Annotated in this window: 202 protein-coding genes, 1 tRNA gene, 5 pseudogenes, 2 riboswitches and 1 other annotated feature (2 of these 211 running past the window's edge); of the genes and pseudogenes, 108 read left to right on the top strand and 100 right to left on the bottom strand. The window is 42.5% G+C overall.

The window, feature by feature from the left end; genetic code table 11:
• The 4 genes from tolB to nadA form a co-directional block, all read left to right on the top strand.
• Positions 1–1034, top strand: partial view of a Tol-Pal system beta propeller repeat protein TolB gene (gene tolB, locus MCT08_RS10065; RefSeq protein WP_210731391.1) — the 3' portion only. The gene continues 304 nt to the left of window position 1, outside the view; only the last 1034 of its 1338 coding nucleotides appear in the window; the start codon falls outside the window, past its left edge; its stop codon occupies positions 1032–1034.
• Between the two features lie 31 nt (positions 1035–1065).
• Positions 1066–1605, top strand: a complete 540-nt coding sequence (pal, locus tag MCT08_RS10060) for a peptidoglycan-associated lipoprotein Pal (RefSeq protein WP_168522513.1) — start codon at positions 1066–1068, stop codon at positions 1603–1605.
• A gap of 14 nt (positions 1606–1619) precedes the next feature.
• Positions 1620–2396: a tol-pal system protein YbgF gene (ybgF, locus tag MCT08_RS10055; protein ID WP_168522511.1), complete on the top strand. Its 777-nt coding sequence runs from the start codon at positions 1620–1622 to the stop codon at positions 2394–2396.
• 119 nt (positions 2397–2515) lie between these two features.
• The gene (gene nadA, locus MCT08_RS10050; RefSeq protein WP_053310047.1) at positions 2516–3577 is read left to right on the top strand and encodes a quinolinate synthase NadA; all 1062 of its coding nucleotides are present in this window, start codon (positions 2516–2518) and stop codon (positions 3575–3577) included.
• A gap of 81 nt (positions 3578–3658) precedes the next feature.
• Here the strand turns inward: nadA and MCT08_RS10045 are convergent, their stop codons facing one another.
• On the bottom strand, positions 3659–4240 hold the full coding sequence (locus tag MCT08_RS10045) for a UPF0149 family protein (protein WP_420895669.1): 582 nt from the start codon (positions 4238–4240) through the stop codon (positions 3659–3661).
• 156 nt (positions 4241–4396) lie between these two features.
• On the opposite strand from MCT08_RS10045, the gene MCT08_RS10040 reads away from it, so the two are divergent.
• The 3 genes from MCT08_RS10040 to MCT08_RS10030 all read left to right on the top strand — a co-directional run bounded on the left by MCT08_RS10040 (position 4397) and on the right by MCT08_RS10030 (position 7759).
• Positions 4397–6820 (top strand): hybrid sensor histidine kinase/response regulator, encoded by a 2424-nt coding sequence (locus MCT08_RS10040; protein ID WP_274678348.1) that lies wholly within the window; start codon positions 4397–4399, stop codon positions 6818–6820.
• A 236-nt stretch (positions 6821–7056) separates the two neighbouring features.
• Positions 7057–7506 (top strand): L-alanine exporter AlaE, encoded by a 450-nt coding sequence (locus tag MCT08_RS10035; RefSeq protein ID WP_053310045.1) that lies wholly within the window; start codon positions 7057–7059, stop codon positions 7504–7506.
• A 165-nt stretch (positions 7507–7671) separates the two neighbouring features.
• Positions 7672–7759, top strand: a tRNA-Ser gene (locus MCT08_RS10030).
• Positions 7760–8222: 463 nt separating this feature from the next.
• On the opposite strand, the gene MCT08_RS10025 is transcribed toward MCT08_RS10030, so the two are convergent.
• Positions 8223–9071, bottom strand: a complete 849-nt coding sequence (locus MCT08_RS10025; protein ID WP_274678347.1) for a hypothetical protein — start codon at positions 9069–9071, stop codon at positions 8223–8225.
• 581 nt (positions 9072–9652) lie between these two features.
• Here MCT08_RS10025 and MCT08_RS10020 point away from each other — a divergent pair.
• The 3 genes from MCT08_RS10020 to MCT08_RS10010 all read left to right on the top strand — a co-directional run bounded on the left by MCT08_RS10020 (position 9653) and on the right by MCT08_RS10010 (position 13607).
• Complete coding sequence (locus tag MCT08_RS10020) at positions 9653–10834, top strand: chemotaxis protein (RefSeq protein ID WP_168522502.1); 1182 nt, start codon at positions 9653–9655, stop codon at positions 10832–10834.
• A gap of 422 nt (positions 10835–11256) precedes the next feature.
• Positions 11257–12267, top strand: coding sequence for an ABC transporter substrate-binding protein (locus MCT08_RS10015; RefSeq protein ID WP_420883308.1), 1011 nt, complete (start codon positions 11257–11259; stop codon positions 12265–12267).
• Positions 12264–13607, top strand: a complete 1344-nt coding sequence (locus MCT08_RS10010; RefSeq protein ID WP_274678346.1) for a diguanylate cyclase domain-containing protein — start codon at positions 12264–12266, stop codon at positions 13605–13607. The genes MCT08_RS10015 and MCT08_RS10010 overlap by 4 nt, the downstream gene beginning before the upstream one ends.
• 44 nt (positions 13608–13651) lie before the next feature.
• Here the strand turns inward: MCT08_RS10010 and MCT08_RS10005 are convergent, their stop codons facing one another.
• From MCT08_RS10005 to MCT08_RS09990, 4 genes are all read right to left on the bottom strand, one after another.
• Positions 13652–13960, bottom strand: a complete 309-nt coding sequence (locus MCT08_RS10005; protein WP_274678345.1) for a DUF1496 domain-containing protein — start codon at positions 13958–13960, stop codon at positions 13652–13654.
• 18 nt (positions 13961–13978) lie between these two features.
• A complete protein-coding gene (locus tag MCT08_RS10000; RefSeq protein WP_274678344.1) occupies positions 13979–14878 on the bottom strand; it encodes a 1-aminocyclopropane-1-carboxylate deaminase/D-cysteine desulfhydrase in 900 nt (299 codons plus the stop codon).
• A 75-nt stretch (positions 14879–14953) separates the two neighbouring features.
• Entirely contained in the window at positions 14954–16246 is a 1293-nt protein-coding gene (locus MCT08_RS09995) for a sensor histidine kinase (protein ID WP_274678343.1), read from the bottom strand.
• Positions 16246–16920, bottom strand: a complete 675-nt coding sequence (locus tag MCT08_RS09990; protein ID WP_171979995.1) for a response regulator transcription factor — start codon at positions 16918–16920, stop codon at positions 16246–16248. Before MCT08_RS09990 ends, MCT08_RS09995 begins: the two co-directional genes overlap by 1 nt.
• A 480-nt stretch (positions 16921–17400) precedes the next feature.
• Here MCT08_RS09990 and psrA point away from each other — a divergent pair, with 480 nt between their 5' ends.
• The 3 genes from psrA (at position 17401) to fabV (ending at position 21739) form a co-directional block, all read left to right on the top strand.
• Positions 17401–18027, top strand: coding sequence for a TetR family transcriptional repressor PsrA (psrA, locus tag MCT08_RS09985; protein WP_053310024.1), 627 nt, complete (start codon positions 17401–17403; stop codon positions 18025–18027).
• Between the two features lie 61 nt (positions 18028–18088).
• On the top strand, positions 18089–20371 hold the full coding sequence (locus MCT08_RS09980; protein ID WP_274678342.1) for an acyl-CoA dehydrogenase: 2283 nt from the start codon (positions 18089–18091) through the stop codon (positions 20369–20371).
• A gap of 165 nt (positions 20372–20536) precedes the next feature.
• On the top strand, positions 20537–21739 hold the full coding sequence (gene fabV / locus MCT08_RS09975) for an enoyl-ACP reductase FabV (RefSeq protein ID WP_053310022.1): 1203 nt from the start codon (positions 20537–20539) through the stop codon (positions 21737–21739).
• A 103-nt stretch (positions 21740–21842) separates the two neighbouring features.
• Here the strand turns inward: fabV and MCT08_RS09970 are convergent, their stop codons facing one another.
• On the bottom strand, positions 21843–23525 hold the full coding sequence (locus MCT08_RS09970; RefSeq protein WP_168780610.1) for an aspartate:alanine antiporter: 1683 nt from the start codon (positions 23523–23525) through the stop codon (positions 21843–21845).
• Positions 23526–23710: 185 nt separating this feature from the next.
• Positions 23711–23977 (bottom strand): GrxA family glutaredoxin, encoded by a 267-nt coding sequence (locus MCT08_RS09965; protein ID WP_053310020.1) that lies wholly within the window; start codon positions 23975–23977, stop codon positions 23711–23713.
• A 293-nt stretch (positions 23978–24270) separates the two neighbouring features.
• Between MCT08_RS09965 and MCT08_RS09960 the strand changes: the two genes are divergently transcribed.
• Positions 24271–25512, top strand: a complete 1242-nt coding sequence (locus MCT08_RS09960) for an iron-containing alcohol dehydrogenase (RefSeq protein WP_274678341.1) — start codon at positions 24271–24273, stop codon at positions 25510–25512.
• Positions 25513–25547: 35 nt separating this feature from the next.
• Here MCT08_RS09960 and MCT08_RS09955 read toward each other — a convergent pair whose 3' ends face one another.
• The 5 genes from MCT08_RS09955 to MCT08_RS09935 form a co-directional block, all read right to left on the bottom strand.
• Entirely contained in the window at positions 25548–26402 is an 855-nt protein-coding gene (locus tag MCT08_RS09955) for a MurR/RpiR family transcriptional regulator (protein ID WP_053310018.1), read from the bottom strand.
• A gap of 307 nt (positions 26403–26709) precedes the next feature.
• The gene (gene panP, locus MCT08_RS09950) at positions 26710–28359 is read right to left on the bottom strand and encodes a pyridoxal-dependent aspartate 1-decarboxylase PanP (protein WP_274678340.1); all 1650 of its coding nucleotides are present in this window, start codon (positions 28357–28359) and stop codon (positions 26710–26712) included.
• Positions 28360–28460: 101 nt separating this feature from the next.
• Positions 28461–28973, bottom strand: coding sequence for a hypothetical protein (locus MCT08_RS09945; RefSeq protein WP_168522485.1), 513 nt, complete (start codon positions 28971–28973; stop codon positions 28461–28463).
• 87 nt (positions 28974–29060) lie between these two features.
• On the bottom strand, positions 29061–29966 hold the full coding sequence (locus MCT08_RS09940; RefSeq protein ID WP_274678339.1) for a LysO family transporter: 906 nt from the start codon (positions 29964–29966) through the stop codon (positions 29061–29063).
• A 23-nt stretch (positions 29967–29989) separates the two neighbouring features.
• Complete coding sequence (locus tag MCT08_RS09935) at positions 29990–30910, bottom strand: HDOD domain-containing protein (RefSeq protein WP_171375493.1); 921 nt, start codon at positions 30908–30910, stop codon at positions 29990–29992.
• A gap of 370 nt (positions 30911–31280) precedes the next feature.
• Between MCT08_RS09935 and MCT08_RS09930 the strand changes: the two genes are divergently transcribed.
• Positions 31281–31868, top strand: coding sequence for a TfoX/Sxy family DNA transformation protein (locus tag MCT08_RS09930; protein WP_274678338.1), 588 nt, complete (start codon positions 31281–31283; stop codon positions 31866–31868).
• Between the two features lie 68 nt (positions 31869–31936).
• On the opposite strand, the gene MCT08_RS09925 is transcribed toward MCT08_RS09930, so the two are convergent.
• The 3 genes from MCT08_RS09925 to MCT08_RS09915 form a co-directional block, all read right to left on the bottom strand.
• Positions 31937–32482, bottom strand: coding sequence for a hypothetical protein (locus MCT08_RS09925; RefSeq protein ID WP_274678337.1), 546 nt, complete (start codon positions 32480–32482; stop codon positions 31937–31939).
• 183 nt (positions 32483–32665) lie between these two features.
• Complete coding sequence (locus MCT08_RS09920) at positions 32666–33163, bottom strand: response regulator (RefSeq protein ID WP_053310011.1); 498 nt, start codon at positions 33161–33163, stop codon at positions 32666–32668.
• Positions 33164–33196: 33 nt separating this feature from the next.
• Positions 33197–35119, bottom strand: coding sequence for an ATP-binding protein (locus MCT08_RS09915; RefSeq protein ID WP_261914633.1), 1923 nt, complete (start codon positions 35117–35119; stop codon positions 33197–33199).
• A 171-nt stretch (positions 35120–35290) separates the two neighbouring features.
• Here MCT08_RS09915 and MCT08_RS09910 point away from each other — a divergent pair, with 171 nt between their 5' ends.
• Complete coding sequence (locus tag MCT08_RS09910; RefSeq protein WP_274678336.1) at positions 35291–36550, top strand: DUF945 family protein; 1260 nt, start codon at positions 35291–35293, stop codon at positions 36548–36550.
• Positions 36551–36679: 129 nt separating this feature from the next.
• Positions 36680–37777 carry a 3-phosphoserine/phosphohydroxythreonine transaminase gene (gene serC / locus MCT08_RS09905; RefSeq protein WP_053310008.1) on the top strand — a complete coding sequence of 366 codons (1098 nt, stop codon included), beginning with the start codon at positions 36680–36682 and terminating at the stop codon, positions 37775–37777.
• 118 nt (positions 37778–37895) lie between these two features.
• Here the strand turns inward: serC and purB are convergent, their stop codons facing one another.
• From purB to mnmA, 3 genes are read right to left on the bottom strand one after another with little or no spacing between them, the layout of a single operon-like run.
• The gene (purB, locus tag MCT08_RS09900) at positions 37896–39266 is read right to left on the bottom strand and encodes an adenylosuccinate lyase (RefSeq protein WP_053310007.1); all 1371 of its coding nucleotides are present in this window, start codon (positions 39264–39266) and stop codon (positions 37896–37898) included.
• A gap of 53 nt (positions 39267–39319) precedes the next feature.
• The gene (hflD, locus tag MCT08_RS09895) at positions 39320–39937 is read right to left on the bottom strand and encodes a high frequency lysogenization protein HflD (RefSeq protein WP_053310006.1); all 618 of its coding nucleotides are present in this window, start codon (positions 39935–39937) and stop codon (positions 39320–39322) included.
• A gap of 19 nt (positions 39938–39956) precedes the next feature.
• On the bottom strand, positions 39957–41078 hold the full coding sequence (gene mnmA, locus MCT08_RS09890; protein WP_274678335.1) for a tRNA 2-thiouridine(34) synthase MnmA: 1122 nt from the start codon (positions 41076–41078) through the stop codon (positions 39957–39959).
• Between the two features lie 289 nt (positions 41079–41367).
• Between mnmA and MCT08_RS09885 the strand changes: the two genes are divergently transcribed.
• Positions 41368–41637 carry a hypothetical protein gene (locus MCT08_RS09885; protein WP_053310004.1) on the top strand — a complete coding sequence of 90 codons (270 nt, stop codon included), beginning with the start codon at positions 41368–41370 and terminating at the stop codon, positions 41635–41637.
• Positions 41638–41739: 102 nt separating this feature from the next.
• Complete coding sequence (locus tag MCT08_RS09880) at positions 41740–43044, top strand: inosine/guanosine kinase (RefSeq protein ID WP_053310003.1); 1305 nt, start codon at positions 41740–41742, stop codon at positions 43042–43044.
• A 56-nt stretch (positions 43045–43100) separates the two neighbouring features.
• Here MCT08_RS09880 and MCT08_RS09875 read toward each other — a convergent pair whose 3' ends face one another.
• Positions 43101–43514 (bottom strand): H-NS histone family protein, encoded by a 414-nt coding sequence (locus MCT08_RS09875; protein ID WP_053310002.1) that lies wholly within the window; start codon positions 43512–43514, stop codon positions 43101–43103.
• Positions 43515–43932: 418 nt separating this feature from the next.
• Positions 43933–44116, top strand: a riboswitch (Lysine riboswitch).
• A 116-nt stretch (positions 44117–44232) separates the two neighbouring features.
• Between MCT08_RS09875 and MCT08_RS09870 the strand changes: the two genes are divergently transcribed.
• The 9 genes from MCT08_RS09870 to hisIE all read left to right on the top strand — a co-directional run bounded on the left by MCT08_RS09870 (position 44233) and on the right by hisIE (position 53404).
• The gene (locus tag MCT08_RS09870) at positions 44233–45828 is read left to right on the top strand and encodes a Na+/H+ antiporter NhaC family protein (protein WP_168522468.1); all 1596 of its coding nucleotides are present in this window, start codon (positions 44233–44235) and stop codon (positions 45826–45828) included.
• A gap of 189 nt (positions 45829–46017) precedes the next feature.
• Positions 46018–46154, top strand: a sequence feature (His leader region).
• Positions 46155–46210: 56 nt separating this feature from the next.
• Positions 46211–47107: an ATP phosphoribosyltransferase gene (hisG, locus tag MCT08_RS09865; protein WP_274678334.1), complete on the top strand. Its 897-nt coding sequence runs from the start codon at positions 46211–46213 to the stop codon at positions 47105–47107.
• Positions 47108–47112: 5 nt separating this feature from the next.
• Entirely contained in the window at positions 47113–48408 is a 1296-nt protein-coding gene (hisD, locus tag MCT08_RS09860) for a histidinol dehydrogenase (RefSeq protein ID WP_053309999.1), read from the top strand.
• Positions 48409–48410: 2 nt separating this feature from the next.
• A complete protein-coding gene (gene hisC / locus MCT08_RS09855; RefSeq protein WP_053309998.1) occupies positions 48411–49451 on the top strand; it encodes a histidinol-phosphate transaminase in 1041 nt (346 codons plus the stop codon).
• 116 nt (positions 49452–49567) lie between these two features.
• The gene (gene hisB / locus MCT08_RS09850) at positions 49568–50641 is read left to right on the top strand and encodes a bifunctional histidinol-phosphatase/imidazoleglycerol-phosphate dehydratase HisB (RefSeq protein ID WP_053309997.1); all 1074 of its coding nucleotides are present in this window, start codon (positions 49568–49570) and stop codon (positions 50639–50641) included.
• Positions 50641–51267, top strand: a complete 627-nt coding sequence (hisH, locus tag MCT08_RS09845; protein WP_274678333.1) for an imidazole glycerol phosphate synthase subunit HisH — start codon at positions 50641–50643, stop codon at positions 51265–51267. Before hisB ends, hisH begins: the two co-directional genes overlap by 1 nt.
• 12 nt (positions 51268–51279) lie before the next feature.
• Positions 51280–52017 (top strand): 1-(5-phosphoribosyl)-5-[(5-phosphoribosylamino)methylideneamino]imidazole-4-carboxamide isomerase, encoded by a 738-nt coding sequence (gene hisA, locus MCT08_RS09840; protein WP_274675327.1) that lies wholly within the window; start codon positions 51280–51282, stop codon positions 52015–52017.
• The gene (hisF, locus tag MCT08_RS09835; protein WP_053309994.1) at positions 51999–52772 is read left to right on the top strand and encodes an imidazole glycerol phosphate synthase subunit HisF; all 774 of its coding nucleotides are present in this window, start codon (positions 51999–52001) and stop codon (positions 52770–52772) included. The genes hisA and hisF overlap by 19 nt, the downstream gene beginning before the upstream one ends.
• Complete coding sequence (gene hisIE, locus MCT08_RS09830) at positions 52769–53404, top strand: bifunctional phosphoribosyl-AMP cyclohydrolase/phosphoribosyl-ATP diphosphatase HisIE (RefSeq protein ID WP_172532136.1); 636 nt, start codon at positions 52769–52771, stop codon at positions 53402–53404. Before hisF ends, hisIE begins: the two co-directional genes overlap by 4 nt.
• A 50-nt stretch (positions 53405–53454) precedes the next feature.
• Here the strand turns inward: hisIE and MCT08_RS09825 are convergent, their stop codons facing one another.
• Positions 53455–54138 (bottom strand): pseudouridine synthase, encoded by a 684-nt coding sequence (locus MCT08_RS09825; RefSeq protein WP_274678332.1) that lies wholly within the window; start codon positions 54136–54138, stop codon positions 53455–53457.
• Positions 54139–54498: 360 nt separating this feature from the next.
• Here MCT08_RS09825 and MCT08_RS09820 point away from each other — a divergent pair, with 360 nt between their 5' ends.
• On the top strand, positions 54499–56724 hold the full coding sequence (locus MCT08_RS09820) for an NADP-dependent isocitrate dehydrogenase (protein ID WP_274678331.1): 2226 nt from the start codon (positions 54499–54501) through the stop codon (positions 56722–56724).
• Positions 56725–56793: 69 nt separating this feature from the next.
• Here MCT08_RS09820 and cspD read toward each other — a convergent pair whose 3' ends face one another.
• Positions 56794–57015: a cold shock domain-containing protein CspD gene (gene cspD / locus MCT08_RS09815; protein ID WP_053309990.1), complete on the bottom strand. Its 222-nt coding sequence runs from the start codon at positions 57013–57015 to the stop codon at positions 56794–56796.
• A gap of 482 nt (positions 57016–57497) precedes the next feature.
• Here cspD and clpS point away from each other — a divergent pair, with 482 nt between their 5' ends.
• Both clpS and clpA read left to right on the top strand, forming a co-directional pair.
• Complete coding sequence (gene clpS, locus MCT08_RS09810; RefSeq protein WP_053309989.1) at positions 57498–57818, top strand: ATP-dependent Clp protease adapter ClpS; 321 nt, start codon at positions 57498–57500, stop codon at positions 57816–57818.
• 42 nt (positions 57819–57860) lie between these two features.
• Positions 57861–60134 carry an ATP-dependent Clp protease ATP-binding subunit ClpA gene (clpA, locus tag MCT08_RS09805; RefSeq protein WP_053309988.1) on the top strand — a complete coding sequence of 758 codons (2274 nt, stop codon included), beginning with the start codon at positions 57861–57863 and terminating at the stop codon, positions 60132–60134.
• 100 nt (positions 60135–60234) lie between these two features.
• Here clpA and infA read toward each other — a convergent pair whose 3' ends face one another.
• The 3 genes from infA to aat all read right to left on the bottom strand — a co-directional run bounded on the left by infA (position 60235) and on the right by aat (position 61952).
• Positions 60235–60453: a translation initiation factor IF-1 gene (gene infA / locus MCT08_RS09800; RefSeq protein ID WP_001040192.1), complete on the bottom strand. Its 219-nt coding sequence runs from the start codon at positions 60451–60453 to the stop codon at positions 60235–60237.
• Positions 60454–60534: 81 nt separating this feature from the next.
• The gene (locus tag MCT08_RS09795; RefSeq protein WP_274678330.1) at positions 60535–61233 is read right to left on the bottom strand and encodes an arginyltransferase; all 699 of its coding nucleotides are present in this window, start codon (positions 61231–61233) and stop codon (positions 60535–60537) included.
• Between the two features lie 2 nt (positions 61234–61235).
• A complete protein-coding gene (gene aat / locus MCT08_RS09790; protein WP_171980019.1) occupies positions 61236–61952 on the bottom strand; it encodes a leucyl/phenylalanyl-tRNA--protein transferase in 717 nt (238 codons plus the stop codon).
• 345 nt (positions 61953–62297) lie between these two features.
• Here aat and aroA point away from each other — a divergent pair, with 345 nt between their 5' ends.
• On the top strand, positions 62298–63578 hold the full coding sequence (aroA, locus tag MCT08_RS09785) for a 3-phosphoshikimate 1-carboxyvinyltransferase (RefSeq protein WP_274678329.1): 1281 nt from the start codon (positions 62298–62300) through the stop codon (positions 63576–63578).
• A 56-nt stretch (positions 63579–63634) separates the two neighbouring features.
• Here the strand turns inward: aroA and MCT08_RS09780 are convergent, their stop codons facing one another.
• Positions 63635–63883 carry a YciN family protein gene (locus MCT08_RS09780; RefSeq protein ID WP_053309984.1) on the bottom strand — a complete coding sequence of 83 codons (249 nt, stop codon included), beginning with the start codon at positions 63881–63883 and terminating at the stop codon, positions 63635–63637.
• Positions 63884–64527: 644 nt separating this feature from the next.
• Here MCT08_RS09780 and topA point away from each other — a divergent pair.
• The 5 genes from topA (at position 64528) to MCT08_RS09755 (ending at position 73102) form a co-directional block, all read left to right on the top strand.
• Positions 64528–67155, top strand: coding sequence for a type I DNA topoisomerase (topA, locus tag MCT08_RS09775; protein WP_274678328.1), 2628 nt, complete (start codon positions 64528–64530; stop codon positions 67153–67155).
• A gap of 178 nt (positions 67156–67333) precedes the next feature.
• The gene (locus MCT08_RS09770; RefSeq protein ID WP_274678327.1) at positions 67334–69031 is read left to right on the top strand and encodes a GGDEF domain-containing protein; all 1698 of its coding nucleotides are present in this window, start codon (positions 67334–67336) and stop codon (positions 69029–69031) included.
• Positions 69032–69444: 413 nt separating this feature from the next.
• Positions 69445–70704 (top strand): glucose-1-phosphate adenylyltransferase, encoded by a 1260-nt coding sequence (glgC, locus tag MCT08_RS09765; RefSeq protein ID WP_168522446.1) that lies wholly within the window; start codon positions 69445–69447, stop codon positions 70702–70704.
• A complete protein-coding gene (gene glgA / locus MCT08_RS09760; protein ID WP_274678326.1) occupies positions 70694–72160 on the top strand; it encodes a glycogen synthase GlgA in 1467 nt (488 codons plus the stop codon). Before glgC (MCT08_RS09765) ends, glgA begins: the two co-directional genes overlap by 11 nt.
• 141 nt (positions 72161–72301) lie before the next feature.
• Positions 72302–73102: an alpha/beta fold hydrolase gene (locus MCT08_RS09755; RefSeq protein ID WP_053309979.1), complete on the top strand. Its 801-nt coding sequence runs from the start codon at positions 72302–72304 to the stop codon at positions 73100–73102.
• Positions 73103–73131: 29 nt separating this feature from the next.
• Here the strand turns inward: MCT08_RS09755 and MCT08_RS09750 are convergent, their stop codons facing one another.
• The 5 genes from MCT08_RS09750 to torD form a co-directional block, all read right to left on the bottom strand.
• Positions 73132–73440, bottom strand: a complete 309-nt coding sequence (locus MCT08_RS09750; RefSeq protein ID WP_053309978.1) for a putative signal transducing protein — start codon at positions 73438–73440, stop codon at positions 73132–73134.
• Positions 73441–73451: 11 nt separating this feature from the next.
• Positions 73452–74144, bottom strand: coding sequence for a TVP38/TMEM64 family protein (locus MCT08_RS09745; RefSeq protein ID WP_241772853.1), 693 nt, complete (start codon positions 74142–74144; stop codon positions 73452–73454).
• 119 nt (positions 74145–74263) lie between these two features.
• Positions 74264–74851, bottom strand: a complete 588-nt coding sequence (locus tag MCT08_RS09740) for a TfoX/Sxy family DNA transformation protein (RefSeq protein WP_053309976.1) — start codon at positions 74849–74851, stop codon at positions 74264–74266.
• A 114-nt stretch (positions 74852–74965) separates the two neighbouring features.
• Positions 74966–75051: riboswitch (cyclic di-GMP riboswitch) on the bottom strand.
• Between the two features lie 164 nt (positions 75052–75215).
• Complete coding sequence (gene purR, locus MCT08_RS09735) at positions 75216–76223, bottom strand: HTH-type transcriptional repressor PurR (RefSeq protein WP_053309975.1); 1008 nt, start codon at positions 76221–76223, stop codon at positions 75216–75218.
• 268 nt (positions 76224–76491) lie between these two features.
• Positions 76492–77139 (bottom strand): molecular chaperone TorD, encoded by a 648-nt coding sequence (gene torD, locus MCT08_RS09730; RefSeq protein ID WP_053309974.1) that lies wholly within the window; start codon positions 77137–77139, stop codon positions 76492–76494.
• Positions 77140–77395: 256 nt separating this feature from the next.
• Here torD and torR point away from each other — a divergent pair, with 256 nt between their 5' ends.
• Positions 77396–78106 carry a two-component system response regulator TorR gene (torR, locus tag MCT08_RS09725; RefSeq protein WP_168522432.1) on the top strand — a complete coding sequence of 237 codons (711 nt, stop codon included), beginning with the start codon at positions 77396–77398 and terminating at the stop codon, positions 78104–78106.
• A 93-nt stretch (positions 78107–78199) separates the two neighbouring features.
• Here torR and elyC read toward each other — a convergent pair whose 3' ends face one another.
• Positions 78200–79012, bottom strand: coding sequence for an envelope biogenesis factor ElyC (gene elyC / locus MCT08_RS09720; protein WP_053310444.1), 813 nt, complete (start codon positions 79010–79012; stop codon positions 78200–78202).
• Positions 79013–79127: 115 nt separating this feature from the next.
• Between elyC and cmoM the strand changes: the two genes are divergently transcribed.
• The 5 genes from cmoM (at position 79128) to MCT08_RS09695 (ending at position 88057) form a co-directional block, all read left to right on the top strand.
• A complete protein-coding gene (gene cmoM / locus MCT08_RS09715; protein ID WP_261917841.1) occupies positions 79128–79919 on the top strand; it encodes a tRNA uridine 5-oxyacetic acid(34) methyltransferase CmoM in 792 nt (263 codons plus the stop codon).
• A 2-nt stretch (positions 79920–79921) separates the two neighbouring features.
• Entirely contained in the window at positions 79922–81259 is a 1338-nt protein-coding gene (mukF, locus tag MCT08_RS09710; RefSeq protein WP_274678325.1) for a chromosome partition protein MukF, read from the top strand.
• Positions 81240–81971, top strand: a complete 732-nt coding sequence (gene mukE, locus MCT08_RS09705) for a chromosome partition protein MukE (RefSeq protein WP_261926741.1) — start codon at positions 81240–81242, stop codon at positions 81969–81971. Before mukF ends, mukE begins: the two co-directional genes overlap by 20 nt.
• Positions 81968–86425 carry a chromosome partition protein MukB gene (gene mukB, locus MCT08_RS09700; RefSeq protein ID WP_274678324.1) on the top strand — a complete coding sequence of 1486 codons (4458 nt, stop codon included), beginning with the start codon at positions 81968–81970 and terminating at the stop codon, positions 86423–86425. Before mukE ends, mukB begins: the two co-directional genes overlap by 4 nt.
• A gap of 225 nt (positions 86426–86650) precedes the next feature.
• Entirely contained in the window at positions 86651–88057 is a 1407-nt protein-coding gene (locus tag MCT08_RS09695; protein WP_274678323.1) for an amidohydrolase, read from the top strand.
• A gap of 136 nt (positions 88058–88193) precedes the next feature.
• Here the strand turns inward: MCT08_RS09695 and MCT08_RS09690 are convergent, their stop codons facing one another.
• From MCT08_RS09690 to MCT08_RS09665, 7 genes and pseudogenes are all read right to left on the bottom strand, one after another.
• Positions 88194–89171 (bottom strand): alpha-L-glutamate ligase-like protein, encoded by a 978-nt coding sequence (locus MCT08_RS09690; protein WP_274678322.1) that lies wholly within the window; start codon positions 89169–89171, stop codon positions 88194–88196.
• Positions 89172–89174: 3 nt separating this feature from the next.
• Entirely contained in the window at positions 89175–90683 is a 1509-nt protein-coding gene (locus MCT08_RS09685; RefSeq protein ID WP_274678321.1) for an inactive transglutaminase family protein, read from the bottom strand.
• 14 nt (positions 90684–90697) lie between these two features.
• Positions 90698–91135 (bottom strand): annotated as a pseudogene (locus MCT08_RS18690) (ATP-dependent zinc protease family protein); the annotation flags it as partial.
• A gap of 107 nt (positions 91136–91242) precedes the next feature.
• A pseudogene (locus MCT08_RS18685) lies at positions 91243–91447 on the bottom strand (ATP-dependent Zn protease); the annotation flags it as partial.
• Positions 91448–91575: 128 nt separating this feature from the next.
• The gene (gene cmoB, locus MCT08_RS09675; protein ID WP_274678319.1) at positions 91576–92547 is read right to left on the bottom strand and encodes a tRNA 5-methoxyuridine(34)/uridine 5-oxyacetic acid(34) synthase CmoB; all 972 of its coding nucleotides are present in this window, start codon (positions 92545–92547) and stop codon (positions 91576–91578) included.
• Positions 92548–92639: 92 nt separating this feature from the next.
• Positions 92640–93368, bottom strand: coding sequence for a carboxy-S-adenosyl-L-methionine synthase CmoA (gene cmoA, locus MCT08_RS09670; RefSeq protein ID WP_053309963.1), 729 nt, complete (start codon positions 93366–93368; stop codon positions 92640–92642).
• A 111-nt stretch (positions 93369–93479) separates the two neighbouring features.
• Positions 93480–94346, bottom strand: a complete 867-nt coding sequence (locus MCT08_RS09665) for a DUF72 domain-containing protein (protein WP_274678318.1) — start codon at positions 94344–94346, stop codon at positions 93480–93482.
• 275 nt (positions 94347–94621) lie between these two features.
• Here MCT08_RS09665 and aspS point away from each other — a divergent pair, with 275 nt between their 5' ends.
• Positions 94622–96397 carry an aspartate--tRNA ligase gene (gene aspS / locus MCT08_RS09660; protein WP_053309961.1) on the top strand — a complete coding sequence of 592 codons (1776 nt, stop codon included), beginning with the start codon at positions 94622–94624 and terminating at the stop codon, positions 96395–96397.
• Between the two features lie 119 nt (positions 96398–96516).
• Complete coding sequence (locus MCT08_RS09655) at positions 96517–97095, top strand: thymidine kinase (protein WP_274678671.1); 579 nt, start codon at positions 96517–96519, stop codon at positions 97093–97095.
• A gap of 86 nt (positions 97096–97181) precedes the next feature.
• Here the strand turns inward: MCT08_RS09655 and MCT08_RS09650 are convergent, their stop codons facing one another.
• The 3 genes from MCT08_RS09650 to MCT08_RS09640 all read right to left on the bottom strand — a co-directional run bounded on the left by MCT08_RS09650 (position 97182) and on the right by MCT08_RS09640 (position 99602).
• Positions 97182–97814 (bottom strand): YdcF family protein, encoded by a 633-nt coding sequence (locus MCT08_RS09650; RefSeq protein ID WP_274678317.1) that lies wholly within the window; start codon positions 97812–97814, stop codon positions 97182–97184.
• Positions 97807–98640, bottom strand: a complete 834-nt coding sequence (locus tag MCT08_RS09645) for an NAD(P)H-binding protein (protein WP_053309959.1) — start codon at positions 98638–98640, stop codon at positions 97807–97809. The genes MCT08_RS09650 and MCT08_RS09645 overlap by 8 nt, the downstream gene beginning before the upstream one ends.
• Positions 98641–98711: 71 nt before the next feature.
• Entirely contained in the window at positions 98712–99602 is an 891-nt protein-coding gene (locus tag MCT08_RS09640) for a LysR family transcriptional regulator (protein ID WP_053309958.1), read from the bottom strand.
• A 96-nt stretch (positions 99603–99698) separates the two neighbouring features.
• Here MCT08_RS09640 and MCT08_RS09635 point away from each other — a divergent pair, with 96 nt between their 5' ends.
• Both MCT08_RS09635 and MCT08_RS09630 read left to right on the top strand, forming a co-directional pair.
• On the top strand, positions 99699–100145 hold the full coding sequence (locus MCT08_RS09635) for a PACE efflux transporter (protein WP_274678316.1): 447 nt from the start codon (positions 99699–99701) through the stop codon (positions 100143–100145).
• A 33-nt stretch (positions 100146–100178) separates the two neighbouring features.
• The gene (locus MCT08_RS09630) at positions 100179–100907 is read left to right on the top strand and encodes a substrate-binding periplasmic protein (RefSeq protein WP_053309956.1); all 729 of its coding nucleotides are present in this window, start codon (positions 100179–100181) and stop codon (positions 100905–100907) included.
• Between the two features lie 10 nt (positions 100908–100917).
• Here MCT08_RS09630 and MCT08_RS09625 read toward each other — a convergent pair whose 3' ends face one another.
• A complete protein-coding gene (locus MCT08_RS09625) occupies positions 100918–101151 on the bottom strand; it encodes a TIGR02647 family protein (RefSeq protein ID WP_053309955.1) in 234 nt (77 codons plus the stop codon).
• 406 nt (positions 101152–101557) lie between these two features.
• Between MCT08_RS09625 and focA the strand changes: the two genes are divergently transcribed.
• From focA to MCT08_RS09600, 5 genes are all read left to right on the top strand, one after another.
• The gene (gene focA, locus MCT08_RS09620; RefSeq protein WP_053309954.1) at positions 101558–102409 is read left to right on the top strand and encodes a formate transporter FocA; all 852 of its coding nucleotides are present in this window, start codon (positions 101558–101560) and stop codon (positions 102407–102409) included.
• Positions 102410–103248: 839 nt separating this feature from the next.
• On the top strand, positions 103249–103425 hold the full coding sequence (gene torE, locus MCT08_RS09615) for a trimethylamine N-oxide reductase system protein TorE (RefSeq protein ID WP_053309953.1): 177 nt from the start codon (positions 103249–103251) through the stop codon (positions 103423–103425).
• Between the two features lie 51 nt (positions 103426–103476).
• Positions 103477–104661 (top strand): pentaheme c-type cytochrome TorC, encoded by a 1185-nt coding sequence (gene torC, locus MCT08_RS09610; RefSeq protein ID WP_053309952.1) that lies wholly within the window; start codon positions 103477–103479, stop codon positions 104659–104661.
• Between the two features lie 24 nt (positions 104662–104685).
• Entirely contained in the window at positions 104686–107148 is a 2463-nt protein-coding gene (torA, locus tag MCT08_RS09605; protein WP_053309951.1) for a trimethylamine-N-oxide reductase TorA, read from the top strand.
• 185 nt (positions 107149–107333) lie between these two features.
• A complete protein-coding gene (locus tag MCT08_RS09600; protein WP_261926751.1) occupies positions 107334–109070 on the top strand; it encodes a glycoside hydrolase family 36 protein in 1737 nt (578 codons plus the stop codon).
• A gap of 101 nt (positions 109071–109171) precedes the next feature.
• Here MCT08_RS09600 and MCT08_RS09595 read toward each other — a convergent pair whose 3' ends face one another.
• Complete coding sequence (locus tag MCT08_RS09595) at positions 109172–110365, bottom strand: putative manganese transporter (RefSeq protein ID WP_274678315.1); 1194 nt, start codon at positions 110363–110365, stop codon at positions 109172–109174.
• 227 nt (positions 110366–110592) lie between these two features.
• On the opposite strand from MCT08_RS09595, the gene MCT08_RS09590 reads away from it, so the two are divergent.
• Both MCT08_RS09590 and MCT08_RS09585 read left to right on the top strand, forming a co-directional pair.
• A complete protein-coding gene (locus tag MCT08_RS09590) occupies positions 110593–111498 on the top strand; it encodes a manganese-dependent inorganic pyrophosphatase (protein ID WP_274678314.1) in 906 nt (301 codons plus the stop codon).
• An 86-nt stretch (positions 111499–111584) separates the two neighbouring features.
• A complete protein-coding gene (locus MCT08_RS09585; RefSeq protein WP_053310442.1) occupies positions 111585–111977 on the top strand; it encodes a DUF2750 domain-containing protein in 393 nt (130 codons plus the stop codon).
• Between the two features lie 69 nt (positions 111978–112046).
• Here MCT08_RS09585 and MCT08_RS09580 read toward each other — a convergent pair whose 3' ends face one another.
• The 7 genes from MCT08_RS09580 to pspF form a co-directional block, all read right to left on the bottom strand.
• On the bottom strand, positions 112047–112829 hold the full coding sequence (locus MCT08_RS09580) for a DUF2927 domain-containing protein (protein WP_274678313.1): 783 nt from the start codon (positions 112827–112829) through the stop codon (positions 112047–112049).
• A gap of 8 nt (positions 112830–112837) precedes the next feature.
• The gene (locus MCT08_RS09575) at positions 112838–113626 is read right to left on the bottom strand and encodes a peptide ABC transporter ATP-binding protein (RefSeq protein WP_053310441.1); all 789 of its coding nucleotides are present in this window, start codon (positions 113624–113626) and stop codon (positions 112838–112840) included.
• Between the two features lie 2 nt (positions 113627–113628).
• Positions 113629–114624 carry a peptide ABC transporter ATP-binding protein gene (locus MCT08_RS09570; protein ID WP_053309946.1) on the bottom strand — a complete coding sequence of 332 codons (996 nt, stop codon included), beginning with the start codon at positions 114622–114624 and terminating at the stop codon, positions 113629–113631.
• Positions 114624–115511, bottom strand: coding sequence for an ABC transporter permease subunit (locus tag MCT08_RS09565; protein WP_053309945.1), 888 nt, complete (start codon positions 115509–115511; stop codon positions 114624–114626). Before MCT08_RS09565 ends, MCT08_RS09570 begins: the two co-directional genes overlap by 1 nt.
• On the bottom strand, positions 115498–116460 hold the full coding sequence (locus tag MCT08_RS09560) for an ABC transporter permease (protein ID WP_053309944.1): 963 nt from the start codon (positions 116458–116460) through the stop codon (positions 115498–115500). The genes MCT08_RS09565 and MCT08_RS09560 overlap by 14 nt, the downstream gene beginning before the upstream one ends.
• Positions 116460–118079 (bottom strand): ABC transporter substrate-binding protein SapA, encoded by a 1620-nt coding sequence (gene sapA / locus MCT08_RS09555; RefSeq protein WP_274675227.1) that lies wholly within the window; start codon positions 118077–118079, stop codon positions 116460–116462. Before sapA ends, MCT08_RS09560 begins: the two co-directional genes overlap by 1 nt.
• 96 nt (positions 118080–118175) lie before the next feature.
• A complete protein-coding gene (gene pspF / locus MCT08_RS09550; RefSeq protein WP_274678312.1) occupies positions 118176–119177 on the bottom strand; it encodes a phage shock protein operon transcriptional activator in 1002 nt (333 codons plus the stop codon).
• A 206-nt stretch (positions 119178–119383) separates the two neighbouring features.
• Between pspF and pspA the strand changes: the two genes are divergently transcribed.
• The 8 genes and pseudogenes from pspA to MCT08_RS09510 all read left to right on the top strand — a co-directional run.
• Entirely contained in the window at positions 119384–120052 is a 669-nt protein-coding gene (gene pspA, locus MCT08_RS09545; protein WP_053309942.1) for a phage shock protein PspA, read from the top strand.
• A 13-nt stretch (positions 120053–120065) separates the two neighbouring features.
• A complete protein-coding gene (gene pspB, locus MCT08_RS09540; RefSeq protein ID WP_053309941.1) occupies positions 120066–120299 on the top strand; it encodes an envelope stress response membrane protein PspB in 234 nt (77 codons plus the stop codon).
• Complete coding sequence (pspC, locus tag MCT08_RS09535; RefSeq protein WP_053309940.1) at positions 120292–120678, top strand: envelope stress response membrane protein PspC; 387 nt, start codon at positions 120292–120294, stop codon at positions 120676–120678. The genes pspB and pspC overlap by 8 nt, the downstream gene beginning before the upstream one ends.
• 144 nt (positions 120679–120822) lie before the next feature.
• Positions 120823–121857 (top strand): efflux RND transporter periplasmic adaptor subunit, encoded by a 1035-nt coding sequence (locus tag MCT08_RS09530; protein WP_274678311.1) that lies wholly within the window; start codon positions 120823–120825, stop codon positions 121855–121857.
• 1 nt (position 121858) lies between these two features.
• Complete coding sequence (locus MCT08_RS09525) at positions 121859–122944, top strand: efflux RND transporter periplasmic adaptor subunit (RefSeq protein WP_176312245.1); 1086 nt, start codon at positions 121859–121861, stop codon at positions 122942–122944.
• Complete coding sequence (locus MCT08_RS09520) at positions 122937–126035, top strand: efflux RND transporter permease subunit (protein ID WP_053309937.1); 3099 nt, start codon at positions 122937–122939, stop codon at positions 126033–126035. The genes MCT08_RS09525 and MCT08_RS09520 overlap by 8 nt, the downstream gene beginning before the upstream one ends.
• A gap of 80 nt (positions 126036–126115) precedes the next feature.
• Entirely contained in the window at positions 126116–126679 is a 564-nt protein-coding gene (locus tag MCT08_RS09515; RefSeq protein WP_274678310.1) for a DNA-3-methyladenine glycosylase I, read from the top strand.
• Positions 126679–126999, top strand: a pseudogene (locus tag MCT08_RS09510) (BCCT family transporter); the annotation flags it as partial. The gene MCT08_RS09515 and the pseudogene MCT08_RS09510, both read left to right, overlap by 1 nt.
• A gap of 88 nt (positions 127000–127087) precedes the next feature.
• On the opposite strand, the gene MCT08_RS09505 reads toward MCT08_RS09510, so the two are convergent.
• Positions 127088–128278 carry a cystathionine beta-lyase gene (locus MCT08_RS09505; protein ID WP_274678309.1) on the bottom strand — a complete coding sequence of 397 codons (1191 nt, stop codon included), beginning with the start codon at positions 128276–128278 and terminating at the stop codon, positions 127088–127090.
• An 80-nt stretch (positions 128279–128358) separates the two neighbouring features.
• Positions 128359–129813 carry a cardiolipin synthase gene (gene cls, locus MCT08_RS09500; protein ID WP_053309934.1) on the bottom strand — a complete coding sequence of 485 codons (1455 nt, stop codon included), beginning with the start codon at positions 129811–129813 and terminating at the stop codon, positions 128359–128361.
• Between the two features lie 338 nt (positions 129814–130151).
• Between cls and MCT08_RS09495 the strand changes: the two genes are divergently transcribed.
• The 3 genes from MCT08_RS09495 to MCT08_RS09485 all read left to right on the top strand — a co-directional run bounded on the left by MCT08_RS09495 (position 130152) and on the right by MCT08_RS09485 (position 133254).
• On the top strand, positions 130152–131495 hold the full coding sequence (locus MCT08_RS09495) for a sodium-dependent transporter (protein ID WP_171981337.1): 1344 nt from the start codon (positions 130152–130154) through the stop codon (positions 131493–131495).
• Positions 131496–131614: 119 nt separating this feature from the next.
• Positions 131615–132310 (top strand): TIGR01621 family pseudouridine synthase, encoded by a 696-nt coding sequence (locus tag MCT08_RS09490; protein WP_274676519.1) that lies wholly within the window; start codon positions 131615–131617, stop codon positions 132308–132310.
• A gap of 11 nt (positions 132311–132321) precedes the next feature.
• The gene (locus tag MCT08_RS09485) at positions 132322–133254 is read left to right on the top strand and encodes a class I SAM-dependent methyltransferase (protein ID WP_053310439.1); all 933 of its coding nucleotides are present in this window, start codon (positions 132322–132324) and stop codon (positions 133252–133254) included.
• A 97-nt stretch (positions 133255–133351) separates the two neighbouring features.
• Here MCT08_RS09485 and MCT08_RS09480 read toward each other — a convergent pair whose 3' ends face one another.
• Positions 133352–133798: an META domain-containing protein gene (locus MCT08_RS09480; RefSeq protein WP_053309931.1), complete on the bottom strand. Its 447-nt coding sequence runs from the start codon at positions 133796–133798 to the stop codon at positions 133352–133354.
• Between the two features lie 166 nt (positions 133799–133964).
• Here MCT08_RS09480 and MCT08_RS09475 point away from each other — a divergent pair, with 166 nt between their 5' ends.
• Positions 133965–134213 (top strand): DUF1289 domain-containing protein, encoded by a 249-nt coding sequence (locus tag MCT08_RS09475; RefSeq protein ID WP_053309930.1) that lies wholly within the window; start codon positions 133965–133967, stop codon positions 134211–134213.
• Between the two features lie 4 nt (positions 134214–134217).
• On the opposite strand, the gene MCT08_RS09470 is transcribed toward MCT08_RS09475, so the two are convergent.
• Positions 134218–134436: a hypothetical protein gene (locus MCT08_RS09470; RefSeq protein WP_053309929.1), complete on the bottom strand. Its 219-nt coding sequence runs from the start codon at positions 134434–134436 to the stop codon at positions 134218–134220.
• A gap of 318 nt (positions 134437–134754) precedes the next feature.
• On the opposite strand from MCT08_RS09470, the gene MCT08_RS09465 reads away from it, so the two are divergent.
• Positions 134755–136671: a bifunctional metallophosphatase/5'-nucleotidase gene (locus tag MCT08_RS09465; protein ID WP_274678308.1), complete on the top strand. Its 1917-nt coding sequence runs from the start codon at positions 134755–134757 to the stop codon at positions 136669–136671.
• Between the two features lie 51 nt (positions 136672–136722).
• On the opposite strand, the gene MCT08_RS09460 is transcribed toward MCT08_RS09465, so the two are convergent.
• Together MCT08_RS09460 and MCT08_RS09455 are read right to left on the bottom strand one after the other, a co-directional pair.
• On the bottom strand, positions 136723–137343 hold the full coding sequence (locus MCT08_RS09460) for a LysE family translocator (RefSeq protein ID WP_168522370.1): 621 nt from the start codon (positions 137341–137343) through the stop codon (positions 136723–136725).
• A 166-nt stretch (positions 137344–137509) separates the two neighbouring features.
• Positions 137510–138796, bottom strand: a complete 1287-nt coding sequence (locus tag MCT08_RS09455) for a DEAD/DEAH box helicase (protein WP_053309926.1) — start codon at positions 138794–138796, stop codon at positions 137510–137512.
• 380 nt (positions 138797–139176) lie between these two features.
• Here MCT08_RS09455 and MCT08_RS09450 point away from each other — a divergent pair, with 380 nt between their 5' ends.
• Complete coding sequence (locus MCT08_RS09450; protein WP_053309925.1) at positions 139177–139533, top strand: PilZ domain-containing protein; 357 nt, start codon at positions 139177–139179, stop codon at positions 139531–139533.
• Positions 139534–139556: 23 nt separating this feature from the next.
• On the opposite strand, the gene MCT08_RS09445 is transcribed toward MCT08_RS09450, so the two are convergent.
• The gene (locus MCT08_RS09445) at positions 139557–139949 is read right to left on the bottom strand and encodes a ribosome recycling factor family protein (RefSeq protein ID WP_274678307.1); all 393 of its coding nucleotides are present in this window, start codon (positions 139947–139949) and stop codon (positions 139557–139559) included.
• A 372-nt stretch (positions 139950–140321) separates the two neighbouring features.
• On the opposite strand from MCT08_RS09445, the gene MCT08_RS09440 reads away from it, so the two are divergent.
• Together MCT08_RS09440 and MCT08_RS09435 are read left to right on the top strand one after the other, a co-directional pair.
• Positions 140322–140582: a DUF5062 family protein gene (locus tag MCT08_RS09440; protein WP_176245630.1), complete on the top strand. Its 261-nt coding sequence runs from the start codon at positions 140322–140324 to the stop codon at positions 140580–140582.
• A 257-nt stretch (positions 140583–140839) separates the two neighbouring features.
• Complete coding sequence (locus MCT08_RS09435; RefSeq protein WP_274672815.1) at positions 140840–141334, top strand: YcxB family protein; 495 nt, start codon at positions 140840–140842, stop codon at positions 141332–141334.
• 192 nt (positions 141335–141526) lie between these two features.
• On the opposite strand, the gene MCT08_RS09430 is transcribed toward MCT08_RS09435, so the two are convergent.
• Positions 141527–141865 carry a cytosolic protein gene (locus MCT08_RS09430; protein ID WP_168522355.1) on the bottom strand — a complete coding sequence of 113 codons (339 nt, stop codon included), beginning with the start codon at positions 141863–141865 and terminating at the stop codon, positions 141527–141529.
• 360 nt (positions 141866–142225) lie between these two features.
• On the opposite strand from MCT08_RS09430, the gene glgC (MCT08_RS09425) reads away from it, so the two are divergent.
• Positions 142226–143482 (top strand): glucose-1-phosphate adenylyltransferase, encoded by a 1257-nt coding sequence (gene glgC, locus MCT08_RS09425; protein WP_168522353.1) that lies wholly within the window; start codon positions 142226–142228, stop codon positions 143480–143482.
• A gap of 341 nt (positions 143483–143823) precedes the next feature.
• Here glgC (MCT08_RS09425) and MCT08_RS09420 read toward each other — a convergent pair whose 3' ends face one another.
• Positions 143824–144183: a hypothetical protein gene (locus MCT08_RS09420; RefSeq protein WP_017072426.1), complete on the bottom strand. Its 360-nt coding sequence runs from the start codon at positions 144181–144183 to the stop codon at positions 143824–143826.
• A 113-nt stretch (positions 144184–144296) separates the two neighbouring features.
• Between MCT08_RS09420 and MCT08_RS09415 the strand changes: the two are divergent.
• Positions 144297–144419: pseudogene (locus MCT08_RS09415) on the top strand (DJ-1/PfpI family protein); the annotation flags it as partial.
• A 169-nt stretch (positions 144420–144588) separates the two neighbouring features.
• Here MCT08_RS09415 and MCT08_RS09410 read toward each other — a convergent pair.
• Positions 144589–146034 (bottom strand): amidohydrolase, encoded by a 1446-nt coding sequence (locus tag MCT08_RS09410; protein ID WP_274678306.1) that lies wholly within the window; start codon positions 146032–146034, stop codon positions 144589–144591.
• Positions 146035–146260: 226 nt separating this feature from the next.
• Positions 146261–146467: a 5'-nucleotidase C-terminal domain-containing protein gene (locus MCT08_RS09405; RefSeq protein ID WP_017071845.1), complete on the bottom strand. Its 207-nt coding sequence runs from the start codon at positions 146465–146467 to the stop codon at positions 146261–146263.
• Between the two features lie 115 nt (positions 146468–146582).
• On the opposite strand from MCT08_RS09405, the gene MCT08_RS09400 reads away from it, so the two are divergent.
• A complete protein-coding gene (locus tag MCT08_RS09400) occupies positions 146583–147593 on the top strand; it encodes an IS110 family RNA-guided transposase (protein WP_274678305.1) in 1011 nt (336 codons plus the stop codon).
• 570 nt (positions 147594–148163) lie between these two features.
• The gene (locus MCT08_RS09395) at positions 148164–149087 is read left to right on the top strand and encodes a restriction endonuclease (protein ID WP_274678304.1); all 924 of its coding nucleotides are present in this window, start codon (positions 148164–148166) and stop codon (positions 149085–149087) included.
• Between the two features lie 23 nt (positions 149088–149110).
• Here MCT08_RS09395 and tnpC read toward each other — a convergent pair.
• The 3 genes and pseudogenes from tnpC to tnpA form a co-directional block, all read right to left on the bottom strand.
• Positions 149111–150573, bottom strand: a pseudogene (gene tnpC / locus MCT08_RS09390) (IS66 family transposase).
• Between the two features lie 86 nt (positions 150574–150659).
• A complete protein-coding gene (gene tnpB / locus MCT08_RS09385) occupies positions 150660–151007 on the bottom strand; it encodes an IS66 family insertion sequence element accessory protein TnpB (RefSeq protein WP_168524632.1) in 348 nt (115 codons plus the stop codon).
• On the bottom strand, positions 151001–151309 hold the full coding sequence (gene tnpA, locus MCT08_RS09380; RefSeq protein ID WP_274678170.1) for an IS66 family insertion sequence element accessory protein TnpA: 309 nt from the start codon (positions 151307–151309) through the stop codon (positions 151001–151003). The genes tnpB and tnpA overlap by 7 nt, the downstream gene beginning before the upstream one ends.
• A gap of 255 nt (positions 151310–151564) precedes the next feature.
• On the opposite strand from tnpA, the gene MCT08_RS09375 reads away from it, so the two are divergent.
• On the top strand, positions 151565–153301 hold the full coding sequence (locus MCT08_RS09375; protein WP_274678303.1) for an ATP-dependent nuclease: 1737 nt from the start codon (positions 151565–151567) through the stop codon (positions 153299–153301).
• A gap of 313 nt (positions 153302–153614) precedes the next feature.
• Here MCT08_RS09375 and MCT08_RS09370 read toward each other — a convergent pair whose 3' ends face one another.
• The 3 genes from MCT08_RS09370 to MCT08_RS09360 form a co-directional block, all read right to left on the bottom strand.
• Positions 153615–154280 (bottom strand): GntR family transcriptional regulator, encoded by a 666-nt coding sequence (locus MCT08_RS09370; RefSeq protein ID WP_274678302.1) that lies wholly within the window; start codon positions 154278–154280, stop codon positions 153615–153617.
• 297 nt (positions 154281–154577) lie between these two features.
• Complete coding sequence (locus MCT08_RS09365) at positions 154578–156092, bottom strand: aldehyde dehydrogenase (NADP(+)) (protein ID WP_274678301.1); 1515 nt, start codon at positions 156090–156092, stop codon at positions 154578–154580.
• Between the two features lie 12 nt (positions 156093–156104).
• Entirely contained in the window at positions 156105–157106 is a 1002-nt protein-coding gene (locus MCT08_RS09360; protein WP_017066920.1) for a 4-hydroxyproline epimerase, read from the bottom strand.
• 110 nt (positions 157107–157216) lie between these two features.
• Here MCT08_RS09360 and MCT08_RS09355 point away from each other — a divergent pair, with 110 nt between their 5' ends.
• From MCT08_RS09355 to MCT08_RS09325, 7 genes are all read left to right on the top strand, one after another.
• Complete coding sequence (locus MCT08_RS09355; protein WP_017066921.1) at positions 157217–158482, top strand: NAD(P)/FAD-dependent oxidoreductase; 1266 nt, start codon at positions 157217–157219, stop codon at positions 158480–158482.
• Positions 158483–158625: 143 nt separating this feature from the next.
• The gene (locus MCT08_RS09350; RefSeq protein ID WP_274678300.1) at positions 158626–159702 is read left to right on the top strand and encodes a polyamine ABC transporter substrate-binding protein; all 1077 of its coding nucleotides are present in this window, start codon (positions 158626–158628) and stop codon (positions 159700–159702) included.
• A 72-nt stretch (positions 159703–159774) separates the two neighbouring features.
• Entirely contained in the window at positions 159775–160740 is a 966-nt protein-coding gene (gene lhpI / locus MCT08_RS09345) for a bifunctional Delta(1)-pyrroline-2-carboxylate/Delta(1)-piperideine-2-carboxylate reductase (RefSeq protein WP_274678299.1), read from the top strand.
• Positions 160741–160817: 77 nt separating this feature from the next.
• Entirely contained in the window at positions 160818–161732 is a 915-nt protein-coding gene (locus MCT08_RS09340) for a dihydrodipicolinate synthase family protein (RefSeq protein ID WP_016769026.1), read from the top strand.
• Between the two features lie 123 nt (positions 161733–161855).
• On the top strand, positions 161856–162977 hold the full coding sequence (locus MCT08_RS09335) for an ABC transporter ATP-binding protein (RefSeq protein ID WP_016769025.1): 1122 nt from the start codon (positions 161856–161858) through the stop codon (positions 162975–162977).
• Positions 162974–164254, top strand: a complete 1281-nt coding sequence (locus tag MCT08_RS09330; protein ID WP_017067192.1) for an ABC transporter permease — start codon at positions 162974–162976, stop codon at positions 164252–164254. The genes MCT08_RS09335 and MCT08_RS09330 overlap by 4 nt, the downstream gene beginning before the upstream one ends.
• 4 nt (positions 164255–164258) lie before the next feature.
• On the top strand, positions 164259–165107 hold the full coding sequence (locus MCT08_RS09325) for an ABC transporter permease (protein WP_016769023.1): 849 nt from the start codon (positions 164259–164261) through the stop codon (positions 165105–165107).
• 405 nt (positions 165108–165512) lie between these two features.
• Here the strand turns inward: MCT08_RS09325 and MCT08_RS09320 are convergent, their stop codons facing one another.
• From MCT08_RS09320 to radD, 7 genes are all read right to left on the bottom strand, one after another.
• Entirely contained in the window at positions 165513–166142 is a 630-nt protein-coding gene (locus MCT08_RS09320) for a transposase (RefSeq protein ID WP_274678298.1), read from the bottom strand.
• Between the two features lie 204 nt (positions 166143–166346).
• Positions 166347–166559 (bottom strand): hypothetical protein, encoded by a 213-nt coding sequence (locus tag MCT08_RS09315; RefSeq protein ID WP_274678297.1) that lies wholly within the window; start codon positions 166557–166559, stop codon positions 166347–166349.
• 340 nt (positions 166560–166899) lie between these two features.
• Positions 166900–167178: a 50S ribosomal protein L25 gene (gene rplY, locus MCT08_RS09310; protein WP_168522349.1), complete on the bottom strand. Its 279-nt coding sequence runs from the start codon at positions 167176–167178 to the stop codon at positions 166900–166902.
• Positions 167179–167339: 161 nt separating this feature from the next.
• Positions 167340–168680: an ATP-binding protein gene (locus MCT08_RS09305; protein WP_274678296.1), complete on the bottom strand. Its 1341-nt coding sequence runs from the start codon at positions 168678–168680 to the stop codon at positions 167340–167342.
• Entirely contained in the window at positions 168670–169329 is a 660-nt protein-coding gene (locus MCT08_RS09300; RefSeq protein ID WP_053309916.1) for a response regulator transcription factor, read from the bottom strand. Before MCT08_RS09300 ends, MCT08_RS09305 begins: the two co-directional genes overlap by 11 nt.
• 9 nt (positions 169330–169338) lie before the next feature.
• Positions 169339–169728: a PepSY domain-containing protein gene (locus MCT08_RS09295; protein ID WP_274674792.1), complete on the bottom strand. Its 390-nt coding sequence runs from the start codon at positions 169726–169728 to the stop codon at positions 169339–169341.
• A gap of 62 nt (positions 169729–169790) precedes the next feature.
• Positions 169791–171533 carry a DNA repair helicase RadD gene (gene radD / locus MCT08_RS09290; protein WP_274678295.1) on the bottom strand — a complete coding sequence of 581 codons (1743 nt, stop codon included), beginning with the start codon at positions 171531–171533 and terminating at the stop codon, positions 169791–169793.
• A 103-nt stretch (positions 171534–171636) separates the two neighbouring features.
• Here radD and rsuA point away from each other — a divergent pair, with 103 nt between their 5' ends.
• From rsuA to MCT08_RS09275, 3 genes are all read left to right on the top strand, one after another.
• A complete protein-coding gene (rsuA, locus tag MCT08_RS09285) occupies positions 171637–172332 on the top strand; it encodes a 16S rRNA pseudouridine(516) synthase RsuA (RefSeq protein ID WP_176246269.1) in 696 nt (231 codons plus the stop codon).
• Between the two features lie 242 nt (positions 172333–172574).
• Positions 172575–173783, top strand: coding sequence for a Bcr/CflA family multidrug efflux MFS transporter (locus MCT08_RS09280; RefSeq protein WP_168522336.1), 1209 nt, complete (start codon positions 172575–172577; stop codon positions 173781–173783).
• On the top strand, positions 173783–174439 hold the full coding sequence (locus tag MCT08_RS09275) for a DUF2913 family protein (RefSeq protein WP_274678294.1): 657 nt from the start codon (positions 173783–173785) through the stop codon (positions 174437–174439). The genes MCT08_RS09280 and MCT08_RS09275 overlap by 1 nt, the downstream gene beginning before the upstream one ends.
• Positions 174440–174495: 56 nt before the next feature.
• Here the strand turns inward: MCT08_RS09275 and MCT08_RS09270 are convergent, their stop codons facing one another.
• Positions 174496–175926 (bottom strand): DUF2867 domain-containing protein, encoded by a 1431-nt coding sequence (locus MCT08_RS09270; protein ID WP_172532188.1) that lies wholly within the window; start codon positions 175924–175926, stop codon positions 174496–174498.
• Between the two features lie 100 nt (positions 175927–176026).
• Here MCT08_RS09270 and MCT08_RS09265 point away from each other — a divergent pair, with 100 nt between their 5' ends.
• From MCT08_RS09265 to nspC, 8 genes are all read left to right on the top strand, one after another.
• Positions 176027–177403 (top strand): MATE family efflux transporter, encoded by a 1377-nt coding sequence (locus MCT08_RS09265; protein ID WP_274673452.1) that lies wholly within the window; start codon positions 176027–176029, stop codon positions 177401–177403.
• Between the two features lie 123 nt (positions 177404–177526).
• Positions 177527–178198: an ABC transporter ATP-binding protein gene (locus MCT08_RS09260; protein WP_168524032.1), complete on the top strand. Its 672-nt coding sequence runs from the start codon at positions 177527–177529 to the stop codon at positions 178196–178198.
• Positions 178179–180632 carry an ABC transporter permease gene (locus tag MCT08_RS09255; RefSeq protein WP_274678293.1) on the top strand — a complete coding sequence of 818 codons (2454 nt, stop codon included), beginning with the start codon at positions 178179–178181 and terminating at the stop codon, positions 180630–180632. Before MCT08_RS09260 ends, MCT08_RS09255 begins: the two co-directional genes overlap by 20 nt.
• Positions 180633–181751: a lipocalin-like domain-containing protein gene (locus tag MCT08_RS09250; RefSeq protein ID WP_274673451.1), complete on the top strand. Its 1119-nt coding sequence runs from the start codon at positions 180633–180635 to the stop codon at positions 181749–181751.
• Between the two features lie 359 nt (positions 181752–182110).
• A complete protein-coding gene (gene nhaA / locus MCT08_RS09245; protein ID WP_274678292.1) occupies positions 182111–183256 on the top strand; it encodes a Na+/H+ antiporter NhaA in 1146 nt (381 codons plus the stop codon).
• Positions 183257–183794: 538 nt separating this feature from the next.
• Positions 183795–186680: a pyridoxal phosphate-dependent class III aminotransferase gene (locus MCT08_RS09240; RefSeq protein ID WP_053309904.1), complete on the top strand. Its 2886-nt coding sequence runs from the start codon at positions 183795–183797 to the stop codon at positions 186678–186680.
• Between the two features lie 16 nt (positions 186681–186696).
• Positions 186697–187941 (top strand): carboxynorspermidine synthase, encoded by a 1245-nt coding sequence (locus tag MCT08_RS09235; RefSeq protein ID WP_274678291.1) that lies wholly within the window; start codon positions 186697–186699, stop codon positions 187939–187941.
• Positions 187942–188062: 121 nt separating this feature from the next.
• Positions 188063–189196, top strand: a complete 1134-nt coding sequence (nspC, locus tag MCT08_RS09230) for a carboxynorspermidine decarboxylase (RefSeq protein WP_053309902.1) — start codon at positions 188063–188065, stop codon at positions 189194–189196.
• Between the two features lie 60 nt (positions 189197–189256).
• On the opposite strand, the gene MCT08_RS09225 is transcribed toward nspC, so the two are convergent.
• From MCT08_RS09225 to MCT08_RS09215, 3 genes are all read right to left on the bottom strand, one after another.
• A complete protein-coding gene (locus MCT08_RS09225) occupies positions 189257–190867 on the bottom strand; it encodes a methyl-accepting chemotaxis protein (protein WP_176246261.1) in 1611 nt (536 codons plus the stop codon).
• 254 nt (positions 190868–191121) lie between these two features.
• The gene (locus tag MCT08_RS09220) at positions 191122–191634 is read right to left on the bottom strand and encodes a glycine cleavage system transcriptional repressor (protein ID WP_168522316.1); all 513 of its coding nucleotides are present in this window, start codon (positions 191632–191634) and stop codon (positions 191122–191124) included.
• Positions 191635–191849: 215 nt separating this feature from the next.
• On the bottom strand, positions 191850–192782 hold the full coding sequence (locus tag MCT08_RS09215; RefSeq protein ID WP_425609331.1) for a DUF3943 domain-containing protein: 933 nt from the start codon (positions 192780–192782) through the stop codon (positions 191850–191852).
• A 146-nt stretch (positions 192783–192928) separates the two neighbouring features.
• Here MCT08_RS09215 and MCT08_RS09210 point away from each other — a divergent pair, with 146 nt between their 5' ends.
• Positions 192929–194170 (top strand): CinA family nicotinamide mononucleotide deamidase-related protein, encoded by a 1242-nt coding sequence (locus MCT08_RS09210; protein ID WP_274678289.1) that lies wholly within the window; start codon positions 192929–192931, stop codon positions 194168–194170.
• 255 nt (positions 194171–194425) lie between these two features.
• Entirely contained in the window at positions 194426–194680 is a 255-nt protein-coding gene (locus MCT08_RS09205) for a hypothetical protein (RefSeq protein ID WP_053309897.1), read from the top strand.
• 44 nt (positions 194681–194724) lie between these two features.
• Here MCT08_RS09205 and yfaE read toward each other — a convergent pair whose 3' ends face one another.
• The 4 genes from yfaE to ubiG all read right to left on the bottom strand — a co-directional run bounded on the left by yfaE (position 194725) and on the right by ubiG (position 199656).
• Positions 194725–195003: a class I ribonucleotide reductase maintenance protein YfaE gene (gene yfaE / locus MCT08_RS09200; RefSeq protein WP_053309896.1), complete on the bottom strand. Its 279-nt coding sequence runs from the start codon at positions 195001–195003 to the stop codon at positions 194725–194727.
• Complete coding sequence (gene nrdB, locus MCT08_RS09195; protein ID WP_168522311.1) at positions 195003–196136, bottom strand: class Ia ribonucleoside-diphosphate reductase subunit beta; 1134 nt, start codon at positions 196134–196136, stop codon at positions 195003–195005. The genes yfaE and nrdB overlap by 1 nt, the downstream gene beginning before the upstream one ends.
• Positions 196137–196206: 70 nt before the next feature.
• Positions 196207–198489, bottom strand: a complete 2283-nt coding sequence (gene nrdA / locus MCT08_RS09190; RefSeq protein ID WP_171980888.1) for a class 1a ribonucleoside-diphosphate reductase subunit alpha — start codon at positions 198487–198489, stop codon at positions 196207–196209.
• Positions 198490–198948: 459 nt separating this feature from the next.
• Positions 198949–199656 (bottom strand): bifunctional 2-polyprenyl-6-hydroxyphenol methylase/3-demethylubiquinol 3-O-methyltransferase UbiG, encoded by a 708-nt coding sequence (ubiG, locus tag MCT08_RS09185; protein ID WP_274674801.1) that lies wholly within the window; start codon positions 199654–199656, stop codon positions 198949–198951.
• 293 nt (positions 199657–199949) lie between these two features.
• Between ubiG and gyrA the strand changes: the two genes are divergently transcribed.
• From gyrA to MCT08_RS09170, 3 genes are all read left to right on the top strand, one after another.
• The gene (gene gyrA / locus MCT08_RS09180; RefSeq protein WP_274678288.1) at positions 199950–202604 is read left to right on the top strand and encodes a DNA topoisomerase (ATP-hydrolyzing) subunit A; all 2655 of its coding nucleotides are present in this window, start codon (positions 199950–199952) and stop codon (positions 202602–202604) included.
• Positions 202605–202828: 224 nt separating this feature from the next.
• Positions 202829–203455, top strand: a complete 627-nt coding sequence (locus MCT08_RS09175; protein WP_053309891.1) for a LysE family translocator — start codon at positions 202829–202831, stop codon at positions 203453–203455.
• A 224-nt stretch (positions 203456–203679) separates the two neighbouring features.
• The gene (locus MCT08_RS09170) at positions 203680–203841 is read left to right on the top strand and encodes a hypothetical protein (RefSeq protein WP_420911045.1); all 162 of its coding nucleotides are present in this window, start codon (positions 203680–203682) and stop codon (positions 203839–203841) included.
• Between the two features lie 109 nt (positions 203842–203950).
• Here the strand turns inward: MCT08_RS09170 and manA are convergent, their stop codons facing one another.
• Together manA and MCT08_RS09160 are read right to left on the bottom strand one after the other, a co-directional pair.
• On the bottom strand, positions 203951–205147 hold the full coding sequence (gene manA / locus MCT08_RS09165; RefSeq protein ID WP_274678287.1) for a mannose-6-phosphate isomerase, class I: 1197 nt from the start codon (positions 205145–205147) through the stop codon (positions 203951–203953).
• 153 nt (positions 205148–205300) lie between these two features.
• Positions 205301–207199: a PTS fructose transporter subunit IIABC gene (locus tag MCT08_RS09160; protein WP_274678286.1), complete on the bottom strand. Its 1899-nt coding sequence runs from the start codon at positions 207197–207199 to the stop codon at positions 205301–205303.
• Between the two features lie 319 nt (positions 207200–207518).
• Between MCT08_RS09160 and MCT08_RS09155 the strand changes: the two genes are divergently transcribed.
• Positions 207519–208373, top strand: a complete 855-nt coding sequence (locus MCT08_RS09155) for a helix-turn-helix transcriptional regulator (protein ID WP_053309887.1) — start codon at positions 207519–207521, stop codon at positions 208371–208373.
• Here MCT08_RS09155 and MCT08_RS09150 read toward each other — a convergent pair.
• The 6 genes from MCT08_RS09150 to MCT08_RS09125 all read right to left on the bottom strand — a co-directional run bounded on the left by MCT08_RS09150 (position 208370) and on the right by MCT08_RS09125 (position 212292).
• Entirely contained in the window at positions 208370–209158 is a 789-nt protein-coding gene (locus MCT08_RS09150; protein WP_274678285.1) for a PTS sugar transporter subunit IIA, read from the bottom strand. The genes MCT08_RS09155 and MCT08_RS09150 overlap by 4 nt on opposite strands.
• 6 nt (positions 209159–209164) lie before the next feature.
• Positions 209165–209461 carry a PTS fructose transporter subunit IIB gene (locus tag MCT08_RS09145; protein ID WP_053310437.1) on the bottom strand — a complete coding sequence of 99 codons (297 nt, stop codon included), beginning with the start codon at positions 209459–209461 and terminating at the stop codon, positions 209165–209167.
• 284 nt (positions 209462–209745) lie between these two features.
• Positions 209746–210684 carry a LysR family transcriptional regulator gene (locus MCT08_RS09140; RefSeq protein ID WP_261926781.1) on the bottom strand — a complete coding sequence of 313 codons (939 nt, stop codon included), beginning with the start codon at positions 210682–210684 and terminating at the stop codon, positions 209746–209748.
• A 135-nt stretch (positions 210685–210819) separates the two neighbouring features.
• Positions 210820–211116: a putative quinol monooxygenase gene (locus MCT08_RS09135; RefSeq protein WP_274678284.1), complete on the bottom strand. Its 297-nt coding sequence runs from the start codon at positions 211114–211116 to the stop codon at positions 210820–210822.
• Positions 211116–211769, bottom strand: a complete 654-nt coding sequence (nfsB, locus tag MCT08_RS09130; RefSeq protein ID WP_053309882.1) for an oxygen-insensitive NAD(P)H nitroreductase — start codon at positions 211767–211769, stop codon at positions 211116–211118. Before nfsB ends, MCT08_RS09135 begins: the two co-directional genes overlap by 1 nt.
• A gap of 97 nt (positions 211770–211866) precedes the next feature.
• On the bottom strand, positions 211867–212292 hold the full coding sequence (locus MCT08_RS09125; RefSeq protein WP_053309881.1) for a PaaI family thioesterase: 426 nt from the start codon (positions 212290–212292) through the stop codon (positions 211867–211869).
• Positions 212293–212330: 38 nt separating this feature from the next.
• Between MCT08_RS09125 and MCT08_RS09120 the strand changes: the two genes are divergently transcribed.
• Positions 212331–212609 carry a DUF134 domain-containing protein gene (locus tag MCT08_RS09120; protein WP_053309880.1) on the top strand — a complete coding sequence of 93 codons (279 nt, stop codon included), beginning with the start codon at positions 212331–212333 and terminating at the stop codon, positions 212607–212609.
• Here the strand turns inward: MCT08_RS09120 and nqrM are convergent.
• Both nqrM and MCT08_RS09110 read right to left on the bottom strand, forming a co-directional pair.
• A complete protein-coding gene (gene nqrM / locus MCT08_RS09115) occupies positions 212606–212809 on the bottom strand; it encodes a (Na+)-NQR maturation NqrM (RefSeq protein ID WP_053309879.1) in 204 nt (67 codons plus the stop codon). The genes MCT08_RS09120 and nqrM overlap by 4 nt on opposite strands.
• Positions 212806–213279, bottom strand: coding sequence for a NifB/NifX family molybdenum-iron cluster-binding protein (locus MCT08_RS09110; protein ID WP_053309878.1), 474 nt, complete (start codon positions 213277–213279; stop codon positions 212806–212808). Before MCT08_RS09110 ends, nqrM begins: the two co-directional genes overlap by 4 nt.
• 568 nt (positions 213280–213847) lie before the next feature.
• Here MCT08_RS09110 and mglB point away from each other — a divergent pair.
• The 3 genes from mglB to mglC all read left to right on the top strand — a co-directional run bounded on the left by mglB (position 213848) and on the right by mglC (position 217595).
• Complete coding sequence (gene mglB / locus MCT08_RS09105) at positions 213848–214822, top strand: galactose/glucose ABC transporter substrate-binding protein MglB (RefSeq protein WP_053309877.1); 975 nt, start codon at positions 213848–213850, stop codon at positions 214820–214822.
• A 246-nt stretch (positions 214823–215068) separates the two neighbouring features.
• On the top strand, positions 215069–216577 hold the full coding sequence (gene mglA / locus MCT08_RS09100) for a galactose/methyl galactoside ABC transporter ATP-binding protein MglA (RefSeq protein WP_053309876.1): 1509 nt from the start codon (positions 215069–215071) through the stop codon (positions 216575–216577).
• Between the two features lie 10 nt (positions 216578–216587).
• The gene (gene mglC, locus MCT08_RS09095; RefSeq protein WP_176246325.1) at positions 216588–217595 is read left to right on the top strand and encodes a galactose/methyl galactoside ABC transporter permease MglC; all 1008 of its coding nucleotides are present in this window, start codon (positions 216588–216590) and stop codon (positions 217593–217595) included.
• A gap of 58 nt (positions 217596–217653) precedes the next feature.
• On the opposite strand, the gene MCT08_RS09090 is transcribed toward mglC, so the two are convergent.
• Complete coding sequence (locus MCT08_RS09090; RefSeq protein ID WP_274678283.1) at positions 217654–218583, bottom strand: LysR family transcriptional regulator; 930 nt, start codon at positions 218581–218583, stop codon at positions 217654–217656.
• Between the two features lie 128 nt (positions 218584–218711).
• Here MCT08_RS09090 and MCT08_RS09085 point away from each other — a divergent pair, with 128 nt between their 5' ends.
• Positions 218712–219803, top strand: coding sequence for an alkene reductase (locus MCT08_RS09085; protein WP_274678282.1), 1092 nt, complete (start codon positions 218712–218714; stop codon positions 219801–219803).
• Positions 219804–219916: 113 nt separating this feature from the next.
• Here the strand turns inward: MCT08_RS09085 and MCT08_RS09080 are convergent, their stop codons facing one another.
• The 6 genes from MCT08_RS09080 to MCT08_RS09055 all read right to left on the bottom strand — a co-directional run bounded on the left by MCT08_RS09080 (position 219917) and on the right by MCT08_RS09055 (position 226385).
• Positions 219917–221557: a phosphoethanolamine transferase gene (locus MCT08_RS09080; RefSeq protein WP_274678281.1), complete on the bottom strand. Its 1641-nt coding sequence runs from the start codon at positions 221555–221557 to the stop codon at positions 219917–219919.
• Positions 221558–221560: 3 nt separating this feature from the next.
• Positions 221561–221917: a diacylglycerol kinase gene (locus MCT08_RS09075; protein ID WP_171981066.1), complete on the bottom strand. Its 357-nt coding sequence runs from the start codon at positions 221915–221917 to the stop codon at positions 221561–221563.
• A gap of 210 nt (positions 221918–222127) precedes the next feature.
• A complete protein-coding gene (locus MCT08_RS09070; RefSeq protein WP_274678280.1) occupies positions 222128–223654 on the bottom strand; it encodes a tripartite tricarboxylate transporter permease in 1527 nt (508 codons plus the stop codon).
• Between the two features lie 9 nt (positions 223655–223663).
• Positions 223664–224161 (bottom strand): tripartite tricarboxylate transporter TctB family protein, encoded by a 498-nt coding sequence (locus MCT08_RS09065; protein WP_053309867.1) that lies wholly within the window; start codon positions 224159–224161, stop codon positions 223664–223666.
• A gap of 195 nt (positions 224162–224356) precedes the next feature.
• Positions 224357–225328, bottom strand: a complete 972-nt coding sequence (locus MCT08_RS09060; protein ID WP_172533354.1) for a tripartite tricarboxylate transporter substrate binding protein — start codon at positions 225326–225328, stop codon at positions 224357–224359.
• Positions 225329–225575: 247 nt separating this feature from the next.
• Positions 225576–226385, bottom strand: a complete 810-nt coding sequence (locus MCT08_RS09055; protein ID WP_053309865.1) for a hypothetical protein — start codon at positions 226383–226385, stop codon at positions 225576–225578.
• A gap of 339 nt (positions 226386–226724) precedes the next feature.
• On the opposite strand from MCT08_RS09055, the gene MCT08_RS09050 reads away from it, so the two are divergent.
• From MCT08_RS09050 to acnD, 4 genes are all read left to right on the top strand, one after another.
• A complete protein-coding gene (locus MCT08_RS09050; protein WP_141652839.1) occupies positions 226725–227393 on the top strand; it encodes a GntR family transcriptional regulator in 669 nt (222 codons plus the stop codon).
• A 117-nt stretch (positions 227394–227510) separates the two neighbouring features.
• Complete coding sequence (prpB, locus tag MCT08_RS09045) at positions 227511–228407, top strand: methylisocitrate lyase (protein WP_168522285.1); 897 nt, start codon at positions 227511–227513, stop codon at positions 228405–228407.
• Between the two features lie 266 nt (positions 228408–228673).
• A complete protein-coding gene (prpC, locus tag MCT08_RS09040) occupies positions 228674–229804 on the top strand; it encodes a bifunctional 2-methylcitrate synthase/citrate synthase (protein WP_053309862.1) in 1131 nt (376 codons plus the stop codon).
• A 78-nt stretch (positions 229805–229882) separates the two neighbouring features.
• Positions 229883–230686 carry the 5' end (the start) of a Fe/S-dependent 2-methylisocitrate dehydratase AcnD gene (gene acnD, locus MCT08_RS09035; RefSeq protein ID WP_274678279.1) on the top strand. The gene runs 1818 nt beyond the window's last position, so the window shows 804 of its 2622 coding nt (coding positions 1–804); the start codon lies at positions 229883–229885; its stop codon lies off the right edge, out of view.

The raw sequence follows: 230686 nt of genomic DNA, 5'->3' as shown, positions 1-230686 counted from the left end.
AAAATGCGGATGGTCAGTACGTCATTAACTATCAGTTAGTTGATGTAGTGCGAGGTCAATTGACCCAAGGTCAAAGCAAAGCTCTGAGCAATGACGGGCAGCTAGTACTTTCTAAAGATCATGTGCTATTTAATAAAGTCGCGACAGTTCCTGCGAACCGCATGCGCGAGTACGCGCATAGAATTTCAGATCTTGTCTATGAAGAGTTAACTGGCGATAAAGGTGCATTTTTAACGCGTATCGCTTACGTCGTGGTAAACGATAAAGAGCAGTACCCTTATCAGCTAAGGGTTGCCGATTATGATGGTTATAACGAGCGATTGGTTTTACGTTCTAAGCAACCTCTAATGTCTCCTGCATGGTCACCAGATGGCAAGCAATTAGCCTATGTCAGTTTTCAAAATGGCCAAGCAGAAATATTCTTAATGAATATCTACACTGGCGAACGAGAAAAAATTACGTCTTATCCTCGTCATAATGGCGCTCCAAGATTCTCACCTGATGGTAAGAGTTTAGCTCTTGTGCTTTCAAAAACCGGCAGCTTGCAGGTTTACACTTTGGATTTGGCTACTCGTAAACTGAAACCAATAACGAGTGGCAGATCAAATAATACGGAACCATTCTGGCATCCTGATGGTAAATCTCTAATATTTACTTCGGATCGGGGTGGTAAACCACAGATATATCAAGTAAATTTGACCAATGGCTCGACCAACCGTATTACGTGGCAAGGCAGCCAAAATTTAGGTGGTCAAATTACGCCTGATGGTCGGTTCTTAGTGATGGTGAATCGAAGTAATTCTGGTTTTAATCTGGCAAAACAAGACTTGGAAACAGGTTCAGTGCAAATTCTTACTAAGACTTTGCTCGATGAGTCTCCAAGTATTGCACCCAATGGCGGCATGGTCATATACAGCTCAATTTATAACCAAACGAATGTACTTTCGATGGTGTCTATAGATGGGCGTTTCAAAGCTAGATTACCGGCAACAAATGGGCGCGTTAGAGCTCCTGCGTGGTCTCCGTTTTTATAGCAAGTAAGTAATAAAAAGTAAGGAAAATAAGATGCAACTTAACAAAGTTCTTAAAGGGCTACTAATTGCGCTACCAGTACTTGCAGTAACTGCATGTAGTTCAAGCGATGAAGCAACTAACGCTTCTGGTTCTGAAACTAACCAGTCTACTTCAGGTTCAGCAAACAACGTTGATACAACGGTTGTTTCTCCGATCGATGAGAATGCACAACTTTCTGAACAAGAGTTAAAAGAGCAAGCTCTTCGTGAAACTCAAACCATCTATTTCGCATTTGATAACGCGGCAATTGCTGGCGACTACGAAGACATGTTAGCTGCACATGCGGCTTACCTAAGCAAAAACCCAGCGATGCAAGTGACTATCGAAGGTCATGCTGATGAGCGTGGTACTCCTGAGTACAACATCGCACTAGGCGAGCGTCGTGCACAAGCTGTTGCTAAATACTTGCAAGCGCTAGGTGTTCAAGCTGATCAAATCGCTATTGTCAGCTACGGCGAAGAAAAACCGCTTCTTCTAGGTCAATCTGAAGATGTATACGCGAAGAACCGCCGCGCTGTTCTAGTGTACTAATCGAGGATTGCCTCATGTTCAGTAACTTAAAGCGCATTGTTACGCTTACGTTACTGGCAAGTGCGGCGAGCACTACGCTCGCTGCACCAGCTCCAGTATCTGACCTCAGCAATAGCTCTTCTTCTAGCGCTACTCGCGCTCAAAACTCTTCGTCTGAAACGGATGTGCAGCGTCTTGAACGCTTGCTTGAAAACCGCAACCGTGTGCAGTTGAAAATGCAGCAACAGCTTGACGATATGACCTTAGAAATCAGTGAATTACGTGGGCAGCTTGAGCGCAATAGCTATGATATGCAGCAAATGCTAGAGCGCCAACGTGAATTGTTCATTGAACTAGACCGTGTTCGTAGTGAAATGAAAACTACGGGTAGTGCACCTCCTACTACATCACCTGATGCGGCAGTGGAAGGTACATTCAGCAGCAATGTGGACGAACAAACAGCGTATCAGAATGCAGTTGATTTGATTCTGAAGAAGCGTGACTACAGCGGTGCCATTGCGGCGTTCCAACAGTTCCAAAAAGATTATCCTGATTCAAACTTTGCCCCTAATGCACATTATTGGTTAGGACAGCTTTATTTTGCGAAAAAGCAAGACAAGGAAGCAGCGCAAAGCTTTATAGCCGTGCTTACCTATAGCGAATCCAATAAACGTGCAGATGCATTGGTGAAGTTAGGTGATATTGCTAAACGTAACAATAATTCAGCCCAAGCGAACAAGTATTATCAACAAGTTATTGATGAATACCCGACCAGTGCTTCGGCAAATGTTGCCAAAGAGAATTTGAATTAATAATAAGAGGTCGTGAAGGCCTCTTTTTTTTGCTTATTGTTACAAGAATCACTTTTGATTCACACTTAGGTTCGGGTGTACAATGCTCGAATTCTTGGAAGTTGCATAGAGCAAGAGCAATGAGCCACATTTTAGACACCATTGAAACTGTATATCCTTTTCCACCTAAACCTATTCCTTTGACGGTTGAAGAAAAGCAAACTTATACCGCTAGCATCAAACAGTTATTAAAAGAAAAAGATGCAGTGCTAATTGCACACTATTATACCGATCCTGAAATTCAAGCATTGGCAGAAGAAACGGGGGGATTTGTCGGTGATTCATTAGAAATGGCGAAGTTTGGCAACCGTCACCCAGCAAGTACGCTAATCATTGCTGGTGTTCGTTTTATGGGAGAATCTGCGAAAATTTTAACCCCAGAAAAACGCATTCTTATGCCAACACTAAAAGCTGAATGTTCTCTTGATTTGGGTTGTCCTGCTGATAAATTTACTGAGTTCTGCGATGCTCATCCTGATCATACTGTCGTGGTTTATGCCAATACATCTGCTGCTGTAAAAGCAAGAGCGGATTGGGTGGTGACATCGAGTATTGCTCTTGAAATTGTAGAACACCTAGATGCAGAAGATAAGCCGATTATCTGGGGACCAGACCGCCATTTGGGGTCATACATTGCTAATAAAACCGGTGCAGAGATGCTGCTTTGGCAAGGCGAATGCGTGGTCCACGATGAATTCTCCGCAGACGCTTTACGCAAAATGAAATCTCTATATCCTGATGCGGCCGTATTGGTGCACCCAGAGTCGCCAGCCAGCGTGGTTGAATTAGCGGATGCTGTCGGTTCGACAAGCCAATTGATCAAAGCAGCAAAATCGCTTCCTCAGCAAAAGATGATAGTAGCAACGGATAAAGGCATTTTCTTTAAAATGCAACAGTTAGTGCCTGAGAAAGAGCTTATTGAGGCACCAACCGCAGGAGCGGGGGCGACTTGTCGTAGTTGTGCGCATTGCCCTTGGATGGCAATGAATGGCCTTAAAGCCATTGAAGCTGCGCTCAAAGAAGGTGGTGATGATCACGAAATTTTTGTCGATGAAGCACTGCGATTAAAATCACTGATCCCACTTAATCGCATGTTGGATTTCGCTGAACAGTTAAACCTTCAAGTTAAAGGTAATGCTTAGTTTTAACTTGAAGCAATACAAAAAAGGCTCCTTGGAGCCTTTTTATGTGAGTACCATTAACGAAGTTAATTAAAGCTACCGTTATTGGTTTTCAGCTAACTGTACACCGCGTTGGGTTAAGCCGCACAGCATTACAGGTATTGCATTGTAGATCTCTTCAAATTGATCTAATCCTTGTAGGCCTTGTTCAGCAAGCGTTACTAATGATGTTTCTGGGTCATACAGCATGCTTAAAGATAGTAGTACGCCACCAAGTAGTGCATTGTCTTGGCTATCTTCAGGCATCAAGGTTTCCCAGTCGTCTCGTGCCAGTTGCCAACCTTGTAAAAAGCCTTCACAAAAATCACGGACGTCATCCGTAACAATTTCTTCTTCATCTAAGGAACAGCCTTCTGGCCATGTCCAATTGGCGTTCAATAAAGCAGGGCGATATAAGTTCCATATATCAATAACAAGCTGAAAATACGTTTCTAGCTGTTCACCATCTGTAAAAGGTGCAACTTCTTCACCTCCCCACAAGAAGGGTAACCATTCTTCAGGAGGTAGAATATTAGGAGCAGAAGCCATTGCTGTCACAAAACCACGTGTTTTCGCTTCGTTTAATAGCTTATCTTCTAATTCAGGTTGCGATAGGAGTGTTTGTAAGGTCAAAACAAAGTCCATGAGTTGTTAGATAATTAGCAGTATCTTAACTCTAAATAGTCGTTGTATGCCAATTTAACAAAAGTTATTGCGGTAAAGACTTGTTTCATACAATCAATATCTTGCTTGGCAGGATTCTTCACTATAATTTGTACAAAAGAAAAAGTTCAAAGGCTTATGAAAGTACGTAGCTCACTTAGAAAGAAAAGCATCACCGCATTGGCGTTTTATCTTTGCTTTTTTATTGCAACCATCGGAACGATTACCTACTGGGTTGTCGAATCTCCTCTGCGTGCTGAACTCAAACAAAATTTAGATCTACGTGCTGAAATATTGTCTGCACAAATTAGAGAACCACTAAATAATTCAATAGGCATACTGCAAAGCGTCGTCAGCATTGGACAGTCTGCAAACGGCCAAGCAGAGCAAGACCGTCTGCTACATTCACTGTTCTCGATACTCGATAATATCGTTGTGAGTGGCGGGCTATGGCCAAAACCTTATAGTGTCGATCCCGCTCAACAATATAGTAGCCTGTTTTATAACCGAGCATCTGATGGTCAAGTCGACAAGTTACTCTCTTGGAATAATCCAGCAGTGAGCGGGTACGATAAAGAGACATGGTATACCGAGGTAAAAGGGCAGCCATTAGGAAGTGTGGCGTGGTCACAAGTTTACGTTGATTCTTATACCCATATTCAAATGATCACCGCTTCTTCGCCATACTATGTCAACGGAGAGTTCGCTGGTGTCGCTACTGTTGATATCTCGTTACATGGCTTGACTAAGCTTCTTGCTGCTCAAGCTGAGCGGTATGACCTCGGTATGTCGCTCAGTGATTCTGATGGATCCATCATCTCTGAACATAACTTCAATATTCGCAATGGAGCATATATCAGTCGTTTTGATTTTGGTGATTTTCAGTGGCAAGTTGACGTGATAAACGCTAACCGTTTAGTGAATGATGAGGTTTATGAGCTGGTCACTAATGTAGAAGCGCGTATTATTCCCTTTCTTTTAGCCTGTGTAATGATTGGTTATTACTTGTTAAACAAATATTTGATTACACCAATCGTCGTTATTGCGAAAAAAGTTGCTGACTCAAAAGAAGGCGGCATTATCGAGATACCTTACCGCAGTAATGATGAAATACGGCAGTTAGTTGATACTTTTAATCAGAAAACGGTCTACCTTGAAGCGGAAAAGGTGAAAGCTCAAGCATCAACCCGAGCTAAAAGCGCATTTTTAGCGACGTTGTCTCATGAAATTCGAACCCCAATGAATGGTGTACTCGGAACAGCGCAAATATTATTGAAAACTCAACTTTCGACTCAACAACGACAGAACTTGAATAGTTTGTATGAGTCAGGTGAGCATATGATGACCTTATTGAATGAGATCCTTGATTTTTCAAAGATCGAGCAAGGTCATTTAGAACTCGATAATAGTCGTTTCCCACTTGATTCATTGATTGGCAGTATCAAAAGTGTCTATCACACCTTGTGTAATGAAAAAGGGCTTCAATTTAATATACACAACGAGGTAGCGAGCGATCGCTGGTACTTCTCGGATAAAGCTAGACTGAGACAAATCTTATTTAACTTACTGAACAACGCCGTTAAATTCACATCAAGTGGTTTCATTGATGTCTACTTAAAAGAAGAGTGGGTCGATGAGCAACTCTATTTATCTATCCGTGTTAGAGACTCTGGGATTGGTATTGCTAAAGAAGCGCAAGAAAAGATATTTCGACCCTTTGAACAAGCTGAATCGTCAACCACAAGGCGCTTTGGTGGTACAGGTTTAGGGCTGGCAATTGTCAAACAGATAACAGAGCTTATGAACGGTAATATAACGGTAGCAAGTGAGGTTGGTATCGGTAGTAGTTTTCATGTCATGCTCGCTATCGAAGAGGCTTCGGCTGCTCCAACCGAAGTTAAAACTCATCGTAAACTTGACTATCAAGGCCTTAAAGCATTAATCGTCGAAGATAATCGAACGAATTCGATCATCATTGAGACTTTTATGAAAAATAAGGGTTTTATTTGCCGCTGTGTTGAAAATGGTAAACTGGGCGTACAGGCACTCACTGAAGAGCGATTCGATCTTGTTTTAATGGATAACCATATGCCAGTAATGGATGGCATCGAAGCCATTTCTTGTATTAGGTCTCTATCAGAAATTAATCATAATGTATTAATTTTTGGTTGTACCGCTGATGTATTTAAAGAAACTCGAGAGCGAATGCTAGCAGCGGGTGCAGACTATATTATCGCTAAGCCAGTTCATGAAAATGAACTTGATGACGCACTTTATCAATACGCTGAAAAGCTGTACCAATTTCAGCCAAAATCCTCAATGCAGATGGCTGCTGGTTCGATAGAAGAGTCACTGGTTACTTTTCATATGGCGATTGAAAATCAAGAAATTGAGTTGGCATTAACCACCGTCAAAAAGTTAGCCGCGCACGTTTGCATTGCTGAGTCATCGCCATTACATGATGCTTTGCAGAGTATCCAAATTAGCTTAGAAAACGATAAGCTACCCAATACACAACAAGTGGATGTCTTAACCGTTTTACTTGCTGATTTTTGTAATTAACTTACTAATAAGTGACTTAAATATTGTTTAATTTAACATTTATTTAAAAATTAGCGTTAGATTCTAGTTTTAATTTCAAAACTGGTTATAAATTTACCTAACTCAATTAAAATTGGAGATTAAATCTACAATTTATATGTTCTAATTGCCTTATCGGCTGGTCTTTTGCTATGACCTAGTTTTATGTATTGCCTGTGGGTGATTTTTTGTAGATATATATGTTGTTGAGGAAGGTAATGAAAGCTCGTGGCCCATTTTGTATTCGTCATGCTGCTGCTGACACATTTGCAATGGTCGTTTTTTGCTTTGTTTCTGGGATGATCATTGAGATTTTTATCTCTGGGATGACTTTTGAACAATCGTTAGCATCTCGAACATTATCGATTCCTGTCAACATTGCTATCGCATGGCCTTATGGCGTGTTTCGAGATTTCGTTTTACGTTTAGGGCGGAAGTGGTCGAATTCAAACCTGATGAAGAACATTTCAGATTTAATTGCATTCGTTTTGTTCCAATCACCTGTTTATGCGGCCATTCTTTTGGTTGTTGGGGCATCAACAGAACAAATTATTACGGCTGTTTCAAGTAACGCTATCGTTTCATGTGGAATGGGTGTGTTATATGGTTATTTCTTGGATATGTGCCGCCGATGGTTTCGTGTGCCAGGCTATTACCAAAGTATGTAACTGCATATTTAGCACGCAGCTATTGTCGTTGATTTCAACTAATAAGCTAATAAGTAACCAAACGCGCTGATGGTGTGGACTTTTTTAAGATTTTGGCTTGACCTGCCTCTCCATAATCATTAAATTAGCGCCTCGTTGACTGATGCAGTTAACACAATCAAATACGGTGAGTTGTCCGAGTGGCTTAAGGAGCACGCCTGGAAAGTGTGTATACGGCAACGTATCGAGAGTTCGAATCTCTTGCTCACCGCCAAATTCAAGTTTAAAGACGTCTCAGGACGTCTTTTTTCTTATCTAAAGATTTTTAAAATCAATGTGTTACGGTTTCTTAGCGTTCCATAAAGTGTCGTGAAAGCGCTTGTCTAGAGTAATACCTAAAGTAATACCCAGTATTCCTACTTGATGCTAGTATTACTTTTGAGCACTAAATCAGGTATTACTTTGTTATCATTTCCCCTATCATTTCGATCTTTAACTTGATGTAAGTTAAGCAGTTATCGACCAAAAGTAATACCTAGATTTTTCGAAAATTGAGCTTTGTTCAGGTATTATTTGAGGGATCAAAATGGCGAATAATTTCCCACACTCAAGAAAAAAGACGTCTCAGGACGTCTTTTTTCTTATCTAAAGATTATAAAAATCAATGAGTTACAGTTTCTTAGCGTTCCATAAAGTGCCGTGAAAGCGCTTGTCTAGAGTAATACCCATGATGCTAGTTAAGAAGTTAGCACACGTAACTTGGCTTCATCCAAAAGTAACTTGGCTTCATCCAAAGCTAACCCAGCTTTATCCGTGTAGATATTCTTATCACGTCTGTCAAGTGGCTTTTCAGGTATTGTACTTGTTGAGTTACAACTTCTTTCGAACATCTTTTCATTTAACGAACCCCAATACTCGGTCAACTCATTAGATCGTTCACGGAATTGTTTACGTCTAATACTTAGGCCATTTTGTCGAGATAATAAGTCATCGTCCGAAAGTGCTGCATGCGAACTTAACATGGCTTCATGCGAAATTGACTTTGCTTCATGCGAAATTGACCTTGCTTCATTAAAAAGTAAATTGGCACCATTCAAAAGTAAATTGGCACCATTCAAAAGTAACCTAGGATCATTCACAAGTAACAAGGCCTTACGAATATTAGTTGTATTCCAATAAGAATTTGTAGGGGTATCCTTATAACGTGCGTAAAGTGGCTGCTCAGGTCTTACATTTGTTGATTTACCACTTCTCTTGATCGCTTCGTCAGCAAACGAACCATGAAGCTTGTTCAACTTATTCAATGGTTCACTTAATTTTTTACTTTTAGATTTTTTCATACTTGGGTCATTTTTTTGAAGCTCTTCTATACGTGTCTTGGCCTTCATTATGTTATTCAGCTGTTCAATCAGCTGCCTACCAGATATAGATCCTATGCGGTCATTATAAGACCGTATACATTTGATACGAACATTTAACCCTTTTATTAACCCTTTTATATGATGGTTTTTGACATGATGAGGATCATTCTTACGGTCGCATCCGATTGTAAGTGTAGGAAATTTCATTGTATTCATTGTATTCATTTAGACTGCCTAATTCTTATTGTCGAGTATTCTTATTGTTATTTTTCAAATAGGAATAATCACGAGAATATTTGTGAAACTTTATGTTGGGTCGATTACCGATGTTTAGCAAGCACGTCATAAACCCCTACATTCTGATCTTTCAGCACGAATAATAAGATCAACTCTCCAACCCAAAGGAGATTAGAAATGGCAAAACAACGCACCAACCAAGAACGGCAAATGCTTATCTAGTAATCTGAATCGAGTTCATTATCAAAGTTCGCGTGCTACTCGGCGTGTTTTTCCGTGCATAACAGCAAAGCCATGAGGAATAGCTAACACTCATAACGTGCTTGCAGCCATTGGCTACGCGCTTCTGTGGCAGAAAATATACTGACTTCCATAACCCAAACGCTATACTGTGCTGGAAATTCATTATACCCTCCGACTTGAAATTGCAGCGGTGTTGGCTACATTCGCTCACCCCAATCACATAGTGTATCTATGCTTATGGGGATGAACTCACTTTCTGCCTACCTGCAACTTCAAGTGGTTTGGGTATATATCAATAGCAACAATCAGTTAGGTTTGAGGTCATCATGTTCTTTTATCGCGTTTTTATTTCGTTCATTATCGTCATGGGGCTTAGTGCCTGTTCATTATTGGAAGTAAAACTTGATGGCCCAACACCGTTAACCAAGCAAGAACTGAATACGAGAATTTTGACTAGAGAGTATGCGCAACAGTTTTTCTCTCTGGTTGAACAGTCTGCAGATGACATTGCAGCAACATACGACAGTAATGATCAAGTGAATCAGTCTTACGTATTACTGTGGAAGATTAACGCTGAAGAAGGTATGCAGCGTTCTGCCTATCAGGTTTCGCCTATGGCAGCCCTGATAGATAGCTGGGTATTTACTTATCAAATGGAGCAATTTTTCCAATCACAAGCTGGGGATTCACTGTTTAAAACTGAGCATGCACAAAATGTATCCATTCAGTTGAAAAACAGTATCGATGAACTGGCAAAATCTTTACTCAAAGGCGATGCTTACCGACAAAGCCAAGCGTTTGTTACTCAATTCTCGCAAGCACATCCTTTTACTGACTTAACTTTTCCGCGCACTCCTGCCTATAGAGCGTGGTTAGTAGCAAACAATATCGACGCAGATGAAGTGGTCACTACGTTAGGGTCGATGCCAGAAGCGCTTGGTGATATCTCTGACCGTGTCAGCTTGGCTTCAGATCAAACATTTAAGCTGATGTCGTGGAAAGCAAAACTGCTTGCTCTCAATAGTAATGCGAGCGTTGAAGAGCTGACGATAACATTAGATAGCCTTAGAAAAAGTTCTGATGCTTTTCAAAATTTTATTGAAAATAATCCTGATTACATGCGTAACTTAGCGGAACAAATGGCGATTGAATTACAACCATTAGTGAATGATATTGACACTAAAACAGACGAAAAACTGGCACAACTGAGTGTGCAAAGGCAAGCATTGGATGACATGGTTGCAAGAGAGCGCATTGAGTTGATCAATATGGTCGAACGAGAGCGTAAAGCACTAGCTGTTATTGTATCGGATGAGAGAGAGAAATTCGCTCAAGATCTAGAGGTGATATCGCAAGATATACTGACTTTAGCCATGGATAAGTTGATCGAATTAATCAAAAGTACCATTGTCTATTTTGTGTTATTTATTATCGCTATTTTCTTTGCTCCTCTTGGGCTCGGTTATTATTTTGGTAAACGCTCGGCAAGAGGAAAGGCATCGCAATAATTCTATCAATGGTTTTAAAATTTAAAGGTTTTTCCATTGCTGTAGTGAATACATGAGAAGTGCCGGAGCTCCGCTCAGCAAGAGTTTGTGTACTTCTCTCCTTAAAGCTTGCGTTTATACGCATTGCTAACCTTCAGGCATATCTTTAGTGAGCATTAGCCTAGATACTTTTGCCTGTTGCCTCATCTTCATAATTTATACCCAAACCATTTGAAGTTGCAGGTAGGCGGCCAGTGAGTTCATCCCCATGAGCATAGATAAACTATGTGATTGGGGTGAGCGAATGTAGCCAATACCGCTGCAGCTTCAAATAGGAGGGGTATATTCAAACATTATTATATTGCGCTTTGCTTTAGAATTATTTCAATTCATGGCTAAACTATCTTATATAAAACTCATTTTATAAGTTGGCTGTGGGCACTATGAAGAGAAAGGCAAGCGTTGTTGGCAAGGTCGTCATATCGATTGTTGTATTGTTGGTCATCACACTGTTGTGGGCTGTTAAGGGACATGAAAAACAGACGCTGACGAATAATAGAATAATCAAAATTGGGGTGTCTCAAACACCGCTATCTTCACCATTTTTTATTGCTTTTCAGCAAGGTTTTTTTGCTAAACATGGAGTTAATGTTGAGTTGATTCCTTGTATGGGCGGGGTTGCATGTTCTCAAGCATTATTTGAAGGTCAGGTTGATTATGCTACGGCTTCAGAATCTGTAGTCGTGTTTGAACTGTTTAAGCGAGATGATTTTGCATTGTTGACGAGCTTTGTTGAGTCGGACAACGATTTAAAATTATTGACCTTAGAGTCGTTGGAAATAGGCAAGTTAAGTGATCTGAAAGGAAAGCGTGTTGGGATAGTTAAAGCCAGTGCGAGTGAATTTTATTTTGACTCTCTTTTGATCGCCAATGATCTGAAAGATATGCCCGTTGAAAAAGTGTATTTACCAGCACAAGAGCTTAACTCAGCTCTGTTTGCATTTGAGGTGGATGCCATTTCAGCTTGGGAACCTTACGGTTATAAAACGGAAGTGACTGCGTCATCTGATGTACTCAATTTAGGTTTACTTGGGATCTATCATTTGTCATTTAATTTGCTTTCGATGAAAGAAACCGCTTACAGCTCACATGATGAAATTGTTTCAATTTTACTCGCGTTAAAAGATGCCAATGAATGGATCAGCCTAAATACTGAGCAGTCGATGCTGATTGTTTCTAAGGCTCTTGGCATACGGTTACATCAGCTAAAGTGGTCGTGGGATGATTATGTCTTTCGTTTGTCTTTGGGCAATGCATTATTATCAAATATTCAACTGCAGGCTCGGTGGGCTATTGATGCACGTTTAGTTGCGGGTAATAAGCCCGATTTTAGATCAGTGTTATTTTCTAAACCGCTAGAAGAAGTATTGCATAGTGAGGTATCGATCAAATGATAAGTTCACTTTCTCGAAAGCTGACATTGTTGTTCGCCTCCACTTTCTTCCTTGTGCTACTAATTGTTTTTTCGTTATGGAGTGTATTGACAGAGCAAGAACACACTAAAAAAGAGTTAGAAGATATTATACAAATTCAACAGAGTGTGGATTTATTGCGTAGCCAGTTGTGGATATTTTTGCAGTATTCTGATGACGCGAGCTTGGAGCAAGTGGAGATTGCCCAACAAAATTTGTCAGAGAAATTATCAAACCACCATATGATGGAAAAACACATTACCAATTTACAACGGATGAATACCAGTTTAGCGGTATTGCTACAGCAAGAAAAAACTCTCGCCTCAAATCAAATCTCACAGACAGTATCAAATTCATATATCAATGCGAAAGGGCTTTTGCATTCTCGCTACAACATGTTGGTACAAAGCATGACTGAAGAATTGTTTTATCTACAAAAATCTGTTTTGATTCGAAGCACCGACAGCCAGCGTGCTACTGTGGTTGCGAGTGCCTTGAAATTATTGTTTTTTTCAATATTAGTTAGTGGGATCGCTTGGCTTATATTGAAACGTTTCAAAGCCGGATTTGCCTCACTCAAACAAGGTATTTTTGAATTAGCTCAAGGAGACTTGAACAGTAAAATTGTATCGGCAAGCTTAGATGCTGAGTTTGAGGCTTTAGCTGATTTCTTTAACCGTATGAAAGAGTCGTTAAAGATAACGACCATTACCAAAGATGAACTGCAGTTGGAAGTGGACCGTCAAACCTCTGAACTGCAAAAACAGAAAAAGCAATTACTATTTTTATCTGAACATGATCCGTTAACTGGTCTGCGTAACCGCCGAGCGTTTGAAAAATCGCTGGAGAGTGCGATTATCAAAGCGAACAGGACGGGGGTAAAACTTGCTCTTCTTTTCATGGATTTAGATAATTTTAAAGAGATTAACGATAGTAAAGGACATAGCGCTGGCGACGAAATCTTGAAACAGGTTGCGATTAGGATAGATGCAAGTATTCGCCGCTCGGATTTCTCTGGTAGGCTGGGGGGCGATGAATTTGTGATCTGTTTAGATCTTATCGATGACTATGAGTTTGTTTATCGAAAAGTTAGACAAGTGATCCAAGCGATAGGGCAACCGATCGAGTTTAACGATGAGGTGTTGTACGTTGGTGTCAGTATTGGCATTAGTTACTTTCCACTACAATCGGAAAATAGCCACAAGTTGATGAAGCTTGCCGACGAAGCGATGTATGAGGCTAAAAAGGTGCCGGGAAATACCTATTGTCAGAACCTTGAACATCATAGCGGCGTATTCACTATGGAAGATAAGGTTAGCTAATAAATAGGCCGAAAAATAGAATCGTGATGTTTGCAGGCTCACGTTTATTCTTCTTGCTTGGTTTTTTCTAATATTACCCAGCGTAATGCGCCATTTTTTTCGAAATCGTTTGCTTCTTTGCATAGCATGTATACTTCACCCACTTGCAATACCGCACCAATTGAATACGCTTTGTCATTGTAGTAGCAGACCCGCTGCTGCGATTTTCCTGTACCAGTCACTACCAACGGGTTAGATGGTGTTGAGATTACTTTTGCAGTGACGGTCAACGGCGCAATAAGCAATGTAGGAAGAAGATAGCAGCTCCACGAGCAGTTTCTAAGTCCAGATAAACAAGTTCTCAGCATCATCATGTTCCTCGTTTTGTTAGCTTAACCGAATTTACGTTGGTAGCGAGGTAGCATGCTTTCGTTTCCTAGCAGCCCACCTTGGTGAATATAAATAATAGATTGCTGTGGGTTATCTTGCATCCAAGGCAGCAAGCATTGCCACATTAATGGGTCGTAGAGTAGATCAAACTCAACATGTGTTTGTTCTAGGAGTTGCTGCCAAACGTGGTAGTCAGCGGCATACAATTGCCCAAAGTGATGTTTTTTGTTTGGAGATAATATGACTGGGTGGTCGCTTTCTCCTAAGTCATCAAACTGCTTGGTCAGATAGTCATTACCCCCGACACATGAGCAAGTGAGCACCTCAATACCATGTGGCTTTAAATATTTGTGGAGAAATAACGCGGTTGTTCCAGTACCAGAGGGAAGTGCAACCACAAACGATTGTTTGTTCTCAAATCGTGCCCAATTAAGAATTTCCATCGCGAGCTGTTTAATACCCACTTTAGCGATCGGTGAGCGCCCACCTTCAGGCATCACTAAGCAATGAGCATCAGGCTGCCGCTGCGTGCGAATATATTCTTCAGGGTGGATAGGTACTGGGGAAACGCTACTCACTTCAACGATTTTTGCGCCGAGATCAAGTGCTCCACGGTAATTGCCAATCGGTTTTTGCTTGAGCCATGACGGGATGCGGTCGACATAAAACTCAAAGGACCAGCCCTTTATATTGGCCAGCGCAGCCATTGAGTATAATGAATTGGCTTGTACGGACCCATAGCTGATTAACGTTGTTGTGATCTCATCTTTAGTATCTAGCAGCGCCATAAATTTTCTGGCCTTATTACCAGAGAAATGGCTGTGCAACTGGTCATCACGTTTTAAATAAAAATGCTTATTAGCAAAAATGTGTTGCGTGATAGGAGTGTCGGATAGTTTCATTATCAGAGCCTACATAAAACAGTGCGGCAGTATATACCTATCTTTCCTTCAGTGCAGCTTCACAGGGTAAGGTCATTATTCGTTTAATGGTTTCTCGTCAGCATGTTCTTCTTGAAAGCAGATACGAGCAATGCATCCGCCTTGCTCATGATTACTGAGGCTAAAAAACCAACCATAACGTTGGCAGAGGTCGCTAACGATCAGTAGCCCCAAACCATGTCCATCCTCGCTCGATTGATCGGACAGCCCCATACCTTGGTCTTGGATTATGAGTTCAGCTTGGCTAAGTGTGATAGTTATTTTACCTTGGCGTGTCGCGGCAATAGCATTTCGTAGTAGATTACCGACAATCATTTCAATGACCGGAGTGGTCGCTTTAATGGAAGGTGAACTGTGAAAAATAAACGCAATATCAATGTTTTTATCACTAGCTTGCATTCTGTTATTGTTAATTGTTGCAATGACTTCATGCTGTAGTAACAGACGATTAGGAGCGCTTGGTGGGTTGCGTTCATAGCGAACCAAGCCAAGTAGAGCGTCGACAATAGTGCTCATTTGTGATGTTGCATCTTCAATTCTAACCAATTGGCGCTTTTGAAACTCGGATACAGGGTTTAATGCAAGTAATGCATTGGCTCCCTTAATGATGGTGAGCGGCGTTCTTAGTTCATGACTAGCGTATCGGCCAAAGGATTGCTCTCGTTTTATTAATAACTGAATGTCACGGCGATATTGGTTCATTTTTTTCGTGAGTAATTCAAATTCGGTTGCAGCCCCGTCAGAAATCGTAAAGGCATGCTGTGCGTTACCTTTATGATTGTTCAATTGATCAATTAAATTATTAATCGGTTCGATTAGGTGGCGTGAGAGGCGGTATAACAACCCGCCAAATATGAGCATCAGCGCCGCAACGCACGACAAAACAATAATGCCAGAGAAAAATAGTTCACCCGTTCGGAATTCTAATTCGTCAATTTTACTTAATAGAATTAACGGTTTTTTTTCACCTTCATGGTAATACGAACCGAATAGAACCATGCGTGAGCTTTCTCCTTCTCCTATTTCTCCTAAAAAAGTGTCATGATCAATGTATTTCTGTTTGTAGTAGCTAGGAACCAATTCCAGATCATTATAGGCATCAGTTAAGATATCAATTTTTACATATCCAGACTCGCCGTGATTAAAACGATAGATTGCCTCTTCTTTGTCGATCAGGATACGGCGCTCGCCAACACGGTCTTCTGACCAATGTAATGTGGTATAAAAAATGGTATAAATCACAAAGCCTAAGACTAAGGATAAGCCTGTGAAAAACAGAGCTAAACGGCCTGTCAATGTCCGCGTATTATTGATTATAGAACGGCGCATTAGGCTTCCTCTAACCGAAACCCAACCTTAGGTACAGTAATCAACATAGGTTGGGTAAAGGGTTTATCTAGTTGATTTCTAAGTTGGTAAATATGGCTTCGTAATACATCATTTTCAGGTTCGCATTCCGGCCATAATTGTCGAGCTATCTCTTCTCGTGATACCACATTAGGTGCTCGTGAACAGAGCATTTCCAAAATGGTATAAGTGGTTGGGTTGAGCGCTAAGGCTTTTCCCTCCCGAAGTGCTCGGCGCGTGTGTTGGTCGATAGAGAGCGAGCCATAACAGAGCATGCTATTGGCGACATTTCCTCGGTAGCGGTTGGTCAATGCGCGCATTCTTGCTTCTAAAATTGCGAGGTCAAAAGGCTTGGTTAGATAATCATCAGCACCATACTTAAATCCTTCGAGCATATCCTCACGGCTGTCTAATGCAGTTAACATCAAAATAGGCGTGATATTGCCCATTTCACGTAACTTTTCACAAATAGTCAGGCCATTCATACGTGGCAGCATCAAGTCTAAAATAATGATGTCAAATGATTGGCTTGTCGCCAAGGTTAGTCCTAGCTCACCGTTATCGGCATAATCGAGTTCCATGCCGAGGCTTTCGAAATAATCAAACAAAATACCTGCGACTTCGCGGTTATCTTCAATAAGGAGTATTTTTTTCATGACGCTACCTTCTTTTTCTTACTTACCTATAGTGCATCGTGAACCACGAAATGAAAAGGAGTGATTGGTGAGGTGAGCTTTGTCTTTTAAGTTGATTTTCGTTGTCAAATCTCAGCAGAAAAACCGCGTTATGAGACATAAAAAAAAGCCCAGAGCAAAAGGCACTGGGCGGATACAAATAAACATAGGAGTTAAATAAGAAAAAGCAGTGGCGTAGTTATCAGTAAGAAGAAAAATTCGACGGCCTGTAAAACTCTTGATGCTCTGTTAACTACACCTATTCAGACTAAGCTTTTCTCAATGAGTTCACTTTTTTATTAAAAATTTTCCATCGATTTTTTAAATTAAATAAATTCAATCAGTTGTCTAAGTTCCCCACGGTTCTGGTCAGACCATCTTTCAAAAGTGTGATGTTAATTGCTTGTTAATTAAATGTGGCAATAGTATATTTCAAACACGTGTTTGATACGAGTGATTGAAATGGCATCAAGAAGTAGCACCAAAGATAAAATCCTAGATGTAGCCGAAGGATTGTTTGCTGAGCATGGCTTCAACGATACTTCGTTAAGAGCTATTACCAGTAAAGCTGGCGTGAACTTGGCCTCTGTTAATTATCACTTTGGTGACAAAAAAACATTAGTTCGTGCGGTACTGAATCGTTATTTAGAGGCCTTCATGCCTGCCGTTAACGAAGCCTTAATGACATTGAATACCCAAGAACAATACAGCATGGCCGATGTTTTTGAATCTTTACGTGCCCCACTTAGGTCCTTAAATGATTTAAGGCCTAATGGTACGAGTCGTTTTATGTTGTTGATAGGAAGAGGTTATACCGATGTGCAAGGTCATTTACGTTGGTTTATCACCACTCGTTATAGTGAGGTGTTGTCACTTTTCACACAGTCAGTGTTGAAAGCCAACCCAAGTTTAACGCCTGAAACACTTTTCTGGCGCTTGCATTTCACGTTAGGTACTTGTGTTTTTACTATGGCTTCAAGCCAAGCCCTGGCCGATATTGCCGAGAATGATTTTGGCACACAAGTGGATGTAAAAACCGTGGTTGACATGATAATTCCCTATTTGGCTGCCGGTGTGGCTGCTGAGTAACTACCCAACTATTTATTATAATAAAGCAGTAAAAATCCAAGTGAACAAAAGGATCTGAACTATGAGCTCTCTACGAAGAAAATGGATAAGCGACCCAGCTTTTAAACTGTTTAAACAGGTATTGCCACCGTTATCTGATACGGAAAAAGAAGCGATGGAAGCCGGGAGTGTTTGGTGGGATGGTGAACTATTTTCTGGCAAGCCAGATTTCAAAAAGCTGCATCATTACCCTAAACCAACGTTATCAAGTGAAGAGCAATCTTTCATTGATAACGAGTTAGAAACCCTGCTATCAATGTTAGATGATCACAAGATCGTAAAAGAAGATCGTGATTTACCTAAAGAGGTATGGGAATTCTTACGTAAGGAGCGTTTCTTTTCTCTTATCATTTCTAAAGCTTATGGTGGCCGAGAATTTTCAGCATTAGCGAACTCTACAATTGTGTCACGTATTGCGACTCGTAGTATCAGTACTGCTGTTACCGTTATGGTACCAAACTCGCTTGGGCCTGGTGAACTGCTTTCTCACTACGGTACACAAGAGCAAAAAGATTATTGGTTACCGCGTCTTGCTGATGGTACCGATATCCCTTGTTTTGCTTTGACAGGCCCTGAAGCGGGCTCTGATGCTGGTGGTATTCCTGATCAAGGCGTGGTTTGCTATGGCAAGCATGAAGGTAAAGAAGTGCTTGGTATCAAGCTGAGCTGGAACAAGCGCTATATAACGCTCGCTCCGGTGGCAACCGTATTAGGTCTGGCATTTAAGCTGAGTGATCCTGACAATTTATTGGGTGACAAAGAAGATATTGGCATTACCTGTGCTCTCATTCCTGCTAATCATAAAGGGGTTGAAATTGGCGAACGTCATGACCCACTTGGCCTTGCTTTTATGAATGGCCCGACTCGTGGACAAGATGTTTTCATACCAATGGATTGGCTGATTGGCGGTGCGGATTATGCAGGTAAAGGTTGGCGAATGTTGGTTGAATGCTTATCTGCTGGGCGTGGTATTTCTCTACCTGCATTGGGAACGGCAATTGGTCATCTGACTTCTCGCACAACGGGTGCTTACGCTTATGTTCGTAAACAGTTCGGAATGTCGATAGGTAAATTTGAAGGTGTTGCTGAAGCATTAGGACGTATTGGTGGGCTAACTTATTTATTGGAAGCGACGCGCACGCTGACAACGACCTCACTAGACCTTAAAGAAAAGCCGGGTATTGTGACCGCGATTGCTAAATATCACATGACGGAAATTGCCCGTACGATCTTAAATGATTCGATGGATATTCATTCTGGGCGTGCGATTCAAGATGGTCCAATGAATTATTTAGGTACGCATTATCTAGGTATTCCCGTTGCGATTACGGTGGAAGGGGCGAATATTCTGACTCGTAACTTAATGATTTTTGGTCAAGGCGCAACGCGTTGCCACCCTTATGTACTGAAGGAAATGGAAGCTGCGGCTAACCCAGATGTTAAGCAAGGCGCTAAAGATTTCGACAAGCTGCTGTTTAAACATATCGCTCATGCTACCAAGAACACGTTCGGTGCTGTGGGCGCTGCGTTGACAGGTTCACGTTTTATTAAAGCAGATATGAGTGGACCAACTAAAACTTATTATCAGCAGTTAACCCGTATGAGTCGTGCTCTAGCGGTGAGTGCAGATTTTGCCATGTTGACTCTAGGTGGTGAGCTTAAACGTAAAGAAATGATTTCCGCGCGCTTGGGCGATGGTCTAAGTTACCTGTACATGGCATCAGCGACGCTGAAAAAATACGAAGATGAAGGACGTCAACAGGCTGACCTAGATTACGTGCACTACGCTGTTCAACACTGTTTGCATCATGCGGCCCAGTCATTGCAAGAAGCCTATACAAACTTTCCGACTAAAGTTGTTGGACGTTTATTAAAAATATTGGTATTCCCATTGGGGAATCATTTTGCAAAACCGAGCGATGAATTGTCAGTTAAATTAGCAGAAAGCTTAATGACACCTGGTGCTCACCGTGATCGTCTTACACATCTCTGCTACATCGGAGAAGAAGAAAATGACAGTGTCGGATTAATGGAACAAGCTTTTTTAGCTATGTACGGTATTAATAGCCTTGAGCGTAAGCTGTTCCGCGCTGCCAAAGAGGGTAAAATCGCCCGCAAAGGCGTACTGGCTGATAGGCTTGCTCAGGCTTTACAAGCCAACGTTCTGACTCAAACTGAAGTTGAGCAAATTTTAGAAGCTGATAAATTGCGTTATAAGGCAATACAAGTTGACCATTTTAGTCATGATTTTAGCGAGGTAATGACCAATAAGCCGGGAAAGCCAAAGCTAAATAACGTCGCGTAGCGAGTAAAAAGAACGCTGATTAATTAAGGCACCTATCAAGGGTGCCTTTGTTTTTTGGGAAGCAGTGATCCAACCACTTGCAATTTCTGCTTATTTTGAAAGAAATAAGGTGAGATTTGTGGGCGAAACTTTTATCCTAGCTGAGATTTTTGAAGGAAGTTGAATATGATCATCAAACCTAAAATTCGCGGATTTATCTGTACGACAACGCACCCAGTGGGTTGTGAAGCTAATGTAAAAGAACAAATTGCTTACACTAAAGCGCAAGGTCCAATTAAAAATGCACCTAAGCGTGTACTTGTTGTGGGCTCATCAAGTGGTTATGGCCTGTCTTCTCGTATTGCAGCAGCCTTTGGCGGTAATGCTGCGACTATCGGGGTTTTCTTTGAAAAACCAGCGACAGAGAAGAAACCAGGAACTGCCGGTTTCTACAATGCGGCTGCGTTTGACAAACTTGCTCATGAAGCGGGTTTATATGCGAAAAGCCTAAATGGTGATGCATTTTCTAACGAAGCTAAAGAAAAGACGATTGAACTGATTAAACAAGACCTAGGTCAAGTTGATATGGTGGTTTATTCGTTAGCTTCTCCAGTGCGTAAGTTACCAGATACTGGTGAATTGGTTCGTTCATCGCTAAAGCCTATTGGTCAAACTTACACATCAACGGCGGTTGATACCAATAAAGACACTATTATTGAAGCCAGTGTTGAACCTGCGACTGAGCAGGAGATTGAAGACACAATCACAGTAATGGGTGGTCAGGATTGGGAGTTATGGATTAAGGCTCTATCTGATGCAGGTGTGCTTGCGCAAGGTTGTAAGACTGTAGCGTATAGCTACATTGGTACAGAATTGACATGGCCGATCTATTGGGATGGCGCACTTGGTAAAGCCAAGATGGATCTAGACCGTGCAGCCGCTGAACTCAATGAGAAACTATCGGCAATTGGTGGTACGGCAAATGTTGCTGTTCTTAAATCGGTTGTGACTCAAGCGAGTTCGGCGATTCCTGTTATGCCTTTATATATCGCCATGGTGTTCAAGAAGATGCGAGAGCAAGGCGTACATGAGGGTTGTATGGAACAAATCTACCGCATGTTCAGTCAACGTCTTTATAAAGAAGACGGCAGTGCCGCAGAAGTTGATGAGAAAAATCGTCTGCGCCTAGATGACTGGGAATTGCGTGAGGATATCCAACAACATTGTCGTGAATTGTGGCCACAAATTACCACTGAAAACCTCAAAGAACTGACGGATTACGTTGAGTATAAAGAAGAGTTCTTGAAACTGTTTGGTTTTGGTGTGGAAGGCGTCGATTATGAAGCCGATGTTGAGACAGCAGTTAAATTTGATGTGATTGATATCTAATCATATTTATTTAATCGTACGTCAAATGCAAAGAGGCACTCAGAAATGAGTGCCTCTTTTAGTTTTGCAACCCTAACCTCTCTTCTTTGGAAAGAGGTATTATCTAACTGAGCAGAATCAAGATCGTACCGGTTAAAGTCATCAATATATTGGCTATCGCGTAGGTACCAGCATAGCCTAGAGCAGGAATGGTAGATTTAGCATAGTCATTAACAATATCCATCGCTGGAGCGCAGGTGCGAGCACCGATGATCGCACCAAACAGTAGAGCACGGTTCATTTTTAAAATATGCGCCCCCACTAAGTAAGCAAAAACGACCGGTACCACACTGACTAAGAAAGCTAAGCCGATAACCTGAATACCAACGTCTGCAAGGTGCTCAAACATTTTGCCACCTGCGCTTAAGCCGATACCGACCATGAAGAACATCAAGCCAAGATCTTTGACCATATTTAGTGCTCCTTGAGGAACATAGCCAAAGGTTGGGTGATTAGCTCTTAAAAAACCGAGCATAATACCTGAAAGCAAAAGCCCAACTGCATTACCAAGACCGAATGAAACCTGACCAAAAGTCATGGTAATTAAACCAAATAAAATACCAATAATGAAGAAGCTACAAAACGCTAATAAATCGGCCATTTGACTGTGAATCGAAATGAAACCAATTTTGTCCGCTAACCCTTGTACACGGCTTTTTTCTCCACTGACCTGCAACACATCCCCTTTAGCGAGTACAATGTCTAAGTCCATTGGCATCTCAATCTGAGCGCGAATCACTCGGTTAAGGAAACAACCGTATTCTGACAAATTAAGGTCTGATAAGCGTTTTCCTGCGATGCTGTCACTTTTAACAACGATTTCTTCTTCAGAGATACGCAGGTCAAGCAGGTTACGGTCAAAAACCTCTTTTCCATTTCGAAAACTTGGGTCAAGCCGAGCATGGCTGTCAGGGAAACCAACAAGTGCGATTTCATCACCTTCTTGCAATATGGCGTCACCATCTGGGTGGGCGAGAATACCGTTGCGGCGAATACGTTCAATATAGCAGCCAGTTTGGCGATAAAGACCAAGCTCACGTAAGTTACGGTCATCGATCCAATTAATCAGTTCCTGTCCAACACGGTAAGCACGAATAATGGGCAAATATACTTTACGTTGGCCGCTGCCGCCTAAGCCACGCTCTTGGGCAATCTGTTGAGCAGAGTCAGATAAATTTTGTTTCTGTAATTTAGGCAATAACTTAGCGAACATGATCATACTAATAAGGCCAATTAAATAGGCCATCGCATAACCGACAGAGACATTATCTAAAATAAGAGAAAGATCCATCGACCTTGGTAGTGTTGCTAGCCCTGAATTTAGGGCATCTTGCGCTCCCACTAGAACGGGCGTTGAGGTTAGCGCGCCAGCCATCATACCAGCCGCTAAGCCAAAATCGAGATTGAGATAGTAGCTACCAAAATAGGTAATCCAAGTTGCAGTGACCAAAACCACTAAACTTAAAATAAGGTAGTGCTTCCCATCTCGGAAGAAAATACCGAAGAAGTTCGGGCCAGCTTCGATGCCGACACAATAGATAAACAGCATAAAACCAATGGTCAACGCTTCGGCATTAAAGGAGAAGCCGAGGTGTCCCATAATTAACGATGTGATTAATACACCGATGGAATTACCCAGTTGTAAGCTACCAAAACGAATTTTGCCAAATGCTAGGCCAATCGCTAAGACAACAAAAATAAGAAGAATGGGGTTCTGTTCAAGCAAAAGTACGACGTCGATATTCACGGCTCAACTCGTTATGTGTGCCAAGAGGTAGGTTAAGTGTGGGAATTGTATCTTAATATTGCAAAAAGATAAGTGAAATTTTTGATATTTGACAATTCATTGATTCGATCGAACAAGGAGAGAATTTATTGATATTAAATGGTAAAAACCCGCCATATATTAGCGGGTTCTAATGTTTTCATCTTTTACTCGTCGAATAGACCTAAATGCTCTTTCGCGTAAGCTTCAAATTCTGTGCAGCCGCCAATGTGTTCTTGGTCAACAAAGATTTGTGGCACAGTTTCTACTGGTTTACCGACCGTCTTTTCCAAATCGGCTTTGCTGATACCTTCAGCATGGATATCAACATAACGGTAGTTGAAGTCATCACGCTTCAGTTTCAATGTGTCTGCGTGTTCTTTAGCGCGAACACAGTAAGGGCAACCAGGACGGCCGAAAATAACAACGAACATAGCTTTCTCCTTTATTCTGTTTCGTGCAACTATGCACGATTCAAGAAAGGAAATAAAGTGGCAATCACCTGTTGTTTCAATAGGTAAAATCTATTGCTGAATTCTTAAACGATGCAAGCGAGATATTTTCAGATGTTACCAATGTATACGAGTATTCTTCGCTGTGATACCACGCATAAACTTATACATTTTACATGGTTATTATCTTCAAGTTGTACTGCATCAAGAAAAAATAACGAGGATAAGTGCACTCTAAAACCAGCTAATTAGGATTAGAGAAAAGGAACGCATTCATGTTTCAATTTATGACAGCAACTCGGATCATTTTTGGAGAAGGGGCGTTGCCAAATTCGCTCTCAATCTTAAATCAATATGGTTACAGCGTGTTACTGGTCTCAGGCAAAGAACGAGAACGATCACGTATCATCACTCAATACCTCAATACTCAAAATATGCGTTATCAACATGTGGCTGTTACGGGTGAACCTAATATTACCATGGTCGAAGAAACCGCTATTCTTGGTCGCCGGTTTAAGCCTGACATGGTGGTGGCTATCGGTGGTGGCAGCGTTATTGACATGGGCAAAGCGCTTGCGGCAATTATTCCCAACCAAGGAAACGTGTACGATTATGTTGAAGTGGTTGGCAGAAGCGTTCCTCTTAAAACCAAACCTATCCCTTTTATTGCCATTCCTACCACTGCCAGTACTGGAGCTGAAGTGACACGTAATGCGGTACTAAAATCAGGGCAAGATAAAGTTAAAGTGAGTTTACGTAGCCCTGAAATGTTAGCAGATGTAGCCATTGTCGACCCAACACTCACTTACGGAACCGATATGTATACTTCTGGGCGAGGTGCAATGGATGCGTTTACCCATCTGATGGAGGCCTATGTGTGCGGAGAGCCAAACCCATTGACCGATATGGTCTGTGAAGAAGGTTTACGACGGTTAAGTCGCTCTATTTTACCTGCTTGTCGCAAAGATGATAAAAAAGCACGCGCTGATCTATCATTTGCTGCCATGTTGGGTGGTATGGCTATCACCAATGCTAAATTAGGTGCCGCGCATGGATTAGCCTCTGCATTAGGTGGAAAATTAGAGGCACCACATAGCGTTATTACGGCGCGTTTAGCTCCGCATGTGATGTATGAAAATATCCGCTCTGCACGAAAAGCTAAACGTAAAGATCTACTTGGTCGTTATGAGAAAATTGCACAAATCGTTACTGGTCGGAATAACGTACATGTAGAAGATGGTGTTTTATGGGCAAAAATGATGCTTGATAAACTACAGCTGCCAAACTTAAGCCAATTTGGTGTTTGCAGTACCTCTTTTGAAAAGGTTGCTGATGATGCTTTGCAGTCAGTGGCCATTAAAGGGAACCCTTTGCCGTTAACGCAAGAGCGATTGGTTTATATTTTGAATCAAGTTTGTGGCTGTCAGAGTGGGTGTAAAGAACTAGATGTTAGTGCAGCAAATCGTGTAGAGGTTGTGCATGATCCGATGCTTCAACAGATAAGTAAACAAGATTAAAAAAACGGAGCCAGTGGTAACGGCTCCGTTCAAGATTAAAATTGTGATAGCTTATCGTAACGTGAATCTTTCAAAGCATCTTTCACACGCTTTAAATTTTCACGAAAGCCAGAGCCTCTGCGCAAAGTAAACCCTGTGGCTAGTACATCAATGACGGTCATTTGTACGACACGGCTGGCCATTGGCATATAAACATCCGTATCTTCTGGTACATCAAGTGAGATCGAAAGTGAACTGGCTTTATCCAATGGCGAGTCTTTCGCCGTGATAGCGATAACCGTTGCGCCATTTTCACGAGCAAGATTCGCTATCTCAACCTGGCTTTTTGTTCTACCAGTATGAGAAATTAAGACGATGACATCATTATCAGTACAGTTAATGCAGCTCATACGCTGCATAACGATATCTTCAAAACAAGTGATCGGAATATTGAATCGGATAAACTTGTTCTGGGCATCTTTTGCAACTGCAGAAGAGGCTCCTAATCCAAAGAAAGAGATGCGCTTAGCTTGAGTAAGCAGATCCACCGCACGGTTGATTTGCATGGGATCTAAGCTATTTTTGGCCACATCCAAACACGCCATGGTTGATTCGAAAATCTTATGCGTATAAGCATCAGGACCATCTTCCTCTTCAACATTACGGTTTACATACGGAGTTCCGTTAGCAAGGCTTTGTGCTAAGTGAAGCTTGAAATCAGGAAAACCTTTGGTGTCTAAACGGCGACAGAAACGGTTCACTGTGGGTTCGCTGACATCAGCCATTTTAGCCAGTGTCGCGATACTTGAATGAATCGCCGTTTGTGGTGAAGCCATAATGACCTCAGCAACTTTACGTTCCGACTTGCTAAAATTTTCCAAGTTTTTTTGAATTTTTTCTAATGTATTCATAGTGTTCACGCGGGCGAAGAGAACAACTCGTTGATTTTTCCAATGATCCTCTTGGGAGAGTGGAAATAATGCATTTCCAAAAAAGGGGGACTAAACCAACGCCATGAAGGGAGTATAAACCTAGGTTGTAGAATTCTGTAACAATTCAGCTCATCAATTGATGAGAATATGACAAGCCTCAAACAAAATTTCATGAAAACTACATATTTGAGGTTTAAATAGAGGGAAAATGAATTTTTTGGCTAATTAATGATTAATTAGTTACAGCAAAAAGAAATAAATTTTCAATTTGCTGTAACTGTTCACGTTAAATTTGGCCAAGGATCTGCTGTGATAGCTGGTCAATTTTAAGCATAAGGTTAGGGGCTAATTTGACGATCTGGCGTTGTTCTTCTAAAACGGAGCCTAATATTTCATTGGTAGTCAGTGGGTTAGCCAATACAACACGAAAAACTATAGTATCCAATTTGTCCCAGTGCTCTGGGTTTAAGCGGGTACGAGAAACAAATGAACGACCCGTTTCTCTTTGTTTTTTCTGTACAAATTGAGTGAGCTCGTTGAGTAGTTCGTTCAGTTTTGCTTTTTGTTCAGCGGTCGACAACTTGAGAGCTTTTTGCGTTATTGGAGGAAGGTAACGATAGGTTAGCAAACAAAGCTCGGGTTCAGAGATTAACTCAAAATCGTTTTGTTGTTTAATCAAATCGGCAAAATAGCGTGCTTTATTAATACTTTGATCGATCAATAGCTCATAACCCGGCCGACTGATGATATGCATACTGGCATACACCAGCATAGCCATACCAGAGCGAGACCCTTCCAATGTGTGGCTACCGAGATCTTTCGACCCTTTGCGCAAAATATACTGCGCGTGATGTTCAATGGAATGCATTGCGTCTGGGTTTTTGAATAACACCATTCCTGCACCCATCGGGATATATAACTGCTTATGTGCGTCAATTGTTACTGAGTCGGCGAGTTCAATACCATCAAGTAAGTGGCGGTAGTTATTCGACATTAACGTTGCGCCGCCCCAAGCTGCATCAACATGGAAATGGCAGTTTTCTTGCTGGCAAATAGCCGCAATATCTTTTAACGGATCGATTGTGCCAGTTTCAGTTGTACCAGCAACGCCAATGACAGCAAACGGTTTAATCTTATCTATTTTTAGCTGGGTGATTTTCGCTTGTAAGTCATCAGGACACAGTCGATTATTATTATCAGTTTTAACTGAAATCAGGCTGTCTTGACCAATCCCCAGTACATCCGCTGCTTTTTTCAGAGAATAATGGCCGCGTTCAGACACTAATATCGCCAGTCCATTATATCCATAATATTGCATTGCCTTAAATAGGCCTTCTTTTTCAACGCCTTTAAAATCACCTTGTGCTTTAAGTGCATTATTGCGTGCCACCCAAAGAGCAGTAATGTTCGCGATGGTACCACCCGAGCAAAATGCGCCAAGTGAGTGCTCTGCACTGTGCATCCATTGTGAATAAAAAAGGTCATTTTGCTGATAAATCAAACGGTGCAGCATACCCAGCACTTGACGTTCTAAGGGGGTAAATGCTTTGGATGTTTCGATTTTTACCAAGTTTTGATTCAAGGCAATCATGATTTTTGACAACGGCATTAAGAAATAGGGCAATGCCGAGGTCATATGACCAATAAAACTTGGCGCAGCAGTGTGAACCGAATGAGAAACGAGCGTATCAAGTAGGTGCTGCGTGTGTTCAGACACAAATTCAGGCGCTTCAGGGATGTGCGCATTAGAGAAATCTTTCTCGATTTCTTTGAGTGGTTTTTCTTCGGCAACAATGTGTTCACGCAGGAAAAGATTAAGGTTGCGTGAAAGCTCTGCTTCAATTTTTGTCAGTGTAGAGTCGGGGCCTTCAGGCACGGTGAAGATTCGTAGTAAGCTCTCGAAACTCACATCTGCAGTTTTCTGTTCGGATACCATACAGCGTCGTAATTTTTATTTGTTATGGAAAGCGATCGGCACAATCTAAACGAAAACGGGACAGATGTCCCGTCTTAATTCGGTTGGGCGGTGGGCTTAGTTTATTGGCACTTGTTCTTTTCTAGCGTTGAAATTGCATCGTTGTAGCGATTGAGTGCCGCATCGATTTGCTTGGGATGGCTGAGTAATTCTGCAAGTGCTGAGCGTAGTTCATAATTCTTTTCGTTCGGTGCAGTTTGTCGATCTTCAAACGTGGTTTTTGCTATTTGGCCAAGTTCATCGCTGCGTGAGGCGAGTACTTTAACGTCATGCTGTTCCAGTTTCAGCCAAGCTTCAACAGGTTGAGAGGTGGCGACTTTGGATGGATCGTTTTGAAGATAATAATGTACGGCTGCTCGACTGAGTTCGAAGTGATGTTGACGCCCTTGTAAGAACCATTGGCTTACTTCTTCAAGATCTGGATATTGCTTAGTAACTAGATCTGTTAAATCGCTGTACCAAGTTAATGATGCATCAATATAGGCATCGTACTTTTTATTCAGACATTGATTATCAGCAGCCATTGCCATATTCGTAGATGCTGCAAGTAGTAGGGCAACAATGACACGTTTCATAAATCTTCCTTTTTGAGCTTTTGTTATTGTGTGGGAGTTTACTCCCTAATTATGAGTGTAAATAATGATTAAGGTGATTCCTGAGACCTAGCCTGCAAGTGATACAAAGAACAGCATCAGAATGGGCACGAGTAAGCTGAGAATAAAGCCACTGACGATAGCGATAGGGACACAACGCACACCACCTGTTGTTTGAATCACTGGCAATGTAAAATCCATCGCGGTTGCGCCAGCATAGCCAATAGATGTACAGGGTTTAGAGCGAATCAACATGGGGATCATGACTAAGGCAATGAGTTCTCTTAATAGCTCAATCATAAAAGAAGCCCCGCCATAAACAGGGCCGAAGGCATCACCCATTAAAATTCCAGCCAGTGAATACCAGCCAAATCCTGATGCCATTGCGAGCCCTCTATATACTGGGATCTCTAAAATCATCGCTGAGATGATACCGCCAATCCATGAGCTGACAATGATAACTGAGGCGATGATCATGCCATGTTTATTAAGTAGGATTTGTCTGAGTGTTAATCCACTATTTCTTAATTGGATACCAATGAAAAAGAGTAAAATAAATAGAATCCATTCACTGGCAGTATCTACCCAAGTGAGATCTAACGCTAAAACGACACCGATGGTTAGTCCACCCCCAACAACTAAAATCAGTTTAATGGACTCTAAGGCCATATTTGAAAGTGGAAGTTTGGTGTGATTTGCATCGGTTTTGATCGGCCAAAACTTGTCAACAAACGGCAAAACCAACAGGTTGCATAAACCGATCGCTAAGAAAAATACGGCAGTGAATTTGAGGATCAGCTGTAGGTTATCGCCGAGGTTATCAAGTGCGGCTAAACTGAGCCCCATAAGGAACAGAATGACATAGACTAACCAAGAGGTCGTTTTGTTCAACGCTGACAACCATTGCTGATTGGTTATAGAAAATAGATACCCCACGACTAATGGAGCAAAAATAAATAACATCCCTGAGAGCATCTAATCCTCTGATTATCTTTTATTTAAAAACCGCTCGCGCTAATGACATCGCTCAGCTTTGATTTGAATTCAATCTCGCTTAAATTACTGAGGTTGTACAGTACTTCAGCACCTGTCGCATTAATTTCAACTTCATGCTCATCAATATCGTCGTCTTGTCGGCGAAATAAGAGCAAGTGGTGTGCAATGCGTGCCACATCAAGGTAACTGACTTCATGAGAAGATGCGACTAAAGATTGATTTCCGGCCACTTCTAGGAAATCTGAGTCAAAACCCCAATTTCGTAAAACCAATTGACTGGTCTTCGAGCAGCGAGACTGGAAGATTTGTAGCGCAATCTCTTGATCTAGATAATTTCCGTTCTGTAGATATAAGTGATATTCACTGACTAAACAGAACAGTCCAATATCAGCCAATAGACCAACTAATAGTGCTTTTTCTTGCTCTAAATGTTGATATTTAGCCGGTTCAAGTAGTTTAAAGGCTTGGGTGACTAAAACCATTGTAGCACCGAGCTCTTTTGATGCCGATGCACTGTTAACTAGTATTTTATTGCACGCTTTGCTCAGGTTTACGGAGTGTTTAAGCTGTTCAATGGCTTGTGCTGTCACAATATCGCGAACTCTTAGAATACCCAAGCGGGATACCGCAGTAATTAAGTCAGTGCAGGTAATATTGCGGCGATTAAAAACAACGGAGTTTGCTACACGTATAACGATGGCTGCAAGCCCTGGGTCTTCTAATAGACAATCGGCCACATCCGATATTCCTGACGATTCTAACGTGCAAAGCTTCTGAATTTTTAGAACGACATCCGGAATTGGCGGTAGCGAAATTTTCCCGGTGCTAATTGAGTGTTCAACTAACTGAGCAAATTCGCTTTCTAGTCCTTGGATGAGCATTTGGCGATGTTCGGGAAGCCAATAAAAAGATAAGTGATTCATAGTAATGTGCTCAATTTGTATTAGGGGCATTTTACCGTTTGCTAATCTAAATAAGCAACCAATTACATCAGCCTACGGCAATTTGTTCCTATTTGGTCAAAATTAAGTGCCTCAAATGAGGCTGTATGTGTCAAAGAAAGTACACTCACAAATTGATACTGTGACGCTGGTCATATAAAACAGATTAAATATAGTAATGGATGTGAGATATGCCCAGACTTATTTCGTATCGTTAACTATGATATGGGTATATAAAGGCAAGCTAATATTACATAATTAAATAACTTGCCGTTGAATTATTCATTTTTTCGCTAAAAAATCCGCTGCTATCTGGTGATCACGTTTAATCGGGGAATTTGATTAAGGATCAATGGATATGACAGAGCAAGCATTTTTCGATTATGTAATTAAGTTTGGCGCTTTCCAAAAGCGTTCTATGTTTGGTGGAGTGGGGTTGTTTCAAAATGAGGCGATGTACTCTCTTATCAGCGAGGAGCGTATTTTTATCCGCGGTGGTGGCCATCTTGATAGCATGTTGACTCGCTTAGGCTGTGAAAAGTATAAACACGTCAAAAAGCAAACCACAGCAACGGTGAACTACTATGATATTACTGACCTTTTTGTTAGTGAAAATGAAGAGCTTGATGCTATCGTTGCCCACTCAATACGGCACTCCGTAAAGCAAAGAAGTTTCCAAAAATCTTCTGCTAGTCGGCGTTTGCGTGATTTACCAAACATGCAGTTAACACTCGAGCGCATGGTCAAAAAAGCTGGTGTTGCTGATGTCGAGACATTTATAGAATTAGGGGCATCAGAGGTTTTTTCTAAGGTGAGAAAAATCTATGGCAGCGACGTGGATGTTAAATTACTTTGGAAATTTGCGGGCGCAATCGAAGGTATTCACTGGAAACTGTTACAAGAGCCTCGTAAGCGCCAGTTATTGAATCGTTGTTCGTAAACAATGAGGATAATTGACTGTCACAAAAAGCCAAGACACTTATTCTTGGCTTTTTGTATAACAATTCGTTAGAACTTAAAGCGAGTAGTGAACATCAATTGCTCACCATACGCATCGTTAATGCGAGCTTCAGCCCCGATGGAGAATAATTCCGTGGCGTGGAAGCGAGCATAGAAAGACCCAATCCAGTCATCATCATCACCAATTGAGACATAACCGCCGTTGCCACCTATTTCAAGTTGTGGTCCAAGCCATTGACGAATACCTAGATTTAGCTCTATTCCGGTATCGGTGCTGCGATTTTCACTATCGAAGATGCGAAACAACATTTCACCAGTAAAGTCTGTCCAGTTGGTGATGGGAGCGTGAAAACCAAAACCAGCTGCAGCATCAAAATCGCTTTTAAATTCAGAGTCAATACGGGCAACAATATGAGCATTTGGGTGGATAGACTTACTTATCGCTGCACCAAATGTTAATGGGGCGACTCCAATGCGAGCATCCACATAGTCATAATTAAAGTTGCTCATAATCGTTGGGCTGTTTCGGTCGACTTCAGCCAATGTTTGCCCAGAAGCAAGCAGTAGTGCTGCCGCAATGATCGTTTTACGCATAGTCACTATAAACCTATATTTTTTAGTTTAGTTCCATGGTCAGTAGTGGAAAACCCACTGTGACATTAATCAATTAAGACATCATAGTGCATAGTGAGCTATTGCCACCACCAAAAAATGTCATTCTTTTGTCGTCTTGGCAAAAAATAAGCAAAGAAAGTGCCATTTTCATAAAGAATAGGGTTATTCGCCAAAGTTAATGCGGTTTTCTGCGATGGCATTAAATATTTTTTCGGCATCTAAAACTCGCGCCCATGGCATTAACTCGGATTCATTGGCAATCATATACTGCGTTAATTGGTCTTTTATTATTTCTCGCAGCTTATCGCCATTCCAAGGCTTGGCAACGTAAAAATGCAGGCTAGAGTGATTGACAGCTTCAACCGTATCTTCTAAACCTGCTTGGCCTGTTAGCAACACTTTTCGAGTCTGCGCTGTCTCTTCGTTTTGACTTAATTCTATCAAAAAACTAATCCCAGTTTGCTCTGGCATGATGTGGTCACACAGTATCAAGGCGAGTTTTATATGTTGAGCTTGGTTTTCTGCAATAACTTCTTTTGCTTCAGTAACCGATTCCGCAGCTTCTACGATGAAATATTCTTCGAAGCAGTCTAAGTCTTGCATCACACTATCTAAAACTTCTCGTTCATCGTCGACACATAGAATCAAGAATTTGTTCATGATTTTCTCCTTTATCAAAGCCACTGAGACGGATTAATTAATTGGTAGCCAAACTGTCATTGTGGTGTAGGTGTTTTTTTTCGATTGAACCTCAAGCCAGCCTTTATGTTGCTGGACAATTTGTTGACATACAGATAAACCGATCCCAAGACCAAAGTTGCCCTCTTTTTTGGTGGTGTAGTTCAATGTGAAAATATTGGATTTTTGCTCGTCATCTATGCCACTGCCGTTATCTGTGAAGCTAATAGTGACAAAAGGGCGATCATCGTGTCTCGTTTGTTTGGTTGTAATATGTAATACCCCATGTTCAGGAAACGCATCAATGGCATTGGATATTAGGTTGGTCCATACTTGTTGCAATGCGATGGGCTGGCAGGAAACAAGGGGTAATTGCGCATACTCTTTTTCTACGCTATGCCGTTTAAGGCGGTTTTCAAAGATCACTAAAGTGTCTTCGATACCTTCATGAATATCGACTCTATGAAGGGTTTCATCGTCTGGTCGCGCATAACCTTTTAAGCTTTTGACCATATCGGCAATGCGCTGTGCACAAACATTTATGGATCGTAACGTGCTGCCAGTTAAGAAGTAACTTTCTAAATGCTCTAACCTTTCCAATGCGTTATCTGGCGAGTTTTTGGCTAATTGTTTGAGTTCGATATCATCATCAAGATTCAACTTGACTAGCTTTTTGGCAACCAAACGGTTTTTTATTTCCACTTCAAGAGTTTTGGCTCGGGTTCGCTCTTCGGCCGTTGATGTCGGTTTGGCCTGTAAAGCGGCTTGAAGTAATTGACTGCCCTTATTTTGTAGTGATTGGTTGCTCGTCGCATTCACTATCAGCTCAATTTTATTGGATAATGTTTCAGTCCCTCGCAAGATGGCGGCAATTGGATTATTCAACTCGTGAGCAACGCCAGCGACAAGTTGCCCTAACATCGCCATCTTTTCTCGTTCGATAAGCTGTTGATGAGCCGACTCCAATGATTCAAGCGTCTTTTGTAGTTCTAGTTTTGTGTTAATACTGCGTTGCAGGCGGCGATTGAAGTGGCGCAATAATAAGTTGGTAAAAAGGGGCAGTAACCGTGTGTCAGAATGCATGACCTTGGAAAAGACATCTCGGTCTAACTTAATTACATCAGTTTTGGTCAAAGTAATGGCGGTGGAAAAGGATTTTTCTCCGGTAACGAAAGACATTCCACCGACAATATTCCCTTTTTTATGTCGAACCACTTCTCGCTGTTGACCAAGCTCATCCTTTTTATATAAAGCGACCTCTCCTTTGGTAATGAACCATAAGAAGCGGTTGTCTTCGCCCTCTTTAGTCAGTAGGTGCTCTGCTGAATAGGTTCTACAAGCATGAGTTTCATCTTCATTTTCAAAAAATTGATGAAGAGCGCCGATTACTTGCTCGGCTAATTCACTGTCAGAAAGCTTGTGGTAGTCAGAGATGAAGCCATCTCTGTAGCTGCGCATTTTATTGTCAATATGTGCACGTAAAATACGCTGTTGATCAAGTACCGTGCTGTAATTGAGAATGTTCTCTTTATCGTTCTCTAAAATATAAGTGGTGAGCTCTTTGTGAACGGTTTTGTATAATATTTGGTCGGGGACTGGTTTTGTTAAACAATGATCAAGACGTCCTTCATTGACGGCGCTTAGAATAGCTTGAATATCTTGTCCGCAACTGATCAATACCTTACGAGCTGAGCGAGTGTGCTCAGACTTATCGAGGTGAGTTAAAAAATCTGCGCCATTAAATGCTTCGTGGTGACTGGCGATAACCAAAGCAATGGTTTGCTGCTGCTCTTGTAAATACTCAAGTGTTTGTTCTGCTTCTTCGATGGATTCGGCAGTATGTAAATCAAATTTAAGCGCAAATGGCGCCAGTTCAAAGCGCAGTTGATCAACACTGATAGGGTTGTTATCTAAACAAAGTAGTGCGTAATGATTCACTCGAGCCTCTAGAGTCATGGCGATTTATTCTACTGTAGCAATTATCTAAAATTGGGTTTGAGAGCTAGGTTTTAGAATTTCTCATCCTCTAGCAATACTCTGACTTAACTCTATGTTTTGGTTTTTATTTCTTTACGGTAGACTGAGTGAAACTGTTTAGGATAGAAAACTATGAAACAATTAAAAATGATTGGTGCCGTAGGTGGCGCAATCTCTCTCGCGCTATGTTGGCCGCTTGCTGTGGGTCAAATTGGGCATAATGTCATCAGCGATGGGATAGCAAAGCTCTCTTCCTCGGCTTTTCAGGCCGAGATTGTTAACTATGATCGCGGTTACCTTTCCTCTAACGTTCAAACACGTTATCAGATAATCGATGAGGGACTAAAGCAACAATTGGTAGCTGACGGCTTGCCAACTGAGTTCCTAGTTAATAGCAAGGTTGAGCATGGTCTTATGAGCTTAACGGCTCATTCATCATTAGTGGATACACCTGATTTTCCGTTAAGCTTGATCAGTACAACGCAACTTAATGGTAATACGCAATATTCCTTTGCATTAGATAGCTGGCATTATGCGACACAAGATGGCCAAATGGTGGTGTCGACTTCACCTGCAACATTAGAAGGGGCGGTCACTGTGCTAGGTGAAATATCCTACCAACTTGATGTTCCATCAGTCGAACTTGACTTTGCGAGTGGTGAGAAAATGGCGCTTTCTCAAGTGTCTGGTCAAGGTGCAGGTAAACAAGACAAAGGTTTTTGGTTGGGAGATCAGTCACTGGCTTTATCACGTTTGAGTGTTGTTGATGGGTTCGAAAACAGTGTGCTTGATGTGACTAATGCCACCTATAAATTCGACTCTTCAATCAATGGCGAACTTGCCCGCTTTAGCAGTAATCATGTTGTCGTGTTGGAAAAACTGCTTTCAAATGACGGTGAAGTGAATGATTTAAATATTGATTTCACCTTGGGTGACTTAGACAGTGAATCATTGGAAAAACTCACCACACTATACCAAAATAACCCTGCATTGTCGGAACAAGATATTCAGCAGGCCTTACCTTATATCGAGTCTTTATTTGCGAAAGGTTTCTACCTTTCTATGAATAAAATGGCGCTAAAAATCGCTAGTGGTGAGTTTGAATCAAAATGGAAAATCGCTGTACCGGAAGGAACCAATGATATATTGCAAGACCCAAGTATTATTTTGCCAGCGTTAGTGGGTAATGTTGATACTTTTATTTCGAATCAATTGGTCGAAGATTTTCCATTCATTAAACAAGGCATCGATGAACTTGTTATCATGGAAATGATGGTTCAAGAGGCTGATGGATATCGACTTCAAGCTGAAATTAAACAAGGAAATCTGGAGTTTAAAAACGGCAAGCAACTTCCACTGGTTGCCTTGTTGATGCCAGTAATGCTTGGTTAATGTCAGTAAAGTAATGCTTTTTCCCTATCAATAAAAAAAAGAGGTCACATGACCTCTTTTCTCGCTTTTTATCCTGTGCAAAAAGTGTTATTAATCACACTAATTGTCGATAGTAGGAGCAAGGACTTCATGGAACCAAATCAAACGGACACTGTTTATAATTTTAGTGCGGGCCCTGCGGGTTTGCCAAAAGCGGTAATGGAAAAAGCACAAGCTGAGTTTGTGAATTGGAATGAACTTGGCACGTCCGTGATGGAAATTAGCCACCGTAGCAAACCATTTATCAAAGTCGCTCAAGATGCGGAACAAGATCTACGCGATTTATTGAATATTCCTGATAATTATAAAGTCTTATTTTGCCAAGGTGGTGCACGAGCTCAGTTTGCCGCCGTGCCTCTTAATTTACTTGGTGACGCAACTAAAGCAACCTATATAGATGCTGGTTATTGGGCAGAAAGTGCGATTAACGAAGCGAACAAATACTGCGAACCTGATGTGTTTAATGCCAAAATCACTAAAGATGGTAAGGCTGCTGTTATCCCTGCCTGTGATTGGAAAATTGACCCTGAATCCGCGTATGTTCATTTTTGTCCGAACGAAACGATAGATGGTATTGAAATCAATGATCTTCCTCAAACGGATAAGCCGATTGTGGCCGATATGTCTTCAACTATTCTTTCTCGTCAAATTGATGTGTCAAAATACGGTGTGATTTATGCGGGTGCACAAAAGAATATAGGCCCGGCAGGCATCTGTATTGTGATTGTGCGTGATGATCTTCTGGGATTGGCTAGCGATGTTTTACCGACGATTTTGAACTATAAAGTTCAGGCAGAACAAGACTCCATGTTCAATACACCACCGACATTTGCTTGGTATTTGTCAGGCTTGGTATTCAAATGGTTGAAAGAGCAGGGTGGTGTTCAAGCCATTGAATTGATTAACCATGAAAAAGCAGCCTTATTATATAACTGTATTGATGAGTCTCCATTTTATCGTAATGAGATCCACCCAGATAACCGTTCTCTAATGAATGTCCCTTTCCAATTAGCAAAACCTGAGCTGGATAGCGTATTTTTAGAGCAAGCAGAGGCACGCGGTTTAGCTTCACTAAAAGGTCACCGTGCGGTTGGTGGTATGCGTGCTTCTATCTACAATGCAATGTCATTGGAAGGGGTTCAAGCGCTGGTTGATTTTATGCACGAATTTGAAAAGCAATATGCATAAAAAATAATTGATATCACACCAAGAGCACATCGTCTGCTGTATGAGCAAAGACTGTTGTGTTGATAAACGAAAGCCCACGAATATCGTGGGCTTTGTCATAGAGAGTCGCAGCTAAGTCTTACAGCTTATCTGTGAGTTCGATAGCTTGACCAATATAGTTGGCTGGTGTCATCTCTTTCAAGCGTGCTTTTTCAGCTTCTGGTAGCTCTAAGCCGTCAATGAAATTACGCATTGCTTCACCATCAACACGCTTACCACGTGTAAGTTCTTTAAGCTTCTCGTATGGCTTTTCAATACCATAGCGGCGCATCACGGTTTGGACTGGTTCTGCTAATACTTCCCAGTTTTTATCCAGCTCTGCCAATAGTGCATCACGGTTAACTTCGAGTTTGCTAATGCCTTTTAGTGTTGATGTGTAAGCGATAATTGCATAGCCAACACCCACACCTAGGTTACGTAATACTGTCGAATCAGTTAGGTCACGCTGCCAGCGTGAGATAGGCAGTTTTTGAGCCAAATGACCGAATACCGCGTTAGCTAGACCAAGGTTACCTTCGGAGTTTTCAAAATCGATTGGGTTTACTTTATGCGGCATGGTTGAAGAACCGATTTCGCCAGCGATGGTTTTTTGCTTGAAATGACCCAGTGCAATATAGCCCCAAATATCACGATCGAAATCAATCAGAATGGTATTGAAACGAGCAACGGCATCGAACAATTCTGCAATGTAATCATGAGGTTCGATTTGTGTTGTATAAGGGTTCCACGTTACGCCCAAGCATTCAGTGATAAATTGTTCACTGAAATGATGCCAATCAACTTCAGGATAAGCTGATAGGTGAGCGTTATAGTTCCCCACTGCGCCATTCACTTTGGCTAAGATCTCAACATTAGCAATTTGCTTATATTGGCGCTCCATGCGGTACGCTACGTTAGCCATCTCTTTCCCCATTGTACTAGGAGAAGCTGGCTGGCCGTGGGTACGAGAAAGTAACGGAATATCTCGGTACTCTTCTGCTAGCTTACGGATTGCATCAATGATGTTACGAATTTCAGGAAGAATAACGGTGTCACGTGCTTCTTTTAGCATTAAAGCGTGAGAAGTATTGTTAATGTCTTCAGAGGTACAAGCAAAATGAATGAATTCGTTGACGGCGTGCAGCTCAGGCATCTCTGCCACTTTTTCTTTTAAGAAGTACTCTACAGCCTTAACATCATGGTTCGTCGTGCGTTCAATTTCTTTAATACGAGCAGCGTCTTCTTCACAGAAGTTTGCAGCAATATTATCGAGGAATTGATTCGCTTCTGCGCTGAATGCTGGTACTTCAGCGATTTCAGCGGTTGCTGAAAGCTTCTGTAGCCAACGTACTTCAACGATGGTGCGATATTTGAGGAGACCAAACTCACTAAAGATACTGCGTAACGCAATCGTTTTACTTCCGTAGCGGCCGTCTACCGGTGAAACAGCAGTCAAGGCTGACAGTTCCATGTTTTTCTCCTGAATTTGAGGTTAAGTATGAGAGTGAATTCTTTGCATTGAAGCTAGATACGCGCCAAAAGTATTTGTGCTTGTTCGATCATTTTCTTACGACCGAAAATCAAATGGCGACGTTTTCCTCCAACTTGGCGCCACAATACCGCGCAGCGGATCCCCGAAAGGAGCAGCGCTCGTACTTTGTGCTGAGTTGAAGTTTGTTGTAATACTGTAGGGGTGCCGGTGACTTGGATACGCGGCCCAATAGGGCTAATGACATCAAGATAAATACTGGCTATATTGCTGACCATCTGATCGTCTAACAAATCAAAATGTTCGATTTGACGTTCGGCGGTTTGGATCCGATCGCCAAGTTGTGACATTGCATCTCGGCGACCATCTAATTTACGTTCTAATGCCATTAGACTAATGATGTAACGAGTAAGCTCACTGCCAGAAGGCGTGCTATCAATACCTTTGACTAAGCACTCAAGGCCAACCTTAAGGTTAGCCTCAGAGCCAAAAACATCGAGAGTATTACTTGGGTTAGTGCTTAAAATAGCCGTTAGAGAAGTTTCAAACGCGTCTGAATCACAGTGACCATTTTTCGCGACTTGTTGCACTAAGGCAACCGCTTGGCAGATACCGGCAAATGCGATGGTACGGTCATAAATGGTGTTAGCCACGTAATTACTCCTAAATCAATTAAATGCGCTGTTCAATAATTCCGCCACCAAGACAAACATCGTCTTTATAGAAAACGGCAGATTGACCCGGGGTGACGGCGACTTGAGGCTCGTCAAAAATAACTTTTATATTGTCATCATCAATAGGGATGATAGTACATGCAATATCCGTTTGACGATAACGTGTTTTCACTGTGCAGCTCAATGGTTCCGTAATTGGCGTACGATCAACCCAGTGTAATTGTGATGCGATCAAACCTTGAGACTTAAGCAATGGGTGATCAGCACCTTGCACCGCGATAAGAACATTACGTTGCAGATCTTTCTCTGCGACATACCATGGGTCTTCATTACCACCGCCGCCTTTTTGGCCACCGATGTGCAACCCTTTACGCTGACCTAAAGTGTGATACATCAAACCTTGGTGCTCACCAATCACTTTACCTTCTGACGTTTCAATTTTACCCGGCTGGGCAGGTAAATAGCGAGATAAGAAATCAGTAAATTTGCGTTCGCCAATAAAACAAATGCCAGTTGAATCTTTTTTCTTCGCAGTAATTAGATCTTGTTCTTCAGCAATACGGCGAACTTCAGGTTTTTCTAAATCACCAACAGGGAATAGGCTGCGTGCAACTTGTTCGTGACTTAACGTATAAAGGAAATAGCTCTGGTCTTTATTGTTGTCCAACCCACGTAACATTTGTGGTTTTTCATTGCCTTCAGGGAAGGTGCGACGCACGTAGTGACCCATAGCAATGTAATCGGCATCAAGCACTTCGTCGGCAAATTCTAGGAAGGCTTTAAACTTGATTTCTTTGTTACAAAGAATGTCTGGGTTAGGCGTACGCCCAGCTTTGTATTCAGCGAGGAAATACTCAAATACGTTATCCCAGTATTCTGCGGCAAAGTTAATCGTGTGCAGGTGGATACCTAGTTTGTCACAAACTGCCTGTGCGTCAGCGAGATCTTCTGCTGCCGTACAATATTCCTCATTGTCGTCTTCTTCCCAGTTCTTCATGAACAGGCCTTCAACTTGGTAACCTTGCTCTTTAAGAAGATACGCGGAAACTGAGGAATCAACACCACCGGACATGCCGACAATGACTTTCTTTTGGCTGTTTGCGCAGCGGTTATCTGACATTACTAAATACCACTAAATTGACTTGGATGCAGATTCTATCAGAAAGATTTTAGTGGGGACAGATCCGAGACTGCAATCACACTTCTATTACGCTTAATTGCTGTAGTTTCCACCAGTATTAAAGATAAATTAATTTTAGAGTTCTCTAATTGCCTATGGCATAGTGCATGAAATTCTCGATATTCTCTTATAGGGTTGGGTTTTCTGTGATGACTTACATCACTTGAAATGGCACATATGGTTTGCCAATAATTTCAACCTATTAGTTAGATTTATATAAGGCAGCAACATGCAAGATGAAAACCAAATAATGGATGACGCGATTCTGATTGAAACGGTTGAAAATCAACTCGCAGAAGGAAATCCAATCAAAGTAAAAGAGACATTAATGCGTCTGATGATGACAGGGAGTAGCCGAGAAGATGCGGTGGCATCAATGGCGTGTGCGCTAGCGATTGAAGTTTTCGATGTGATGAAAAATGAAGGTGAATTCAATTTAAAACGTTATTCTGAGCATTTGGATATGCTACCAGATCTCAGCTTCATGGAAGGTGAATAAAAATAACCATCAGCAAACGTTTGCTATAACCGACTTAGTTGCCGCGCAATTGGGTGCGCGGTAGAATCGCGCATCCTTCACCCCTTTACTCAGACTTACGTTATGAAATTTCCTGGTCAACGCAAATCCAAGCATTACTTTCCTGTTCACGCTCGCGATCCTCTTGTCATTCAATCACAAGAAAATAAGAAGATGTCGCGTACACATATTATTGGTATTGACCAAACCTTGGTCGATATAGAAGCGAAAGTAACAACAGACCTAATTGATAAATATGGGCTTAGTAAAGGGCACTCATTAGTTATTGATGATCAAAAAGCCGAAGCGCTTTATGTCGAGCTAAAAGAAAATAACTTAATTACGAATGAGTATGCCGGTGGCACTATAGGTAATACATTACACAATTATTCGGTGTTGGCCGATGATCGATCTACCTTATTAGGGGTCATGAGCCAGGATATAAAAATAGGCAGTTATGGATACCGTTATCTATGTAATACATCAAGTCGTATGGATTTGAATTATTTACAAGGTGTGGATGGCGCTATTGGTCGTTGTTTTGCGCTAATTACTGAAGATGGAGAGCGTACTTTTGCCATTAGCGAAGGGCAGATGAATCAACTTACCCCGGATAATGTGCCTGAAAAAATATTTCGTAGTGCTTCGGCATTAGTTATCACGGCGTATCTTGTGCGTTGTAAAAAGGGCGATCCGATGCCTGATGCAACAATGAAGGCGATTGAGTACGCCAAAAAATACGATGTACCAGTGGTATTAACACTAGGGACAAAATTTGTTATTCAAGACGACCCTCAATATTGGCAAGAATTTTTGCGTGATAATGTCACTGTCGTTGCTATGAACGAAGATGAAGCAGAGGCTTTAACCGGTGAAAGTGATCCGCTTGCTGCATCGAATAAAGCGTTAGATTGGGTTGATTTAGTATTGTGTACCGCAGGTCCTGTTGGACTGTTTATGGCCGGTTATACCGAAGATTCAGCAAAACGAGAGACGTCATTGCCGCTATTGCCAGGTTCGATTCCTGAATTTAACCGTTACGAGTTTAGCCGCCCAGCATCAAAAATAAGCTGTGAAAACCCAATCCGTATTTATTCTCATATTGCACCTTATATGGGTGGACCTGAAAAAATTAAAAACACGAATGGTGCCGGTGATGCGGCTTTATCGGCCTTATTGCATGATATGGCCGCCAATAAATATCACAAAGAGAATGTACCTAATTCAAGTAAGCACCAGAACGACTTTTTAACCTATTCATCATTTTCTCAAGTCTGTAAATATTCTAATCGTGCGAGCTATGAAGTGTTAGTGCAACATTCTCCACGTTTATCTCGTGGTTTGCCTGAACGCGAAGACAGTTTAGAAGAAGCATATTGGGAACGCTAATGTTCTTACAGATAATAAAAAGGCTCCGATAGGGAGCCTTTTTATTTAATTGATAATTAAATCTCAAATTCTTCTAGAGACTTACCTGCATCAAGTTGCTCTTGAATTGCAGAAGGTGTACGGCCTTGACCAGTCCACGTTTTTTCATTGCCGTTATTATCGACATATTTATATTTTGCAGGGCGAGGTGCGCGTTTACCTTGAGCTTTTACTTTGCCTTTTGTTTCACCAGAAAGTGCTGAAATTAATGCGCTAACATCAATACCATCTTTTGCAATTTGTTCTGCAATAGCTGCAAGTTTGGCTTCTTGTTCAGCGCGAGCTGAACGTTCTTCCTCTTCTGATTCTCTACGCTCTTGTACAACAATCGTTAATTTATCTAGAGCTTCTTCAAGTTGCTCAAGAGTTAGTTCACGAGAGAAAGCGCGTAGGCTACGGATATTTAGTAGAGTTTTTGTTAATTCAGACATGACTATTCCTATAAGATTTAATTTAGTCGACAAGGTAATAATAAACTGAGGAAATTTTTCTTACAATATTAAGTTCAGAATATTAATAAAAAAACTTATTGGAAATTGTTTTTTACAAAAAATATGAAACTAGCCAATGATTCTTCAGTTTCATACTTAAGTAGCAGGTATTACAAGATTATCAATGTTATTTTCAGTCGCTGATAAATTTGTTTTCTTATTATATCTTCGTGATATACCTTGCATCGACTTATGAAAATAGTATCAACACTTGCTTATCAGTGTGATCTGAAATGATCCAATTTAAACTGGATCATCTGTTGCAATGAGTTTGTTGTTAAGTACAATGACAACCACCTAAAGCGAAGTAAGGAATGAATCGTTGTTAAAATGACTTAACAATGGTTTTTTGTACTTTCTTTGACGTAGAGGCGCGATAGGAATTAGTAACTTTTGCTGGGGTGATACCAATGAGCAGAAGTGAAAGGTTTTGTCGCCGAAGTGAGTGTGTATATTAAAACTACTCGCTGGGGTTGTATTCGAATAGGAACAACACTGCCATAGTCTATTATTTTGTTAAACTATGGAGCGCTACTGTAGGGTTGGGTGAAGTGTTCGCTTCCCTTTCGCTTAGTTCAACATTAATTGCGTTGAAATGATTTCTCGTAATTTGTCTGCAGTAGATCTCTGACCATTTACTTACTGGTTTTTGAAGATCATGAATTTAATCGATTTTGCATCATCTCCCTTATCGCTATTACCGCCATTAGTGGCGTTGAGTTTAGCCGTTATTACCCGCCGTGTTCTGGTGTCGCTTGGTGTCGGCATTTTGCTAGGCGCGTTACTACTCACCAATTACTCGGTAGTCGATGGTAGCAGCTACGTTGTAACTAAAGTAGCTAGTGTGTTTGTGGAAGATGGTGGTCTCAATACTTGGAATATGAGTATTGTCGGATTTTTACTCTTATTAGGCATGATGACAGCGTTGCTGACATTGTCTGGTGGTACCCGTGCTTTCGCTGAATGGGCGCAGGTACGAGTCAAAAGCAAACGCGGTTCAAAATTGCTTGCTGCATTTTTGGGTGTGTTTATTTTCGTTGACGACTATTTTAATAGCTTGGCAGTAGGCTCAATTTCTCGCCCTGTTACTGACCGTTTTTATGTTTCTCGTGCCAAGCTTGCCTATATTCTAGATTCAACTGCAGCACCGATGTGTGTTGTGATGCCAGCTTCGAGTTGGGGTGCTTATATCATGACTATCATTGGTGGCATTCTTGTTTCTCATGGTATCACTGAATATTCAGCGCTGGGTGCATACATCCGTCTAGTGCCAATGAATTTTTACGCTATTTTCGCTTTGCTGATGGTGTTTGCTGTGGTTTGGTTCCAGTTGGATGTTGGCCAAATGCGCAAACACGAAATGGAAGCTTCCCAAGGTCGTGGCTTTGATGATGACAATGATAGCCAGCAAGCTCATGATTTAAATGAAGAGCTAGACATCAAAGAAAGCGAACACGGCAAAGTTTCTGACCTTATTTTGCCAATTGTACTTCTTATTATTGCCACTATTTCAGCGATGTTATACACAGGTGGTCAATCATTGGCTGCCGATGGCAAAGCCTTTGACTTGTTTGGTGCATTTGAAAATACAGATGTAGGCACTTCGCTTATTTATGGCGGTTTAGTCGGCTTGGCAATGGCACTCTTTACTGTATTTAAGCAACAGTTACCAATGATTGATGTTGTGAAAACATTGTGGATTGGTGCTAAGTCTATGTTTGGTGCCATTCTAATTTTGGTTTTCGCTTGGACGATCGGTTCTGTAATTGGTGATATGAAGACTGGCGCTTACATGTCTTCACTTGTTCAAGGCAACATCAATCCTCACTGGTTGCCTGTTATTTTGTTTTTGCTTTCAGGTCTGATGGCATTCTCTACAGGTACCTCTTGGGGTACGTTTGGTATTATGTTACCGATAGCGGGTGACATGGCGGGAGCTACAGACATTGCGCTTATGCTACCTATGCTAAGTGCTGTACTTGCGGGTTCTGTGTTTGGTGACCACTGCTCACCGATTTCTGACACCACAATTTTGTCATCCACAGGTGCTCGTTGTAATCATATTGACCATGTATCCACACAGCTTCCTTACGCTTTAGCAACCGCCTTGGTTTCTTGTGTCGGTTTTGTCGTGTTAGGTATGACGGCGTCGGTACTGATCTCCTTTAGTGCCGCTTCGGTTGCCTTTGTGGTTGTATGTTTAGTGCTTGCATCTTTATCTCGTTCAAAAATTACGAATTATGAAAATGCATAGTTTTTAATATGAAAAATTAATAAAGGGGAAGGTAAAACTTCCCTTTTTTAATGTGTTAACTAGTATTTTTACGAAAGATGAAAAAAAACTAAATTTTTGGTTGAAAAAACAGACTGGCTTAGTTAGTGTGGATGCAAGACAGTAAGCCAATCAAGGGCTCATAAGTATGCGTAATTTTGTAATGAACATTCATCACCATCATCACCCTAAATAATCTTTCGGGGAGGTGTACGCATACCCGGGAGGCAGGAAACTCTCGGTGGTTAAGTCAAAGCATTTAGATTAAAACCCTCGGGAGACCACAAATCTCCCGAGGGTTTTTTCATTTTCGGCTTAATTAAAATTCAAATAAATTCAATAAATTGTACATAGGGAAATCGTCATGCAAACACAACGCTTAAGAATCGCAATCCAGAAAAAAGGTCGCTTGAGTAAAGAGTGCCAAGACTTACTGAAAAAATGTGGTGTGAAATTTAACATCATGGGTGAGCGTTTAGTGGTTCACTCAATGAATATGCCAATTGATTTGTTACTTGTACGTGATGACGATATTCCAGGATTGGTAATGGACGGTGTCGTTGATCTGGGTTTTATCGGTGAAAACGAATTAGAAGAGGTTCGTTTAGAGCGTCTATCACAAAACAAGCCAAGCGAATTTGTACCACTACGTCGCCTTGATTTTGGTGGTTGTCGTTTATCTATTGCGATTAACAAAGATGAGCAATATAACTGTCCTCAAGATTTAGCCGGCAAACGCATTGCCACGACTTACCCGCAGCTTCTGAAAGCCTATATGGACAAGCAGGGCATTGATTTCAGTACCTGTGTGCTAACAGGCTCAGTTGAAGTCGCTCCTCGTGCTGGCTTGGCTGACGCGATTGCAGACTTGGTTTCAACGGGTGCAACATTAGAAGCTAATGGTCTTAAAGAAGCCGAGGTAATTTTCCAATCCAAAGCGACACTTATTCAACGTCAAGGTGAATTCACGGAAGACAAACAAGCACTGATCGCACGTTTACTGACGCGTATGCAAGGCGTGATTCAAGCCAAAGAATCGAAATACATCATGCTACATGCTCCTGTTGATCAATTAGAAGCAATCAAAGATCTTCTTCCTGGCGCTGAGGACCCGACGGTTCTTCCTCTGTCTGCAGAGAAAAACCGCGTGGCAGTTCATGTCGTGAGCACTGAGAATTTATTTTGGGAAACGATGGAGCGTCTTAAAGCGCTAGGTGCAAGCTCCATTCTAGTGCTACCTATCGATAAGATGATGGAGTAACCACGATGAGAACAGTTGTTTGGCAATCATTGAGTGAAACTCAACAAGATTCGATTTTGGAGCGTCCAGCCATTGCCGAAGGTGTAAACATTACCGCTGCAGTGAATGAGGTGATCGCTAAAGTGAAAGCCGACGGTGATGCGGCATTATTGGAGCTAACAGAGAAGTTTGACCGTGTAAAACCGAGCTCAATTCGAGTGTCGAGCGAAGAGATAGACGCGGCTTCAGAGCGCTTGTCTGACAAAATGAAGCAAGCATTAGAGCAGGCTTATGCCAATATTGCTAAGTTTCACAAAGCGCAGCGCCCACAGCCCATCAAAGTCGAAACGCAACCCGGTGTTGTCTGCGAGCAAGTAACGCGTCCTATCAATACTGTCGGATTATACATTCCAGGTGGCAGCGCACCACTTCCTTCTACGGTTTTGATGCTGGGTGTTCCTGCTCAAATCGCAGGTTGTCGAAAAGTCGTGCTTTGTTCACCGCCACCGATTGCGGATGAGATCCTCTATGTTGCTAAGTTATGCAATATTGATGAAGTGTATAACGTTGGTGGCGGTCAAGCGATTGCAGCAATGGCCTATGGAACAGAGTCGGTCTCTAAAGTAGACAAAATATTCGGCCCCGGTAATGCCTACGTGACAGAAGCAAAGCGCCAAGTGAGTAATGATTTTCGTGGTGCAGCCATTGATATGCCAGCGGGTCCTTCAGAAGTGCTTGTGATTGCTGATGAAACGGCCGATGCCGATTTTATTGCCGCAGACTTACTTAGCCAAGCCGAGCATGGTCCCGACTCTCAAGTGGTACTGGTAACACCATCGCCAGTAATCGCAGACCAAGTCACCGATGCGGTACAAAAGCAGCTAAAAGAGCTGTCACGTGCTGCTATCGCAGAAAAGGCGCTTGCTTCAAGTTTGATCATAATTGCCGAATCATTAACTCAAGCGGTTTCTATCTCTAACTATTACGGTCCTGAGCACTTAATTGTTCAAACGCGTAACCCGCGTGAGTTGTTGCCATTACTTGATAATGCTGGCTCAATTTTCTTAGGTGATTGGTCGCCAGAATCGGCAGGTGATTACGCCTCAGGTACAAACCATGTGCTGCCAACCTACGGCTATACACGCACTTATTCTAGCCTTGGTCTGGCCGACTTTAGTAAGCGAATGACAGTGCAAGAACTTAGCGCTGATGGGCTTCAACTGCTTGCACCAACGGTTGTAACGATGGCTGAAGCTGAAGGTTTGGATGCCCATAAACGTGCGGTAACCATTCGAGTCGAAAAATTGCAGAAGGTGAAATGATCATGGAAAAACTGGCTCGTAAACAGATTCAGGCATTAAAACCTTACCTGTCAGCTCGCCGTATTGGTGGCACAGGAGATGTTTGGCTTAACGCTAATGAATCTCCATTCAATAATGAATACAAAACAGACTTCGCACGCTTGAATCGTTATAGCGATTGCCAACCTAAAGCAATGATTGACGCTTATGCGGCTTATGCGGGAGTAAAACCTGAACAAGTACTCACTTCACGTGGTGCTGATGAAGGTATCGAGCTGTTGATCCGCGCTTTTTGTGAACCTAACGAAGACGCGATTTTATACTGTCCACCGACTTACGGTATGTATGCGATTAGCGCAGAGACCATTGGCGTCGAGCGTAAAGTTGTCCCTTTGACAGACGAGTGGCAGCTTGACTTGGATGCGATTACTGCCAATTTGGATAATGTGAAGCTCGTTTTTGTTTGTAGTCCAAATAACCCAACTGGTAATTTGGTTGAGCGTAACGACATCATTTCGCTATTGGAGATGACAAAAGATCGCGCCATTGTGGTGATGGATGAAGCATATATTGATTTTTGTCCAGAGGCATCGACCGTTGATTTATTAGCGAAATATCCGAATTTGGCAATTTTGCGCACCTTATCTAAAGCATTTGCACTGGCTGGATTGCGTTGTGGTTTTACCTTAGCCAATAAAGAATTGATCGACGTATTACAAAAAGTGATTGCTCCTTACCCTGTGCCAGTTCCTGTCGCTGAAATAGCGATTCAGGCACTGTCTGAAGCTGGTCTTGCTCGCGCTAAATTCCAAGTATTGGATCTCAATGCGAACCGTGCATATCTACAGGCTGGTTTGTATATGGTGCCTAATTTGACCGTCTATGAAGGCTGGGGCAACTATTTACTGGTGAAATTCCCAGATGGTGATGCGCTATTTAAAGCCGCCTGGGAGCACGGGATTATCTTGCGAAATTCGCCGATCCAAGACTGCGTCAGAATCAGTGTGGGTAATCGAGAAGAGTGTGAAAAAACGCTCGCGTTTATTCGTAATTATTACCAATAACCTATTGGGTATAACTTCGCCACTTTGTATAAAAACACGTTGCGACAGAGAAATAATAAACAATAAGCCTATGACGATGAATAAAACGTTATAGGTCAATAGAAAAGGATATTCCCGTGAGCAAGCAGCAAAAAATTCTCTTCATTGATCGAGATGGCACCTTAATTGTTGAGCCGCCGGTCGACTTTCAAGTGGATCGCTTAGACAAACTCAAATTCGAACCTTATGTCATCCCAAGTCTACTGGCTCTGCAAGAGGCAGGGTATAGACTGGTAATGGTGACAAACCAAGACGGGTTAGGTACCGATAGCTACCCGCAGGATGATTTTGATGCACCACATAATATGATGATGGATGTGTTTGAATCACAAGGCGTTAAATTTGATGATGTGCTGATCTGTCCACATTTCGAAAAAGATAACTGCACTTGTCGTAAGCCTAAATTGGGTATGGTTAAAGAATACCTGCAAGCGGGTAAGGTAGATTTTCAACAATCAGTTGTGATTGGCGACCGCACCACGGATCTTCAACTTGCTGAAAATATGGCGATTCGTGGCATTCAATATCACCCGCAAACCATGGGCTGGCGTGAGATTCTAAAAGCGTTAACGGTCAACGCTCGCACTGCGGAAGTAGTACGTACTACCAAGGAAACTGACATTAAGGTCGCGGTGAATTTGGATGAAAGTGGTAACAACAAAATTGAAACCGGATTGGGCTTTTTTGACCATATGCTTGATCAAATAGCAACTCACGGTGGCTTCCAACTTAAGTTGAGTGTTAATGGTGATCTACACATCGATGATCACCACACGGTTGAAGATACCGCTTTGGCGCTAGGACAAGCCTTAAAAGATGCGCTAGGTGACAAACGTGGAATTGGTCGTTTTGGTTTCTCATTACCGATGGATGAATGTTTGGCACAGTGTGCGCTCGATCTGTCAGGGCGTCCTTACCTTAAATTTGATGCAACATTCAGTCGTGAACAAGTCGGGGACCTCTCTACAGAAATGGTGTATCACTTTTTCCGCTCACTGACGGACACTTTAGCGTGCACGCTGCATCTCTCTTCAACTGGTGAGAATGATCACCACATTATTGAAAGCTTGTTTAAAGCCTTTGGTCGTACGTTACGCCAAGCGATTAGAGTAGAAGGCAATGAACTTCCTAGCAGTAAAGGGGTGCTTTAATGTCGTTAGCCAGTGAAAAACAAAAAGTTGTTATCATCGATACGGGGTGCGCCAATGTCTCTTCGGTTAAGTTTGCTATTGAACGTTTAGGTTACCCTGTCACTATATCAAGGCAACCAAGTGTAGTGCTAGCTGCAGACAAACTCTTTTTGCCAGGGGTAGGAACAGCAAGCGAAGCGATGAAAAACTTGCAAGAGCGAGAGTTGATCGCTTTGGTTAAGCAAGTTGAAAAGCCGTTACTCGGCATCTGTTTGGGGATGCAATTATTAGGCAAATTATCCGAAGAAAAAGGTCAAAAAGCCAATGAGGTAGTGGAATGCTTAGGTTTGTGTGATGGTGAAGTTCGTTTAATGGATACCGGAGATTTACCGCTGCCACATATGGGGTGGAATACGGTCAGCGCCAAAGCTGGGCACCCGCTGTTTAAAGGTATCGAAGAGGATGAGTATTTCTACTTCGTACACAGTTTTGCTATGCCAGTTGGTGAGTACACCATTGCAGCATGTGAATACGGCAAGCCTTTTACTGCCGCACTGCAAAGCGGTAACTATTATGGCGTGCAATTTCATCCAGAACGCTCATCAAAAGCAGGTTCAACGTTGATTAAGAACTTCTTGGAATTATAAAGGGAATTACACATGATTATTCCAGCATTAGATTTAATTGAAGGCCAAGTCGTTCGCTTGTTTCAAGGCGATTATGGCCAAGTCACCGAATATAAGGTCGACCCCGCAGAGCAATTTAACCTCTACCACCAAGCCGGAGCCAACTGGCTGCACCTTGTCGATTTGACTGGAGCAAAAGACACGTCAGCACGTCAGCTTGATCTGATTGCCAAACTACTTGCAAGCACTCCTGCCAATATCCAAATTGGTGGCGGAGTAAGAAATGAGCAAGATGTGGTTGATTTATTAGCCGCGGGAGCGCAACGCGTCGTGGTTGGTTCCACAGCAGTAAAACAACCTGAATTGGTCAAAGGTTGGATGGAAAAATATGGCGCAGAAAAAATTGTGCTAGCGCTTGATATCAACATTGATCAAAACGGTACACGTAAAGTGGCTATTTCAGGTTGGCAAGAAGATTCAGGTGTAACGATTGAAGCGCTGATTGACGATTATCTGACGGTGGGTTTGACACACGTATTGTGTACCGATATCTCCCGTGATGGCACGTTAACTGGCTCAAATGTTGAGTTGTATGTAGATTTGTGCAAGCAATACCCACAAGTGCAATTCCAATCATCAGGTGGAATCGGCAGTTTGGCCGATATTGAAGCGCTAAAAGGTAGTGGTGTTGCTGGTGTGATCGTCGGTAGAGCCTTACTCGATGGCAAGTTCACCGCAGAGGAGGCATTCTCATGTTGGCAAAACGCATAATCCCTTGTTTGGATGTTCGTGATGGACAAGTGGTGAAAGGGGTTCAGTTTCGCAACCACGAAATTATTGGTGATATCGTACCGCTAGCTAAACGGTATGCCGAAGAAGGCGCAGATGAGTTGGTATTTTATGATATTACCGCCTCAAGTGATGGTCGAGTCGTTGATAAAAGTTGGGTTGCACGCGTTGCTGAAGTGATTGATATTCCATTTTGTGTGGCTGGTGGTATTAAGTCGGCTGAAGATGCCGCTCGTATTTTAGAGTTTGGTGCTGATAAGGTTTCCATCAATTCCCCAGCATTAGCTAACCCACAGCTGATCACCGATTTAGCTGATAAATTTGGCGTGCAGTGCATCGTAGTTGGCATCGATTCTTACTTCGATAAAGAAACTGGTAAGTACCAAGTTTACCAATTTACTGGCGATGAAGCTCGCACCAAAGCAACAAAGTGGGAAACCCGAGATTGGGTACAAGAAGTACAAAACCGTGGTGCCGGTGAAATCGTGTTGAACATGATGAACCAAGATGGTGTGCGTAATGGCTATGATTTAGAGCAATTACAGATGGTGCGTGAAGTGTGTCGCGTACCTTTGATAGCATCGGGTGGTGCTGGTGCAATGGAGCATTTTGCGCAAGCTTATCAGCAAACCAACGTCGACGGCGCGCTCGCGGCATCAGTATTCCATAAACAGATCATCAACATTGGTGAATTGAAGCAGTATTTGAAAGCAGAAGGTGTAGAGGTAAGACGATGAGTTTTGAAGTATCGAGTGCAGCAGCACTTTCTGAACGTATTGATTGGGACAAAGTCGAAGGCTTAGTGCCAGCTATAGTGCAAGACTTTCAGTCTAGCCAAGTATTGATGATGGGTTACATGAACCAGGAGGCGCTGCAAAAAACCGCGCAAACAGGGCAGGTGACCTTCTTCTCACGAACTAAACAGCGCCTTTGGACCAAAGGTGAAACTTCAGGCAATGTATTGCAACTGAAGAATATGGCTCTTGATTGCGATAACGATACGCTGCTGGTGAAAGTGGATCCTATTGGGCCAACGTGCCACACCGGTACGACAACCTGCTGGGATGCGGACACACAAGAAGAGTCACAAATGGTGTGGCTTCATCAACTTGAGCAGCTATTGGCTGCCCGCAAGAGTGCCGACCCAGACTCCTCTTATACTGCCAGCCTTTACGCTCGTGGAACCAAGCGTATTTCGCAGAAAGTGGGCGAAGAAGGTGTTGAAGTTGCGCTTGCGGCGACGTCGGGCGATAAGGCGGAATTAGTGTGTGAATCAGCAGATTTGCTCTATCACTTGTTAGTACTGCTGCAAGACCAAGGATTATCGCTCAGTGATGTGATAAATAAGCTTAAAGAACGCCATAAATAACGAATTAAAGCCTCTTATGACAAGAGGCTTCATTTTTTGTTTGAAAAGATTTATAGAGTAATTTCTTTCCATTCGCCGGGCTGTAAATCGCCCAAGGTCATTTCTCCCAATGAATAGCGAATGAGCCGCAAAGTCGGAAAGCCAATATTGGCGGTCATTCGCCTTACTTGACGGTTTCTGCCTTCGATTATGGTGATAGCAAGCCATGTAGTAGGGATATTAGCGCGAAAACGAACTGGAGGATTACGCTCCCAAAGCTGCGGCTGTTCTATGACTTCCACAACGGCGGGGAAGGTCATCCCATCTTTTAGCTCTACACCATTACGCAGTTTATCTAAGTCAGCTTGCAGAGGCTCTCCTTCCACTTGTACCCAGTATGTCTTTGGCGATTTCGATTGCGGCTGGGTTAATTTAGCCTGCAAGATCCCATCATTGGTTAAAACCATTAATCCCTCGCTGTCTCTATCTAATCGCCCTGCGGCATAGACATCTTTAACCGGGATGAAATCAGCGAGTGTTTTGCGACCTTCGCCATCGGTAAACTGGCTCAAGGTATCGTAAGGTTTGTTGAAGATAATGATTTTGCGTTCGGAAATTGAAACACGTTTTTTAGTGTGATCTGCGGGTGCTTTTGCAGCCACCGGACGCCTTTTTTGCTGGCCACGCTGTTTTAAATTAGAAGAACGAGAAGATCGAGATGAAGAGGAGAAATCACTGCGCAAGCGGGATGACATGTTAACTACCTTGCAAAAATGTAAATGAACTGTGTTTGAAAGTTTTCTGAACTTTGGATTTAGGCTATCATTTGCGCGCCAAAAAAGCGGATTGATGCACAAGATAATAGACTATTATCTCCGTTTTGTTTAATTATACTGAAGTCACTCGATTTTCATTTGGTTATTATTGTCAATGAGTGAAGCGGAGACTTTCACTCAGCGAGCAAAATCGAATCATGCTCAACGAAATTCGATGCAATATTCAAAAGAGTAACACGATCGTGATCTAGCTATGTGGATGCACTACTAGTTAGACGCAGACATTCATACAGCGTTATTTTATCCAGTAACGCTGTGAGTAAAAAATAGGGAAATTTCATGCCTACAGAAAAGCCTACAATTATCTATACCATTACTGACGAAGCACCAGCATTAGCAACGTATTCATTATTGCCGATTATTCAATCTTTTACCGCATCGTCAGGCATCAACGTTGATACTCGAGATATCTCACTGGCAGGGCGTATCATTGCTAGCTTCCCTGAGCATTTAAAAGAAGAACAGCGTATTGGCGATGCATTGGCTGAGCTAGGCGAACTGGCGACCAAGCCAGAAGCAAATATTATTAAGTTGCCAAACATTTCAGCATCAGTACCTCAACTCAAAGCGGCGATTAAAGAACTGCAGGCGAAAGGGTACGCTCTGCCAAATTATCCTGAAGAGCCAAGTACTTACGAAGAAGAAGCCATTAAAGCAACTTACGATAAAATTAAAGGCAGTGCAGTAAACCCAGTGTTGCGTGAAGGCAACTCAGACCGTCGTGCGCCACTTTCAGTAAAAAATTACGCTAAGAAAAACCCACATTCAATGGGAGCTTGGTCTGCACAATCTAAGTCGCATGTTTCAAGCATGGAAGAAAAAGATTTCTTTGGTACAGAGAAGTCGGTCACCATCAAGGGTGATACGCAAGTTAAGATCGAGTTTGTTGGTAATGATGGTACAACTAAAGTTCTAAAGAAAGACTTTGCACTGTTAGATAAAGAAATTATTGATGCCTCAGTGTTAAGCAAAACCGCCTTGGTTGAGTTTTTTGAGAAAGAAATTGCAACAGCTAAACAGCAAGATGTATTGCTTTCTTTGCATATGAAAGCAACCATGATGAAAGTGTCTGATCCGGTTATTTTTGGTCATGCGGTTAAAGTTTACTACCAAGACGTATTTGCAAAATATGGTGATCTTTTTGACAGCTTAGGCGTGGATGTAAACAATGGGTTAGGTGATGTTTACGCGAAAATCCAATCCCTTCCTCAAGCACAGAAAGAAGAAATTGAAGCAGCAATTGAGGCCGTTTACGCAACACAGCCACCGCTTGCGATGGTAGATTCTGATCGTGGTATTACTAATTTGCACGTACCAAGCGATATTATTGTCGATGCTTCTATGCCTGCTATGCTGCGTTCTTCAGGTCAAATGTGGGGACCAGACGGTAAGCAAAAAGATACTAAAGCGATGATTCCAGACCGCTGCTATGCAGGTGTTTATCAAACCGTTATTGATTTTTGTAAGCAGCATGGCGCGTTTGATCCAACGACCATGGGCAGTGTGCCAAACGTTGGTTTGATGGCTCAAAAAGCAGAAGAATACGGCTCTCATGATAAGACTTTTATTCTTGATGCCGCAGGTTCTGTACGCGTAGTGGATACTTCAGGTAAGGTTTTACTTGAACAAAGTGTAGAAGAGGGTGATATCTTCCGCATGTGTCAGGTTAAAGATGCACCAATTCAAGATTGGGTGAAATTGGCTGTGACTCGTGCCCGTGCGACGGGAGTTCCTGCTATTTTCTGGCTTGATGAGCAGCGTGCACACGATCGTGAGCTAATTAAAAAAGTAAAACTTTATTTAGCTGACCACGATACATCAGGCTTAGATATTCAAATTTTGTCACCTGTAGAAGCAACACAGTTTACGCTTGTGCGCCTTAAAGAGGGCAAGGATACCATCTCTGTAACCGGTAATGTGCTGCGCGATTACTTAACGGATCTTTTCCCGATTCTAGAGTTAGGAACGTCAGCAAAAATGTTGTCTATCGTTCCTTTAATGAACGGTGGTGGCTTATTTGAAACAGGCGCTGGTGGTTCTGCTCCAAAACACGTACAGCAAGTGGAAAAAGAGAACCATTTACGCTGGGATTCTTTGGGTGAGTTCTTAGCATTAGCGGCTTCTTTAGAGCATTTGAGTATCGTAACTGGTAATGCAAAAGCAAAAGTTCTTGCTGACGCTCTAGATAAAGCGACAGGTAAATTTCTAGATATGAATAAGTCGCCTTCTCGCAGAGTGCGCGAGTTAGATAACCGCGGTAGTCACTATTATTTGGCGACTTACTGGGCGGAGGCTTTGGCTCAGCAAAGCGATGATGCTGAATTAGCAGCAGAATTTGCTCCAGTTGCGGAGAAACTGGTGGCAAACGAACAAGCGATTATTGCTGAGCTAAACGGAGCTCAGGGTATCGCGGGTGACCTTGGTGGTTATTATTTGCCAGTGTTTGAAAAAGCGTCGGCCTTAATGCGTCCAAGTAAAACGTTGAATGACATTATTGGTGCATAACGCGAATCCACAATCAACAAAACCCGCCAACTGGCGGGTTTTTTAATCAAATACACGTATTGGCAGCGATTATTTTGCGAGTTGACCTTCAATGGGAACAACAGCGCTAGCGTGATATCCTTTAGGGCCTTCTTCAACTTCATAAGAAACTTGTTGCCCCGCTTTAAGCGTGCGATAGCCTTCCATTTGAATTGTTGAGTAATGAGCAAAAATATCGGAATCTTCACCTTCTGGGCAGATAAACCCAAATCCTTTTGCGTTGTTAAACCATTTAACTGTACCTGTAGCCATGCTTTACATCCTTAATTGCATTTTAGTTACTGATGTTATTGACGAGACACCTATCCAAAAATGTGACTCTATCAGTGAATATCAATTCAGACGCTGCCAAATTTTTAGTCACTAATTGACCAATGTAGCCAATGATTTCGCTCAGTCAATAGGCAAAATGTATAATATTCGACATATTTGCAAACAAATCACTTTTAAGCATTACATTTCCGTAACGAACAAAAGCAGGGTAAGTCCATAAATTTTTAATATAGATGGTGTATTTCTGCTGTAATTTTAGCCAATTACATCTAGGCTCGATCTGAATAGCAATGTTTTATTTGCAGCGATACAATTGCTGCATTAGTCTTTAACTAAGGGTTGTTTTTCAACTGTGTCGAAAACATTTACTGATGTGAACGGCAAAACAGTTACTGAGAGGCACAACGGTTACACTATGCAGAGAACACTCTAAGTAGAGAAACACTCTAAATGCGGTCATCATGAGTAAAAATTTTGAATGGGTGACTCCAGACTCAGATCTTCTGGAGCGTGAGAAGACAGCCATTAAGCCACCGGCAATGTACAACGTAATCCTTAACAATGACGATTACACGCCGATGGACTTTGTGATTGAAATCCTTGAGCGATTCTTCTCACTAGATATTGAAAAAGCAACGCAAGTCATGCTCAAGGTACATTATGAAGGGAAAGCAGTTTGTGGCACATACAGTGCTGAAATTGCAGAGACCAAGGTAGCGCAAGTTACTTTGTACTCAAAGGAAAATGAGCATCCACTACTTTGTACTATGGAGCAAGCTTAATCATTTGCTTGCACGACAAAGTAGATCCTTAAGGAGGTACTTATGCTTAATAAAGAACTAGAGTCGAGTCTAAACGGCGCGTTCGCTCGAGCGCGAGACAAAAGACATGAATTCATGACCGTCGAGCACCTCCTACTCGCATTATTAGAAAATGATGCAGCCAGAGAGGCATTATTAGCCTGTCAAGCGGATTTGGATGCGTTGCGCCAAGAGCTTGATATTTTTATCGATCAAACGACTCCTCTTATTCCCGAAAGCGACGAAAGTCGAGAAACTCAACCAACACTCAGTTTTCAACGTGTTCTTCAGCGAGCTGTGTTTCATGTCCAATCATCTGGTCGCAATGAAGTCACCGGAGCGAATGTATTAGTCGCGATTTTTAGCGAGCAAGAATCTCACGCTGCTTACCTATTGAAGAAAAACGATATCAGCCGGTTAGATATTGTGAATTACATTTCACATGGCATTACAAAAACGTCTGGTGCCAATGGTGAAGATTCGGCATCTTCAGAATCATTTGGCAGTGAAGCTGCTGAAGAGGTTGGTTCTGATGAACGTTTAGAAAGTTTTGCCAGTAATTTAAACCAGCTTGCAAAACAAGGTTTGATTGACCCACTGATTGGTCGTGATAAAGAACTTGAACGTACCATTCAAGTGCTTTGTCGTCGTCGCAAAAATAACCCATTGCTAGTGGGTGAAGCCGGTGTCGGTAAAACGGCGATTGCTGAAGGTCTTGCTTGGAGAATAGTTGAAGGGCAGGTGCCTGAGATTATTCAAAATAGTATTATTTACTCTTTGGATATCGGTTCACTTTTAGCGGGAACAAAATATCGCGGTGATTTTGAAAAGCGTTTCAAAACCATATTAAAACAGCTTGAAAAAGAAGAGGATGCAATACTCTTTATCGATGAAATCCACACGATTATTGGTGCGGGGGCAGCTTCTGGTGGCCAAGTTGATGCGGCTAACTTAATTAAACCATTACTCAGTAGTGGCAAGTTGCGCTGTATTGGTTCAACGACGTATCAGGAGTACAACAATATTTTTGAGAAAGAACGTGCTTTGTCTCGTCGATTCCAAAAAATTGATGTGGTGGAACCATCACTGGACGATACCACTAAAATCTTGATGGGCTTGAAGCCCAAATACGAAGCACACCATGAAGTTCGTTATACCAATAAAGCATTACGCGCAGCGGTAGAGCTCTCGGCTAAATACATTAATGAACGTCATTTACCAGATAAGGCGATTGACGTTATTGATGAAGCGGGTGCACGTTCCAGACTGGCTCCTGCAAGTCGTCGTAAGAAAACGGTCGGTGTCGCAGACATCGAGGCCATGGTGGCGAGAATGGCGCGTATCCCAGAGAAATCCGTATCCTCTTCTGATAAAGATACTCTGCAAAACCTTGATCAAAAAATGAAAATGCTGGTTTTTGGTCAAGATCCTGCTATTGATGTTTTGAGTGAAGCGATCAAGCTATCCCGTGCAGGTCTTGGAGCCGAGAACAAACCGGTTGGTTCGTTTCTGTTTGCAGGCCCGACTGGGGTTGGTAAAACAGAAGTGACGGTTCAGTTGTCTAAATTGTTGGGTATCGAACTACTGCGTTTTGATATGTCTGAATATGGTGAACGCCATTCAGTTAGCCGATTGATTGGCGCACCTCCGGGTTACGTTGGCTATGACCAAGGCGGACTGTTAACGGATGCGGTGATTAAACATCCTCATTCAGTGGTGTTGTTGGATGAGATTGAAAAAGCGCACCCAGATATCTTTAACTTGTTATTACAAGTAATGGATAATGGCACGCTGACAGATAACAATGGACGCAAAGCAGATTTTCGTAATGTTATTTTAGTGATGACGACCAACGCTGGTGTAGCGGAAACGGTGAAAAAATCCATTGGCTTGATTCAGCAAGACAACAGTTTTGATGCCATGGCTGAAATTAAGAAAGTCTTCACCCCAGAATTCCGTAACCGTCTAGATAACATCATCTGGTTTAATAGCTTAGATGAGCGTGTGATTCACCAGGTGGTTGATAAGTTTATTGTTGAGCTGCAAGCACAACTCGATGCGAGAGGCGTCTCTTTGGAGGTTTCAGAAGATGCTCGTCATTGGTTAGCAACCTTGGGTTACGACAAGGAGATGGGTGCTCGTCCGATGGGGCGTGTGATTCAAGATAAATTGAAAAAACCTCTAGCTAATGAACTGTTGTTTGGCTCATTGGTTGAAGGTGGTACCGTTAAAGTCGATTTTGAGGGTGATGAACTCAAGTTTAAATACATTGGTTCACGTGAGGAAGCGGTGCACTAATGCGGCATAGTCTTTAGGAAAGTAGCAATGCTTTCCTATTGATAGACAACAAAAAACGGAGCAATTAGCTCCGTTTTTTGTTGTGTTCGAAAATCAGCGATTAACGAGCACGGAAGACGATGCGGCCTTTAGATAGGTCGTATGGAGTCATCTCAACAGTTACTTTGTCACCAGTAAGAATACGAATGTAGTTCTTACGCATTTTACCAGAGATGTGAGCTGTAACTACGTGACCGTTTTCTAGCTCAACACGGAACATTGTGTTTGGAAGAGTATCAAGGACAGTGCCTTGCATCTCAATTACGTCTTCTTTAGCCATTTAATCCTCTTTAGAAACTTGGCGATTTTTAACGGACGCATTCTGCCGTTAAAATATAAATATGTAAAGTTGGGCGGTATTCTACCCTTGCCAACGTTGATTTACTAGCTTTTGATGGCGTTGAAAGCGCACTTTGTAGTTCATCGCCGGACATTCATCAATTTGATAACCCAGATATAACCACTGCTTACCGGTTGATTGACAATATTGAAGTTGAAATAGAACGCCTAGTGTACCTAAGGATATATCCGCGTCTGGGTCGTAAAAGGTATAAAAAGCGCTGGCACTGTGCCTGAGAATATCAGTCACTGCAATAGCTACTAATTTATTTTCTTGGTAGATATGCAGATATTGAGTATTGAGCCACCCACAACTCGAAAACTGTTGAAATTCGGCGTCTTTAGGTGGAAACATGCTGCCATCACGATGCCTTGCTTCAATATAACGAGAATAAAGGTTGAACCAGCCTTCATCCATTTCTGTTTTGAGTTGCCATCGATAAGAGTGCGCTTTTTTCAACAGGCGTTTTTGGCTATTTGAAATACTAAATTCATTAACCGATACACGCAATGCCTGACATGAATTGCAGCTTTCACAATGAGGCTTATAAATGGTATCACCACTGCGACGAAAGCCATTAGCCAATAAAACTTCATAATTATCTGGAGATTGCATACTTGGGTCGAGTGCCACGGCCACTCGTTCTTGTCGATCTTTTAAATAACTACAAGGGTGGTTGTTGGTTAAACCAATACGTATTTGGTGTAGTTCCGAACTCATGGTTATCCCTCACTTGATAAGGTAAGCCATTGGGGAATAAAGCAGCATTTGTCCAAAGACTCATCTCTAAAAGATAGCAAGGATTTAAGAAAGTCGTCGCGTTGTAATTCGACAGCCCCCAAAGAAAGTAAGTGGGGATTCATGACTTGGCAATCTATCAATTGACCACCATGTGACTGAAAATGTTGGCAAAAATACCAAAGTGCAATTTTCGATGCGTTTGTTTTGATACTAAACATCGACTCGCCACAAAATAGTCGCCCCACTTGTATTCCATACAAACCGCCGATCAATTCTGAGTCATCCCATACCTCAACCGAATGACAGAGTCCTAATTTCGACAGCTCAAGATACGATTTTCTCATGTCTGAATTTAACCATGTTTGATCTGCGGGTCTCAGCTTGGCACATTGGGTGATGACGTCTTGCGTTGCGTGATTGATGCTGATTTTATAGTTATGTTTTTTCTGGAATTTTTTTACGCTTCTTGCTGGCGTAAAGGATTTTGGGTCAAACACTGCACGGGGTGAAGGGCTCCACCAAAGAATGGGTTCTCCCGGGCCATACCAAGGGAAAATACCTTGTCGATATGCACTGTATATACGTTGTGGTTGTAAGTCACCACCAAATGCGAGTAGGCCGTTTGGTTCTTGCAAGGCTTCATAAGGTGAGGGAAACGAGAAGTCATCAAGTTCCAGTTGAGGAAGATAAATGGTCATGCTAAATCCGACACCTGTTAAGGGAAGTAAATGGGGATGTTTAGTCAGAATAGTATTGATTTTTTGATAGTTTGCCAATGGTTGCCGGTGGGGGGAGATTTTGTGATGGTTTTAGCCTCAACGTCAAATTGCCGTTTGGCTAATTAATCATTGGCAGTTAGCTTTAACTATTGAGCTTATTCATGAGTTTGATTGGTCCACTTATCGTGATTTATCAGAAGGTCGAAAAGAGCATATTTATGCTGGAGTTCACTTTTATTTTTAGATAGGCTGCAAGTACGAAGAATTTTCATCGTCTCAAAGTGCGCAGGAAGACTTTGGGGGATGCAAGGAAACACAACATTAATGGAAAGCCTTACCTTAAAACCAATTAAAAAAATGAATGGGGAAGTCAACTTACCCGGTTCTAAAAGTGTATCAAACCGAGCGCTCTTGCTAGCCGCTCTTGCCAAAGGCACCACCACGCTAACGAATTTGCTCGATAGTGATGATATTCGACATATGCTAAACGCTTTGACCAAATTAGGGGTGGTTTATCGATTATCTGAGGATAAAACCGTCTGTGAAGTGGAAGGCTTAGGTCAGCCATTTAGCGTTTCTCAGTTAACCGAACTATTTTTAGGCAATGCGGGAACGGCAATGCGTCCTTTAGCGGCCGCATTATGCTTAGGACAAGGTGAGTTTGTTTTAACGGGCGAGCCGCGTATGAAAGAGCGTCCAATTGGTCATTTAGTCGATGCATTACGGGAAGCAGGCGCACAAATAGACTATTTAGAGAACGAGCACTTTCCTCCACTTAAAATCACCGCTACTGGTCTAAAGGCGGGTAGCGTGGCTATCGATGGCTCTATTTCTAGCCAGTTTTTGACCGCGTTTTTGATGTCAGCACCACTTGCCGAAGGTGAAGTCACCATTAATATCGTAGGTGAGCTAGTATCAAAACCATATATCGATATCACACTGCATATCATGGCGCAATTTGGTGTTAAAGTTGTCAATAATAACTACCAACAGTTTGTCATTCCTGCCGGACAAACGTATCAATCTCCAGGGCAATTTTTGGTGGAAGGTGATGCTTCTTCTGCTTCTTATTTTCTTGCCGCAGCTGCGATTCGAGGCGGTGAAATCAAGGTGACGGGTATTGGTAAAAACAGTATTCAAGGCGATATTCAATTCGCTGATGCCTTAGAAAAAATGGGAGCGGAGATCGAGTGGGGGGACGATTATGTAATTGCGCGTCGCGGCCAATTAAACGCCGTTGATTTGGATTTTAACCATATTCCTGACGCAGCAATGACTATTGCGACAACGGCACTCTTTGCTCAAGGTACAACCGCAATTCGTAATGTGTACAACTGGCGTGTTAAAGAGACGGATCGCCTTGCTGCTATGGCCACTGAATTACGTAAGGTTGGTGCAGAAGTTGAAGAGGGTGAGGACTACATCATTATCACACCACCAACGTTGTTAACGCATGCTGCGATTGATACTTATGATGACCACCGCATGGCAATGTGTTTTTCGTTGGTCGCTCTGAGCGATACGCCAGTGACGATTAACGATCCTAAGTGTACGTCTAAAACCTTCCCTGATTACTTTGATAAATTTTCGGGTTTAAGTCACTAAATGTATTTTCCACAAAGCCTCTTTTGAGGCTTTGTATTTATTTTTTATGGTCTAGCTTATTTAGCCAGTGTAAATTCTTTCGATAGATTCAGCGCTAGGTACTTAAACATATTAAACACCGCCGTTGTATTGGCAGTAGGCAGCCCGTTGTTATCTAAAAAATAATTACCTTTAAATACCAGTACCCCATCTTTCTCTTCTACACTTTCAGCTCTCATTCCCTCAATGTAACTATCATGTTGTTGAATGATCTGATTGGCGATAAGTAGTAAATCAAATTCGGTGATAGATTGTTTGTCGCTCATGTTGAATGCCTTATGAGTGGATTTGCAACGGGATAGTGCCGCAAAAAGCGAGTTAATTTCAATGATCTTAAATAGAAAATCGTGGAAAAATATCAGTATTACTACTTGCTTAAAGCGCTCGCGTAGTAATCGTTTTTTCTCAAAACATGAGAATTTGTGATTTATTGCATATTTCGTCAGTTTAATTTCGCGAACCCGCAGCACTCACTTTAGTATGTGCGCGCAATCTGTAGCATGAAATCTTGAACTAGCTATACCCTTCCTATTTGAAGTTGCAGCGGTGTTGGCTACATTCGCTCACCCCAATCACATAGTTTATCTATGCTCATGGGGATGAACTCACTTGCCGCCTACCTGCAACTTCAAGTTGTTTGGGTATAAACAATGTAATAGCCATGGTAAGTAAGCCTGAATTATTTAGGGTTGTTTCACAGCTTTGCATTTGGATGAGTAGGCGGTAATAGCTCAACGCCAGCACACAAATGGTGAACGCGTTTTGGTGAATTGTCGAACAGTTGAGTTTTATTTTTTCAAAAACATGTTGATCTTCTTGTTAACTGGCTCGATAGTAAAAAAAGAAGCAATATTTTAGAACGTCATGCGATTTACTGGTCGCATAGTGATTAAGGACATTTGAGTCAATTATGGGTAAATCACTCGTTATAGTGGAGTCGCCAGCTAAGGCTAAGACGATCAACAAATATCTTGGTAAAGATTTTGTTGTTAAATCGAGCGTTGGACATGTCCGTGATCTTCCTACTGCCGGTCAAAGTACCGCAAAGAAAGCAGCACCTACCTCTACTAAGAATTTGAGTGCTGAAGAAAAAGCACGTTTAAAAAGTGAAAAAGATCGTAATTCTCTGATTAAGAAGATGGGTATCGATCCCTACAATGGTTGGGAAGCTAATTATCAAATTTTGCCAGGGAAAGAAAAAGTTGTCTCTGAGCTGCAGAAATTAGCCAAAGATGCTGATTACGTTTATCTCGCAACCGATTTGGACCGCGAAGGAGAAGCCATCGCTTGGCACCTTCGTGAGATCATCGGTGGTGATGAACAGCGATATAAACGAGTGGTGTTTAACGAAATCACAAAAAACGCTATCCAGCAAGCATTTGAGACTCCAGGTGAGTTGAATATGGATGGTGTCAACGCACAACAAGCTCGACGATTTTTGGACCGCGTTGTGGGCTTTATGGTGTCTCCGTTGTTGTGGAAAAAGGTCGCTCGCGGCTTGTCGGCAGGTCGAGTTCAGTCCGTTGCAGTAAAACTACTGGTTGAACGTGAACGCGAAATTAATGCTTTTATCCCTGAAGAATTTTGGGATATTCACGCTGACACAAAGACACAAGACAAAACAGATTTTCGCTTAATTGTTGCCCAGAAAGACGGTATTGCTTTCAAACCTGTTAACGAAGCGGAAACCAAAGCGGCTGTCGCTATCTTAGAAAAAGCAGCTTACGAGGTTTGTAAGCGTGAAGATCGTCCAACAAGCAGTAAACCTTCGGCTCCCTTTATCACTTCGACACTCCAGCAGGCCGCGAGCACGCGCTTAGGTTATGGTGTTAAGAAAACCATGATGCTAGCGCAGCGGTTGTATGAAGGGGGTTATATTACCTACATGCGTACCGATTCGACGAATTTGAGTGGTGAAGCGGTAGAGGCTGTGCGTAGTTATATTGGCAATGAATTTGGACAAGCTTATCTGCCAGAAAATCCACTAGTTTACGGAAGCAAACAAGGCGCTCAAGAGGCGCACGAAGCGATTCGCCCGTCCAGTGTGGATGTCAAAACTGATGATCTACAAGGCATGGAAGCGGATGCTCATAAATTATACGCCTTGATTTGGAATCAGTTTGTGGCTTGTCAGATGACGCCAGCACAATATGATTCAACCACGGTGAGTGTTAAGGCTGCTGATTTTACGCTTAAAGCGAAAGGACGCATTCTTAAGTTTGATGGTTGGACGCGTGTTCAACGTCCAATGGGTAAGAATGAAGACCAGATCTTACCACCAGTGAAGGTCGGGGATACACTAGCATTGCAAGTGCTCGATCCAAAACAGCATTTCACCAAACCACCGGCACGTTACACTGAAGCTGCGTTGGTTAAAGAACTTGAGAAACGTGGTATTGGTCGACCATCGACTTATGCATCGATCATTTCAACAATTCAAGATCGTGGCTATGTGAAAGTAGAACAGCGTCGTTTCTATGCAGAGAAGATGGGAGAGATTGTCACCGACCGTCTTGATGCCAGCTTTAATGATTTGATGAACTATGATTTTACCGCCCGTATGGAAGAAAAACTTGACCAAGTGGCGGTAGGTTCAGCAAATTGGAAAGATGTACTTGATAACTTCTTTAATGATTTCACCACTGACTTAGAAGCTGCAGAGTTAGATGAAGAGCAAGGTGGTATGCGACCTAACCATATCGTGATGACGGATATTCAGTGTCCAACATGTTCACGACCAATGGGGATTCGTACCGCTTCGACAGGTGTATTCTTGGGTTGCTCAGGTTATGCATTACCACCAAAAGAGCGCTGTAAGACAACCATTAACCTTGGTGACGAAGATGGTGTTATCAACGTTCTGGAAGAAGACGTTGAAACGGCAGCGCTACGCGCTAAGAAACGTTGCCCAATCTGTGAAACGGCGATGGACGCCTACTTAATTGACGATAAGCGGAAAATGCACGTTTGTGGTAATAACCCGAATTGTGAAGGTTATATCGTTGAGTATGGTGAATTCAAAGTAAAAGGTTATGATGGCCCCGTAGTTGAGTGTGACAAGTGTGGCTCTGACATGGTGCTCAAAAATGGTCGTTTCGGTAAGTATATGGATTGTACTAGCGAAGACTGTAAGAATACGCGCAAGATCTTAAAAAGCGGTGAAGTGGCACCACCGAAAGAAGATCCAGTTCATTTCCCTGAGCTTGCTTGTGAAAATTCAGATGCTTATTTTGTATTGCGTGATGGTGCTGCGGGTTTGTTCTTTGCTGCCAGTAATTTCCCTAAATCTCGCGAAACTCGTGCGCCATTAGTTGAAGAGTTAGTTCGATTTAAAGATCGCATAACAGATAAGTATCAATATCTGACCACAGCTCCAACCCATGACCCGGATGGTCTTCCAGCCGTTGTGCGCTTTAGTCGTAAGTCTAAAGAGCACTATGTACGTACTGAGACTGATGGTAAGCCATCGGGTTGGACTGCATTGTATGAAAATGGACAGTGGGAAGTGACAGATAAGAGAAAAAACTCAAAGAAATAGAGTGATGGTGTCAACCGTTACCAAAATAAGGCAGCTTTCGAGCTGCCTTATTTATTTGCCTTGATTATTTGATCTGTTTCAATTATTAAAAATATTAATTAAAAAATGTATTCATTTTTTTGACATTCTGATGCCAAATGGTTATTGATAGGTTGAAAATTAATCAGTTTGGCCAGAAATGATTATTAGAAGAAAGTTCTTAGTGGTTTTTTCTTTGATTGCATTACTACTTATTGTGGTAGGGTGGAGTTTGGTTAAAACACATTTGCAAGCGTTTTCAATTGGCCTACTGCATCAATACTCCCAAGTCGTTAATCATTACCGTTCAAACAACACGCTAGACCCTATCATTAGAGAGGTCGAACTGGTTCGTCAGGTTTCTTTGCATCCCAATATCATTACATGGGCGGAAAATGCCGCAGATTCAGTCTATATTGACGTAGCTACAGATACATTAGAACAGTTTCGCTGGCAGTTGCTCAGCAAAAATTTTTTCGTTGCTCTGGATTCAAATTTAGCTTACTACTTTAATTCAACGGAGAATATACGCGAGTCAGCGAGTTTGCTGCGTTATCATTTGAATCCAGAGCAAGCTGAAGATCAGTGGTATTTTAAGCATAAACAGCGAGCAGCACCATTTGGTGTCAACATCAATCACGATCATCATTTAGGCATAACTAAATTATGGATCAACCAGTCAATCATTAAAAATGGTCAGTTTCTCGGCATTGTTGGAACCGGTTTGTCATTAGAACCATTTATGGACGGGCTCTTCCGTGAGAATGCGATTGGGGTTGATACATTGTTTGTGGATGAGTTACTAAATGTACAGCTCATCAGAGATGCAAATATTCAATTTTCTGACGATTTCAAAAGCAAAGTTCAAGGTAAACCACTGTCGGCTTTTATCCAAGATCCTAATGATTATGTTCACGTTGTGCAGGCTATCAAAGCCCAAAAAAATGGAGCAGAGCCAAACGCACTACTGGTTGACTACAATGACAGTAATTCCTTGGTTTCAATCAACTACATTAAGCCACTGAATTGGTTTGAGGTTACCTTTATTAATATGGATAGTTTGTTGGCATCGACGAATGTCACGTTACTTTGTTGTGTTTTACTCTTAACGCTTGTTGGATTTTTGCTCACCATTTGGCTGGTCATTGAGCTAACCTTTCTACGTCCTTTCGCTCGCCTTGTTAAGGCAGCACAGCAGTGCCGCACTCAAGACTACCCCATTCAATTTACTTATAAACCACATTCTGAAATCGGGGAGGTGATGCGCTTTATCGAAAAACTAACCAAGGGAATCCTTCATGGACAAGCTAATATTGACCGATTAGTGGCAATAAGAACCTCTGCTCTCGATCATCTCTCTACCATTGATCCTTTGACTCAACTACTCAATAAAAAAGGGATGGAAGCTGAGATTAAAAGTGAATTAGCCAGAGTAAAACGAGAAAATAGTCATTTTGGATTACTTTGGATAGATATTGGAAAATATGGCACGACTGCTCAGAATGATAAGTGTGTCATCACTGACTCACAACTCATACAGGTTACCGACAACATAAATTTGGCAATAAGAGAATATGATTCTGCTGGCCGCTGGGCCGATAATGAATTTCTTATCGTAGTCAGAAGTGATAGCTATAACAGTCTGTTAGCACTATCGAAACGTTTAACTGAGCTTTCATCAAACAGCGTGGGCGCAGAAAATTCAACATCAATTGACTTATCGATTGGTGGGGCACTGATAAACGGAGGGTGTTCTATCACAGAGGCTCTGGCTAAAGCTGACACCGCACTTTATATGGCAAAGCAGTCTAAAGAATGCCAAGTCTATATCTGGCAAGAAGGAAGTCATGTGGCTTAGCTAGACATATTGGGATTTGTATCGAACGAAATTTAACCTAAAAAAACCTTAAACTGACTTCGTTGTATCAGGTGTCTAGAGGTTTTAACTGGATGTCATAAATGTGTTTTATTATTGATTTTCATAGCGTGTATATGAGATGAAAAAACGATACAAAAAACGGATATTAACGTTTGGTTAATGCATTGTTGTATTTATATTTTATGGGGCATTGAAATGTGAGCTAGGTTAGGAGTTGGCAATCTAACGGATTAAGAGTCGACAGAACAGCATATTTAAAATTGAATTCTTCTAGCAATTCGATAACGTATAGGCATCCGTTTTTGAGTGAAAGGTATTTTACAAAATCTCGGATTCTACAAGAGCGTTATATAAAGGAAAAGCATCCATACTCCCCCTCAATACTAATAAGTATGGAATGCGAATATAAAAATGAAAAAATATGGAGAATTATTATGGCTGGTGTTTTAGGTATGATCCTTGCTGGTGGTGAAGGCTCTCGCTTGATGCCCTTGACTGCATCTCGTAGTAAACCTGCGGTTCCATTTGGTGGTAGCTATCGCTTAATCGACTTTGCACTTAACAACTTTGTTAACGCAGATCTTATGCGTATTTATGTCTTGACACAGTTCAAATCACAGTCCCTTTATCTACATATGAAGAAAGGATGGAATTTGACGAGTATCACTGACCGCTTTATTGACTCGATTCCAGCACAGATGCGTGATGGTAAGCGTTGGTACGAGGGGACGGCAGATGCTATCTACCAAAATATTAGTTTTATCGAGCTATCAGCACCTGATCAAGTGTGTATCTTCGGTTCTGACCATATTTATAAAATGGATATACGTCAGATGCTTGACTTCCACAAGCGCGTTGATGCGAAATTGACTGTATCGGCTTTAAGAATGCCACTCTCTGAGGCTTCTCAATTTGGTGTTATTGAAGTTGATGAGCATGGCAAGATGATCGGCTTTGAAGAGAAGCCTAGTAATCCTAAGTCTATCCCTGGACACCCTGATCTTGCTCTTGTTTCTATGGGTAACTATATTTTTGACGCAAACACATTGTGCGAAGAGTTACGCTTAGACGCTGAGAATAAAGAATCTAGTCATGATTTCGGTAAAGATATCATTCCTAAACTCTTCCCTGAAGGTGGGGTTTATGTCTATGATTTTTCTACGAATGTCATCAAGGGTGAAAAAGAAGCCACTTATTGGCGCGATGTGGGTACGATTGATGCCTACTGGTCTGCTCATATGGACTTACTTGAGCACGATGCCGATTTCTCACTCTATAACCGTAGTTGGCCATTACACACTTATTATCCGCCATTACCGCCAGCAACCTTTGTGGATTCACATGATCGTAAAGTACAAATTACAGATAGCTTGATCTCTGGTGGTAGCTATATTCAAGGTGCAAAGATATACAAATCAGTGCTAGGCTATCGCAGTAATATTGCCGCAAATACTTTCATTAGTGAGTCAGTGATTTTAGGTGATGTCAAAATTGGTGAAGGCTGTAGTATTAAACGCGCAATTATTGATAAAAATGTTGAGATTGCACCAGGTACCATCATTGGTGAAGATCTAGAGCTTGATAGACAACGCTTCCACGTGTCAGATGAGGGGATCGTTGTTATTGCAAAAGGAACGAAAGTTGGATTCTAAAAGGGAAAAAATCGAGGTTTGGTTTACCGTTTCAGAAGCACAAGGATTGATTAAAAGTGGTGGTTTGGCGGATGTCGCCAAGGCGCTGCCTAAAGCTCTTCAAGAGCTAGGTCATCAGGTAGCCGTTGCGCTACCTGCTTATCGCTCTATACCGGGGCTAAATGAAGCTCCGGTTGTGCTAGAGACTGAGCTTAATCATTGGCCTCACACCCAATATCGAGTGCGTGAAATGCAGCTTGATGGTGTACCAGTCTATTTGATCGACTGCCCACATTATTTTGACCGTCCAGAAATGTATGGTGAGAATAACCAAGCCTATTCAGATAACGGTGAACGTTTTGGCTTTTTTTCAGCAGCGAGTCTGGATGTGTTGCCGAAATTAGGCAAAAAACCGCAAGTTATTCACGCTAATGATTGGCATACAGGATTAGTTCCTTTCTTGCTTAGAACTCGTTATCAACACGACCCATATTTTTCTGAGATGAAGAGTGTCTTGACGGTGCATAATGCTATCTTCAAGGGGATCTTCTCTTATCATCAATTAGAAATTATTCCTGAATTAAATTTATCTGGTATGGAGTTTCTGCAATATGGGCATGATCACGTTAGCATGCTGCGTGCAGGTATTGCCTTTGCCGATAAAATTAATGCAGTCAGTCCTAATTATGCATCTGAATTGCTGACGCCTTTGGGCTCTCATGGACTGGTTGATGATTTTGTACACAGAGCAAGGGATCTTCACGGCATTGTCAATGGCTGTGATTACAGTGAATGGAATCCACAACAGGATGAATATCTTCCTCTTGGCTATTCAGATGAGGCGGAATCGCTGCATGCGGGTAAATTAGCAAGCAAACAGATACTGCAAGAAGAGCTGCAATTACCTAAACGTTCATTACCGCTGTTTGGTATGGTTTGTCGTTTAACTCACCAAAAAGGGTTTCATTACATTCTACCCATACTTGAGCAGTTTTTACGTAATGATGTCCAAGTGATTATTGTTGGGACGGGTGAACCTGAAGTTGCCACTCGTTTGCAGAAAATCGCTTCATTGTATCCACATAAATTTGCCTTTGTTGAAGCTTATAGCAACCGTTTCGCGCACTTGGTTGAAGCCGGTTCAGATTTCTTTCTTATGCCGTCAGAATTTGAGGCGTGTGGCTTGAATCAGATCTATAGCATGGCTTACGGCACATTGCCTATTGTGCGTGAAGTCGGTGGCCTGAAAGATACGGTTCGTGATTACGATAAGTACCCTGATGAAGCAACGGGTTTTGGTTTCCATGAACCGTCTGCTGAGGCTTTGCTGATTACTATGCAACGGGCGATGCTATTTTATCTTCAGCATCCAGATAAAATGTTAGAAGTACAGCAACGCGCTATGCGACAAGATTTTAGTTGGCAAGATTCAGCGAAAGAATACATCAAAATGTATCAAGACGCGTTATTTAGTTAATAACAAATGAAAAGGCGCTTCGGCGCCTTTGTTTAATGCTATAGAGCAGATAAACCAAACATAATTTTACATCCTGCTGCCAACAGTCTTGGTATTTTGTGGTAGTCTTAATACTCATTGATTGCGAACAAATATCTCAATATGTCTCAGAGTTTACTTTTCCATAAAACTTACCATCATCCGACCAGTGATGAATGGGTTGTCTTTGTCCATGGGGCAGGGGGAAGCTCATCTATCTGGTTTAAGCAGATAAAAGCATACAGAGAACATTTTAATTTATTGTTAATTGACCTCCGTGGTCACGGCAAATCCAATCAGTTACTTAAAGAATTAATGGCCAATCGCTATACTTTTAAATCAGTTACACAAGATATTCTCAAAGTGTTGGATCATCTGAAAATCCAATCTGCCCATTTTGTTGGTATGTCACTAGGAACAATTATTGTCAGAAACCTTGCTGAATTAGCGTCTAGTCGTGTTAGAACGATGGTGTTAGGTGGTGCGGTGACGCGTTTTGACGTTCGTTCGCAGGTGCTAGTTAAGGTAGGCAATTTAAGTAAGCATATCATTCCTTATATGTGGCTATATCGATTGTTCGCTTATATTGTTATGCCACAACGTACTCAAAAAGAGTCTCGACATCTGTTCATACGAGAAGCAAGAAAACTGTGCCAAAAAGAGTTTAAACGCTGGTTTATGCTGACTTCGGAAGTTAACCCTTTAATGAAGTACTTTAAAGAGAAAGAACTACCAATCCCGACTCTTTATCTGATGGGCGAGAGAGACTATATGTTCATTAAACCCGTCAAGGACATGGTGGCACACCACAAAAAGAGTATTCTGTTAGAAATACCCAATTGTGGACATGTTTGTAATGTTGAACAGCCGGAGATGTTTAATCGACACTCTATTGAATTCATTCAACAGAATATGTCTCGCTAATTTCGATACGAGTAGACGGTCAATGGGAGCTACTGAACTGAACTGCAATGCCAGCAGGCAGAAAACTGCGGTTCGTTCTCTTCTCCGCATTTTTGGCAGTACCAGTTGGACACATTTTGTTCATGGTTATCGCGGTAAGTTTCTATAACTGCAAGAGCTTCACGTTCTTTATGAGCATCGAGTAGCCATACATAAGGGTTAGTTTCTTCTCCAAAAGGCAATTCACCTTGTAAACCAAACAGGCCTTCTCCCCTGACTTCACACTGAATTTTTTCTTGCTGCAAGAGATGACTGACGATATGTGCTTCTAATAATAAGTTCGAGACGAATATCTTCATGTTGATTGGCTCTAAGTCGTTTTGGTCATATTGTTGAATTTAGATAGACCCCATTTCGCTATCATGGGAAACAATCCAAGCAGTGCAAATGAAAGCAAGACGGACGGTGAAATAATACCAGATAGACTATCTATTTCAGATAACTGTGTGCCTGCATTCAAATAGACAGCAGTGCCTGGCAACATCCCCAACTGGCTAACTAAATAAAAGCGAACAGTGGAAAGTGGTGTTAAGCCCATTAACAAATTGATCAAGAAAAATGGAAAGACAGGTATCAAGCGCAGAGAAAATAGATAGAAAGCGCCATCACTTTCCACACCTTGGTTTATCGCTTTCAGTTTTGAGCCAAATTTGTCTTGCACCCATTCACGCAGTAAAAAGCGGCTGCTTAAAAAAGCTAGGGTTGCCCCGATAGTACTGGCAAAGGAGACTAAAAGTAGGCTAGTCCAAAAGCCGAATAGCGCCGCGCCTAATAAAGTTACCACTGCCGCCCCAGGTATCGAAAATGCCGTGACTAAAATATAGAGCGAGAAATAGAGTGCAGCTGCGCTCACAAAGTTTTGTTCAATATGCTCATTGAGCAGTAATTGCTGTGCTTTGGCGTTTTCTAAGGTTAGATACTGGCCAAAATTCATCGCTAGCAGAATGATGGTAATTAATAGGATTAGACCCAAGACAATTTTTTTATTCATGCTTTTTCTCACCGCGTTTTTACACTAGATATAGTGAATAGGACATGGAAAGTCGAACTTTTATTTCAAAATGGAATAAAAAAGCGCCCGCAATGAAGTGCGAGCGCTTTTTGAAAGGTTGTGGTTAACGTTTATAGATTATTGGCGAGTTCATCACGACGAGATTGCGAAATAACAGACCAGTGTTTTCCTTCAATCGCGCCTTCTAAAGCCCAAAGCAATTCTAAACTGACAGTCGAAGAGTGGGTTTGCTGAATGGCTTTGTACGCTTCTAAAGCACCTTTCGCTTGTAAATCATTAACCGATTCAATACCTGCTTTTTTGAGCATTCTTTCCGTTGCAAGACGCAAATTGGGCAGATCTTTCAAGCGATCTGGCTTTGCCTGAGCTTGAACTTCACGTTCTTGCTTGGCAATTTCAAGTGCGACAGATGCGTCTCTCAAGATTTGTTGCGGGTTGTTCCAGCAATTATCAGGTAATGCAAAATATTTAGTGACGACAGGAAAGCCGCGCTTTTTATATACATAAGGCTCATAGCCCTGCTGTACAAAGCGTTTTGTAGACACATCATCAGCGCGAATGTGAAGTTTATCGTTTACGACCAAAGCAAACATAGTGTCATCGACGAAAATACCGAAACCGCCAAACATTGAACGAGATTTTACTTGTCCAAACTGTTCGAATAGTCGCATTGAATCTTTAAGTACTGGTTTATCCATGTTGTAAATTCTCGGTGTATAGGTAATACGCCACCAAAATCAGGTCCGAGAGGTTAGCAACTCTATGCAGAAAGTGTGTCAGTAAGGAGTAAACTTAATGCTAGTATCATTGCCATCGGCAACCCCGCTACCTACCAATATTTTGGTTTAGGCCGGAGGCTTTGCGTCCCATTCTTTCAAATGGTTTGCCCTGTGCGTGACTTCTAAGAATTAGAATAAATAAAAAATTGGACAAACATCACATTTGTATCTCTTATATGTGATGCCCATCTCAAAAGTTTCATGATTGAAAGTCAAATGTAATCCTAATTTTAAGAATATGGGCAGTTTTGACTTTCGAACGATTAACGAGCAAAAATTTGATTTATTTTTTTATATTTTTAACTGTTTTACGCTCAACAATCTCTGGGTGCATTTCAAAAATACGTCTTTCATGCTCTTTGTCTTTAATGCGTTCTAACAAAATTTCAAATGCATTTTTTCCTACACGGCGCTTAGGCTGGTGAATGGTGGTTAGCGGCGGTGAAAAGTATTCAGCGAGCTCAATGTTGTCATAGCCAATCACTGACATGTCATCAGGGACACGGATACCTTTTTGTTGTAGGCGACTCATTAAACCTAAAGCCATAGTATCGTTAAAACAGAATACAGCCGTTGGACGTTTATCCATTGCTGCGATTTTATCTGCGGCTAATACGGCAGTGTCACACTCGAAGTTACCTTCCAGTATCCAGTTTTCATTCACAGTTAGGTTCGCTTCTGCAAGTGCGCGTTTGAAGCCTTGAATTCGCTCTTGGCAGGCTGCCTTTTCGAAGTGACCACTTAGACATGCAATTTCAGTGTGACCATGATCGATAAGGTATTTGGTCGCTAGATAACCACCTTCTTCAGAATTATCGATGATTTTATCAGCTTGAGAGCTTTCTGGGCCCCAGTCCATTATCACCTTAGGGATATCGGCATGGCGATCGAGCATTTCCAGAAGCTCTTCAGTGAGGTCTGAACACATGACTAACATACCATCAACGCGCTTTTCTGCTAGCATGCGAATATAATCACGTTGTTTCTCATAGATACCGCCCGTGTTACACAAAATGAGCGTATAGCCTTGGCGATAGCAGTAGCTTTCCACGCCATCAATAACTTCGGAGAAAAACAAGTTAGTGGATTGGGTAACTAACATACCGATCGTACGGGTGGTATTACATTTCAAGCTACGAGCCACAGCACTTGGCGCATAGTTGAGTTCCGCTACTGCTTCCATCACTTTTTCTTGTGTAGCTTCAGCAACAAAGCGAGTTTTGTTAATCACGTGCGATACCGTGGTGGTTGATACGCCAGCGAGGCGAGCAACGTCTTTAATCGTAGCCATAAATTCGTTCCTGTCGATAATTGCAGAACGGTTGAATCAGCTTACCATTCAGCAGAGTTAGGCTTATTACCTTGTTAAGATTGAAGCCTAAAAGTAATAAAAACACAAAAACCGCCGGAAACAGCGGTTTGCATCTTAAAAATAATTTTTTATCGTTTTCAGTCAAGATTTTAGTCTGCAAACGTCAATCAGGCAATGAAAAATCTGCTTAATAAATCAGTCAATTGTCACAGTTGACTGATTTATTGTGTATCTATGTAAAGACGCACTAATCGTTAGACAAATACTTGCAGTCCAATTGAAGAAATGCCACTAGCAGTTCGGTTAATGCGCTATAGAACCCGAACTGATCAATTTGTTGGCATCGAAGGCTAAACTGAGGCACCCATGAGAGGATATGCTGTTGGATAAACTCATACTGTTCGACAAAGGCTTGATCTAAATGTTGTTCCTGTTCTAGCTCATTGGATCGAATGATCAAATTCCCCAGAAAATCTAATTCAATAGCAATGTGATCGGCTGGCTCATTCAGCGATGTGCTTACCGCAATGTTATGTGATGCCATTAATTCGGTCATCGCTTTTGCTGGTTCAGCATTGAGAAGACCTGATTGACCAATATAAATAGAGGCATATGGCAGAGCAGAATCTTTATTTGATTTTAGAAAAACATCACAGAAATCAGCGGCAAGCTCTAGTTGAGCATCTTCCCTATCCATGAGTCGATTTAATGCATCGACTAGTTTGTCAATTGCAGGTTTAAGGGTTTGGTTGTCACCTAAGCCAGTAAGAAATGAGCGAATGGCCTGAGTATGGTATTGTTCTAGTTCCTGCTCAGTTAGCTCTTTGACAAATAAGCTCGAAAGCCACCAGTAAATCTCGGCACGCTTTTCATTAAAGGCTTTAGTTTCTTGCATCATCTTGCTCCAAAAATAATTACTCTGCTAAGTTTAGCGAATAAAAATGAATAGCTATCACTATATAAATGAAAAAATATGACAGAAATTGTTATTTAATTAATACCGTCTTGGAAGGTTGTTTTGAATCAATAAACCAGCATTTTTCTCTATTTTTAGCCTGCGATGATAGAATTATGACGATTTATGAATAGAATAAATTTGTACATAGTCTCATACTGAGACTTAGGCATTTCCATATAAATAAGTGGTGTACATGAGCTATCACGTATTAGTTGTTGAAGATGACGCAGTAACTCGCAGTAAACTGGCCGGGTACTTTCAAAATGAAGGTTATACCGTTACAGAGGCGGAGAACGGTACTCAAATGCGAGAGGCGCTTCAGAACAACGTTATTGATTTGATTATGTTAGATATCAACCTTCCGGGAGAGGATGGTTTGATGTTAACGCGTGAACTACGTAGTCAATCTGATATTGGAATCATCCTGGTTACAGGTCGCACGGATAGCATCGATAAAATTGTTGGTCTCGAAATGGGGGCTGATGACTATGTCACCAAACCATTTGAATTACGTGAACTGTTAGTTCGTGTAAAAAATCTTTTATGGCGGATATCGACAGCCAATAATCAATCGACTGTTGGCGATACTTCTCAAAATGGTAATCTCGTTCGATTTGGTGAATGGTCATTTGATATTCAACGCCGTGCACTTAGTCGAAGTGGTGAACCGGTAAAATTGACAAAAGCTGAGTATGAGTTGTTGGTTGCATTATCTTCTTATCCTAACCAAGTACTGAGCCGAGAACGTATTTTGAATATGATCAGTCATCGTGTTGATGCGCCTAATGATCGTACGATTGATGTCTTGATTAGACGGATGAGAGCGAAGATGGAATTTGACCCTAAAAACCCACAAATTTTTGTGACGGTGCATGGGGAAGGGTATATGTTTGCCGGAGATTAGTCGTTTATTTTCGATAAAACACGTATCTCGTTGGGTTATTTGAGATGCCAGAAAATAAAAAACCGAAGTAGAGACTTCGGTTTTTTATGTATCTTACAAATTGCTTTCTTGTTGTGGAGCGTTTTCTAAAGCCGTTTCCTCGTAGCCGGATGCCCAATCACGTAGGTTTTGCCACAATAGCCCCAAGGTCTCATACCAATAGCGCTCCGTTTGTTCTAAGTAGCGAGCTCGAGGTGTGTATTTTTCCCAAGCCTGAGCGATATTGTTTTGCGCTAGATAATTGGTTGGCGCGGGAATAGGGGCGAGTCCTGCCGAGTAAAATTCGTTTAATGCGCGTTGCATATGGCTCGCTGAAGTGACGAGTACTAACTTGCGCTGTTGAACAAAGGCAGCAGCTTGTCTTGCTTCTTCCCATGTATCTTTCGCGGTTTCAAGCAAAATGATATCGGATTTACTCACTCCGAGTGCGAGCGCTACGGTTGCTAACATGCGAGCGTGACTAAATTCGGAGCCGCCAGAGTAACCAGACAAGATTAATTTTGAACCGGGATACATGCGCATCACTCGAATGCCTTCACTAAGGCGCATCAGTGCGGTTCGGCTGAGTTCAGACGTGGGGGGAATTTGATCGTCAACCACATGCCCACTACCAAGTACCATGACATAATCAATCGCTCCTTCACTAGGAAGGAATGCAGAATACTGTCTTTCTAACGGCATCAGAACACGAGTAGCGAAAGGTTGGAAAGAGATCAGGAATAGAGTCGTCAAAGATAACAAGACAATCATACAGCCAGTTTTACGTTTGGCTGTGAACATAATAAGCATTAAACCTACAAAACCGAGGATAAGCATCGCCGGGAGAGGCATTAATAATGAGGAAATAATTTTTTTCAGCTCAAACATAAACAAAATAGTCCGAAAAAACACCACTTGAATATAAAAAGGCATAAAGCCTCTTTATTCCTGCCATTCCTATGACAGAATAGCAGCACGATTCGTTATCATACCCCAAGCGACTGTGACTGAAGACCGGAATTTCGACGATATTGCCCACAAATTTGCAAAAAACATATATGGCTCTGACAAAGGTGAGATACGCCAAGTCATTGTTTGGGAAGATATCGAGCAATTACTCGCCATGTTTGGCACCAACCCCCAACCCTTGCATATTTTGGATGCGGGTGGTGGACTGGCACAAATGTCCCAAAAATTGGCCAAGCTAGGGCATCAAATTACATTATGTGATCTATCTTCGGAAATGCTGCTGTTAGCTGAGCAGGATATTGCAAAAAATAGCTTGCTTGAGCAGTATCGGCTGATTCACTCACCTGTGCAATCAATACAAGAGCATTTAACCGCTTCTGTCGATATGGTGATGTTTCATGCTGTGATGGAATGGTTAGCAGAACCGAAAGCGGCATTGCAAAACTTGTTAGAACAAGTCAGGCCGGGTGGAATGGCTTCCGTGATGTTCTACAACCATCATGGTCTGGTATATAAAAATGTGGTGTGCGGTAATATTCCTCATGTGCTGAATGGGATGCCACATCGCAAAAGATTTAAACTCCAACCACAAAAAGGTTTAAGGCCCGAAGACGTCTATCAATGGATCGAAGATGCGGGGTTTGAGATTTGTGGTAAATCGGGAATTCGTTCATTCAGTGACTACATCGGAAACGTAGCAAGTATGGGCGACTACCAATATGAAGACGTACTGGCACTAGAAAAACAATTGTGTAGACAAGAGCCGTACCTCTCACTAGGTCGATACATTCATGTGTGGGCGCAGAAAAAAATAGAGCAGGAATAACAATGAGTGAGATAACTCAAAGCGCTGCAGAGCAACCAATCGATGAATTGGTTAGCTGGGTAAAGCAGCACGATTTCTCATTGAACCTGACGACAGAGCGGCTTGCGTTCCTTATCGCTATCGCAGTACTGAGCAATGAAAGGTTTGATGAAGAATTAGGTGAGGGGGAGTTACATGACGCGTTCTCCATCGTCACTCGTATGTTTGAAGAGACAGGTGAAGCTTCGGCTTTTCGTGCTAATAACGCGATCAATGAACTGGTTAAGCAGCGATTGGTGAGCCGATTTACCAGTGAAGTAACCGAAGGTGTCAGCATCTACCGTTTATCGCCACTGGCGATTGGTATCACCGATTATTATGTTCGCCACCGCGAATTTTCGAAACTGAAACTCTCCATCCAGCTCTCCATGGTGGCGGATGAAATGGCAAAAGCCATAGAGGCGGCGCAAAAAGGCGGCACACCTGGACACTGGAAAAAGAATGTATACGGGGTGTTGAAGTATTCCGTCGGTGAAATATTCGACCGAATTGACCTTAACCAACGAGTAATGGATGAGCAGCAGCAGTCCGTTAAGCAGCAGATAGCTGAGCTCTTGAACAAAGATTGGCGTGAGGCGATCAACAACTGTGAGTCATTACTTTCTGAAACCTCCTCCACATTGCGTGAACTGCAAGATACATTGCAAGCCGCGGGAGACGAGCTTCAAACGCAGATCCTCGATATCCAAGAAATCGTTTATGGTTCTTCTGAACTTGAGTTTATTGAAGAAACCTTATTTGGTTTACAGATGAAGCTTGATCGCATTACAAGTTGGGGTCAGCAGGCTATTGACCTGTGGATTGGTTATGACCGTCACGTGCATAAATTTATCCGTACCGCGATAGATATGGATCAAAACCGAGCATTCAGCCAGCGCTTACGTCAATCAGTGAATGACTATTTTGATACGCCTTGGCATCTTACTTATGCTGATGCTGAACGTTTGACGGACCTTCGTGATGAAGCTTTGGTCTTAAGAGACGATGAAGTGATGGGGCAAGTGCCGCTTGAAGTGGAATATGAAGAATTCAAACAGGTCAATGATCAGCTTTCAGAGCGTATCGGCCAGATGCTAAAAGGTCATAAAGACCAAGGCATGCCGATAGACCTAGGTTTGGTGTTGAGAGATTACCTAGCCACTCATCCTCATACTCATCATTTTGATTTAGCAAGAATTGTTGTCGACCAAGCGGTACGACTCGGTTACTCAGAACACGATTACCGAGCGATTCAACCCGACTGGCAAGCGATCAACGATTTTGGCGCAAAGGTACAAGCAAATGTTATCAACAGATATTAATGAATACATGCCAGAAAACTTGGCAAAAGCAATTACGAATCCCCTTTTCCCCGCACTAGATAGCCAGCTTCGTGCCGGTCGCCATGTTTCTAGTGACGATTTAGATAATCACGCATTCCTATCGGACTTTGAGCCTGATTTAGCGTTGTTTTATCAGCGTTATAATACTGAATTAGTAAAAGCGCCAGAAGGTTTCTTTTATTTGCGTCCTCGTTCAACGGCATTGATTAACCGAAGTGTGTTATCTGAGTTAGATATGCTCGTCGGAAAAGTACTGTGTTTCCTTTATTTGAGCCCAGAGCGTTTAGCGCATGAAGGCATATTCACCAATCAAGAATTGTATGAAGAGCTGCTATCACTTGCTGATGAGAAAAAGTTAATGAAGCTCGTGACCAACCGAGCAAGCGGCTCTGACTTAGACAAAGAAAAGCTGTTTGAAAAAGTGCGTACATCACTGCGTCGCTTGCGACGTTTAGGCATGATCATCAATTTAGGTGATACCAATAAATTCCGTATCAGCGAAGCGGTATTTCGCTTTGGTGCTGACGTGCGCGTTGGTGATGACATGCGTGAAGCACAATTGCGTTTGATTCGTGATGGTGAAGCTGTGGTGCACACTCAAGAGCCAAACCAACGCAGCTTATTAGATAATGAACAAGAAATAGAAGAACAAGATGTTAACGAGCAAACAGAGTGGGAAGGTGAAGAATGATTGAACGAGGTAAGTATCAATCACTAACCATGATCAATTGGAACGGCTTCTTTGCTCGTACTTTTGATATTGATGGTTTGGTTACCACATTATCTGGCGGTAACGGTGCGGGTAAATCGACTACCATGGCAGCCTTTATTACTACGTTAATTCCAGACCAAAGTTTGCTCCACTTCAGAAACACAACCGAAGCCGGTAGCTCACAAGCTTCTCGTGACAAAGGTTTATACGGCAAGCTGCAAGCCGGAGCTTGTTATGCGGCGTTAGATGTTGTCAACTCGCGCAAGCAGCGCCTTTTGTTTGCGGTGAAACTGCAACAAGTGGCGGGGCGTGATAAAAAAGTTGATATCAAACCTTTTGTTATTCAAGGTTTACCGAGCCATATCAAACCGACCGATGTGCTAATCGAAAGTGTTTCCGACAACCATGCGCGCGTGCGTCAAATCAACGAAGTTAAAGATATTGTGGCAAAAATTGAAGGGGCGCATTTTAAAGCGTTCAATTCAATTGTTGACTACCATGCACAGATGTTTGAATTCGGTGTTGTGCCGAAAAAACTGCGTAACAGTAGCGACCGTTCAAAATTCTATCGTTTGATTGAAGCGTCATTATACGGTGGTATTTCGAGTGCAATTACGCGTTCATTGCGTGACTACCTATTGCCACAAAACGGCGGCGTTAAAAAAGCATTCCAAGATATGGAATCGGCTTTACGTGAAAACCGCATGACGTTGGAAGCCATCAAAACCACGCAAGCTGATCGTGATCTCTTCAAGCATTTAATTACAGAATCAACCAATTACGTGGCGGCTGATTATATGCGTCACGCTAACGAACGCCACAAGAAACTAGAGCAAACTTTAGCGTTACGCAGTGAACTGTTTGGTTCGCGTCATACTTTGATTGAACAAAACAATCTGCTCAATCGCGTACAGGAAGAGTTAGAGTTATTGGTTGAACAAGAATCCGCGTTAGAGCAAGACTACCAAGCGGCTTCTGATCACTTACAACTGGTGCAAAATGCACTGCGTCAGCAAGAAAAAATTGAGCGCTACCAAGAAGATTTAGAAGAGCTCAGTATTCGTCTTGAAGAACAGATGATGGTGGTAGAGGAAGCGCGGGAGCGCGTTTTAATGGCCGAAGAACAAGCCACCATTTCTGAAGATGAAGTGGATAGCTTGAAAAGCCAGCTTGCTGATTACCAACAAGCGTTGGATGTGCAGCAAACTCGTGCGCTGCAATACCAGCAAGCCGTTCAGGCATTAGATAAAGCTATGCAGCTTTTAGGCGATGACAATTTAACGCCAGACAACGCATCCGCATTGGTGAATGAACTTAAGCAGCAGCAAGATAGCAATACCACGACCTTGCTTGCATTAAAGCATAAGTTGGATATGTCTTCCGCAGCCGTTGAGCAGTTTGATCATGCGTTGAAATTGGTGCAAGGTATTGTTGGTGTTATTCCACGTAGTGATGCTGCTGCACAAGCAAAATTGGTTATCCAGCAAGCACGTGATGCCGAACAGATTTGCCAAAATGAACAGCAATGGTATGCGCAGCAACGAGACTTAGAGCGTCGCTTGAATCAACAGCAAACAGCGCGTGAGCTCGTAGCCGGTTACCAAAAGCAGCACCAAGTTGAATTACTTGATGAGCAAATGCTGGAACAAGAGCACGAACGCCACGCTGCGTTGATCGAGTCATTAGAATATGCTCAAGAAGAACTTCGTGAACAGCGCAGTGAACAGCGCCGTTTAGAGCAAGATAAACAGGCTGAAATTCAACGTTTAGAGTCGATTGCACCAACGTGGATTGCAGCAAACGATGCACTTGAAACATTGCGTGAACAAAGCGGTGCCGAGCTACAAGATAGCCAGTCGGTTATGGCACACATGCAGCAAGTACTTGAGCTCGAAAAAGCGCAGTCCATTGCCAAAGATAAACTGGCCGAGCGTCGAGCTCAATTGGATAGTGAAATTGAAAGGTTAGCATCACCAGGTGGTTCAAACGACCCGCGTTTAAAAGGGTTGGCTGATACTTTAGGTGGGGTCTTACTTTCAGAAATTTATGATGACATCACCCTCAGTGATGCGCCGTATTTCAGCGCCATGTATGGTCCAGCTCGGCACGCGATTGTTGTGTCTGATCTTTCTGGCATCAAAGAGAAGCTGATTGAGTTAGATGATTGCCCAGAAGATCTTTACATCATAGAAGGTGATATCGATGCATTTGATGACAGCTCATTTAATGCCGATGAATTGGAAGGTGCGGTTTGTGTTCAGCTAAATGATCGCCAGATGCGTTATTCTCGCTTCCCTGAAATCCCATTATTTGGTCGAGCAGCGCGAGATCAGCGTTTGGAATTGCTGCGTAACGAGCGCGAAGATGTACTAGAAGCGCATGCAAAAGCAGCGTTTGATTCACAAAAACTGCAACGTCTTTACCAAAGCTTTAATGACTTTGTGGCGAAACATATTCAGGTAGCCTTCAATGCCGACCCTGAGCAAGCACTACAAATCGCGCGTGAACAACGAAATCAAGTAGCCCGTATTTTGGCTGACTTAGAAGCAAAAGAGCAGCAGCAACGTAGCCAACTGCAGCACAGTAAACAAGCGTTAACTCTGCTTGATAAACTTGCTCCAAGTATGTTGCTGATTGAAGATGACGCCCTGCAAGCGCGTTTTGATGAATTGGAAGAAAAAATCAGCCATTTGTCTGCCGCCAAAGCATTTTTAAGTGCTCACCGCAAAACGATAGCTGAGCTAGAAAACATTGCTTCTGCTTTAGATACGGATCCTGAACAGTTTGAAGAACTGACCGTCCAATATCAACAAGCGGACCAAGCGCTGCAAGCGTTAAAAGTGCAGATTTTTGCATTGTCAGATGTGGTTGAGCGTCGCCATTACTTTAGTTACTCCGATTCTGTTGACCTTCTTAGCAAGAGCAGTGAATTGAGTGAGCAGCTTAAAGCTAAGCTGGTTGATGCTGAAAATGCTCGAACTCGAACTCGTGATGAGCTAAAACAATCGCAAAGCCAAATGAACCAATATAATCAAGTATTGGCTTCGTTAAAAAGTTCACATCAAGCCAAGCTTGAAACGGTTCAAGAGTTCAAACAAGAGCTGCAAGAGTTCGGTGTACATGCCGATGAAGGTGCGCAAGAGCGCGCACAACGTCGCCGCGATGAATTACAAGAACGTTTGCATAGTTCTCGTTCACGTAAGAGCGAATACGAACGCACTATTACCTCAACCGATCTTGAAATGAAAGCGTTAGTTAAGCGTTTAAAGAAAGTACAAAAAGAGTACCAAGACCTACGTACTTTTGTAGTCAATGCAAAAGCAGGGTGGTGCAGTGTACTGCGTTTAGCGCGTGAAAATGATGTAGAGCGTCGCTTGCATAAGCGCGAGCTAGCCTATTTATCAGCCGACGAGCTGCGTTCTATGTCTGATAAATCATTAGGTGCACTGCGTTTAGCCGTGGCGAATAATGAAGATTTACGTGATGCCCTTCGCTTGTCTGAAGATAACGCGCACCCAGAGCGTAAAGTCTTGTTCTATATTGCGGTCTACCAACATCTACGCGAACGTATCCGCCAAGATATCATCCGAACGGATGATCCTGTCGAAGCGATTGAAGAGATGGAAGTGGAGCTTGCCCGCTTAACGGAAGAGCTGACTCAGCGTGAAAACCGATTGGCAATCAGCTCTGAATCCGTGGCGAGTATTATTAAGAAAACTATCCAACGTGAACAAAACCGTATTCGCATGTTGAACCAAGGTTTATCGAACATTAACTTTGGTCAAGTGAATGGAGTTCGCCTTAATGTAAAAGTGCGTGAGAGTCATGAAATTTTACTAGCAGGCTTAGCCGAGCAGCAAAATCAGCACAAAGATCTGTTTGAAAGTGCACGTTATACATTCTCGGAAGCAATGGCTAAATTGTTCCAGCGTGTTAATCCACACATTGATATGGGGCAGCGTTCACCACAAGTATTGGGTGAAGAACTGTTAGATTATCGTAATTACTTAGAACTGAGTGTTGAAGTTAACCGTGGATCTGACGGTTGGTTACAAGCTGAATCAGGTGCACTTTCAACTGGTGAAGCGATAGGTACTGGCCAGTCGATTTTGCTGATGGTTGTCCAAAGTTGGGAAGAAGAATCACGACGTCTACGTAGTAAAGACATTATACCTTGTCGTTTATTGTTCTTAGATGAAGCTGCCCGTCTGGACACTAAGTCTATTTCGACCTTGTTTGAACTGTGCGACCGCTTAGACATGCAATTGTTGATAGCCGCACCAGAAAATATCAGTCCAGAAAAAGGCACAACCTACAAATTAGTACGTAAAGTGTTTAAAGATCACGAGCACGTGCATGTGGTTGGTTTACGTGGTTTTGGACAAACGGAAAAGCCCAAGTCAGAAGCGCAACAGATGGCTGAAATGCTGTAACTTACAGCGGTAGAAATTTCTAATCATCAAAACCCAATGTGTGTCTATGCATTGGGTTTTTTATTAGGGGCTTATGTCTGGTTTGGTAAGATTTATGAGAGATTATGACAACATGATTTATTGTGAATCGATGTCACGCTTTTCAATCTTAGGCAATAAAGCTAATCAATTCACTCATTTCTTCACGTATGATCGACGCAATTTTTGATACATCGGGTGGTTGTAATGTTTAAGAAAACCTTATTAGTGACGTCGATAGCGGCGACTTCTTTTATTAGCTCTTTCGCTATAGCGGCAGAAAATGTGGATTTACTCATTACCAATGCAACGGTATTGACGATGGATAACGATAAGAAAGTTTATCCAAACGGGTTGGTTGCTGTTAAAGAAAATCAAATCGTTGCGGTGAGTGATGGTCGCGATATTGACCAATACAAAGCGCTGCAAACCATTGATGCGGAGGGTGATATCGTAATGCCCGGTCTAATCAATACCCATACTCATGTCTCGATGACGGTGTTCCGCTCCCTTGCAGACGATGTGCCGGATCGTTTGCATCGATATATATTCCCACTCGAAGAAAAATTGGTATCACCGGATATGGTGCGTATTGGCGCTCAGCTCGGCAATGTAGAAATGCTCAAAGGTGGTGTGACTACTTATGCTGATATGTATTACTTTGAAGATGAAGTGGCCAAGACGGTCGATAAAATTGGTATGCGAGCGGTGTTAGGTCAGACGGTCATCCAATTCCCCGTAGCTGATGCGCGTAATGCCGAAGAGGGCATTCAATATGCACTTAACTTTATTGAACAATATAAAGATCACCCACGAATTACGCCAGCCTTTGCTCCGCATGCACCGTATACCAATACCACTGAAATCTTACAGAAAATCAATCAGTTATCGCTCAAACATCAAGTGCCCGTTCTGATTCATCTTGCTGAGTCTGATCGCGAAGACCAAGTGATTGCTGAGCGTAGTGGTGGCAAAAGCCCTGTGGCCTATATGGCTGATATTGGAGCATTAACCCCTAACTTAGTGGGGGCGCATGTTATTAATGTCTCAGACAGTGATATTGAACTGCTGAAGAAACATGATGTAGGTATTGCCCACAACATGAGTGCCAATATCAAATCTGCGAAAGGGGTATCACCTGCACTAAAAATGTTTGATGATGGATTACGTATCGGGCTAGGGACCGATGGACCAATGTCAGGCAACACATTAAGTACAATGGATGAACTGAACCAAGTGGCGAAAGTGCATAAACTAGCGAATAAAGATCGCGCAGCAATGCCGCCAATTAAAGTGGTTGAGATGGCAACAATTGGTGCGGCGCGAGCTCTACACATGGAAGATAAAATTGGTTCGCTTGAAGTTGGTAAGCAGGCCGATATTATCGTCATTGATACTAAAGCGCCGAACATGGTACCTGTATATAACCCTTACTCTGCCTTAGTGTATTCTGCGTACGCGACCAATGTTAAGCACTCCATTGTTGATGGTAAGCTATTGATGAAAGATAGAGAAGTATTGACGGTTAACGAAGACGAGATTCGTCAGGAAGCGTTAACGTTTGCCGATAAGGTGCGTAAAACAGTCATCGAAAGTGGCAATGTGGTTCAATAACACTCCACTACTGTGGGCTTATTTATGAAAATGGGTGGTAATGTGAAAGATGCACATTACCACCCATAATTTTTCAGTTAAACAATCAATCCATGAGTGCTTATGTGAATGTCATCATGCACGAAGTGCTTGAGCATTAGTCGACCAACTCTCCAGTACCAAAATGTTTGGCTGCATAAATCACACGCTCTTCGGCACTTGGGTAAATAAGAGGTGAGCCCAAACCTTCAATATGTTGTAAGCGTGGAAGTAGGCCTGCACCATTTGCAATTTGTATCGCAAGACCTGGGCGTGCATTGAGCTCTAGAACCATAGGCCCTTCTTCTTTATCCAACACCATATCTGTACCCATATAGCCAAGGCCTGTCATTTCCCATGCACTGGATGCAAGTGTGAGTAGCTTTCTCCAATGAGGTACTTGCAATGTTGCTAGCTCTTTTCCGGTATCGGGATGTTCAGTAATAGGTAAGTTAAATTGTACTGCGCGCACAGCTTTGCCAGAGGCGATATCGATACCAACCCCAACAGCACCTTGGTGCAAGTTTGCTTTACCATCTGAAGCCGAAGTTGATAGGCGCATCATTGCCATTACGGGATAGCCTTTAAATACGATGATGCGAACATCAGGAACACCTTCGTAGCTAAAGCCATCAAAGCAGTTATCAAACTTAATCAAGTTTTCGACAACCGCTACATCGTTCTTGCCACCCAAAGAAAACAGACCAGCTAAGGCATTACTAATATGACGCTCAACATCTTCTTCATTGATACTTGTACCCGATGGTTTGGTATAAACGCCATCTTTGTGTGAGGTGATTACTAAAATCCCTTTGCCGCCACTGCCTCGCGCAGGTTTTATAACAAAACCCGGCCAGCCTTTGACCATATTATGGATACGTTTTACATCGGCTTGATTGCTGATCACACCAATCAATTTAGGTACGGTACATCCCGCTCGTTCAGCAATCAATTTGGTTTGCAGTTTATCGTCAACCAGTGGATATTTTGAGCGATCATTGTATCGACCAATATAACTGTGGTTACGTTTATTCATACCCATAATGCCTTTACGGCGTAACTTAAGTGGCGAGGTGTATTCTGATAGTGAAAACATCCTTTAGTCCTCGGCTAGTGGTTTAAAGCGACGAAGTTCACTTAAGCGGTATCCTGTGTAAGTCCCTAGTAACAAAATAGCGGCCAACACGATAAGTTGTAATCCGATAAAGTTAAATGTTAAATGCTGCACGTATGAGTTAGTCATACCGAGGTAGATTAATACCGAAGTGAAAAGGGAGCCTCCGCCTTGTAAAAGAACCTCTTTTGCTCCTTCTTCTTCCCATAGAATCGACATACGTTCGATTGTCCAAGAAAGAATGATCATCGGGAAGAAGGTAATGGATAAACCCTCAGTTAAACCGATCTTAAAGGCCACTACCGTAAAGACGGAAATGATCATAATAACCGTAATGATTACGGCTGAAATCCTGGCCACTAACAGCAAGTTCAATTTCGATAAATAGCTGCGAATGATTAAACCAGTTCCGACAATCAACAAGAAACCGACGATACCGGTTAATAGCTGAGTTTGGACAAAAGAAACGGCGATCAATACTGGCATAAAGGTACCAGATGTTTTCAAACCAATGATTACGCGTAAAAAGACAACAATAAGCGCACCAATGGGGATCAGCATGATAGTTTTAAACATCGCTTGCTCTTCAAGGGGCAAGCTGTGAATGGAGAAGTTTAAAAGCTTGTCGGCTTCAATTTTGTTATTGGTTGCCGTTTGTGATGACACTTCTTGCGAGAGCATTGTGAAGTGAACTTTGCTATTTTGACCGCCGATGACATCAAGTAGGGATACGTTCGACTCGTCCCAAACCAATAGGTTTGGATGGGTAGGCTGAGTCCCTGTTTCAGGGTTAAACAATAGCCACTGTTTGCCATTCCATATTTGATTCATGTGTTGAATCATTTGGCGTCGACGACCATCCTCCAAAGTAATAACACCAACGACTTTGTTTGGCACCTGAGCATAAGAAAGCAATTTTTCCGTCGCCTCAACTTTGGTCATTGTATTCAAAAGCAATGATGAATTTTGGCTATCAGTATCGTTGAGTGCTTTGATTAATTCCCTGGTGAAAGTGATGTCGTCTGCCGAACGTTGGTTTGCTTGCTCAATTAAGGCTAGCGCTGCGGCTTCTTCTGGACCATTAAAGGTCGGTTTAACCACTGCTTCATCAGTAGGAGGAATTGAGTCGCTATCGGCTTGTGGATCCACCAAAAATTGAGCTTTGTAATAAATAGTTTGTGGACCTTCAGCTTTACGAATCGACCATTCTGCGCGTCGGCCTGTGTCAGTTGTAATGTAGGATACGCCGTAACCCGGGGATGATGAGGACTCATTAATTAAGGTGTAGCCGTCCTGTGTATGAGGTACAGCTAACGAAACTTTCGCCTCTTTATCCATGGCGGTGAATTCGACTCTAGCTTCAATATCCCAAACTTGGCGAGTTTCTCCGGGTGTCCATGGCACCCCATAGGTCTGATGGCGAAATACACTGAGTGTGATGCCTGCCGCTATCAATAAGAATATTGATAGGTAAAATGGAACTCGTGATGTCATAAGTTACCCTAGTTTTATTTAGTTTCCGAGTGGATGTATTGGCGACTGACATCGACTAACGCGATATCTCGAATAAATTCACGACCTAGCAAGATAGGATGACTCATTTGAGAGCGATCAGCTAAAGTGAATTGTGCCTTTTCGTGAATGCTGCCTAGTTTTACCCATAGCTCCACCACCGCACGACGCTCAGTTTCACTATTAGTTGACTGACGAATTTTCACGAAACGAATAATAGGGGACTCGATCCAATTACTATCATCGGTGGGTTTGACACCGTCTGAAAGGTGAAAACGAACCCAGTTTTTGCCATTACGTTCAAATTCTTCAATATCAATAGCATTGAGTGATGAAGTTGCTGCTCCCGTATCGACACGAGCATCGAAAGATTGTTTTATCGAGTCTATGGTGACTTTTTCAACCTCACCCAGCACCACGTCAAAGCGAGACTTTTGAATTGATTGAGTTTTGAGATTTGGTGTTGATTTTTGCGAGTCGGATACTGAATCGTTTTGCTGAGTTGACGCGCTGAGGGTTTTTATCTTCGCGATTTTTTGGTCGAGTTTCGAGATTTGTTCCTCGAGGTTCTCAATATAATCGTTCTGGTTACTTAACTGAAGTTCCAGATTGCCCATCGTATTGTTGAGGTTAGATTCAGACGTTTGAATCGCTGCTAGGGTAGCTTGATGGTATTGTTCGCCATTGGTCAGTGCGCAGCCTGACAGTAAAGCAATCGCAGCAACGGGTGCTATTCGCTTAAACATTTGCGACCTTATTTTGTTTGGTGGATAAGTGCTTGTAAACCCAAGTTTAGCCCATAAAAAAGGATGCGTGAAGCATCCTTGGGCAAGGTTAATGTTATACATACCACAAAGCGTTAAAACTGTGTCAATTATGGCTTTTTAGCGACAAGAATGGCACGCCTTGGCGCAGGGTAACCTTCAACCGTTTTTGTCGGATCGTTAGGGTCAAGATAATCCGGCAGTGAATTATGTGTCATCCACTGCGTGGTTCGCTGCTCACCCACCGAGGTGACATTTTCATCGACGATACGAACATCTTCAAATCCACATTTTTCTAGCCACACTTTAAGCGCTTTAGCGGAAGGGAAGAAGTAGACGTTACGCATTTGTGCATAGCGGTCAACGGGAACCAAAACCGCATTTTCGTCACCTTCAATAACCAAGGTTTCAAGGATCAACTCTCCGCCAGAGACCAATTGGTTTTTTAATTGAATAAGATGATCTAATGGTGAACGTCGATGGTAAAGCACGCCCATGCTAAATACCGTATCGAACGCATTGAGCTCAGGCAATTGCTCTATCCCTAACGGCAGTAAATGTGCTCGTTGATCGTCACCCAGTAACTTTCGCACCGCCTCAAATTGCACCAAGAAAAGGTGAGATGGGTCAATACCCACGCATAAACGAGCACCTTCGCCAAGCATGCGCCACATGTGATAGCCGTTGCCACAGCCGACATCCAAAACGGAGCGATTATTAAGTGGTGAAATGTGCGGCAATACGCGATCCCATTTCCAATCAGAGCGCCACTCTGTATCAATATGGATATCATGCAGAGTGTATGGTCCTTTACGCCATGGGTGAAAAGTCTTAAGTAAGCTTTCCAGTTTTTTTTGCTCACCAATTTCAAGGGGTGAACTATTTGATAGAGTGACTGAGTTTTTCAGATCAATATTATCTGGTATTCCCGCAGGGATCTTGTTGAGCGCTCGTACCCAGCGGTCAAAGTCACCATGTTCAGCGTTTTGCCAGTCCGTCAATTGCTGTGGCAAAATGTTCAGCCAAGGTTGAAGACGAGTATCTTGGGCGATCAGTTGATAAAAATTGGCAAAGTTAAACATTGTACAAGGTATTCCTAGCATTGGGTAAAAGCCCTAAAGACGGCGTAGAGATGGATACTCACACCGTTAGAGAGAATGGGGTAAACATTAAGCTATTTAATAGCGAACATTGAGCCAAAATTGAAGCACTGAAACCAGACTTCGAAGCTTGAGAAACCAATTTGCTCAAAGCGTGCTTTGTGAGCGGTGATAGAGTCAGGACGCATCACATTTTCAATCGCACTGCGTTTTTGACTGATTTCAAGTTCGCTATAACCATTAGCACGCTTAAAATCATGGTGTAAATCTATCAAAAGTTCATGAGCCGTTTCGTCTTCAAACACATATTTCTCAGATAAAATCAGTATGCCTCCGGGGCGAAGGCCCGCGTAGATCTTTTCAAGCAGCGCCAAACGATCTTCAGGCGACAAAAATTGCAGAGTGAAATTGAGCACAACAACCGAGGCATCGCTGATTTCAATTTCTCGAATATCGGCTTCGATTACCTCCACTGGCGTGTCAGAACGGTAGGCGTTGATGTGCAGTTTGCAGCGTTCAACCATTGCAGGAGAATTATCAACCGCAATAATTTTGCAACCTTCTTGCTTGATATGGCGACGCATTGAGAGTGTTGCTGCGCCTAACGAACAACCCAGATCGTAGATCGTCGAATGAGGTTTTACAAAACGTTCAGCTAGCATCCCAATGGCAGAGATTATGTTGCTGTACCCCGGCACAGAGCGTTGGATCATGTCTGGGAATACTTCAGCAACACGTTCATCAAACGTGAAATCACCAATTTTATCGATCGGAGCAGAAAAGATGATGTCTTTATGGCTCATGGGTTTACCTCACGGCGGCTAGCAAAAGGGCAATGGTTATTCTAATACCCCAAAAAAGGCGCGTATTTTATGAGAAAACCATGCGTCTGTCATTAATCTCAAGCAGTAACTTTAAAACATGGTGATTTGGTGGTTATTTTTCTGTGCAGGAAATGAAGCCAGTTTGGGCAGCGTAATCTGCTGTTGAAGTTGTTGGTAGAGCTTTAAGGCAAGCTGCGGAGCTTCGACATTATCTGGCGTATGTATCATTAAGTAAGGCTGCTTACCTTGTGCAATCCATTGTGGCAACTTAGCCATCCAAGGGGTAAAAAAGGGCAGGTTAGCCTCTAATTCAGGGTGGCCAATAAAGCGAACCATTGGTTTATCCGCAGTGCTAATCGCATGGACCGGTACTTTTGGTTTCTTTTTGTGGGCATCAATAATGGCTTCTGTCGTCGGTTTTGCCGCAAAAACAGGGCGACTATCCATAATGATCCGATTGGCGTTGATTTCCAATAACCATTGATTCAATTGTTTCTCAGCTTCCCCTTTGGCAAAAAATTCAAGGTGTCGTACTTCAATGCCCAAAGGGAAATTGGCAGGGAAATAGGTGCAGAACCTTTTTAAACTAGCGATATGTTGCGGGCCGAAAGCTGCGGGTAATTGAATAGTCCAAAGGCCGACGCGATGATGTATTGGCTCCATTAACGTCATGAACGTTTTGAGTTGATCCTGACAACCATTCAGCATGTATTGGTGAGTAATGGCCTTTGGCAATTTAAAAGTAAAACGAAAGTGATCACTGGTTGCGGCTTTCCAGTTTTGCACCGTATTGGCAGAGGGGGATGCGTAGAAGGTGGTATTGCCTTCTACGGTATGAAATACGCTGGCATACTTTTCTAGCCGTTGTGCTGCTTGGGTGCCAGAACCATAGAATCCGCTTTGCCATCTAGGGTGCGACCAAAGAGTGAGCCCCAGTCGTAGTGGTAAATCTGCCATAACTACCTTTTATTCACTTTTAAAAGAATTACTCTACGAGAGTTTTGATGATTTGGATATTTTAACGCTATAATCAGCTCCAATTTTTCGGTTGTATGACTATTTGGGTTGATTATTGGCCTAAAAAGCAGCAACGCTTGATAAAACACAACAAATTGTATTCTGGAAGGTCGATTTTGCACATCTTTCAGCGTATAAATGGAACTTTGCGCTGCCGAGACATTGAAGCTCAGTAGCTTAGAATTGATAACTAATTAGAGATTGGGAAATTCATTATGCGTAGCCATTATTGTGGTCACCTGAACAAGTCCCTCGCAGGACAAACTGTAGAGTTGTGCGGCTGGGTTAATCGCCGTCGTGATTTAGGCGGTCTTATTTTTGTTGATATGCGAGATCGTGAAGGCATCGTTCAGGTGGTGGTTGATCCGGATATGGCCGATGTATTTGAAGTTGCCAACCAACTGCGTAATGAGTTCTGCATTAAGTTGACTGGTGAGGTTCGCGCTCGTCCTGAAAGCCAAATCAATAAAGATATGGCAACGGGTGAAGTTGAAATTCTAGCAACGGGTCTTGAAATCATTAACCGTTCAGATGTACTGCCTCTCGATTTCAACCAAAAGAACTCTGAAGAGCAGCGTTTAAAATATCGCTATCTTGACCTACGTCGTCCAGAAATGAGTGATCGCATTAAACTGCGTGCTAAAGCATCAAGCTTCGTTCGTCGTTTCTTAGATGAAAATGGCTTCCTTGATATTGAAACACCTGTGCTTACCAAAGCGACACCAGAAGGTGCGCGTGATTACTTAGTGCCAAGTCGTGTTCACAAAGGCAGCTTCTATGCATTGCCACAATCTCCTCAGTTGTTTAAGCAATTGCTGATGATGTCTGGTTTTGACCGTTACTACCAAATCGTAAAATGCTTCCGTGACGAAGATTTACGTGCTGATCGCCAACCAGAATTTACTCAAATCGATATTGAAACGTCATTTATGAGCGCCGATCAAGTGCGTGAAGTGACGGAAAAAATGGTTCGTAACATGTGGCTTGAGCTACTAAATGTAGACTTAGGTGATTTCCCTGTGATGCCGTATAGCGAAGCGATGCGTCGTTTTGGTAGTGACAAACCGGATCTACGTAACCCATTAGAGCTTGTCGATGTTGCAGACCTAGTTAAAGACGTTGATTTTAAAGTATTCTCAGGCCCAGCAAACGATGAAAAAGGTCGCGTAGCGGTTATCCGTGTTCCTGGCGGCGCTGCATTGACTCGTAAGCAAATTGATAGCTATGCTGAGTTTGTTGGTATTTATGGTGCGAAAGGTTTGGCATGGATGAAGGTCAACGACCGCGCTGCAGGTATGGAAGGTGTTCAATCTCCAGTCGCGAAATTCCTTTCTGAGGATGTGGTAAACGGTATTTTAGATCGCACACAAGCAGAGTCTGGCGACATCATTCTATTTGGCGCGGACAAGGCAAACGTTGTTTCTGAAGCATTGGGTGCACTACGTTTGAAGTTGGGTAAAGACCTAGAGATCACCAATGACAAAGCATGGGCACCGTTATGGGTTGTTGATTTCCCAATGTTTGAGGAAGATGACGAAGGCAACCTACATGCTATGCACCACCCGTTCACATCGCCATTGAATTTAACGGCTGAAGAGCTGAAAGCTAACCCTGCGGTTGCTAACTCTAATGCTTATGACATGGTTCTAAACGGTTATGAAGTTGGCGGCGGTTCGGTACGTATTCACAATGCAGAAATGCAATCAACCGTTTTCGATATCCTTGGTATCGATGAAGCTGAGCAAAAACTGAAATTTGGTTTCCTTCTAGACGCACTGAAATTCGGTACACCACCGCATGCAGGTCTTGCCTTTGGCCTTGACCGTCTTGTGATGTTGTTGTGTGGAACCGAGAATATTCGTGATGTGATCGCCTTCCCTAAAACGACCGCTGCAGCGTGTCTGCTAACAGATGCTCCAAGCCTAGCGAACCCAGCTTCGCTGCAAGAGTTGGCTATCGCTGTTACCGCAGCCAAAGAAAAAGCGGAATAAAAATAGTGAGTAGGGTGGCGAAAGTCACCCTTTTTATTTTTGGTTGGTTATAAAGCAACCTCGTAATTTGAGTGAGCATGTCTCTCTCGCCAATTGACTTAGTGACAGGAACCTTTCTTTTGGCTCAAATGTATTTTTACTACTCTGCGATGAATGCAGGGAAATCCACAACACTTCTGCAATCTTCATTTAATTATCAAGAACGTGGCATGACGCCGGTCATTTTCACGGCGGCGATCGACGATCGTTTTGGTGTTGGAAAAGTAAGCTCACGTATTGGTTTAGAATCTGATGCTCAATTATTTCATGCTGAAAGTAATCTTTATCAAGAAATTGAAACATTGAATAAACAGCAAAAGCGCCACTGTATCTTGGTCGATGAGTGCCAATTCTTATCCAAAGAGCAGGTGTATCAATTAACTGAAGTGGTCGATAAACTACACATTCCCGTACTTTGCTACGGCTTACGCACGGATTTCCTTGGTGAGTTGTTTGAAGGCAGCAAGTATTTGCTTTCTTGGGCCGATAAGCTGGTGGAATTGAAAACGATTTGTCATTGTGGCCGTAAAGCCAATATGGTGATCCGAACGGACGAACATGGTGTCGCGATCGCAGAAGGTGATCAAGTGGCTATTGGCGGTAACGATAAATATGTTTCAGTTTGCCGCGAGCACTATAAAGAAGCGTTAGGTAAATAGCCCTCCTCCTTGAAGCTGTAGTATATCCGTTGACCCCAACCGCAGTATTATACAAAGGGAGGTTAGCCTCCCTTTGTATGTTTTTGTCAAAGGTTTAATCTCAATAAAGCGTGATACGCTTGCTCGACCTCATCTGGAATAATTTGCTTCGTTTGAAAGCCTTGGTCGGGGTAGGTTTTTATCCTCGAAAAATCCTCAAGTAGGGCAGTCAATGCCACATCTAAAGTGAATTCCTCGTTGAGGTAATCGAAAAACGATTCGCCAGTCGAGGTCACAACCAGTGATTGGTAATGCTCAGGCCATTGTTTTTCGAAAGTCGCAAAGGCTCGGCGTTCCATAAATGGTTTTTGAACCAAAATAATACGCTGTGTTTGTATCGATTTTTGCTGAAGTAGCTCGTGAGTTAATAGCACGTTCTCTCCTGAATTTGTGGCGTGAGTTTCGAGTAGAATATGTTCACTCGGTACGCCTGCATCTTTAGCAATGGTGGCGAATGTTTCCGCTTCGCTTTTGTCAAAAAGTCCTTCAGTAAAACGACCCTGACCACCTGAAAACATTAGGTAAGGTGCCAGTTTTTGATGATATAGAGAGGCCGCATATTCAGCAACACAAATATCATTGCTGCAAAAAACAAGGATAATGTCAGCCGGACTGAGTTGTTGCCCCATTTGCATGTATTGCCAGAGCGTTTCAATATGTTGGTATAGATGTTTACTCATGGATCGCGAGAGCCTCTAACGTGTTGCCATAGTGGAATTGATAACCTAATTGTTCGATTTTGTTACTCATTATGCGTTTATCTGCAATGTCGACAATGGGAGGGAGAGGAGAGTTTAATTGTGCGGCATTCAGCGCTGCTTGATAAAACTCGGCTTTACTGACAGTTTGTGGTGTCGTGGCATTCACAATTTGATTCGACAATTTTTCCGCAGCAAAAGTCACCACTCCGACAGCATCCTCCAGATGCAACATATTTGCTGGTGCCAATCGACTGACTTGCGGCAGGCGCGCCGCAAAGCGTGAGGGATGACGATTCGGGCCAATTAACCCACTACAGCGCACGATAACGTAATTAAGATCAGAATCGATCACATATTGTTCGGCTTGGAGCATAATTCGTGCACCATCACTGAAGGCTTCATTTTGTTGTGCTAACAATAATGAGGCATCTTGTTCTAGCATTTCCTTTGCTACGTTAGGGTACACCGATGTAGAACTGACCATAATTATTTTTTTCACATTGGCGAGTTTGGCTTGCTCAACCAAATATTGCCACTGCATGGGGTAGTCTTGCCCTTTTCCTTTTCGTAAGCCCGGCGGAAAACAGCCAATAACAATGTCACTGTGTTGCTGAATAAGGTGTTGGGATAAACTGTGATCGCGCTGAGTTAGATCGCAGCGAAAAGCGTGTAACCTTTTGTCTGTCAGCTCGTCAACACCAGAAAGGGTGGTTCGGCTAGCATAAACATTGTGCGCTTTCGTAGACAGAGTTTGCGCTAAGGGAAGACCTAGCCAGCCTGTACCGATAATCGTTATTGTACTCATGAAACAAGTTCTCCCTAAGTTGTTACATCATTAAATAGAGCTTCTACCTTGACCAACGAGTGGTCGTTTTCTTAAGAAAATGCCAATGGACGAAGTGTCCGAAGAAGTTGCCGCGCGGCTTTGTGAATAGGGTCAGAACTCAATTTTTGATGTTGAATCACGTCGATATTCGTAAACCAAGCTAATTGTTCAAACTCCACCGGAACGCGAACCAGTTTACCACGGGCATGTTCACTTTCCGCGAGGTGAGTTGGCAGTAAGCACCAACCAAGACCATCAATCGCCATCTCTAGCAATAAATAATAATTATCGGCATACCAAATGTCGGGGCTGAGTGCTTGATTGACGCTACTGAACTTATGGTTACGTGAGCGAATAATTAATTGTCGATGAAGCCTAAGCATATCAATATGTGCCGCCTTGTTACGAGCCAGTTCATGTCCAGCAGCGACATAGACATCAAATTTTATCGAGCCAACACTTTCGAAATCTAAATTGCTGGGTAACACAAATTCACTAAATACGATCCCACAGGTGGCTCTTCCTTGTTCCACCATCTCGATGACGTCAGAACTTGAAGCGCTCAGACACTCTATTTCAATCATCGGAAACTGCAAAGATAACTCGCTAAATAGACGCGGAATACCTTGCAGCGGAATACCTTCGTCCATGGCCAATGAAAATTGTTGATTCGGTGTAGAAGCGAGCAACTTGGCATGGTGGGTTAGGCGTCGATGTTGTTGCAAGGTCGCTTCAGCATAAGGTAACAGCTTTTTACCTTCGGTCGTGAGCTGTGGGTATCGACCGGAACGGTTAAATAAAGTGACGCCACAATCAATCTCAAGGTTCATTATGTGTTGGCTAATCACCGATTGTGCCTTGCCGAGTTGCCGAGCAGCACCTGAAAACGACCCTGAAGTGATCGTTGCAACATAAGCTTCTAATTGTTCAATGCTCAACATATCTATTTAACCGATACTATCTAATTTTTAAGTATCTATAATATAGATGAAAATGACGGCATCAAAAATATCTCAATCAAAAATAAGAGAGATTCTATGTCGGTCAAAGAACGAATTTTCCATGCTGTTGTTTTTGAACTTACCGCACTCGCAATTTTAATTCCTCTTTCAGCCTTGATTACAGGGCAGGGTAGTGGTGACTTGGCTATGGTGGGGGCTGGATTAAGCTTACTTGCCGTAGTTTGGAACTATCAATACAACATTCTATTTGATCGATTATTTGGCAGTGATAGATCTGGCCGAAGCGCGAAAATACGGCTCTTACATACCACTGGTTTTGAAGGTGGGCTGGTTTTTGTGTCTATCCCTGCTATTGCTTGGGTTTTAGAGATCACGCTTTGGCAAGCACTGATATTGGATATTGGATTCCTAGTGTTTTTCTTTATTTATACGATGGTCTTTAACTGGTGCTATGATAAATGGCAACCGTATAAACTTTTGTCTTTAAGATCAGAGGCTCAAAAGAGTGATGAGCTAAAATAGTTAAGTAACTGAGTAGTGAGGAGATTTCAGGGCGTGAAGTTTAGGATATTACTCATATTACTAGTTGCCTTTAATGTGAATGCTGAACGGCAGACGGTTTACCTCACTTCATTGGAGTGGCCGCCTTATTCTGGCGCTCGTTTGAAAGAAAATGGTTTCTCTGTGGCAGTTGCACGAGCCGCATTCGATATCATGGGTTATGAGCTCGAGGTCGATTTTAACCCATGGTCACGCACGGTCGCATCGGTCGCTAAGAAAGATCTCTATATTGGTTACTTCCCTGAATATTTTTTTGAAACGGACAGTTTTGTATTTTCTGAGCCAATAGGGACAGGGCCTCTTGGTTTTGTTGAGGCGATAGCAAAACCAATTTTATGGCAGTCTTTACAGGACTTGACCGATTACCGTCTTGGTGTTGTGCAAGGCTATAAAAATACTGCTGAGTTGGATGAGCTAATTGAAAAAGGTGAGGTTGATTGGGAGGCTGAAATTGATGACAGACATAATATTTACAAAGTGGCTAAAGGGAGGCTTGATCTTGCGGTGATTGATGTCAACGTGTTTGAATATTTAGTTGCTACAGACGCAAGAGCAGATATCCTTAAGTCACGAGTTAAAATGAATGAAAGGTTATTGTTGGATGCTGAATTGTTTGTTGCATTTAAGAATACAGAACAAGGTAGGAAATGGAGAGGAGTGTTTAATGAAGGGCTAAAGCAAGTGGATATTGATGCTATAGCCCAACGTCTGAATCACAAATAAACGCTATTGACTAAGAGCATAGCACTCGTAAGACTCGCTCTGCATGTTCAGCCACTTCAATTCCTTCATTGGTCAAGTAGCCACCGTCAGGCAGAGTACATAGATTTTTATTAAACAAGCTTTTCACTGCAGATTGTATCTCTTCAGATGCATCATTGTGCACTTTAATGCCTGTCGCAGCACTGCTTAAGTCAAATTGAAGCAGCAGATTTAGCTCGGCGATATGTTGTTGAGTAAATTTCATCTCGGCACCTATATAGTGAATGATTTTTTCTCACCATAAATTGCTCTTGATGTTGCTGCAATCAGTTGTTGTAAGAAGTGTTAGCTGCAACCAAATTGGGGATATTTCACACAGTATTATCCATTGAGTCAGAAACCCCCGATTCTCATTGCAGCGCTGATAACTGTCTAACTTGCATTGAGTGCGCATATTGAGAATGTCGGCATTAATCGAGCTGAAGAGATAAAATCATCAATGTGCAATAAATCGACAATTATTCTGAATTGATCTCTGTTTACATGATTAAATTCCATGCATCATGTCACGGTAAAAACATTTTCAGTAAACATCAAAAATAGCCCTTGAATTGATCGGGAAATGGAGCGATTATCCGCGTCCTCTATTACTTGTTTCAAAATGTTTCACCATGAACTTAAACCAATTTGACTCCTTAATGCCACCACAAATGGCTGAACGCGCTGCGGAAACTGGTGTTGGAAAAGCAACCAAAGACCCAGTCAAGTCGTTCCTACTTGCTATTTCAGCAGGTTTACACATCGGTATTGCTTTTGTTTTTTATACCACGGTAACGACTGGTACTGGTGATATGGCTTGGGGTTTAAGTCGCTTTATTGGTGGCCTCGCTTTCAGTTTGGGGCTGATCTTGGTGGTGGTGACTGGTGGTGAACTTTTTACTAGCTCGGTGTTAACTCTAGTGGCTCGAGCTAGTGGTAAAATTTCATGGGGAATGCTGATCAAAAACTGGGTCATTGTTTATTTTGGCAATTTAGCTGGGGCGTTGTTGTTGGTTGCCTGTATGCTGGTGTCTAAGCAGTATATGTTTGATGGCGGCCAAGTTGGACTAAACGCCATGGCTATTTCTCAACACAAACTGCATCATGAGTTTTTACAAGCCATTGCGCTTGGCATTATGTGTAATGTTCTGGTCTGTATTGCGGTTTGGATGACTTTTAGCGGTCGTACTTTAACCGATAAAATTATGGTGATGATTTTACCTGTTGCAATGTTTGTCGCAGCCGGTTTTGAGCACTGTATTGCCAACATGTTTCAAGTTCCTATGGCGATTGGTATTAAATATTTTGCTCCAGCTGAATTTTGGCAAATGACAGGAGCCAATATTGCCGATTATGCTGACTTGAATTTGATGGGTTTTTTAATGAATAACCTACTACCAGTGACCATTGGTAATATTATTGGTGGTGGTGTGTTTGTTGGTATGTGGTATTGGCTTATTTACCTGCGGGATGAATCACACTGATAGTTGGGTTTATCAATTACTTTAAAGCGACGTTTAACGTCGCTTTTTTAAACCCCGGAATAAACTCACCGCTAAAGGTTTTTTCAGGGGATAGCTAGCTTATCCACAATTTCTGTGGATAAGCTGTTTTAAAGATCGTGTGTAAGATTAACTTGATGATTTTTAGTACGAAAATCGGATAGCTTTTGTGTACTAATGCACTCTATTAGGGCAAGTATTTCCCTTATTGCCCGTCACGCATCGTTGACTTTCCTATCTTATCCTCTTCCTATTTGAAGTTGCAGCGGTGATGGCTACGTTAGTTCACTTTAATCGCATGGTTTATCTATGCTCATGGGGATGAACTCACTTGCCGCTTACCTACAATTTCAAGTTGTTTGGGTGTAGATTAACTTTCATTACTTTCTCTCCTCGAATTCGTCTTTAGTTTCCCTAATTACGCCTTGTTTAGGTCTAATTTTACAGGGAGAAAATCATGTTTCCCTTGCATTTTCTAGCAACATTTTCTTTACACTGTCGCGTTTTTTTATCCATTTTTTTGGGGGTTTTTCAGTCATACATTTTTATTGCACTTGATGGATGTATTCATTTTGTTTCCCCATTTAACATATTTAAAACAAAATTAAAATGACACATTTATTCATATATTTACACATGGTTTTTTAATAAAACACAACTCGGTATGAGCTCAAAAAAGTGTGTTATTAAAGGCCTGGTGAGGTGTTAATTTATTGAACCTTACTAAGAGTATGGTCTAACATTTTACATTAGAAATTGTAAAAGTTTGGCTTGTTAGGCCGAGCTACTCAAAATTACTTCATTACAAAATAGGCAAATGTATGAGTGATGTTAATAAAATGGAGAGTGGTGAGAAGCGTTCTCTTGAATGGAAATCTTTCCTCTTAATTACCGTAGTTCTCTTTCCGATCTTAAGCATCGCCTTTGTTGGTGGCTATGGATTTATTGTTTGGATGCTACAAGTATTCTTCTTAGGTCCCCCAGGTGTGCACGGTTAGTTCCGTAGCTTATAACTTCCACTTTTGATCGAAATTTTAAGAGAGCTAATCATGAAATCATTGTTAGTCAAAATCTGGCGAACCATGACCCGCCCAGCGGTTCACATCAGCCTTGGTGTGTTAACCATGGGGGGCTTTATCGCTGGTGTCATTTTCTGGGGTGGTTTCAACACCGCACTGGAAGCAACCAATACTGAAGAATTCTGCATCAGTTGTCACACCATGCGTGACAATGTGTACGTTGAATTACAAGAAACGGTTCACTGGAAAAATCACTCAGGTGTTCGTGCTACATGTCCTGATTGCCATGTTCCACATGAATGGACGGCAAAAATTGCGCGTAAAATGCAAGCTTCTAAAGAAGTGTTTGCACAAATTTTTGGTGACTTAGGTACACCTGAAAAATTTGAAGAACGCCGTATTGAATTGGCAAAACATGAATGGGATCGTTTTTCTGCTAACAAGTCCCTAGAGTGTAAAAATTGCCATAACTACGAATCTATGGATTTCGAGCAAATGTCTCCAACCGCGCGAATTCAAATGAAACAGGCGGCAGAGAAAGATCAAAGTTGTGTTGATTGCCATAAAGGCATTGCGCATAACTTGCCGAAAAATATGGACAGTTCAGGTGGCCTAATTGGTGAGCTTGAAGGTATGGCATCTCGTACGGATTACTCTGTCGGCAAACAGATTGTCAGCGTTCGTTTCTTACCGGTTTATGAAGATGCACAAGCTAAAGTTGAAGCCGGTTTACTCAACCCAGCCTCTACCGTAACCGTTCTTGATGAGAAAGGTGAGATGGTGCAGGTTGAAATTGATGGCTGGAGAAAAGCCAAAGGCTTTGGTCGTGTGATTCAAGAAGACTTCGGTATGAATATCGCGGTAGGTTCGCTGATGAAAGAAGCGGCCCAAAGTGATTCTATCGTGGCTGTTGGTGAGAAAAAAGTGGATGATCTGACAGGCCTTCCATGGGAGAAAGTCAGTGCGAAAGTCTGGATGAAGAAAGAAGCGATGCTAAGCGATGTTGCCCCTATCTGGGAAAAAGCCAGTGAAGCTTACAAAACCAACTGTTCCGTTTGTCACACTCAACCGGATGAAGCGCACTTTGATGCGAATACTTGGCCAGGTATGTTCAACGGTATGATGGCGTTCGTTAACTTTGATACTGACAGCGAAGCCTTAGTATTGAAGTATTTGCAAAAACACTCTTCAGATTTTGCTGAAGGCCACCATTAATCAACGTCACACGGAGTTTTTAAAATGGCTATTACACGAAGAAGTTTTCTTAAAGGTGTAGCAACCACCAGCGCGGCGTCGGTTATTGGCCCTAGTTTACTGGCCTCGACAGCAGCTAATGCCGCAGAAACAACAGGAACGTGGAAAGTATCCGGTTCTCACTGGGGCGCATTTCGCGCCCATATCTACGCGGGTAAAGTTCAAGAGATCAAACCGTTAGAGTCTGATACTCACCCAACCGATATGCTTAACGGCATTAAGGGCATTATTTATAGCCCTTCACGTGTGCGTTACCCAATGGTTCGTCTTGATTGGTTGAAGAAGCATAAGTACAGCGCAGAAACGCGTGGTAATAATCGTTTCATCCGAGTGACTTGGGATGAAGCGTTGGACCTATTTTATCGTGAACTGGAACGTGTTCAGAAAGATTATGGCCCATGGGCATTGCACGCAGGTCAAACGGGTTGGAACCAGACTGGTTCTTTCCACAACTGTACGGCGATGATGCAACGTGGCGTAGGTATGCACGGTAACTTCATCAGCAAAGTCGGTGACTACTCGACAGGGGCAGGTCAAACGATTTTGCCTTACGTATTGGGTTCAACCGAAGTGTATGCTCAAGGTACATCGTGGTCTGAAATCTTAGAAAATTCAGACAATATTGTGCTGTGGGCAACCGACCCTGTCAAAAACCTCCAAGTTGGTTGGAACTGTGAAACTCACCAATCCTTCCCTTACCTTGAGCAGTTAAAAGAAAAGGTAGCAAAAGGGGAGATAAACGTACTGTCGGTCGATCCAGTCAAGAACAAAACACAACGTTTCCTAGAAAACGACCACTTATACATTAACCCACAGACTGATGTGGCGTTTATGTTGGCGGTGGCGCATGTGCTTTATAACGAAGATCTTTACGACAAAGAGTTCATTAAAACATACTGTCTAGGTTTTGATACCTTCATTCAGTATGTGCAAGGTGAAACGAAAGATAAAGTCGTTAAAACCCCAGAGTGGGCGGCTGAGATCTGTGGTGTAAACGCTGAGAAAATCCGCGAATTCGCTCGCATGTTAGTTAATGGCCGCACGCAGTTGCTGTTTGGTTGGTGTATCCAACGTCAAGAGCATGGTGAACAGCCATACTGGGCGGGCGCGGTTATTGCGGCGATGGTTGGTCAAATTGGCCTACCTGGTGGTGGTATTTCTTATGGACACCATTATTCAGGTATTGGTGTGTCATCAACCGGCTTTGCTGCGCCAGGTGGTTTTCCTCGTAACTTGGATACCGGTTCTAAACCGAAATGGGATAACGAGAACTACAACGGCTACAGTAAAACCATTCCAGTTGCGCGTTGGGTGGACTGTTTGTTAGAACCCGGTAAAGAGATCCGTTATAACGGTTCAAAAGTAAAATTGCCGGATTATAAGATGATGGTTATCTCGGGTAATAATCCGTGGCACCATCATCAAGACCGTAACCGCATGAAGAAAGCATTCCGCAAGCTTCAAACCGTAGTAACAGTTGATTTTGCTTGGACTGCAACATGTCGTTTCTCTGATATCGTACTGCCAGCTTGTACACAGTTCGAGCGCAATGATATCGACGTTTACGGCTCGTACTCAGGTAAGGGTTTGATTGCAATGCATCGTTTGGTTGATCCGTTGTTCCAATCTCGTACTGACTTTGAGATTTTCACTGAACTGACTCGCCGTTTTGGCCGCCATGAGGAATTTACTCGTGGAATGGATGAAATGGAGTGGGTACGCTCACTGTATGAAGATTGTAAGAAAGCCAATGCTGGTAAATTTGAACTACCGGAATTTGATGCATTCTGGGAGCAAAGCGTGCTTGATTTTGGTGAAGGCAAACCTTGGGTTCGTCATGCGGATTTCCGTAAAGATCCAGAGATCAACGCGCTAGGTACGCCATCAGGTTTCATTGAAATTACGTCACGTAAAATCGGGCGTTATGGTTATGAACATTGCCAAGATCACCCAATGTGGTTTGAGAAAACCGAACGTTCTCATGGCGGTCCAGGTTCGGAAAAACACCCGTACTGGTTACAGTCTTGTCACCCTGATAAACGCCTGCATTCACAAATGTGTGAATCTGAAGAGTATCGTGCAACTTACGCGGTGCAAGGTCGTGAACCTGTCTATATCAACCCGATTGATGCTAAGGAAAAAGGTATTAAAGACGGCGATTTGGTTCGAGTATATAACGATCGTGGTCAGTTACTTGCTGGGGCTGTGCTATCAGATAGCTACCCTCGTGGTATCATTCGTATCGAAGAAGGTGCATGGTATGGGCCGTTAAGCGAGAAAGATGGTGCTATCTGTACTTATGGTGATCCAAATACCTTAACGTTAGATGTGGGGTCATCTGAGCTAGCGCAGGCGACTTCAGCCAATACGTGTATTGTCGACTTCGAGAAGTTTACCGGTAAAGTGCCGCCAGTAACGTCGTTCGGTGGACCACTAGAAGTCGTCTAACCCTAGCAGAGACTTACATCTTAAGTGATATTGCAATGCCAGCCTTTGAGCTGGCATTATTCTTTCTTATTATTGAACAAATCGGTTGATAAGTAGTTAACCAAGATAAAACGTGACCCAATTAACTAACTGAGTTATTAATTCATTAGACACTGTTAATAACAGTCATTTTTGCTGAGGTTACCATGACAACAATACTGCTACCGTGCCATCGAGAAGTGGAACTACTCCAATCGGATTTGAATGCTGAGCTGCAAGGTTGTGAACTTCATTTTTCCTATGCGGGAATTCACAATTCCCCGATTTCTGATCGCTATGCATTATTTCGTCTCTTATTCGACGTAGAATCTGACGCGAAAGTGATCGGCGATGGTTTCCAAATGTTAGCGCAAACGGCAGGCCAGCCACACTACCCGCAAGATGTAGGTCGCTGTCCAGATAACAGCTTAAGCTATCGTATCTATTCCCCCCAAGATACAAAACGGTACTACAACTATTTGGTGGTTGAAGAATCTACAGGCTATCAACTGTTCGGTTTTACTTCATGTCATCGTTTTGCCGGATACTTTGAGATGATTGAAGAGAGAGGACATTCTTACCTCGTTGCTGCTATTGATGGGGAAAATACGCACCCACAAGATTGGGCCGAAAATCAATTAGAATCGGTGGTTATCTTAAGAGGGGAGTCGTTATCTACGCTTTATCACGAGTATGCTCAACATATTATGGTGCATCATCAGCCTCGTTCAGGGGTTACCCAGCAAGCACCTATCGGCTGGTGTTCTTGGTATGCTTATTATGCAGACGTAACAGAGCAGCACGTCATATCAAATGTAGCTTGTATGCAAGGGGAGCTGGCGGAGCTCGAATGGGTATTACTTGATGACGGTTATCAAGCATTTATGGGAGATTGGCTAACCCCGTCGGATAAATTTACTCGTGGTGTAAAATCCGTCATTGAAGATATCAAGCAAGCGGGGAAAAAACCGGCGATCTGGCTGGCTCCATTTATCGCTCAAGCAGAATCTCAGGTATTTAAAGAACACCCCGATTGGTTCGTACAAGGTGCAAATCGCCAGCCAATGAAAGCAGACGAAGTTACCTATGGAGGCTGGCGTTGTACACCTTGGTATATTTTAGATACTTCCAATCCCGAAGTGCAGGAGCACTTAACTTATGTTGTTAAAACCATGCGAGAAGAGTGGGGCGTCGAGTTATTCAAACTAGATGCTAATTATTGGGGGACACTCAAAGGTCGTCGCTACCAAACAGGAGTTACGGGGGTTGAAGCGTATCGACTTGGAATGCAAGCCATTGCCGAGGGGGCGGGAGATGCCTGGTTATTGGGCTGTAATGCGCCGATGTGGCCATCATTAGGTTTGGTGGATGCGATGCGGGTATCGGATGATGTCGAGCGCTGCGCACATCGTTTTGAGCAAATAGCGAAAGAGGCTTTCTACCGAAGTTGGCAGCATCGTAAGTTATGGCAAATTGATCCTGATTGTGCCACGTTCACTTCTTTACCGAATCAATCGACTGAGCGCGCAAACTACGAATTCCACCGTAATGTACTGCTCGCCTGTGGTGGCTTACTGCTTTCAGGTGACCCACTTCCGGATCTAACCAGTTTTGCGAAACAGAGCTTAATTAAACTAATGATTAGGCACAAACATAATCAGGAATCGGCAAAATTAACGTCGTTGGCGCTTAATCATGCTTTCTTGAAACTCACCGATCGTAATGATTTGCACTGTTTGTTTAACTATGGTGGTAAAGCTCAAGATTACACCTTAACGGCCAATTATGCGGTGGATTGGTATGATTACTGGTCTGGAGAAAAATTATCAGTAGAGCCGGTTCAGGTGCTGGAAGTGCCACTGGCGAGCGGTTTAACCAGTCGTGCTGTTATTACTTCAGGTTAGGATTTGGTATTGCTTTACACTTTGTATACCTCTCCTACTTCAAGTCATTTAGGTACAGTGTTTAATATGAAATGTAACCAAACGCTAATCTGTGTTTGGTATTACATTTCAAACCACCAATAGCATCCATATCCTACGATTAAAGCTGGTATTGAGGTGTACACTGTGGCGAGTATCGCTGCTTTGGGTGCTAATGCAATGGCAGGAAAAAGCGCGTCACCATCGTTAGAGATCGCATTTGAAATTTGGGTTGAGAATGGCACTACACCAGAAAGGTATAAGCTAGTGATTAATATTTGAGGCCCACAACCTGGTAATAAACCCACAACGACGCCTAGTAAAGGCATCCATTCAGCCCATTCAGCTAAATCTTTAATCGGCTCCCAGCCAGAAAAATGACGAATCAATTCAAATGATAGAAAAGCAATGATGACCCACGCACTGACAAAGTGAGTATCTTGTGCAGCTTTTTGAATAGGGTGGGCACTTTGCACTTTTTTATCTTCAGAGACGGTGGATTGATAACTGTCGAGTTCTGTGGTGAGAGACCAAAGTAGCATGCTAATAATGGCAAGTATTGCTCCTATCCATTGCATGGTTTGAGCCTTTAAATTGAAAAATACATTAAGATCAATTTGGAACGATCCGGCGAGCGCAACAAAAGAAGTGGGGATCAACAATAGTTTCCAAAACAGCCCTTGCAAATTCAGCGCTGTTGATTGCACATGTTGTGATGGAGAGTTTGTTGGTGGTGATAGCTGAAGCTGACTTTTCTGTGGGCGTAAGAAGGCATCATCATGAAAATAATTGATCACAAATCCGGTCAGACAACCAGTAATAATTCCGATACTAATAACGCCCAATCCTGTGAGTGGTTTACTTGCCAATAGTAAAAATGCTGCGTCCCCCATGGTAGAGGTTAATACCGCAACCAATGCCCCAAAACCAACGCGTCCGCTAACAAATTGCGTTGTAACGACAATGGCTCCACCACATCCGGGCAGCGCACCCAGTAAAGAAGCAATAATAACTTGGATGTGCCTTGATTGTTGGTACGCCAAAACCAGCCAGTGAGCAGAGCTCATATAACGAGATAAGTAGTGATAGCAGGTCAAGGTCAACGCGACATAAGTTGATACGGCCCAGAATGCATCAGAAAGAGCGCTTAATGAGAGCGAGCGAGTATGCTCATTAAACAGCAATATGATCAATAACAATGGCAGAGCTAACCGTTGGTAACCACAGTTAAATTGTGAGGGAGCAAAAGCTGAGTTAGACCATTTGATTGAGTTCATAGCACACCTTATAAAATTCATTGCTCATGTTGGTGAAATGAGAATTGTTATCATTATATGCTATTGAGAATTGTTCGCAATTGAGAGTTGTTAATTTTTGAAAAGAATTTCTTAGTAGCAACTCATGACAAATTCTGAAAATAAGGTAAAGTAACGGCCTTTATGAGCAATTTCGCCTATCAACATAGATAGGCCATCAAATCAAATAGCAATAAATAGGAAGAAAGATGATTCTAGTTGTCGGTCATAAGAACCCAGATAGCGATAGTATTTGTAGTGCACTTGTGGCAACTGAGCTGCTAAAAGCTCGTGGTCAAGAGGCTATGCCGATCCGTCAAGGTGAAATCAATCGCGAAACTCAGCACATCCTAGAAGTCGCTGGCGCAGAGTCTCCAGAATTACGCACTTCTGTTGCTGGTGAAAAAATTTGGTTAGTAGATTACTCAGATCTAGCACAAGCACCTAACGATGTCGCTGAAGCTGAAATCTTAGGTATTGTTGATCACCACCGTCTAGGTGACGTGATGACAGTAAACCCAATGGAAGCTTGGATCTGGCCTGTTGGTTGTACTAACACTGTTCTGTTCAACATGTTCAAGATTGAAGGTCACACGATTTCTCAACAGGTTGCTAAACTAATGATGTCTGCAATTTTGTCTGACACGGTCGGTTTTGCTTCACCAACGTGTACGCAAAAAGACAAAGATGCAGTTGCAGAACTGGCTGAAATTGCTGATGTACAAGACGTTGACGCATTCATTAAAGATCTTCTTATTGCGAAAACAGATATTGAAGGCTTGTCTGCTGCTGAATTGGTAGAAAAAGATCTAAAAGGCTATCCATTTAACGGCCGTGATGTTGTGGTAGGCCAAGTGGAACTAGCAACGCTTGAGCAGGTTGATGGCATGATTGAAGCAATTGAAGCGGATCTTGTTCGTCGCTGTGAAGAAGACAATCTTGCTTTTGCTGCTGTGATGCTAACCGATATCACTACTGCGCAAACCCGTTTGCTTTACACTGGTGAGTGGGCTGAGAAGCTAGCTAAGCACCAGAAAGATGGCATGTTGATGATGGAAAATACGCTAAGCCGTAAGAAGCAAGGCTGGCCTTGGCTTCAAGCTGAATTAGTATAGTAAGCTCATCCCTTAAATTTACGATAAATAAAACGCCCGCAGTGTTACACTGTGGGCGTTTTCTATGAGACAACCGGAGAATGATTATGGCGAAAGCACTTAGCGCAGAACAGATCGAAACCATCAATCGCTACAATGAAGAAGATCGCTTTAAATATTGTGTTAAAGAAATAGTAGTGAATCGTGAAGTTTGGATTCTAAAAGACGAACACGGTTGTGTGATGCTGAACACGGAAGATGATGATTGTGTGCCTGTGTGGCCAAATCAAGAGTTCGCAGCAGCGTGGGCAACTGGTGAATGGGAAGCATGCCAACCTGAATCAATCTCTCTTAATAAGTGGCACAGTCGCTGGACCACAGGCCTAGAAGATGATGAACTTTCTGTGGTTGTATTTCCTAACGAACGTGAAGAAGGCGTGGTACTGTTTCCTGATGAGTTCGATTTTGAATTGAAGAAGCAGCAAGCAAAGCAGCGTTAATCCACAACCTATCAGAGCGCTCAATTTATTAGTAGTCGATGAGTTTGGTGGTTGATTTTTATCGGTGGCTCAATAGCCTATGAGCTGATAAAGAGGTGCGGATTTTGACAGGGTGACAGCATTATTCAGTACACCCTGTTGTTCATACTCTTTAAGTATCGACTGAATAACGCTTTTAACTTCCTTTTCTTGCATCCCCGTTTTTAGTCGTTTGTCATAAAGCATACTCAATAAGATAACGTCAAGTGGAGACAATAGTTCTTCCGGTGTTTCATCATTAAATATTGAAGGGTAGGCTTGTTGTGAATCATTAGGTAGGCCAAGTACTTGCGTTATTTCTTCAACAATACAAGCGAGTAGTTTACCGCGCTCATGGGCTTTATCGACAGGAATAATGATTACCGCTTTGATGATCTCATGAGTGTCAATATCGGTTGTGTAGTTGGCGATACAGATTGCACTATTTAAAACCCCCAAGCTGCTTTTGCCGATATGTGTTGCTACCTCATTGTCCCATTTGGCTTCTTTGGTAAAAATCCACGTTACGTTGGCTTCATCACGGTTAGAGACTCGATAAATAGGGTGTTGTGTTACCAATGCCAAGTGTTGAATATGTAAGTCAACTAGCTCGTCGTGCAAGGCTTTATCGGGCACATCATGCTGTACCCATATTTTTACCGGTTGTGTCCATTTGACTAAGGGGTATTTGCCTGCGTTATATTCGTTACGCAATGCAACTTGGACGAACGCCTTACTGATAAAGCTTTTGTTCTTCCATGTTTCGTTATAGGCCCAAGCGGAAGTGCTAAAAACGAGCAATAAACAGGCCGCTAATCTCACTTTCCCTAGCAAAGTTTTTCCTATTTGAAGTAAGGCGCTTTATTGAAATGGCTTTCAATCATACGCTGAGTGATCGGGTGTTCTGGATTGGCTAATACCGTTTGAGTATCGCCAGATTCGACGACTTCGCCCTCATGCATCACCATAATTTTGTCGGTAATGTGCTTCACAATACCAATGTGTTGAGAAACATAGACAAATGAAACGCCCATTTCTTCTTGTAGCTCTAGAAACAGATTGATGATCTGTGAACGCATTGCCATATCTAAGCCATTGAGTGCTTCATCCGCGACAATGATCGACGGTTGCAGAATAAGGGCGCGAGCTAAGCAGACACGTTGCTTTTGTCCTGTCGCTAACATCTGCGGATAGAAATAAGCATGTTCTGGCAATAAACCAACCCGTAAAAGCGTCTCTTTTACGCGCTTCATGCGAGCCTCGACGGGCATATTAGTATTTCGTTTGAGTGGCCCTTCAAGAATGCGTCCGATCTGAATACGCGGGTTTAATGATGTATTCGGGTCTTGGAAAATCATGCGAATGAGTTTACAACGCGTTGAGTAATCTTTGTGCTCAAGAAGCTCACCATTTACTCGGATTTCTCCAGAAGTAGGTTCAACCATACCGGAGATCATCCGTGCTAGCGTCGATTTACCTGAACCATTTTGACCAATAAAGCCGATCGTTTGTCCTGCATCGAGGGTAAAGCTGACCGGTTTCACCGCGTGCTGTATTTTCTTGCGAAACAGTCCAGATCGAGTGACGAAATCTTTGGATAATCCGTTAACTTCTAGCAGTGAAGTGGTCATGCTCATGATGATTGCTCCATATTTAACGGAAAGTGACAAGAAAACTTATGGTTTTTTATCCGTTGCGGATAAGGTATTTCAACGCATTGGCGTTGAGCATATGGGCAACGAGGCCCCAAGCGACAACCAATTGGTAAATGTTGTAGTGGTGGAATAGAACCGGGCAAAGACTGTAGTTTTTCTTTATGGGGAATCCAGTCACTAAAGTCAGGCATCGCTTTAAGCAATGCGACAGTATAGGGGTGCTTGGGCTCACTCAAAATTTTTGGGGTATCGGCTGATTCAACAGATTGCCCGCAATACATGACCGTAATGCGTGTCGCCCATTGTGTGATGGTCGTTAAGTCGTGGCCAATTAACAAAATAGTGGTGTTATTGACTTGATTCATGCGGCTCAACAAACGCAAAATTTGCGATTGAGTGATCGGGTCTAAATCGTTGGTCGGTTCATCGGCGATCAACAATTTTGGTTTGGTTGCAATCGCCATTGCAATCATGACTTTTTGGCATTCCCCATCGGTCAGTTCATAAGGGTAGCTGTTCATGACGCGAGTATGATCTTTAATGCCGACCTTATGTAGTAAAGCCTTGGCTTGTTTTTTACGCCATTTGAAACGTTGCCACCATTTGCCTTCAAAGGTTCGAGATGGAATGGACTCTATCAACTGCTTGCCGACTTCTTCTGATGGGTCCAAACAGGTTGATGGTTCTTGAAAGATCATGGCAATATCGCGGGCAATGACGCGTCTGCGTTCTCGTGCAGTCAGTTGCAACAAATCAATATTGCCCAGACGCATTCGGTCTGCGGTGACCGTCCAGTTATCTTTGCAGATACCAACAATAGCTTTTGCTACGAGACTTTTTCCTGAACCTGACTCACCCACTAGGCCGCGAATTTCACCTTCATTCATGGTCAAACTCATGCGGTCAACCGCTTTAACTAAGCCTTGCGGTGTATCGATTTCAATGGTGAGGTGGCGAATATCTAATAACGGCATTATTCAACCCCTGCATTTAAAGCTTGGCGTACGCCTTCACCGACTAGGTTAATGGTGATAACCGTAAACATAATGGCCAGCCCGGGTAGGGTAACGGTCCAAGGTGCTAAGTAAATCAGCTCTACGGAATCACCCAATATTGCTCCCCATTCAGTACTTGGTGCCTGCGCGCCAAGCCCAAGAAATCCAAGCGCTGAAATATCTAAAATAGCAACCGACAGAGCAAGTGTCATTTCGCTTGCAATGACAGCAAGCACGTTGGGTAAAATGGAGTTCCACAATAAATAAAAATCATTGGCACCATCTAATCGTGCGGCGAGGATATAATCTTTCTCAACTTCGTTATGGACCGCAATATAGACTGAGCGTATAAAACGTGGAATGAGAGCTAAACCAATGGCGAGTAATATATTGAACTCACCAAACCCGAGTAAAGCAACGAAGATAATGGCCAAAAGCAGAGAGGGGATGGACATCACCGTATCGAGTAAGTGATTCAATGTACTTGATAGAAGCCCCTTGGTCATACCTGCCATGATACCGATAAAGCAGCCTATCAATGCAGCAATTAATGTAATGATAACGGCAGCACCAAAGGTGAACTGAGAGCCATCAATTAAGCGAGAGATAATATCTCGCCCTAAATCATCAGTACCAAGGAAATATTCAACAGTTCCGGCTGGATCCCACGAAGGAGGAATGAGTAACTCTCCGCTTTGGAGTTGCGGATCATGAGGCGTTATCCAAGGTGACGTTACTGTAATTAAAACAATAAGTACTAAGCACCATAGCCCAAACATCGCCAAACTGTTGGCACGATAGCTGCGCCAAAAACGCTCAAACTGCGTTGGGATATGCTCTTCCTGATATACGTTATTTGTTAGCATACCATTCCTTCCTTACTAGCGGGTTGATCATGGCGCCAATCAAATCAGATAGGGTGTTGGCAGCCAGTACTAATACGCCTACCACAATCACGCCGGCTTGAATCGATGCGTAATCTTGATTTGATAGGGCATCTAGCAGCCAACGCCCAATTCCAGGCCAGTTGAAAATAGATTCGGTAATAATAGCCAGAGTAAGCATGCCCGATAATTGCACGCCAAATTTAGGAATAATCGGAGGGATCGCATTTCTAAGCACATGTTGGGTAACAATTTCATGATTGCTTAGACCTTTAATCCTTGCTGCACGAATATAATTTTGCGACATCACATCCGCAACGGAGGCTCTCATTAAACGCACGACTTGCGTCGTGGGAGCTAAAGCGAGAACGAAGCAGGGTAAAGCCATATGTTCAATAACGCTTTGCAATGCATGAGCGCGGTAGACTCCTTCAGCAAAAAAAGCATCAATCAAAGCAAAACCGGTGACATGTTCGACTTGGTAGAGAAGATCATATCGTCCAGCAACGGGGAACATTTCATAGTGTAGTGAGAACACCATAATCATCAGTAGGGCAACCCAAAAAAGCGGCGCGGAATACCCTGACATGGAAGTAAATGAAATGACGGTATCGATCCATTTGCCCTGTTTCATGCCGGCTAATGTACCGAGTGGAATACCAATTAATAGCGACAGTGTGAATGCGATTAAACACAGTTCTAATGTAGCAGGAAAGACGACGGCCAGCTCATCGACAATGGCAACACCATTGTGATTGACCCCAAAATTTAGCTGCATAAGCTCACTTAAGTAAGTCGACCAGCCGGACCAAAAACCTTGCATTGCCCACGGTGATGTAGGGTCTAATCGTAGTAGATGAAACCCGACCAGTGTTAAAATCAGCAACGTGATGATAAATAAATTGAGCCTACGAACGGTATATAAAAACACTATTTCACCCTCTCAACACGGTTGAATGGTTGAACATTAAATGGACTCAACTTAAAGCCAGTTAAGTTACTGTTATAGGCTTTGAATTGCATTCCGTGTGCCAGTGGGATCACGGGGAATTCTTCGTTCAAAATATTCTGTGCCTGTTTGTATAAATTCAGTCGGTAGCGTGTTTTATCGACTTCTAAGGCTAAATCTAATAGGAAATCAAAATCGTTATTGCACCACATGGCGACATTAAGACCTGCACGGTTTGAGTTACAAGAGAGCAGTGGTCTTAAAAAGTTATCAGGATCTCCGGTATCGCCAATCCAGCCCGTCAAAAATAGGTCAACATTTTCGTTTTGTACCATATCAGACCGATTTAGGCGGTCTTCAGTCAGCAAGTTTAGTTTTATTCCTATGTCGGCGAAGTTTGCTTGAATTAACTCTGCTGTTTTGCGTGGGCTTGGATTGTACGCTCTTGGCTCCGTTGGTACAGACATGGTGAGCTCCAAGTTGCCGTAATATCCTGCTTCTTTAAGCAACGCGATAGCATAGTTGCGGTCATAACGAATTTGAATACTATCTTTTTGATAGGCCCAAGATGATGGCGGCAGAAGATTATAAGCAATACTGCCAGTGCCGTAGTAGACCGAGTCTAAGATATTTTGGCGGTTGATAGCGAAATTCAGCGCTTTACGCACACTGGCATTATGCAGTGCAGGGTGTGAGGTATTAACCGCGATAAATGCAACATTCATTGCTGGCTTCGCTTGAAGTGTGAGCTCAGGTTGTTGCTCAACAATAGGTATCTGACTTGAGATCGGGGAACTTAGCACATCACATTCGTGTCGCAGTAATTTTGCCAATGTACCAGTACCTCTATTTGAAATATCAAATACCACCTGTTCCATTTTTGCAGGGCCATTCCAGTAACGACCATTGCGACGTAGACGAATGAGATCATTGACTTTAAATTCATCAAGATAAAACGGCCCCGTGCCGACAGGCAAGCTATCTATCAAGGCCTTTTCATCATCAATAATCAATTGGTTTGCATATTCGTAAGATAGAATGACCGCATGGCTTGTTGATATGTTGGATAAAAATGAGTTGTCAGGGCGACTAAGGATAAATTTGACCGTTAGATCGTCAATGGCTTGAACATCAATCAACAGATTTTTGAAATCAATACCAGCAAACCATGGATAAGCGCCACCATTTACGTAATGAAAGGGATTGGTTGAATCGATAATGCGCCGAAAGCTGAATGTCACATCATCGGCGTTCAACTCACGCGTAGGGCTAAACCAAGCGGTGGTTTGAAAGTAAACACCAGATCTAAGATTAAATGTATATTCAGTGCCGGCTTTATTCACGCTCCAACTGGTTGCTAAATTGGGTAGCGGTTGCAAGGTATCAGCGTCTAGCTGCAATAGAGTGTCATACAGTTGTGGGCTCAGCGCTTCTGATGTGATGCCATTATCAACCAGCTGAGGGTTAAACGTTGTAGGGCTGCCGTGACCACAATATACGAATCCGCTTTGGCGAATTTTACTATGGTCAATTTGATCGCCACAGCCTGCGAGTAGGCTAAAGCTGCATATTGCTAGCGTGAATCGTAATAATGTTTTCATAATGAAAAATAACTGTGAGAAATAAGGCAAACAAAGCTAATCATTATGCCTCAAAATCCTGATAATCTACCATTTTTTGTTGTACTAAACACAGGGTTAATCACTATTCATTCCTACGAGTTGGTATTTTCTTACCATGCCTCGTAATTGGTGGTAGCTCAACCCCAACAATTCTGCCGCTTGTCTTTGGTTAAATTTGCTCTTTTCGAGAGCTTGGGTCAGCAGTATTTTGTCCTGCTCTTCCTGCCATTTTTTGTAATCCATAGGAAAATCAAAGTGGCTATCACTAGTATGGTTGATTGCGTTATTATTGCCATCATCTTGTAGATGCCATTGACTGGTGAATGGGTCAAATATCAAGTTATCAATAGGTTGTTCAGTATCACCGTGTTGATAGACAGCGCGTTCTACAACGTTTTTTAGTTCTCGCACGTTACCGGGCCAAGCATAGTGCTGAAGTTGCTGTATTGCATCAAAGCCAAACCCAACGAATAAACTTAGATTGAGTTCTCGGCACATTTTTATGGCGTAGTACTCGGCGAGTAGAATAATGTCTTCTTTTCTTTCCCTCAGTGGTGGCAGTTGGATCACATCGAACGCTAACCTGTCGAGTAAATCTGCACGAAACTTACCTTGTTTCGCTAATTGAGGAAGATCAGCGTTAGTGGCACAAACGACGCGTACATTGGCATTCAATAAGTGACTACCCCCGACGCGTTCGTATTGCCCATATTCAATTACTCTGAGCAATTTTTCTTGCACTGAAAATGGTGCTGTGGCGAGTTCATCGAGAAACAAAGTTCCTCCTTCTGCGCGTTCAAAGCGCCCTTGGTGGCGTCCTTTTGAGCCAGTGAAAGCGCCTGATTCATGACCAAACAATTCGGAGTCGATTAACCCTTCACTGAGCGTTGAGCAGTTGAGTGAAATAAGTGGTTGGTCCCAGCGCTTAGACAAATAGTGCAGCCGTTGAGCGATCAACTCTTTACCTGTACCGCGTTCACCAACGATTAAAACGGGTCGATCAATACGAGCCAGCTTTGAGACCTTATCCAATACCGAGAGAAAGCTTGGGGATTCTCCAATTAAGTTTTGTTGCATACTTTATCTCTCCAAACATTTGAAAATGGTCAGGTTAAATTTACCAATAGTTGGTTTTTTTTATCATAGCACAATGTGATTATTATTAATCAATTGCTTAACTATTTGATTAATAATGAATTAAATGCTGGCATGAATGTTGTTTATACATTTACATCATAAAGCTTTGATGTGTTCAAAGTGTATTACCAGTAAGGAGATTCATCATGGGTATTTTTTCTCGTTTTGCAGATATCGTAAATTCAAACATCAGCGCATTATTAGATAAAGCGGAAGATCCAGAAAAAATGATCCGCCTTATCATTCAAGAAATGGAAGATACATTGGTGGAAGTGCGAACCAATTCAGCCAAAGCCATTGCGGATAAAAAAGAATTGGCGCGTAAAGTTGATGCGATGGATGCGCAAATAGTAGATTGGCAACAAAAAGCGACGCTAGCGCTTAGTAAGCAGCGTGAAGAATTAGCGCGAGCGGCGTTGATTGAAAAGAAAAAATTGCAAGAAATAATCAAAGGCTTGCATACTGAACAGACGCTGGTGGAAGAAACGATTGACAAACTAACCGGTGAAATCGGTAAATTAGAAACGAAAATCTCCGAAACCAGAGCCAAACAACAAGCATTGGCCATTCGTAGCCAAACCGCTCATAACCGTCGTGATGTTCAACGTCATCTACATACTAGCCGCACTGACGAAGCGATGGCGAAGTTTGAACAATATTCACGCAAAGTGGATGAACTGGAAGCGGAAGCGGATTTATACGCAAAATCGGGTAATGCAAAGACTTTGGATCAAGAATTTGCTGAACTGCAAGCACAAGACGAAATTGAACAAGAGCTAGCAAAGCTTAAACAGCAAATGGATCAAAATAAATAACGAGGAGTGACATATGTCATCATTTTTCATCGCAGGGCCATTGATTGTTTTCCTCATCTTTGTCGCGCCATTGTGGTTATTTCTTCATTATCGCAGTAAGAAAAGTTCAGGTAATGCACTTTCTCAGGAAGATTTTGAACGCTTGAAAGCGCTGTCGCAAAAAGCAGAAGGCTTACAGAGTCGTGTTGAAACCTTAGAGCGTATACTGGACGCAGAGTCCCCGAATTGGAGGCGAAATAATGGCTAGAGAACTGTACCGTGATACCGTGAATGGAAAAATTACTGGTGTTTGCGCAGGGCTTGCAAACTACCTCGGGCTTGAAGTTTGGCTGGTTCGTATTTTGGTGATTTCTGCTTCGCTATTGGGTGGTTTTTTCTTAGTGGCATTAGCTTACCTAGCATTAACGTTAATGCTAGAGAAACAGCCCGTTCAATATGTAGAAACACTCAAAAGTCAACGTGAACACAAATTAAAGAACAAGCCTTGGGAACAAGGACAAACCGCAGAAGCATTATTGGACACGTTAGATCAAGACTTACGTCAAGTAGAGGGGACAGTTCGTCAAATGGAGGCGTACGTTACCTCTGAAGCATTCAAAGTAAACCGAGAGTTTAGTAAGCTTTAGATTACGACGTTAACTTCCCGTTTGAGAACTAGACCTATTTTAGTTCTCAAATGGTTAATTTTTATAGAAATTAACGGAATCTTTCTCGCTATCTCGATAGGATTCATCTATTTTTAGATAAACTGTAAAAATGGATGATATAGCATGTACAAACCTCCTGTTTTCTTGCTGGTGACTCTGGCAATACTGTCAGGGTGTGGTAAGGAATTACCCCCCGTGCCTGAGCCAGATTCACGCCCAGCCAAACTCTTCTCTGTCTCTGTTGGCAATACCCAATTTGAAAGAACTTTTCCAGCTACAACAGAAGCCGGAGATAAGGCTGTTTTAGCATTTCGCGTTCCTGGATTACTTGAATCAATTGATGTGACCGCCGGTCAACAAGTAGCGCAAGGTGATGTCCTTGCCAAGTTAAACCCAGATGAATATTCACTGTTAGAGCAACAAGCTCAAGCTAATTTTAAGTTAGCGGATGTGCAGTACGAGCGATATAAAAAACTTAGAAAAGATAAAGTTGTTTCAGAGCAAGATTTTGACCAAGCGCAGGCAAACCATAATTCGGCAAAAGCGATGTGGGAGCAGGCGAAAGCCAACTTGCGTTATACCCAGTTAGTTGCGCCCTATGCTGGCACTATCTCGCTTATTCCTGCTGAAAATCATGAATTCCTTGCGGCTAAGCAAGGTGTGATGAACATTCAAACCAATCAAATCTTAAAAGTGATTTTCCAACTACCAGACCACTTGCTAAACCGTTTTGCTAATGGGGCCGATTCCGTAGCAACAGTGAGGTTTGACTCTTTCCCTGAACGAGAATTCCAATTGCAGTTTCAAGAAGTGGATACTGAGGCTGATTCAAAAACAGGTTCTTATAAAGTCACGATGGTGATGGAGCGTCCGACAGACATAGGCATATTGCCCGGGATGGTCGGTACCGTTCGAATAGTTGCAGCGAAAGCCAGTGCAACACGTATTCCAACTTCAGCACTTTTTGATGAGAATGGACAACAATGCGTTTGGCGAGTCACTGAAGAAGGTGTCGTTGAAAAAGCGTTGGTTGAATTGAACGCTGAAAACCAAGTGCTCTCAGGCCTAAATGATGGTGACCGAATCGTTATTTCTGGCGTTAGTGGTATTTCGCAAGGTATTAAAGTGCGTGAATGGATTAAAGAGCGAGGACTGTAAGATGAAGCAATGGATAATGTTGTGTGTGCTTTCATCTTCAGTGCTACTCACTGGATGTGAAAAGGCAGATACCTCAGAGCGAGACATGGTGACACGGGTGAAAGTTGTTGAGTTGGGTAGTGAAAAACTCAGTGATAGCCTGTATTTTCCTGCGGTTGCTAATGCTGCCGATCGCTCTCATCTGAGCTTTCGTGTGGCGGGAGAAATAAACCAACTGACGATAAAAGAAGGGGATAGAGTTAAGCAAGGAGATGTGCTTGCTACATTAGATCCAACCGATTATCAATTGGATGTTGATAACGCTAAGGCACGCTTTACGGTCATTGATAGTCAATATACACGTTCAAGTCCTTTGGTCGAAAAAGGCTTGCTTGCTAAGTCACAGTTTGACGAAATCGCCGCTCAACGCCAAATTGCTAAAGCCGAGTTAGACCTTGCAAAGTTACGCTTGTCTTTCACCCAGCTTAAGGCTCCCGTTGACGGTATTATTTCGCGAGTCAATGCGGATCAATTTGAGAATGTGCAAGTAGGGCAACAGATAGTCAATATTCACAGCATTGATTCCGTTGAAGTGTTAATTCAGTTGCCTGATCGTCTTTATATCAGCCAACCTAAATCCGTTGGACTAGAAAGAATGGAGGCGCTTGTACGAGTCCCTAGCGGGAATACTTATACTGCTATGGTCAAGGAATTTACGACAGAACCTAACCCCGCTACTGGTACCTTCTCTGTGACGCTTTCCTTACCGATGCCTGATCAAGAATATATTTTGGACGGTATGGCAGTGGAAGTCACCACTCAAGGTGGTCAGGCTGGATTACAGCTAAATGCAGGCGTAAGTGTGCCAATTGAAGCGGTATTTAATGCCGATGGTGATGGTTTAGAACGAGATAACAAATTCGTTTGGATATTAAATGATGATAATACTGTGAGTAAAAAGCATGTGATGCTGGGGAAGGCTTCAATGGCGAGTGTACAAGTACTTGATGGACTTAGTGCTTCAGATACGGTCGTGACGGCTGGTCTATCTAGACTGCGTGAAGGAACGGTAGTGGAAGTGGTTAAGCAGGAGGCAGGTAATGAGTAATCAACAACATACGCCTCAAAGTGATGACGATGTAAAAGGTGTCGCAGCATACTTTATCAGAAACCGTGTCATCAGTTGGATGCTGTCGCTTATATTCCTGATTGGCGGTGTATCTGCATTCTTTGGATTAGGGCGCTTAGAAGACCCTGCTTTCACTATCAAAGATGCCATGGTGGTGACAGCTTATCCTGGTGCAACGCCGCAACAAGTGGAAGAAGAAGTAACGTATCCGATAGAGAAAGCGATTCAACAATTAACTTATGTTGACGAAGTTAACTCGATTTCAAGTCGTGGATTGTCACAAATCACGGTCACCATGAAAAATAACTATGGTCCTGATGATCTTCCACAAATATGGGATGAGTTGCGCCGTAAAGTGAATGATCTTAAAGGTCAATTACCTCCTGGTGTTAATGACCCGCAAGTGATTGATGATTTCGGTGATGTATACGGTATCTTGCTCGCCATTACTGGTGACGGATATAGCTACAAAGAATTGCTCGATTATGTGGATTACTTGCGACGTGAACTGGAACTGGTTGATGGTATCAGTAAGGTTTCTGTGTCTGGTCAGCAGCAAGAAAAAGTGTTTATTGAAATATCGATGAAGCGCATCAGTTCGCTAGGGCTCTCTCCACAAACGGTGTTCAACCTGCTTTCGACACAGAATGCGGTCTCTGATGCTGGTGCTATTCGCATTGGTGAGGAGTACATTCGTATCCAACCGACGGGTGAGTTTAATGATGTTGATAAATTAGGAGACTTAATACTTACCGAAAGCGGTACAAAAGGGCTGATTTACTTACGCGATGTGGCTGAAGTGAAACGTGGTTATGTTGAAGTTCCAAGTAACATCATCAATTTTAATGGTCAATTAGCCTTGAATGTTGGCGTTTCATTTTCTCAAGGTGTCAACGTGGTTGAAGTTGGCAAGCGATTCGACCGTCGACTTGCGGAACTAAAATACCAGCAGCCAGTTGGCATCGATATTTCGGAAATTTATAGTCAACCCAAAGAAGTAGATAAATCCGTTAGCGGTTTTGTGGTGAGTTTAGGCCAAGCCGTTGCTATTGTGATTATTGTTCTACTGTTTTTCATGGGGCTGCGCTCAGGCCTATTAATCGGTTTGATTTTGTTGCTGACGGTGTTTGGCACGTTCATTTTCATGCAGTATTTCAGAATTGATCTACAACGAATTTCTCTCGGAGCATTAGTCATAGCGCTAGGGATGTTAGTGGATAACGCGATTGTGGTAGTCGAGGGCATATTAATAGGGACGCAAAAAGGACGTACCCGAATGCAAGCGGCTACTGATATCGTTACTCAAACCAAATGGCCGCTATTAGGGGCAACGGTGATTGCGGTAACGGCTTTTGCGCCGATAGGTTTATCCGAAGATGCAACGGGTGAGTACTGTGGCACCTTGTTTACGGTACTACTTATTTCACTGATGCTCAGTTGGTTCACCGCTATCTCGCTGACGCCATTTTTTGCTGATCTCTTCTTTAAAGGCCAAAAATTTGCAGAAGGTTCAGAAGACAGTGATCCATACAACGGTATGGTTTTCGTTATCTACAAAAACTTCTTAGAATTTTGTATGAAACGAGCGTGGATGACGATGGGTATCTTAGTTCTTGCTCTTGTCGCCAGTGTTTATGGTTTCACCCATGTAAAGCAAGCTTTCTTTCCATCATCAACGACGCCGATGTTTTTGGTTGATGTTTGGATGCCAGAAGGTACAGATATACGAGCAACTAATACCAAATTAAAAGTATTGGAACGTTGGTTGTCTGAGCAAGATGATGTTGAACATATCACTACAACGGCGGGTAAAGGTTTACAGCGCTTTATGTTGACTTATGCTCCAGAAAAGAGCTATGCCGCCTATGGTGAAATTACAACACGTGTTGCAAGTTATGAAGCTCTTGCCCCGTTAATGGAGCGGTTTAGACAATACGTTGACCAAAATTTCCCAGAAATTAACTACAAGTTAAAGCAAATTGAATTGGGTCCTGGTGGCGGTGCAAAAATTGAAGCTCGAATTGTTGGATCTGACCCAACCGTATTGCGGTCAATTGCCACACAAGTGATGGATATTATGCACGCTGACAAGGGAGCTTATAATGTTCGTCACGATTGGCGAGAGCGCACCAAAGTTATTGAACCACAGTTCAATGAGAGCCAAGCTAGACGTTACGGCGTGACAAAGTCCGACGTTGATGAGTTTCTTGCTATGTCATTCTCCGGTAAAACGATTGGCGTGTATCGAGATGGTACAACCTTGATGCCGATTGTAGCTCGCCTACCAGATGATGAACGGGTTGATATTCGTAACATTGAAGGGATGAAACTATGGAGCCCTGTTATTGGTGACTATATTCCTTTACAGCAAGTAACGTTGGGCTATGAAATGCGTTGGGAAGATCCTCTCATCGTACGTAAAAACCGCAAGCGTATGCTAACCGTAATGGCTGACCCTGATCTTCTCGGTGAAGAGACGGCATCAACATTACAAAAGCGTTTACAGCCTCAAATTGAAGCGATCAAATTACCAGCTGGGTATTCACTTGAATGGGGAGGAGAGTATGAGTCCTCACACGATGCTCAAGAATCACTATTTAAAACAATGCCACTGGGTTATTTGTTTATGTTCTTAATTACGGTGTTCTTGTTTAACTCCGTTAAAGAGCCACTGATTGTTTGGTTAACGGTACCACTTGCGTTGATAGGGGTTACCACTGGACTATTAGCTCTTAATACACCATTTGGCTTCATGGCATTGCTTGGTTTCTTGAGCTTGTCAGGCATGTTGCTGAAAAACGGTATTGTTTTATTGGATCAAATTGAGATTGAAATGCATTCGGGGAAAGATCCTTACCTGGCGGTTGTTGATGCTTCACTAAGTCGTGTTCGTCCGGTTTGTATGGCGGCAATTACCACGATTTTAGGTATGTTGCCACTACTGCCCGATATCTTCTTCAAGCCGATGGCGGTAACTATTATGTTTGGTTTGGGTTTTGCTACGGTACTGACATTGATAGTAGTTCCTGTGTTATACCGACTATTTCATAAGGTAGCAGTACCTAAATAGCTAGTTGATTATTTCAAGTCACAGTGCCTCTGATGAACAGGGGCACTACTTTTGAAAAGCATAACCTTTAAGGATTAACGATGAGCGATCACGATACTACTTGTGCATGGGCAATGAATCATCCACTTGAACGTGAATATCACGACCAAGAGTGGGCAGTTCCGGTTTATGACGATACGGTTTTGTTTGAGTTCATCACCTTGGAAGGTGCGCAAGCTGGCCTAAGTTGGCTCACCATCTTAAAAAAACGTGAAGGATATCGTGTCGCGTTTGAAGGGTATGATCTTCAAGTTCTAGCGCAATATGATGAGGCCCGGGTGCCATACATTATTGAGCATTTTGATGTGGTGAAACACAAAGGAAAGATTGCCTCTGTATATTCTAATGCGCGAGCAGCAATAGCGCTTCAGCAAGAATATGGCTCATTATCTAACGCGTTATGGCAGTTTGTCGATGGACGTCCCATTATCAATCATTGGCATTCGATGGGGGAGGTGCCTGCTGCAACTGAAATTTCAAAAGCAATGAGCCAATTTTTGAAAAAACGTGGTTTCAAATTTGTTGGAGAAACAATTTGCTACGCATTCATGCAGGCAGTTGGTATGGTCAACGACCATCTTGAAGGCTGTCCACAGCGAACTTAACTAACTTCGGTGGTTCTGGTCTAGATTTTGAAATTGCACAACCCGGTAGTGTGAGCGCAGTTTTTACTCAGCAGCTTCCATTTCCTGTAGTGATGAGTGGTAATAATGACCCGCACACCTATTTGCGTGCGTTTTGGGGCATCATGATGGGAGCTATTACGATTGCATTAACTTCTTTAGGGGAAGGTGGTGGTTTGGTATTACAGTCGTTTATGGTTATCACTGCGGTGCCCGTTTCCTTGATATTGCTGCCAACGCTTTGGACAGCGCCGCGCTACGCAAGACTGATGCTAGAAGAGCAACAATTAAAGCAATCGTAGCGATATTCAATAAAAAAAGCCGCTCGTTTCATAGGGCGGCCTTTTTGTATTTGCTGTGCTATTTCAATGATTACTGATTGTTCAATGATTACTGATTGAGTTGTTGAGTATAGCGCTCTAGCCCCGCGTCTAAATCAGCAATGAGGTCTTCAACATCTTCCAAACCGATATGTAAGCGAATCAAGGTTCCTGAGAAATGCGGATTGGCTACGGTTCTCAACGAGTCAAAACTCTTTGGTTCATTAGCAAGAATTAAGCTTTCAAAGCCTCCCCACGAATAACCCATACTGAAATGCTTCATGCCATCGAGTAAGGCTGTGGTTGCTCGCGGATTGCTCGTTTTCAACACAAAGGAGAACAGGCCATTTCCGCCAGTGAAATCACGTTTATAAAACTCATGACCAGGACAGGACTCCAGCGCTGGGTGGCGAACATGGTCGACTTCTGGGCGTTCAGCAAGCCATTTCGCGACTTCCAAGCTGTTTTTTTCATGTTGGCGTAAGCGAACATCAAGGGTTCTTAAACCACGTAAACCTAAGTAAGCATCATCAGGTGAGATACATTGTCCCATTAAGTAGCTCTGTTCTCGTAGTTGATCCCAATGTTTTTCATTGGCGATGGCGGTGCCTAGCATCACATCTGAGTGACCAACTATGTATTTGGTTGCCGCTTGGATCGAGATATCAACCCCATGTTCAAAAGGTGAGAAGTTAACGCCTGCCGCCCAAGTATTATCTAGCATCACGACAATATCTTGTTCATGAGCAATGCGTGAAAGGGTTGGGATATCTTGCACTTCCATGGTGATTGAACCTGGCGATTCAGTAAAGAGTACCTTAGTATTCGGTTGAATTAACTCGCGAATACCTTCGCCAATCGTTGGAGGGTAGTAGGTGGTTTCTATACCCATTTTCTTCATGATTTTTTCGCAAAAATCACGGGTCGGTTCATAACAGGTATCGACCATCAATATATGGTCGCCAGTTGCAACAAAGGAAAGAATGGCATTGGCGATTGCCGCAGCTCCACACGGGAAAAGTGCACAGCCTGCGCCGCCTTCAATTTCGACCATCGCCTCTTGAAAAGCAAAGTGAGTATGTGTGCCACGACGCCCATAGAATAAGGTTTTATTTGCACGGTTTATCGTCGCATGGTTTTTTTCAGCAACGCTATCAAAAACCACTGTCGATGCACGTTGAATTGGCGGATTGACTACCCCATTTGTCCACTTTTTGTCACGCCCCGCTGTCACGAGTTGAGTCTTTTTGCCTTCTGACATCAGAAATCCTTGTCTGGAAAGATAATCGTCTATTTAAAACATGGAGCTGCCTTGGTTGGCAACCCCGAAATGATAAAAACTTATAGTAGAGGATTGAATAAATAGAACAAACGTTCAAAAAAACGATGATGAAGCGGGCGTTGTTCCCATTCGCTGTAGTCAACAGCATGAGATTGCTCAATGTAATGTTGCTGTAACCAATGCATTTCTTTAGTAAATGATTGATCATCAACGGCGAGAGTGACCTCAAAGTTTAGCCATAAGCTGCGCATATCAATATTGACGGTGCCGACTAAACAGAACTGCTCATCGATCACTACCGATTTTGTATGTAATAAGCCACCGTAAAATTCATAGATTTTCACACCAGCTTCAAGCAATTCTCCATAAAAGGCACGTGAAGCCCACTGTACCATCGTAGAGTCATTTTTATGGGGAATGATCAGTTCAACATTAATACCACGTTGCGCCGTCATTTTTAGTGTGGCCAGTAAATCCGCACTTGGCACAAAGTAAGGGGTGGTTATTCTTACTGACTTATTGGCTTGGTTAATGGCCAGTGTCAGCACTTGTAATATCAAGTTTTCAGGCATACCTGGACCTGATGGAACAACCTGAACAGGGTGCTGTGGTTGATCTGGGGTTATTTGGCATTCCGGAGTGTTGGGTAACATGCGAGTCCCCGTTTCCACTTCCCAGTCCCAGCAATGGATGGCAGACAGCACATTAACAGCAGGGCCAGTTACGCGGACCATGATATCCACCCACTGACCAACGCCAGAATTTTGCTTGAAGTAAGCTGGGTCAACGAGGTTCATCGACCCAGTGTAAGCGACTTTATCATCAATGATAATGATTTTTCGATGCTGCCTTAAATCGAGGCGGCGTAAAAAAATCCGTAAAGGGCTGACTTCTAGTGCTTGAACGACTTCAATGCCAGCATCTTTCATCATTTGGTGCCAATGGCTTCTGAAAAATCGCGGACTGCCTGCTGAATCAAGTAACAGTTTAACCTGTACACCGCGCTTGGCTGCTTGAATAAGTGCTGAAGCAACAGAATCAGCCAATCCACCTGGATGCCAGATGTAAAAAACCATTTGAATACTGATTTTTGCAGCTTCTATGTCGTCGATAATAGAATGCAAGATTTCATTGGGAGAGGTTTGAAGCGAAAGTGTGTTGCCACTTAGTGCTGGTATTCCCATTCGGTGATTACAAAGTTCGTCAATCTTGTAGATATGAGCGCCCATACCTTCTGGAGCATGAGCTTGGCAGTCGTTAAGTTGCCTAAACCAGCCTTCATAAGGCGTGAACATTTCTTTTGCTCGTTCGGCTCGTTTTCGACCTAAATTGAGCTCGCCAATCAGAAAATAGAAAATCACCCCAACAATAGGAATGATATAAATAACCATCAGCCATGCAAGCGAAACGCTTACGGCTCTACGTTTCAATACAACGCGTAATGTAACAGCGGCAACCAGCAACCAATATATCGCAATGCCAGCTAATGTAAGAATGTGATAAACCTTATCCATGCAGTCAATCTTGTCGCTAGAGTAAGTAAAGATAGTAAAGGGAAAGGAGGAAGTAAGAAAGTTTATTACTGTAAATAATATGAAAACAGTGACAGATTAATGATGTTGCCAATTTGATAACAGCAGTTTAAAAAATAATAGCTTAGCACAAAAAAGCAACGATTAAGCTGCGAAATGACGGTGAAACCCATAATTTATGCTGTTCGGGCTTCCAATTCTAATCTTAAACTGATTTACTTGCCATTATCTTGGTGCGACTCAATATTCTTATAAGTGTAACTAAAAGTTTACACTCAATTTTAGCATCGCTTGGCAAACACAATTTTGGTAAATATCTTATGGCAAGTAGTTCAAGAGGTCATTTCTCTTCGAGAATTGGTTTTATCATGGCGGCAGCTGGTTCGGCTGTTGGTTTAGGTAATGTATGGGGCTTCCCAACCAAAGCGGCTAGTAATGGCGGTGCGGCATTTTTAGTCATCTATTTGGCCATGGTGTTTTTGATCGCTTATCCAATGTTGGTCGCAGAGTTAACGATTGGTCGTCATGGTCAGTCAAACCCTATTGCTTCTTTGAAATCAATTTGGACAAAAAATAAGAAAGCGGCGGCTCTATTCGGTGCGATAGCGATGGTTGCGGCTTCAATGATTCTTAGCTTTTATTCTATTCTTGCGGGTTGGTTGATGGGCTTTGCTGCCGCGCCGATTTTAGAAATGGTAGGATTACAATCAGCCGCTGATTGGTTAGTGAATTTTAGTGGTGCTCGTAATGTTGTTCTAGCCTCGCTCTTTTCATTGCTGACGATTTATGTGGTGCAAAAAGGCGTAGCCGACGGTATTGAGAAATGGTCAACCCGTCTGATGCCTGTTCTATTTGTGCTGTTTGCTGTGATGATTGCGTATATTTTCACTCAAGATGGTTCAATGGAAGGCTTGAAAATGTACCTTGTGCCTGATGTATCACACATCAACGCGGGTCTTTTAGTGGATGCAATGGGGCAAGCTTTCTTCTCATTGTCACTCGGTGTGGGTTCGATGATGGTTTACGGTTCATACATCAAAAAAGATGTCAATTTACCGAAGACAGCAGCTCAAGTGGCTGCGATTGATACAGGTGTCGCCTTCGCTGCAGGTCTTTTGATTCTTCCTGCGATGTATGTTGCAAAAAATCATGGGGTTGAAATCTTTGATAGTGCAGGCAATCTATTGAGCTCTGGTGACCTTGTCTTTGCGGTATTGCCGGCAATGTTTGACACTATGGGCTCAGGCGGGATGATTATTGGCGTTGGCTTCTTTATCCTGATGGTTATCGCTGCATTAACCTCTTCCATTTCATTACTAGAAGTACCTGTTTCTTGTGCTCAAGACGAACTGAAAATGGATCGTAGTAAAGCAACATGGTTGATTGGTGGTGCCATTCTAATACTTAGCATCGTTATTTCACTTAATTTTGGTGCACTATTTGGCCTGATTGCCGATGTATCAACAGTCTATATGCAGCCATTGTTGGGTGTGGTGTGGGCAATTGTAGTGGGTTGGATCTGGCAGCGTAATAAAGTTCTTGAAGAGCTTAAACAAGGCAATCCAGAGATCGAACAAGGTTTATTTTGGAAGATCTGGCCTTGGTATGTACGAATTGTTTGCCCTGTGGCGATCATGGCGGTATTCCTCTACTCGATTCTTTAAGTTTAATACTTAAACAAAAGCGGTGTATTCACCGCTTTTGTTTTATCAATAAAGCTCACTCTATCCTGCCGATTATTGTTTTTTAAAGGTATAATCCCAGCCTTATCATGAGAGGCTGTATGTTCGATATTCTTTATACACATTCCGATTTTCTGATCATCAATAAATACCCAAATGTTTCTGTTCATAAAGATGATGGCGAGACTATGCTATTGCAGGAAGTTGGTAAAGTTTCCGGTGATCAACAGCTTTATCTTGTTCATCGTCTGGACAAAATGACGTCAGGTATTTTATTGCTCGCACGTACACAGCAAGCGGCGAGTATTTTGTCGCAAGCGTTTGCTGACCGAGAAGTGGAAAAATACTATCTAGCACTGGGTAGCAACAAGCCTAAGAAAAAACAGGGTTTAATCAGTGGTGATATGGAGCGTTCAAGACGTTCTGCTTGGAAACTGATGAATACTTATAATAACCCTGCTATCACACAATTTTTCTCACTGACAGCAGAACCAGGTGAGCGTCTCTTTTTATGTAAGCCATTGACTGGTAAAACTCATCAGATAAGGGTTGCATTAAAATCGATTGGTTCAGCTATTATGGGGGACCCCATTTATAATGGTAGTAATGTAGCTGACCGAGGATATTTACACGCCTTTGCTTTAAGGTTCTCGTATCTTAATCATCAGTATCAATTTATATGTGATCCACGTAATCAAGATGATATGGGTCATCAGTGGAACTCAACGATAGTTTGCCAAGGTATTGAATCTTGGTTAGCTCCTTGGAATTTAGCTTGGCCGAAAGTAAAAAAATGACAGAACACAACATGCAATGCTCAGCACTTGCCCTTTTTTTTGAACACATTGAACAGCAACTCGCACAAGGCCCAGATGAAATTCGGCGCTTATTCCATGGTCGTGGTCGTAGGTTTCCAGGTTTAGAGCAACTAACGTGCGATTGGCTCCAAGGTCAATTGGTCGTCAATCTATTTAAAGCGGTGGACGATGCTTTTTTAGTTGATCTAAAGCAAGGGCTGGTTTGCCTGACAAACAGCCCGCTATGGCAGCAAAAGCAGGGGCGCTGTATTTTACTGCAACACCGTTATGCTGAAGGTGCTCCTTCTGAGGTGTTATGGGGAGAATTAGATGCCTTTCCTGTTGTGATTGAAAATGGCTTGAAATATCAGTTAAGTATTGGCCGTAACCAAAATTTTGGCTTGTTTTTGGATATGCGCTGTGGCCGTGAATGGGTACAAGCTAATGCAAAGCATAAAAACGTTTTGAATTTATTTGCTTACACTTGTGGCTTTTCTGTTGCGGCAATGCAAGGTGGTGCTGATAGCGTAGTAAATGTCGATATGGCAAAAGCCTCGCTATCGAAAGGTCGAGAAAACCACATATTAAATGGCCATAACCTTAGCCAAGTGAAGTTTTTTGGACATGATATTTTCAAGTCATGGGGGAAAATTAAAAAATCAGGTCCTTATGATTTGATTGTGATCGATCCGCCATCATTCCAAAAAGGTAGTTTTGCATTAACCAAAGATTATCAAAAGATTTTACGTCGCCTTCCAGATCTACTTGCTCAAGGAGGTGAAGTACTAGCGTGCGTTAATTCGCCATCGGTAACGTGTGATTTTCTTATTGAAGGTATGAAGGTAGAAGCTCCTTCGCTTACTTTTCAACAGCGTTTAGAAAACCCACCTGAGTTTGAAGATATCGATCCACAAGCAAGTTTAAAAGCGCTAGTTTTCTCGTAATCAGGATGCTCTCGAGCATCATTGAAATAGAGAGCAACAGATAGAAAAATGGCAGCGATTAACGCTGCCATTTTTAAAAGGAGTACATTCGCGTAAACTAGTTTACCCAGTCACGCAGGGTAAATGTCAGCGTGTGTACATCATTCTTCAATGTTAGCCCGTCTTTGGTGACAGTGATGTCGCTCCAATCAGAAAGCGTTTGAGAGAATGCCTGCTCTGTGTCCATCACATCGCCAACACACATCATCATAGTCATGCCCATTTTTTCGATGCGGAACTGGTTGTCTTTCAACTCAGCTTGGCCAAAGAAGTTATTACACCCCGCATTACCACTTGCCATCATTTTTTCACCGATTTCAAGACGTGGTGCCTTTTGTTTATCGGCATTGGTAACTTCTTTGCCATCAATTTGGACAAGTTGCCAGTTGTGGTGCTGCAGATCTTGAGCCGTGATTTGTTTCACGTTATCACCATTACTTGCACAGGCAGTCATGAGTACAGGTAGAGAAATTGCAGCAAGTAACTTTTTTGAACTAAGCTTCATATTATACGACTCCAGAATGTTGAAAACGTGGTAAGTATATTAAATCGAACGGCGTTTTTGTCAGTATAAGGTTATTGTTTTATATTCGTTGTGTCTTGTAACCGCTAAATGACATAGAAATAAGTATATAACACTATTAGAAATACATCAGACTGCTGAGCTAAATATGGAGCAACTTGAATTTTTTAATGTACCAAGCCCCTGTATCGGTGTTTGCACTGTAGACAATAAAGGCTACTGCCACGGATGCATGAGAAAAAGAGAAGAGCGTTTTAACTGGCTTTCGATGACGCCTGCTCAGCAGTTACATGTGATAAAGCTTTGCCGACAACGTTATAAGCGGAAAATGCAACACAAAACGCAAGAAGCAAAAAGTGCAGGGCAGGCCATTAGCCCACAGCAGGATCTATTCTAAGGGGTTACTTTAATCCCCAATGATCGCTCACCCAACCACCAACTCGTTCATCAAAATGATTACCATTGAAGCGTCTATTAATGTCGGGGTGTTCTAGCTCAGGTTTACTATCGAGCAACTGTTGAATGTAGTTCGCCATAGGATCGTTAGAAAGTTGTCGTTGATGCCGCGTTGCGACTTCTTTGATTAACTGTAGCCGATAGGTTGAGCTCGCACGTTTCATTTCTATAACCTCCAGTGTTGTAATAACCAATAGAAAAAATAGATCTGTTCGCACAGGCCGTCAACTCAACCTTTGATTAAATTTTGCACAAAATTCTCACTAAAAAAGTAAGGTTATGATTTAGCTTAAAATAAATTTTTTAGGTGATTCATTTATCTTTATGGTGGCCTTGGTCACATAAAATTGGAAACCAATCATGGTGTTGCGCTGGAAGTTGATAATTAATCACAAAAATAAATGTATCAACCTGCTATTATTCATGGCGTTTTAATGTGTCTTTTTTCATAAGTAGTTTTTTCATAAGTATATGAGTAGTCTATGAAACTTAAAATTGTTACTAGTGCAATACTGGCCTCTTTAGCCATTCCTTCTTTTGCTGCCGATGGCGACATTCATAATGTTACTGTTCTTGGTACGTCAGATATCCATGGGCATTTTATGCCTTGGGATTATGCTGCTGATAAGTCGAACATGCGTGGCAGCTTGAGCCAAATTGCCACCAAAGTAAAACAGATAAGAGAACAGGATACGCATGTTATTTTAGTGGATGCTGGCGATACGATTCAGGGTAACTTCGTTGAAACATTTAAACATGAAGCGGTTGACCCGATGATGTTAGGGTTCAATGAAATGCAATACGATGTGTGGGTTTTGGGAAACCACGAATTTGACTTTGGCTTAGCTGTGCTTAACCGTTCACTTACACAGTTTGAAGGAAAGGCGTTGGCTGGAAACATTCAAAGACCCGATGGAAATCCGTTTCTTCCTGCGTATACCGTCATTGAAAAAGATAATATCAAAATAGGTGTTATCGGGATGGATACGCCAATGACGCAAGTCTTTGCGGAAGGAACAAATCGGTTGGAAGGAATGACTTTTACCAACCCAACGTTAGAAGTTAAAAAAATTGTCCAACGGATCAAAAATAACGTTGATGCTATTGTGTTAGTCGCACATATGGGCCTAGACAACGAAAATGACATTCAAGATACTGGTGTGTCAGACATTGCCAATGCAAACCCAGAAATTGATGCTATCGTCGCTGGCCATATGCATACTAAAATTGATAAAGCGGTAGTCAATGGTGTGATTATAACTGAGCCAGATAAATACGGACGTGCTTTATCTCGTATTGACTTTCAGTTTGAAGAGCGTGGAGGGAAATATACCCTTATCAACAAAGACAGTTTCACTTATTCCATTAGCGGCGTTGATTCAGACACTAAAATGGAGCAGCTTTACGCGCCATACCATGACCGTTTACGACAAAACGCCAATCGTGAAATTGCTCAGCTTAACGGAATCGACCTAGTGCCAGAGAATGAAATTCGTGGTATCCCTCAAGTGCATATTCAAGACACGGGGATTAGTGCGTTATTTCAAGAGGCCAGTTTTTTCTATGCCCCTAAAGCTAATGTGATTGCTCTGCAAATAGACAACGATAATGCAGAACTTGATGTCGGTCCGATCAAAGCTAAAGATATTGCGTATAACTATCAATATGCTGGTGGTGAAATCACAGTTTATCAGATGACAGGTAAGGAACTTAAAGCTTATATGGAGTGGTCTGCTGGCTATTTTAATTCTGTGCAGGACGGCGACGTAACTTACAGTTTTAATCCTAAAAGACGTGCTTCTAAGTACTCAACTAATGATTTTTTTGCTGGGGTGACTTATACCATTGATTTAAGTCAGCCAGAAGGCCAGCGTATCAAGGACTTAAGTTTTGCGGATGGTCAACGGATTCAAGATGATAGTGAAGTTCGTCTCGGGATGAACAGCTATCGAATGGGGCATTTAACTCAGAAAGGTGGCAGTCTTGAAGGTAGAACGTTCCCTGTGATTTTTGATACAGAAGCTGAGTATGGTGAAGATGAAGGCACCATAAGAAACTTAGCCATTCGTTATTTAACCGAAGAGAAAAAAGGCCAATATGAAGGCAAGCTAATGCAACGTTGGAAATTAGTGGGCCTGCATGGTTATGACGCAGAGAGAGAAGTCGTAAAAAACCTGATTAACAGTGGTCAAATTGATGTACCGAGTAGTGATGATGGTCGTTACAGTAATATTGCGTCGATTAATGTCAAAGCATTGAAGTTTGATAGTAAAGAGATGACGAAAGAGGCATTAGATACTCGCATCAAACTGATTGAGAAAGCTTCGTCTGTCGAGAAAATCAATCTCAATCGAGAGATAGTATTGATCAAGGCATTGAATGACAACTTTCTAAACTGATTGAAATACTTAAGCTCTGACATGTTTGTCAGAGCTTTTTATCTTAAGCGTTCAACTCACTAACAACCAAATCCCAACGCCAATCATTAATGTCCCAGAGACGCGATTCAGTAAGCGTACGTTTTCAGAATGTCCCAGAACACGTTTTAAACTTCGACCACCCGTCGCGTAAAGGGTCATGCAGATAAATTCTGAAAGTAAAATAATGGAAACCAGCAAAAGTAGCTGTGGAGTGAGTGGGGCATCGCTATCAATAAAAGGTGGCAGTAGCGATATCATAAACGCCCAGCCTTTAGGGTTTGCAATCGCGGTTACAAACCCTTGCACGATGAGATCCCAGTCTTTGCCCACCTTCGTGGGTTGCTGTTCATTGCTGAGTGCAAGCTTTCCCTTTGAACGCCACATTTGAACGCCGAGATAACCGAGGTAGAGTGCGCCAACCGTTTTGAATAACGTGAACAGCCATGGAAAGCTTAGCATGATAGAAGCGATTCCTAGTACTGCTGCGACCGAAACCACGGCAACACCAACCAGTTCTCCAATCATCATCCATAATGTTCGTCGGTAGCCAATACTCATCCCCAAAGTGAGGGCTAAGGTCATGCACATGCCGGGTGTGATGGAAACAAAAAAGAACGTAGGAATAAATGCTAAGAGTAACGTACTGTTCATCAAAAAATCCGTTTGGAAAACTAAAGCGTTAGCATACACCATTAAAAATAGTTATCACTATGGGACATAGCGTTTGACGGTGTGCGGTGAGTTAATATTGAATACCGATACAACAAAAAAGCTGCGCAATGCGCAGCTCTCGTATGATTGTTCGAACGCAATTTATTTACTTACGACGACTTTTTAAGCGGTTCATCATTGATAAACGACGCTCGGCAGAGGCTTGGTCGGGTTTGTCTTCGTTAGGATTATTGCGGCGACCTTGGCGATTTTTAAATGCATCTTTAGTATTGAGTTTTTCAATATACGCATCACGCTTTTTCGGTTCGTAACCTGGCTGCTCTACTCGGCGAATACGCTGCTGAATCAAGCTTTCTACTTGAACAACAGTTAATTCTTCTTCACGGCTAACAAAAGAAACGGCATGTCCTTGTTTTCCTGCACGGCCGGTACGTCCAATGCGGTGCACATAATCTTCAGCAAGGAAAGGCATATCATAGTTAATAACATGTGGAAGGTCTTCGATATCTAAACCACGTGCAGCTACATCGGTGGCAACCATCACCCGTGCTTTACCTTCTTTGAATTCATCTAATGCGCGGCGACGAGCACTTTGTGCTTTATCACCATGGCATAGTACGGCTTTAATGCCATCGAGTTTCAGCTCTTTAACCACTTCATTAGCTGTTTCTTTGTAGTTCACAAACACCAGCACTTGTCGCCAGTTTTTACGGCCAATTAGTTCAGAAAGAAGCTCGGTTTTACGTTCTTGATCAACCGGATAAACGACGTGGGCCACAGTGCTCGCAGTTGTGTTTGCACGATCAACACTAATGCGTTTCGGTTTGCGTAAAATATCGCCAGCAAGCTGGTTTAACTGTGTTGAGGTGGTAGCGGAAAACATCATAATTTGAGGCGATGTTTCAACTTCCAACATAATTTTACGAACAGGAGTAATGAAACCCATATCCAAAATACGGTCTGCTTCATCAAACACAAGAAATTCAAGTTGAGAGAGAGAAACATTGCCTTCACTAAGGTGTTCTTCTAAACGTCCTGGTGTTGCCACTAAAATATCGACACCTAAATCAAGTTGACGAACTTGTGATGACATCTTATTACCGCCATAAACCGCTGCAACGCTTAACGACGTGTATTTCACGTAGTCTTTAATGTTTTGGGCGATTTGTGCCACTAACTCACGAGTCGGAGCTAAAATAAGTGCACGTGCAGTGCAGCGGGATGGGGATTTACCGCTGTCTAATAGGTGTTGAATAACAGGGAGTGAAAACGCGGCTGTTTTACCCGTACCAGTTTGCGCAGTGGCAAAAATATCATGCCCTTTACGAGCCATTGGAATGGCTTGTTCTTGAATTGGTGTGAGTTTTTCATATCCACAATCAGCAAGAGCTTTAACAAGTTCAGGTGCAAAACCTTGAGATGAAAATGACATTTTACGAGTTCCTTAAGCAGACAGCCTACATTTCTTCATTTTAGCCGCGCACTATATAGGATTTAGAGTGATTTATCTCTCGTTTCTCAGTTTTAGGGATAAATAATCTCTATTATTGTGTTGTGCACGTCGCTGAACGACAGGATTTAGCTTCATGTTTTTACTTTGCAGGTCGATAATAAGTGATAAACTGTTGGTTTGCCAAATCGCCATGGTTATATACCCTTCCTACTTGAAGTTGCAGCGGTGTTGGCTACGTTCCCTCACCCCAATCACATAGTTTATCTATGCTCATGGGGATTCACTTACTTGCCGCCTACCTGTAACTTCAAGTGGTTTGGTTATAGAGTGGCAAGCTGAAATAAGAACTGGGTTAGATTATGGACGATAAAGATTTTATACAAAAACGGCAGTATTACCGTTTAAAGTATCCTAAACGAGCTAGACCTGTCGTCAAAATTGATGATGAGCTTTTTCATGTCAGCGAAATATCAGAACAAGGTATCCGTATTGAAATGCCACGGGCTACGGCCTTATATCAGGGGCTGTCAATGTCTGGAACGGTTCATATGCGCAGTGATAGTTCGATTAAAATATCTGGAAAGGTCTTACGTTTTCAACAAAATGAAGTCGTGGTTCAATTAACTAACGGGCCGGGTTTCAAGCATATGGTGGAAGAGCAGCGTTATATCCGCCAGAAGTATCCTACCTATTTTTCTTCTTTGCGCTCAGCGTAGGTCGTAATATTAAGCCGAAATAGTTAGAAATTTTCCGTAGCAAAGCGGGCTGTTCGAGCTTCAGTGACTGAACAATTGGTCAATGCCATGAGCTCGGATAGCGTAATGTTCGGATTTTCTAGTATGAGCCTTGTGAGTTTATCTTCACGTGGCTCCAGCTTCTCTTCCAGTGTCCTGATCTTATCGTTCACTTTAGTGATTAAAAACAGCATCGCTTGTTGATCCATCTCGCTTAGCTTTGTCACTACACACTTTAGTTGGCTTATTTCACCACTGATTTGCCAGTTTCTGGAGCGTCTTACTCTTTTCAATTCACATCCGTATTCGAAAGCCACTTGTTTTGCTCTCTTAGCGTTATCGCCACCAATCCGATGAATTAATGAGGGAAGTGGTATGGTTAGGTTTGTACTTTCCATGTTTTATTTCTTCATTGGCAATAACTTGTGGCGAGTAGCTCTACGACAAAAGGGATTGTAACTGAAATCTCTACATTGACGAGTTTATCTCGCTTACGCCAAGTTTTGCACTTACTAGAGAATCGACTAAGCCAGTGCCTATTTGGCTCAAATTTTTCACCCCTAGCTTGTGACCACTTTCTCGTGGTTGGCGTATTTTTTGCGCTAACACTTAGTTGACTATTCAATTTTCGCTCCTATGGCATTGTTTCGTTTGCTTTTTAAGCACTTACTGAATGTTGTAGCCTAAACTTATCAATATGAGAGTTTAGTAACACGCCATTGGAAACACTTAAGGTATTCTTAGTTGAAACTAAGAAGAGGCTTCTATCAATGTCACAAAAATCCATGCTTAAGAATGAAGATAAACTGGTCAAGAAGGCACTTGAGATCGGTGGGAAGATGGCAACGCTGCAAGGTTTTAACCTCCCTCAGTCGCCACAACCAGTAAAAGTAAAAGCGATTTACCTATTTTTGGTCGATGCCAAACAAATCACGCCATTACCTGACAGCAAGCTCGACGGCGCAAACATTAAACACAGACTGGCACTTTGGATGCGTAATGCATTGCCAGACAACGACCCTCTGAAATAAAGCTATGTTGTCTGAAACCGGTGCTTAATAGAAATAAATAAACCATACACTCATCAAGTATCGTGCCTACCAAGGGTTATTATTGAGTTGTCTGTGATCGCATTACAGAGCGCCTAGCATCTTTCGGTATTATTGATTTACAAAACAGAATCAAAATTGCTAAAGATAAGGCCCGAGACGCGATACAATGCTTGTGTTCCAAGATCGCAACATGGAATACTCATTCACAGATACCTTAAAGTAACCATACATGTCACATGTCTAAAGATTTCGATTTCACCACAGAATATACGCTCGACAAGCCTTTCTTTGCCGAGTGTTATGATCAAACTAGTCTGCCTGCTAAGTTCCCAAAAGCATATCTGAAAGGGATACTCTTTCTTATTTTTGGCACTGTTCTATTAGAGTTTGAGTTGTTACCTAATGGTTATGTCGGTTGGTTTTTTATCGTATTGAGTGTTATTGAAGCGTTCAGTATTTACTGTAAGCGAACTTGGTGGTTATGGCGACAAACCATTAGCTCCAGTCGTGGCAACAAAGTGGTGTTTCAAGTTAACGCGAACGGTGTGAATTACAAAAGCGGTAAAATCGACCGCTACATTGCTTGGAGTGAAATCGACCAACTTGAACAAACCGATTTAGGATTCATACTTCATCTAGGTAAGCAACGCCAATATGTCAGCAAATCTTGTTTACAAGAAGAAGTGATCGTATTCATGCTGGAGCAGCACGCCGCCTCAAAAGCGAATTGACGTTCTTGTGGCTAGTTATATGTCAGCTAATTCTTTGCTAGGGAAACTGCTTGTCAGTTAACCTTAGCATTTCTTTTCCTATTGAAGATAGGATCTGGCTCCATTCAATTCGCCCCTCAGTTAATAAACGAAAAGCTTGCGGATGAACGGATAAGGATGCCAATTCTCCGATTTCAAATGACTAAATAAATTTCAGTTCATTCGGGTAATAAAGGTTTGCTCGTCATCCACAAAAGCCACAAAACCACCGTGATAGATAAACACCCGACCATGTCCCTCAACTAGGCAGGCAAGCTGTGGGTTTAAATCTTCTTCGTTATCTTGGCTTTGAAATGTTCCGGTATCAGTGATCACGCCCCTGAGTGTTGGCAAATATCCATAAGTGCGCTTGGCTTGATCAATCGGGTTCAATTCACTGGCGGCAGAGAAGTAAGAGGGGATCGCACCGGCTTCTTTGATAAACATGGTTTTCAGTTCTTCAAAAGCTGTAATCACCAGCCAGTCGATGCCATTAACATGATGGATAAACATAGAGTTTCTCGGTAATTCTGATGCAGAGATTTTATCACTACCAGGGGAGGACGTAGTAGAGGTTTAGTTGCTAAAGGTGGTAATTCAGTGCCATTTCCGTACATTCACTAGGCCAACTTGAAATGCGTCTTTGTCCTAAAGCTTTCTAGCACAAGAATCATGACTCATTTCTTTTGTCATAAATTGGCCTGTTTTTGGTAATGCTAAAAGTGGCTACGATACTGGTGGCTATTCAAGTAATAATGCCTAACTTCAGTCACAGTTTATTCAACAATTACCCTATATAGTAACTTGCATATAATCAATACATTGCTCCGATTATAACTACAAGTATATATAAATCGCCCCATGGAGGTCTCTATGCCCCAGAATTATGATAGACATATCAGTAATTTGACCAAAGACACTTACGCTTTGATATTGGCTGGTGGTCGAGGTAGTCGTTTATTTGAACTCACCGATTTTCGAGCAAAACCTGCTGTATATTTTGGTGGTAAGTTTCGTATTATCGATTTTCCACTATCAAACTGTTTCAATTCAGGTATTCATCGCGTAGGTATCGCTACACAATACAAGTCGCACTCGTTGATCCGTCACATTAGCCGCGGTTGGGGAAGCTTTAGGGCTCAACAATTTGTTGAAATTTTACCTGCTTCACAACGAACGGGCGATGACTGGTATGCTGGTACAGCGGATGCGGTCTATCAAAATATTGATATAATTCGTTCACATAGACCCAAGTACATTCTAATTCTGTCTGGTGACCATGTATATCGTATGGACTACGGCACTCTACTAGCGGAGCATGTGGCAAATAACGCAGATATGACAGTCTGTTGCCTAGAAGTTGATACTGAAGAAGCAGCAGGTAGCTTTGGTGTTCTGACCGTAGATTCCAAAAACAAAATTGTCGCTTTTGATGAGAAACCAGCTCAACCTAATGAAATTCCGAATAAACCGAATAAGTGTTTGGCTTCAATGGGCAATTATTTATTCAATGTTGATTTTCTTTTTAACCAGTTATTAAAAGATGTGGATGTCCAAGGATCCACCCGCGATTTTGGCCACGATATCATTCCTTCAATCATTAATGAGAGTAATGTTTTTGCGTACTCTTTCAAAGATCCAGACAGTGAAAATCAGCCCTACTGGCGTGACGTGGGTACACTTGACTCATTTTGGGAAGCCAATATGGAACTTGTTACACCTAAACCACAACTTGACCTTTATGATAAAGACTGGCCGATTTGGACATATCAAGAACAGCTTCCACCTGCTAAATTCATTTTTGATAACGATGAACGCCGTGGTATGGCCGTAGATTCAACGGTTTCTGGAGGGTGCATTATTTCTGGTTCAACTATTAGAAAATCATTGTTGTATTCAAGTGTCCATGCCCACTCATACAGTCTTATTGAAGAGTCAGTACTGTTGCCTGGCAGTCAAGTTGGTGAACACGCTAAACTGAAGCGAGTTATCCTTGATAGTTATTGTTGTATCCCGGCCGGTTTGAGCATTGGTTATGATAAGGAACAGGATGAAGCCAATGGTTTTCGTGTTACAAAAAAAGGAATCACCCTAGTAACTAAAACTATGCTGGAAAATCTTGCTAAATAAACGTACTGAATAATTTTTTTCGAAATACGAGTCAAAGGCATCGCATGGCGAGAAATATGGCACACGAGCACAATTAGTCTGATACCCCAATTATGGTCTTATCTTCACCACTCGGAGATAAGATCACGTTCCACCTAAATACATACCCCCGCGGCTAACAATTTTTTCATCCACAAAAATCGAGAAATTGGTGTGTTAAAAAGCGAACCTTATGATGAACGTTAGACGGACAGCGCTAACGCAGTTATGCCCCAAAGTTGTTTAGAGTAAACCCTCATTCACATTCTGTTCACAGTGATTTACCCTACCAAAAGCTATTCGAATGTTTGTCATGTTTAGTATTACTGTGTGTCGAGAATGGAGAGTGGGATTTGCTTGTCCACGTGATTCACCGGTGACCAATCAACGATAATGATAGGGTGCTTTACATTTTTGAGTAGGAAGTCGGTTATGTATGCATAGATACCGGTACGCTCACGATGTAGATGTGGGTTGCCTAGAAGGCGACAGACCCTTTTAATACAGTGCTTTACTTTAGTTTTGGTATTTTTCATCCCTCGACCAAGCCCGGTCAAGGTTAATGTATCTCTCTCGTTAAGTGCGTTGATACAGTCAAGAACGGCTGTGATACGCCTCTTATCATTGATAGCGGAGAACGCTGACATTAAGAAAAAAGTATTCAGGATGGTGGATAGGTTCATGGGGCCCGTCGGATCATATCTTTTCAGTTGATGCTATGATCGCCGACCAAAATGAATCTGCCTACTTTTTCATGCCATCTATATGATTTTTCTATGCTAGTTGTGGGGAGCCTTCAGCCTCTGGTGGCATATCAGCGGGCATCGACATGAGCTTACATCTCGTATCAAAACATTATGGGAACCCGTTTGCTGAAACGGTGGCAAGGCAAATGGAGTACAACTGGCAAGCATGCTGATAGCATGGGGGATGCCAGTAATTCTCAGACTGGCAGTTCACGCTTGTTTCTTTAAACCACAAAAACGGTGTTTTTCAAGCGAGTTGTTTTAACATGAGTTTTTAATTATTGAGCCGACAACGATAGCTTTGAATAAGTCGTTGTCGGCTCTGATCACTATGAATGCTGCTTAGCCATGATTATGGTCACTGTCACCAAACTGTTCCATGGCGGTATGAAGACAGCAATCGTAGTGCGCAAGCTGTTGATCATTGAGAATGCCACGCGGGTTATTGACGGTATCATTAAGCGAGACATATTTTCGATCGCCTTTCTTGGCGATAAATTCCGCTTTTGCTTGTTCAACCAGTGTGGGTGAGGTCATGAGTTCTAACCCTTGTGCCGCCAATGCGTGTGCTGCGCTCATGACCGCTTTTTGGCCGATGCTCATGCCATTACAAGCGGTACAGCCCCATTGATGTGGTGGAATATATTGTGGCCATGACGCATACATAATCCCCATGGTGGGTACATTCCAGCTAATGTCACCAACATCTGATGAGCCACCAACCTCCACTCCTTGAGGCACGTCCATAATATCGGTAGCCATACCGTGTTCTGGTTTACCCATTTCACGTTGGATGGCTTTCGCAAAATTTTGCTCTTCTTCGGTCCATTCGATCGGGAAGTAGCGCTGCATGTGCTTATTGATCGAGTTGGCTAATACATCATTTGCCAAGCAGTCATAAATTCCGCCCAAATTGGTCATTTCAGAACGCGTTTGAGTCGCGAGTGCCGCGCCTTTTGCGATATCTTCCAGCCAGTCTTTGTGTTTGCGTACATTGTCGGCACTTTTGCCGCGATATCTTACCAATACTTTTGCGTAATCGGGCACGACATTTACCGCCGAACCGCCGTTTAAAATTTGATAATGCAGGCGGCTGGTAGGCTCGAGTTGTTCACGCATCATATTTGCCGCAACAATAAAAACTTCGGCACCGTGCAGCGCGCTACGTCCTTCCCATGGCGCTGCACCAGCATGTGCCGAGGTGCCATGCCATTCAAAAATCAGATCGATTGAGGCGGTAGAGTGGAAGTTAATCGCGCCATTGACCATGGCTGGGTGATTATGTAGACAAATGTCTAGCTCATCAAATACGCCCGTGGCAGCCATGTAATTTTTACCGTTGAGAGACTCTTCGGCAGGGCAGCCATACACTTTAATGGTGCCGGGAATGTTTTCTTTTTCCATGTGGTTCTTGAGGGCGATTGCCGCACCAATGGAAGATGAACCAATTAAGTTGTGACCACAACCGTGACCATTGGTATTGCCTGACTTAGCCGGTGTTTTATAGGGAACCGTGTCATTGCCTAGATCTGGCAATGCATCGAATTCAACTAAGTATCCAATAACTGGAGATCCATTGCCCCAACTGGCAACCCAAGATGTCGCTAAGTCTGCGATATTTCTCTGTTCAATAGTGAATCCGTTTTGCTCCATTACCGCGCTTTGTAACGCTGAGCTTTGAAACTCTTCATAGCTGAGTTCAGCAAACTCCCACACATCTGAAGCCATGTTACAAATAACCTCAGAGAGATCCGCTACTTCTTGGTCAATACTTTTATAGTTAGTCATTCTATTTACCTTTAGCCAATGAGTAATCGAAGAGTGGTTGTTTACTTACCCGACTCTTTGTTGATGACATAAATATTAACCGTTAGACCTCGTCTCAATAAATGCCTTATGACGGACGCAATCCTGCCAATTAAGGTGTGCTTTTACGACTTGCAGGTGGGGGCGGCATCAAAAGCTGTACTCATGGCCGTGGCAGCTTTGATTCTGTATCATCAATGTTTGCGTTTTAATTGTGTTTTGGGAAAGGGAAGCTATTGATAACGTCGCCAAGTGTAATATCACCTGCGGCAATATCTTCTCGGATGCCACCACTATTAGTAAATGCAGCAACTGAATCTGGGAATCGAGCTAAAATCGCATCGGCCGCAAGGTTACCTAGCCTTGAAGATTCACCATAAGATCGAGTTAGAAGTTCGTCCGTTGTTGCAATCACTTCTGATGTTGCTTCTTCGATAGTTAGAAAACGGGGTCAGGTCTAATGAAATGGTTCGCCTCATCGGCACCGACTAAGGTAAAGATGAGAATCAACCCGAAAGAGGCAAACCATTATGACTACTATAGCAACTCTAGGTATCGATATCGGCAAACGTTCATTTCATGTTATTGGCCGTGACGAAAATGAGAAGCAGGTAAAAAAAGCTAAGTACTCTCGCCAAAAACTATTGGAATTTATCGCTAACCTACCTCCATGTTTAATTGCCATGGAAGGTTGTGCTGGTGCTCATTGGCTAGGCCGAAAATGCAAGGAGTATGGGCATGAAGTTAAGTTGATTCCAGCTCAGTTCGTCAAACCGTATGTAAAATCGAATAAGAATGATTTCATCGATGCTGATGCGATATGTGAAGCCGTTTGTCGACCACAAATGCGCTTCATTACACTCAAAACAGAGCAACAACAGATTATTAGTGCGTGGTGTCGTGTCAGAGAAAGTTACGTCGTTGAGAAAACAGCGGTCTCTAACAAAATACATGCGTTTTTTCTGGAATTCGGTGTTTCTCGTTCAAAAGGAAAGAGGTCTCTTAGTGAAATTCCTTTATTACTTGAAGATAGTAAAGCCCCGATCCCTGATGGTTTAAGAGAGATCATTTCTCGACTTTATGATGAATACAAAGCCTTACAACAGCAAATAAAGCAAGTGGAAACTCGTTTAACTGAATTGCTTAAACCAGAGCCTTTGGCGGAAAAACTAATGGAAATACATGGCGTTGGTCTTATTACGACGGCATTACTTATAGCTAAAGTTGGAGATGGTAAGCAATTTAAAAATGGTCGAGAGCTCGCGGCCTGGATAGGGCTAGTGCCAAGACAATATAGCACGGGTGGAAAGGATACTTTGCTTGGCATAAGCAAGCGTGGTGATAGCCATTTACGACGTTGCCTTATACATGGAGCACGCTCCATAATTCAATGGCATAGCGAAAGCTCTCTAAGGTGGTCATCTTGGTTGAAAAAACTTCAATCAACAAAGGCAGCGAACGTTGTTTGTGTCGCGATGGCGAATAAACTAGCACGAATTGTTTGGGCAGTGATGGTCAAAGAACCTCGCTTCCAAGCATAACTTTAGTATTAGCTCGATTTTATGAAACAACAGCTTATGCGACATCGCTGAGAACCTGAAAAAGGCTTAAACGCAATGACGTTGTCGGTCTTGATAGGATGGCGATGTGCGCATTTTCATAGTGGTCTTGGTGAAAGAAGAAAGCCAAACTGAACCCGAATACATTGCCTTTTGCCCTACCAGATCCTAAATAAAAGATCTCCAATGCTAAGAAAACTAAACTCAGAATTGTCCATCTTCGAGTCAGCGAGATCTGCGCTGACTCAGTTATGCCCCAAAGTGAGCTACGACCAATTAGTAACTCAGTTCAAAGAAGCATAATTTGACTTACATTTGGTAATTCCAAAAATGTGGAAGTAAAGTCAGATTACACCTCTATCTAAGTGACCAAATCCAGCGTGCTACTACAGTTCATCTGCATAATTTAACTACTTTCAGCTATCTGACAATATGTCACTTTCTTTTAAGTGATTGATTTTAAAATTTACACAAATAAATCATATGGTACTATATGCATTGCAAGTTTGACGGTGTTCGGTTTAATTGGGGTTACCCTTAATAAGAGGATTTATGGCAAGAATTTGGTTTGCTCCTGGTGATTTTGTAGATCATCTTCATGAGCTAATGGGTTATAAAGCAGGCTTAGCTGCTTCAATAGAGCAAATATGCGACTTGACCTCAGATTCGTCGTATTCGAATGATATTTTAAGATCAGAAAGCCATGGTCTTGCGATTCGCTCAGAAGATTATGAAGACCTTTACTATCATCTTCTCTATAAAATGGGTATTGCAGAGTCTCCGCGCCCGGGATTGTTTACACAGTCTCAGTTTTTCATGCGCCTAGCTAAAGATAAGGGTTTTGACTATATCCAAGATATCCAGAATATCTATAGTAAAAATTATGAGTTAGGAGTAAAGCAAGCTATTAAAAATGGACAAGCTTCCATTAACCCTGAACCAATGATTATGGAAGCGTTTAATAAATATGGCAAAAGTGGTGCAAATGATATTATCGAGCTAATGAAAATGTACGATACACACTTTCAAAATAGTCCGCATACATCAGGTAGATGGGTGGATTGGAAAGACATTATCGATCTCAATGATTTGTTTGAAAAGCACTACCCCACGGTCTCTCATGGCACTTTTCTTGACCAGAGGTTCATAAACTATTTATCTAGTAACTACCATAAAATTGGAGAGATACACTGGAGAAAGTTTGAAGAGCTTATAAGTGAATGTTTTGTTAAATCTGGGTATAAAGTTGAGCTAGGACCAGGTTCAAATGATGATGGTGTAGATATACGAATTTGGAACGAGTCGACCAAAGTGCACCCAGAGTACATTATTCAATGCAAAAGATATAAGTCCAAAATAGATAAAGTTACAGTTAAAGGTTTATATGCGGATGTATTGGAAGAAAAAGCTACTACAGGCTTGTTAGTTACGACATCAGAGTTTAGTCCCGGAGCAAGAAGTACGATTTCTGCGTAAACGCTTAATTAACCAGTGAGGCCTTATTCAGCCTCACGGATTTCTACATTCCATGGCATAAGATCGGTCAGATCATCACTTGAAGAGCGCTTCGGTAATTCCCTGAACAGGTGCACGAAGTAGAAGTACGGATTGATATCGTTAGCGCGACAAGTCATGACTAGGCTATAGAGGTTTGCACTGGCCTTTGCTCCGCCAACTGAAGTTGAGAACATCCAATTTTTGCGCCCAGTCGTAAACGGACGCACATCTCTTTCAGTCACGTTATTATCGATGCTGATATTTCCGTCTGCCAGATAGGTAATTGTGTTTCTTTGATTCCGACCAGCCATTTGTGGAACTCATCAAGAACGGGGCTGGATTTTTGTTGCCTAATCTGCTGTCGTATTTCTGGACTTAGCTCTCTGACTTCCCGTTCAATGCCGTAGAGTTTTCCAATATAGTTCAACGCTTTCTCTACACGGCCCACTTTCTTTGTTGGTTGGGCTTTTTGAGCATCGGTGAACTTACGTCTCACATGTGCCATGCAACCCGCTTGTGTTACTGTTTTCAGTGTGTCATAGGCAGGATATCCATCTGACAGTAGATACCCGGAGTAGTCACCCAAGAAGGTTTTTACACAATTTGCACTTCGACTCGGTTGGTAATCGTAGATGACTACGGGAGTCGTATGGAACTCGCCACTTCGGTAGACCCACATGTAGGATTGACTCTGAGCTGTCTTTCCTGGCTCCGATAGCACCTGTACCGTGGTTTCATCTGCGCAGATAAGGCTTTCTGATAACAGACGGGCTTTCATCTGGTCGATAATGACGTCAATTTTACTCCCTAACTGAACGCACCAGTTTGCCAAAGTACCTCGGCTGATATCGATATTACCGCGTTTGAGGATATCAACCTGTCTGTATAACGGTAATGCATCCACATATTTTGCTGTAACGATGGCGGCGAAGGTTTCTGGGCTGCCGATACTTTTGGGGATCATGCTAGCGGGTCTTGGAGCTGTCACTATCTTACTACTGATTTCGGTATGCTCGCACTGGCGGCAAGCATATTTGGTTCGTTCATGACGGAGCACACTGATTCTCTGAGGGATGATCTTCAGCTCTTCCGAAGTCTCCACGCCACACTTATGCAGTTCATGACCGCAACATTCGCAGTGTGGCGCATTCAGCGTATGCACCTGAACTTCCCGCTCTAACTCTTCGGGTAAAGGCTTACGTCCTTTTTTATGATGGGCTGGCTTGTTCAACGCATTTTGCTGCTCTGCTTCGTTAAAGGTACCTTTAGCCACCTTTTCACTTTGGGAAGAGAACCGTTTGGATTTACTGAGATTGAGTTGCTCAAGTAGAAGTTCCACCCGTGTTTTAAGCTCAGCCATTTCTTCTTGCTGAGCCTGTAGCAGTTTATCCTTAGCCAGGTTGGCTTCCTGAAGCGCTAACAGCATCGCTTTCAGTTGTTCTACATCATCAGGAAGGTCATTCATTTGTCAGGCTCTTGGTCAAGATTATGCTGTTAGTCTGACAGGGGAAAAGGATCGTTCAAGCCCTTTATATCGATCATGGTTTTAGCTCACACTTCAAGACCATATAAGGGCTGGTGAGCCTTAGGATGCTCCAGATTAAGCCCTGATAATAGCCACTGAAGCTGCTGTCTGGAAATAGCTACGTGACCCGATTTATTTGGTTTCGGCCATTTAAAGCGGCCTTTCTCCAGTCGGCGGTAATAAAGCCAGAAGCCATTGGTATCCCAAAAGAGAATTTTGATTTTATCTCGTCCACGGTTGCAGAAGATAAACCAGGCTTCACTGAACGGATCCATGTCCAGTACATCAGCAACAATCAGTGACAGGCCATCAATGGACTTACGCATATCGGTAATACCAGAGACCAGATAAATACCCGAATTTGGTGTTAACACATCAGTGCCTGTAACCAGTTCTGGATTTGGTGTGCTGGCATTTCAGCGGGCAACTCAGCCGTTATTCCTGTTGGTAGTGAGAGCACTACCGATTGAATATTGCTTTTTATTTTCGGTTTATCTTCGATCACAACAGGATGGACAAGCTGACATTGACCCCCGCCGTAAAGTTTTTTACGCCAGTAATAAAAAGTATGTTCCGTCAATTGATTTGCTTTGCAGAACGCGACAATGGATAACTCACTTTGGCTCTGCTGTTCAATGATTTCAGCCCAGAACTGAGGTTTATTGGATGGGTTCATGGTGACTCCTTAGTTATGGAATCACTATGCCGAGCATGCGGAAATATTAGTAGGTGGGGTTAAATCGACGCTTACATTTCTGCTAGAAATTACCCCATTAAGGAAGTTAATGGAGAAAAGGTTTCATTATGGTTGAATGCCTTGAGGACTCCTGGTTCGGGGGTAATTAGGGTATAGCAAACAGTTTAAGAGTGCTTCGTAATGCGTTGCTCACCTTAACAGATCGTCATAGGAATTTAGTTGGTACGAAATAAAATGTCTCATTACATAAAAAAATTAGAAATAGAGAACTACAAGTCTTGTAAAGAATTAACAGTCGTTCTGACTCCATATACACCATTGGTAGGCTACAACAACGTAGGAAAATCAAACATTCTTAGCGCATTAGAATGGTTGGTCAAAGATAAACTATTGACCGAAGGGGATTACAACAATGTTGCTCTTCCTATTGTGGTTGAAGGTGAAGTAGTTGGTGTTACCGAAGACGTACTACAGCGTTTAAATGAAGAGCATAGAGAGCCACTTAGACCATACATTGAAGATGGCATTGTTAGAGTTAAGAGAACTCAGCCAGCGCAGGCGACTAAGAAGTCAGACATTAAACTGGAAATTTATAATTTTGAAATAGGTCGATTTGCCAAAAACCCACGAGGGATTTGGAACGCTATTAAAGCGATGTTTCCTGAGCCAATCAAAATTGGGGCAATGGAAAATGCTGCTGAAGACGCTGGTCGAGCTAAAAGTACTTCGACAATCGGCAAATTGTTAAAAGAGCTTAGTTCATCACTTGCGGAGAATCACGCTGCTGTCGTTAATAGGCATTTAAACGCTATTAGTCGTCGTATGGGAGCTGATGGAAATAGGCGCTTAGAAGAGCTATCAGAGATCGATAATTCAATAAATGAAAAAGTTGAAAATCTGTTCCCTGGAATTAGCCTAAAGCTTCATTTTGATGTGCCGGATTTCAATGAAATTTTTAATGCGGGTACTGTTAAAGTATATGAAAACGATACTGAAGGTAGAGATGTTGCATCTTATGGTCATGGTGCACAGCGTTCCGTCCAAATGGCATTAATTCAACATTTGGCAGAAATAAAGCAAAATGCAGAATCTCCAACAACAACTTTGTTGTTGATAGATGAACCAGAATTGTATTTACACCCATTTGCAATCGAGCAGGTGAGAGAAGCTCTACATACATTGTCGTTAAACGGTTATCAGGTCATTTATACCACGCACTCTGCTCAAATGATTACCGCAGAGCGTGCGCAGCATACTTTATTCGTACGTAAGTCCATAGCTTTGGGTACCCATATTCGTACACCTCTTCGTGATGCTCTTGAGAGAGTTGTCCCAAATGCAGACGCTCAGGCTGGCCACTTATTTTCTCTTAGCCAATCCACTCAAATCTTGTTTGCTAATGAGGTTGTGTTAACTGAAGGAAAGACAGAACTTAGGTTGTTGCCATTTGTATACCAAAAAATTAAGGGGAAAACCTTTGGTCAAAATAACGCAGCTTTAATTGAGACTGGTTCTGTAGATAACATCGGTAAAACCATGAATATTTTGAGTGAAATGGACTTGCCATCAAAATCAATTGTAGACCTAGACTATGTTTTCAAAGGTGCAATCCATAGCAACTTCATTGAGCGTGACGATGAAGATCTAGTTGTCTTACGAGAACTATTACAAAGTCTGCGCGAAGATAATGTAATTGAAATGCGTGGTGATTTACCGAATGCGAAGCACTGTGCTGTCATGGCTCAAGATGAACGGAGTCACGATGCGATTAACTCACTACATGATAAGCTCCGTGATAGTAATATTTGGCTTTGGAAACAAGGAGCAATCGAAGCACACCTTGGTTTGAGAGCAAAAAATGAGAATGAGTGGGCAAGGTTTAAAACTGATGTTGAAAATCCAGATGTTGGCATTCGGAATGCGTGCTCTGACTTTGATAGTGTACAGCAGCTAATTGAGTGGCTTGAATAAATCCATACAAAGAGACGATGGCAAACATGCAGTCGTATTGAGATGCGAGTTTGCCTTATCTCAGCTAATCCATGAAAAGCTAAATTAGAAAATCGCTAACTTAGAAATGTCCAACTTCGAGCTAGTTGACACGGCTAGCTCAGTCATCATCGTTAGCATATGAGATGACTTAGATTTGCCCCATTGGATGAGGCGGTATTGCTAATATTTGTAGCTGTTAATTAGATCTATAGAAGTCAATTTTATCACCTGTGATAGTTGTTCAAATCAACAACTATCGATCGAGGTGCAGCTCAACATGGAGAACGTATCTCTATTGATGGCGTTCAACAAGCAGGTCTCGAATAGCAGCGCCAGCTTCTAGAATGTGTTTCTTGAGAACGTATTTCGCGCCTTCGATATCTCGATTTTTACACATCTCTAATAAGGCTACATGCTCCTTATCGGCTTTTTCTGTTCCTTCAGTGAACAGTAGTTGCATGCGAATATAACGGTCACATTTAGTATTGAGGTTGTAGATGACATCCATAGTTTCAGGCATATTTGCAGGCGAGTAGAGTGCTTTATGCAGTTCATAATTGTGGTTACTCCACTCTTCCACTTCGTCCCCTCGGCTGACCAAATCATCAAAGCGTTGGCGAATTTGGTTAGCGCGTTCTAAATCGTCATCAGTCATATTCTGGATGGCTTGCTCAAGAATATGGCATTCAACAACGGCACGTAACTCAAACAGTTCGTCGATCTTATCCGGTGATAATTCAGTCACCGTAGCTCCTTTATGCGCTTCGAAAACCACTAACCCTTGAGCTTCTAGTTGCATCAGAGCTTCGCGTACAGGAATACGGCTTACATTAAACTCATTTGCTAGGGCGTCTTGCCTTAGCGGTTGGCCAGTTTTAAGCTCACCTTTAAGAATTTTGGCTCGAATAGCCTCTTCAACCAGTTGGGTGCGAGTTTTAAATACAGTTTTTTGTGACATCCAAGTCTCCGACTAGACATATTCATTCGATATTGTATTTAATATACTATTTTACTGTTGGATTGCGACCTTCATGCTGTAGCTTGTCCATTTAATTGGGCGCTATGTCATATGATGATCTGACCTGCCTTTCATTTTTCAATTGCTGAAAAACTTCAATTTGTATTTTATACGCCTTTCTGTGCTTCTGAGTTTCGATCTTTATCGGTCTAGTACATAATGACTGTATTAAAATACTTAGCGCTTTGGATAAGGCCAGCCGTTAATTGGCTGGCTATATAGTTTAAAGTAATGAGTTTAACATCCATCAACCGACTGTCGGAGGTTGAGAGGGTTCTCGCGCTTTAGTGCATCAGGGAGAAGCTCGTCAGGTACGGCTTGGTAAGCAACCGGTCGCAACCAGCGCTTGATTGCTTCCGCTCCAACAGATGTACTGGCCGACATTGTTGAAGCTGGGTATGGGCCTCCATGAACCATGGCATAACTTACCTCGACACCGGTTGGCCAAGCATTGAATACCAATCTTCCTGCCACCTCTTCTAACTGTGGTATTAATTTGGCAGCAATAGAATAGTCTTCGGGTTGCGCCTGAATCGTTGCGGTTAAACTGCCAGCGAGTTCTTTGCTGAGAACTATCATTTCTTGGTCATCGTCACATACGACAATTATCGACTGTGGTCCAAAGATCTCTTCTTGCCATTGAGGATTGTCACGCCATTGTTTGGCTGTAGTTTCAAATACCATGGCCGCAACACTATGGCTTACGGAAGAGCGAGTTTGAATAAGTCCTGGTTGAGACGAACGCTCTAAACACTGTTGAATGTAGTTTTGTTTGATTCCCGTGGTGAGCATTATTTGTTCAGGTAAACATTGGATGCTTTGGCGAACATGAGTAAGGAATTGATCTGTCGCTGTTCCTTTAGTTATGAATACGACGGCAGGCTTGGTACAAAACTGGCCACAACCCATATTCATTGATGTTAGAAATTCATCAGCAAGTGACAACGCATGTTGCTGCATGCGGTGCGATAAGATGAATACAGGGTTAGACGCCCCAAGCTCACCGTAAAATGGGATAGGTTCTACTCTTTGGTTGGCGAGATCGAAAAGTGCGCGACCGCCATGAATTGATCCAGTAAAACCAACCGCTTTAACAAGTGGGTGGGTGACGACCGATTGACCTAACTTGTGGCTAGTGCCTTGCAATAAAGTAAATATTGCTTGTGGCATAGCGAGTTGTTCGAGAGCAGTAGCAATGCATTTCGCCACAATTGCACTGGTGCCGGGGTGAGCAGGATGACCTTTTACAATGACAGGACACCCGGCAGCGAGTGCTGAAGCGGTATCGCCACCAGCCGTTGAAAAGGCTAATGGGAAGTTTGAGGCGCCAAAAACGGCGACTGGGCCTAAAGCGATATTGTGGCGGCGAATGTCAGGCTTTGGTAGTGGAGATCGCTCTGGATTTGCGGTGTCAAAAATAGCGTCTTGCCATAATCCGCCCTCTAGAACATTAGCAAATAAGTTTAATTGCACAGTCGTACGGCTTAACTCCCCGTTAAGCCTTGCCAGTGGGAGGGCTGATTCCAAGTGAGCTCGTTCCACTATGGATACTCTTTTCGCTTCGAGACACTCGGCAATAGTTCTTAGTAATTGTGCTCGATTTATTGGTGACGTGCGACGAAACTGCTGAGTGATTTCGTTTGCAGCCATAGCGGCGAGGTCAACATCTTGTTCATTGTGCTGTGGAAATAGACCTTCTATGGTCTGTTCGGTTGCTGGATTAATTGCAGCAAAGCTATCGGTCTGGTTCATGGAAATTCCTAGTTATTTGAGTTCAAATCCGTGGGCGTACGGGTCTTGGTCATCGACCCAGATAGTGTTGTGTCCGGTTACGTGAGCCCAACCTTCGACACTAGGTAAGATAGCCGCGTTACCGTTTATTTCTGTTGTGTCTTCAATGCGACCTGTAAATAAACTGCCGATGATGCTTTCATGGATAAAATCTTCTCCGATGTTGAGCTTTCCTTTGGCGTGCCATTGCGCCATTCTCGCGCTTGTTCCTGTACCACAAGGGGATCGGTCAAGTGCTTTTTCGCCATAGAAAACCGCATTTTTTGCGCTCGCTCCGGGTTGAGTTGGCTTACCTGTCCAAAGTACGTGTGATACGCCACAAACGGTTGGGTCATCAGGGTGTACACATTCGACCGCTGCAGAAACAGCCTCTCTTACTCTAGGGCTTAGCATTAATATTTGGTCTGAGCTGTAATGCTCCAAACCGAGATAGCTCGTTTGTGGATCGACAATTACGTAGTAATTACCTCCGTAAGCAACATCAACCGTTATGGTGCCAAGCCCTTCAATATCTACTGTAATGTCTTGATGAGCGAGGTAGGCAGCAACATTAAAGATCTTAACCGACGTGATTTTTTCACCCTCTCGTTGATAGTGAACTTCTATTTGTCCCGCCGGCACATCTAAGATCAGTTTTCCTTCTTGTTTCGGAGTGATGAGTTTGTGCTCTAAGGCGGATGTGACGGTACCTATGGTGCCGTGACCACACATTGGGAGACAGCCACTGGTTTCGATAAATAGAATGGAAGCATCTGCGTTGTCACTACATGGAGCTAGAACAACAGAACCAGACATCATTGCATGACCACGAGGCTCAAACATCAAGGCTTGGCGAATCCAATCGAAGTGCTCTAGAAAGTACTGACGTTTCTCGCTCATTGTTTTGCCTACGAGTGGGGGCACACCACCCGCAACCAGTCGAACGGGATTGCCACAGGTATGAGCATCAATACAAAAAAAAGTTCCTTGTCTCATTTCTCGCTCCTTGATAGTGAAATAAGTTGTAGTGCTGAATTTGAATGTTATCTTAATGTTAAGTATATTTTATACAATTTCGTGTGATAAACGTGATAGGGAGCAAAATAATGGTGTGCAAAATTTCATCACCCGACACGAGGGTAGCAGTGATTGGAGGTGGTGTGATCGGTTTGTGTATTGCGTTAAAACTTCAGCTCGAAGGGAAAAAGGTGACAGTATTTGAACGGGCTGATGCGGGTGAAAAGTGCTCAAAAGGTAATGCGGGACATTTCGCAACTGAGCAAGTGTTTCCTTTGGCGAGTCCGAGTTTACTAACCCAGTTACCAAAAATGTTACTTTCAACAAAAAGTCCGGTATCCATCCGCTATCAAGATCTGCATTCCACCTTTATTTGGATGCTCCGTTTCTTGTCTAAAGCAAGAAAATCGCCAACTGAACATGCGACGAAAGCGCTGACAGAACTCAATTCTCACGCGATGAAAAGTTGGCAATCGCTATTGGAACCGGTTGGGTTGTCAGAGCTCATTATTCATAATGGTTCTCTGCTCAGTTTTGAAAACGATACACTGTTTAAGCGTTATCAAACGACGTTAAAAGCACTAGAACGTCAAGGGGTACGTTATCAAATATGGCAGCGTGAAAAATTGCGTGATCAGGTGCCGAATCTTTCTAATAAGATAAAAGTAGGGGTCTTCTTTCCAGACACTTCGCATAGTGTTAATCCTTATAAAATATGCCTTGAGCTAAAGCGTAGCTTTCTGAGTTTAGGTGGCGCATGGATAAATGAAGACGTGATAGATGCTTATTTTGAGTCTGGGCATGGTGTGGTGATTACGCAAAAAAACACTTACTCAACGGATTTTTCTGTGGTGGCATGCGGGGCGGAATCAGTCCCGTTGGTAAAGAAGATTACAGGGGTTTCAATCCCACTTCAGGCCGAACGTGGTTATCACCTTATGATGCCAAATCTGAAAGGAATACTGCCATTTCCCGTTAGTTCGGCAGATAGAAAATTTATCATGACACCAATGGAACAAGGGCTACGTTTAGCGGGGACTGTCGAGTACGCCGATCTCAATTCTCCTCCCAACTACAAGCGGGCAAATATGCTAAAAGGGCTAGCAAAAGGAGTGTTGGCGCAAGATGTGGATCTGACGGAGACGGGTAAGGTTTGGATGGGCAATAGGCCGTCACTTCCTGATTCTTTGCCGATTATTGATTGCGATAAAAGTGGACGAGTTTTGTTCTCTTTAGGACACCAGCATTTAGGGCTTACTCAGGCTGCGGTCACTTCTGATCTAATAAGCCAGCTTATTAATCAACAAAAAACACTGGTTAATATTTCGTCGTTTAAGCTAGATCGCTTTTGTTAAAAAATTTTGAAATTAAATATTGTATAAAATATACATGTACATTATGTTAATAAAAAGTTAAGTAATAACGATGCCTAACAGCGGTATCCAGGCGTCTGAAAACTCGGGATATTCCCGATAAGACAAAAAAGGAGCACAACATCATGTCAAGAAAGACATCCACCTCACTTGCACTTTTGGTATCTGGAATGCTGTTAGGAACAACAGGTGCGGCATTTGCAGAACAACTCACCATCGTTTCTTGGGGCGGGGCATTTACTAAAAGCCAGGTAGAGGCCTACCACAAGCCATTTATTGAAGAGACAGGCGTTAAACTGATATCTGAGGATTTTAGTGGGGGCCTTGCGGAAATTAAAGCGCAAGTTGAAGCGAATAAAGTGCGTTGGGATTTAGTTTCTCTCGATAAACCAGACATCGTGCGGGGTTGTGCTGAAGGGTTATTAGAAACGGTTGACCCCGCTATTCTACCTGCGGGGTCAGACGGTACGCCTGCAGATAAAGATTTTATTAGTGGAGCCATTCATGAGTGTGCGGTGAACACGATAGTGGTTTCTACCGTCCTCACTATTAACGAAGACGCCTTTAGTGGTAAGGCGACACCAAGCAAGCTGGTTGACTTGTTTGATCTCGCTAACTACCCCGGCCGCAGGGCACTACAAAAAATGCCTCAAGGCAACCTTGAGTGGGCACTGATAGCAGATGGTGTAGAACCACAAAATGTATATGAAACGCTTGAAACTTCGGAAGGACGTGCCAGAGCGTTTGCTAAGTTGGATACCATTAAATCAGATGTAATTTGGTGGACGACAGGTGCACAACCGCCACAAATGCTGGCAGACAAAGAGGTAGTAATGGCCTCAGCATTCAATGGTCGTATTCACAGCGCAACCACAGAAGAAGGTCAACCGTTCAAAATTATTTGGGATTATCAATTGGGGTATATGAATGGCTGGGCGATCCCTAAAGGCAGCCCAAATACGAAGCTTGCGCTTGAGTTTATTAAATTCTCTTCAGGTACAAAGCCATTAGCCGATCAAGCCAAATATGTCGCTTATGGTCCTACGCGTAAATCTTCCTCTCAGTTGATTGACTCAGAAATATTGGCCAGCTTGCCAACTGCGCCTGCTAACTTCACGAATGCATTTTTAATAAATGACGAGTGGTGGTCTGACTACGCCGACGAATTGAATGAAGAGTTCAATACGTGGCTGCTTAACTAGGCGTTATTGGTAGAGATCAATGAATACGTGGAGTGGGTTAGCGCGCACTCCACATCAAAAGCGGGAGGAAGAATGGTTTACTTAGAGGCTGAACAAGTTGTTGAAAGTTTATCGATGTCGGGTTTGATCCGCTCGATGCGTGAAACCTATCAAGAACAAGCAACGATTCCTCAGCGAAATGTCATGCCACTTGAAGAAGGAAAATATGATGCGTTTGCCCTACTGCCTGCATGGAACGATAGCTTAGTTACAGTGAAAGCATTTACTTATTTTCCAAACAATTCACTTGAAGGTAAAGACAGCCTTTCCTCTAAAATATTGGCGTTCAACCGAACTAATGGTGAACCGCTGGCATTATTAGATGGAAAGGGACTGACTTATTGGCGAACAGCGGCGGCGTCGGCTCTTGCTGCGGATTACTTAGCTCGTGAAGATGCAGCAACCCTAATCATATGTGGTACGGGCAATCTAGCACCTTACATTGCTTGGGCATATGCGGCGGTGCGACCTTTAAAAAAAGTATTGGTGTGGGGCAGAGATAAACAAAAGGCCGTTCAAGCGGTTGATAGAATTCAATCGGGCAATGAGTATCGGGCAATGCCTATTGGGACTCGTTATACGGTGAATGTCATTGATTCGGTTGATGCGCATTTAGCCGAAGCAGATATGATTTCATGTGTGACAGGATCAAAAAAACCACTGTTCGACGGGCACCAACTTAAGCAGGGAATGCACGTCGACCTTATTGGTAATCATGACCAAGACAAGCGCGAATGTGACAGTGAAACCGTGGCTCGTGCGTCTGTTTATGTTGATAGCAGAATCAATGTATTAGCAGAAGCCGGAGATCTTTTAATTCCAATTAATGAAGGTATTTTCTCAGAGCGAGAAATCAAAGCGGAATTGGCGGACTTATGTTCTAGTCGTCAATTCGGCCGAACATCAGAGCAAGAAATTACATTGTATAAGTCAGTAGGCAGCGCACTGGCTGACCTCGCTGGAGTGAAATTCGTTCTTCAGCAGAAACACATCATTTAGCGGGGTTTTCCCTAACACTATGGAAACATTCAGCGTGTTTTCTTTAATTGCATAAAATATACAAATGGAAGGTAATAATGAAAGTAGATTGGAAAGGTGTCTACCCAGCGGTCAGCACTCAATTTCGTAAAGACCAAAGTATTGACTTGGATGCGACGCAAACCGTTATCGATAATCAGATTAAAGATGGCGTTAACGGCATTATTTGTCTTGGTACGGTCGGTGAGAATTGCGCGTTGTATCCAGAAGAGAAGCGCCAGGTGTTAACCGCAGCACAAGAAGTCGTCGCAGGTCGCGTCCCTCTTATTGCGGGTACCGCTGAAACGATCACTACGGCGGCTGCACAGTATATGCAAGATGCACTTAAGATCGGTATCGACGGCTGTATGGTTATGCCTGCTATGGTTTATCGCACCTCTGACAGTGAGACTGTGGATTACTACAAAACATTGGCGCAATCAACACCAGAGATGCCAATTATGATTTACAACAACCCAGTTTCATACGGCGTTGACGTTAATCTAGATCTCATGGAACAGCTTGCTGAGTGTAAGAGTATTGTCGCGGTTAAAGAGTCGACCACTGATACACGTCGTATTACGGAGCTCTACAACCGTTTCGATGACCGCTTTACTGTATTCAGTGGAGTTGATGATATTGCCTTAGAGTCACTGATGTTAGGTGCGACGGGTTGGATTTCTGGTTTAACCAATGCGTTTCCTGCTGAATCAGTGGCGATTTACAAACTAGCGAGTCAAGGTCGATATGCTGAAGCGTTAGACATTTACCGTTGGTTCCTGCCACTGCTTCGTCTAGATACTATTCCAACGTTAGTTCAGTGCATTAAATTAGCCGAGCAGGTGTGTGGTCGAGGCTCTGAACAAGTACGAGCCCCACGTCAGCTGCTTAAAGGAAATGAACGTGCAGAGGTTATTTCGCTTGTTGAACAGGCGATTGCTACTCGACCAGATTTGAGCAAGTACAACCTGTAAAGATACATATGTATGGCGGGCACAGTGCGCCCGCCTTAATCCAGTTAAGTAAACGGCTTATTATGATGTTAAGTCTGTTACTTATCTGGATTAAACCTACGATTCGATAGAAAGGGACGATCAATGACATTGCAAAAGGAATACGTCAGCTTCCAACATGTGCAGAAGACTTATGATGGTGAAACGCTAGTAGTGAAGGACTTTAATCTTGCCATTGAGCCGGGAGAGTTTGTCACAATGCTTGGTCCATCTGGGTCGGGGAAAACCACTTGTTTAATGATGCTGGCAGGATTTGAGACCGCAACCGGGGGAGAAATCTACATTGATGGCACTCCTGTCAACAATTTAGCACCACACAAACGTGATATTGGCATGGTGTTTCAAAACTACGCCTTATTTCCGCATATGACGATTGCTGAAAATCTCGCCTTTCCTCTTAAAGTAAGAAAACTGCCGGAAGAGCAGGTCAAAAATAAAGTGGCTGATGCGTTGAATATGGTCGAACTCAACCATGTGGCGAATCGCTATCCTAAGCAGCTATCTGGCGGTCAACAGCAGCGTGTAGCATTGGCTCGCGCTTTAGTATTTGAACCTAAGCTGGTCTTAATGGACGAACCTCTAGGTGCATTGGATAAGCAGCTTCGTGAACAAATGCAAATGGAAATAAAACACCTGCATGAAAAGCTTGGGATTACCATTTTGTACGTCACCCATGATCAAGATGAAGCACTAACGATGTCAGATAGGATTGCCGTATTTAACAATGGATCCGTTCAACAATTGGCCTCGCCGACAGAATTGTATGAGTCTCCGAGTAACGCCTTTGTCGCGCAGTTTATTGGCGAAAACAACCAAATTAAAGGTGTGGTTGAGCTGCTCGAAAATGAGAGTTGTACGGTACAAGTTGGAAGCAAAAGTGTCCTGGCCACACCTGTTGCGGTTAATCAGCGCAATCAAGCGACTTTGCTGTCTATCCGGCCTGAAAAGATTTCAATATCTCCAAAGCGAGATCAATGTAACAACATCGTTACCGGTACCTTGAAAGAACTTATCTACCATGGTGATCACCATAGGTTAGTTATTGATGTAGCTGAAATAGGCGAGTTAATCGTTAAAGTGACTAACTCACGTCGCCACGAAACCCGCTTTACTCCCGGGTCAGACTATACTGTCGGTTGGCATAGCGTAGATTGTCATGCTCTCGATTGTGACTCGATTACTCAACCACTAGGAGCGGTGGCATGAGTAGAGAATTAGATAGTTTGGAATCGGTAACGTCGTTAAAGCGCCAATTGACAAAGCCGCCAGTGACATTGAAAGCACAGTTGCAACGAGCTGAGCGTAAGAAGCAAACCCGTTCAGTATTGTTAATTATACCGCTCGTTGCATTTATCTGTGTGACCTTTGCCTTTCCATTGGTCGAAATGCTTTATCGTAGCGTGGATAACCAAAGCGTGCCGAAAGCGTTTCCTGAGACCGTTGATTATATAAAACAGTGGGATTATCAAGGTTTGCCACCGCTTGAGATTCAGCAGACATTTATGGCTGAGCTGAAACGGGCTCATCAAGACAAATTATTGCCAAAGTTAGCGAGTAGGTTAAATATTGAAGTATCGGGAATGCGTAGCTTATTGATGAAAACGGGCCGAAAACTCAATAAAGATAATGTCTTCCCTACTTCTCTAGAAGAGATAAGCAAGCTCGATAAACGCTGGGCCAAGCCGCAATATTGGTCAGCGATTAAGACGTTAAGCTCCTCTTATACACTAAGCTATTATCTGGCTGCATTAGATATGCGTTATGATGAGTCTGGCTCGATAACCATGCAGCCAGAAACGCGTCAGGTCTATGTTGATTTGTTTATCAAAACCTTCGGCATGTCGCTGGTGATTACTCTCATTTGCTTGGTGATGGCTTACCCAGTTTCTTACCTTTTGGCTAATTTGCCAGACAAAAAAGCGAACCTGCTACTCATCGTTGTACTTTTACCATTCTGGACTTCATTGCTGGTACGTACTACGTCTTGGATAGTGTTATTACAGAATCAAGGGGTGTTGAATGACCTGTTGATTTGGTCTGGTTTGAGCGATGAACGCTTAGCGATGATCCACAACACCTTTGGTACCATTGTCGCGATGGTACATATTCTGCTGCCATTTATGATTTTACCTTTATACAGCGTTATGAAAGGCATAAGCCCAAGCTACTTTCGAGCAGCACGCTCTCTAGGTGCAACTCCTGCTACCGCCTTTATTCGAGTCTACATGCCGCTTACCGTACCTGGTGTTGGCGCAGGTGCATTGTTGACTTTTATTCTTTCGATTGGCTTCTACATCACACCCGCCTTAGTGGGGGGAAGAAGTGGACAGATGATTTCCAACATGATTGCCTACCATATGCAAACGTCGCTTAACTGGGGAATGGCTGCGGCGCTTGGTTGCTTGTTACTCGGAGTAGTCACTCTGTTGTTTTACGTGTTTAACCGTATTGTCGGCATCAACAATATTAAGGTTGGAGGATAACGAAATGTCTTTACCGAGTTACTGCAATAAACGTGAGCATGTCGCGTATTATGGCTACATTGGATTTTGCACGTTAGTGTTTCTGTTTTTAATTGCACCCATTTTGATCATCGTTCCTCTTTCTTTTAATGCAACACCTTACTTCACTTTCACACAAGGAATGCTGAACCTTGACCCCGAGGCGTATTCAATGCGCTGGTATGTTGAGATGATAGAGAATCATCAATGGATGATGGCGCTTAAAAATAGTACCTTGATTGCGCTAAGTGCCACCGTAGTCGCGACAACGTTAGGAACGTTAGCCGCCATTGGTTTAGCGGCGAATAATGTGCCGTTTCGCAGTGCGATCATGGCCTTTTTGATTTCGCCGATGATTGTTCCAGTGATAATCTCTGCAGCTGCAATGTATTTCTTTTACACCCGATTGGATTTGTCTCAGACCTTTATAGGAATTGTGCTCGCGCATGCAGCATTGGGTACACCGTTTGTGGTCATCACCGTGACGGCGACGTTGAGTGGTTTCGACCACAGTTTGGTACGTGCGGCATATAGCCTTGGTGCCAATCCTATCTATACCTTCAGACGTGTAACGTTCCCACTTATCCGTCCTGGAATGATCTCTGGCGGATTGTTCGCGTTTGGAACGTCATTTGATGAGGTGGTGGTGGCGTTATTTATCACCGGAGTTGAGCAACGTACTGTTCCTCGTCAAATGTGGTCGGGTATCCGAGAACAGATTAGCCCCACAATTTTGGCCGTGGCAAGCTTACTTATCTTGATGTCGGTTGCGCTTTTACTGACTTTAGAGGTGTTACGCCGCCGCAATGCGAAAATCCGTGGCATCAGTGAATAGTTGATTCAATATAAGAACCTATGAATGTACAAATTGATGGGCAAGTTCTAGGATTCAATTGTCTACAATGCTGCCGTTGAAAGCTTTTTCGAGCATATCGAAATGTTCTACAACGTAAATCGAAGGCATGGTTCCAATAATCAACTGTCGTCTGTAGAGTATGAAGAGCAATATAAAAGAAGGCTCACTAGCGTCTGTGATGTGGTGGCTATTCAATTTGTATAAATGAATAGCCACCACTAAATCTCGAGTGTTGAACAAGCCGGAAGCTATTTTTTAAGTAAATTGTTTATGCTAGTTTGGCAAGCACCGATCTGCACCAGGTAAGCAGCACACTTTGCTAAGTGACTTAGACTCTACATACTTGTAGTTATTCATTACCTCCTAATTTAACCTGAGATCGGTTTAAGCCATCGCCATCAATCCTGATTTTTCAGTGGTTGTTATGTTCAACGATGGCTTTTCTGGTTTTAGGCAGTACGCAATTAACCCACCAAGTAAGTTCAACATGAATCCATGCAGACTCCTGTGTCTAGAATGCTCTATCTGAGAAATATTCTTTAGTTGGTCGTTGATGGTTTCAATGATGAACCGCTTAGACAACATTGCTCTGTCCCAAGCCGCTAATACCTTCGGTTTCAATACCTTGTGTCTTGGTATGCGTAGGTTATGGCAGACTTTAATACTTGTAGAATCAATAAACTCAATACCAGTAGGCTCACCTTTCACGTGAGTAAAAAAAGAACTTAGCGGGATAAGAACTGACGGCATAACTTCCAGAAAACGGGTATAGCTAAGCAACGTCGGGAACTCATTTTTGTAGTATCGGTGAATAATACCAAGATAGTAATTCTTAAAGTCACGCTGGTGCGACATATGGAAAGCAATAACGATGGTCATTATTTCGCTTTCAGACATACGACCTTTGCGGTTGCGTTTTCGTTCGCCACTTTCAAGCTGAAGTTTTTGCCACTGAGGTAGAAAAGCCTTACAAAAGTCGTCGACATGGCAGAATAGGTCAGTTAACTTTTTCATAGCTGGTTCCTTTGCGATGATTTCCTTTTTAGTCGAAAGATCTGATCGCAGAACCAGCTTTTAGTTCCTGCCTATTTTTATCCCGAGTTCAGGTTAATTTAGTAGAGCCGCTAGCAAGGTTTTGTCCAAAAATGAGTTAGTCCCTTAGGTCAATTTAAAGATAAGCAGCTGCGAATGATCACTTTATTCGTGGCTGCAATCTTCTTAGACTTCATCTAACCCCATCTCTGCCTTAACCAACTCCGCCAACTCATCTGCATGCGCAGTATGAGCGTCTAATCCTTCGAGTAGCTCTTGCTCGGTAAAAGTCTTGTTATCCATTTCTGTAGCCTCACCAGTAAGCGGTTTAACCGAAAGTATATCACTGATGTGGGATTTACTCGGAAACCGTTTAGAGGCTCTTGGAGGTACTCTCATACATGTTCTAGAGTTAACGAATAAAGTAGGGAGAGTGGGGCTATGATTTGAGTCGTGGTAAAAATGGGTCTAAGATAGTTGAGAGAGAAACTACTGTATAAGTCCACTATTCGTCCACACTTAATCCACCCAAAAATTATGTGGTTATTGTGGAGTTGGGTAAAGTGGCGATGTTTCAGTAAGTTGAAGAGAATTGAGAGCGTTTTTGAGGGCTCAAAAACGGTGAAACCCCGATGTTGGTAGCATCGGGGTTTCGAATTTTTAGATTTTTCGGATGGTAAGGCCGATAGTCTTTATGCAAAAGGTTGGATTTAATCCAAACTAATTCCTTGGTAGGAAATTAGATACGGATGAAGTCCATGTGCTCAACTTTTGGCTTGAACGCGTGACGTTGAACATCTTGTGGCTTAACCTTAACTTCTGCGCCATCAATTACTAGAGTAATTGCTTCGTAGAATTCAGGTTTGTCCATTTGGTTGATCACTAGAGCGTGATCCAGTGCGATAGCAACAGGTGCTGCTTCACCACCGTAAACAACTGCTGGGAATTTACCAGCGTGACGTAGGCGGCGGCTCGCACCTTTACCTAGTTCAGTACGTAATACTGCTTCGAATTTCATAGTTTTTACACTCAAATTAGTAAAAATAAACTTCATATCGGCAATGCGACCTTGCTGATATGGTATAGCTCTGGTTGTTGATCAATGATTACAACCAAAACGAGCGCGGATACTAGCATTCTATCGCTGTTTGAGCAATAAAAAATGCGGTTCAATCAGCCCTAGACTGTACGTAAGGTTAACATTGCTTGTAAACCTCCCATCGGACTGCGCGATAAAGTCAGCGCGCCACGGTAACTGTGTGCCATTTCACTGACGATATTTAAGCCAAGCCCAGTGCCAGCTGTCGTCTCATCGAGCCTAATACCTCTTTGCACTGCCTTGGATAAATCTTGTTCCGCTATACCTGGTCCATCGTCTTCTATATAAATATCAACCCAACCTTTTTGGGCCACTTTTGAATGGACACGTACTAACGAACGTGCCCATTTATAGCTGTTTTCGAGTAGGTTACCGAGCATTTCATCGAGGTCTGTGGGGTCAACCGCCACATCAAGCTCAGAATCGAGCTCGTTGACAAGTACAATGTCTCGTTCTGCATAGACCTTATCAAACGCCATAGAAATTGCGTCAACACGTTCACAAGGGTTCGCTTTGACTGCCAGAATATTGGTCGACCCTGCCATGCGAGCTCGTCCTAAGTGGTAGTCGATCTGTTTTTGTAATTGCTCAACGGGTGTACGCAGTTTTTCTTGTTGAGAGGGCTCTAGGTGATCAATTTCGTTTCTGAGGACTGAAATTGGTGTTTTTAATGCATGCGATAAATTGCCGGCATGCTGTCGTGCGCGTTGCAAAAGTTCTTGATAGTGGAAGAGTAGCGCATTTAAGTCATTAACTAATGGAAAAACTTCCTTTGGATATTCGTCACTGAGTGCTGATTTTTCACCTTTGCGCAATACGGCGAGTTCACGCTGCATTTTGTTTAATGGACGAAGAGACCAGCTTACCTGAGCACCAATTAACAGTAACACTCCACTAAATAGCAAACCTAAAATCATCCAAAGTTGGCTAATGACACTATTGAGAGTTTCTTGCAATGGCGCTTCATCTAATCCAATCGTGATGGTAATCGGGCCAGAAAAATCCGGTAAGTAAACGGTGCGTTCAATCGCGGTAAGCTTTTCGTCTTTTGCGCCCTTAACGATATTTTTTAATCCATGTTTCTCTAGAATTAAACGCTTATCCCACAGCGAACGAGAGCGGATCGATTGACCGTCTACTGATGCCGTCCAGTACAAACCACTGTATGGTTGGTTAAAACGAGGATCGGAGAGGCGAGTCGAAAGGACTAGGTTGCCTCTGTTATCGGCCTCTAAGTTGGCGGTGATTTCGTCCATCGCTAAGCTAAGTTGACTGCGCACATCATCTATCAAATAGTCTTTGACCAGAGTTGGAATACCAATGCCAGCAGCTAATATCATCGCACTAAGCCAAAAAGTTGCAGCGAATAATAAGCGACTCTTTAAGCTGAGGCGTTTGAATGTCACGTTTTTATTTGGCATTCAGCTGGTACCCCAGGCCTCTTACCGTTTTGATGATGTTGTTATTGATTTTCTTACGAATACGCCCAATGAACACTTCAATCGTATTTGAGTCACGATCAAAGTCTTGTTTGTAGATATGTTCAACCAGTTCGGTGCGTGAGATGACTTTGTCTTGGTTGTGCATGAAATAGGCAACCACTTTGTATTCTAAGGCGGTCAGGCTGACTGCTTGTCCTTGCCACATCACTTTGGAACTGCGGGTATCGAGACTTAAATCTCCGATTTGCATGATAGGTGAAGCGTTACCCGATGCTCGGCGCAGCTGTGCGCGTATGCGAGCGGTCAATTCGACCATCTCAAACGGTTTGGTTAGGTAGTCATCAGCACCTGCATTTAAACCCTCAACTCGTTGGGTTAATGTGTCGCGCGCACTGAGGATCACAATTGGAGTATTGATGTTTTCATCTCGAATGCCTTTCAAGACAGTCAAACCATCGATTTTGGGTAAACCTAGATCGAGGACAATAACGTCCCACTCTTCAGAGGTGGCACGATAAAGAGCATCAATACCATCTTGCGATAACTCAGGTACCCATCCCGTTTGTTCAAGGGATTCTATGATCTGTTCACCAAGACGAGCGTCGTCTTCAACCACCAGTATTTTCATTTTTGTTCTCTATTTTTTGATAATGCCACGTATATTTCGACCACGAATTTCCATTAATTCGAGTGTAGTGGCATTGTATTCTACGCGAATAACATTATTGTCGTGTACCAGCTTCAACTCATATATCCATTCGTCATCATCTTCATCTAATTCGACTTTAATAACGCGGCCATTCAGTTCTTTATCAATAGTGGCGTAAAGTTCAGAAAAGGGGCGAATTAGACCATTTTGAACCGCTGCATAGACTGCATCTTGATCTTCATCGATGTCTACTTTTGTACCGGCTTTGTATGTGTCTTGAACCAAATGGTTAACATCATTATCGCTCGCAAATACAGGCGGTGATAACGATGAGAATAGCAATAAGCTCGTTATGACTTTCATCGGTTTAATGTGCATGTTGTGAGCCCTTCAAACAAGGAGACCTAAATATAAATAACGCAATATGAATAGAATCTGAATCAGCGATTTTGTAATTCATCTTCAAAGATTTTGTCACGCATTTTCCAAAAACGTCCGACTTTTCTGGCAATCACAAACTGTGGGGGACGAAATCGGTGCTGATGCGCCACTACCTTTGAGGGGGATGCGGCTTCAAAGGGCCGATGACGATCCGCAAGGTGTGGTCGCACAAATTGTTCGAGAAAGGTCTGTTTTTGCTTTTTGGTGGTTAGTGACCAAAACTCATGGACTTGCGCTTGGTTGTCTCCACGGTAAGTGACTTTCAATTGTGATTTACCCGCGTCGTTTTTATACACATTAAGATCCATTTCTAGACATTCGAAAACGAGCGCGTCCTTTAGGTTGAGTGCTTCTTTCAGTTTTTTATCAGGATCGACTAATGTGGCATCACACTCGTGACAGATTCGCGCGGCAATATCATTATCTGCACCACATTCACTACAGTATTTGGCTCTAAAACGATAACCACAATGTTCTCGTTCGTTGGTTTCTTCATCAGTAAAGTAACCTTGGCAGCGTCGTCCATAATGCTCAATCAAAAAACCAGCAGCGTCCAGTTTACCCCAAAAGTTATTATTGAAACCGCAAGCAGGGCAAGGAATAGTGATGATTTCACTATTGGGGTCCGGCTTTGGTTCGCCAACTTCAGGTTGATAAAGGTCATAGCTATTACCAGCGTAATCTAATACCAGACATTCCGTTTTTCCGGGAGAGAGACGTAAACCTCGCCCAACAATTTGCTGATAAAGGCTGATGGATTCAGTGGGGCGTAAAATGGCAATCAAGTCAACGTGTGGTGCATCAAACCCTGTGGTGAGAACGGAAACATTGACCAAGAATTTAATGTGTCGTTGTTTGAATTGTTGAATAATGGCGTCACGCTCTGGCGTTGGGGTGTCACCGATGACGATGGCGGTTTGTTCATTTGGTAGCAGTTGAACGATTTCTTGAGCATGGCGAACGGTTGCCGCAAAAACCATGACACCTTGTTTTTGCTGTGCGAGGTGAATGATTTGATCAACGATCTGTGGTGTGGCACGTTTTGATTGTTCGATCACCATATCTAATTCCGCTTCTTTATAGCGGCCTGTATTTGCTGGCTTTAGTTGCGAAAAATCATAGTTCAACACAGGCGCATCAATCATGCGTGCTGGTGTAAGAAATTCCTCGTCCAATAGATAACGAATCGGCAGTTCAAAAATACAGTCACGGAAGAAGCGAGGCTCCTCGCTGCGAACTTGGCCTCGAGTATGGTATTGATAAATCCAACCCATTCCTAAGCGATATGGAGTAGCGGTTAACCCTAATACTTTGATGCCAGGGTTAAGCTGTGTTAAATGTGAAATAACTTTTTGATAACTACTATTTTTCTCGTCTGGCACGCGATGACATTCATCAATCACCAACAATGAAAACTGATTTTTGAAAGCGTCTAAATTTCGAACCACTGATTGAACGGATGCAAACACCACTTGCTGCTCGGTTTCTTTACGACCAAGGCCTGCTGAGAAAATGCCACCATGCAAGCCATAACCTTCATATTTGGCATGGTTTTGCTCAACCAACTCTTTGACATGTGCTAGCACCAACACGCGACCTTTGGCGAGTCTGGCTAGCTCTGCAATGACTAAGCTTTTACCAGCGCCGGTTGGTAACACAATGACCGCAGGGGTTGAATGCTTCCTAAAATAATGGATGACGGCTTTTACTGAGTCGGATTGATAAGGGCGAAGCGTATACATAAAACGTTTGTTCTCTGAGTGAGCCACAATAAAAACAGTGAAATAGATCAACTATTTCATTTTCGCTGAGTATAATACCCGACTTGATTTAGATGAGGTAATCATGCGTTTAGATAAATTTTTGTGTGATGCATTGGGTGCAACACGTAAAGAAGCTACCCAAATCATTAAAAGTGGCGATGTTACAGTGAATGGTGTGACCCCGAAAAGTGGTTCATACAAAGTCACTGAAAGCTGTGAAGTGGAATGGCAAGGGCGAGAAATTAAGCCGCAAGGTCCACGGTATATCATGCTTTATAAGCCAGAAGGTTACGTTTGCTCGCATGAAGATGGCTTCAACCATACCGCTTTTGTGTTGCTTGATGAAATCAAAATGCAAGATTTACATTTTGCTGGGCGCTTAGATGTGGATACCACCGGATTAGTGTTAATTACTGATGACGGGCAGTGGTCACACCGTATTACCTCGCCGAAACATAAATGCGACAAGACATACCGTGTGTGGCTTGCTGATCCTATTCAACCGACTTATATTGAACAGTTTTTAACTGGCATTGAGCTACGTAATGAACGCGAATTGACCTTGCCTGCACAGCTTGAAATTGTTGACGACAACCAATGTTTGCTAACTATTCATGAAGGTAAATACCACCAAGTGAAGCGCATGTTTGCGGCATTGGGTAATAAAGTGGTGGCATTGCACCGCGAGCGTATTGGGCTCATTGAACTTGATGAAACGCTAGAGCCTGGTGAATACCGATATCTCACCGAAGCCGAAGTCGCGTCTATTTGGAAATAGTGGTTTGCTATACTAAGTTGCGTATTGATGAGTGCTCTAACGTAGGTAAATGAGGGGGATTAGGAAATAGTTTGTTTCCTAATCAGAACTGGTTTTTTTCTGCCGATTAATCGACCATAACTCACTTACGTATTTAAACGCCCACTTTTAGTTTTCTGCTATGTAAAAGATTTAGAGATCACAGCAATCTTCGTTACTTGCTGTGTATTTTCTATCAACGAATTTTCAATTTTTGGAGAACCATGACTTCATCTCAACCTTCTCAGGCTAACCATACAGCCCACATCAGTTTTGTACTCTTTCTTGTTTTAGGGGCTATTGGTGCGTTGACACCGTTAGCGATTGATATGTATTTACCCGCCATGCCGACTATAGCAAAAGACTTGGGTGTGAGCGCGGGAGCGGTACAAATTACCTTAACAGCTTACACCGCAGGTTTTGCGATTGGTCAGCTTTTGCATGGACCATTAGCCGATAGTTTTGGACGTCGTCCTGTCATACTCATTGGTGTTGCATTTTTTGGTCTTGCGGCTGCGGTAAGTGCAACAAGTCATGGTATTGAAGCATTGACTTATGTGCGTGCTGCTCAAGGTTTTGCTGGTGCGGCTGCGGCTGTGGTGATTCAAGCTGTAGTTCGCGATATGTTTGATAGAGAAGATTTCGCGCGCGCGATGTCTTTTGTCACATTAGTAATGACGGTTGCCCCCTTAGTGGCACCGATGGTCGGTGGGCACCTTGCTATTTGGTTTGGTTGGCGTTCTATTTTTTGGGTTTTAGCGATTTTTGCCGCAGTTGTGATTGTGTTGGTTTTTTGGAAAATCCCCGAAACGCTCCGTGTTGAAGACCGTCAGCCATTGCGTTTTAAAAGCACCATCCGTAACTATGTGCAACTGTGTCGTAACCGAGTGGCGATGGGGTTGATATTTTCTGGTGCTTTTTCTTTTGCTGGAATGTTTGCTTTTTTGACCGCGGGTTCATTTGTTTATATTGATATTTACGGTGTTAACCCAGAGCAGTTTGGCTACTTATTTGGCCTCAATATTGTGGCGATGATTTTGATGACCACTCTAAATGGGCGCATTGTAAAAAAAGTTGGTTCACATGCGATGCTTCGCTTTGGCTTGTTTGTGCAATTGTGCGCTGGTGTTGGCTTGTTTGCAGGCTGGGCTTTGGATCTAGGCTTATGGGGCATTGTGCCATTTGTGGTGCTGTTTATTGGTACACTCTCCACTATTGGTAGTAACTCGATGGGGCTGTTACTTAGCGGCTACCCCAAAATGGCAGGTACAGCTTCTTCATTGGCGGGGACGTTGCGTTTTGGTACAGGTTCGGTCGTAGGTGCGGTGGTTGCTATGATGCCAAGTGATGCTGCATGGCCAATGATTTTAGTCATGGCAGCGTGTGCGTTATTATCATCTCTATTTTATTGGACATTAGGAAAAAAGGCGTAATGTCAGAGTATTACATTGAAATTCAACGTGTGGTTAACACGGCTCTTGAAGAGTTGCAGGCAGAACACCAAGCAGGTAAGTTAGCCTATGCCCCTTTAGCTAATAACCACTTTTTGGTTCACTGGGTGAGTAAGGCGCTTAAAGCGCAGCGTTTTGAACGTTGTGTTGTGGATGACTTAAATCGTTGGCAAAAAGCTGGGCGTTCAAAGGGCAACCAATCGGAACTGTTGTTTACGTTTAAGCGAATTTCTGCGTTCTATGCGCATTTCTTCAATGGTGATTTTGATAATAAAATTACCGATAAACGAATCGAAGCTTTCCTAGATTTTATGGAAGCGGAAGGTTGGGATGTCAATAACTGTGACCCATTAGTGAATGTTGGAAAAGTGCAGATTTTTACTGACGGCCAAAATTCATTTGCGTTGTGCGGTGACCAATGTGATAACTGCTTTGACGGTGAGTTGATGGTTAAACCAATGAATTGGTTTGTGCGTGGGCATCATGCTGACTTTGTTGAAAAGGCTTTTCAAGCCGGTTTTATGCTTTATAAGCGCACTGATTATAAATCGAATGTAAAATATCATGGTGAATATTTGGTGTATCCTAACAATCAAGGGCCTCAAGTCGCCGAGATCCCTTTAGGATTTAAAGCTTAAATTTACGATTTAAAAGAGCTAGTTTACCTAGCTCTTTTTTGTATTTGCGGGCGTTTTTATTTCCCTTGTGCTTTGTGAACGATAGCTTTAACCATGCCATTAAAAATAAAAAGATGTGCTGGCATCATGGCAAACCAATAAAGTAATCCTAAAAAGCCTTGTGGATGCCACCATGCGGTGACGTTCAATTCTCGTGTTTCACCTAAATCTTTTATAGTGAATTCCAATCGGCCCAGTCCTGGTCCTTTCATACCAAATAAAAGTGATAGAAACTGTTTAGGTTGGCAGCGGATCACCTTCCAAGAGTCAATAAAATCACCGACTTGCAGTTCAGGCCCCGTAGGGGAGCGACGTACGGGTTTGCCTCCACCAAAAAATAGATCTAACCATTCTCTTGTTCGCCATAAAATATTGGCAAAAAAATACCCTTCGCTATGGCTGCCTATGGTGCGGATTACCGCCCAAAGTTGCTCAGTTGTTGCCGTTGTTTCAATCGTTGCGCCAGCACTTTTGGGGTAATAACCAAAACCGGGTTGCCAACGTTTAAGTGCACTAGGGTCAAAGCCCCATACTTGAGTGCGGGCAAAAGTACCTTCATTGTCGATGATTTTTGTGACAACGTCACGATATGCGTGCATCTTTTGTGGATAGCGGGCTTCAATATCTTGTGAATTTGCAATGTAATCATGTTCTAGCCCTGCGAGCAAAGCGCGCCCTATACTGGCTGGAACCGACGTCACGAGCGCTAACCAGTACGATGCCATGTTAGGAGTGAGTAATGGTGTGGACCAAAGCCGAAAGGGACGATGAGTAGCTTGGCAAATGATACGAAACTGCTCACGATAGGAAAGCGTGTCAGGCCCACCGACTTCAAATAACTGGTGTGTTGTGGGGTGATCTAACGCTAATTTGAGCAGGTAATGATTTAGGTTCTCTAAAGCGATTGGGTTCGCCTTGGAGTCGACCCATTTGGGGGCGATTAATATCGGCAAGTTGTAGACGAAATCGCGCATGATCTCAAAAGCGGCCGAGCCTGGGCCTAAAATGACACCTGCTCTTAGTTCTGTGATGGGGATTTCACTGGTTCTTAATAGCTCGCCGGTCATTTTTCGTGCTTGCAAATGTTCTGAGTTCCCCGTTTGCGGTTGAATGGCACTTAAATAAATCACATGTTTGACCTGGCTTGATTGCAAAGCTTGTTTGAAATTTTCCGCGAGTGACAATTCATAATCAACGAAATCATGTCCTTGAGCCATGCCGTGCACTAAGAAATAGATCAGATCAAATTGAGGAACGAGGGAAAGTGTGGCCTGTTTGTCGGCTAAATCCAAATATTGTAAGGTCAAGTTCGGATGTGGGGCACAACGTGAGCGTAAATAATCAATATGTCTGGCGGCAGCGGTGACTTGATAATTTTGTTCAAGCAGTAATGGTAGCAATTGAGAGCCTACATAACCTGACGCACCGAGCACTAATATTTTTTTCATGATTATCCCTTCAAATATGATGGTTAGATTATGCACACACAAGTATAATAACGGCTTAGTTTTTTCCTTGCTATCAATGTGTTGTCTTAGAGGTGATCTGTTGTCCGTTTTCTCGCAAATAATGTTACATACACGAGGTGATTTTTTCCGTCGTTTAATGGCTATCGCGATGCCAATCACCTTGCAAAGCATTATGTTTTCGAGTCGAGGCTTGGTGGATGTCTTAATGTTAGGGCAACTGGGTGAGGCTGAAATTGCCGCTGTTGGGGTCGCAGCTCGTGCTACCTTTGTAACGACCATCATGTTGGTTGGTGTCACAACTGGCGGGGCACTGTTAACGGCGCAATATTGGGGGGCTGGCAATCAAAAAGGAGTCAGAGAAAGTACCGCATTGACTTGGTTAGTTGCGAATTTGTTTGCAGCATTTACGGTTGTGTTGTTCCTCTTGTTTCCGAGCCAGATAATGGCGTTAACGACCGACTCAGAAATGGTAAACACGTTAGGTAGTCAATATCTCATTATTACTTCGTTTAGTATGTTCGCGGTTGCATGTGTTAGCAGCATGGCTGTTGGTCTGCGTTCAATGCATAAGCCAGGGCTTAGTACCTTCTTTAGTGGCATTGGTATCATTGCGAATATCTTTTTAAACTGGGTGTTGATCTTCGGTAAGTTTGGTATTCCAGCCATGGGGATTCAGGGGGCCGCCATTGCGACACTATTAAGTGGCTTACTTGAAGTCGGCTGTTTATACGGCTACCTTTACAGCAAAAAGCACCTGTTGGCGTTTGGTATTGAAGATATACGCGCCATCATTGATTGGCACAAAATTTCTCGTTTCCTCAAACTTTCTTTACCGACCACGTTTAACTTCTTTGCGTGGGCGGGAGGCTTATTTGTTTACCATGCGATTATGGGACAAAGTGGTGTTCAAGGTTTAGCTGCCTTATCAGTGATGACGCCTGTCGAATCTATTTCTCTCAGTTTGTTGATCGGAATGTCCAGTGCTGCAGCGGTATTAGTTGGTAACCAACTGGGTGCTAAAAACAACGAAGCCGTTTATTTTCAAGCATTAGGGTTGACGATTATCAGCTTGCTGGTTGGGATTGTTGTCGCTGCTTTACTCTTTGTGGTGCAAATCCCTATTCTCAACTCGTTTACCGCGTTAACGGAAGAGACGAGAGCATTGTCTGAGAAATTCATCATGATCCTGAGCGCTGGCATTGTATTACGTTCGATCCCGATGACGGTGATTGTTGGTGTACTCCGTGCTGGTGGTGATGTTAAGTTTTGTTTGTACCAAGATTTAGTGGCGCAATGGGTGATAGGCATTCCATTAGCGGCATTTGCTGCGATTGTTCTTGGGGCATCACCAGAAATGATTTACACGCTATTTTTAACCGAAGAAGTGGTTAAGTGGGGCGGCTCACTTTACAGAATGAAAAGCAAGAAGTGGATGCGGAATTTGATTGAAAATTAGACATAACACATTCGATGTTTGCAATTTGGTGCACATCTTGTGACACAGTATCCAAAATACTTCCTACTCCTTAATAATTAGTGTAGATTCACAATCCGATTTAGACTGTTTTTGAGTGATTTAATGTTACAACTGACCAATCTTTGCAAAGGCTATGTAGATGGGGATGAATTTCATCCTGTATTGCAGGGAGCAGAATTAACGTTAAATCAAGGCGATCAATTGGCATTAATGGGTGAAAGTGGCTCAGGAAAGAGTACCTTGCTCAACTTGATTGCAGGCTTAGATACCGTCGATTCGGGTGAAATTTGGTTCCCTGGATTTTCGATGCATAAAACTTCTGAACATAAGCGCACCGCTTATCGTCGTAATAACATCGGTCATATTTTCCAACAATTCAATTTATTACCAACGTTGAATATTGCTGACAACATTCGTTTTTGTCGTCAGCTCAAAGGGTTAAAAGAAGATCAAGGCTTATTGCGTCAAATTTTATCCTCGTTAGACCTGATGCCATTATTAGGCCGGTACCCAGAAGAAGTGTCTGGTGGACAGCAGCAGCGAGCCGCTATTGCTCGTGCTCTCTATATGGAGCCAAAAATATTATTGGCAGATGAACCCACTGGTAGTTTGGATGAGCGCAATGCTGAAGCGGTAATGCGCCTGCTAAATTCGTTGACCCGACAGTTAGAGTGCACGCTGTTTTTGGTTACGCATAGTGAAAAAGTGGCACAGCATATGGATGGATGTATTCGTCTGCAAGGAGGGCAACTGCATGTTATGGCCCGTAGTTAAGGCACTATTGGGTCATTATCGGCGTTATCCTCTGCAAATCATCCTAGTCTGGCTTGGTTTGACACTTGGCGTTTCTTTACTTGTTGGCGTAACCGCTATAAATCAACACGCCCGTCAAAGTTATCAGAATGGTGAAAAGCTTTTCGCCAATCCTTTACCTTATCGTATCCGTCCTAAACATATTGCTAACAAAATCCCGCAAGGCTTTTATATTCAACTGCGACGTGATGGATTTCAGCAATGTGCGCCCTTTGAAAATTACCGCCTCAGTACAGCCAGTGGTTCAGATATTACTTTGATTGGTCTGGACCCTGTAGCAATGTTGCCAATTGATGGTGATCAAACATTGTCCGAAATTGCTACATTGTCTTTAATGCAACCACCATATCCGGTTTTAGTTAGTTCAGATTTAGCGCGGCTACAAGGTTGGCAAAACGGAGATTTTATTCTACTAGATGACGGTTCAAAGCTAGGGCCAATTAGTATCGATCAACAATCCATGCTGAATGGTACGCGAGTCATTGCAGATTTATCTTTAGTGCGGATGCTTAAAAAAGGCACAGGACTATCAGTCATTGCTTGTGGTGATATGCCACCGGAAAAATTACAACGTTTAAAAAATGATTTGCCTAATGGTCTAACGTTAGTGCGCAGTTCTCGTAGTGAACTTGAATCGCTTACGCGTGCATTTCATTTGAATTTGAGCGCGATGGGGATGTTAGCTTTCCTTGTTGGCTTATTCATTTTTTATCAAGCGATGTCCTTATCATTCATTCAGAGGCAGCCTTTGGTTGGTTTGTTACGTCAAGCAGGAGTGTCTGGTTGGCAGCTAACTCAAGCATTACTGATTGAGTTATTTGGCATGGTACTGTTTAGTTGGGTGTGTGGTAATGGACTTGGTCTGTTATTAGCCAATCAGCTTATTCCCGCGGTTTCGGCCAGCTTAGGTGCGCTGTACGATGCAAACGTTGGTTTATCTATTGCTTGGAATTGGCAATGGAGTAGCTACAGCTTATACATGACCTTAATTGGTGCTTTGGCTGCCTGTATTTGGCCGTTAACTCGTTTGTTGAAAGCACAACCAATTCGCCTTTCAGCTCGTTTATCCCTAGTTCGATTTGCTGGTACCGAGTTTAGAATACAGGCTTTGATCGGTTGTGCACTTTGTGTGGCTGCGATCGCTGTATATCAAGTGCCACAAACTCAGCTTTCTGGTTTTGCAATCATTGCATTAATGCTATTAAGCACCGCATTATTTACTCCTTATTTGATATGGGCTTTATTCAATAGCCTTTCTTATACGTTGGGGTGGGTGAAAGCGCGTTGGTTTTTTGCAGATGCAGCGGCGAGTATGAGTTACCGTGGTGTCGCAACTATGGCATTTATGATCGCCATGGCGGCGAATATTGGCATTGAAACCATGGTGGGTAGTTTTCGTGACACAACCGATAAATGGTTGAGTCAGCGTTTAGCTGCTGATATCTATGTGTATCCTACGAACAGTTCTGCATCCAGAATGAGCAGTTGGTTAAGCGTACAGCCAGAAGTCAATGCCGTATGGTGGCGATGGGAAAGAGACTTTTCTACTGATAAAGGCATGCTCCAAGCGATCAGCACGGGGGCATCAGAGGGGGAGTTTGATTCACTGACGGTAAAATTAGGTGTCCCTAATTATTGGCATCATCTACATCATTCGAAAAGCATCATGATTAGCGAGTCAATGGCACTGAAGTTGGGTATTAAACCTGGTGATTACATTGACTTGTCAGCGCCATTAGGTCGGCATTGGCAGGTAGTCGGCATTTATTATGATTACGGTAATCCGTATCACCAAGTATTATTGTCCCACCAAAACTGGTTATTCGCTTTTGCTGGCACTGGCAATGTATCTTTGGGCGTCCTAGTCAAAGAAGACATTAACGCTAACACTTTGAAGAAGCGTCTAGAATCTGTTTTCAGATTGGGGGATGACCGAACTTTTGACAACAACAATATTCATGACCAAGCGATGCGCGTGTTTGACCGAACTTTTGCTATTGCAGATACTTTAGGTCGAATTACTTTATTGATTGCTGTGTGTGGAATTTTCTTTGCAACCCTGGCTGGGGAAGTATCGAGGCAGCGCCATGTATCATTGTTACGCTGTCTTGGTGTTTCGGGGAAAGAGTTGATCGTTATTGGTAGCTTACAGCTGTGCATTTTTGGTGCGATATCATTGATTATCGCCATGCCGTTAGGGGTTGCGTTGGCAAATTTAGTGGTTGATATTGTGATTAAACAGTCGCTAGGTTGGACAATGCAACTTCAATTAATACCTCATGAATATATGACAACAGCGGCTTGGGCAATGATCACGCTAATGTTTGCAGGCGCTTTACCTGTCATTCGTCTGGTAAGAAAAGCGCCAATCAGTTCGCTAAGGGATGCGCTATAAATGATGACTCGAGCTAAGTTAAGTATCCTTCTGATCGGTGTTTTAATTATTGTTGGCGTTTTTGCTGCTTTTTCTTGGTATGAGTATAGACAGACTCAGCACGATGTTAATGATGAGCTTAATGCCTCAAACCTTGAGACCGACAAAATCATTTTTGAACCGGTTTTACCCAATAATTCCGTGGTGCTTCCACGTGATTTTAAATTTCACCCAGAATTTCAGCATGAATGGTGGCACTATTTTGCCAATGTCGCTGATGAAAGGGGTCAACAATACAGTATTCAATGGAGTTATTTCCGCATTGCCAGTGATGATCGCACAACCCAAGGTTGGCTAAATCCTCAGATTTATGTTTCCCATGTAGTGGTATCTAATGCAGATAAGGTGTGGCGTGAACAACGTATTTCCCGCGGTGGTATTGGTCAAGCTGGTTTTGAAATCAAGCCATTTAAGCTATGGATAGATAATTGGTCTTGGCGTTCATTAGGTGTTAGCCCTTTGCCTGGTATATTAGACATCACAACGGATACGTTTTCGTTATCATTGCAAAGTACGGCCACGGGGAGTTTTATTTTACCCGGTGAAGGTGGTTACCAAGCTAAACACAATTTACTGCCGATTGCGTCCTATAATGTACAAGCTCCATTTATGGCGGTGAAGGGGAAACTCACTTTAGAAGGGCTGCCACAAACATTGAAGGTTTCAGGGTCTGCTTGGCTGAGTAAAGAGTGGGGCAATAACTTGCTACCTTCACCAAATCGTAATTGGGATCGGTTTGTTTTCAATGTTGACGGTCAAAACACTTTGGTTATCAATCGCTATCGCCCTTATCAGCAGATGCCCTATGTTATTGGCACATTGATCCAATCATCAGGGGAAATCATAACGTTAAGTGAAGATGACATCGTTGTTTCCCCGGTTGCGACGTCGACATCAAGTGATACTAATAGTGTTCCGCTACAGTGGATAGTGAAGATCCCGAGATACGACATACATTTGGTTATAGAAGCAGTGAATAGCGATATGGGGTCTACTTTTTTTATTCCTTATTGGGAAGGTCCAGTGCGAATTAACGGAAATCCTGAAGTCGCAGGTTTTATGCAACTTACTGGTTATTAAATGTTAACTTATCGATTAGGTATGTTATTTTAGGTCAAGCAACGCTTGGCCTTTTTACTTTTCAGCTACCCTTAACAGTGATTCAGTAAGGTCAGAGTTTCTTGCTCTACTCGGGGTTCATGATTGAAAATTACTGGTTTCAATTTATCTACGGAATATACGTTGTTTAGAGTCATTATTATCGGAAATTCCGATGTTTATCATCTATACAAGCGATTTTTACTGATGGCTGCTATTGTATAGACTCTGTCGAATTCTTTGTTAATCAATTAGTAGGACGCGTTGGTGATTTATCTCGAACAGAATTTAAACTCGGAACGTCAACACGCCCTGACACATATAACTATAAGGACGATATCATGAGTGATGTGATTCGCGACTTTTTCAAAATGGAATCTGCTGGCGGTATCTTGCTAGTGATTGCAGCAGCTATTGCAATGATGGTGGCAAACTCTCCGCTAAATGATGTGTATCAATCCGTTTTACATTCTTATGTATTAGGAATGTCGGTTTCCCATTGGATTAATGATGGCCTAATGGCGGTATTCTTCTTGCTGATTGGTTTAGAAGTGAAACGCGAATTACTTGAAGGTGCGCTAAAGTCAAAAGAAACGGCTATTTTCCCAGCTATTGCTGCTGTCGGAGGTATGCTTGCTCCGGCGCTTATTTATGTACTGTTTAACGCTAATGACCCTCAAGCTATCCAAGGTTGGGCGATTCCTGCGGCGACTGATATTGCCTTCGCATTAGGTATTATGGCGTTGTTAGGTAAGCGTGTGCCAGTGAGTTTAAAAGTCTTCTTGTTAGCATTAGCGATTATCGATGACCTTGGCGTTGTTGTGATCATCGCACTTTTTTATAGTGGTGACTTATCGACGATTGCATTAACGATTGGTTTCTTAATGACAGGCCTGTTGTTTATGCTCAACAGCAAGCATGTTACGAAAATCAGCATTTATTTAATTGTGGGCTTTATTCTATGGTTCGCAGTCTTAAAGTCAGGCGTTCATGCCACTTTGGCGGGTGTCGTACTTGGCTTTGCTATTCCTTTGAAAGGTAATAAAGGTGAGCATTCTCCACTTAAACATTTAGAGCATGCGCTCCATCCATATGTTGCTTTTGTTATTTTGCCTATTTTTGCGTTTGCCAACGCAGGTATATCTTTACAAGGGGTATCATTGTCTAGTTTGACCTCAATGTTACCGTTAGGTGTTGCTTTGGGTCTATTAGTGGGCAAACCATTAGGTATTTTCACATTCAGCTGGGCTGCGGTTAAGTTGGGTGTAGCTAAGCTGCCTGAAGGCATTAATTTCAAGCATATTTTTGCAGTATCAGTGTTATGTGGTATTGGCTTTACTATGTCTATTTTTATCTCGTCACTTGCTTTTGGCACGGCGAATGTAGAGTTTGATACCTTTGCTCGACTCGGAATTTTAATGGGGTCAACAACAGCGGCTATAATTGGCTATATTCTGCTTCATTTGTCGTTACCGAAAAAAGCGTAGTTTTACTTGTATAGCCCTCAATTGAGGGCTATTTACTTTATAAAAACTAATTTTTTGATTCATGGAGCCTTGCAGCAAATACATTCATTCACTCTGCCATTAGCAATTAAAAATTTATTGCCAGCGTATTTATTTTTTGATATTTTTCGCCCCAATCTCGGACAGTAGATTCTGGGGGATACGCGTAATGACCATTCAAGCTGATTGTGACATTACGTAGGGTAGGTATCAGCAAGTCCTTTTGTTGATAGACGGGATACTCTTGCAGCGGGAGCTGCATGTGAATGGGAAACCCAACATTGAACTCACTAAATACGCTTACATTAATCAGCTTTGTACTTCCTCTATGCCCTGTGCTCGAAGACAGTTGCATCACAGAACCTTGATTATCTGATTTAGTAATCTTTCATCAACCTCGATGAACCTAATACCGTATCCGCTATTTGGCGAATCCGGATTTATTGCTATGTCTTATTTCTTTATCAACTAATCCTACTAAAGAAAAAGACGAAATTTACCCATTTCAAGGGGAAGGAAAATGAGTACAGCCTTTGAAGTCGATAACACTATCGCAACCATTTTTTCAGCTCAAGTACCTGTTGTAGAAGGGACTTACGATCTTACTCCAGACCAAATATTGCTTGATCAAATCGAGCATGAATCTGAAGTTCGTTCATACCCACGTCGTTTACCAATCGCCATCAAACAAGCCTATGGCGCACTGGTTGAAGACACTCGCGGTCAAATTTTCTTAGATTGTTTGGCTGGCGCAGGAACGTTAGCGCTTGGCTACAACCACCCAGAGATTAACCAAGCACTGAAAGAGCAGTTAGATTCAGGTCTGCCTTATCAAACTTTGGATATGACAACCCAAGCGAAAGATAAATTTATTAAGCAAGTCAAAGCGTTCTTGCCTGAAGATTTCGCGCAAAATTCAGCGATTCAATTCTGTGGTCCTTCTGGTGCCGATGCTGTGGAAGCAGCAATCAAATTGGCAAAACAGACCACAGGTCGCAATACCATGTTTGCTTTCCGCGGTGCATACCATGGCATGACTAACGGTACGATGGGCATGATGGGTAACCTCAATACCAAAGCTCGTCGCACGGGTTTAATGTCAGATGTGCATTTTATGCCTTTCCCATACAACCTACGCTGTCCATTTGGCTTAGGTGGTGATGAAGGGGCAAAAGCAAGCATTCGTTATATCGAACGTCTATTAAATGATGATGAAGCGGGCATTATGAAGCCGGCAGCTATCATTGTTGAGCCAGTTCAAGGTGAGGGTGGTGTGATCCCAGCTCCTGCATTCTGGCTACGTGAGTTGCGTCGTATTTGTGATGATCACGGCATCTTGTTGATTTTTGATGAAATTCAATGTGGTGTAGGCAAATCAGGTCACCGTTTTGCTTTTGAAGAATCAGGTATTTCTCCTGATATTCTTTGCCTATCGAAAGCGATTGGTGGTGGTCTTCCTATGTCGATTTTGGTCTTCAAGAAAGAGATCGATACGTGGAAACCAGGTGAGCATACAGGTACTTTCCGTGGTAACCAATTGGCAATGGTATCAGGTGCCAAAGCATTAGAAATCATTCTCCGTGACGACTTAGTTGGTCATGCTAATGCTGCTGGTCAATATTTGCGTCAAGGACTTGAAGCAATCCAAAGCCGTGTTAACTGTATTGCTGAAGTACGTGGCAAAGGTCTAATGCTTGGCTTAGAAATTAACAAGCCGAACGGTGAGCGCAATAAATTTGGCGAGCCAATGTCAGATGGGCAATTAACACTGGCGATCCAACGCGCTGCTCTTGAGCGTGGTTTGATGGTTGAAAAGGGAGGTCGTGATGGCTCAGTTATCCGTTTCTTACCGCCGTTGATTATCTCTTTTGAGCAAATTGATTTTGCGCTTCGTACATTGGAAGCCGCTATTCTTGCCGCAGGTGGTGGTTCTAAAGATCCAGAGCCAGAAAACCAAGGTTGGAAAAAGCACTTTATCCAAACCGGAGAGATGGGCAGTGATGAATTTGCTGCGGTTATGAACCACACCACCTCTGCGATGAAGGCCGTGTTCGAGCAGGCTAAAGCACCTTATTCAGGTTTGGATCCAAAACAGCTTGAAGATGCGATTTATGCCGTTGATTTAGACAACAAAAATGCGCCTTTAAAAGACGTAATTTCGGAAATGGCGGAACTGGTTGCCAAGAACTCTATCATTGTTCAACACCCAGATTGTATCGCTCACTTACATACTCCACCACTGATGCCATCTATTGTTGCTGAAGCAATGATTGGGGCGTTGAACCAGTCGATGGATTCATGGGATCAATCTTCTTCTGCAACTTACGTTGAGCAGAAAGTTATTGATTGGATGTGTGAGAAATATGAACTTGGCGCAAATGCGGATGGCATTGTCACTAGTGGCGGCACGCAAAGTAACCAAATGGGGCTGATGCTCGCACGTGACTGGATTGCAGACAAATTGAGTGGTCACTCAATCCAGAAGCTAGGTTTACCTGAATATGCAGATAAACTACGTATTGTATGTTCGAAAAAATCTCACTTTACAGTTCAAAAGTCAGCTTCTTGGATGGGGTTAGGTGAAAAGGCCATTTTAGCCGTTGATGCCAATCCAAATGGCACGATGGATGTCACGCAGTTAGAGGCGACTATTACGCAAGCTAAAGCTGAAGGTCTAATCCCATTTGCAATCGTAGGTACTGCTGGTACCACCGACCATGGTGCAATTGATGATCTCTCGACTATCGCTGATGTTGCTGAGCAACATGACTTATGGATGCATGTCGACGGGGCCTATGGTGGTGCTTTAATTCTAAGCAGTCATAAAGCTCGTCTGCAAGGGGTTGAGCGTGCACATTCAGTGAGCGTTGATTTCCATAAATTATTCTTTCAAACCATTAGTTGTGGTGCGTTGTTGCTGAAAGATAAGAGCAACTTTAAATATTTGCTCCACCATGCTGATTACCTCAACCGAGAGCATGATGAGTTACCAAACCTGGTTGATAAATCTATTGCTACAACCAAACGTTTTGATGCGTTGAAAGTATTCATGACAATGCAAAACGTTGGGCCAAAAGCGTTGGGTGATATGTATGATCACCTGCTAGAACAAACGCTACAAGTCGCTGATTTAGTTCAACATCATGAGGCATTTGAATTGCTTGCTGAACCAGCACTGTCGACAGTGCTATTTCGTTCAGTGAACAAACAAGCTGCGGATTTTGATGAGTTAAATAAAGCGTTGCGTTTAGAAGCATTAACACGCGGTGTGGCGGTACTGGGTGAGACGATTGTGGATGGCAAAACTGCCTTGAAATTCACGATTTTGAACCCGTGTCTTCAATTGTCAGACTTCAAATCACTACTTCATAAAATCGAACAGTTAGCCACTGAGCTAGCAAAATAGAAAGGAATAGAAAAACATGTCTGTTTTACAAATTGGTGCAGGAGGCGTTGGGTGGGTTGTCGCACATAAGGCGGCCCAAAACAACGACGTACTCGGTGATATTGTTCTTGCTTCTCGTACTGTTGAAAAGTGCGAGAAGATCATTGAATCGATCAAAGGAAAAAATAACCTTAAAGATAAGACTAAGAAGCTGGAAGCTCGCAGCGTTAATGCTGATGATGTCGATTCTCTAGTCGCGTTAATTAAAGAAGTCCAGCCTGATCTGGTGATCAACGCTGGTCCTCCTTGGGTAAATGTGCCAATTATGGAAGCATGTTACCAAGCGAAGGTCTCTTACTTAGATACATCTGTGGCTGTTGACCTTTGTTCAGAAGGCCAACAAGTGCCAGAAGCGTATGACCCACAATGGGCATTTCGTGAAAAATTCAAACAGGCGGGAATTACCGGTATTCTAGGTGCTGGTTTTGATCCTGGCGTTGTCAGTGTATTTGCAGCGTATGCAGTAAAACACTTGTTTGATGAAATTGACACCATTGATGTAATGGATGTGAATGCCGGTGACCACGGCAAGAAATTCGCCACAAACTTTGACCCAGAAACCAATATGTTAGAGATCCAAGGTGACTCTTTCTATTGGGAAAATGAAGAGTGGAAACAAGTACCTTGCCACTCGCGTATGCTTGAATTTGATTTTCCAAATTGTGGTTTACATAAAGTCTATTCAATGGCGCACGATGAAGTTCGTTCAATGAAAGAATTCATTCCTGCCAAACGCATTGAATTTTGGATGGGCTTTGGTGATCGTTACTTGAACTACTTCAACTGTATGCGCGATATCGGTTTGTTGAGTCCTGAACCATTAACTCTACATGATGGTACGGTTGTACAACCGCTACATGTACTAAAAGCTATGCTGCCAGATCCAACGTCTTTGGCTCCGGGGTATACGGGTTTAACATGTATCGGCACATGGGTTCAAGGCAAGAAAGATGGCAAAGAACGCAGCGTTTTTATCTATAACAATGCGGATCATAAAGTGGCGTACAACGATGTAGAGCATCAAGCCATTGCTTATACGACAGGCGTGCCAGCGATCACGGCTGCGATACAATTTTTCCGTGGTAAATGGGCCGATAAAGGTGTGTTTAATATGGAGCAACTTGATCCCGACCCGTTCCTTGAAACAATGCCTAAGATCGGCCTTGATTGGCACGTTCAAGAGTTAGTGGTTGGCCAGCCAGACATTAAGATTCTTAAATAAGGATCAACTGGAGTTGTTATTTTTGTTTATTGACTTCGGTTGATTTACAGCAGTAGCGATGACTTATTCCAAGCCGATGCGATAAGTGTCGGCTTTGTTCGATTTTAAGAGTGATGAATAGATGCAAAAAAGCGAACTCAAAACCCCATATTTCATGATTGATGAAGCTAAGTTGATTGCAAATTTAGAAATTGCGAAACAGCTAAAAGAGATCTCTGGCGTTAAATTGGTATTGGCTCTGAAATGTTTCTCAACTTGGGGTGTGTTTGACATCATCAAGCCTTATTTAGATGGCACAACCAGTAGTGGCCCATTTGAAGTCAGGTTAGGTTACGAAACGTTTGGTGGTGAGACTCATGCCTACAGCGTTGGTTACAGTGAAGATGACGTAAAAGAAGTCGTCGATATCTGCGATAAGATGATTTTCAACTCGCAATCTCAGTTGGCGGCCTATCGCCATCTTGTGCAAGGAAAAGCATCTATCGGCCTGCGTTTAAACCCTGGAGTTAGCTATGCAGGTCAAGATTTGGCGAACCCTGCTCGTCAGTTTTCTCGTTTAGGGGTTCAAACTGATCATATTGATGCCTCAATTTTTGAAACCATTAACGGTGTAATGTTCCACATGAACTGTGAGAACAAAAACGTTGATGCCTTTATTGGTTTGCTCGATTCAATCTCTGAGCACTTTGGTCAGTATCTAGATAAGTTAGACTGGGTTAGCTTAGGTGGTGGCGTTTTCTTTACCTGGCCTGGTTATGATGTCGAAAAATTAGGCCTTGCATTAAAAGCGTTTTCTGAAAAGCATGGTGTTCAGTTATACCTTGAACCGGGTGAAGCCATCATTACCAAAACAGCAGACTTGGTAGTAACTGTGGTTGATATCGTTGAAAACGGCATGAAAACAGCGATTGTGGATTCCGCAACAGAAGCGCATCGCTTAGATACGTTGATTTATAATGAACCAGCTTCGATTCTTGAGGCCAGTGAAGAGGGTCAGCATCAATACATTATCGGTTCTTGTTCATGTTTAGCCGGTGACCAATTCTGTATTGCGTCTTTTGAGCAACCATTAAAGATTGGTCAAAAGTTGCATATTTTAGATAGTGCAGGTTACACCATGGTGAAACTCAATTGGTTTAATGGATTGAAAATGCCATCAGTTTATTGTGAACGCCTTGATGGTGATATTCAGAAACTGAATGAATTTGGCTATGCTGACTTTAAACGTTCGTTGTCTCAATGGTCAGTAAAATAATGTAAGAAAGCCCTGCAAGTCTATTGCGGGGCTTTTTACTATTGATAAATTGGCATTATTTTACAGTTTGAAACTTTTCATCTTGTCATCTAATTGGCGGGACAGGTCAGCAAGAGTTTCACTTTCTTCAGCAAGGTAATTGGCTGCCTGTGACATTTCTAGCGCAGAATCATTAATTCCACTTACGTTGCGGTTCATCTCTTCTGCGACAGCACTTTGTTGTTCTGCTGCGGTTGCAATTTGCATTGCCTTATCGCTCACATGCTGTATATGAGTAACGATTAAAGATAAATCACTACCAGCATTTTCAGCGCGCTCAACACTACTGTATGCTAAATCTTGACTTTTTTGCATCGCGTTGGAACTGCTGACAGCCAATTGTTGCAAGCGGTTAATTGTCGTTTGTATTTGATCGGTTGAATGGTGGGTTCGACTGGCGAGGTTTCTTACTTCATCGGCAACGACAGCAAAGCCTCGCCCTTGTTCACCAGCGCGAGCCGCCTCGATGGCGGCATTCAATGCGAGAAGGTTGGTTTGTTCTGAAATTCCGCTGATAACCGTAGTTACTTCGCTAATTTGCATCACTCCCTCTTTTAATTTATGTACTTGCTCAGTCGCGACCTCTAATTCCTGCGATAGTGCTTTGATACTATCAACGCTGGAATGCACATCTTTATCACCGAGTCCGGCTTCTTTGCTGGCATCTAGTGTATCTTTTGCAGTTTCTTCTGCGTGGCCTGCGACGTCAGCAACCGTCGCGCTCATTTCATTCATAGCAGTCGCTAGCTGACTGAGCTGATCGCGCTGACTTGTGACCGCTTGGCTTGTTTCTTCGGCAGAAGATGCAATGCGAATAGCCGCTTCAGCCAGTAAATTGGCCGAAGTGACAGATTCGGTTAATGCAGTTCGAACAGATTCAACACTATCGTTGATACGAGATGCCACAATGCCAATTTCATCCTTACCCATAACTGGCACTTTGGCTGTTAAGTCACCGCTTGCTACTTTTTTCATCACTTCTTTAATGGCTTCAAGTGGAGTAATAATCGCTCGGCTGATGATTACACCAAGTAATGTCAGTATAGCGAGAACGATAAGTGTCGCTATGCCCATTTTTAGCAACTGCTGATTAACGGCTTGATCTATATCGTTAATCAACATGCCAGAACCTAGTATCCAGCGCCAAGGTAAGAACCCATGAACAGCCGAAAGTTTGTCGGCGGGTTTGCCAGTATTTGTTTGCCAAGGGTAGGTTAAAAGCCCTTGTTTACCATCTTTGGCTAAATCGACCATTGTAAACCAAAATTGGCCTTCAGTGTCTTTACCTGGGTTGCCCATTTGTTTTCCGACAAGATCGGCCCTAATAGGATGGGCAATAGTATGGCGGGACTCATCAATAGCAAATATATAATTACCGCCATCAAAGCGTGTTGCGTTGATTAGGATCTTGGCTTGCCTTTTGGCCTCTTCCTCGGGAAGAGTTTGTTGAAGGTGTGCTATTTGCGATAGAGCGGTATCAAGTACGGCATTGAGCCGAGATTCTCGCTCCGTGAGTAAATTATTTTTTAGAGCAGTTGCGGAAATGAGTAGTAGGCTCAATAAACCGATAATTGCAACAGCAATAATAGCGGTCAGCTTATAGCTGACTTTAATGTTTCCAAGCTTCAACATGACGTTACCACCATTTATAGACCCCAATCTTTACCGTTGGGTGTCGGTTATAAAGTAAATGGACAGATATAATTATTTTTTTATCCACATGCTATATCGTGGACTAAGATCATCATTTTGCGAATATTGGAAGTGTGTTTTGTGGTGATAATCACATTTCAACTATTGATATATTGAGTCAGTCAATAGATAAATAAAGAGGGAGCCGTATAGCTCACCTCTATGGTAATAGGTTTAAATTTAATAAGTGCTAATTAAGCTTCAAGTATAACCCGAGTATCTTCGCTCAAGGCTTCAAGTTCATCGGCAACATCTTCAATTTGTATTTCAGTCGGTAATTTAATTGCCATATTAGCAGTAAACAAACTGGAGCTTACTCCACCACCGCCAGCAATAAACACTCGTTGGCAGTCCATATCTAAGATGCTAATGCCTTGATTATCAAGAATACTCGTTATTTCGTTGACAATGCCAGCGCGATCACTCGCATCTAACCTAAGCTGATAAATGGTTTCTCCTTGATGACTATGTGGGTCTGATTCAACGATTTGTACAATTAGATCGGGGTGATCCATAAAAGCTTGTTGCACGAGCTGTGTATTTTGAGTTGGAAGTTCCACTTTTATTACAGCAGCGACTTGGCTTTCAATAAAATTCACTTTGCTGATAAGCCATTTACCGCCATTCTCATGTGTGATGGCAGCAAGCTGTTTAATGGTTGTTGGTGTCGCTTTACCGACGAAGTTGACGATAAATGTACTATTCATACTGAGCCTCCTAAAGCCAACAGACGAAATGTAAACCGTTTTAAATGGTCTCTTTCATTCAGTGTAGGAGTCTAAGACAAAGAATATTTGACGAAAGTCAATATTTTCAGCTTGCACCATTAATGGTTGTCAGTATTCAAACTTATCCCACAAAAAAACAGCAACTATGCGCTATTGCTTCTTTTTTAATGGGAAACGTTTGCTGTGAAATCTAATTAAAAGGTGATTTTTAAGTCAATGCCATAAAACTGAGAGTCATAACTGGCTCCGGCGTCTAAAGCGTACTTCGCAGCGTCTTGGTTACCAAACCATGGGCTACTACTGAATTGAAATTGCGCGTCACCATTCCAAGCATTCGATACCCAGCTATGAATATGGCCTACGGGGTTAAGAAAGAATAAAGTCACATTGCCCATGGTGGGTGAGCCCCATACTTCACCGCCAGTAGCCACTATCTCTTGCTCGGCTTCAAACATTAGCTCGCCGACAACGGCACCAAAGAATGGTGTCACAAACAAGTCTTGCCAAGAAGGGATTTCCGCGAATGCTTCAACGCCATATTCCCAGAAGAAAGTAGACATCACACCAGAATATAAGAAAGATTCAAATTCATTAAAACCGGCATGTCTTGCTGCCGTGTAGTAAACGCCACCAAAATAGGGATGCATAATATAGTTTAGATAATGTTCATCGCGATCCCATGTAGGACCAGAAGAGACATTATCTTTCCACTTTTTAAACACCTTATTGTCACCGTCTTTTTCCCATTTAGTGACTGATTCTGGTAAGAACGTCATTAAACCAACGGTTGCGACACTTAACCCTAGAATTGTATACGTCTGACTTTTTAGGTAATCCCAGTCTTTGGTATCTTGTACGGTGAGATATTTAGGTAGAGCTGGCTCTTCAAGGTTCAACTCTTGAGATTCCACTAAACTGATTGAAAATGGCGAATTTGGCTGATAAATATTTAAATTATCATTAAAACAAGATGTTTGATTACAGTCGACCGTATAGGAAAACTCAATGTGTTGGTTGAAATCGTAAGTACTCGCGCTGGCGCAAGTTGGAAACGATAACATCATTGCAATGATGCTTTTCTTTGGCACGGAAGGCTCCAAGTTTTTGTTTTTAATGATCAGAATCACAATTATCTATTAAACTCTTAGAGATGAAAACAGTATTTTGTCCAATTAGCGAAACTTATGAGAAAAATTGCATTCAAACAGTTATATTTTGCACTTTATACTTTGCAGCACCAATAGCAGTGTGAGTTTACACAAAAGGACACATTATGTTGAAAATAGCGATGTTAAGCACGGGTGAAGAAGTTCTTCATGGCGACATTGTCGATACCAATGCGGCTTGGCTATCCAGCGAGTTTTTCGAACATGGCTTTTCATTAGTGAAACGCGCAACGGTTGGTGATAATCAACAGTCTTTGGTCGAAGAATTACTAATGCTCAGTTTCAATAATGATGTGCTGATTGTGAATGGTGGACTTGGACCAACTTCAGATGATGTCAGTGCGGCAGCAGCGGCTCAAGCGGCTGAGCAGACGCTGGTGTTATTTCCACAATGGCAAAAAGTACTAGAAGCATTTTTTGTTCAGCGTGGAGTTATCATGCCAGAAAGTAACCTCAAGCAAGCGATGCTACCTGAAAGTGCAGAAATTATTGATAACCCAATCGGTACTGCTTGTGGGTTTAAGGTCTTGATAAATGAATGTCAGTGCTACTTTACTCCTGGCGTGCCAAGTGAATTCAAGCAAATGATCACTCAGCAGGTACTGCCGGATTTAAAAGCTCATTACCCACAGCAGACAGGATTAGAGTGCAGCCGCTTATTTACTTTTGGTTCATCTGAATCGGCTATCTCAGATAAGTTAGACAAAATGGTCTTGCCTGAAGGGTATATGCTTGGCTATCGCTCATATCTGCCGTTTATTGAGGTGAAATTATTTGGCCCTAAAGAAGATATAGAGCGACGCGTACAACTATTGCAAATTATCTACAAGCACTTAGAGCAATATGTGGTGAGTGTTGATGAACCGATGCTTGCGCATATTGGCCATTTAATGCAAGAAAAAGGACAATCACTAGCGATTGCAGAACAAGCAACGAAAGGTTGGCTCGCAAGTTGGTTATTAAGTAATGAGCAAGTTGAAGCATTGAGTGGTCATAGTTGGATTCTGAGCCGCAGTGTAGAATCTGGCCTTGGTGATCAAGATCCGCTAGCCGCATCGTTAGCTCTTGCTGGAGCGACAAAAGAAAAATGTTCCACCTCATTGTCTTTAGTCACTGGCACTTTGATTGACGACCAATTTAGTCTTGCTTTATCTGCTCCGCAGGGAGAGTGGGGGCAAATACTCAAATTTAAACGAAGCTACAGTGCTAGTGAGCAACGTGAATTGATAGCAACTATTGCTGCCGATATGCTACGTCGTTACCTTTCCAACAAACCTGTTTTTACGCAATATGGTTTTGTGGCTCCAATAAAAGAGATGTATTTGCCATCGAGTGTGATTAACAACTGAGTGTGTAGTTAGCAGTTTTTTACTATCATATTGAATATTAAACGATTTTAAATTCGTCACTGTTTATTCATAACTGAATGTTTTTTGTGCTTACACTGGATGTTCTATTGCGTATGCATCTTATGATTATTTGGTCTAAAGGCTAAGTTTATGATTTATAGCAGGAGATAAATTTGTCTCAGATTTGAGTCTTTTTTAAGCAATTTTTCTCTGTACACTGTCAGTCCGCTTGAGAAAATTCGGCAGGAGGCTGACATGTTTCATCAATCCAAAATCTTAGTTTGGTATAAAGTGGCGAGTCAAAAAGTGATCTTAGGAGAGGCTTTAAGCAATGGGATGAGTGATGTGGTTTCACTATGGCTACATGCTCCATCAGACGAAAATAATCCAAGTTATCAAGGATATAGGCTATCGTTGTTTGATGACGACGGCAGAGAAATTGCTCATAAATCAGTATCAATGGGTACTGCTGATGAAATACTATCCGGTATTAATAAAGCCAGAGCTTAGCTCTGGCTTTATCGTTTTTTCTATCTTACAGCATTATGTCAGTTCTAAGCTCGTTTCGCTTTCAACCGATAGGTTACATTAGCAAGTTCAATGTGATTCTTCGCCTTACAAATGCAAGGCAAAATTTCATTGTGCTCAGTGTAAGCCATAGCAAAACCAACATATTCCACTTCACCAGAAACTAAAGTGCAACGACAAGCACCACAATGGCCATCACGGCAGTTAAACTCAGGCTCTAGCCCTGCACCTTCCATACTTTCCAATACAGTGTTGGAAGAGTTTGATTCTATGGTGGTGATATTGTTGATTTTTATACGTGCCATTACAGCTCAAAGTCCTCAAAGTCATCAGCGTGAACTTCGTTATCAATTTGACCTACAAGGTATGAGCTAATTTCCGCTTCTTGAGGAGCAACTTGTACGTTATCTGAAGATAGCCACGCATTTATCCAAGGAATAGGGTTGGAGGTTGCTTCAGGGTATGCGGTTGGAAGCCCAACGGCTTGCATACGCACGTTAGTAATGTATTCAACATATTGACACAGGATATCTTTGTTCAAACCGATCATTGATCCATCTTTGAACAAGTATTCTGCCCACTCTTTTTCTTGTTCCGCTGCGGCCTTAAATAGGTCGAAACATTCTTGTTTACACTCTTCAGCGATTTGTAAAAATGCGAAATCATCTTGCCCGTTTCGTAGCAAGTTGATCATATGCTGAGTTCCCGTCAGGTGAAGCGCTTCATCACGTGCAATTAGCTTGATGATTTTGGCATTACCTTCCATCAATTCACGCTCTGCAAAAGCAAATGAACAGGCAAAACTAACGTAGAAGCGGATGGCTTCTAGCGCATTCACTGACATCAAGCAAAGGTACAGCTTGCGCTTGAGTTTATTTAGACTGATTTCGACAGGCTCTCCGTTGATTTGGTGTGTGCCTTCACCATATCTGTGGTAGTCGTTGGTCAATTGGATCAAATCATCGTAGTAGTGCGCAATGTCTTTGGCTCGTTTTAAAATATGCTCATTTTCAACGATGTCATCAAACACAAGGCCAGGGTCATTCACAATATTGCGGATGATATGGGTGTAAGAGCGTGAGTGAATCGTTTCAGAGAATGACCAAGTTTCAATCCACGTTTCAACTTCAGGCAAAGACACCAGCGGAAGCAGCGCAACATTAGGGCTACGACCTTGGATGGAATCAAGCAAGGTTTGATATTTCAAATTCGAGATAAAAATGTGCTTTTCATGATCAGGAAGCTTGTTGTAATCAATACGATCGCTTGATACGTCAACTTCTTCTGGTCGCCAGAAGAAGGACAGTTGTTTTTCGATCAGCTTTTCAAAAATCTCGAATTTTTGTTGGTCATAACGTGCAACGTTAACCGATTGACCAAGAAACATCGGTTCTTTTAATTGGTTATTCTTTTTTTGAGAAAAAGTACTGTAAGCCATAAATGCCTCAATCCTTTAAAACTCCCCAAATAGGGGAGCATTATTAAATACGTTTGAATGTGAAATAAGGTTAGATCTTACAACCACCGCCAGCACAATCATCATCTTGAGCCTGCACGGCATCTTTTTGATCATCTTTAGCGCCATCACGAGTGTTGTGATAGTACAGTGTTTTCACGCCAAATTTATAAGCAGTGAGTAGATCTTGCAGCAATTTCTTCATCGGTACTTTGCCCGTTTCGTAAGTGCTTGGGTCGTAGTTTGTATTCGCTGAAATTGCTTGGTCTACAAACTTCTGCATAATACCCACTAAGTGCAAATAACCGTTATTTGAACCGATATTCCATAGCAATTCGTAGTTCTCTTTTAGGTTGATAAAATCAGGAACTACTTGTTTCAAAATGCCGTCTTTAGAGGCTTTCACCGACACATAACCACGTGGTGGTTCGATACCGTTAGTCGCATTAGAAATTTGAGAAGACGTCTCTGAAGGCATTAACGCCGTCAAGGTCGAGTTACGTAGACCAAATTCCATGATTTCCGAACGTAGTGTATCCCAATCATAGTGCAAAGGCTCATCACAGATTAGATCAACATCTTTTTTGTAGGTGTCGATAGGCAGTAGACCTTTTGCATAGTTCGTCTCATGGAACAGCGGACATCTACCTTGCTCTTTTGCTAATGCAACCGATGCTTTCAATAAGTAATACTGCATTGCTTCGAAGGTGCGGTGGGTTAGGCCATTAGCACTACCATCAGAATATTTCACACCATTTTTCGCTAAGTAGTAAGCGTAGTTAATGACACCCACCCCTAATGTACGACGATTCATGGTTGACTTATAGGCCGCTGGAAGTGGGTAATCTTGATAATCTAACAAGGCATCAAGAGCGCGCACAACTAAGTCTGCAAGTTCTTCAAAATCATCAAGCGATGTAATTGAACCCAAGTTAAAGGCTGAAAGTGTGCACAAGGCGATTTCACCTTCGTCATCTTCAACGTTTTTCAATGGCTTGGTTGGTAGAGCGATTTCTAAACATAAGTTAGATTGACGCACTGGAGCGACTGCAGCATCAAATGGGCTATGCGTATTACAGTGGTCAACGTTCTGAATGTAGATACGGCCCGTTGACGCGCGTTCTTGCATCAATAATGAGAATAGCTCAACTGCTTTTACCGACTCTTTCTTAATTGAAGGGTCATTCTCATATTGAACGTATAGACGTTCGAACTCTTGCTGATTTTCAAAGAAGGCATCATACAACCCTGGAACATCAGAAGGAGAGAATAGTGTGATGTTGCCGCCTTGCACTAAGCGCGAATACATCAGCTTGTTCAATTGAACGCCGTAGTCCATATGACGTACGCGGTTCTCTTCAACGCCACGGTTGTTCTTCAATACCAGCAGAGATTGTACTTCACCATGCCATAATGGGTAGAACACCGTCGCAGCACCGCCACGAACACCACCTTGAGAACAGCATTTTACCGCGGTTTGGAAGTATTTATAAAAAGGGATACAGCCAGTATGGAATGCTTCACCACCACGGATCTCAGAGCCTAGTGCTCGGATACGACCTGCATTGATACCAATACCTGCACGTTGAGATACATAACGTACAATTGAGCTTGCAGTTGCATTGATTGAATCAAGGCTATCACCACACTCAATCAATACACATGAGCTGAATTGACGAGTAGGGGTACGTACACCAGACATAATTGGTGTTGGCAGCGAAATTTTGAATGTCGACGTCGCATCGTAAAAACGCTTGATGTACTCAAGACGATTCTCTTTTGGATACTTAGCAAATAGACAAGCCGCAACCAAAATATAAAGAAATTGAGCACTTTCATAGATTTGCTTGGTTACACGGTTTTGAACGAAATATTTACCTTCAAGCTGTTTAACCGCAGCGTAAGAGAAATCTAAGTCACGTTTGTGATCTATGTAAGTGTCGAGTTCTTCAAACTCTGCACGAGTATAGTCTTCAATAAGATGCTTGTCATACTTACCCGTTTCGACCAAATGTGTCACATGCTTGTATAGCGTTGGTGGTTCATATTGGCCGTATGCTTTTTTGCGTAAGTGGAATACAGCAAGACGAGCAGCCAAATATTGGTAATCGGGTGTCTCTTCTGAGATCAAATCCGCGGCGGATTTGATAATGGTTTCATGGATGTCCGAAGTCGTGATGCCATCGTAAAATTGAATGTGAGCTTTCAATTCTACTTGTGATACAGACACGTTGTGAAGGCCTTCAGCTGCCCATGCAATTACACGGTGGATCTTTTCAAGATCAATATTTTCTTTGCGGCCATCACGCTTAGTGACAGTGAGTTGTTGGTTCATTCTGCTTCATTTCCCTAACAAAACTGCTTAAAGCCGCATTTCTATAGAATTGTTGTAAATATCATTGCGGCTTTGTGATCTGAGTCTATCTATATATTGTAGCGTAAACACTACATATAGGGGTGCTTTGCTTTGCGACTTACAAGATAGTGCTATATGGAGGTCATTTCAAGTTAGAGATCTTGAACAGCTTGTGGATAACTAGCAAATAACAAAAAATCAGTTAGTATCCACTTACCGATGATCAAAGAGCAGGTTTGCTTGTAAGAAATTGCCATTTTGAGATCGGTTTAGATGTAACCGCAATTAAAAAAAACTTCTTGATCTTTGCATAAAATCGGAGGTGTATTTTAGGTTGGTTAAAATGGAATCTGGAGCACAAAAAATGCACTAAAAAAACGAGTTGAGTTGTGTTAATCAACCCGATTTTTAACGTGAGTTATGCGCTAAATAACACGCCTAAAACAGACGTGTATGAACGATGTAGTTAACGTCGACATTACGACCCAAGCGGTAATTGTCAGTCAGAGGGTTATATAGCAGACCTGTGATACCTTGTTCTTGCAAATTAGTTTGATCAATCATTTTGATAAGTTCGGATGGGCGAATGAATTTATCGTGGTCATGGGTGCCTTCGGGAACAATTCGCATCAACTTTTCAGCACCGACAATGGCAAATAAATAAGACTTAATATTACGATTGAGAGTTGAGAAAAACACATGACCCTCTGGTTTAACCAAAGTCGCACAAGCACGTACTACCGAAAGCGGGTCTGGAACGTGCTCTAACATTTCCATGCAAGTTACCACATCGTAGTAGTGTGGTTTCTCTTCGGCGTGGTCTTCAATCGTACTTTGGATGTAAGTCAATTTGGTGCCTGTTTCTAATGCATGTAAACGAGCAACTTCCAGTGGTTCTTTGCCCATATCCAAGCCAGTTACGTTTGCCCCTTCGCGCGCCATACTCTCTGCCAGAATACCACCACCACATCCTACATCGAGTACAGTCTTACCAAATAAGCCATTGGCATTGCCGAGCACATAATTCAATCTTAATGGGTTTATCTGGTGAAGAGGTTTAAATTCCCCATCGAGATCCCACCAGCGAGACGCCATTTCTTCAAACTTTTTGATTTCATTAAGATCAACGTTCTGTGCTTTAGTCATGATAGATTCGCTCTTACTGTCAACTTATACATCCTTTATTGAATCACGCATTATAACTTGTTAAGTGAAACAGACCACTGCTTTCCCTATTTCGCGGATTTGTGGCTGAAAAGTAACCACTTATCAGTTGGGTATGGAATGAATGTGCAATTTCTCGGCACTTGATACACAACAAAGGTCACAACCTGATAAAAGGACAGGGAAAGTGATGCCGAAGTAGTGAATTATGTGTTATATTTTCCGGCCTTGTACGTATCAAATATACGATCAAAAGATAGAGGGATAATGGCTCTATGAGCGATTTAGCTAAAGAGATCACGCCCGTCAACATTGAAGATGAGCTAAGAGGTTCATACCTAGACTACGCGATGTCAGTCATTGTGGGTCGTGCTCTTCCAGACGTGCGTGATGGTCTAAAACCAGTACACCGCCGCGTATTATTCGCGATGAATGTGCTTGGTAACGATTGGAATAAACCATATAAAAAATCTGCCCGTGTTGTGGGCGACGTAATCGGTAAATATCACCCACATGGTGATAGCGCGGTATACGATACTATTGTTCGTATGGCGCAGCCTTTCTCATTGCGTTACATGCTTGTTGATGGTCAAGGTAACTTTGGCTCGATCGATGGTGACTCTGCGGCAGCAATGCGTTACACCGAAGTACGTATGGCAAAAATAGCGCATGAGCTATTGGCCGATCTCGACAAAGAAACTGTTGATTACGTACCAAACTATGATGGTACCGAGCAAATTCCAGCGGTTCTGCCAACAAAAATTCCTAACCTATTGGTAAACGGTTCATCCGGTATCGCTGTAGGTATGGCCACCAACATTCCACCACACAACTTAACGGAAGTCGTTGATGGTTGTTTGGCGTATATCAATAACGAAGAGATCACTATTGATGAGTTAATGGACTATATTCCAGGTCCTGACTTCCCAACTGCTGCACTAATCAGTGGCCGCAAGGGCATTATTGATGCTTATAAAACAGGACGCGGTAAAGTTTACATGCGTTCTAAAGCAGACATCGAAGTTGAGAAAAATGGTCGAGAAACCATTATTGTGACTGAGATCCCTTATCAAGTGAACAAAGCTCGTTTGATCGAAAAGATTGCCGAGCTGGTTAAAGATAAGAAAGTGGAAGGCATCAGTGCGCTGCGTGACGAGTCTGATAAAGACGGTATGCGTATCGTTATTGAATGTAAGCGTGATGCGGTAGGTGAAGTGGTTCTAAATAACCTCTACTCACAAACTCAACTGCAGACGACTTTCGGTATCAACATGGTTGCGCTTGATAATGGTCAGCCTAAGCTATTCAACTTGAAAGAAATGTTGAAATGCTTCGTTGATCACCGTCGTGAAGTAGTGACACGCCGTACTATTTTCGAATTACGCAAGGCGCGTGATCGTGCCCATATTCTTGAAGCACTAGCACTGGCACTGGCTAATATCGATGAAATCATCGAGTTGATTCGAAGTGCAGCGACACCTGCTGAAGCAAAAGCAGGATTGATCGCGCGCGGTTGGGACCTTGGCAACGTTGCTTCTATGCTTGAACGTGCTGGTACTGATGCGGCTCGCCCTGAGTGGCTTGAGCCTGAGTATGGTATTCGTGATGGTCAGTACTTTTTAACTGAGCAACAAGCTCAAGCGATTCTCGAGTTACGCCTACACCGATTAACAGGTCTAGAGCATGAGAAGATCCTTGACGAGTACAAAGCACTTCTAGAAGAAATCGCAGAGTTAATGCATATCCTTGCAAGTACTGAGCGTTTGATGGAAGTGATTCGTGAAGAGTTGGAACTTGTACGTGAAAACTTTGGCGATACACGCCGTACTGAGATCACTGCTGCAAGTCACGATATCGACATGGAAGAGCTAATTGCTCGTGAAGATGTTGTGGTAACACTGTCTAATGCTGGTTATGTGAAGTACCAAATTCTGAGTGACTACGAAGCTCAGCGCCGTGGTGGTAAAGGTAAGAGTGCGACGAAGATGAAGGAAGAAGACTATATTGAACGTCTTCTTGTTGCGAATACGCACGATAACATCCTTTGTTTCTCGACTCGTGGTAAAACGTACCGCCTGAAAGTTTACCAATTGCCATTGGCAAGTCGTACTGCGCGCGGTAAGCCAATCGTTAATATTCTTCCTTTGGAAGAAGGTGAGCGTATTACAGCGATCCTACCAGTGACAGAGTTTAGTGATGATAAGTTTATCTTCATGGCAACTGGCGATGGCACGGTTAAGAAAACCTCACTTTCAAGCTTTGCTAACGTACGTTCAAATGGTCTGATTGCTGTTAACCTACGTGATGATGACTCTCTAATTGGTGTTGATATTACCGATGGTGACAGCGATATCATGCTGTTCTCTAAAGAAGGTAAAGTCGTTCGCTTTAATGAGAATCATGTTCGAGCCATGGGACGTACTGCAGCGGGTGTTCGTGGTATGAAACTGGCCGAAGGCGACCAAGTTGTTTCTTTGATTGTTCCTTCCAATGAAGGTGATATCTTAACTGTAACGCAAAATGGTTACGGTAAACGTACAACCTTAGGGGAATACCCAACTAAAGGTCGTGCTACACAAGGTGTGGTTTCAATCAAAGTTTCTGAACGTAACGGTCAAGTTGTCGGCGCAGTGCAAGCTGAAGAAGGCGACGAGTTCATGATGATCACTGATGCTGGTACGCTGGTTCGTACACGTGTGGCTGAAGTAAGTCAAGTCGGTCGTAATACTCAAGGTGTTACTTTGATTCGTACTGCTGATGATGAGAATGTTGTTGGTCTACAGCGTATTGAAGAAATTGAAGAAACTGAGTTACCAGAAGGCGAACCGCTGGAAGGTGAAGAAGCGACAGTGGTGACTGCAGAAGAGAACACTGATTCTCAAGTTAGTGATGATACTACTACCGAGAATGATGACTCTGAAGACGAGTAGATTACTCTTGCGCCTTGAATAACAAGGTTTAAACAATACGAAAAGCCGAGCGATGATAGCTCGGCTTTTTTATTGGTCACATAAAATGTGGTTTCGTCATCCACCAATTTTTGAGTGTTATATTCGACTCACTCGACAAAACTGATGAAAAATTAGACATCAGAAAGTGTTGTGTGTAATTTAATAAGCAGCCAAATGGATTAGCATTTAAAAAAGGAAAGTTTATGACATTAGAAACATGGATTGTTTATGCGTTCGCGATATTAATTTTGACGGCTTCTCCAGGCCCTAGTTCCTTATTGTGTATGACTAAAGGGGTTACTCACGGTATGCGTGGTGCATTGTTCACTGCACTAGGCAGCTTAACGGCCATTACAATTATCTTAAGCTTGTCTTTTACAGGACTTGGTGTATTAATTGCCTCTTCGGAGCTTATTTTTAATGTGGTTAAATGGATAGGTGCCGCTTATCTCATTTATTTAGGCATCAATGCCTTGCTAAGTAAAAGCCAGACTCTCAGTGTGAAGCCAAATGAGAGCAAAGGAGGGACAGCACGAAGTCACTATATTAGTGGTTTTGTTGTCGGAGCGAGTAATCCCAAGGCTATCATCTTCTTTAGTGCTCTATTCCCTCAGTTTATTTCTCCTGACGTTTCATTAATGAGTCAATATTTGATTTTTGCTGCTACCTTTGTTGTTTTCGAGCTTTCTTGGCTGCTGACATACGCGTACTTAGGAACTAAGTCTTCAAATTGGTTATTAGCGGAAAGTCGCGTGAATATCTTTAATAAATTAACTGGAGGAGTATTTATTGGTGCTGGGGCTATTTTATCGTCAACTAGCCGAGTCTAGCTTGGTTTATTAGAGGCTATTTTGGGGAGTAGGATTGTTTTTATAAGTTGTCGATATAACTTTCCTACTTGCCGCATGCCCATTCCTTCAAATAGTTTGAGTATTGAACAAAGTGTGATGATTATTCCATAACTTTGCATGACATAAGAAATCTTTATGAAAAATGGTATTATTTTTGAGAATTAATATAAGTTTTATAGGGATGAATCGTGAACTCCGTGATAATGCAATTAAAAAAGGACTTTTATGCGCAGATTGATTCTCCTAAGGAAAGTTCTTCGCCTTCATCTCAAACCACACTTGCCCTTTTGACGGAAGAAGAAATTCAACAACTCGAACAGATCTGGATTGAATTAGCAGTTTGGAAACAGAACCAAAGCCACTAATTAAGAAATTTAACCTTTTAATTCCATCCAAAAATAAAGCGAGCATACCTATACTCGCTTTATTTTTTAGTCATAGAGTAGCACTGCAATAAAGGTAGGAACTGCTTGCTCAGTTATAAGCACGAGCCACTCGGCCCTCAGCAGATAATTGATACTCTCCCGTGTATGCCGGAATAAATACCGAGCAGCCTTTGGTGATGGTAATCTTTTCGCCATTTTGATGAGTTAATATTGCGTCACCATCGATCGGCAAAATAATTTCAGCGCTCGTTACTTCTACTGTGACATTATTTGACTGCGGATAAATCGCAAATTTAAAGTCAGTTACTGGCACAGGGAAAAGTAGTGCACCACGTTCTTCTATCGGTTGCAATAACAACGTAGCAGCAGGTTTTTCTTCAAACCGTGTGCACGATGCAAGTTCTGCAATGTCCATATGTTTTGGGGTTAAACCGGCACGCAATACGTTGTCGGAGTTTGCCATGATTTCAAGGCCCGTTCCTTTTAAGTAAGCGTGTGGTGTTCTGGCATCCAAAAACATCGCTTCACCAGGAGCCAAGGTTAATACATTTAACATCAGCGGTGAAAACAAGCCAATATCGCCCGGATATTGCTGAGCAAGCTCTAAAATAAGAGTAAATATTTCGTCGTTTGAGTAGTGATTGGCATGAGTCAGTAGCGCATTAACGGCTTGCTCTTTTTGCTCGCCGGAGAGCGATAATAAGGCAGTAAAGAAATCTTGTAGGCCTTTTGATGTTTGGTTTAGCTCAAATTGCTCAACGAGGTCAGAAATGACGTCAATTTGTAATGCTTGAAAGCGTGCTACGATTTCTGAAAGTGCACGAAAGCCATTCATAGCTTGGTAAGGTGTTAATGCGTAAACCAACTCAGGTTTATGGTTTGGATCTTTATAATTACGATGCCCAGCATTGAGTGGAATACCAGCCTTGTTTTCTCTCTCAAAACCGACCTCAGCTTCTTGCTTGCTTGGATGAACTTGAATTGATAGCGCATTTTCTGCGGCTAATACTTTGAATAAATAAGGTAATTCAGCAAATGTTGTGGCAGTTGAAGCGGAAAGGAATGTCGATTTATCTTGGTTGATCAATTCTAACAGTGAAATAGATTTACCATCAATTTCAACCTGAGAACATCCGTTGGGATGTGCACCCATCCAAATTTCAGCCTGCGGAGTTTTAGTTGGGTTTGGAATATCAAACAATTGATTGATAGAAGTTGTACTGCCCCAAGCGTAATTTTGAATGACATTGTTCATCAAAAAAAAATGTTGTGGGTTGTTGGTCATTATGGCATCTCACGAAAATCAAAAATAAAGAAAAAAGAGCGAAAACAAGAACTAAAAAACTCCCGAGGTGAAGCGGGAGTACAACATAAACGAAGGAGCATTGCTTTGATTCGCATCAACCACCCCACGGGGGACGGGGTGGTTGGTTAAGTATTATGCTGCTGTTTGTTGTAATTTCTCTTGGCGCATTTTTTTCAGCGTCACACAGATAAGACCAGTAACGACTGCACCGGTTGCCATGCACAGAAGGGCAAGTAGCGGTTTGTTCATTGCGCCGAGTAATGCTACTACAGGACCGCCGTGAGCAACACTGTTTGTAATACCAAAAGTGAAAGCCATGACCGCTGCAACCATTGAGCCGAGTACGTTTGCCGGGATTACTGACATCGGATCTTGCGCTGCAAATGGAATGGCACCTTCAGATATACCCACTAAACCCATAGCGCCAGAGGCTTTACCTGCTTCAATTTCTGATGCTTCAAATAAGTTGAGTTTGCGACCAAGTACGGTTGCTAGGGCCATGCCCAGAGGAGCTACTGGAATAGCACATGCCATTGCACCCATAAATTGAGTTTGACCGCTAGCAATCATCCCTACAGAGAATAGAAATGCCACTTTGTTGAATGGTCCACCCATATCAAAACCAGCCATCCCACCTAACACAATGCCCAATAGAATAACGTTACCTGAGCTCATATCCGTCAGTAGCGCGTTTAAGCCATCCATTAAGCTTGCGATAGGTGCACCAATAACAAAGATAAACAAGCTAGAGATAAATAACGAACCTGCAATTGGAGCAATCATAATTGGCACAAGTGGTTGCAAAAATTTGTGAAAATGAATGCTGGTTAGCCATTTAATAAAGTAACCCACGAGAAGACCCGCGATAATTGCACCAATAAAACCAGTACCGGCATCTGCACCGTAAAATGAACCATTATTGGCGATCCAACCGCCGATTAAACCTGGAGTTAATGCGGGGCGGTCAGCAATCGCGTATGCGATGTAACCAGCAAGAATCGGGATCATCAATGTAAAGGCAACCACACCCACATTGAGTACTTGGTTCCACAAACTGCCATCAGGAATGGCCATTCCCGCTTCGGTAGGCTCACCACCGATAGCTAGAGCCAAGGCAATCAACAAACCACCCGTAACAACAAATGGGATCATGTGTGACACGCCATTCATTAAGTAGCGGTATAAATCAGAACGCGCTTGCGCCGCTTTGCCTTTTCCATCTGACACATTAGCGCTGGCATCAGCGTTGTATTTAGGGGCATTTAAAGCTTTTTCAATTAAACCTTTTGCATCGCGGATCGGTGCTTTCACACCAGTTTCGACCAGTTTTTTACCAGCAAAACGTGCCATATCGACCTGTTTGTCACACGCAACAATGATGGCGTCTGCTTTGGCAATTTCTTCATCGCTTGGGCTGTTTTTCACACCAATAGAGCCGTTGGTTTCTACTTTGATGTGGTAGCCCAGTTCAGCGGCGCCTTTCTCAAGGGCTTCTGCGGCAAGGTAAGTGTGCGCAACACCAGCCGGGCAACCAGTTACCCCAATTAAGAAGCCTTGATTGGCTTTTACCGTGTTCTCTTTCTCAGTTTTGGTCAATAGTAAGGTGAGCGCCTCTTGCTCTGTCGTTGCTGATAAAAATTGTTCAATAAAGCCATCTTCAATCAGCTTAGAAGAAAGTTCTGCAAGCACTTCAATATGATGGTTTGAACCACCGTCTGGTGAAGCAATCATAAAGAAGAGTTTTGATGGTAGGCCATCTTCAGCGCCGTATTCGATGCCCGTTTTGCTAACGCCAATCACAACGGCAGGTTCAATAACGGCAGTACTTTTAGCATGTGGCAGTGCAACGCCATCTTCAAAACCGGTATTGCCAAGCTCTTCACGGGCATAAATATCGGCTAAGAATTGTTCTTTATCGTTGATACGGCCTTGTTCTGCCAGTACATCGATGAGTTCAGAAAACACCTCATCCTTTGATGTTGCTTGAAGATCAAGACGGATCAATTTCTCATTAATGAGTTGAGTGATCATCGTTCGTTCCCTATATAGTTTTATCGTTATTGTAAATGACGCTTTGTTGACGATATTGTGAACGGATAACGTATGATTCGGTAGTGTACGAAAAATGCATTTACTGGATTATTGTACCCTTAGTTACTAAACGTGATCAGTGTCCTGTTTCTGTTTTTTGATTGTCATCTTAATGGCTTTCATAAAATACCTTTAAAATCAGGTGAATATACTAATTTTCTTGTGTTTTTTATAGTTGGTCAAACCAAGCTTATGTTTGGTACCGTATTGATTATTGGATTATAGTTGCATCTCTAATGCGTGTTGTAAGGTTTGTTATGTGATCCCCGTTTTTAAGAATGTCATTGAAGTCCTATTGTCTGAGCGCGAGAGCTTTAACCGAATTTGGTTTGCTAGCGATAACATTACGCCGCCTGCGTTTAGCTACCAAGTCAATTTCCCTCGTTTAGAATTAGTGGTCAGTGGGGTATACAGTAATGAAATTGAAGAGGCAGAGCACAATATCGCCAAGGTGAATATTTTAGCAGGGGACGCGCTTTATATTCCGCCAAATTGCTGGAATAAACCGGATTGGGAAGAGGACTGCTCGGTATTGAGTTTATTGTTTGGTCGTCGCCAAATGGGCTTTAGCCTAGTGAGTAAACATAAAGGGGATAGTGGATTTTATGACGTGCAAAAACACAGTATACCAACCCGAACCGGTCATGCGATTGACCATATTTTAGCAGGCTTAAATGCGTTAGCTCAAGAGCCGACAAAAAGCCCAATGGATGAACATTTACTGCTGGCATTACTAAGCTACAGTGCCACCATGCTTGACCAGCCAGATGCTTCGCCGAAAAAACGTAGTGAAGACTTGTACCAAGGTATTTGTATCTATATACAAGAAAACTTTCATCGCAGCATTACGCGCGATAGCATCGCCCATCGCTTTAATATTTCTGCAAACCATCTTTCACGTATGTTTCGCCAGCAGGGTCATATGACATTGGCTGATTATATCGCTTGGGTACGAATTGAACGGGCGAAATTCATGTTAAAGAAATACGCATTTCGCCTGAACGAAGTAGCAACGCGCTGTGGGTTTCTCGATGTCAATTATTTCTTTCGTGTCTTTAAAAACAAAACAGGAATGACACCGTCGGAATACCGTGCAACGGTCAATAATACTTAGTTAGCGAAGCTTTCTTCTTTCACCATTACGTGCAGCAAAATAGCTTTTATGGTTTCCTCGCGTTGTGCATCTATCAACAATTGTCGGTGATCCTGATCTAATAACCAGCGAGTTAATTTTGTGATTGGTTTTAAGACCGTCTTGTCACAAGCGGAAGGTAAAAGCAGGGTAATGATCATGGAGACCGGGCTTAATGTAGCTGACCAATTCAATTCATTATCTACGACGTGAACCGCTAATATTGGGTGTGTAATGCTAGGATGCATAATATGAGGTAGGGCGATACCAGAGCCAATGAGTGTTGATGAGACGGTTTCTCGTTGTTCAAGTGCTTGCAGAATGTCAATCGGATTGTGGGGCACGAGTTGTTGTGAAATCTCATAAAGAGCGGTTTGCTTTGTAGGGCAAGAAAGTGAATTTGAATAATGCCACTTTAACGAAAAAGGCAGTTTAAAAGCAGAATGTGTATTGAAAATATGTTCGGCGTGACGGTTTTGTTTATGGGATGTAGAGATTAATAGTGAGTGATCACGTAAATATTCAGTGATTACCATACATGCTAACTCAGCATCCAACCCTTCTATCGCGATCTGGCATAAGTCACCAGGATTTGACCCCATACTTAAGACTTGCAGCGTATGTGTAAGTAGTGCTTTTTTATCTCTGGTGAGGTTGAATACCACCACCACTGAGCGGAAATGATGGCTTAACGTCTTCAGCTCATTGAGCTGCCAACCGACTAACCCGTTAGGTTTTAAGACAAAATTGATTCGGGTGGTGATCATGGATACTTACAGATAACGGTCAAGCACAGACTGAACATTTGTTAGAACTTCTTCAATCGAAACTTGAATGGTTTTACAGCCAGCAAAACGCTCACGTCGCTCTATTTCAATGTCAGAGGCAATTAAAATAAGATCAGCACTGACAATATCTGAAACGGTGAGTGGGTTCTCTACGCCCATCGCCCCCTGTGTTTCTACTTTGATAGATAAGTGACGTTTTGCTGCTTCTTTTTTCAAGGCATCAGCCGCCATATAGGTATGAGCAATACCTGTTGGACAAGCGGTAACCGCTATAATTTTCATAACATTAAAATGAGTAGGGAAATAATAAGTGAGTATAAGGAGGTTAGAAGCTAGGCTCAACCTAAGTTCAGAGTTAAAGCTGTTATCTGCATCAAATAACAGTAATCCTACATTTAGCGGGATTACTTTCTTGAAGCTAACTACAAGGTCACAGAGAGTAACGGAAACCTTGTTTAGCCATTAGAAGTGATAGGCGACAGTGGCGCCATGGACACTGTACAAAATGAGAATGAAAAAAAATATCGACACTTTGTATGGATATGTCATTCATGTGTCATGAATCGTTATTGTCCGCCAGCATTTCCATTAATAAAGTGAATAGTATGGCGTAATAGTTGTTCACATTTTTGTTGAAGAAATTGGTGAAGTGCACGCGTTGTCGGACTCATTAAGCGTTTATCGGCACAAACCAAATAAACAGGCGTTACTTCACTTTGCCAATCGGGGAGGAGCGAGATTAACGACCCATCTATAAGATCTTGGCTAATGTCGAGCAGCGATTTGTAAGCGACTCCTTTCCCTTTTATAGCCCATTGCCTTACGGCGTCACCATCATTCGCGGCTAATTGCCCTGATACTGAAACTGTCTCAACTTGACCGTTTTTCCAAAATACCCATTTATTATGATAACTGCCAGAAAGCATAAAACATAAACAGTGATGCGAGAGTAAATCAGTGGGTTGCACAATTTGGGGGCTATTTTTTATGTAAGTGGGTGATGCACAAGCGACACGAATATTTTCTTTGCACAGTGGTAGCGCTACAAGGTTTGAATCGGGTGGAATACCATAGCGAATAGCAACATCAATTGGTTTACTATACATATTGGTAATACTGTCAGAGAGCTCTAAGCGGATAGAAACTTTCGGGTGCATGGTCATGAATTCATCCAACCAATCCAACAGTTGATTGCGTCCGAGGTCGGAAGGTGCTGAAAGGGAAATGGTGCCAGAAAGTTCACCTTTTGCTTCCGAAATCATATCTAAGCCATCTTGTAAAATCTGTAATGCGCTGGTGGTTTGAGTAAGGAAAATGTCGCCTTCGGTGGTGAGTCGCAAACTTCGTGTTGATCGCACAAACAGAGCGAAACCAAGCTGTGATTCGAGTCGTTTAATTGCAGCGCTTACAGCCGCAGGCGTTAAATTAAGGCCATGAGCAGCTTGTGAAAAGCCGCCTTGTCTTGCCGTTTCAACAAAAATATTTAGATCGTTTAAGGCTTTCATTGGTAGGACTTTCTAGTTGGTGTGATAGCCATAACAACATAAAGAGAGTGGTTTGCAAAGTCTGATAATTGAAGAGCAATGAGTTGTAGTTTATCAGGCGACAACTCATTGAGCTTATTAGAAATATTTAGCTATCTAAGCAATGAATATCAATGGGCGTGGCTGTATATACTCGATCAGCGCTTCTTCATTGACGATAGCAAGAAAATGCTGAAAATGTTTGCTTTGTTGATGCTGAAGTAATGATGCTTCAGAACACCAAATTTCTCGCATTACAAACAAGCCGTCAATGGATTGATCTCGGTAAAGCTCATATTGACAGCAACCTGTTTCTGCACGAGAAGGCTCCAATAATTCGGTAAGCAGTATTTCAATTCTTTTTTCATTACCCTGACTAGCTTTGATTTCCGCGATTAGATTCACACTTGCCATTAGCACTCCGTGATAATTGTTGTTTCAGGCCAGCGAGATTTAGGCAGCTTGGCATTGAAGTCTTCTTCACTGCGGTAACCTAAAGGAACAATCACAACACTAGACAAGCCTTGTTCTCTTAAAGCGAACGCTTCGTCAAGCACTTTGGCATCGAAGCCTTCAATTGGTACTGCATCAATGCCTAATGTCGAGACACCTAGTAGTACTGTACCAACGTTCAAATAAACTTGTTTTTCCATCCAATGTTGAGCATCTTTTAAGTCAAATCTGTGCATGTTGACAAAGTAAGAACGACCTCTGTGTTGACCTTGCTTTGCCTCATCATTGGAAAATCGCCCATCTTGGTCTTCAACTTCAAGTAGATCAAGTAAGTAATTTTCATCAATACTGGTTTTCGCGCAGAAGACTAAAACGTGAGAGGCGTTAAGGATTTTCCCTTCGTTAAATGAGTAGAAGCCTTGTGTCGCTTGTGCCACTTTTTGCTTGGCTTCATCACTGCTTGCGAGAATGAAATGCCAAGGTTGAGCGTTGGTACTCGAAGGGCTAAAACGGATCAGCTCTTTAATTTCAGCAATGTGCTGGTCAGAAATACGTTTTGTTGAGTCAAAGGCTTTGGTTGAATAACGAGTTTTCGCATGAGCGGTTATGTTCATCATATATCCTTGTTTCTAAATAGGTAGCTTATTGTTGATATACAATAAGCTACCCTGTGAGCATGAAACAGTGCTCCTGTTCATCATCACTTTCAAATTATTTTTTAAAATACTCGTTATTCCCTTGGCACATGAACTTGGCAGTAGCGGTTGAAAGGCATTGTTCACCACAAAATATCGAACTATCAAGATAGTAAATCGTTCGTTTTTGTTTAATGAGCGTTGCTTCAACCGTGAGAGATTGGTAAAGGGGCACTGGAGAAAGATATCTTACGGTTAATTCTGCTGTCATGGCGTGGATATCTTTAGCAAATAAACAATGAGTCATTGCCGAATCATGCAGGGTGCTGATCAACCCTCCTTGCATTACGCCGCGATAGCCTTGCATCTTTTCAGTTGCTACAATCTGTGCGGTCACACGATCATCAGTTAACGACTGAAATTCAATAGGTTGGTGATTTGAAAAAAAAGGTTCGCAACAAACTGCGCAGTGACAATGGTGTGGTGGATGCTGAATCAACATAATGTTTCCAATCTATGAATGAGGAGTAGGAACAGATAATGGCTAGACCGAAAAAAGCACGTAATATTTGTGGGCAGGCTGCATATGCTTGTTTCAAACCCAATGGCGTTAAGCTTACAGAGTTAGCTCAGGTCGATTTGCTGCCGGAAGAGTTAGAAGCACTACGGCTGGCAGACAAAGAAGGGCTAAGTCAATTAGATGCAGCGACTCAAATGGGCGTATCAAGACAAACGTTTGGTAATATTGTTAATCGTGCCCGAAGCAAAGTCGCTACTTGCCTAGTGGAGGGATGCGCACTGATGCTTGTTCAATACTAGCCATGTGATGTAGGTTCTTCAATTTGATAGAGTACTTTTTGGTGCTCATCGCATACATCAACACAATTGCATTCTCGCTCAATATCAATATTAGCCAGTCCACCACAGCTACCTTGTAAAGATTTTCTGCGAAATAAAACGCCCAGTGCCATCAATACAATCAAGCCAACAAAAAGCACAAATGCTAACAGGTAAGTCATACTGTTTCCCTGCTAATCACATTCAATTTAAGTACTTTTTTTAATGCAACCATGGTCCGAGGAGAAAGCTTATTATTGAGGCTATTCTTGGTATGGCACTCTTTTTTACTAGCACATGTTTTTTTTGCTTTATTCGGTGACGGTTTGCCAAAAGCAAGATCAGTCACTGGTTGCAGCTGATTTGGGTTAAGTGAAGATAGAACGCTCCCTCTCGGAGCTTTATATACAGCAATGTTTTTATTGAAGAGTGCTGACAACATATTTTGTCCAATACTACGGACAATGACGGCATCGACGTGATGATGGTTTAGAATATTAAATAATGTTTTTTTCTTGCCACAGTTTTCCTTTGAAAGCGGTACATCAATTAACGTACTAGTTGATTTCACATTATCTACAATCATCAATTGTGGTGCTTTAGCAAAGTGATTGAAGAGGGCGTTTTGCTGGCAAGGGATCGCGTAAATCATAAGAACTCCTAAAATTCGCATTTCGTTTTCAAGTCAATATACTCTCTATTTTTGGCATATGCCAATAACAATGAGGTGAAAAATTAGAATTCATGGATGAAAACAGCGCGTAAAATTATTTGGATATAGCAAATAGACCGAGTATTACTTGTCAAGTTTTCCTCAATTGTTTCACGTATGTAACAATTTTAATCTACACTTTGTCAGCTACAAACCCATGAATCTTGATTGCATATACATAATATCAAGTGTAAACGTTAACATTTGGTTATTTGAGAGTTTGAACGTAATTGTTTGTTCATTTGGCCAAGAAAACGAGAAGATGATCTCGCTGTTACATTGCGTTACGTAGCCTTACTTAATTTTGCAGGTCTCATCAAATTATTTACATAAAAACTTACAATTTGACACGTTCGCCATCAAAATTTTAACCAGTTCACATTAATTGTTCTTATTATTACTATACTTCGAAAGGTAAACGTTTTCACTGATGCCTTTTTTGTCAGTTAGATAGCGTTTTCCCCCTACATATAACGTAATAACAACACTAACAAATAGGACTTGTTCAATGAGAAAGTTAACTACTTTAGCAATGCTTGCTGCCGGTATGAGTTTTGGTTCTCAAGTAATGGCTGATACAACAATCGGTGTTACTGTTTATAAATATGATGACAACTTCATGTCGGTTGTGCGTCAAGCCATTGAGAAACAAGCAGACGGTGACAGTGATACCAAAGTTTTGATGAATGATTCTCAAAACAGCCAATCCATGCAAAATGACCAAGTAGATGTAATGCTCGCACGCGGTGTTAAAGCCCTTGCTATCAACCTTGTAGACCCTGCGGCAGCACCGAGTATCATTAGCAAAGCGAAAATGGACGATGTTCCAATCGTTTTCTACAACAAAGAACCAAGTGCGAAAGCGTTGGCTTCCTACGATAAAGCGTATTATGTGGGTACGGATTCTAAAGAGTCTGGCATCATTCAAGGTGACTTAATTGCTCAACATTGGAAAGCAAATCCATCATGGGATAAAAATGGCGATGGTGTTCTTCAATATGTCATGTTGAAAGGCGAACCAGGCCATCCAGATGCAGAAGCTCGTACATCTTACTCAGTGAAAATGATCAATGAAAACGGCATCAAAACTGAAGAACTTCACATGGATACTGGTATGTGGGATACCGCAATGGCAAAAGACAAAATGGATGCATGGTTGTCAGGCCCTAACGGTAGCAAAATTGAAGTTGTTATTGCCAACAATGATGGTATGGCAATGGGTGCAATCGAAGCATTACGTGGCGCAGGTGCAACAGTTCCAGTATTTGGTGTAGATGCCTTGGCAGAAGCACTTGCATTGGTTAAATCTGGCGATATGGCTGGTACAGTATTAAACGATGCTGATTCACAAGCGAAAGCGACATTTGAATTAGCGCGTAACCTAGCGAACGGTAAACCTGTAACAGAAGGCACTCAGTGGGAAATGAAGGATAAGATTGTCCGCGTTCCTTACGTAGGTGTTGATAGATCTACGCTTGAGTAATCTAATTTAAAGGGGGAGTTATTCCCCCTTTATCCCAATGCAGCGTGTTTATTCAATCAATTATCGAGAGACCATTCATATTTTAAACTGCAGAGATGTTAGTGGCGTTCATTGCTCATGATTACATAGTTTTTCTATGTTAATGGGAATAATTCTATGCTCTGCTTAATCGAAAGTTTAATTTGTTTGGTTATAGTAAAATAAGCGTAATTGATAATAACAACCTAAAATGAAATAAGTGATGCCATGGTAAATCAAGAACATGAATTTCTGTTAGAGATGACAGGAGTGAGTAAAGAGTTTCCTGGGGTTAAGGCATTAGATAAAGTAAATTTAAAAGTTCGACCACACTCTATTCATGCATTAATGGGAGAAAATGGAGCAGGGAAGTCGACACTATTAAAATGCCTATTTGGAATTTACGAAAAGAATGAAGGTGATATTATATTTCTAGGCGAGCATGTTAATTTCCAATCGTCTAAACAAGCTTTGGAAGCTGGGGTTTCCATGGTACACCAAGAATTAAACCAAGTATTACAGTGCTCGGTTATGGACAATATTTGGTTGGGTCGCTATCCAAAAAAAGGGTTATTTGTTGATCACGATAAAATGTATCGTGATACCAAAGAAATCTTTGATGAATTAGATATTGATATTGACCCAAAAATTAAAGTGGCGAAATTGTCAGTTTCTCAAATGCAGATGGTCGAAATTGCCAAAGCATTTTCTTATAACGCTCGTATCGTGATCATGGATGAGCCAACTTCATCTTTGACTGAGAAAGAGGTATCACATCTCTTTACTATTATTAAGAAGTTAAAAGAGAAAGGCTGTGGCGTGGTTTATATCTCACACAAAATGGAAGAGATTTTCGCCATTTGTGATGAGATTACGATCCTACGTGATGGGCAATGGGTAGACACTCGACCACTGCAAGGTCTAGATATGGACAAAATCATATCGATGATGGTTGGTCGAGAACTTACTCAACGCTTCCCTGTAAAAACAAACGTCCCCAAAGAAGTGATTTTAGAGGTTAAAAACTTAACAGCGCTGAACCAACCTTCGATTCAAGATGTTTCATTTGAACTAAGAGAAGGTGAAATTCTCGGTGTCGCTGGGCTTGTTGGTTCAAGGCGGACTGATATAGTCGAAACGATTTTTGGGGTACGTGAGCGCAGTGGTGGGCATATTGTTTTACACGGTCGTGAAATGAAAAACCGAGATGCTCATGAAGCTATTAATAACGGTTTTGCTTTAGTGACTGAAGAGCGTCGATCAACGGGAATATACGGCAATCTAGATATCACTTTTAATTCCTTAGTCGCTAACGTTGATGAATACAAAACCAAATTGGGATTGTTGAGCAACAAAAAGATGAAAAGCGATACTCAATGGGTGATTGACTCCATGAGTGTAAAAACACCATCGCATGAAACATCGATTGGTTCCTTGTCTGGTGGTAACCAACAGAAAGTAATTATTGGTCGTTGGTTATTAACCCAACCTGAAATATTAATGTTAGATGAACCTACTCGTGGTATTGATGTGGGTGCTAAATTTGAAATATACCAGTTGATATTGGAATTAGCGAAGAAGAATAAAGGTATTGTTATTATTTCTTCTGAAATGCCAGAGCTGTTAGGTATTACTGACCGAATTTTGGTTATGAGTAATGGCCGTGCCGCTGGGATCGTTAATACTAAAGACACTTCACAGAATGAAATATTAGAGCTGGCCTCTCGTTACCTCTAGGGAAATTATTATGGATTCGGTTAAAACATTTGCAATGAAGCACCTTAAGGAAGGTGCGATCTATGCGGTTCTATTTATTCTTCTTGCTATTATTATTATTCAGGAACCTTCATTTTTAAGCCTGCGCAACTTTAGTAATATTTTAACGCAATCTTCTGTGCGTGTTATTATTGCACTTGGAGTGGCTGGTTTAATTGTTACACAGGGTACTGACCTTTCAGCGGGTCGCCAAGTTGGTTTAGCTGCGGTTATTTCAGCCACACTTTTACAGTCGATTGATAACGTGAATAAAGTATTTCCAACTATTGGTGAAGTGCCAATTATTGCGGTGATACTTTGTGTGTGTGCTATTGGTGCAATCCTTGGTTTGGTCAATGGTATTATTGTTGCTTATTTAAAAGTGACTCCATTTATCGCGACTTTGGGTACGATGATCATCGTATATGGTGTGAACTCACTGTACTACGACTCGGTAGGTGCTTCACCGATTGCTGGTTTTGATGAGCGTTTCTCTGCATTTACCCAAGGGTTCATCCGGTTTGGTGACTTTAGGTTCTCTTACATAACCTTTTACGCCATTATCGCGATTATCTTTATGTGGATTTTGTGGAACAAAACAGTTTTCGGCAAAAACATTTTTGCTGTCGGCGGTAACCCAGAAGCGGCGAAAGTCTCTGGTGTTAACGTACCAATGACACTGCTTAAAGTGTATGCGTTGTCCGGTGTATTCTATGCTTTTGGTGGTATGTTAGAAGCGGGCCGTATTGGCAGTGCCACGAATAACTTGGGCTTCTTGTACGAGCTTGATGCGATTGCAGCATGTGTGGTAGGCGGTGTTTCGTTTGCTGGTGGTGTTGGTAGTATTGCAGGCGTTGTGACTGGGGTACTTATTTTTACTGTTATTAACTATGGTATGACGTATATCGGCGTAAGCCCTTACTGGCAGTACATTATTAAAGGTGGCATTATCATCTTTGCTGTTGCCTTGGATTCAATGAAATACGCAAATAAAAAATAATTACCTACCTGAGCGTCACGGTTAGTGGCGCTCTTTTCTATCTTATGTAAACTCTCTTTTAATCTTTTGATATACCGAGTGTTTCAAAATAAATCAATATTTCTTCAATCAACGCTTTTATTCGAGAAGGTTGATGTTCTCTATTTGGGTAAATCAAATGTAAATCAGACCCAGAAGCGAGATCCGCTGCATGAAAGCTTTGATGGTAATTATCTAATACGGTAACAAGTCTTCCTGATGCTAAGTCAGCTTGGATATCTAGTTGGGATTTGAGGGCGATTCCCGCACCTTCAGTCGCCCATTGGCGGATGATGCCACCATCATTAGAAAGTCGTGCCGGTTTTATAAGTACATCTTGCTGTATATTATTGTCATAGAATGACCAGCGAGTCAGTGATTCGTTACCACGGACCATGCCTAAACAACGGTGATGCTTAAGATCATCCGGAACCTGTGGAATACCATGTTGCTTTAAATAATTAGGTGATGCACATAATACACGTCGGTTTTGGATTAATTTTCTTGAAATTAATTGACTATCTTTCAGTGATCCATAACGAAGTACTAAATCGAGTTTTGATTCATAGAGACCTAAAATCGTATCGCTAAAAGTAATATGTGGAATAACCTTAGGATGCTTGAGCAAAAATTTGTCTACTATTGGTAATAGATGCTGGCGACCCAGATCTTTAGGTGCAGAGATCCTAATACTACCTTCAAACTGTGTTTTCTCTGTTAATAGTGATGATTCTAACTCAGCAATATTGGCTAGCGTTTGCTGGCTAAGCTGGTAAAAATGTTCTCCAGCTTCGGTGAGCGCAATTTTACGCGTCGTTCTTTGAAGCAGTTTTACACCGTAGTACTGTTCTAATTCTTTGAGTTTTATGGTGACAGATGCAGCTGAGATGTTTAAGGATTTGGCTGCTGCAGCTAACCCTTGTTGCTCTACAATGGCGACAAACAATTCCATATTAGCCAATTTATTCATCTTTTCTGCTCCCCTTTATGCTTATTGTTTATTAAATCTAAATACTATTTTTAAAATTTACTAGATTATTAATCATTTCTTTTGTTTTAACCTTATTACACTGAGTTTAATGACATAGAGACTAATTAATGAGCAAACTATTTTCTTCCGCATCTTTGAATGCATTTGATGTTCAAAACCGTATTGTTATGGCGCCTATGACAAGAGCAAGAAGTAGCCAGCCGGGTAATGTACCGAATGAGATGATGGCGGAATATTACGCACAACGCGCAAGTGCAGGCCTTATCATCACTGAAGCGACGCAAATTTCCGACGATAGCCAAGGTTACTCATTTACTCCTGGTATTTATACGCCAGAGCAAGTTGTTGGTTGGAAAATGGTAGCCACAGCTAGCCAAAAAAAAGGCGCTAAAATTTTTAATCAGCTGTGGCATGTAGGGCGAGTATCTCATCCAGTTTTTCAAAATGGAGAAAAACCGATGGCACCATCTTCTATCGCACCTGTAGATACGAAAGTGTGGATAGCCAATCAAGATGAAGCAGGGCTAATGATTGATTGCATTGAACCTAGGGAAATGACCCACCAAGATATCCAGCGTGTCATCGCTGATTTCACTCACGCTGCTACAAATGCCATTGATGCGGGATTCGATGGTATAGAAATTCATGGTGGAAATGGATATCTGATAGATCAGTTTTTGCGAACTAATTCCAATAAACGAAATGACCAATATGGTGGCAGTCGAGAGGATCGTTTACGTTTTTTAATAGAGGTGGTGATATCGGTTATTGATGCTATCGGTGCGGATAAAGTTGGCGTAAGACTCGCACCTTACATTACATTTAAAGATATGGATTGCCCTGACATTGTACCAACCATTTTGCAAGCAGCTGAACAATTGCAGGCCTTGAATATCGCTTACCTGCACCTTTCAGAGGCAGATTGGGATGATGCACCGAAGATCCCCGAAAATTTTCGCCGCCATTTACGTGAAGTTTTTAGCAACACTATTATTGTTGCTGGACGATATGATGTGAAAAGAGCTAACGAAATACTTGATGTTGGCTATGCAGATTTGGTCGCTTTTGGGCGCCCATTTATTGCAAACCCAGATTTAGTTGAGCGACTAAAAGAGGGAGTTCCGTTAGCTGAGCTTGATCCAACGACACTATTCGGCGGAGATGCTAAAGGGTATACAGATTATCCAAGTCGCAGCTAGGTCGTGTTGGCCTTTTTCTATCTTTTGAACGCTAATGAACCTAATCATTTAACGCAGAGGCTCCATTTGGAGCCTCTCTTACATCTATAGTCTCAATTGAATGCTGACTTGGGTTAGCTGCGACAGTTTGCGAACAGATCCATATGTGGATTATAAACTTCGGTGGTGATATCCATGATGCCAAGCATTGAATGGAACAGATTATCTTGTGAATAGGTTTTTTGTTGAGCATTATTCCGTAAGCAGGTTGTATTGAGTGATTTTTCTCGCTCAAAACCAGGGGATGTCCAAAATATCATTGGAACTTGCGTTTGATATTCTGGTGCCAAGCCATAAGGCATACCATGCAAGAACAAACCGTTTTCACCGAGTGACTCACCGTGATCAGAAATGTAAATCAATGCAGTATTGTATTTATCTTCTAATGTTTTGAGTTTTTCGATGGTTTGAGCAATAACGTAATCGGTATACAAGATGGTGTTGTCATATGTATTGATTATTTGAACAACAGTGCAGTTCTCTATATCCGCTCGCGGGCAATCAGGTTGAAATACCTTTTTGTCTTGCGGATAACGTTGAAAATACGTTGGGCCATGGCTGCCAATTAAATGCATGAGCAACATACGGTTACCCTGCATTTTGTCGATATTCTTCTCGAAATTTTCTAGCATAGCCATGTCATAGCAGGTCTGTCCATTACACAGTTCATCAACGCGGCTGCGATCAATTTCGATTTTGTCGATGTTTTTGGCTACATTCTTGTCACCACCATCATTTTCAATCCAGAATAAACCAACCTGTGCACGCTTCAATATATCCAAAAAGTTATCTTGGTTATCCGCGGCTTGGCGACTGTAATTATCACGAGTAAAAGACGAGAACATACAAGGGACAGATACCGCTGTTGCTGTACCACAAGAGCTGACATCTTGAAATGAAATAACATTTAGTGCTTTGGTGTAGCTATTGGTTGGTCGACTATAGCCATTGAGCTGATAGTTTTGTGAACGAGCCGTTTCGCCAAGTACAAATACCACTAAGGTCGGTTTATCTGTCGCAGCAGATAGAGCTTGTGGCGTTTGTTTGGCATCTAACCCTATTTCTCGATAAATAATCGGTGTCGCTAAATACGTACGATGTACATATTTCCCAATGCTATATACAAGCTGTGTTGGGATAATAAGCTGCCTTAAATAAGAGTTGTTACGGCCAACCGAGGCATAGTCTTGATAGTACATCATTGCGACAGTGCCAATCACTACCAAAGAAATGGCCATGGAGGTCAACTTTCGCAAAATCAGATTGAAGAATGACTTGTTTTTTTGAATCGGAGTGATGATTAGTAGTAGGGCTGGAATTATTCCCATGCCGATCATCCACACCAAAGAGTACAGACTAAAATAAGAGCCCGCTTCACTGCTATCGGTTTCTACAATGTTGGCTATCATGTCCGAATCAAACAGGGTGCCATAATTAAAACCAGCGTAACTGACGGCAGCTGACAATAGGATTAAAAGCGCGAAAAAGGGTTTGGTGAGCCAAGGCCAGCTAAATAGATTAAATAAGAAATTAAAGGTGGCCAAAAAGAAGATTGGAATTGAAATAACAAAACCAATTTTTACCCCGTCTAATTTACTCAAAACATCACTGAGCGCAGAATAAACTGGAAGGTTAACAATGACTACAAAATATAACGCAAGACAAAAACTAATGCCTACGTAAGAGAGGTTAATTCCTTTGAATGATCTATGCATTGATTACACCAAAATAAAACACCATGTGAATGCTGCGAAAATTAATGCAACGAGAACGGCGGCAGAGCCGATATCTTTTGCTCGTCCACTCAGTTCATGCCATTCACTACCGACTCGATCAACCACAGCTTCGATGGCGGAGTTCATCAATTCAACAAGCACGACCAATACCAAGCTGCCAATCATTAATAGCTGTTCTATTTTCGTGACAGGGAGAAAGAATGTAAGCGCGATTAATAAAAGAGAAGCAACCACTTCTTGCCTAAAGGCTGCTTCATTCTGCCATGCAGCATGAAGACCTTTCATTGAATAACCGGTGGCATAAAAAAGACGACTGATACCTGTACGACCTGGTTTCATAGTTCAAACAACCTAGTAATAATTATGTGGGAAATAAGATTAAATTAGACTAGCACCATAAGTGTGAAAAATTTGTTGAGGAAAAATCACCCTTTTAGTGTAGTGAGATTAATTGTGCAGCATTGTTACTGTCGTAGTAATCATAACGCAAAGGCCTAGCAATTTCGCTAGGCCTTTTTATGGTTGGATGAGTTATCATTCGATGGGTGACTATTCCGCCGCTTTAGTCGGTTGTGCTCGTAGTTTATTTGCTAATGCCACTACAAATGGGCTACTGAGAATCAATACCGCAAGAACTGTAAAAGCAAGGGTAATCGGACGTTCCCACAAGAAACTTAATTCACCATCGCTGATCATCAAGGCGCGGCGTAAGTTTTCTTCCATTAAGCCTCCCAAAATAAAGCCGAGTAACAAAGGTGCGAGTGGGAAATTAGCCAGCCTCAATGCAATTGCTCCCATGGCGACCAACAGCATGATGAAGACATCCATAGTATTGAAGGACACCAAGTACACACCAGTAATTGAGAAAAACAAAATCATCGGTAGTAATACTGTTCTTGGTACGGCAAGTAATCTTGATATGTAGGGAATAAGCGGCAAATTTAAAATAATCAGTACGATATTACCCAAGTACATTGAAATGATGACAGACCAAAAAACATCGGGGTGATCCACAAACAAGCGAGGGCCGGGTTGAATGCCGTATGACAAAAGTGCACCTAGCATAATTGCCGTCGTTCCTGAGCCTGGAATGCCCAGAGTTAAAAGCGGTACAAATGAGCCACTGGATGCTGCGTTATTGGCAGACTCTGGTGCGACTAATCCTCGAATTGAACCTTTGCCAAATTGTTCTTTTTTATCTTTTGGCGCTAAGTTACGCTCCATGCCGTAGCTCAAAAATGCGGCGATGGTTGCACCAGCACCAGGTAAGACACCCGTAAAGAAACCAAGGATAGAAGAACGAATAGAAACCGGAGCCGCTTCCTTAAACTCTTCTTTGGTGATTTTCATGCTACCTAAATTACTGAGTTTATTTTGTTCCTCTGAACGTGTATCGCCATCTGGTTTTAAAATGCCCATCAACGTTTCGCCTAAGGCAAAGGTAGCCATCGCGAGTAATAAGAAGCTAAAGCCATCCATTAAATCAGTTAAGCCGAAAGTAAAACGCTCAACGCCAACCCCTTTATCGATACCCACCGTTGAAAGCATTAAGCCAAGAATGGTCATCATCCAAGCTTTAATGACTTGTCCTTTGCCTGCAAAAGCTGCAACGGCCGATAAACCTAATAGCATCAGTGCAAAATAATCAGATGATTGGAAACTTAGTGAGACTTTCGCCAGCGCAGGGGCTGCGACCAATAACATAATGGCTGAAAGTGTGCCGCCAGTGAATGAAGCATAAGCTGCAAGGGCTAACGCTTTACCTGCTTGGCCTTTTTGCGCCATTGGGTAGCCATCGAATGCGGTAACAACAGTGGATGAGCATCCCGGAGCATTGATTAAAATTGATGAGGTGGAACCACCAAAAATAGCGCCATAGTAAACACCAGCCATTAAAATTAGGCCTGAGGAGGGTTCAAGCCCATAGGTAATGGGGATCATCAGCGCGATAGCCGAAATCGGCCCCAGTCCCGGTAGCATACCGATAAAAGTACCAACAAAACAACCAATGATAACCATGAAGATATTCATTGGCATCATGGCGGTAGAAAGCCCTTGTAAAATTCCATCTAACATAATTTGTTCCTACCAAAGAGTGAAAATAAGTCCTGGTTCAAGGTAAATATCCAAGCCTTGAGTCAAGAGAAGGTAAAAGGCGATCACAAACGGGAAAGACGCACCAAGAAGAATGGATTTACGTCTTTCACCCAAGATAAAAAAGCCAGCGAGAAGAAAGAAGCTGGTGGCGAGTACAAAACCAATGTATGTCAGTCCCAGCCCGTAAAGTGCCATCAACACTAAAAAGCCAATTAATAACTTCCAGTTAAAGTCGAGTACCGCTCCACTGTCTTTATCCGGTTTGCCCATCACCAATAACATCAGTGATAAAAACACACCAGCGTAAGTGAGTAAGTTCGGTAGTGTTTGCGCATTAAACGGTTCGTATTCATCACCGGGAAACATGGGAATATTGGTGGTTTGATAGCCGTAACATAGGCTCAGAGCAAGAAAGACTAATGCACCAACACGATCGCGGCACAGTAGGTACTCCTTACTGAAATAATTGGTTGGCAGATCCGACATATCCAACTCCGTTGCAAAATAATGGATAGAAAAAACCGCACACCAGCGAGTTAATAAATGTATTAACTAAGCGGTAAATTAAAGGGCGTGATTAGCGACCAATAACCTGACCGAATAAACAAAGGAGTATAAACATAGTGGAGTACGGCAAAAGGTGATTTAGAGGCGGGGACAACGTGCGCCCCCGAAACGTTACTATTTTAGGAAACCTAGCTCGCGCATTAGATCACCCATTTGTTTTTCTTGATCTTCCAAGAATGAGTAGAACTCTTTGTCTGCCTTGTAGTTGTCTATCCAACCATTGCGGTCACGGACAACTTTCCATTCATCAGTGGTGTACATTTTCGACAAAGCGGCATTCCATTCATTGATTTTTTCTTGGCTAGTTCCCGGAGCGGCAAAGAAACCACGCCAGTTAGCAAATACGGTTGGGTTGCCATATTCAGTCAGTGTCGGAATGTTTGGTGCAACCTCAAGACGCTTTGGTGCGGTAATAGCAAGAATTTTCACTTGACCAGATTTCGACATTTCTAGTACTTCACCTAGGCCAGTAGAAAGCAACTGAGTTTCACCAGAAAGCAGAGCAGCCATGGCTTTGCCGCCCGCATCATACGCAATATAGCGTACTTCTTTCGGGTTGAGATTTTGTCCTTTAAATGCTGCAGCAACGACCAAGTGGTCCATACTACCGCGCGCGGAACCACCAGCTACTTTTACTTTTCGTGGATTGTCTTTGAAGTCTGCAACGGCATCTTCCCAAGTATTATATTTTGAATCGCCGGCTGCAACGATAGCACCGTAATCAGAAACGGTGGCAGCGATGGGGGTTAAATCTCGAAATGATTGAGGAAATACGCCAGATAAAGAACGCACCACAATAGGGGTCGAATTGACCATCAACGTATCTTGTTGACGATCTGCTGTTTCAATTAAGTGTGCAATGGCTTTGCCGCCACCACCGCCAGAGAGGTTTTGGTACGAAACATTACTGACAATATTGGCTTTCATCAGCACATCACCAGTACCACGAGCCGTCATGTCCCAACCACCACCGGCACCACCAGGAATTAAAATGTGCAGTTTTTCTATGTCAGCCGCTAAGCTACTGAAAGAAAAGGCTGCAGCCAAAATGGATGCGGCGAGGGTTGGTTTAAAATGCTTAAACATATTCACGTTCCTTATGTCGGCGCATCATTGTCGTCAGCGTAAGCTGGCTGACGATAACGTCATGATGCTTATTGTTATTATCATTATTCCGCTAAATGTAGCTTGTTGCGGATAATATTAAGTTAATAACTTGTTGCCGTTTTGTCTCTAATGCGTAGATAAAAACAATATTGAGCATAAAGGAAGTTTTGTTCATAAAGTTCACGCTCGGTTTCGCAGGCTTGATGTGAACTTTATATGAAGGGGCTTATTGACTTTTTACGAGCAATAACTTGCTGTTATTGTAAGAAAAATCAGAAGCTGCCATTTCATTCTCTTGGCTTAAAATTGAATCGATATTCGGTAGCAGTACAAAAAAGATCAATGGCTCTGCGTGAAGTGGTTGCCACAATGCATTCTCGCTATTTTGTGTATAACCGTTTAGGTAGACGGTTAACACCAAGCTATCAGGTGACAGTTGTGAATGGTTAAAATGACCTAAGGTATGGACGGCTCCCCACACAGAGTCTAGCGAACGCTCAAAAGCACTCTTTAAGTAAAGATCAATTGCGAATCTCTGCTGGTTGGATTGTTGATGCACTTGTAGTCGTTCGCCTAAATATTTCCCTTTGTTAAAAGGTAAATATCCTAAATTGTTTGCAGCGATGGTCCCTTGATTGTCACAGGTTTGAACAGAATCTTCGTTTTGCACGCTGCTGTACAATTCACAACCAAAACGTCCAATCAGGTGATTCAATGCAACATGGAAGATCTGTACATCGAAGGGATGACTATTTTGTTCGTGCAAATTTAATTCTGGAAATAGCGTAGGTAATTCATCTTCGACAGATTTGAGGTCGGTTGTCCATACCAAGTGATTTTGCTCAACCGCGCTTCGAACCACATTTGGGTTATCCGCAACAGTAAGTTCGTTTTCTGAGTAGTAAGCCTCACTTAAAGTGGAATAGGTCATTGAGTGGTATTCATCTAACGAATAAGCAATGCATCCCGATAGCAAAGGAATAGTGAGTAGTGAGGCAAAATATTGTGCAGTTGTGCTTGTCTTCCAAAGACTCATAGTGACTACCATGTCATAGGTGATTGTTTGCACTTGTTATTCTATCGGTTCAATGATTGTTTTTCCCTTTCCAAGCTCACAGAGTCACCTTTCTATCTAACCTTTATATTCTGGTTAGATATTGAGTCGGTTTATTATACATTAGTCTAAATTGTCGACAATTATCTTGATTGTCGACACTTTAGTGGTCTATTTTGTGTTTAGTTTGATTAATTGTTAACACATTTTTTTTTAGTGATGTAAACCGGCTAGTGAAGAACTGTGTAAGGCGAAACGATGAATACAATAGTCCAAAATAAAGCGCTAAAAATCAGTGCTCTTGAGCGTCAAAAAGATCTGATGACTAAACCCGAAAAAGAAAGCACCAAATCAGAGAATCTTACTGAGTATTTGATTGAAGCGATTGTTGAAGGGCAAATCGCACCCGGCAGCAAGATTTCAGAACCGGAACTTGCTAAACACTTTCAGGTCAGCCGAGGTCCACTGCGTGAAGCTATTATGCGAGTGGAAGGGTTAGGCTTGATCGAGCGTATCCCACATATTGGCGCACGAGTTATTCAACTATCACCCGACAAATTAGTTGAATTATACGCTGTGCGCGAGGCTCTTGAAGGAATGGCTGCCAGGCTTGCGGCTCGCAATATCAACACCGACGAGTTAATTAGACTTGAAGGGTTATTGTCGACACATTCTCACCATATCGACCAAGTGGAAGGGGCATCTTACTTTCACCAGCATGGTGATTTCGACTTTCATTACTGCATCATCAAAGCGAGCCGCAATCAGAAACTCATCACCTTATTGTGCGATGAGCTTTATCACTTATTACGTATGTATCGCTATCAATCACCGCGTTCACATTCACGCCCTAAAGAGGCGTTAGATGAGCATAAATACATTCTGCAAGCGATAAAAAACCGCGATGAAGAATTGGCTGAAATGTTAATGCGACGCCATATCTCCGGTAGCCGGAAATTGATTGAGCAGCAGATTGCGAACGAACAGTAGATAGCCAATGGCTTGAAGTTATTAAATAAATAGTGGTGGTACAGGCTGAGTGTCAGTGTAGAACCACTTCAAGACGAAAAGAATCGAAATCTAAAGCGCACTGATTAGGAGAATCTCATGAGCTTAAGTCCGGGGGCGAAATTTAGACTCGCCGTGCAAAGTAATGACCCGCTGCAAATTGTCGGCACCGTCAACCCTTATTGCGCCATGATGGCGAAACGTTTAGGTCACCAAGCGATTTATCTTTCTGGTGGCGGTATTGCCAATGCATCTTATGGATTGCCGGATCTTGGCATTACAACGCTTAACGATGTGCTGGTGGATGTGGAACGCATTACTAATGCGTGTGATTTGCCTTTGCTGGTCGATATAGATACCGGATTCGGTGGTGCATTTAACATTGCCCGCACGATCAAAGCGATGGAAAAAGCCGGTGCAGCCGCGATCCATATGGAAGATCAAGTAGCACAGAAGCGCTGTGGTCACCGACCAAACAAAGCTATTGTCAGTCAGCAAGAAATGGTGGATCGCGTGAAAGCGGCCGCTGATGCGCGCATCAATCCTGAATTTGTCATCATGGCACGAACGGATGCGTTAGCGGTGGAAGGAATTGATAGCGCAATAGAACGTGCGATTGCATGTGTGGATGCTGGCGCAGATATGATTTTCCCTGAAGCGATGACCACTCTAGAACAGTATGACCGTTTTTCGACTGCACTTGCTGCGGCTAGTGGTAAACACGTGCCAATTTTGGCCAATATTACCGAGTTTGGCCAGACGCCACTTTATGGCTGTCAGGATTTAGCAAAATCGAAAGTTGACATGGTGCTTTATCCACTCAGTGCGTTCCGAGCAATGAATAAAGCGGCTGAAATGGTGTATCGCCATTTACTCGAACATGGCAACCAAGAAGCCTTACTCGATACGATGCAAACCCGTAACGAACTTTATGATTATCTCAATTACCACGATTATGAAGACAAACTCGATCAGCTGTTCTCTGAGAAAGAATAAGTGAAGTGCGTTGAATGAAAAGCGCAATGCATCAAATAAAAATCAACAGAATACAGCATGGACTGAATTAACTATCGGCCACTAACAAGATAAATAGAAATAACAAGCTCTAAATGAGCATATTCAATAACGTGAAATCGCTTGATCGACCCGCTACCTAATTATGTGTTTTTCTACAACTTCAGGTTTTTAGAAAGACAAGACATGATGAAGATAAAAGCACATCCACACGAGATAGGGCGTGAGAGCAAGAAAAGGAGTTCAACATGTCAAATGCACCACTCGGCGGCGCAGGTCTGCGCGGACAAAGCGCGGGCGTTACTGCTTTGTGTACCGTAGGAAAAACCGGAACTGGCTTAACTTATCGAGGTTACGATATTACTGACCTCGCCAATAACGCACAATTTGAAGAAGTCGCGCATTTATTATTGGTTGGACATTTACCTACCCAAGCCGAACTGGATCAATACAAAACTCGTTTAATTGGTCTACGTGGTTTGCCACAGTCACTGAAGGCTGCACTAGAGCTTATCCCTGCGGATGCGCACCCAATGGATGTCATGCGCACAGGCTGTTCTGTACTTGGTAATCTTGAAACTGAACACAGCTTTGATGAGCAACTCAGTGCGACTGAGCGCATGTTGGCGCTGTTTCCGGCCATTATTTGTTACTGGTATCGTTTTAGTCACGATGGCGTTCGCATTGATACCGAAGATCAAAGTGAAGATTGCATCGGTGGTTACTTTTTGAAAATGTTGACCGGGAAAACCCCAAGCGAGCTACATAAGCAAGTGATGCATTGCTCACTAATTTTGTACGCTGAGCATGAATTTAATGCTTCAACGTTTGCAGCGCGAGTGTGTGCATCTACCTTGTCAGACATCCACTCTTGCGTGACTGGTGCTATTGGTACATTGCGTGGCCCGTTGCATGGTGGTGCCAATGAAGCTGCAATGGAAATGATTGAAAATTGGCAAACACCTGAAGAAGCAGAGTCCAACATCCTGCAAATGCTCGCTAATAAAGACAAAATCATGGGGTTTGGTCATGCAATTTATCGTGAAAGTGACCCGCGCAATGCGCTGATCAAACGCTGGTCTAAAACTCTGTCTGAAGCCGTCGGCGATACTCATCTATACGCCGTGTCAGAGAGAGTCGAAGCGGTGATGAAGCGCGAAAAAGGCTTATTCTGCAATGCCGATTTCTTCCATGCTTCGGCGTATCACTTTATGGATATTCCCACCAAACTCTTTACCCCTATTTTTGTGATGAGTCGTTTAACAGGCTGGGCTGCGCATGTTTTTGAACAACGTGCCAATAACCGAATCATTCGTCCAAGTGCCGACTACGATGGCCCAGAGCATCAACAATGGTTACCGATAGAGCAACGTAAATAACGTTCAGTTGTGTGAAATATAAAGCGTTCCCCACTTTGGGGATGGTTTGGGGGAGGAATAATGTGATGGGTGGAAGTAATGAATAATCAAACAGTTAGCCAATTTCAGAGTAGTAGCCAATACAAAAAACCATTGGCAGGTACAACACTGGATTATTTTGATGCGCGCCAAGCGGTTGATGAAATTCAAATGGGTGCGTATGAAAAACTCCCTTACACCTCGCGAATTTTGGCGGAAAACTTAGTCCGTCGTTGCGAGCCGCATGCATTGGTTGATTCTTTAAAGCAATTGATTGAGCGCAAGCGTGACCTTGATTTTCCTTGGTATCCAGCGCGCGTCGTTTGCCACGATATTTTAGGCCAAACCGCATTGGTTGATTTAGCTGGTTTAAGAGATGCGATTGCCGAACAAGGTGGTGATCCAGCCAAGGTTAATCCAGTGGTGGAGACGCAATTAATAGTTGATCACTCATTAGCGGTGGAGCACGCAGGCTTTGAGCCTAATGCCTTTGAGAAAAATCGCGCAATTGAAGACCGTCGCAATGAAGACCGCTTCCATTTTATCGAATGGTGTAAAACCGCGTTTGAAAATGTCAGCGTTATCCCTGCGGGTAACGGCATCATGCACCAAATTAATCTAGAAAAAATGTCGCCTGTGGTTCAAGTCAAAGATGGTGTTGCCTTTCCAGATACGTGTGTTGGCACCGACAGCCACACGCCGCATGTCGATGCCTTAGGTGTGATAGCGATTGGTGTTGGCGGTTTGGAGGCCGAAACAGTGATGCTCGGTCGCCCATCAATGATGCGTTTACCCGATATTGTTGGGGTGAAATTAACCGGGAACCGTCAGCCGGGTATTACTGCTACTGATATTGTTCTCGCG

It is taken from the genome of Vibrio aestuarianus (assembly GCF_028858425.1).
Classification (GTDB): domain Bacteria; phylum Pseudomonadota; class Gammaproteobacteria; order Enterobacterales; family Vibrionaceae; genus Vibrio; species Vibrio aestuarianus.
Note: the sequence above shows the minus strand (reverse complement) of the source record. Positions and strands in the feature narration are given on the sequence as shown.

Bases quoted from the DNA above. Each gene is read 5' to 3' on its own strand.
- glgC (WP_168522446.1), top strand. From the start codon at position 69,445: ATGGAATGCGAATATAAAAATGAAAAAATATGGAGAATTATTATGGCT.
- MCT08_RS09780 (WP_053309984.1), bottom strand. From the start codon at position 63,883: ATGAGCGACAAACAATCTATCACCGAATTTGATTTACTACTTATCGCC.
- MCT08_RS09465 (WP_274678308.1), top strand. From the start codon at position 134,755: ATGAAACTTAAAATTGTTACTAGTGCAATACTGGCCTCTTTAGCCATT.
- MCT08_RS09960 (WP_274678341.1), top strand. From the start codon at position 24,271: ATGTTTCAATTTATGACAGCAACTCGGATCATTTTTGGAGAAGGGGCG.
- torA (WP_053309951.1), top strand. From the start codon at position 104,686: ATGGCTATTACACGAAGAAGTTTTCTTAAAGGTGTAGCAACCACCAGC.
- MCT08_RS09125 (WP_053309881.1), bottom strand. From the start codon at position 212,292: ATGTTGATTCAGCATCCACCACACCATTGTCACTGCGCAGTTTGTTGC.
- purR (WP_053309975.1), bottom strand. From the start codon at position 76,223: ATGGCTACGATTAAAGACGTTGCTCGCCTCGCTGGCGTATCAACCACC.
- serC (WP_053310008.1), top strand. From the start codon at position 36,680: ATGGAACCAAATCAAACGGACACTGTTTATAATTTTAGTGCGGGCCCT.
- MCT08_RS09665 (WP_274678318.1), bottom strand. From the start codon at position 94,346: ATGGCAGATTTACCACTACGACTGGGGCTCACTCTTTGGTCGCACCCT.
- MCT08_RS09090 (WP_274678283.1), bottom strand. From the start codon at position 218,583: ATGAATAAATTGGCTAATATGGAATTGTTTGTCGCCATTGTAGAGCAA.
- MCT08_RS09235 (WP_274678291.1), top strand. From the start codon at position 186,697: ATGTCTGTTTTACAAATTGGTGCAGGAGGCGTTGGGTGGGTTGTCGCA.
- MCT08_RS09350 (WP_274678300.1), top strand. From the start codon at position 158,626: ATGTCAAGAAAGACATCCACCTCACTTGCACTTTTGGTATCTGGAATG.
- aspS (WP_053309961.1), top strand. From the start codon at position 94,622: ATGCGTAGCCATTATTGTGGTCACCTGAACAAGTCCCTCGCAGGACAA.
- MCT08_RS09445 (WP_274678307.1), bottom strand. From the start codon at position 139,949: ATGGAAAGTACAAACCTAACCATACCACTTCCCTCATTAATTCATCGG.
- MCT08_RS09935 (WP_171375493.1), bottom strand. From the start codon at position 30,910: ATGAATCACTTATCTTTTTATTGGCTTCCCGAACATCGCCAAATGCTC.
- MCT08_RS09980 (WP_274678342.1), top strand. From the start codon at position 18,089: ATGAGCTCTCTACGAAGAAAATGGATAAGCGACCCAGCTTTTAAACTG.
- radD (WP_274678295.1), bottom strand. From the start codon at position 171,533: ATGTATACGCTTCGCCCTTATCAATCCGACTCAGTAAAAGCCGTCATC.
- hisH (WP_274678333.1), top strand. From the start codon at position 50,641: ATGTCGTTAGCCAGTGAAAAACAAAAAGTTGTTATCATCGATACGGGG.
- MCT08_RS09375 (WP_274678303.1), top strand. From the start codon at position 151,565: ATGTCTCATTACATAAAAAAATTAGAAATAGAGAACTACAAGTCTTGT.
- MCT08_RS09275 (WP_274678294.1), top strand. From the start codon at position 173,783: ATGTCAGAGTATTACATTGAAATTCAACGTGTGGTTAACACGGCTCTT.
- MCT08_RS09330 (WP_017067192.1), top strand. From the start codon at position 162,974: ATGAGTAGAGAATTAGATAGTTTGGAATCGGTAACGTCGTTAAAGCGC.
- pspC (WP_053309940.1), top strand. From the start codon at position 120,292: ATGGCTAGAGAACTGTACCGTGATACCGTGAATGGAAAAATTACTGGT.
- MCT08_RS09570 (WP_053309946.1), bottom strand. From the start codon at position 114,624: ATGCCGTTATTAGATATTCGCCACCTCACCATTGAAATCGATACACCG.
- MCT08_RS09280 (WP_168522336.1), top strand. From the start codon at position 172,575: ATGACTTCATCTCAACCTTCTCAGGCTAACCATACAGCCCACATCAGT.
- MCT08_RS09085 (WP_274678282.1), top strand. From the start codon at position 218,712: ATGAGCAAACTATTTTCTTCCGCATCTTTGAATGCATTTGATGTTCAA.
- hisIE (WP_172532136.1), top strand. From the start codon at position 52,769: ATGAGTTTTGAAGTATCGAGTGCAGCAGCACTTTCTGAACGTATTGAT.
- nadA (WP_053310047.1), top strand. From the start codon at position 2,516: ATGAGCCACATTTTAGACACCATTGAAACTGTATATCCTTTTCCACCT.
- MCT08_RS10010 (WP_274678346.1), top strand. From the start codon at position 12,264: ATGATAAGTTCACTTTCTCGAAAGCTGACATTGTTGTTCGCCTCCACT.
- MCT08_RS09160 (WP_274678286.1), bottom strand. From the start codon at position 207,199: ATGATCACTCAACTCATTAATGAGAAATTGATCCGTCTTGATCTTCAA.
- MCT08_RS09355 (WP_017066921.1), top strand. From the start codon at position 157,217: ATGGTGTGCAAAATTTCATCACCCGACACGAGGGTAGCAGTGATTGGA.
- clpA (WP_053309988.1), top strand. From the start codon at position 57,861: ATGCTTAATAAAGAACTAGAGTCGAGTCTAAACGGCGCGTTCGCTCGA.
- MCT08_RS09335 (WP_016769025.1), top strand. From the start codon at position 161,856: ATGACATTGCAAAAGGAATACGTCAGCTTCCAACATGTGCAGAAGACT.
- cmoA (WP_053309963.1), bottom strand. From the start codon at position 93,368: ATGAGCCATAAAGACATCATCTTTTCTGCTCCGATCGATAAAATTGGT.
- torD (WP_053309974.1), bottom strand. From the start codon at position 77,139: ATGCAAGAAACTAAAGCCTTTAATGAAAAGCGTGCCGAGATTTACTGG.
- MCT08_RS09995 (WP_274678343.1), bottom strand. From the start codon at position 16,246: ATGCGCCGTTCTATAATCAATAATACGCGGACATTGACAGGCCGTTTA.
- nhaA (WP_274678292.1), top strand. From the start codon at position 182,111: ATGAGTGATGTGATTCGCGACTTTTTCAAAATGGAATCTGCTGGCGGT.
- MCT08_RS09050 (WP_141652839.1), top strand. From the start codon at position 226,725: ATGACTAAACCCGAAAAAGAAAGCACCAAATCAGAGAATCTTACTGAG.
- MCT08_RS09430 (WP_168522355.1), bottom strand. From the start codon at position 141,865: ATGTTTATCCATCATGTTAATGGCATCGACTGGCTGGTGATTACAGCT.
- MCT08_RS09625 (WP_053309955.1), bottom strand. From the start codon at position 101,151: ATGAAATTTACTCAACAACATATCGCCGAGCTAAATCTGCTGCTTCAA.
- ybgF (WP_168522511.1), top strand. From the start codon at position 1,620: ATGTTCAGTAACTTAAAGCGCATTGTTACGCTTACGTTACTGGCAAGT.
- MCT08_RS10040 (WP_274678348.1), top strand. From the start codon at position 4,397: ATGAAAGTACGTAGCTCACTTAGAAAGAAAAGCATCACCGCATTGGCG.
- MCT08_RS09450 (WP_053309925.1), top strand. From the start codon at position 139,177: ATGGACGATAAAGATTTTATACAAAAACGGCAGTATTACCGTTTAAAG.
- MCT08_RS09600 (WP_261926751.1), top strand. From the start codon at position 107,334: ATGACAACAATACTGCTACCGTGCCATCGAGAAGTGGAACTACTCCAA.
- ubiG (WP_274674801.1), bottom strand. From the start codon at position 199,656: ATGACTAAAGCACAGAACGTTGATCTTAATGAAATCAAAAAGTTTGAA.
- MCT08_RS09690 (WP_274678322.1), bottom strand. From the start codon at position 89,171: ATGTTTTCACTATCAGAATACACCTCGCCACTTAAGTTACGCCGTAAA.
- MCT08_RS09110 (WP_053309878.1), bottom strand. From the start codon at position 213,279: ATGATTTACGCGATCCCTTGCCAGCAAAACGCCCTCTTCAATCACTTT.
- MCT08_RS09470 (WP_053309929.1), bottom strand. From the start codon at position 134,436: ATGAAACGTGCGAGCTCAACCTATCGGCTACAGTTAATCAAAGAAGTC.
- MCT08_RS09695 (WP_274678323.1), top strand. From the start codon at position 86,651: ATGTTTAAGAAAACCTTATTAGTGACGTCGATAGCGGCGACTTCTTTT.
- MCT08_RS09505 (WP_274678309.1), bottom strand. From the start codon at position 128,278: ATGTCAGAAGGCAAAAAGACTCAACTCGTGACAGCGGGGCGTGACAAA.
- MCT08_RS09365 (WP_274678301.1), bottom strand. From the start codon at position 156,092: ATGAACCAGACCGATAGCTTTGCTGCAATTAATCCAGCAACCGAACAG.
- pspB (WP_053309941.1), top strand. From the start codon at position 120,066: ATGTCATCATTTTTCATCGCAGGGCCATTGATTGTTTTCCTCATCTTT.
- mglC (WP_176246325.1), top strand. From the start codon at position 216,588: ATGGATTCGGTTAAAACATTTGCAATGAAGCACCTTAAGGAAGGTGCG.
- MCT08_RS09965 (WP_053310020.1), bottom strand. From the start codon at position 23,977: ATGTTCGTTGTTATTTTCGGCCGTCCTGGTTGCCCTTACTGTGTTCGC.
- MCT08_RS09440 (WP_176245630.1), top strand. From the start codon at position 140,322: ATGTCACAAAAATCCATGCTTAAGAATGAAGATAAACTGGTCAAGAAG.
- hisD (WP_053309999.1), top strand. From the start codon at position 47,113: ATGAGAACAGTTGTTTGGCAATCATTGAGTGAAACTCAACAAGATTCG.
- MCT08_RS09585 (WP_053310442.1), top strand. From the start codon at position 111,585: ATGGCGAAAGCACTTAGCGCAGAACAGATCGAAACCATCAATCGCTAC.
- pspA (WP_053309942.1), top strand. From the start codon at position 119,384: ATGGGTATTTTTTCTCGTTTTGCAGATATCGTAAATTCAAACATCAGC.
- MCT08_RS09075 (WP_171981066.1), bottom strand. From the start codon at position 221,917: ATGAAACCAGGTCGTACAGGTATCAGTCGTCTTTTTTATGCCACCGGT.
- MCT08_RS09140 (WP_261926781.1), bottom strand. From the start codon at position 210,684: ATGAAAGCCTTAAACGATCTAAATATTTTTGTTGAAACGGCAAGACAA.
- glgC (WP_168522353.1), top strand. From the start codon at position 142,226: ATGCCCCAGAATTATGATAGACATATCAGTAATTTGACCAAAGACACT.
- manA (WP_274678287.1), bottom strand. From the start codon at position 205,147: ATGACCAACAACCCACAACATTTTTTTTTGATGAACAATGTCATTCAA.
- MCT08_RS09145 (WP_053310437.1), bottom strand. From the start codon at position 209,461: ATGAAAATTATAGCGGTTACCGCTTGTCCAACAGGTATTGCTCATACC.
- MCT08_RS09325 (WP_016769023.1), top strand. From the start codon at position 164,259: ATGTCTTTACCGAGTTACTGCAATAAACGTGAGCATGTCGCGTATTAT.
- MCT08_RS09750 (WP_053309978.1), bottom strand. From the start codon at position 73,440: ATGAAGATATTCGTCTCGAACTTATTATTAGAAGCACATATCGTCAGT.
- pal (WP_168522513.1), top strand. From the start codon at position 1,066: ATGCAACTTAACAAAGTTCTTAAAGGGCTACTAATTGCGCTACCAGTA.
- MCT08_RS09520 (WP_053309937.1), top strand. From the start codon at position 122,937: ATGAGTAATCAACAACATACGCCTCAAAGTGATGACGATGTAAAAGGT.
- MCT08_RS09685 (WP_274678321.1), bottom strand. From the start codon at position 90,683: ATGACATCACGAGTTCCATTTTACCTATCAATATTCTTATTGATAGCG.
- cmoB (WP_274678319.1), bottom strand. From the start codon at position 92,547: ATGTTTAACTTTGCCAATTTTTATCAACTGATCGCCCAAGATACTCGT.
- mglB (WP_053309877.1), top strand. From the start codon at position 213,848: ATGAGAAAGTTAACTACTTTAGCAATGCTTGCTGCCGGTATGAGTTTT.
- lhpI (WP_274678299.1), top strand. From the start codon at position 159,775: ATGGTTTACTTAGAGGCTGAACAAGTTGTTGAAAGTTTATCGATGTCG.
- MCT08_RS10020 (WP_168522502.1), top strand. From the start codon at position 9,653: ATGTTCTTTTATCGCGTTTTTATTTCGTTCATTATCGTCATGGGGCTT.
- fabV (WP_053310022.1), top strand. From the start codon at position 20,537: ATGATCATCAAACCTAAAATTCGCGGATTTATCTGTACGACAACGCAC.
- mglA (WP_053309876.1), top strand. From the start codon at position 215,069: ATGGTAAATCAAGAACATGAATTTCTGTTAGAGATGACAGGAGTGAGT.
- MCT08_RS09055 (WP_053309865.1), bottom strand. From the start codon at position 226,385: ATGAGTCTTTGGAAGACAAGCACAACTGCACAATATTTTGCCTCACTA.
- MCT08_RS09755 (WP_053309979.1), top strand. From the start codon at position 72,302: ATGTCTCAGAGTTTACTTTTCCATAAAACTTACCATCATCCGACCAGT.
- MCT08_RS09225 (WP_176246261.1), bottom strand. From the start codon at position 190,867: ATGTTGAAGCTTGGAAACATTAAAGTCAGCTATAAGCTGACCGCTATT.
- MCT08_RS09305 (WP_274678296.1), bottom strand. From the start codon at position 168,680: ATGCCAAATAAAAACGTGACATTCAAACGCCTCAGCTTAAAGAGTCGC.
- MCT08_RS09400 (WP_274678305.1), top strand. From the start codon at position 146,583: ATGACTACTATAGCAACTCTAGGTATCGATATCGGCAAACGTTCATTT.
- MCT08_RS09530 (WP_274678311.1), top strand. From the start codon at position 120,823: ATGTACAAACCTCCTGTTTTCTTGCTGGTGACTCTGGCAATACTGTCA.
- prpB (WP_168522285.1), top strand. From the start codon at position 227,511: ATGAGCTTAAGTCCGGGGGCGAAATTTAGACTCGCCGTGCAAAGTAAT.
- torC (WP_053309952.1), top strand. From the start codon at position 103,477: ATGAAATCATTGTTAGTCAAAATCTGGCGAACCATGACCCGCCCAGCG.
- MCT08_RS09875 (WP_053310002.1), bottom strand. From the start codon at position 43,514: ATGTCTGAATTAACAAAAACTCTACTAAATATCCGTAGCCTACGCGCT.
- MCT08_RS09340 (WP_016769026.1), top strand. From the start codon at position 160,818: ATGAAAGTAGATTGGAAAGGTGTCTACCCAGCGGTCAGCACTCAATTT.
- MCT08_RS09575 (WP_053310441.1), bottom strand. From the start codon at position 113,626: ATGACCACTTCACTGCTAGAAGTTAACGGATTATCCAAAGATTTCGTC.
- psrA (WP_053310024.1), top strand. From the start codon at position 17,401: ATGGCATCAAGAAGTAGCACCAAAGATAAAATCCTAGATGTAGCCGAA.
- MCT08_RS09205 (WP_053309897.1), top strand. From the start codon at position 194,426: ATGTTTCATCAATCCAAAATCTTAGTTTGGTATAAAGTGGCGAGTCAA.
- MCT08_RS09650 (WP_274678317.1), bottom strand. From the start codon at position 97,814: ATGAGTAAACATCTATACCAACATATTGAAACGCTCTGGCAATACATG.
- MCT08_RS09435 (WP_274672815.1), top strand. From the start codon at position 140,840: ATGTCTAAAGATTTCGATTTCACCACAGAATATACGCTCGACAAGCCT.
- MCT08_RS09370 (WP_274678302.1), bottom strand. From the start codon at position 154,280: ATGTCACAAAAAACTGTATTTAAAACTCGCACCCAACTGGTTGAAGAG.
- MCT08_RS09135 (WP_274678284.1), bottom strand. From the start codon at position 211,116: ATGGCAAGTGTGAATCTAATCGCGGAAATCAAAGCTAGTCAGGGTAAT.
- rplY (WP_168522349.1), bottom strand. From the start codon at position 167,178: ATGAAATTCGAAGCAGTATTACGTACTGAACTAGGTAAAGGTGCGAGC.
- MCT08_RS09270 (WP_172532188.1), bottom strand. From the start codon at position 175,926: ATGAAAAAAATATTAGTGCTCGGTGCGTCAGGTTATGTAGGCTCTCAA.
- purB (WP_053310007.1), bottom strand. From the start codon at position 39,266: ATGGAACTGTCAGCCTTGACTGCTGTTTCACCGGTAGACGGCCGCTAC.
- mnmA (WP_274678335.1), bottom strand. From the start codon at position 41,078: ATGTCAGATAACCGCTGCGCAAACAGCCAAAAGAAAGTCATTGTCGGC.
- MCT08_RS09175 (WP_053309891.1), top strand. From the start codon at position 202,829: ATGACATTAGAAACATGGATTGTTTATGCGTTCGCGATATTAATTTTG.
- rsuA (WP_176246269.1), top strand. From the start codon at position 171,637: ATGCGTTTAGATAAATTTTTGTGTGATGCATTGGGTGCAACACGTAAA.
- MCT08_RS09240 (WP_053309904.1), top strand. From the start codon at position 183,795: ATGAGTACAGCCTTTGAAGTCGATAACACTATCGCAACCATTTTTTCA.
- MCT08_RS09740 (WP_053309976.1), bottom strand. From the start codon at position 74,851: ATGGATAAACCAGTACTTAAAGATTCAATGCGACTATTCGAACAGTTT.
- MCT08_RS09795 (WP_274678330.1), bottom strand. From the start codon at position 61,233: ATGAGTTCGGAACTACACCAAATACGTATTGGTTTAACCAACAACCAC.
- MCT08_RS09495 (WP_171981337.1), top strand. From the start codon at position 130,152: ATGGCAAGTAGTTCAAGAGGTCATTTCTCTTCGAGAATTGGTTTTATC.
- hisF (WP_053309994.1), top strand. From the start codon at position 51,999: ATGTTGGCAAAACGCATAATCCCTTGTTTGGATGTTCGTGATGGACAA.
- infA (WP_001040192.1), bottom strand. From the start codon at position 60,453: ATGGCTAAAGAAGACGTAATTGAGATGCAAGGCACTGTCCTTGATACT.
- MCT08_RS09945 (WP_168522485.1), bottom strand. From the start codon at position 28,973: ATGAAACGTGTCATTGTTGCCCTACTACTTGCAGCATCTACGAATATG.
- MCT08_RS09930 (WP_274678338.1), top strand. From the start codon at position 31,281: ATGGATATGACAGAGCAAGCATTTTTCGATTATGTAATTAAGTTTGGC.
- torR (WP_168522432.1), top strand. From the start codon at position 77,396: ATGAGCTATCACGTATTAGTTGTTGAAGATGACGCAGTAACTCGCAGT.
- MCT08_RS09210 (WP_274678289.1), top strand. From the start codon at position 192,929: ATGTTGAAAATAGCGATGTTAAGCACGGGTGAAGAAGTTCTTCATGGC.
- topA (WP_274678328.1), top strand. From the start codon at position 64,528: ATGGGTAAATCACTCGTTATAGTGGAGTCGCCAGCTAAGGCTAAGACG.
- MCT08_RS09590 (WP_274678314.1), top strand. From the start codon at position 110,593: ATGATTCTAGTTGTCGGTCATAAGAACCCAGATAGCGATAGTATTTGT.
- MCT08_RS09940 (WP_274678339.1), bottom strand. From the start codon at position 29,966: ATGCTCTCAGGGATGTTATTTATTTTTGCTCCATTAGTCGTGGGGTAT.
- MCT08_RS09455 (WP_053309926.1), bottom strand. From the start codon at position 138,796: ATGTCATTTTCATCTCAAGGTTTTGCACCTGAACTTGTTAAAGCTCTT.
- MCT08_RS09080 (WP_274678281.1), bottom strand. From the start codon at position 221,557: ATGCATAGATCATTCAAAGGAATTAACCTCTCTTACGTAGGCATTAGT.
- MCT08_RS09635 (WP_274678316.1), top strand. From the start codon at position 99,699: ATGTCGGTCAAAGAACGAATTTTCCATGCTGTTGTTTTTGAACTTACC.
- MCT08_RS10005 (WP_274678345.1), bottom strand. From the start codon at position 13,960: ATGATGATGCTGAGAACTTGTTTATCTGGACTTAGAAACTGCTCGTGG.
- MCT08_RS09885 (WP_053310004.1), top strand. From the start codon at position 41,368: ATGCAAGATGAAAACCAAATAATGGATGACGCGATTCTGATTGAAACG.
- nrdA (WP_171980888.1), bottom strand. From the start codon at position 198,489: ATGAACCAACAACTCACTGTCACTAAGCGTGATGGCCGCAAAGAAAAT.
- MCT08_RS09320 (WP_274678298.1), bottom strand. From the start codon at position 166,142: ATGAAAAAGTTAACTGACCTATTCTGCCATGTCGACGACTTTTGTAAG.
- aroA (WP_274678329.1), top strand. From the start codon at position 62,298: ATGGAAAGCCTTACCTTAAAACCAATTAAAAAAATGAATGGGGAAGTC.
- mukF (WP_274678325.1), top strand. From the start codon at position 79,922: ATGAGTGAGATAACTCAAAGCGCTGCAGAGCAACCAATCGATGAATTG.
- prpC (WP_053309862.1), top strand. From the start codon at position 228,674: ATGTCAAATGCACCACTCGGCGGCGCAGGTCTGCGCGGACAAAGCGCG.
- MCT08_RS09825 (WP_274678332.1), bottom strand. From the start codon at position 54,138: ATGTCATCCCGCTTGCGCAGTGATTTCTCCTCTTCATCTCGATCTTCT.
- MCT08_RS09360 (WP_017066920.1), bottom strand. From the start codon at position 157,106: ATGAGACAAGGAACTTTTTTTTGTATTGATGCTCATACCTGTGGCAAT.
- MCT08_RS09490 (WP_274676519.1), top strand. From the start codon at position 131,615: ATGTTCGATATTCTTTATACACATTCCGATTTTCTGATCATCAATAAA.
- nqrM (WP_053309879.1), bottom strand. From the start codon at position 212,809: ATGACTTACCTGTTAGCATTTGTGCTTTTTGTTGGCTTGATTGTATTG.
- MCT08_RS09460 (WP_168522370.1), bottom strand. From the start codon at position 137,343: ATGAACAGTACGTTACTCTTAGCATTTATTCCTACGTTCTTTTTTGTT.
- MCT08_RS09870 (WP_168522468.1), top strand. From the start codon at position 44,233: ATGAATTTAATCGATTTTGCATCATCTCCCTTATCGCTATTACCGCCA.
- MCT08_RS09250 (WP_274673451.1), top strand. From the start codon at position 180,633: ATGATGACTCGAGCTAAGTTAAGTATCCTTCTGATCGGTGTTTTAATT.
- mukB (WP_274678324.1), top strand. From the start codon at position 81,968: ATGATTGAACGAGGTAAGTATCAATCACTAACCATGATCAATTGGAAC.
- aat (WP_171980019.1), bottom strand. From the start codon at position 61,952: ATGACCATTTATCTTCCTCAACTGGAACTTGATGACTTCTCGTTTCCC.
- MCT08_RS09065 (WP_053309867.1), bottom strand. From the start codon at position 224,161: ATGTCGGATCTGCCAACCAATTATTTCAGTAAGGAGTACCTACTGTGC.
- MCT08_RS09595 (WP_274678315.1), bottom strand. From the start codon at position 110,365: ATGAACTCAATCAAATGGTCTAACTCAGCTTTTGCTCCCTCACAATTT.
- MCT08_RS09565 (WP_053309945.1), bottom strand. From the start codon at position 115,511: ATGCTAACAAATAACGTATATCAGGAAGAGCATATCCCAACGCAGTTT.
- MCT08_RS09880 (WP_053310003.1), top strand. From the start codon at position 41,740: ATGAAATTTCCTGGTCAACGCAAATCCAAGCATTACTTTCCTGTTCAC.
- hisC (WP_053309998.1), top strand. From the start codon at position 48,411: ATGGAAAAACTGGCTCGTAAACAGATTCAGGCATTAAAACCTTACCTG.
- MCT08_RS10025 (WP_274678347.1), bottom strand. From the start codon at position 9,071: ATGAATACAATGAATACAATGAAATTTCCTACACTTACAATCGGATGC.
- MCT08_RS09315 (WP_274678297.1), bottom strand. From the start codon at position 166,559: ATGAGAGTACCTCCAAGAGCCTCTAAACGGTTTCCGAGTAAATCCCAC.
- MCT08_RS09220 (WP_168522316.1), bottom strand. From the start codon at position 191,634: ATGAATAGTACATTTATCGTCAACTTCGTCGGTAAAGCGACACCAACA.
- MCT08_RS09120 (WP_053309880.1), top strand. From the start codon at position 212,331: ATGGCTAGACCGAAAAAAGCACGTAATATTTGTGGGCAGGCTGCATAT.
- MCT08_RS10000 (WP_274678344.1), bottom strand. From the start codon at position 14,878: ATGAAACTATCCGACACTCCTATCACGCAACACATTTTTGCTAATAAG.
- hisA (WP_274675327.1), top strand. From the start codon at position 51,280: ATGATTATTCCAGCATTAGATTTAATTGAAGGCCAAGTCGTTCGCTTG.
- MCT08_RS10045 (WP_420895669.1), bottom strand. From the start codon at position 4,240: ATGGACTTTGTTTTGACCTTACAAACACTCCTATCGCAACCTGAATTA.
- yfaE (WP_053309896.1), bottom strand. From the start codon at position 195,003: ATGGCACGTATAAAAATCAACAATATCACCACCATAGAATCAAACTCT.
- MCT08_RS09150 (WP_274678285.1), bottom strand. From the start codon at position 209,158: ATGATCACCACCCGAATCAATTTTGTCTTAAAACCTAACGGGTTAGTC.
- sapA (WP_274675227.1), bottom strand. From the start codon at position 118,079: ATGAAAACATTATTACGATTCACGCTAGCAATATGCAGCTTTAGCCTA.
- hisG (WP_274678334.1), top strand. From the start codon at position 46,211: ATGCAAACACAACGCTTAAGAATCGCAATCCAGAAAAAAGGTCGCTTG.
- MCT08_RS09060 (WP_172533354.1), bottom strand. From the start codon at position 225,328: ATGTTTAAGCATTTTAAACCAACCCTCGCCGCATCCATTTTGGCTGCA.
- MCT08_RS09480 (WP_053309931.1), bottom strand. From the start codon at position 133,798: ATGAAGCTTAGTTCAAAAAAGTTACTTGCTGCAATTTCTCTACCTGTA.
- tnpA (WP_274678170.1), bottom strand. From the start codon at position 151,309: ATGAACCCATCCAATAAACCTCAGTTCTGGGCTGAAATCATTGAACAG.
- MCT08_RS09955 (WP_053310018.1), bottom strand. From the start codon at position 26,402: ATGAATACATTAGAAAAAATTCAAAAAAACTTGGAAAATTTTAGCAAG.
- MCT08_RS09910 (WP_274678336.1), top strand. From the start codon at position 35,291: ATGAAACAATTAAAAATGATTGGTGCCGTAGGTGGCGCAATCTCTCTC.
- MCT08_RS09640 (WP_053309958.1), bottom strand. From the start codon at position 99,602: ATGTTGAGCATTGAACAATTAGAAGCTTATGTTGCAACGATCACTTCA.
- MCT08_RS09925 (WP_274678337.1), bottom strand. From the start codon at position 32,482: ATGCGTAAAACGATCATTGCGGCAGCACTACTGCTTGCTTCTGGGCAA.
- clpS (WP_053309989.1), top strand. From the start codon at position 57,498: ATGAGTAAAAATTTTGAATGGGTGACTCCAGACTCAGATCTTCTGGAG.
- pspF (WP_274678312.1), bottom strand. From the start codon at position 119,177: ATGCAACAAAACTTAATTGGAGAATCCCCAAGCTTTCTCTCGGTATTG.
- nfsB (WP_053309882.1), bottom strand. From the start codon at position 211,769: ATGAACATAACCGCTCATGCGAAAACTCGTTATTCAACCAAAGCCTTT.
- MCT08_RS09300 (WP_053309916.1), bottom strand. From the start codon at position 169,329: ATGAAAATACTGGTGGTTGAAGACGACGCTCGTCTTGGTGAACAGATC.
- MCT08_RS09475 (WP_053309930.1), top strand. From the start codon at position 133,965: ATGGAGCAACTTGAATTTTTTAATGTACCAAGCCCCTGTATCGGTGTT.
- MCT08_RS09420 (WP_017072426.1), bottom strand. From the start codon at position 144,183: ATGAACCTATCCACCATCCTGAATACTTTTTTCTTAATGTCAGCGTTC.
- nrdB (WP_168522311.1), bottom strand. From the start codon at position 196,136: ATGGCTTACAGTACTTTTTCTCAAAAAAAGAATAACCAATTAAAAGAA.
- MCT08_RS09525 (WP_176312245.1), top strand. From the start codon at position 121,859: ATGAAGCAATGGATAATGTTGTGTGTGCTTTCATCTTCAGTGCTACTC.
- cls (WP_053309934.1), bottom strand. From the start codon at position 129,813: ATGGATAAGGTTTATCACATTCTTACATTAGCTGGCATTGCGATATAT.
- MCT08_RS09770 (WP_274678327.1), top strand. From the start codon at position 67,334: ATGATTATTAGAAGAAAGTTCTTAGTGGTTTTTTCTTTGATTGCATTA.
- torE (WP_053309953.1), top strand. From the start codon at position 103,249: ATGAGTGATGTTAATAAAATGGAGAGTGGTGAGAAGCGTTCTCTTGAA.
- MCT08_RS09260 (WP_168524032.1), top strand. From the start codon at position 177,527: ATGTTACAACTGACCAATCTTTGCAAAGGCTATGTAGATGGGGATGAA.
- MCT08_RS09295 (WP_274674792.1), bottom strand. From the start codon at position 169,728: ATGCACATTAAACCGATGAAAGTCATAACGAGCTTATTGCTATTCTCA.
- mukE (WP_261926741.1), top strand. From the start codon at position 81,240: ATGTTATCAACAGATATTAATGAATACATGCCAGAAAACTTGGCAAAA.
- MCT08_RS10015 (WP_420883308.1), top strand. From the start codon at position 11,257: ATGAAGAGAAAGGCAAGCGTTGTTGGCAAGGTCGTCATATCGATTGTT.
- MCT08_RS10035 (WP_053310045.1), top strand. From the start codon at position 7,057: ATGAAAGCTCGTGGCCCATTTTGTATTCGTCATGCTGCTGCTGACACA.
- MCT08_RS09255 (WP_274678293.1), top strand. From the start codon at position 178,179: ATGTTATGGCCCGTAGTTAAGGCACTATTGGGTCATTATCGGCGTTAT.
- MCT08_RS09170 (WP_420911045.1), top strand. From the start codon at position 203,680: ATGCAATTAAAAAAGGACTTTTATGCGCAGATTGATTCTCCTAAGGAA.
- panP (WP_274678340.1), bottom strand. From the start codon at position 28,359: ATGGTATCCGAACAGAAAACTGCAGATGTGAGTTTCGAGAGCTTACTA.
- MCT08_RS09820 (WP_274678331.1), top strand. From the start codon at position 54,499: ATGCCTACAGAAAAGCCTACAATTATCTATACCATTACTGACGAAGCA.
- focA (WP_053309954.1), top strand. From the start codon at position 101,558: ATGAACTTAAACCAATTTGACTCCTTAATGCCACCACAAATGGCTGAA.
- MCT08_RS09410 (WP_274678306.1), bottom strand. From the start codon at position 146,034: ATGACTAACTATAAAAGTATTGACCAAGAAGTAGCGGATCTCTCTGAG.
- elyC (WP_053310444.1), bottom strand. From the start codon at position 79,012: ATGTTTGAGCTGAAAAAAATTATTTCCTCATTATTAATGCCTCTCCCG.
- MCT08_RS09645 (WP_053309959.1), bottom strand. From the start codon at position 98,640: ATGAGTACAATAACGATTATCGGTACAGGCTGGCTAGGTCTTCCCTTA.
- MCT08_RS09990 (WP_171979995.1), bottom strand. From the start codon at position 16,920: ATGAAAAAAATACTCCTTATTGAAGATAACCGCGAAGTCGCAGGTATT.
- MCT08_RS09070 (WP_274678280.1), bottom strand. From the start codon at position 223,654: ATGTTAGATGGAATTTTACAAGGGCTTTCTACCGCCATGATGCCAATG.
- MCT08_RS09395 (WP_274678304.1), top strand. From the start codon at position 148,164: ATGGCAAGAATTTGGTTTGCTCCTGGTGATTTTGTAGATCATCTTCAT.
- gyrA (WP_274678288.1), top strand. From the start codon at position 199,950: ATGAGCGATTTAGCTAAAGAGATCACGCCCGTCAACATTGAAGATGAG.
- MCT08_RS09920 (WP_053310011.1), bottom strand. From the start codon at position 33,163: ATGAACAAATTCTTGATTCTATGTGTCGACGATGAACGAGAAGTTTTA.
- cspD (WP_053309990.1), bottom strand. From the start codon at position 57,015: ATGGCTACAGGTACAGTTAAATGGTTTAACAACGCAAAAGGATTTGGG.
- MCT08_RS09485 (WP_053310439.1), top strand. From the start codon at position 132,322: ATGCAATGCTCAGCACTTGCCCTTTTTTTTGAACACATTGAACAGCAA.
- nspC (WP_053309902.1), top strand. From the start codon at position 188,063: ATGCAAAAAAGCGAACTCAAAACCCCATATTTCATGATTGATGAAGCT.
- MCT08_RS09515 (WP_274678310.1), top strand. From the start codon at position 126,116: ATGAGCGATCACGATACTACTTGTGCATGGGCAATGAATCATCCACTT.